We start from the raw sequence: 230,686 nt of genomic DNA, 5'->3' as shown, positions 1-230,686 counted from the left end.
GTGTAATGCAGAATGAACTACAGAATAATTAAAACGTATTGCTGATACTGTTGTTATTATTATTGAGGAACGATAAAATGGCAAATTTTAAAGAGTTAATAACATCAGACAAACCAGTTTTGGTAGATTTTTCGGCAGAGTGGTGCGGACCGTGTAAAATGATGCCGCCTATACTTAAACAGCTGAAAGATAATATGGGCGATAAAATAACGATCTTGAAAATAGACGTCGATAAAAACCCATCCGCGGCAAGCGAATACAAGGTTCAGGGAGTGCCTACACTTATCGTATTTAAAAACGGGCAAACCAAGTGGCGCCAAAGTGGTGTGATACAGGCAAAGCAATTACAGGAAATTATTGAGCAATTTGTTTAATAATCACTATCTATACCCCATTGCTTGCAGATCGAATAATTCAGCATACCGACCGCCTTTTATGAGCAGTTCTTCGTGGCTGCCGATTTCTATTAATTCGCCTTTATCTAATACTAAAATCCTATCGGCCATACGAACAGTACTAAAACGGTGTGAAATAAGCACCGCTGATTTTCCTTTTGTTAATTCGGCAAAGCGTTCAAAAACATTGTACTCGGCACGGGCATCCAAAGCTGATGTTGGCTCATCTAATATTAATAATTGCGCATCGCGCATGTAGGCACGTGCTAGTGCTACTTTCTGCCATTCGCCACCGGATAATTCAACGCCATCGGCAAATCGTTTTCCTAATTGCTGGTCGTAAGCGGCAGGTAATTTTGCAGCCAATACATCGGCCAGGCTTTGCCGGGCGGATGATTCTATCAACGGTCGGTTTTCTTTTTCATTGATATTCCCGACAGCTATATTTTGGGCGAAGGTCATCTGGTAACGCAGGTAATCCTGGAAAATGATGCCGACGTTTAAGCGCAAATCGGCTAGGTCATATTCTTTCAGGTCGATACCATCTAATAAAATTCGTCCTTCGGAAGGATCATACAGGCGAGCCAATAGTTTAACCAGCGTAGTTTTACCGGCGCCGTTCTCCCCTACTAATGCCAGCTTTTCGCCGGGATGGAGGGTAAAGGTTAAATGCCTGTTTGCCCAGCGTTCGGAATTTACATAGCGGAAACCGACATTCTCAAAAGTAAAGCCTTGTTTAATTGTTTTGGGGAAAGGGATGGGGTTATCGGGTAGTTTTATTTTGGGTTGAATATCGAAAAACTCAAAAAAGTCGCTCAAATATATAGCGCCTTGTGATACCGCGGTAAATCGGGTTAAAATGCCTTCTAATAAGCTTCGTAGCTGGCGGAAAGATCCCGCAAGGAAAACTAAATTACCTATGGTTACTGTACCGTCTATAGTTTTTATAATGATAATTACATAGGCAGCGTAGTAACCAATACTACCTAACATGGCGAAGAATGTGCCCCACAATGAACGTTTGATAGACAAACGTTTATTATCGAGATAAAACTTATCCGACAGCAGTTTAAAGCGCTGTATGATAAATCCTGAAAGGTCGAATATCTTAACTTCTTTGGCCGTCTCATCGCTGGCGCCGAGGTAGCGAATATAATCCAGTTCACGGCGTTCAGGGGTTTGGCCACGGGTTAAAGCATAACTTTTATCATTAAAATGAGATTCGCCCAAAAAAGCCGGTATTATCGCGATCAGCAACAAAACAATCAACCACGGATTAAATGCCATTAAGCCAACCGCCAAAAAGCCCATCGTGATCAAGTCCTGTACCTGGCTCATTACTTGTGAAAGTAATATAGTGCGGCCTACGGTTTGCTGTCTTGCGCGTTCCAACTTATCGTAAAAAACGGCATCCTCAAATTGATCCAGATCAAGTGTAGCAGCATGTGCCATTAGCTTTACCGAAGTATGGTTATTGAATAGATCGCCCAGCAAGCTATCCATCAAAGTAATAGCGCGGGATAGCGCATCGGATAATATTGCCAATGCAAACTCTGCCACTACTAATTGCCATAAATGATGAGTATCGGCCCCATGTTTATGGGCGATGGAAATTACCTGATCAATAATTAGTTTACCAACGTATAGCAAACCTAAAGGCATGGCAGATTTCAAAATACGCAGTACGGAGTTAACAACAGTCATCCACGGACTGGTTTGCCATACTAATTTGAAGAATGCGGGCAGGTTGCGCAAGGCTTCAAGGCGTTCCTTAAAACTTAAGGGAGTGGGTTTTATATTTTTTGGGGGACGAGCGGTATTCAATAGGGTTTCTTTTTGTTTTACCACGTCATTGCGAGGTACGAAGCAATCTCTACATAAGCAATTGATCATCTTGCAGGTTTCTCTGTACAGTATAGAGATTGCTTCGTACCTCGCAATGACGCTTGGGATTAATACAAGTAAAATTACTTAAATTCCCTGTACCTAGCCCGCTAACTATTGTATTGTGAGAACCCAATGACATCCAACAAAAAAAGAGGGACAACTTCAGCGTCCCTCTTCGATTCTGTTTAGGTTATTGTAATATTAAATTTTGTTTTTAACAGCCTGCTTCGCAGGCATAACCATTGACTGGATATGAATTTCCCTTTGTAAACGAGGACTGTGGTTTAAATCTTTATGTAAATGCGGCGCGATAACCAGCGATACGATCGACATTAGTTTGATTAGGATATTCATTGACGGGCCTGATGTATCTTTAAACGGATCACCAACGGTATCACCGGTTACTGATGCTTTATGCGGCTCTGATTTTTTGTAGTACATCTCACCGTTAATCTCTACGCCTTTTTCAAATGACTTTTTAGCGTTATCCCATGCACCGCCTGCGTTGCTTTGGAATATACCCATCAACACACCCGATACGGTAACACCTGCTAACATCCCACCTAAAACTTCAGGGCCGAAAATGAAACCTACTATAATTGGAGAGATCAAAGCGATCAATCCCGGAGCAACCATCTCGCGGATAGAAGCTTTGGTTGATATTGCTACACATTTTTCGTACTCAGGCTTGGCTTTGTATTCCATAATTCCCGGAATCTCGCGGAACTGGCGGCGAACCTCCTCAACCATCGCCATTGCAGCACGGCCTACTGCCGAGATACATAGCGCCGAAAATATAAAAGGAATCATACCGCCAACAAATAAGCCAGCTAATACATCTGCTTTATAAATATCAATATGCTCAATACCTGCAACGCCCACAAAGGCTGCAAATAAAGCCAGTGAGGTTAACGCTGCCGAAGCAATAGCAAAACCCTTGCCTGTAGCCGCGGTAGTGTTACCTACAGCATCTAAATTATCTGTACGGTGACGCACTTCTTCGGGTAGGCGGCTCATTTCGGCAATACCACCGGCATTGTCCGCAATCGGCCCAAAAGCATCTATCGCTAATTGCATCGCTGTTGTAGACATCATACCTGCTGCAGCAATAGCAACACCATACAAACCCGCGAAATGATATGAACCATAAATACCTGCTGCCAATACTAAAATAGGCAACACCGTTGATTCCATGCCCACTGCCAAACCCGCGATAATATTGGTAGCATGGCCTGTTGACGACTGGCGAATAATACCCAACACCGGGCGTTTACCCATTGCGGTATAATATTCGGTTATCATCGACATTAAAGTACCAACTACCAACCCAACCATTATTGAATAGATAACACCGGTTTTGGTAAATTCTAATGATCCTTCTTTTAGACCACCGCCCGGAATTTCATCCCTTAGCATGTGAAAAGTATCGTTTGGAAGCATCCAGTTAACCAGAAATATGGTTGCGATAGCTGTTAATATGATTGATGCCCAATTACCTATGTTAAGTGCTTTTTGTACACTTGATGTTTCAGTTCTTATTCTTACGAACGATGCTCCAACTATCGAAAATATCAAACCCAAACCGGCTATAACCATCGGCAATAAAACGGGGGCTATACCGCCAAACATATCGTTTGATTTTATTTCGCGACCCAAAACCATAGTTGCCAGCATGGTAGCTACGTATGATCCGAATAAATCGGCGCCCATACCTGCCACGTCGCCTACGTTATCACCAACGTTATCTGCAATAGTTGCAGGGTTACGTACATCATCCTCTGGGATACCTGCTTCAACCTTACCCACTAAATCGGCACCTACGTCGGCAGCCTTGGTATATATACCACCACCAACACGGGCAAAAAGCGCGATTGATTCCGCACCTAAAGAGAATCCTGCTAAAACATCTAATGCTTTAGCCATAGCCTCGCCATTTACATCGCCACCTGTATTTTTAACATAGATGGTAAAGAAAACAATGAACAATGACCCCAAACCTATGATTGCCAAACCAGCAACGCCTAAACCCATAACGGTACCACCTGTAAACGATACTTTTAAAGCTTGCGATAAACTTGTACGCGCCGCTTGTGTAGTACGCACGTTAGCCTTGGTAGCTATACGCATTCCCAAAAAGCCGGCAAACGCCGAAAGGAATGCCCCAACAACGAATGATATAGCGATAACCGGGCTTGATGTATGCACCGTTGTACCCGAATATGCAAGTAGTATACCTGCAACAATAACAAAATAGCTTAGTACTTTCCACTCGGCACGTAAAAAAGCCATGGCACCATCGGCAATATAACCTGCCAGTTGCGCCATATCCCCGTCTCCTGCATCCTGCTTAGTAACCCACGCGGCTTTAACAGCCATCACTGCAATCCCAATTAGCCCAAAAACGGGTATCAGGTAAATTAAATTAGTGTACAAAAAGTCCATGTTAGAAATTTAGTTTATTAAATGTATTTGGTTAGTACTGGTTATATATTGGACTGCAAATTAGCAAATTAATTTATTTACAAAAGGAAACCGCAATAGTTTTTGCACTGATTTTAAGCGTTATACAGACAGTTATTAGAATTGCTACGATAGATGAGACTAAATCTATTAATTGCAATTTGTATAAACGAGGAATATTTTAATTTGCCACTTTATTCTTATCTTAACCCACAAAACGAACCTCATTTTATGACTGAAAAATCAACCGAACCCAAATTAAAACACTCTTTAGGCCTGCTTGATGGCACCATGATCGTAGCAGGATCAATGATCGGTTCGGGTATATTCATTGTAAGTGCTGATATTATACGCAATGTTGGTTCGGCCGGATGGTTAATTGTGGTTTGGGCGCTTACCGGTTTCATGACCTTAACCGCAGCCTTAAGCTACGGCGAGCTAAGTGCCATGTACCCAAAAGCAGGCGGACAATATGTTTATTTAAAAGAGGCATACAATAAGCTAATAGCTTTTTTATACGGCTGGAGCTTTTTTGCGGTGATACAAACGGGCACTATTGCGGCGGTGGGTGTTGCGTTTTCGAAGTTCACGGCTGTAGCGCTAGGCTTTTCACATTACACGACTAAATTAATCCCATTTTGCAGCGAGGATAATATTGTTTTTCCGTTTCATTATGTCCCCAATCCCCTAGATACATCTTATCATTTTACCATTACTTCGGCCCAAATAGTTTCAATCTTATTAATTATCCTACTTACTTTCATCAATACCAAAGGTGTTAAAAGCGGAAAACTTATTCAAAACACCTTTACCATAACCAAGCTGCTGAGTTTGTTTGGGTTGATAATTTTCGGCTTTATTATGCTAAAGGGCGATGTATGGCATGCCAACTGGACAAATGCCTGGCATCTGCAAAAACTAAACACCAATGGAACTTTTTCTCAATATACTATAGATGCAGCCTTAGGTGCGATTGCAATAGCCATGGTAGGGTCTATATTTAGCAGTGATGCCTGGAATAACGTAACATTCATAGCAGGCGAAATGCGCAATCCGAAACGGAATATTGGGTTGAGTTTATTTTTAGGAACATTGGTAGTAACCATTATTTACATATCAGCTAATTTAGTATATACCGCAGTTTTACCGTTGCATGATATAGCAACAGCAGCTAAAGATCGTGTTGCGATAGCAGCATCTCATGCTATATTCGGTAATGCAGGTACTTATATTATTGCATTAATGATTATGATATCCACCTTTGGATGCAACAATGGTTTGATATTATCTGGGGCAAGGGTATATTATACTATGGCGAAGGATGGTCTTTTCTTCAAAAAAACTGGCGAATTGAATAAATTCGCTGTTCCCGGATTTGGTTTATGGATACAGTGCCTGGTAGCTTCTTTACTATGTTTAAGTGGCAAATACGGTGATTTATTGGATATGATCTCTTTTGTAGTAGTAGTATTTTATGTGTTAACTATCATCGGCATTTATATCTTGAGAGCGAAACACCCCAACGCTGACAGACCTTACAAAGCTTTCGGCTATCCGGTTTTGCCTGCCATTTATATATTAATGGGTATCACATTCTGCATTTTACTGCTGATTTATAAGCGAACTTATACTGAGTGTGGATTAGGAATCGTTCTGATAGGCATACCAATTTATTATATATCGAAATGGTTATCAAAGCATGAGGATACAACGGTTACTAACGCTTAGTTTTTTATTTATAGCGGGATATTGCCCTGCGCAATCCCTTCAGCAGAAATTACAGGCGGCCGTAAACAGTCTGCAGGCGGATAGCCAGTGCCAATATGCCTCCATATCGTTAACGGTATTGGACGTAAACAGTGGGAAGGAGGTATTCTCCGCCAACCCAAGCATGGGACTGGCACCTGCTTCCACCATGAAAACCATTACTACCATAACAGCTTTTAATGTTTTGGGGGCAGATTTCAAATATCAAACTAGTTTCGGCTACAGTGGATCGATTACTAATGGGACTTTAAACGGCGACATCATCATCAAAGGTTCCGGCGACCCCACGCTTGGCAGCTGGCGCTATGAAAGCAGTAAGGAAGAACACATTTTAACTTTAATGGTTGATGCCATCCGCAAAGCGGGAATAAAAAAAATAAACGGAAGGACTATTGGTGATGATTCGATATTCGGATCACAGTCTATTCCCGATGGCTGGATCTACGAGGATATTGGTAACTATTACGGCGCAGGCCCATCCGGACTTTGCTGGCGCGAGAACCAATATGATGTCAAGTTGCATACCGGCGAGATTGGTACACCGATAACCGTATCGCACACCGTACCCGCAATGCCTTACCTTAAGTTTAAAAGCGAGTTACTGAATGCTCCCACCCATACCGGCGATCAATCCTATGCTTACCTACCGTTGAATGGTAACGTAGTATATCTGCGTGGCACGTATGCGGAAGATCAAACCAAAAAAAGCATCGCCTTATCCCTACCTGATCCTGCTTATGATGCAGCTTTCCGTTTGGCTGATACATTGAAACGTTTAGGCATTCCCATTTCAGGCATCGTCGAATCAACTTCTACTCTAACTGCCAAAGGCGAAACCACGCCAACAGCGAATCAAAATATATTAACTATATCCTCGCCCGAACTCAGCAAGATCATCTACTGGACTAACCAGAAAAGCATCAACCTGTACGCCGAGCAATTGCTCAAGACCATTACCTGGAAAGCTGGTAAACAACCATCCACAGCGAATGGCGTTGTGGCATTGCAGGATTTCTGGAAGCAGCGCGGTATCGACCCAAATTCATTAAACGTATTTGATGGCTCGGGCCTATCCCCCGCCGACCGTGTGACTACCCGTACCATGGCTACCATATTGCTTTCAACTACTAAAGCGCCATGGTATCATGATTTTTATGAGAGCTTGCCTATTTATAACGATATGCACATGAAAAGTGGCAGTATCATCAACGTGCTTAATTATGCAGGCTACCAAACGCATGATGGTAAGCAATTATGCTTCTCTATCATGGTGAACAATTATAATGGATCAGGCAAAGAGATCAAAGCCAAGATATTCAGGGTTTTAGATGAATTGAAATAGCAACCCAAAACCTTTTCACGTTTCCTGGCTTAAACAATTAATAGCAAGCAACAATTTATAATCCCTATTTATGAATACAGATACCAACGGCGATAACTCAAAGAAAGTAGGATTAGCACTCTCAGGAGGTGGCGTGAGGGGTGTTGCGCATTTAGGGGTGATACAAGCGCTTACCGATCACGGTATACAATTTTCACATATCTCGGGTACCAGCGCAGGGGCGGTTGCCGGGGCTTTTTTTGCAGCGGGCATGCCACCCAGGGAAATACTGCAGGTTATTAAGGATGCTAAACTGCTTAAGCTGCTACGCCCCGCGTTGGGTAGCACAGGTTTGGTTTCTATCATGAATGTGAGTTCATTAATCAAAAAGTATATTCCGCATAATACTTTCAAGGAGCTTAATATAAAGGTTACCATCTCCTCTGTGGATCTTGGCGAAAGCAGGCTGGTTTACTTTACCGAAGGCGAACTGGATGTAGCCATTTTAGCATCCTGTTGCCTGCCCGGTATCTTTAAGCCGATAATGATCAGTGGCCATATGTACGTAGATGGCGGCATACTCAACAACTTCCCGGTTGACCCGCTGGTAGGTAATTGCGACTTCATCATCGGTTCATCCTGCAACCATTTGCCAATTGTTACCGAGATCAAATCCTTCGCCAATATGATCGACCGTGCGGCAATGATCAGCATCAACTCCAACCTTAACGCACATAAGCTTCTGTGCGATGTAGTCATTGAACCCCAGGACCTCGGCGGTTACGGTATATTCGATACTGATGCTGCCGACGATATTTTCATGATCGGCTATGAAGAAGGCCTGAAGGCTGTACATGGAAACGAGAAAGTTAAAGAGCTATTAGCAGCCAATAAAAACTAAACTGTACCACGAAACAAGTGGAACACCTGGTACAAATGGTACACTTTTGACCCAATTTATGCCCTAAAACAAGTCAAAAACAGGCTTTTTAGATTGATTTTAAGCCCAAATTCAGGTCATTTTAGCCCAAAAATAGTCCAATTTCACTCAAAAAATGCTCAAAATCAATCAAAAAAGCATCAAAAACAATCACTTTTTACCTGTTTTATCCTCTTTCCGCCGCAGGCGAAGAGAGGGTCGACAAGCGCAGCAATGTCGGGGTGAGTGGCCGTTTTTAGAGTCTTTATGAGGTGCTAAATTGTCATTACGAGGAACGAAGCAATCGCGAACTCTGCAGATGTGCGATTGCTTCGTTCCTCGTAATGACAAAAAACTAAAGACATCAACATTTTAACACTTCCACCCAAAACCATATCACCATCATTAATGTACTATTAATGAGCAATATTCGGTTATCAAATGGAACTAAACAGTAATCAACCAAGCTACTGGCTTACCCGCTTTGTCATTCTTAGGCTGCTGGGTATCATATATGCTGTAGCTTTTTTGGTTGCCATTAATCAAATTATTCCACTAATTGGCACCAACGGACTGCTACCGCTTGGGCTCTACCTTAAACAGATAACAACCACGCTGGGTTCAACCGGTGCCGGCTTTGTTCGCCTGCCTTCCGTTTTTTGGTTTTGGCATTCAAATACAGCACTTTTAACTGTGGCATGGCTAGGGTTCCTACTTTCCTGTGTCATAATCATCGGCTATGCAAATGTGCCACTGCTCGCCATCATCTGGATACTCTATATGTCTATCGTACATATGGGGCAAGACTGGTATGGCTATGGCTGGGAGATCCAACTCAATGAAACCGGTTTCCTGGCGATATTTCTCTGCCCTTTGCTTGAAATGCGGCCATTTCCAAAACAAGCGCCACCTTTGCCCGTCATTATTTTATTTCGCTGGCTCGCCTTTCGTATTATGCTGGGCGCAGGGTTGATCAAGTTCCGCGGCGATGCTACATGGCGTAACGCTACCGCGCTTTATTACTATTTTGAAACACAACCTATACCCGGCCCGCTAACCCGCTGGTTTCATTTTTTACCGCATACGGTATTAAAGATCGGGGTATGGTTTAACTGGCTGGCCGAACTGGTAGCGCCATGGTTTATTTGGTGGCATCGATTGTCGCGCCACATTGCCGGGTCGGTTATTATTGCTTTTCAATTTTTCATTATCCTTAGCGGCAATCTTTCGTTTTTAAACTGGCTAACTATTATCCCCGCTTTAGCCTGCTTTGATGACAGCTTTTGGTCGAAGCTACTTCCCGCCGTGCTTGTTCATAAAGCAGAAGCTGCCGCCAGCATAGCCGAAGAATCAAAACCAATGGTAATTACAGCATGGATAGCCACAGGCCTGGTGGTATTACTCAGTATTCAGCCGGTATTGAACATGTTATCACCCAACCAAGCGATGAACTCTTCCTATGATCCGCTCGACTTGGTAAACACTTATGGCGCCTTCGGCAGCGTTGGTCAGGAACGCATGAACGTGATTTTTGAAGGAACTTCGGATGATACCACCGGTAATAAAGCAACATGGAAACCCTATATCTACAAAGGCCTACCTGTTTTGTTAGATAAGCGCCCACCGCAAATCGCGCCATATCAACTTCGGCTCGATTGGCAAATGTGGTTTGCCTCCATGTCCACCGCCGACCAATACCCATGGACCTACAACCTGGTATGGAAGCTGCTACACAATAACCCAGATGCTGTTAGATTATTTGCCGAAAATCCATTCCCGCAAAAACCACCCCGTTACATCCGGGCGGTGTTATACGATTACAAATTTGCCCGGCCCGACAATCCTAAAGGCCTTTACTGGACGAGGACAGAGGTAAGCGAGTGGCTGCCTGTACTTTCTGATAGTGACCCGCGTTTAATAAATTACCTTGAAAGTCAGGGTTGGATGCGTTAGATAATGGGCAACATATTTTCATGCTGTTTTCTACCCTCTTTCCGCCGCAGGCGAAGAGAGGGTGGTCGAGCGAAGCAAAGACCGGGTGAGTAATTATACGAGCGACATTAGCGCAAATGCGTGACGCATAGTTTACTCACCCCGAATGCGCTACGCTGTTCGACCCTCTCTCCGGCAAGCCGGAAAGAGGGTAAAAAGATTGCTTTGTTTGCCAGTATAAATCAATTAAACGAAGCTCTAAACTCCAAAGGCGAAAGCTCCGTCTTCGTTTTAAACAACTTACTAAACGACTGCGAATGCTCAAACCCCAACTCATAAGCAATCTCACTTACGGATAAACTAGTGGTAGATAGCTTCTCTTTCGCTTTTTCAATCAGCTTATCATGTATATGCTGTTGTGTGCTTTGCCCTGTCAGCATTTTTAATGATCCGCTTAAATAACTGGGCGATATATTCAAGATTTCGGCAATATATTGCACAGTAGGCAACCCTCTTTTCAATAAAGTATCGCTGTTAAAATACTCCGTCAAAACTTCTTCCAGTCGGTTTAGAATTTGATGGTTAGCTATTTTCCGGGTGATAAATTGCCGCTGATAAAATCGTTCCGCATAAGACAGTAATAATTCTAGTTGAGCGATAATAATAGTCTGACTGAATTTATCAATGTTAGACCGATATTCCTGCTCCATGCTTTGCATCATACCTATAATAGTTGTTTCTTCTTTTTCAGATAGAAACAAGGCCTCATGTACTGAGTAATTAAAATATTCATACTGTTTCATGGTTTTAGCCAATGAGGTATTCCATAAAAAATCGGGATGAACAAGTAACAACCATCCCGAATGTGTTAGCTCAATGCCTTTATCAATCTCCATCCCGAATACCTGCCCGGGTGAAATAAAAAACATAATCCCCTCATCAAAATCATATTCCTGCTGCCCGTATTTCATCTTACCATTAAAATCCCTTTTAAGCGAGATGGAATAAAAATCAAATACTATACTTATGGATTCATCATACGGCAAACGCTTAATCGACTCAAAATTGATCACACTGATCAGCGGGTGCTCCGGCTTTGGGAGCCCCATAACCTGGTGATATTCACTGATGGTTTTGATCCGGTGAGGTTGTGCATTTGCCATGATACAATATAGTTATTTTTGATTGTAGATGGCAGCAAATTCTTTGGCGTAGTCGGCCATTTTTACTTTACCCATCACTTTGGGCCAGTTGCAGTAAAAATCCTCAGCCAATGCACCGTTATGCTGACTGGAGAACATTTCAACCAAACCATGAGCCATTGTAGGCTTTAAGCCTACCGCTTCTAACTGGCGCTGTCTTTCTTCGTCGGATATTAATATCCATTTCAAATCCGGCTTGCCAATCGCTATACCTAAAATACTTGCCGTTTCGTTACCCGTTAATTCATCGCTCGCTACATAACGTACCTTGTGGCCGGTAAGCGGAATTTCCAGTTCATCAGCAACCGCAGCAGCTATATCTACTGGTGAGACCCATATCAGCATATCATCCGCACCATAATTCGCAGTAATTACACCTGTATTTTTTATCATCGGTATAAAGCCCAATAAATTGTAATAGAAACCCGAAGGGCGCATAAATGTAATGGCAACATTCGATAACTTGTCCAAAATAGTTTCCACCTGCCGATGCGCTAAAATCAGGCCGGAATCCTTCTCCATATGTGCCCCGATACTGCTCAGGTGAACCACCCGCTTAACACCCGACTTTTCGACAGCTTCGGCAAAGTTTTCACCTGTTTCTTTGCAATAAGCCATCATATCCGCAGCCGCGTAATTAGGCGGAACCATGGTATATACCGCATCAGCACCTGTAAAAGTAACTGTCAAAAAATCAACATCTGCCAATGTACCTATGGCCGCGGTAGCACCTAAAGCTTCAATGTCTATTTGTTTATCAGGATTACTGCTAACAACTATAACCGTATGCCCTTTTGCCACTAATTCTTCTGTCAATGGCTTGCTAATGTGTCCTAATGAACCTGTTACTATAATTTTCATTGTTTCAATTTGTTTTGATGATACAAAGTTGCGCATCACCAAAAGAGCAAAAGTAGCCGAATCAACTATTGTTGTAGCCAAAAAAATTGTCATTCTGAGCATAGCGAAGAATCTGTATAATTGTTTACACTGTACAGATTCTTCGCTATGCTCAGAATGACAAGGTGTTTAGATTATCTCGACCTCTTTCCGCCGCAGGCGAAGAGAGGTCGACCAGCGCAGCGTAGTCGGGTGAGTCAACATCGCCCGGCAGTCTTAACGAATATCAATAATCGAAAACACCTTTTACTCTTAAATGTTAATATATCAGCTTTTTATTTTCTACTTTTAGGTCTCCTCCCCCTAAACTTTTCAAAACAACTGATACTCATTTATTAATCATCATAAACAAACACCTATGAGCACAATTACAGTAAAAGACGGAACCGAAATCTATTATAAGGACTGGGGAACAGGCCAACCACTTGTTTTTCATCATGGCTGGCCATTATCCGGTGATGACTGGGATGCCCAGATGATGTTTTTCCTTCAGCATGGATACAGGGTTATCGCACATGATCGCCGTGGACATGGAAGATCCAGCCAGTCATCAGATGGACATGACATGGATACTTACGCGGCAGATGTAGCCGAGCTTACCACATTTCTTGATTTGAAAGACGCCATACACATCGGCCACTCAACAGGTGGTGGCGAAGTTATTCATTATGCTGCTAAACATGGAAAAGGCCGTGTAGCCAAAGCCGTATTGATCAGTGCGGTTACACCGATAATGGTACAATCTGCAACTAACCCGGATGGCGTTCCGATGTCGGTTTTTGATGAGATCCGTGAGGGTACTGCTTTTAACAGGGCACAATATTTTGAAGATTTTACCATCCCTTTTTATGGTTATAACCGCGAGGGTGCGAAAATATCAGTAGGTATAAGAAAAAACTGGTGGCGACAAGGAATGATGGGCGGCGTAAAAGCGCATGTTGAGGGCATCAAAGCTTTTTCAGAAACTGATTTTACAGAAGACCTGAAAAGCGTGGATATTCCTGTACTTGTTTTACATGGAGAAGACGACCAGATCGTCCCCTTCCCTATTTCAGGAGCAAAGGCCGTAAAGCTATTGAAAAACGGTAAGCTGATCTCATACCCAGGCTTTCCACATGGCATGCCAGCTACAGAGGCAGCAACTATAAATAAGGATTTACTGGAGTTTATTAGATCGTAAATTCTTAATCAGGATTATCTGCATAAGAAAGGCTGTCACTATTAATTTAGTAGCAGCCTTTCTTAATCTGTACTAACTGTTAGTTAGCCGGAATTGCCTTAATGGCGCCAATGTGGCGCAAAACTATCCGGTGGGTTTCCGCACCAAAAGCACGGAAAGCAGCTGTACCGCCATTGGTAGCTTCCTTGGCAAATGCCGCGCCATCCATATCATGAATCGTTCCCATCTCAGAAAGGTATTCCTCATCAAACGCCAAACCTGAAAGCGAAGACAGGTGTTTCAATTTTGCAGAAAACTCAGCATTAGGTTCAGACGAAAAAGTAATACCAGCCTCTGCTGATAGCTTTTTCAATTTAGCACCCACAAGCACATGGTCATGCACCTCGGCAGTAGCAAAATCGCGGATATCTTGTTTAGTGCCTTTGGTAATCGCTACACGGCCGGCTGCAACCTCGTACATCCCGCCTTGTGATACTTTGGCTACAAAAGCCTTGTCGCCAGGCGTTGCAGTTTGGGCATAGGTAGCAGTGCTACCAGCAACGCACAAAGCGATTAAAAGTAATTTGACTGAAAGTTTCATATTTAGATTTTTATAATGTCGTTAATTATCTTTCAGATGAACAAGCGCTTGCCGAAATAGTTCTGTTATGAGGATGAGTATACTAAACACTGTAGTTTTAAACAGAAAAGCCCCAAATCTTCCGACTTGAGGCTTTAGCTAATATTAAAATACTGACTAATTATTGTGCCGATAATATCCCAGCTATAGCATCCTTTATAACAGGGTTAAAAAAATTTGGAGCCTGATGGCCCTTATCATCATTTAACACAATCAGTTTGGCAGGCAACAGCTTTGAAAACGCCATAGCTGGAGCAGGATTCACCATGTGATCTTGCAAGGATGAAATAATGAGCATTTTAGCTTTAATATGCTTTGCTGCCTCCTCGAGGGAATTATTAAAATCCTTAGAAATATCATGATTGATAATAGCGTTTAGTTGATAATCGGTATTGTTCCAGTCCTGATCATGCCGGGTTTTATTGGATGCAACCCATTTGGCTACATCTTCTCTTTTAACTGTTTTAACGCGGTCGGCAGGAGTTGTTAAAAACACATCCAGCATCATAGTTGCATTGGGAATGGTCGGATTGATCTTATACCGGCCATGATCATAGCCCGTGTTTTCCTCAATCGTTTCGCGAAACGTATTATAAACCATTAGGTCGAAGCTCGACGGTTGCGGAGTACCCACAATCGGTATCAACACATCCATAAAACCGGGATAGCTTACCGCCCATTGAAAAGTTTGTATACCGCCCATTGATATGCCCATTACTGCCTTTACATGGTTAATATGAAGTTTGTTTGTTAAAAGCTTGTGCTGGCTGTTCACCATATCGCGTATAGTAAATCTCGGAAAATCGGCACCATGTTGTTGTTTGCTGTTAGATGGCGAAGAAGACACGCCATCGCCCAGCGCATCAATGATAATCAAACAATATTTGGCAGTATCCACAGCCTCCCACGGGTGGGTCGATTCCACCCCGGCGGCATCACCTGTATACCAAGTGCAAAATATGACAGCGTTCGACCGGCTTTCATCCAACCGCCCATGCACGCGATAGCCTATTTCGCAATTATTGATCACAGCACCCGATTCCAATGCAAGGTTTCCAATAGATGCCAGATGAGCGCCACCCGATACACCCGGCAAAGTTTGACTAAACCCAATTGTGGTAAAAAACAGCAAGAGTACAGCGAGTGATCGTTTCATAAGGTGTGAATTTAAGTCTTAACAATATTAATATTAACAAGTTATATAGAACCTTGTCATTGCGAGGTACGAAGCAATCGCACATAAGCAAAGCAACCATGCAGCGTTCGTGATTGCTTCGTACCTCGCAATGACAGAAAGAAATCACTTACGAATTTAACACTGGCTGAACATTAGTAATACTAAAAATATCAGCCATCAAATCATCACTCGGGTTCACCTTCACGCTCTTGGAAATCGCTTCCAGTACAATCGTATCCTCCCTGTCCTTCACCAAAAACCGCAGCGAGCAATTCTTAACCGGGTACTTCTCAATATTCACATCAAGCGCCTGCTGAATATTGCTTAACAACGTATCATTTAACGATTGCAGATCAACACACACTGTAAGCGATTTCGTCAGTTTATCGCGCATTTCAGATAGCGGACTCATGCTTAATATCTTCATATCCCAGTTATCCTTCTGCCTGAATTTCTCTTCTATGATACCTTTTATATGCAGGAAATAACCATCAACCAACAAATACCTGAACTTCATATAATCCTCACCAAACAGCGCGAATTCATACGATTCCTTGTAATCCTCCAAAACAAAAGTCCCGAACGGCTTACCATTTTTAGTCATTTTATGTTGAACGTTGGATACCAGCCCACCTACACGAATATCACCACGCTTGCGCAATTCGTTAAACGCGTTCATGATCTCTTCGCCACCTTCACCGCTACGGGCTTTCTGCATATTTTTCAGATCGCTGATGTTGGTATTGCAATAGCGCTCCATCTCCAGCTTAAAGTTATCCAACGGATGCCCGGTAAGGTAAATACCGATAACATCCTTCTCATATTTCAGCTTTTCAATCAGCGGCCATTCGTCCGACTCCGGCATTGCAGGCTCCGGAACATAAGAAGCAATCGAACCACCAAATAAAGATGATTGGTTGCTACTTTGCGTATTCTGGTAATCGTTGGCGTATTTAATTAATCGTTCAACACCCGTTAAAATGCCATTCTCTGTTTTGGCGAAAAACTGCGCACGGTTTAACCCCATGCCGTCAAAAGCACCACCATAAATCAGGTTTTCGTACGATTTACGGTTTACACTCCTCGTGTTTGAGCGCTGCGCGAAATCATAAACAGATGTATAGGGGCCACGCTCTACACGTTCCTCAATAATAGCTTCAACCGCTTTATCACCTACACCTTTCACCCCTGTCAAACCAAAACGGATTTCACCCTTTTTGTTCACCGCGAACGCCAAATCAGATTCATTTACATCAGGCCCCAAAACATGCACACCCATGCGGCGGCACTCATCCATAAAAAAGGTAATCTTTTCCATGTTGTTCTGGTTGTTCAATACAGCGGCCATATATTCGCTTGGGTAATGCGCTTTTAAGTAAGCCGTTTGGTACGCCACGAAAGCATAACAGGTAGAGTGCGATTTATTGAACGCGTATTGGGCAAATGCCTTCCAGTCGTTCCAAACCTTGGTCAGTTTATCTTTGGGGTGACCTTTAGCGGTAGCTCCGGTCATAAACTGAGCCTCCATTTTATTCAGTACCTCAATTTGTTTTTTACCCATCGCCTTACGCAAAACGTCGGCATCGCCTTTACTAAAGCCAGCCAGTTTTTGCGATAAAAGCATCACCTGTTCCTGGTAAACGGTAATACCGTAGGTTTCGCCCAGGTATTCCTCCATATCAGGTAAATCGAACGCTATAGGTTCGTAACCATGCTTACGCTTAATAAACAGCGGTATGTACTCTATCGGACCCGGGCGGTAAAGCGCGTTCATGGCGATCAAATCCTCAAACTTATCGGGCTTCAAATCGCGCAGATACATTTGCATACCATCGCTTTCAAACTGGAACGTACCGTTGGTATCGCCTTTTTGATAAAGCTCAAAGGTCTTTTCGTCATCCAGCGGGATATAATCTATATCTATAACAACGCCATAATTTTGTTTGATCAGCCTTAGTGCATCCTTAATAATGGTCAGGGTTTTTAAACCCAAAAAGTCCATCTTGATAACGCCAGCATCCTCAATCACACGCCCATCGTATTGGGTAACCAACAGGTCAGAGTCTTTGGCTACTGCCACTGGCACAATATCCGTTAAATCATAAGGGGCTATGATGATACCCGCGGCATGCACACCCGTATTACGGATGGAGCCTTCCAGTTTACCGGCCTCGCGCAAAACGGTTGCACGAAGGTCATTGCCTGTAAGTATTGCCTGTAATTCGGGTACTTGCTCTATGGCACCTTGTAAGGTGATACCCAATGTATCGGGTACTAATTTCTTCAGTAAGGTTACTTCTGATAACGGCAGATCCAGTACACGGCCTACGTCCTGTATACTGGTACGCGCCGCCATCGAACCATAGGTGATGATCTGCGCTACCTGGTTCTTACCGTATTTTTCAACTACATAATCAATAACTTTTTGCCTGCCCGCATCGTCAAAATCCGTATCAATATCGGGCATCGACTTACGGTCAGGGTTCAGGAACCTTTCGAATAGTAAATTATATTTTAGCGGATCGATATTGGTGATACCGATACAATAGGCCACCACCGAACCCGCCGCTGAACCACGGCCCGGACCAATAAACACGCCCATATCACGGCCCGCCTTGATGAAATCGGCTACAATTAAAAAGTAGCCCGCGAAACCCATAGTACGAATGGTAAACAACTCAAAATTGATGCGTTCTTCTGCCTCCGGCGATATATCCACATAGCGTTCCTTAGCGCCTAAAAATGTAAGGTGCTTCAGGTATTCCCACTGGTTCAGCGTATCCGAATCAGGGGTCATATCGCTGTGGATCTTAAACTCAGGCGGGATAACGAAGTTGGGCAGTAAAATATCCCGCTTCAACTTCAATACATCTACCTTATCAACAATCTCGTTGGTGTTATCTAATGATTCAGGCAAGTCATTAAACAGCTTGCCCATTTCCGACTGTGTTTTAAAATAAAACTGGTCATTAGGGAAGCCGAAACGATAACCCTTGCCGCCTTCTTCATCGGTAGCAATTGGCGTGCTCTGCATATCGCCGGTATTCACACACAACAAAATATCATGCGCATTCGAGTCCTGCTGATCCACGTAGTGCGAATCATTAGAGCAAATCACTTTTACATTATATTTCTTAGCGTATTTGAGCAATACGGCATTTACCGTATGCTGCTCAGGTATATCATGGCGCTGTAGTTCGATGTAATAATCCTCGCCAAACAAATCCAGCCACCATTTAAATTCTGCTTCGGCTTCATCCTCGGTTTTGCGCAAAATGGCTTGCGGTACCGATGCACCTATACAACAAGTAGTAGCAATTAAGCCTTTGTGGTATTTTAATATCAGTTCCTTATCAACACGGGGCCATTTGCTGTAAAGGCCTTCCATGTATCCAAATGAACATAGTTTTACCAGGTTTTTATAGCCCTCAGCATTTTTAGCCAGTAAAAGCTGGTGATGCCTGATGTCTCTTTTCTCCTTGGTAAATTGTTTTTTGTGCCGATCCGCAACCACATATAGCTCGCAGCCTACTATGGGTTTTACGTTGTGTTTACCAGCTTCGGCCACAAACTTAAACGCGCCAAACATATTGCCGTGGTCGGTAATGGCCAGGGCTTTCATGCCATCGGCAGCGGCTTTTTTGTATAGTTTACCTATATCGGCGGCGCCGTCGAGTAACGAAAATTGGGTATGTACGTGTAAGTGCGAAAAATCGGGCATAATGGTAAACTAATAAATTTTATGGCGAAATACAAAGTTATTAAAAAACAAATGCTCATCCCGTGGTGTTGAAAACTGTAGAATAGTTTTACAAACAAGGGAAATTAACATAAACAAACAAAAAGCCCCTCCCAACCCTCCCCGGAAGGGAGGGCTTTAAAAATTAAAGTCTCCCCTACCGGGGGAGATTTAGAGGGGGCTATGGTTTAACAAATTATTTGTATTATTATAAGCAACAACAATCTTCACCTTTGAAAAACGTATAACATTTGAAACGATTTGGACTTATAGCTTTAAAAACTATTCTTTGGATAATTGCAAGCGTACTGTTCCTGGTGCTGCTTGTAGCTATTTTAATACAGGTACCCACTGTACAAAACTTCGCTAAAAATAAAGCTGTAAATTTTTTACAAGGTAAAATTCATACTAAAGTACGCATAGACCATATCAGTATCGGGCTACCCAAAAGTATAGTGCTGGAAGGTGTTTATTTTGAAGATCAGAAACGCGACACATTAATTGCAGGCGATAAACTCGAAGTAGACATCAGCATGCTGAAACTACTGCATCACACCGTAGAAATAAACGAGATCAACCTGGATGGCATCACCGCCAAAGTAACCCGCGGGCCGGACAGCCTTTTTAATTTTGATTACATCATGAGGGCATTTTCAAGTCCGACAAAGGTTGCTCCCAAACCAACGGATACAGCTTCGGCAATGACCATATCTGTTGAAACGGTTATTCTGAATAAGATCAACATCGCTTATAAAGATGCCATCACCGGTTATAACGTAAAGTTTTTATTGGGCCATTTTGATACCAAGATCACCACCTTCGATCTGGATAAAATGAAATTCACCATCCCGAAGGTCACGTTATCAGGCTTTAATGCAAAGATCATCCAAACTGATGTTCCGCCACCTGCTGCTGCGCCACCGGTAACACCAATCACGGCAACGCATCCGCAAGGCATGTTGCTTAACATAGGAACGGTTGATATATCAAAAATAAACGTGGATTACGGTGCCCCAACCATGACTGCCAAAGTAAATTTAGGCCGTTTATTGGTAGAGATGAAGAAGATAGACCTGAACAACCAGGTTATCGGCATTAAATCCATCGACCTGGATGATACCAAAGCGGCACTAACCTTCGCCCAGCCACAAAAGGTTAAAACAGCAGTGGGAAAAGCCATTAGGCAGTTGGATACCCTTGCAAAACCAGCCGCGAGCACTAAGGGCTGGGCAGCTACGCTGGATAGGATCACGTTCAGCAATGATGATATTAAATATGACGACAATGCCACCAAAGCCATCCCCAAGGGCCTCGACTTTGCGCACATGAACGTCCATAATTTGAATGCTGATATTGAAAACCTGTCGTATAGCCCGGATACTATGTCTGGCAAAATAAATTCATTTACCTTCTCTGAAAAAAGTGGGCTCGAACTTAAGAAATTCCATACAACATTCTTCTACGGGCCGAAGAATGCTTATTTGAATGATCTGTATTTGGAAACCCCGCAAACTGTAATTCAAAAACAATTGCAGGTGAGCTATCCGTCCATCGCATCATTAAGCACCAACCTGGGCGCGTTAAGTGTGAATGCTAATTTAGATGGAAGCCGGTTAGCGCTAAAAGATGTTTTAATATTGATGCCGACCATGAGTTCTTCAATCGGCAAAGTATCGCCTAATGAAGTGTTCAGGATAAATGGCCGTGTATATGGCAAAGTAAATGACCTCCACATCCCGAGTTTGGAGATCACTGGCTTACGCAATACCCATATCAAGGCATCAGCAAACATGCATGGCTTGCCGAATGTAAACAAAGCTACTTTTGATGTTAACATAGCCGACTTTACCACTAGTCGAACCGATATTAATACCCTCGCCTCAAAAGGCATGATCCCGGCTAGCGTTAGCATTCCGGAAAATATCAACCTGAAAGGAACTTTTAAAGGTGGTATAAGCAATTTCAACACCAAAATGAACCTGCGCACCAACTATGGCGCGGTTGACCTAACGGCAGCCATGAAAAACGGCAGCAATAAAAACAATGCGAGTTATACGGCCAACATTAGGGCGAATAATTTAAATGTGGGAGCGCTAACCAAGCAACCGCAAACAGTGGGCAGCATAACGCTGTCGGCTAATATTTCGGGTACGGGACTTAACCCTAAAACCGCGAATTTGAAGTTTGATGGCGATGTTGCCAAAGCTTACGTAAAGGGTTACACCTACCAAAACCTTAAACTAAGCGGCACAGCGCATGATGGCGCATATGCTGCCAAAGTATTCATGACCGATCCCAATATCCATTTCAGTCTGGATGCGAAGGCTAACATGAATAAAAAATACCCGTCGATTTTCGCTACGCTGGATGTGGATAGCATCGATATGCAAAAGCTCAATTTCTCCAAAACGCCAATGCGTTTCCACGGTAAAATTGTAGCCAAAGTACCAACTGCTGATCCTAACTATTTGAATGCCGATATTGAAGCGACTGATTTGCTGGTAGTAAATGGCACGCAACGGATTAAGTTAGATACAGTAAGTTTACTGTCCACCGCGAATGCAGATAGCAGCACCCTAAAATTAAAGCTGCCAATGCTCACCGCTCACATGGCTGGCAAATACAAACTGCCCGAGATTGGCACCGCTATGCAGGATCTCATCAACAAGTACTACAACACCAGCTTAGCAAGCGGCAAGCATGTAGTAAAATACTCACCGGAGAGCTTTGAATTTGATGTACATGTGGTTAAAACTCCATTGGTTGCCCAGTACGTGCCGGATTTAAAACAGCTGGATCCCATACTCATCAAAGGTAATTTTGATAGCCAGGCAGGTACTTTGGTGGTAAATGGCTCGGTGCCGAAAGTTGTTTATGGCACTAATACCATCAATAACTTAAAACTGAACATCAATACGGCCAACAACGCCCTTAACTATGCCATTACCGTGGATAATGTTACGGCGGGTTCATCACTCAATTTGCTATATACCAGTATATCGGGCAACGCCCAAAACAATAAACTAAACCTCAGTTTGCAGGTACGCGATGCTGCTAAAAAGGAGCGTTACCGCATCGCGGGTGTATTCAGTGCTTTACCAAATGAATACCAATTCAGCTTCCTGCAAAATGGTTTGCTGCTTGATTATACCGAGTGGGCGGTGGCCAGTGACAATGCATTGCAATTCGGCACTAAAGGGATCATGGCTAAGGATTTTGTGATCAGCAATTCCGGGCAATCATTAGGTGTTACCAGCAATCCACAGGAATTTAATGCGCCAATTACGGTCGACTTTAAAAATTTCCACATCGAAACACTAACCCGTTTAGCCCAGCAGGATTCGTTACAAGTCGGCGGTGTACTTAATGGCGACGCGCATATCAGCAATTTCCAAAAATCACCACTTTTTACCGCTGCTTTAAATGTAGGCGACTTTAATTTCAAAGGTGATACCGTAGGCAACATCGCCCTGAAGGTAAATAACCAAACCGCCGATGCTTACAGCGCCGATATGGATATTACCGGCAAAGGCAACCAGGTAACCCTCAAAGGAATTTACTACACCCAACCGGATAGCCGCTTTGATATGGATCTGAACATCGTTACGCTGAACATGAAGACTATTGAAGGTTTTAGCTTTGGCAACATTCGCCGGGCTACCGGCAATATCACGGGCGATATGAAAATAACGGGCACCCCTACCGCTCCTGCAATTCGGGGTGATATTAACTTTAATAAGGTCGGCTTTAATGTATCTATGCTCAATTCCTATTTCAGTTTGCCGAATGAGAGCATCACTTTTAATAATGATGGCATCCGCTTTAATGATTTTACGCTTGTCGATTCTACCGGGAATAAAGCGGTGGTAACAGGCTCTATCTACACCACAACTTATACCGACTTTAAATTCGGGATGAAGATCCACATGGATAATTTCAGGGTGATTAACTCAACCCAGGCCGATAATAAAATGTACTACGGTAAGCTGTATTTGAACAGTGATGTAAGCATAACCGGTAATACGGATAAGCCTATTGTTGATGCTACCTTAACCGTAAATGATAAAACAGATCTGACTATTGTTTTGCCGGAGGATGATCCGGGGGTTGAGGACCGTAAGGGCGTAGTTGAAGTAATTAATGAGAATGCACCTAAGCTGGATTCTATTTTAATGGCGAGGAAACTCGATTCGCTGAAACAATCAAACCTGAAAGGCCTTGATGTAAGCGCGACGGTAAACATCAGCAAAGCTGCCCGTTTCACCATTGTTATCGATCCATCTAACGGCGATGTGGTACATATACAAGGCGAAGCACACCTTAATGGTGGTATCGACCCAAGCGGAAAAACAAACCTGACAGGTATTTATACTGTCGAAAGCGGATCATACAACCTGTCTTACGCCACGGTAAAACGTACTTTCCTATTCAAAAAAGGAAGCAACATAACCTGGACCGGCGACCCAACCAGCGCCAATATCAACCTGACGGCTGTGTATGTGGCCAACGTACCACCGATTGATTTGGTGCAACAACAATTAGGTGGCGATAACACTTCGGTAAACGCCACTCAGTACAAGCAAAAACTACCGTTCAATGTTAACTTGAATCTAAAAAATCAATTATTAAAACCAGATATCAGTTTCGACATTATATTGCCGGATAGCAGTTATGAGGTATCCCCTACGGTTGTTCAAACCGTCAACGACCGCCTTGCACAAGTACGCCAGGACCCTAACGAAATGAATAAGCAGGTATTAGGCGTACTGGTACTGGGCCACTTTATTGGCGATAACCCGCTGCAAAGCAATGGAGGCAGTACGGGCATAAACGGCGCTATTCGTAACAGTGTGAGCAGTTTGTTATCCGACCAACTGAACAAACTTGCAGGCAACCTGATTGGTGGCGTACAGCTGAGCTTTAACCTTACTTCGGGTGCTGATTACTCCACAGGCGTTCAGCAAAACCGAACTGATTTAAATGTCGGCCTGTCCAAACAGTTTTTAAATGACCGTGTTACGGTAACCGTAGGCAACAACTTTAACCTGGAAGGTCAAAATCAGCCGGGCCAAAAAACTACCGATATAGCGGGCAACCTATCTGTAAATTACAAACTGACCGAGGATGGCCGCTACATGATTAGGGCTTACCGTAAAGATGAGTTTATTGTAATTGAGGGCCAGGTGGTTGAAACCGGCGTTGGTTTCTCCATAACTTACGAGTACAATAAATTTAAGGAGTTATTCGTCAAAAAATCAAAAGCGGATAAAGAGCGCGCAAAGAAATATAAACAAGATCAAAAAGAGAAAAAGAAAGCATTAAAACAAGCGGAAGAAAAGCATGACGAAGCGGTAACTAACACACAACCCGCCGATCAGCCTGCGCAAAACAAACAACTATCAAACTAACCTATGACAAAACTTAGCTACATATCTATCCTTTTTATTGCTGTTTTTGTCAGCGCGTGCAGTACTACCAGGTTTTTACCCCCAGGCCAAAAACTGTATACCGGCGGCGAGGTAAAGATAGCTGATGCTGATATGAAAAAGGGGGATAAAAACGCTATAACAACAGAGTTAGAAGGTTTGTTAAGGCCAAAAACCAATGCAACCATCCTGGGTTTACGGTACAAATTATACATCTACGAAAAAACAAAAACCAATAAGGAACGCGGGCTTAGGCACTACATAAATACTCATTTAGGCGAACCTCCTGTTTTAGCCAGTAGTGTGGATCTGGTTAAAAACAGTACCCTTTTACAAAGTCAACTGCAAAACGAAGGCTATTTTATTGCACAAGTTAGCGGCGATACCGTAGGTAAAAATCGCATAACTAAAGCGGTATATACTGTGCAAGCAGGCCCGGCGTATCATTACCGAAAAATTGTTTTCCCGCAGGAAAAGGATGATTTGGATACCGCCGTTACCGGAACATCTAAACAAACGTTCCTTAAAGTTGGCGACCAGTACAACCTTAGCAAAATTGTTAATGAACGCATACGCATTGATGCCAAATTAAAAGAAGAAGGCTACTACTACTTCGCCCCTGAAGACCTGATCATGAAGTACGACAGTACCATCGCGGGCCACCAGATTGATATGTTTGTAAAGGTAAAGGCAACTACTCCTGATGAAGCGAGATGGGTGTATAAGATCAGGAATATATACGTTTACCCGCATTACAGCTTACAGGATACATCGCTAAAATTAGATTCAGCTGTTAAATACCGCTGGTACAATGTGATAGGCGGCAGAAAAACCGTAAGACCTTTTATGTTTAAAAATACGGTATTACTGCACCCCGGCGATGTATACAACCGTACCGAACATAATAACTCTCTAAGTCGTTTTATTGAACTGGGCCCATTCACCTATGTAAAAAACAGGTTTGAGGATGTTACCCCCGATTCGGCATTCCTGGATGTTTATTATTTCCTCACTCAGGCAAAACGAAAATCGCTAACCGCCGAGATCCTGGCCCGGCAAACATCTGCCAATTATGATGGTACACAGCTTGATTTAACCTTCAAAAACAAGAATACCTTTAAAGGCGCCGAGCTGCTTAGCGTTACATTTTTCACCAGTACCGATAAGCAATTTGGCAGTTACCAGCATGGTTTTAATGTTTACCAATTTGGTGTAACCCCATCCCTATCATGGCCAAGGTTTATTAGTCCGTTTGATTTTACTACTGATAACGCCTTTATCCCCCGCACTATTTTAACCACTGGCTATACGCTGGTTGACCGCTCACAACTCTACAATTTAAACTCGTTTAATGCATCATGGGGTTACCAATGGAAACCCAGCCTATACAAACAGCATAATCTTGATCTGTTAGATTTTGCGTATGTAAATGCAACTAACGTTACACCACTTTACCTGGATAGTATCCGCAAAACAGGTAATCCTACTTTAAAACACGTTATCAATAACCAGCTAACCTTTGGCCCAAGCTATGCCTATACCTACGATAATACCAGCGACGACTTCAGGACCAATAGCTTTTACTACATGGGCAAAATAAGCACATCTGCTACGTTATTAGGACTGGTACTAGGGGCTGATACCCTGGACGGAAAAGCGAAAACGATATTCGGCACCCCATTCGATCAATATGTAAAACTCGAAAACGAAATCCGGTTCTTCCATAAATTAAGTCCGGGTACCAAGCTGGCTATGCGCTTACTGGTTGATGTTGGCTTGCCTTATGGCAACTCCACTATCCTGCCGTACACACAGCAATTCTTTATTGGCGGGCCAAATAGTTTAAGAGGCTTCCAGGCACGTACATTAGGCCCCGGTTCGTATGATTACCGTACAGCGACAGGTTATGGCGGCACCCAATTTTTAGCTGACGAATCGGGCGACATAAAATTAGAAGGCAACGTTGAATACCGTGCCAAACTGTTTAGTATTGTTGAAGGCGCGCTATTTGCTGATGCCGGCAATATATGGTTGCTCCATCCGGAAACAGGTTTACCGGGCGCCGCCTTCGGCAAAAACTTCTTAAATCAGGTGGCTGCCGATGCTGGTTTCGGTTTACGCTTTAACCTTTCGGTGTTAATACTACGCACCGATTTGGGCTTCCCATTAATCGATCCATCCCGACCAGTAGGACAGCGCAATCGTTTTAATAGCATAAGCATTAATAACTCGGTATTTAACCTGGCAATAGGCTATCCATTCTAAGAATTTAGCGAATAGAGTGCTTAGGTGAATGAGTGATTTTTTTGACACTATTCAACCCAATCAACCATCCTTGCTCTCTACTCTATGGCTGTTCGGAAGATTTAAAAAGGGTGTCATTCTGAGCGTAGCGAAGAATCTGTAAGTTAGTTTACGTGTGTACAGATGCTTGGTACCTCAGCATGACAAATCATTTGTTTATAAAAACTCATTAAAAAATAAGCAAATCTCATCTTCCGAACACCTATACTCTCCATTTCTCTCAACCGCACCCGCACCATCTTCTCCCGCCACAAAAATTCTTTTTTCGCATATTTTATAATAACTTTATTAGCATAATTAATATAAACCCAAGGGTTTATCGCCTAACCTAAACTTTTGTTGATTTTAACCGTATTATAGTCAAATGCCGGCATCACCAAAAAACAACATTATCATACCGATAAGCATGGTCACCATGGCTGTGGGAATTATGATTATGATTGGCTGGATTTTCCCCGGTAGCGGAATTTTAACCATACTTCCCGGCGTAGCTATGCGCTTCAACGCCTCGCTTTGTTTTGTGCTGTTCGGCGGTGCACTATTGGTTTCGCAATGGCATTTTAAAGGCTGCCACTCCTCATTGTTTTTCATTTTATCATCACTGAGTATATTAATCGCCCTCCTTACCATAAGCCAGGAATTTTTTCATATCGATACAGGCATTGATCAATTGTTTGCCAGGGATAATACACCTGTTTCAGCTGCATTCCCACATCCCGGCCGCATGGCGTTTAATGCTTCATTAAGTTTTTGTTTTTTAGGTTTAGGCTATCTTTTTTTCTGTACAAAAAATCGCGTCCTGCACGCTGTTTCGCAATACCTTTTTCACGCGGTTACTTTAATTGCCGGTACTGCATTAATAGGTTACATGTATAATGTTTCTTTGTACAATTCCTTGTTTTACGTTACCTCTATGGCTTTTACTACGGCTATATTGTTTTTACTGTTATCAATGGCGGCAGCACTTCTAAATCCCGACCTCGGACTTGCAGCTATTTTTACAGGTGACCGCGTTGGCAACCGGGTTGCCCGTCGGCTTTGTACGCTCATTTTTTTAATGATCCTGATTTTTGGAGTATTAAAACTCGAAACAAAAAATTCAAAATTATTTTCTTCTGCGGATATCGGCATGGCGGTGTTGGTTATTTGCCTTTTACTGGCAGCTATCGCGCTGATATGGAATACAACCAATTGGTTAAACAGTATTGATGATAAACGAAAACTTGCCGAGGATGAGGTGATCAATATGAATGCGGAGCTGGAAGAACGGGTAGAACAACGAACAATTGAATATCAAAAAAGCGAGGAACGTTATCACACCCTCATTCAACAAGCCACCGATGCTATTTATGTGGTAGATAGCGACAGGAATTTTACCGAGGTAAACGATAGTATGTGCGAGATGACCGGGTACACGCGGAAAGAATTACTGCACATGAACGTAAAAACGTTACTTGATCCCGAAGAGTTAAAAAGCAGGCCTTTACCTTTGTTAACCAGTTACATTGGGCAAGGACCGTTTGAGAGAAGATTTGTCAGGAAATCGGGCGAAAAGTTTACCGCGGAGGTGAATGTTAAAGTATTCCCGGATAACCGCGTTATGGTGGTTGCCCGTGATGTTACCGATCGTAATAAAATGGCGTCGGAAGTTAGCGATGCCGAGCTCAAATTCAGGACAATTGCCGATAAATCAATGGTGGGCATATACATGGTTCAGCACGGCAAGTTTAGTTATGTAAACCCGCGATTTGCTGAAATTTTTGGTTATCAACCGGAAGAGTTAACAAATACTGTCCCTGTGGATGCCATTATTTATGACACACACCGCGAATACACCAACCAACAGGTAAAACTGCGCATGGAGGGCAAAATTGACAGTGTACGTTATGAAACAATGGGCAAAAAGAAAGATGGCTCAAGCAATTGGGTCGAATTTTATGGCAGCCGGGTTACGATGAGTAGCATTCCAACTATCATCGGCTCCATGATGGATGTTACCGAACGTAGAAAAGCCGAGGACGAACTTAAATTGTCAGAGCAAAAATACAAGGTGATGTTTGAAAGCAACCCAATGCCAATGTGGATGATAGCTAAAGACAGCCTGAAGATACTCGCGGTAAACGATGCCGCCGCAAACCACTATGGCTATAGCAAAGAAGAGCTAACCAGTATGGATGTAACTACATTGCGATTGCCTGAAGACCGTGAAATACAGTTACGGGGATATGAAAATGATAATGATAAAACGAGGATTGCCCGCCATGTTAAAAAAGATGGAACTATAATGGTTGTTAGGCTAACTACGCACGATATTATTATTGAAGGCCGCCCGGTAAGGCTATCACAAACAAATGATATAACTGAACAGTTTAAGGCCGAAGAGTCTCTCAAAAAATCAGAAGCAAACTTAAAGGCTATATTAAATACTACTGATACCGCTTATGGGTTATTCGATAAGGATCTTAAAGCCCTGATGTTTAACCCGAAGGCTATCCAGTTTGTTAAAAAACAATATGGCCATAACCCCGAAAGCAGCAGCCATCTTTCCGACTATTTTCCGCCGGACAAGTTCCCGCAGTTACATAAATTTACCAACAAGGTTTTAAATGGCGAGAACATAAATATTGAAGTTAATTTTCCGCAAGCGGATGGCTCAACATTATGGTATTATGTACGCCTGTTCCCCATCACCAGCGATCATACCGATATATTGGGCATATTGATGGCATTATATGATATTACTGAACGTAAAAATGCCGAACAAAACCTTAAAACAGCCTATAAACATATCCAGAACCACATTAATAGTATAAAGGATATGGCATGGAAACAATCACACCTTATACGCAGCCCGCTTGCTAACCTAAAAGGATTGATAACAATGCTTAAAACTGACCCCGACCCTGAGATCCTCCATCATATAAAATCCGAACTCGACCGCATGGATTCCATCATCCTGGAAATGGCCGAAGATGCCAATACTAACAATTAAGCGTATACCTTTGCAGCGTTTATTTTAACTGTCCAATTCCAAATGCGTATATCAGCCCCGCTCCAAATTATTGACCTTAACGGCGATGGTTTTCACCCCTTATTAAACATAAAAGTATATGGTAAAACATTTACAGTGGTTTTAGATACAGGCGCATCAAAAACGGCCTTTGATAAAGGCTTGCTCCTTAAAGCCAACAAAAAAGCACTGATAAACGATAGCGATATACTATCAACAGGCCTCGGAACTAACAGCATGCAATCCTTCACCGCCACAATACATGACATGCGCATAGGCCGCTTAAAGATCCCCGAATTCCAGGTAGCCGTGCTGGATCTGTCCACCATTAACATCGCCTACACTCAAATGGGCCACCCACAAGTTTTAGGCGTATTAGGCGGCGATATTTTGATGAAGTATCAGGCCGTAATTGATTATGGAAAGCAGGTGATAAAGTTTACGGTTTAACTAATCTTTGGCAAATGATTTTTTTTTCCGTGTTGGTGTCCTCACGAACACGTTCATCGAAATAGGAAAGTTTGTTGGTGAAGACACCAACAAAGGTGGAGGTAATTCAACATGCAACGCCCTTACTTTCAAACCCCGTTAAATCACAACACAACTTATCATCCCATTTACCCGTTTTCGCCGCGGCTTTATAGGTTGATCTTAAAAACTTCAGCAAAGTACCTTCTGGGTCAGCCGACCGCTGTACTACTTCATACAGCAAAAAGTATTCGCCCATTTCGTTACTGTAAAAAGCTTCGTTAGGTTCAACCACCTGGCTGCCAAAATCTGCCGGGGCCGGGTAGCAATAACTATAAAATGCAGGATGAGGAAATGTTTCACCGCCCCCCCAAAAACCTGCGCTGCTCACCTCATGCGAATAAGCCTCCTGCATCACCTTAATTGGCATATTAGGCGTACCGCCTGTATACAAAGGCGCTTCCCTTCCAGAAAATCTTGTAACTACCAAATCAAAAGCCCCCCAAAACAAATGTACAGGGCTGCACTTGCCTGTATACTCCGACCTGAAACGCAGGAATACGGCATTTATCCTTACCAAAGCCTGCCAGTACAAATTCATCTGCACAGCATCATACGTTTTATGCTGCTCATCCTCGGCAAAGGGTATAGCCGGGTCAAGCTCATTTGGTTTGGGGTATATCTTGGCCTCAATCCCCATCACGCCAAGCTTTTCAAACAATTCCTTATAAAAATCAGCAACCGAACGTGGCTTTAACGCAATGCTTTGTACCCCGCCATCACTCGCGGTTATCAATAACTGATGATCAACAAAATCCATATCTATCTGAAAACTGCCGCCTTCATAAGGGATATTCCCCGTAGTTAGCCCTCGCGGATACACATACAAGGTAACATGCCAGCTATGATTAATCCACGGCGTTTTAACCAGTCGTATCTTGCCTACTATCTGCGTCCAAAGCTGTACGGCTTCTAAAGTATCTTTTAAATATTCAAAAGCCAGTTCTGGCCATGGGGATGGGGTTACGTTTGCAGTGGTCATGATACTATTGTTTAGTTTGAATATAAGAGTTTAAATAGCTAATTGTTTATGCTCGTGATATAATTTACATGGCACTTACCTCGAACTGGGAACCTGACTACCACATCTTCTATTTTCTTATCTTTACCGCGATTTATGAAGTACCTGCGCCCGCTGCTATATCCCTTTTCACTTATCTACGGTTTGGTGGTTACCATCCGTAACTGGTGCTTTGACGCAGGTATTTTTAAAAGCCGCAAGTTCTATATCCCCGTAATATCAGTAGGCAACCTTGATGTTGGCGGTGCAGGCAAAAGCCCCATGACGGAGTACTTGGTACGCCTGCTTAAAAATAATTATAAACTGGCAACGCTTAGTCGCGGCTACGGCCGTAAAACCAAAGGCTATTTGGTAGCCTCAAATAACACAACGCGCAGCCTTGCATCGCTTATTGGCGATGAGCCTGGCCAGTTTCACCAAAAATTCCCGGACATTACCGTAGCTGTTTGTGAAGACCGCGTAGTAGGTATTAAAAATCTTCAAGCCGATCATAATCTAATTATTTTAGATGATGCCTACCAGCACCGTGCTGTAAAGCCCGGCTTAAGTTTATTATTATTTGATTATAACCGCGTAAAAGAGCCGCACCTGCTTTTACCTGCAGGTAACTTACGCGAGTCATTTAGCGGGCGCAAACGTGCCGATGCCATCATCATTACCAAATGCCCGGGGCAACTTACTAATCATGAGCAAACCGCGGTTTTAGATCGTATAAAACCATTTACACATCAACAAGTGTTTTTCACATCGATCAATTATCAGCCGCTGCAAACACTAAAAGGCGAAGTGGCTGATACTAAGCTAACCGCAGATACTACTGTTTTCCTGCTCACCGGGATCGCGAATGCCCATCCGCTGGTACAATATTTAAAAACCTATACACAACAAATTATCCACCATAAATATCCCGATCATCATCGCTTTAGCTTAAAAAATATCAGTAAACTTGCTGATGATTTTGCCGCGTGCGTACAACCTCATAAAGTTATCATCACTACAGAGAAAGACGCGCAACGCCTGGCAACAAATGAATTGCTACCGTTAATAAAAGATTTGCCCATTTTGGTACTACCAATAGGCATCAGCTTTTTAAATAACGGGCAACAACAGTTCGATCAATTTGTATTAAATTATGTTACAGAATATACAGAACACCACCAGTTACATTAAAAACCGCATTGGCGATTTTGAACCCGAGGTGGGTATAATTTTAGGCACAGGCCTTGGCGCCCTGGTAAAGGAAATTGAAGTTGAAAAACAACTAATGTATGGCAACATACCTGATTTCCCGATTTCAACGTTAGAATTTCACTCCGGTAAATTAATATTCGGAACGCTTGCCGGGGTAAAGGTTGTAGCCATGCAGGGCCGTTTACATTATTACGAGGGTTATAACATGCAGCAAATCACCTTCCCGGTTAGGGTGATAAAAATGCTGGGCATTAAAAAACTGTTGGTATCAAATGCCAGCGGATCATTAAATCCTGATTTTAAAAAAGGCGATCTGATGATTATTGACGATCACATCAACCTGCAACCGCAAAACCCTTTGGTTGGCCGTAATGAAGATGAGCTTGGCCCACGTTTTCCGGATATGAGCATGCCTTATAACCCTGAGTTTATAAATAAAGCGCTTGATATTGCTAAGGCTAACAATATTACCTGCCATAAAGGAGTTTATGTTGCTGTAACCGGCCCAAATCTGGAAACAAAGGCTGAATATAAATACTTACGAATAATTGGAGGCGACGCCGTAGGAATGAGTACAGTACCCGAAGTAATAGTGGCAAACCACATGGGCCTGCCGGTATTTGCCATATCAGTACTTACCGACGAGGGCTTTCCAGAGGTGCTTAATCCTGTTTCCATAGAAGAAATACTGGCTATCGCACAGGAAGCTGAACCCAAAATGACCTTAATACTTAAAGAATTAATAGCTGGTTTTTAATGCCTCATAAATTAAAATACTTACTAATATTACTGATAGCATTAATTGCACAGGGAGCTTTTGCCCAAATACCGGGGCAAACAGGCTATGGACAAACTGGCCAGCAGGTATCACCTTTTGCCGATACCACCCACAGGCAGGTTAAACAACTAACCGCCGACCAGGAGATTGATACCCTACGTAAACAGGAAGAAGCTAAACGCGACAGCGTTATTTTTACGAATAAATTTGTTAAGGTAACTAATGAGCGCTTATTACGGGATAGTACCCAGGTTTTTCCGCTGGATACTACTATCAATAACTTTGAAAATTACAGCCCCCTATACCAACCCGGCGACCCTAAAATAAGCCTCGGCCACTTAGGTTTAGATGCACGCGACCTGCTATTTGAGCCATCAAAAACTATTGGATTTGATGTGGGCCAGCATTCGCTTGATTTGTATGTGCTGCATCCTGAAGATATTAATTATTATAATACCCGAGTGCCCTATACCGTGCTAAGCTTAGTTACCGGGGGCACGGCCGAACAGGTAGTTAAAATAATACATACCCAAAACATTAAGCCCAACTGGAATATGGGCTTCAACCTTAACTTTTTGGGTTCGCGTGGTTTTTACTCAACTAATGGTGTACTCGGGCAAAACGTAAGTAATATAAACGCGGCCTTATTTAGCTGGTATCAATCCAAAAGCAGGCGCTACAATATGTTGGCCAATATAATGCTAAACAACGTTAAAGCGCCCGAAACAGGCAGCCTGTCAAAAGGCTATAATAATCTATTTACAGAATCCGTATTAGATAAAACTACCATACCCGTAAACCTGCCCAACACCTACGAAAACTGGCGCGATAACGGTATTTACATCAAGCAATTTTACTACATAGGGCGTGTTGATACCGTTGCCAAAGGTGGCGATACCGCTAAAGTTGTACCTACACAACGCGTATCATATACCTTCCATTACAGCGTACAAACGTATGAGTTTTTGCAAAACGACCAGGATACAGCCCATGTATTTCCCGATTATTATTTCAGCTCAAACCGCTCGCGCGATTCGCTAAGCGTACACCATTTTCAAAATGATTTTGCTTACAGTTTTGCGTTAAGAAGTAAGGCAGCAAAAAATGTAATAAAATTAGACGTAGGGCTTACACAGGATTTTTACCAATACACCCAATACGTGAGCGATTCCACCGTAAACAAATATGGGATACAGATAGTCCAGGCCGATAAACAACAATCTAATTCGTTTGAGGATTTAACCCTTAAAGGGCGGCTCGGCTATAGTTTTAGTAACCGCGCAGCCTTTGAAGCCAATATTAGTCAGATAGTACAAGGCCGCGATTTTGGCGACTTTTTATATGATTTTAAGCTAATGCTGGCAGGTAACAACAAAGCCGGTAAAATTATATTGGATGCCTATACCCAAAGCGCCGCGCCACCATTGGTGTATACCGATTGGGTTTCCAACCACTACATATTCCATAACTCATTTGCCAATCAAAAAACCAACAGCGCATCGTTCAACTACATCAACAACGCCCTGCAACTTGATCTGAAAGCCGAATACTTCCTGTTAACCGATTACCTGTATTTCACTGCGGATGCTAACAGTAACGACGCCCACCCCGCGCAATTAAGCAGCCCTATAAACCTGCTTAAAATAACTTTATCAAAAAATTTGGAATGGAGAAGATGGCACTTTAACAATACCATTGTTTATCAAAAAACCGATAATGAGGGCACGCTTCGCACACCCAGTTTGTATACTTACACCAGCTTGTATTACTCAAAACTATTATTTAACGTACTCAACACCAGCATAGGCACCGATATACGCTACAATACCAGCTATCTTGCCCCATCATACGCGGTAGGCTTGGGTCAATTTTATAACGGACCGGATGTTACCTTTTCATCATACCCAAAAGCTACGGTATTTATAAAAGCCACCCTAATGCGCACCAATCTGTTTGTAATGTATGATTACGCCAACCAGGGTTTGTTTAGCAAAGGCTCCTACAGCGTAAACCGCTACCCTAACGAAGATGCCCAACTTAAATTCGGTGTATCGTGGACATTCTTTAACTAAAGGAATTGTTATGGTGGTAGATACTAACCACCTTGTCATTCTGAAGTACGAGGAATCTTCTTCGATTTGCAAAGCCGTCTTGCATATTCGCTTGCCTCTTTTAGAAGATTCTTCACTGCGTTCAGAATGACAATGAATATTAGAACTTTGTCATTGCAAGAAACGAAGCAATCGCACGTAGAAAAATTGCTTTGCATAGTTCGCGATTGCTTCGTACCTCGCAATGACAACAAAAAAGAAAGCAAAGACTACGTCTTCTGTTTCTTCTTATGCGCCGCCGGGAACAACACATTATTCAAAATCAATCGATACCCCGGCGAGTTAGGGTGCAGATGCAGATCAGTGGGCGGGTCGCCAACCATGTGCTGATAGTCTTCAGGATCATGGCCGCTGTAAAAAGTCCATTGTCCCTTGCCATAATCGCCGTGGATGTAACGCGCTTCGTTACCCGTTTTCATTTCACCCATAATAATAACGCCGGGCTTTATTTTACTTTCGTCAAAGGCTGTGGTAAGGCCCATAAACCCTTTAATCACTTTCTCATGATCCTGTGTAAGCATGCTCGGTACCACATCCCATTTAGCCGAAAAATCAAACAGCGTAAAAAAATCATGCGCCTGATCAACCTGGCGAGTTGGGGTAACATCAATATTGCTAAAGCTATGCGATAGCGGGTTCATATCAATAGTAAAATTCTGAAAAGCGAAAGTCTCGCTAAAATCCAGTTTCGACTGCGCGTTTGGGTCGGCGGCATCCCCATCGAACATGCTTTCACATATATCTGTATTGTGGGCGGCAAGGGCAATATCAAACGTATCCGTTCCTGAGCACATGGCGAATAGAAAACCACCCCCCGCGCAAAAATTCTTAATATTTTCGGCAACAGCCAGCTTCATTTGCGATACCTTTTTAAAGCCCAGCTTATGCGCCATAGCCTCCTGGTTGCGTACATCATCATTATACCACTGCGCATAGCGAAAACCGCCGTAAAACTTACTGTATTGCCCCGTAAAATCTTCATGGTGCAAATGCAACCAGTCGTATTTTGGCAGATCACCACGGATCACCTCCTCATCATAAACCACATCATAAGGTATTTCGGCATATTTTAAAACCAGCGTAACGGCATCATCCCAGGGCAGCTTATCCTTCGGCGAATACACCGCCATCCTAGGCGCTTTCTCCAGCTTCACAATATCCATGTTGACGGATGGGTCACTCACTTCGGTAATAATCTCGTTCACCTTGGCATCCGGCAAAACCTCGTAGCTTACACCACGGATGTTGCACTCATCCTCAATCTTTTTATCATACTTCATCATAAAGCTGCCGCCACGGTAATTGAGCAGCCAATCCACTTCCTGACTATTTTTCAATACCCAAAAAGCAATTCCGTATGATTTTAAACAATCCTTCTGCTCATCATCCATTGGTATAAGGATAGAAGACGCCCTAGCTAAAGCCGTTAAAAGTAAAAAGGTGAAAGTTAAAAGTGTTTTGGGGCGAAGCATGTTCAAATTTAACGAATATTTGTGGTTGGTATTATGGAATAACCTTGTCTGAACTCTAATTTTTAGAATTCTGGTAATTTTAAAATTCAATAAATTCAAGTTCAGACAATATATTCAGTTTGTGGTCGGTGTTTTCGTCATAGGTACTCGGAAGATCAGGTTTTCAAATGATTTTTTATAAAAAAGAAAGGGGGTGTCATGTTAAGGCACTCGAAGCATGACACCCTTTTTTAATCTTCCGGACACTATGGTGTTATCACCGACCACTATTTATCCTTTCGCCTTTCACCTCAATTTATTACATTTGCCAACTATATAAAAATCACAAATGAGTAAAGCGATTATTAAAACCGAAAAAGGCGACATGACTGTCGAGTTTTATGATAATGATGCCCCTATTGCAGTGGCTAATTTTAAAAAACTGGCTAAATCAGGATTTTATGACAACGTAACTTTCCACAGGGTTATCCCTAACTTTATGGTACAGGGTGGCGACCCAACCGGTACAGGTGCTGGTGGCCCGGGTTACAAAATTGATTGCGAATTAACAGGCGAAAACCAATACCATGATCGTGGTGTATTGTCAATGGCTCATGCAGGCCGTAACACTGGTGGTTCACAATTCTTCATTTGCCATAGCCGCGAAAATACCGCGCATTTAGATCGCAACCATACTTGCTTTGGTAAAGTGATTGAGAATGTTGACGTGGTTGACGCTATCCGCCAAAATGATAAGATTTTAAGCATAGAAGTAATAGAAGACTAGTGAACAGTTGAATAGGTTGATTAAGTTGATTGGTTTTTAACTACTCACTTAATCAACCTATTCAACCCAATCAACCAAACATGAACTTACAGGGAATAGTAGCAGTATCCGGCAAACCGGGATTGTGGAAAGCGCTTTCACAAAACAAAACAGGCTTTATATTGGAAAGCCTTGATGCGCAAAAAACTAAATTAGTGGCCAACCTTTCAACAGCTAAACTGGCTGCATTAGATGAGATTACCATTTTTGGTTTTAACGATGATATTAAGCTTACCGATGTTTTAGCTAAAATGAAAACCGCGGCAAACGTTCCTGATTCTAAAACAGACGGTAAAAAACTAAGAGAATTTTTTCTGGAAGTTGCGCCGGATCATGATGAGGAAAAGGTTTACGCATCTGATATGAAAAAGATCGTTAACTGGTTCCATATCCTTAAAGATATGCCTTTGTTTAACGAAACACCTGCTACCGAGGCGCCTGCTGCTGAAGAAGCTGATTCTGATACTGCAAAACCTGCTGTTGCTGTTAAAAAGGCGGTTACTACTGCTCCTAAAGCGGTTACAAAACAACCTGCACCAAAGGCTACTGCCAAGCCAAAAGTTACTGCAAAACCCAGAAGAGCTGAGTAATTTACGCACGCTCCCTTATACTATACCCATAGCTGTATAACTCAATACACAGCTATGGGTTATACAACATACCTAAAGCTTATCCCGTATACCTACCCTAAAAGCCATTATAAACTAGAATGTGGATAAATACTTATGCCCATTAATCTGTACAAATAAATTATTAGGAAATTTTTTTACAATGATCATATTTCCTGATAGTTAATAACAGATTTCTATTTGGTTATATAAAACTGTTCATTATACACCTATAAAGGCATCATATTTATTAAAAGAAAAATTAGTTAAAAATTTGCTTTAAAGTATGCCTCATTTAATTAACTATTGGTTACAACAATTATACAATGTGACCAAAATAAGACTTGTAAACAGCTTGTTTATAGCTATTTATATTATATCATTAGTATATTTGGTATCTGGATTTTAATCTATATTATAAAATTTACAACCTGAGGTTTTAAATAAGCGAAATTGATATTAGTGGCACATATTTTACATGTGCATATGCGTTATGAATGGACTAATTAATATATGAGTTTTACTGACGATCACAATCCAACAGATAGTGCATCCCAATTTACTCATGTGGTAAATAATACAAATGCGGGGATCTGGGAGTTTAACATCAATACTAATGAGGTTAAATGGTACGACGGGTTTTACCGGGTGTTAGGTTATGAACCCGGTGAGATTGAATCGTCGTACAATTATTTTTATGAGCACCTGCTCTACCATGGCGATAAGGCTGCCTATATTAAATCTATTACTGAACGCAATCAAAGCAATATATCAACCGTACAAATAAGGTTGCTAACCAAGCATGGCTATCAATGGTTTGAAAGTTCAAGTCAGCGAAGCACTGACCCCTCAATCCCTAAAGTTTATGGCTTTATCGTTAATATAAACGCCTATAAAATAGCCGAATACCACGCCGCCCAAAAAGATCTGTGGTTTAACGAGGCCGGCAAGCTGGCAAAAGTAGCTTTATGGGAGATCGAGATCCAATCCATGAATTTAACCCTCTCTAAAGAAGGGTATGATATATTTGAGATCAGCAATACGGTTACCCTTACTGTTGATGAAGCTATAAGTTTTTTTGAACCGAAATATCGCCCTCAGGTAAGTAATGCTATTGAAAACATTCTAAAGTCATGCCATGCATTTGATTTGGAATTACCTTTCCGTACAGCCAAAAACAGGGTGATATGGGTTAGGTTTAAGGCTATACCTATTATTGATAACCTGGGCAAGTGCGTCAGCATCCGGGGTATGCTGCAGGACATCAACGAAAGCAAAAAAAGAGAATTAACTACACAAAGCTCTTTAACGCTCTCCCACGATCAAAACAAGCGTTTGCAGAACTTCGCTTATATGGTTTCCCATAACTTGAGGTCGCATACCGGCAACCTTGATTTTATGGTGAATCTGTATACCGAAACTGATTCTGCTGAAGAAAAGTTGGAGGTATTTGAACACATAAAAGCAATAAGCTCAAGCCTTAACACAACGGTTAAACACCTGGAAGAGATCGTCCAGATACAGGCCGAGATAAATGATGACAAAACCATAATTCAGTTTGAAACAATATTTAAACAGGTAATTGGCGCCCTGCAAAGTAATATTACCGACGTTGATGCCCAGGTTGAGTTTGATTTTAGCGAAAGCCCCGAGATAAATTACATCCCTGCATACCTGGAAAGCATATTTCAAAACCTGTTAACTAACGCATTAAAATACAGGCAGCAAACTCATGCCCCTTTAATAAAATGCTACACCTTTCAAATGAATGGGCATACCTACATGATATTTGAAGATAATGGTGTTGGTATTGACCTGGAACGGCATGGCGACAAAGTTTTCGGGATGTATAAAACCTTCCACAAAAATGCCGATGCTAAAGGTATTGGCCTGTTTATTACCCGTAGCCAGGTAGAATCATTAGGCGGTACTATTAAGATTGAAAGCACCGTAAATGTAGGCACCAAATTCACGTTAAAACTTACTTAATTTTTAGCAGGAGCTGAATTTAGTTCGATGGTTTGTTTTTCACTATCACAAAAACAAAGCGTCAATGCGAGGTACGAAGCAATGACGCTTTGTTTTATAATTTTATCAGCTCCTTAATTCGAAGGCTTGTCTTTCACTATCACAAAAACATCCTCGTTATCCTTCTTCATCAGGTACTTCTCACGAGCGAATTTCTCCAATTGCGCGGGGTTTGATGTCAACTCACTCAGGTCTTTAGTAACCTGGGCAGTTTGCTTAGTATAAAAATCGCGTTCGACTTTCAGCTTACTAACTTCCTGATGATATTGGAATTGCGATAGCAGATCGTTCTTATCAAAAAACAACATCCACACCAAAAAAGCCGCGGTAACCCAAAAAAACTTATTCTTAAAAAGAAGAAAAAGGCGTTGCATACAACAGGCAATTAATTTATTTAAAATTAAAGCAAAACTTTGATTGCCGCAATAGGGATTATTAACTTATTAACAAACCTACCATCGCAGTTAAAGTTCCCCTCTCGAGGGGGGCGCGATGGATAAGTGTAATAGCAGGGGTGTGTTATACATTTCGCAGAACACACCCCTAACCCCTCTCAAGAGGGGAACTTATCATTAATCTCTTCTGCCGCCTCTGCTGCCCCAGCTGCTGCCTTTACTGGCACCGCTCATGCCGCTGCCACCGCTAGCAGCACGACCACGATCCTTGTTACCGTAGCCACGGCCACGTTTAGGTGCGCCACCACGACCGCCGCCACCTGCTGATTTTGCAGCTTCGGCTTTAGCAACCATGCTCTGCGGGCTCATCGGGTAAGGATGCTCCTCGTTAACAGGGATTTGTTTGGCAATTAGTTTATGTATGTCTTTCAGGAAAGGTAATTCCTCTGCATCGCAAAAAGAAAGCGCAATACCACTTGCTCCTGCCCTGCCTGTACGGCCAATACGGTGTACATAAGTTTCAGGCACATTAGGCAATTCGTAGTTTATTACGTGGGTAAGCTCATCAATATCAATACCACGGGCGGCAATATCGGTAGCAATTAACACACGTGTAGTACGGTTTTTAAAGTTAGTTAATGCCCGCTGACGTGCATTTTGCGATTTATTACCGTGTATAGCCTCAGCAGTGATGCCAACCTTTACAAGGTCTTTAACCACTTTATCCGCGCCATGCTTGGTGCGGGTAAATACTAATGCAGTTTTAATCTCTTTATCTTTTAAAATATGGTTAAGCAATGCACGTTTGTCGTTCTTCTCCACATAAAAAAGCTGCTGTTGTATAGTATCAGCCGTTGATGATACCGGGGTAACCTCAACCTTTTCAGGACGGGTTAGGATGGTATCAGCAAGTGTTTGTATCTCTTTAGGCATAGTAGCCGAAAAGAATAATGTTTGCCTTTTTTGAGGCACTTTAGCAATGATCTTTTTAACATCATTCACAAAACCCATATCCAGCATACGGTCGGCTTCATCTAAAACCAGCATTTTAATGTGATCCAGGTGAACTATGCGTTGCTGCATTAAGTCTAATAAACGACCAGGCGTCGCTACCAAAATATCAACACCACGGCGGATAGCATCAGCTTGTGGGTTTTGTGATACACCACCAAAAACTACTATTTGCTTTAAGCCGGTATGTTTACCGTAAGCGGTAAAGCTTTCGCCAATTTGTATAGCCAACTCGCGGGTTGGGGTAAGTATTAGAGCCTTTATTGTTTTTTGTTCTTTGTGCTGCAACCTGTCGTTATACAATAACTGTAAAATAGGTATAGCAAAAGCCGCGGTTTTACCGGTACCGGTTTGCGCGCAGCCTAATAAATCTTTTTGTTGTAATATAATAGGGATGGATTGCTCCTGTATTGGCGTAGGTGTAGTATATCCCTCAGTTTTTAAAGCCCTGAGTATAGGCTCAATTAAATTTAATTTTTCGAATGACATGTAATGTTTTTAATATATGTGCTAACGCGATTGCATAAGCGGATCTGAAGAGTTTCAATGATCAAAACCGTAAGCGAACGGGTATTATTCCGCAAAGATACGCTTTTTTATTGGCAACAGGCATAATCACATGTTTGTGAAACATATATGCTTCATTTTGATATTACTTTATTTATATTGAGCAACCTAAAGTTTGTAAATAATGGAGCCTGATTTTATCACCTATCAACGATTTAATGATATAGCTTTGGCTAACAACCTTGCCGATATTTTACAACGGCATAACATTACATATACCATTGAGGAGGAGTCGTTAACGTTTAATCCCACATTTGTATTGAATAATGAACTGGCAAACGAATACGCCGTTAAAATAAAAAGCGAGGATTTTGAACAGGTTAATCAGCTTTTAGTTGAAGAAGAAACCACGAATATTGATGAGGTTGAAGCAGATTATTATTTATTCAAATTTACCAACGACGAATTAATAGATTTAATAACCAAAGCCGATGAATGGAGTGCTTTTGATTATCTGCTAGCCCAAAAAATACTTACCGAGCGCGGCATTACGATAAATGATAAATACCTGGCAGAGCTTAAGGAAAAAAGAATTGAGGAGTTAAAAGAGCCCGAAACCCCGCAAACCATCTGGATTGTTGTAGGCTACATGGCGGCTTTTTTGGGTGGCATATTAGGCATTTTTATAGGCTGGCATTTGCTTTCATCCAAAAAAACATTACCTAATGGCGAAAAGGTTTATGATTACAATGATCATGATCGCAAACATGGCAGAAACATATTCTATCTGTCAATTATAATATTTGCCATTGCTGTGGGAATAAAAGTATTTGTGGATTATAATTATTAATGAGTTGGAGGTATGAGTCAGGTTTTTAAATTTTGAATTAAAACGGGCGTTTCCCTGTAGGCCGGGTCATCCGCTCATACGCCTGCTGGCCTTAGGCCAATGTCATTAAGTTAAGGGGGCGCCAAGCATATAGCCCCCTCTAAATCTCCCCCGGAAGGGGAGACTTTAGCTTCGCCCGCGTTTGTTTTTTTAAGTCCTCCCTACCGGGGAGGATTTAGGTGGGGCTTAACTTAATGACATTGGGCCTTAGGCGAGGGCTGGTATCCGTTGCTACCCCTAACGCGAAAAGATGAACCGTGATGATTAATACTTACGAAGTTTTTGAAACTTCGTAAGTATAACAGATTTCAGATCATCCTAGAAGAATGTGTGGAACTAAACAATCAAGTCTTTTATCTTATCATTCCAGACTATTAATGCTTCAAATAACTCCTTTTTAACTTCAATCATTAATTCCTCATTTGACTTATCTTTTACCCAATCAACTTTAGCAGCTAACAAATCTTCATAGGTGTGATAAATGCCATATACTTCGTCAAAGAAAATACTATCGTAAACGTGTTGTTTATTCTCACTATTAAAATCGTACTTACCAATCGCAGTATTTATAATTTCATAAACTCCATGGTAAACATCAGCTTTATCATTTATTATTTGTTCAGCTAACGCAGCTGCATATTGTAATGCGGCTTGTCTATTATCCGGAATAATAAGCCCTAATTCATTAAGAGTTAATTTAAAGCATTTGTCGGCCTCGTAAGAATCTTCTATGTCTTCTAAACCAGCAAGTATATGTAATGATGGAGAATCATAACCCTCCTTCATACCTATGTAAGCAAATTCAGCCATTTCACCTGTTGGTATGTTCCCGGTTATGTATTTGGATATTAATTGTTTAAAATACATATGCTTATATACTATTCCTCAACAACCAAATGCCTTTTTTCTTCTCTCCGCTTTAAATAAGAATCAACCAAGATAATTCCCATCCCCGCCATAATCGACATATCGGCAACATTAAACACACCCGTTTGGAAGATTATAAAATCAATATGCATAAAATCGGTTACAGAGCCATGTAATACACGGTCGTAAAGGTTACCCACGCCACCGCCAATAACCATAATAATACCCAGTAAGGTATTTTTGGTAATATCTGTTTTAATGATGATATAAACCAGGGCGCCTAATAACGCTAATAAAGGTAATCCCATCAACAGTACGTATTTAACCGGGCCACCAAGATTATCGCCCATACTTAAAAATGCGCCTGTATTCTCCGTTTTTTCCAACGTTACGTGGTTAGCTAAAAAACCGATAACCTTATTATCGGGCAAATCCTTACGCGCTATGGATTTAGAAACCTGGTCGCAACCGATATTAAAGGCCAGTATGATGATGATGATAGAAGCTCTTACAAACTTATTTGATTTCATGGGGGCAAAGATAACACGATTATGGGATTTTGAGGATTAGGTTGATTTTTGTCTGAACCTTGATTTGCCTGATTTTAGGATTAAAGGATTTACCTGTATTACTTAAAAATCAAGGCAATCCATAAATCCTAAAAATCAAGGTTCAGACAAAGAAATCAAGCAAATCATGGTTCAGACAAAAGCCCCGATAAACGGGGCTTTCAATTATATTATTAACTTAATCAACTGCTCACGCAGCTAAGTCAATTAGCGTTTTTTGTAGTATTTAAAATCCTTACCAATGAATCTGGCGTTTTCGCCTAATTCTTCTTCTATACGAAGCAATTGGTTGTATTTAGCGATCCTGTCTGAACGTGAAGCTGAACCGGTTTTAATCTGACCGCAATTTAATGCTACTGCCAAATCAGCAATGGTGCTGTCTTCAGTCTCGCCAGAGCGGTGACTCATTACAGTAGTATAACCATTAGTTTGTGCTAAAGTTACCGCGTTAATGGTTTCAGTTAATGAACCGATCTGGTTAACCTTTACCAATATAGAGTTAGCGATATCTTCATTGATACCTCTTTGTAAACGTTTGGTGTTGGTTACGAATAAATCGTCACCAACTAACTGAACTTTATCGCCCAATTTCTCGGTTAACAATTTCCAGCCAGCCCAATCATCCTCGTGCATACCATCTTCAATAGAGATAACAGGATATTTAGCTACTAATTCAGCCAAATAATCTGCCTGTTGAGCGCTGGTACGGATAGCACCTTTTTCGCCTTCAAATTTAGTGTAATCGTATTTACCGTCTTTGTAAAACTCAGAAGCAGCACAATCAAACGCGATGAAAATATCAACACCTGGTTTGTAACCTGCTTTTTCAATCGCTTTTAAAATGGTTTCAACGCCATCTTCGGTACCTTCAAATTTGGGTGCGAAACCACCTTCATCACCTACCGCGGTTGAAAGACCACGGTCATGTAATATTTTTTTCAGGGTGTGGAATACTTCAGTCCCCCAACGCAATGCTTCAGAGAATGATGGAGCGCCAACCGGCATGATCATAAATTCCTGGAACGCGATAGGCGCATCTGAGTGTGAACCACCGTTAACGATGTTCATCATTGGGATAGGTAAAGTGTTAGCGTTTACACCACCAATGTAGCGGTATAAAGGCTGGCGGCTTTCCTGCGCGGCAGCTTTAGCAGCAGCTAATGAAACACCTAAAATAGCGTTAGCACCAAGTTTACCTTTATTTTCAGTACCGTCTAATTCGATCATTATTTTGTCGATAGTACCCTGATCGAATACATCAACACCTTGTAATTCTTTAGCTATAATATCATTTACGTTGGCAACGGCTTTTAAAACGCCCTTACCCATGTAAACAGCTTTGTCGTTATCACGAAGTTCAACAGCCTCGTGGATACCCGTTGATGCACCTGATGGTACAGCAGCACGGCCAAAGGCGCCATTTTCAGTTAATACATCTACCTCGATGGTAGGATTGCCGCGCGAATCTAAAATTTGGCGGGCATGGACATCAATTATTAAGCTCATTTTCAGTAAATTAATTTGATAAATACATAGTGTAAGCAATACACCAGGTTTATATACTTTTCAAATATACACTTTCAAATAAAACTCAGGCAAAATAAATAAAGATTAACGTTAAATTAACATGGGAGGAATGTCTGAACCGGAATTTATAGAATTAAAGAATTTACGGAATGTGGTGTGGTAAATCATTTGCTCTCGCAGGGTCTCTCGGAAACTTTAATCTTGCCCCGCGAACTGAAATGCGCCTGTTTTTTTATCGATATAACCAAATTGGCTGTTGTTATAACCAATCCCGATCTCTTCGATTTCGCTATTTCGTGATTTTTGGAATTGAAAATAAACTATGACTGGTCGTTTAAACCTATATTCGGGTAGTTTTTTATCAACTGAAGGGTCAGTTTTCCATAATTGTTTTCCGCGTTTATCAATTGCCTTAACGTAAATCCTGTTACTATCCACAATAAACCTTATCCCTGTTTTAATATCAACCAACGTGTCGGATTTAATATTATTCGATTCTCTATACTGACCAATATAGGACTGTCCATGTGAAATGAACGAACAAGAAAATACAAATAGTAATGCTATAATTAGGATTGGTTTCATATCTGTTTCTTTACTCTAAGATAGTAATTCATCCTATAAATCAAAAAAATCACCCAAATTCAGGTTCAGATAATTTTTCGCTTCAAAAAGAAGCAATAATATTTTGTTGTTTATCAATATTATACTATCATTACTCCACCAATTAAAACTTATAAAAATGCATCGAACTGATCACAGGTTTAGTTTTGTATAACCATCAAAATATTTTCGTTCAACAATCATAAATATAAACCCATTACAAATACCCATATGTCAACATCAAAAAATGATCAAAAAATTTTAGGCAGGCGGAATTTTTTAAAATCAGCCGGCTTAACGGCAGCCGGTTTATCTGTAGCTCCTGCACTTATTTCATTTAAAAATCCTGTAGAGGCGGCGCTAGCAAATATCAGCGAACGCAGTTTTCCTGAAGGATTTTTGTGGGGAACAGCCACCGCAGCCTACCAGGTTGAGGGAGCGGTAAACGAAGATGGCCGCGGCACCACCATATGGGATACTTTTTCACACATCCCCGGCAAGGTTAAGAATAATGATACCGGCGATGTTGCCTGCGATATGTACCACCGCTACCCATCTGACATTAAGTTAATGAAGGATATGAATGTAAAAATATTCCGTTTCTCGGTTGCTTGGTCGCGTATTTTTCCGGATGGCACCGGCACACCAAATCAAAAAGGGATAGATTTTTATAAACGATTAACAGACGACCTGCTGGCAAACGACATCCAGCCTTTTGCAACTTTATACCATTGGGACCTGCCACAAGCCCTGCACGATAAATACAAAGGCTGGGAATCTCGCGAGACAGCAAAGGCATTTGGTGACTATGCGGGCTTTATTTCCAAACAACTGGGCGACAGGGTTAAGCATTATTTTACCCTTAACGAAATGAGCACCTTTGTTGAGCTGGGTTATGGCAATGGTATATTTGCACCCGGCTTACAATTACCGCAAGCCGGCCTTAACCAGGTGCGCCACCATGCGGTATTGGCTCACGGCCTTGCTGTACAGGCTATACGGGCAAATGCGCCTTCGGGGACTAAGATAGGGCTTGCGGAAAACCTAAGTGTACCGGTGCCAATAATTGATACACCGGAAAACATCAAAGCTGCAGAAATTGCTATGCGGGAGGAGAACGCAGGTTACCTCACCGTGGTAATGGAAGGAAAGTACACCGATAAGTTTCTGAAAAGAACTGGTGCCGATGCGCCAAAGTTTACCGAAGAAGACCTGAAGATCATCAGTTCGCCATTGGATTTTGTGGGGATAAATGTATACAACCCCGCAGGTTATGTACAGGCTGCCGATAATGAAGATGGCTATAAAACATTGCCATTTGCTAAGTCGCAACCGCGGAGCACTTCGGCATGGCAGGTATTGGGTCCGGAATCACTATACTGGGCACCAAAAAATGTACACAAGCTATGGGGCGTAAGGGAATTATATATTACCGAGAACGGCACTAGCGGAACAGATGAATTAACCCCTGACAAGCATATTTACGATACCGACAGGGTATCATTTATGCGCAACTACCTTACACAGTTGCAAAAAGCCACCGCCGAAGGTGTACCGGTAAAAGGTTATTTTTATTGGAGCCTAATGGATAATTTTGAATGGACCAGCGGCTATGGTACCCGTTTCGGTTTATATTATGTAGATTATAAAACGCTGGAACGCATCCCGAAAGAAAGCGCCGCATACTTTAAAGTATTGGCGAGGGATAACAAGGTGGTGTAAGGATGATATGTCTGAACCAGGATTTAAGGGATTTGTGGGACTATCCTAAAATCCCAAAAATCCGTTAAATCCTGGTTCACCCTACTCCCACTTAAACGCCTTAACCGCCACCGCGTAAATACCGATGCCCCAAAGCAACAGGTAAAACAATTGATGACTCACATCCCATAGGTTTGCACCTTCGAAAGCTACCTGGCGCATGGCATCATTCAGGAAAGTTAATGGCAACACCTTACATATAGGCTGTAACCAAGTTGGGAAAACAGTTATAGAGAAAAACGTGCCCGACAATAAAAACTGCGGTAAAGTAACCAAATTAGCAATCGGCGGTACGGTGCTTTCATTTTTGGCGATACCGGATACCGTAAAGCCGAAACCCATAAATACCACCACCCCAATAAAGGATAATATCAGCATATTAATAAAAGTGACAAAGCCATGTATCAGTGTAAAACCAAAAGCAAATCGCCCGATCAATAATATAAATGCCGCACCTATCAGCGCGAAGGTGATCCTCGCCAAGGCCTCGCCTACAACAATACTGTAACGCTTAACCGGGGTAGCAAAAAAGCGTTTAATAACCAGCGTTTGGCGCAGACTTAAAAACACGAATGCCGTACCAAACACACCGGTACTCAGCAGCGAAAAGCCTAATTGTCCCGGTAAAATAAAGTCGATTGTTTTATAGGCACGAACGGTTACGGTGGTTTCTTTTAACTCAGCTAGTGCAGGTGGCGCGTTTTTCGCCATTGCAGCATTCATCTTAAACAAAATACCACTTACTAACGAGTTCAATATCTTCCCTTTTTCCTGCGAAGCGCTAGTATACTGCACATTCACCGTAAAAGGTGGCGATTGTGGCTTACCCTGTAGCGGGGCATAAACGGGCCAGCTAGTAGCGTTTTTAGTGATATTCAGAATAGCGTCCAAGTGTCCTTTAGCCAGATCCTTGTTCATCTGTTCTGCAGTTTCATTAGTTACCAAATGAATAACACCTGAACCTTGTAAAGCTTTGTATATCGGGTTATTTACATCACTGCCTTTAGCCACGCCCAAATCAACAGTTATACCGCCGCCGCCAATAAAGCCGAACACCAAAATAAATATCAATGGAAACAAAAGCGTAAATATCACCGCCGAAGGGCTGCGCAATATCGATCGGAAACTGGCCTTGGCAATAGCCAGGGTCGCATTAAAATTACTATATGGTTTGTTCATTGGTCATTGTGTCATTAGAGCCTCACCCTAAATCCCTCTCCGGTAGAGAGGGACTTTTAAAAATTAAAGTCTAATAAAAGTCTCCCCTACCGGGGGAGATTTAGAGGGGGCTGGGGGCTACTTACCCTTCTCTCCACTCCTTACCTGTCAAATTAATAAATACGTCTTCCAGGTTGGCTAGCTTCACTTCTTTCTTACGCTCGAAACCGGTGGCAACCAGTTTATCAATAAAATTATCAGGTGTATCAATATCTATAATGCGGCCGCCATCAACAAAGGCAACACGGTCACATAGTATTTCGGCTTCATCCATGTAGTGCGTGGTGATTACCACGGTAGTTCCACTATCGCGAATTTCTTTGATCAAATCCCACAAATTACGGCGCGCTTGCGGATCAAGCCCTGTAGTTGGCTCATCCAAAAATATAATACGGGGATCGTTTATTAAAGTAGTAGCGATAGAAAACCGCTGTTTTTGTCCACCCGAAAGCTCTTTGTATTTAGCTTTGGCTTTATCGGTTAAGGCAACCTTTTCCAGCATCTCCATAGGTGTTTTATTAACGCCATATAAGCCCGAGAACAGCTCAATTAATTCAGAAAGATTTAAGTTAGGATAATATCCCGCTGCCTGCAACTGCACGCCAATGCGTTTCTTGATACTGGCGGCATCCTTCTCAATATCAAAACCATCAACGGTAATAGTGCCGGATGTTTTGTCGCGCAGGGTTTCAATAATTTCTAAAGTGGTAGTCTTCCCGGCCCCGTTCGGGCCAAGCAGCCCGAAGATCTCGCCCTCGTAAACTTCAAAACTAATATCCTTTACGGCATTAAAGTCGCCGTAGTTTTTTACCAGGTTATTTACGGTAATAATGGGTTGTTTAGCCATGGCGCAAAAATGCGATAGATTAATGATATAACCAACACTGCCCCCTCTAAATCTCCCCCGGTAGGGGAGACTTTGACTTTATGCTTATAAAAGCCCTCCCTTCCGGGGAGGGTTTGGGTGGGGCTTGCTTAATACCAATTAAACAAAACCGCAGCCACAATGCGAAACAGATTTATTTGCAGATAATTGTAAAAGGTAGTAATCCGTTCCATATGCCTTATTATTTTACCAGGTGCCCCATTGTAAGCAATATCGAATGCAACTGTTCCGCCGCATGTACAGCGAAATTTATTAAATGAATAGTGAGTAGCTTTTCCATTGTGTTTATTGTTTATGATTCAAAAATGCACATACAACGTCCTCACCGTTAGCGCTAATTGGGGAGGCTTGAAAAACTGTCGGTGAATGGCGGAAATTTGCCGATGAATGTTTCTATCTCCCACTTGTCATTCTGAGCGGAGCGAAGAATCTGTAAAGTAGTTTACACCCGTACAGATTCTTCGCTCCGCTCAGAATGACAATTCTTTTTTACATCTTTATATTATTAACACTAATACCAATACCATGAAAAAGCTCCTCCTATACAGCACCTGCATAATCGCCCTCACCGCCTGCCATACCAAAAACACCCAACCCGTTACCGATTCCGCAGCCGTTTATACCGTACCTGACGATGAAGCTATCACCCAAGCCGTACATGATGCCTATGCATCTGTAACCTTTAAAAAAGGCGATACACCGAATTACGAAGCCATCAAAACGCACTTTATCCCGCAGGCACAACTGATCAATTACGGCTCTGATACAACGCAGGTATTTACCATTAATCAGTTTGTTTACCTGTATCGCTCATTTGTAGAAGCTGATACCGTTTATGCTTATAGCGAAAAAGAAATCTTCGGAAAAAACGAGCAATTCGGCAAAATAGCCCAGCGCATCAGTAGCTATACGTCAGCAACCAACAGCAAAAAGAAAGATAGTACCGAAACAGGTGTAAACAGTTTTCAACTCATCAAAACACCAACCGGCTGGAAGGTATCAAGCATTATTTGGGATGTAGAAAAGAAAGGATTGAAAGTGCCGGGGTATTATTTAGGGAAATGAAAGCAACAACCCATCACCACGCGTCATTGCGAGGTACGAAGCAATCTCTATACTGTACAGACTATACGGCTTACCTTTCTCTGGTATTGCTGCGCTAAGCGTCACTTTCTTTTTGGCCGTCAAAAAGAAAGTAACCAAAGAAAAACTCCCGGCTGCGCCTGCCTCTGTTAGTTCTTGTAGTTGGGTCTATGCTATCCGAGCCAGACGATGCCGATTTTCGCGGTGACGTCTGGACAGTGCTTTTATTTTGTCTGAACCTTGATTTATAGGATTAAAAGATTTCCTTGATTTGACTTGCATTTTCAGGTCATCCTTAAATCAGGAAAATCATGGTTAAGACAAGAAATAGTTACTCTGTATAGCATAGAGATTGCTTCGTACCTCGCAATGACGTTAAACAAAAAAGGTCAGGATTTAATCCTGACCTTTCTATCATATAATATATGAATCTCTTAATTCATCAACTTAATAAAGTCATCAAACAAGTACCTGCTATCATGTGGGCCGGGAGATGATTCCGGGTGGTATTGTACCGAGAATGCTTTTTTATCTTTTACACGTATTCCCTCAATCGACTGGTCGTTCAAGTTAACGTGGGTAATCTCAACTTTGTCTGATGCCCTTACCGCTTCAGGCACTACGCCAAAACCGTGGTTTTGTGAAGTAACCTCGCAATGGTTAATAATGATATTTTTTACCGGGTGGTTTAATCCGCGGTGACCGTTAAACATTTTTTGGGTTGGGATATCGTTAGCCAAAGCCAATAACTGGTGACCTAAACATATCCCGAACATTGGTTTACCTGCCGCCAATATCTCTTTCACCGTATCAATAGCGTAAGGCATAGCCGACGGGTCGCCGGGACCATTTGAGATGAAGTAACCCGATGGCGAAAAATCCTTTTCCATTTCTTCGAATGTTGTTTTTGCAGGATAAACCTTAGCATATACATCACGATCATCAAAATTGCGCAGGATGTTTTTCTTAACACCTAAGTCAAGCACCGCTACACGGTATTTAGCGTTCTCATCACCAAAAGTATAGGTTTCTTTGGTAGATACTTGTGAAGATAGCTCCAAACCATCCATTGATGGCACCAGGTCTAACTTAGCTTTTAGCTCTTCAATATCAGTAATTTCTGATGAGATAATCGCGTTCATCGCACCTTTATCGCGTATATGGCGAACCAGCTGACGGGTATCAATATCGCTGATACCTACGATGTTCTGCTGTTGGAAATAATCCTGTATGCTTTCGTTAGCCTGTTTACGGCTGTAGTTAATATTGTAGTTTTTACAAACCAAACCGGCAATCTGTATCTGCCCCGATTCAACTTCAGCATCAGCAATACCGTAATTACCGATATGCGCGTTGGTGGCCACCATAATCTGACCGAAATACGATGGGTCAGTAAAAATTTCCTGGTAGCCGGTCATGCCGGTATTAAAGCATATTTCGCCGGTAGTAGTACCAATTTTTCCGGCAGCTTTGCCATAAAACACAGTTCCGTCAGCCAGTAATAATACAGCCGGTAGTTGGGTGAAGTAAGTCATTTGTTAAAAAAATAGAATGATTAATGGGTTGGTTAGCCCTTCGACTAAGCTCAGGATGACAAGCCCCTTTTAAGGATGCAGAAATGAAGTAAGAAACTTCTTTTTTCACGCTGCAAAAGTATGATTTTATTTTGGGGTTTAAAAGAGTGATTTTGAATTTTATTGTAATTGGATTATCAGAAATTGATGAGGATTTGGGCATTGCCTGCGGCCCGGGCTTTGCACTCATACTACACGAGGCATTAAGCGCGAGGGCCGGTATCCGTTGCAATCCCTAATGCGGGCCCTATGTCATTCTGAGCACAGCGAAGAATCTATCGACAGACTCACCATTTTGCAGATTAGCGGATAGATGCTTCGTTCCTCAGCATGACAAGTTTATTAAGAGTGCACTGTTTCAAAGTGAAACAAAATTCTGCGAACCTCTGTATTTTTCTTTGTGAACTCTGTGATAAAACAATTCATAAGTATTCCCAAACCACACAAAAACACTCAATTTTCCATCAAAAAACAGCGAAAAATCAACAAAAATAGGCGTTTTTCAATCGCTTTTCGGTCTAAAACAACCATTTTTCGCTCAAAATTCACTTTAAAAACAATCTAATAACCGCTTTTTTGCCACTGTTTCGGACGTTTTTGGGACGAAAAGTGTACCAAATGTACCAGGTGTTTCACTTGTACCGTGGTACAGTATGTGCCCGAAAATAAAATCCCAAATTGAAAATCCGAAACGGCGTAGCCCTCTTGAACACCGGTAAAAACAAACGAAAGTAAAAAATCCGAAATAATTCCCACCTTTGCTTCTCATAAACAAACACTATGTCTGTACACAAAGAAGTTAAGCGCATCACCACGCATATATTACAGGAGATGAGAAACAGTGGCGAGAAGATTGCCATGCTTACCGCTTATGATTATTCGATGGCCTCCATTGTTGATGATGCAGGCATGGATATTATATTGGTTGGCGATTCAGCCTCCAACGTAATGGCCGGGCACGAAACCACCCTGCCGATCACGCTGGATCAGATGATCTATCATGCTTCATCGGTTGTTCGTGCGGTAAAGCGCGCTTTGGTAATAGTCGATCTACCTTTTGGCACTTATCAGGGAAATTCAAAAGAAGCATTAAACTCCGCCATCCGCATCATGAAAGAATCCGGCGCGCATGGCGTAAAAATAGAAGGCGGCGTTGAAATAGCGGAATCCGTTAGTCGCATTTTAACCGCGGGAATACCTGTAATGGGGCACTTGGGCTTAACACCCCAATCTATCTATAAATTCGGCACCTATACTGTGCGTGCCAAGCACGAAGAAGAAGCCAAAAAACTTAAAGAAGACGCTTTAAAGCTACAAGAGCTAGGCTGTTTCGGAATAGTACTGGAAAAAATCCCTGCTAAACTTGCCGCCGAAGTAACCGATATGATCAGCATCCCAACCATCGGTATTGGCGCAGGCCAAGCCTGTAGCGGACAGGTTTTAGTAATCCATGACATGTTGGGCATTAACAAAGGATTCAAACCCCGTTTCCTTCGTCAATATGCTGATTTATACGACATCATGAACGGCGCTATCAAAAACTATGTAAGTGATGTGAAAGCCAAAAGCTTTCCAAACGAAAAGGAGCAATATTAGCCCCCGCCCCCCTGAAGGGGGGAGTATAACAACTTCCGGACTTTCGGTTTTACCGACTTACGGACTTTCAGACTATAAAATGGCCAGAACCGAATTTAAATACACCAACTACGATATTACCGACGACGATGTGCTGTATGAGGATAATCACCTCATAGCCATTAACAAGCGCGCGGGCGATATTGTACAGGTTGATGATACCGGCGATGAGTCGTTAGATGATAAGGTAAAAAAGTACATCGCCAAAAAGTACAATAAGCCAAACGGCGCGTTTTTAGGTGTAGTACATAGGTTAGACAGGCCGGTAAGCGGCGTAATACTTTTTGCCAAAACCAGCAAAGCATTGGAGCGCATCAATCAAATGTTTAAGAGCCGCGAAATGCATAAAACTTATTATGCGGTGGTACGCAACAGGCCAAACCCTATTACAGGTAACCTGGTGCATTACCTGATCAAAAATCCACAAAAAAACGTAACCAAAGCCCACGACCGTGAGGTAACCGGCAGCCAGCGCTCCGAATTAAACTACAAACTGGTTGGCGAGTTAAACGGCTACTATTTAATAGAGGTTGATCCAATCACAGGCCGACCACACCAGATACGGGTACAGTTATCAACCCTCGGCTGCCCTATAGTAGGCGATAATAAATATGGCTATCCCCGCGGCAGTCTGCGCAAAAGCATTTGCCTGCATGCCCGTCGCCTGCAATTCATCCATCCCATCAAAAAAGAGTCTATTTTAATTACCGCCCCCGTACCCCGGGATGGTTTTTGGGAAAAGTTTGAAGGGATGATGGGGTAAATATATTTCCTCCACGTTATTGACATAACTCAAAGCGTCATTGCGAGGAACGAAGCAATCTCTATACTGTACAGAAAAAACATGCAAGGCCGACCTGCTTATATAGAGATTGCTTCGTTCCTCGCAATGACGCTTATAAATTTTTAACCTTTTCCCAAATCCGCTCATCAACCAAAACACCCTCAGCTAAGCTTTTCTCACGTGTCTTCAATGTATTCTCACCCGGATAAGAAATAGTACCACCCTCCTTTTCCGGTCTGCTGCTTTTAGTATAACTGATTATTTCTTCAATAATATTAGCTGTGTAATTATTATCCTGCGGCTTTATACAGATAAACACTTGCGATACACCACTTTCCTTTTCGTTTTGAGTAATGTTAGCGGTAGAATTCCCCTGGCTCAGTATACTTGCCAGCAGATCAAGCACCAGCGATAAACCCGATCCCTTCCAAAACCCAACCGGCAACAATCTTTTTGATTCCAAAATAGCTGGAGCATCGGTACTTAAATTACCATCAGCGTCATAACCTCCCGGCAATGGTAAAGCCTCGCCATTCATTTTATACTGCTGCAACTTACCCACCGAATATTGGGAAATAGCCATATCCAACACCACATTTCCCTCAACACGTGGCACGGCAATAACCAGCGGATTATTCCCTAAACGCGGGTCTATCCCACCCCATGGCGGCAAATTAGCAATGGTATTAGTAAAGCATATCCCAATAAACCCTGCATCAGCGGCTTGCCAGCCATACGTTCCGGCACGCATCCAGTGGTTGGTGTTTTTTATCGCTACGCATCCAATTCCGTTTGTTTTCGCCAGCTCAATAGCACGGTTCATGCAAAAGCGGGCATTTAATATACCCGGACCTAAATTACCATCCCATTGCTCTATCGCGCCAAAACCGCCTGCTTTTGTTGCTTCGGCATCCAACTTAACTAAACCTTGCTTTACAAAATCAACAAACACCGGGAAACGGTTTAAACCATGCGTATACACACCGTCCCTGCTATTCTCGGCAAAAACTGTCGCGCATTGTTCGGCTTTATCTTCGGTAAAATTAAGGCTGAGTAATATCCTTTTAAATTCAGATTGGAGTTTTGCAAAAGGTATGCGCATATTGATAGATTTTTAATATAAACGCAAAGCTACCTATCCTGTTTAGCTCATAATCATCAATCGTGTAATATTTGCGGCATAAAACAGTTATAATTACCCATATGCAATTACAATAGCCGCATTTTTTTACTTTTGCTGACAGATTCAATGAAAAACAAAAAAATACTCTTCTTCTTAACAGCAGCAGTTCTGGTAATAGCAGGCCTTGTAATTAACTCTTGCAAAAAGGACAACCAGAATTCGGTTGAGGTGCTGCTAACCAGGGGGAAATGGCAGCTAGCCTCGGTAATGGTTTATAATTTTGTAGGCAGCAGCCAGGTTGGTACTACCGATACCTTGAATACCAATTGCGATAGCACACAAATATTTACATTTAACACCAATAATACCTGCGGTTATACCAATTTTGAATGTATCCCGCAAAAAACTTCGGGTGACTGGACTTTATCTTCCGATCAGTTGACTTTAGTATCGAACATGATTTGTGCAGATACGTTAATAGGCGGCCTACCTGATCCTAATAAAAAAGCCCAGCCTTTCATCAATACTAAAATCATCAACCTTGGTCAGTACTCTTTAGTATTGGAAACCGGCGATGTTAACACATTTTATACAGCAACAACAAAACGCAGGATAGTACAATATGGCTTTGTACATCAAATTACAAATACGCAATAGCTATATTAATGTTCCTGCTTAACATTCAATTAAAAAACAACCTATTTAACACAGGTTATTAATCCGAAAATTTTATATTTGGATGGATATAAAAAACTGATCTGCCATTTTGAAAAAAAGAATAGCCATTTTTGCTTCAGGTTCCGGATCGAATGCTCAAAAGATCATGGAACACTTTAAGCGTAGCTCCGAGGCGGAAGTTGTGCTTATCCTCACTAATAATCCACAGGCGTATGTGCTGCAACGTGCCGATAACTTCGAGGTACCATCGCATATCTTCACCCGTGATGAATTTTATAAGTCTGATGATGTAATCAAACTGCTTAAAAATCTACAGGTAGATTTGATTGTGCTGGCTGGTTTTCTTTGGCTTGTTCCGGTATCATTATTAAAAGCATTCCCTAATAAAATAATCAACCTGCACCCTGCTCTGTTACCCAAATATGGGGGCGCAGGCATGTATGGCGACCACGTGCACAAAGCGGTATTAGCCAATCACGAAGAAGAATCGGGCATTACCATTCATTTTGTCGACGAGAATTTTGACGAAGGCGAGATCATCCACCAATCCCGTTTCAAAATTGAGCCCGGTGATAATCTGGAGATGATTAAATTTAAAGGCCAGCAACTAGAGCACCAGCATTTTCCAAAAGTAGTTGAAAATTTGTTAAAAAAAATGAAGAGCTAACCTTGCGTCATTGCGAGGAACGAAGCAATCTCTACATAGGCAGATCGAACTTGCATATTTTCTCTGTATAGTATAGAGATTGCTTCGTTCCTCGCAATGACGCGCGTAGAAATCAACAGTTATTCTTTCATAAATTCTACGCAAACATTACTCTCTGAGCATCAACTAAAAAAATAAAAAAAAACTAACCTCTAACCTTAAATCTCTAATCTCTAATTCCTACCTTTGCGGCTCAAAAATTTATTGCAAATGAGCCAATCTGTTCAAATAAAAAACGCCTTAATTTCTGTTTATTACAAAGACAATCTTGAGCCGCTTATTTATGAGTTAAACCGCCTGGGCGTGAAAATTTATTCTACCGGCGGAACTGAAACTTTTATACGTAGCCTTGGGGTTGATGTAATTGCTGTTGAGGATCTTACCTCGTACCCTTCAATATTGGGTGGTCGCGTAAAAACGCTGCATCCAAAGGTATTCGGTGGCATTTTGGCCCGCAGAAATTTTGAAAGCGATGAACAGCAATTAGCGCAATACGAGATCCCTGAAATTGATTTGGTTATTGTTGATCTTTATCCCTTTGAAGAAACTGTAAATTCAGGCGCAGGCCAGGAAGATGTGATCGAGAAGATTGACATCGGTGGCATCTCGCTTATCCGTGCAGCAGCAAAGAATTTTAAAGATGTAGTGATACTGGCGTCTAAAGATGATTACACCGAACTGGAAGGCATGTTAAAAAGCCAGGAAGGTACCACCACTTTTGATCAGCGCCGTACATTTGCACAAAAAGCATTCAATATATCATCAAACTACGATACCGCCATCTTCCAGTACTTTAACCAGGAAGAGCCAATGCCGGTATTTAAACAAAGCATACAAACCAGCCAAACCTTACGTTACGGCGAAAACCCACATCAAAAAGGTGTTTTCTATGGTAACCTGGATGCGATGTTCACCAAACTGCATGGCAAAGAATTATCATACAATAATTTAGTTGATGTTGACGCGGCTGTAGCTTTAATTGATGAATTTACCGAGCCTACCATCGCCATTTTAAAACATACCAATGCTTGTGGTATCGCGTCACGCAACTTTATTAAAGAGGCTTGGATTGACGCTTTAGCATGCGACCCGGTTTCTGCTTTTGGTGGTGTGATCATCGCTAATGATGAGATCAACGCGGAGACTGCAACAGAGATCAGCAAAATATTTTATGAGGTGCTGATCGCTCCTGCTTATACTGATGAAGCGGTACAGATTCTACAATCAAAAAAGAACCGCATCATACTTGTCCGCCAAACGGTTGAATTACCTACCAAGCAATTTAAAACTTTATTGAATGGTGTTATTGAGCAGGATAAGGATTCAGTTGTTGAAGGCCCGGCTCAAATGACATCGGTTACCAATAAAAAAGCAACCGAGCACGAATTAAAAGATTTGTTCTTCGCTAACAAAGTGGTTAAGCATACCAAATCAAACACTATCATATTCGCTAAAAACAACCAGCTGATGTCGAGCGGTGTGGGTCAAACATCAAGGGTTGATTCATTAAAACAAGCCATTATCAAAGCTGATAGTTTTGGGTTTGATTTAAAAGGCGCTGTAATGGCATCTGATGCATTTTTCCCGTTCCCTGATTGTGCCGAAATTGCTGCCGATGCAGGAATAACCGCTATATTACAACCGGGCGGCTCTATCAAGGATCAGGACTCTATTGATATGTGTAATCAAAAAGGCATCGCTATGGTAACAACCGGCGTACGCCATTTTAAACATTAATAAAACAATACTTAATTACACGATTTAATACGAATTATTAAAAATCAGAGTTATATTTAACAATTCGCTTTTAACTGAATCGTGCTTTAATTCAAAAAATACAAATGGGTTTATTTAATTTTTTCACGCAAGAAATTGCCATTGACTTAGGTACCGCAAATACCCTCATCATACATAATGATAAAGTTGTTGTTGACGAGCCGTCTATCGTGGCTTTCGATCGCACAACCAACAAAGTGATCGCTATCGGTCGCCAGGCTATGCAAATGGAAGGCAAAACGCACGATAATATCCGTACCGTTCGCCCGCTGAAAGACGGTGTAATTGCCGACTTTAACGCTGCCGAGCACATGATACGGGGCATGATAAAAATGATTAACCCAGGCAAAGGATGGTTCTTCCCTTCTTTGCGTATGGTTATCTGTATCCCCTCAGGTATTACCGAGGTTGAAAAACGTGCCGTACGTGATAGCGCCGAAATTGCAGGCGCTAAAGAAGTTTACTTAATACACGAACCAATGGCTGCTGCCGTAGGTATTGGTATTGATGTGGAAGAGCCGATGGGTAACATGATCATTGATATTGGTGGTGGTACTACCGAGATCGCCGTTATCGCTTTATCAGGTATTGTTTGTGATCAATCTATTCGTGTTGCGGGTGATAACTTCGACTCTGATATCGTTCAGTACATCCGTCGCCAGCATAACATCATGATTGGTGACCGTACAGCTGAGAAAATCAAAATTGAAGTTGGTGCCGCTTTGCCTGAACTGGCAGATCCACCGGCTGATTTCGCTGTACAAGGTCGTGATTTAATGACCGGTGTGCCAAAACAGATCATGGTATCTTATACTGAGATTGCCCATTGTTTAGATAAATCGATTTCTAAAATTGAGGAAGCTATCCTGAAAGCATTAGAAATCACACCACCGGAATTATCTGCTGATATTTACCAAACAGGTATCTACCTAACAGGTGGTGGCGCGTTGTTACGTGGTTTAGATAAGCGTGTGGCATCAAAAACAAAACTACCTGTACACGTTGCCGAAGATCCGCTTCGTGCCGTTGTACGCGGTACTGGTACAGCGTTAAAAAATATTGGTAATTTTAAATTCTTAATGCAATAATTTAGATGTGAGATGTGAGACCTGAGATTTGAGATAAGTTATTTTCAAGTCTCCGTCTCCCATCTCATATCTCATATCTATATAAGCCCTATGCGTAACCTCTTGATATTTATCACTAAGTACAACGCATTCTTCTTATTCCTTATTTTCGAGCTCAGTTCGATAATTATCTACGTTAAATACAACTCTTTCCAAAAAGCATCGGTAATAAATAGTTCTAATGAGGTTACCGGCAGATTATACACGCAGATAAACGGCCTGTATGATTACCTCTCACTTAAAGAGGTAAACGATAGCCTTGCACGCGAAAACGCACGTTTGCGCAATCAGCAAAAGTCATCTTTCTATATAGATACCATTGCACGGCATAAAATAAACGATACCGTTTTTAAAACCCAATATGAGTACATTGATGCCAAGGTGATCAACAATTCAACCAATCACAGCTATAACTACATTACCATTAATCGTGGCAGTAAGGATGGTATCACAGTAGGTATGGGTGTTATATCCGGTGCGGGCATTGTGGGCAAAGTGATTAATGTTACGCAGCATTTGGCTAACGTACAATCCATGCTCAATAAGGATACCCGTTTCAGCGTAATGCTGGCAAACAACAGAGAGATCGGGTATATAAGATGGGGCGACGACCTTGACCCTACCAAGGGCATGCTAATGGATGTAACGAATAACGCGCAACCCAAACTTGGCGAAATGGTAGTAACATCCGGTTACTCATTATTCCCACAAGGCATACCGGTTGGCCGGATCACTAATTTACACCCTAAGGGTGGTGGAATATCATTAAATATGGAAGTAACCTTTTCTGTTGATTTTAGTAAACTGCAATATGTTGATGTGGTAGACTATAAATTCGCGAAAGAACAAGAGGGATTGGAGGCTCTGCAGAAAAAGGATGATTAGGACAATTATAATTAACGTATTACGCTTTATAGTATTGGTGTTTATACAAGTGTTTTTATTGAAAAACATTACACTGTATAACCTGTCAACGCCGTACCTATACATTTTATTTATTTTGCTGTTACCGTTTGAAACACCAAACATTTTACTGTTTCCACTGGCATTTATACTTGGGCTAACTATCGATGCTTTTTATGATACTCCGGGCCTGCATGCCGCGGCTTGTGTAATATTGGCGTTAGTGCGGGTAATGTTTATAAACATCACCGTACAAAAAGAAGGCTTTGATAACGAGCCTGAGCCTACACTTAGCATTATGGGGTTCAGGTGGTTTTTTACTTACATATTGGTACTAACCTTATTCCATCATTTCTTCCTCTTCAACCTGGAGGTTTTTAACTTATCTGATATTCAATTTACCCTTAGTCGCATAGTGTTGAGTACATTATTTACGGTATTTTTGATATTGATTTCGGGGTTGTTATTTTACAGGAGAAAAGAGCGTAAATGAATAGTTTCTTTGTACGTCGATACATCATCGCGGGTATTTTTACCACCATTATTTTACTGCTTGTCGCCAAATTATTTTACATCCAGATAATTGACGATCACTACCGCCTTTACGCTACCAAAAACGTACTGCGCCCGATAAAACAATACCCGGCACGCGGTCCAATCCTTGATCGTAACGGGAAAATATTAGTACAAAACGAAGCTTTTTATGATATCATGGTCACCCCAAAAGAGGTTAAACCTTTTGATACCTTAGAGTTTTGCAAATTATTAGGCATAACCAAAGATGAATTTGATGATCGTTTTCAAAAAGCCATAAAATATTCACCAAGCCTGCCGTCCATCTTTGAAAAACAGCTCTCGGCCGAAACTTTTGCTTCGCTACAGGAAAGATTATCTGAGTTTACCGGCTTCTTCCCAACTACTCGTTATTTGCGCACCTATCCTGATTCCACAGCGGCTCAGTTTTTAGGTTATATTGGCGAGGTTACCGACCGTGACATTAAACGCTCAAACGGCCGTTACCAGCCCGGCGATTATATTGGCGTTAGTGGTGTTGAAAAAGCCTATGAAGATGTTTTACGCGGACAGGTGGGTGTAAAATACACCGTAGTAAACTCGCATGGTAAAATGATGGGCAGTTATGAAAATGGTGCCTTTGATACCGTTGCCAGCCCAGGTGAACGTTTAAAATCATCACTTGATCTTCGCATACAAAAGCTGGGCGAGGAGTTAATGAAGGGCAAAGTAGGCAGCATCGTAGCCATCGAACCATCAACCGGCGAAATACTGGCATTTGTAAGCAGCCCAACATATGATCCTAATTTACTGGTAGGCCGCGAGCGTGGTAACAACGCCGCCAGAATGTATAAAGACCCTTATTCCCCCTTGCTGATCAGACCGATCCAAGCGTATTATCCTCCGGGTTCATCTTTTAAACCACTAAACGCTTTAATTGCTTTACAAGAAGGCCTCATAACTCCACAAACCTCTTATTACTGTACCGGGGCCTATAAGGGCGGCCTTCCACGCTGTGATGAGCCGCATGGTCAATCAGATTTGGCGCGGGCTATTGCTGTATCGTGCAATACTTATTTCGCAAGCGTTTTTGAAAAACTGATGAATGTTAACGGCGCACGTAATATTGATACTACTTTTGTTGATTGGCGAAAAAAAGTTAGCAGGTTTAGCGTTGGCCAAAGGTTGGGCATTGATTTACCTAACGAAGGTAAAGGCTTTATGCCAACAGCAGCACTCTACAATAAAACATTTGGTGTCGGCCATTGGCGTTCAAACTCTATTCTTTCGCTGGCAATTGGGCAGGGTGAATTAGAAATTACACCTTTACAAATGGCTAACATTGAGTGCACCATTGCTAACCATGGTTTTTATTACACCCCGCACCTGATTAAAGCCATAGGAGATACAAAGATTACCAAAGCGGAGTACACACAACGTAACTATGTAGGGATTGACGGGCAATATTTTGAGCCTGTAATTAACGGCATGCAACAAGTTGTTGAATCCGGAACAGCCCGTAGCTCACAGATACCAGGGATTATAATGTGCGGTAAAACAGGTACGGCGCAAAACCCTCATGGTAAAAATCACTCTATATTTGTAGCTTTTGCACCCAGGGACAATCCGAAGATCGCTATAGCGGTTGTTGTTGAAAACGGAGGACAGGGTGCATGGTATGCCGCTCCCATTGCCAGTTATATAGTTGAAAAGTATTTAACCGATACCATAAAAAGACCGATGGATGAATTTAATCGGATCAAGAATGCCAACTTAATGCCCGACCCTACCTTCTACTATTCTCAAATTAAAAAAGAGGCGGCCAGAGACAGCATAAGAAAGGCAAAAGCCGATAGCCTACGTAAACTTCCCGCTAAAAAAAGCGTATCAACCAAAAGCAAAAAAAATAATACACTCGCTTATTTAACCACTGAGCCCGGCAGAAGGAGGAATAATGAATAACCCGCAACGCAGCCTTTTTTTTAATGTCGACTGGATAGCGGTAATTATTTATCTATGCCTATGTACCATTGGTTGGTTCAACATACATTCAGCCGCTTTCGATCCAAGGTACCCCAGCGCGTTTGATATGCACACGGATTATGGCAAACAACTGGTATTCATCATCGTAGCTGTTTCCCTGGCCATTATCATTTTGTTGCTTGAGAGCCGTTTTATTGTTGCACTGGCACCCGCCATTTATGCCATAACAACACTGTTGCTTATGGCGGTATTGGTTGTAGGGCGAAATGTTGGCGGTAACCAGGCCTGGATATCGCTTGGCGGCGGTTTCAGGTTGCAGCCATCCGAGTTAGCTAAGTTCAGCACTTGTTTGTTGCTTGCGCGATATTTAAACGGCACAAATGTTAAAATAACTGAGCTTAAATCCTTTTTAATAGCCGCGGGAATCATCCTTTTCCCAATGGCATTGATCATGCTTCAACCCGATGCCGGTTCAACACTGGTATTTAGCGCATTGATATTGGTTTTATACCGCGAGGGCCTTTCCCCTTACTTTTTAATATTGGAAGGCTTGTTTATCACACTATTTGTTTTAACGCTAAAAGTTGATAATCACTTATATGTTATTGGGCCGCTGGTTGCCATTGCTCTCATTGTAATGCTATTGTTTAAACGGAATAAGAAAGTTGTTTCGACGGTTTTCCTGGGCTTATGCATGTGTATTGCCTTTATATTCTGCGTGAATTTTCTTTACAACCATATTTTAAAACCGCACCAAAAAGCACGTATCGATATTGTATTGGGCATAACAACTGACTTAAGAGGCAGGGGATATAATGTAAATCAATCCAAAATAGCCATTGGTTCAGGAAAACTTTGGGGGCAAGGTTATATGCATGGCACCCAAACCACATACAAATTTGTACCCGAGCAAAGTACCGACTTTATTTTTTGTACAGTAGGCGAAGAATGGGGATTTGCAGGCGCTGTTACCGTATTGGGTTTGTACCTGTTTTTAGTGCTTCGCATCATCCGTATTGCCGAACGGCAACGATCAACTTTTACACGCGTATATGCTTATGGGGTGGCATCGGTCATTTTCTTCCACGTAGTAATTAATGTGGGGATGACGATAGGTATCGTGCCATCAATTGGCATCCCGCTACCATTCATCAGTTATGGTGGTTCATCACTGGTAAGTTTTACGCTGCTACTTTTCGTTTTGATCAAACTCGATTCAAACCGGATGGGTATTATTTACGCGTAACGGCGTTTTAATAAAGCATAAAACTTCTCACTGGTTTCCGGCTTGGTATCCCAATGATTTTTGGTTACATAGTTATTTTTTAAAAACTGCTCTGCTTCAGTAAAACTGGTAAAGCGGTTTAATATCTCAATAGCTTCGCTATAAGCCAGGCTATAACCATTAAATAAATCCTTAACAAAAAGCAGCTTATCATTTAAGTTAATAGCCTGCTTTAAATCGCTGATGCTTTGCACATTTAATTGCTCTGCCACACCCTGCTTGGCAACCATTTGTGCCGAAATACGTTCATTAATAGTTAGCACCTCTGGTTTCGCCTGTTCTTTTTCTGGTTCAACAACAGGTTTAACCACAACCGGCTCGGGCTCTTCAACCTTGGGTTGTTCCGGTTCTAATGCTGCTTTTGGTTCGGCTACAGGCACAGGTTCTAATATAGGTTTGGGTTCTGATTTAATTATTGGGCTAGCTGGTACGAATGGTATCTCTTTTTCTTCAGCCTCATCGTTTATAGCGTTAGTGGTATATGGCTCATCTTCATCCTCCAAATCCAATTCATCCAAAACAAGCTCATGTCTTATTGTTTCAGGTTCACTTTGCCCTATGAATGAGTAAGGATCATCGTCAGTTCCTGTTGCCAAATCTATCGATGGTACTGCACTATCATCCTTATCTGCATCAACCGGATTTTCTTCCGGCTTACTTTTAATTTCAAGGCTTGCCACGCTTACCAAAGGCTCAAAATAATTTTGGTGAGGCTCGGGTGCATCGTTTTTGGGTTCAGTTACTACCGTAGCAGGTGCTATTATTACCGGATCAGGCACTACCGGGCTAGCTGCGGCAACATTTTGCGCATTCAATTTACTCAGTATCAGCACATGATCGGTCAGGAAATTAGAATTAGCTAAAAACAACTCGAGTTCCAACTCATTTAATGAGCCCTCTATTGTTTTCAAATATTCGTATTGTTCGTTAAGCTCCGTTATAATCCCGCCTATCTTTTTAAAAACTTCCTGTTGTTTCATGGCTTTTTATATTCAAAATGCTACCCAAAAATAAGATTAAATTCTGATATTAGGCTCTTCTAAAAGTTCAGGATGCAAGTACACGAAGAGATTTTTAAACGTAGAAGCGAAGGCGGTGGTAGTATTGAAGTTATATGCGGATCAATGTTCTCCGGCAAAACGGAAGAACTAATGCGCCGCTTAAAACGCGCCCGCATAGCCCGTTTAAGTGTAGAGATATTTAGCCCAAAGGCCGATACCCGTTATAGCGAAAACGCATTGGTATCTCATAATTCAAATTCAATACCATCAATGCCGGTATCAAAAGCATCGGCAATATTGGCACCGGGTAACCAGGTACAGGTTGTAGGTATTGATGAAGCCCAATTTTTTGATGATGAATTGCCTGATATATGCAATGCCCTCGCCAACAACGGTGTTCGCGTAATAGTTGCCGGGCTTGATATGGATTTTCAGGGCAAACCTTTTGGCCCTATGCCCGCATTAATGGCCATAGCCGAGTCTGTTACCAAACTGCATGCGGTATGTGTAATTTGTGGTAATCCGGCACTATATTCCTATCGTCTCGTTCATAACAACGGACAGATATTATTAGGCGAAAAAGAAAGCTATGAACCCCGTTGTCGTTTGTGCTACGGTATATAGTATCGTTTATTTGTCATTATTAGTACATAATAACTTTCCTGTTAAAACAAAAGCTATGGTTTAGGTTGTTAATAGTAATAAAAGGTAATTTTATGCTATATTTATAGCTATAGGATAATTTTTTTAACAATAATTAAACTTAAAAACGGTATCACAAGCTTTTTATGGAAGGTATAACTAAAAAAATATTGGTGATTGAGGATGACAAGGATATTAGGGATACCATTGTTTACATTTTGCAGGAAGAAAATTATGAAGTAATAGCTTCAGAAGATTCAAAGATCTTGAAATCAGTAAACGATCATAAGCCTGACCTTATATTGCTTGATAACTGGTTAACCGACTGGAAAAGCGACGCAAATGGGCAGCAATTAAGCAAAGGACTAAAATCAAACCCAGCCACAAGCCATATTCCTGTGATCATCATTTCCGCGGTAAGCAATATTAAAGAAATTGCCGAGGCCGGCCTTGCCGATGGTTACCTGCGCAAACCCTTCGATCTGAATGAGCTTATTGAGATAGTTAAGCATCACCTCAAATAAAAATCCCTTACAAAACACTACTCTTCTTTTTATAACGCTATAGTTTATAATTGTTTATATAAGTTTAAATTAATAGTTTTACTGCATAAACTTAAAAAACACGTATTTATCGTTAATTAATATGAATCACTTTATTGGGTTGATTTATATTGTTTCTTTAAGATAAACGTTTCATTTAAAACCAATTAACAAACTGTAAATAAATTTATTATGAATAAGAACGTGTACTTAGTACTGTTGGGGATATTGCTTATCAGTTTTACCTCCTGTAAAAAATCGCCCAATTCCGGGAACGATACCGGAAAGACTACCACTGTTACATCAACCTCCATTCCTTCGGGTGCAGGTGATGGCGTAACATTTATTAATTCAGGTAAATCGGTAATATTCAACTTGTATGCACCCGGTAAAACATCAGTTGCTGTTATAGGTGACTTTAACAACTGGACACCCACTGCCATGACAAAAACTACCGATGGCACACGCTGGTGGGTGCAAATTGATAATCTTGACCCAAGTATCGAGTATAGTTATCAATATTATATCGATGGTTCATTAAAAGTAGCCGATCCCTATAGTCATAAAGTACTTGATCCGGTTAACGACCCAAGTATACCAACCACTGTATACCCTAATTTAAAATCGTATCCTACCGGTAAAACAACAGGCGAGGTAACTGACTTTTATTATAACGACCCTGCTTATAGCTGGCAAGTAACGTCCTTTATCCCTCCGGCACAAAAAAACCTGGTTGTTTATGAATTGCTCGTACGCGATTTTGTTGCTACACATAGTTATCAAACTTTAACCGATACACTTAACTATATAGCAAGGCTTGGGGTAAACGCGATTGAATTAATGCCAATAAACGAATTTGAGGGCAATGATTCATGGGGATATAACTCAAACTTCATGTTCGCGCTTGATAAATATTATGGCACACCTAATGCTTATAAAGCCTTTGTTGATGCCTGCCATCAACGAGGAATAGCAGTAATACAAGATATTGTATTGGAAGATCAATTCGGCTCGTCACCAATGGTTCAGATGTATGCCACTTCAACGGCTGCAAGCGCTGGGCCGTCAGCCAGTAACCCCTGGTTTGATCAACAAAACATGCATCCCGATGCGGTTGGCTGGCAACTGAATCATTCATTAGCAACAACACAGTACTTTACAGAAAATGTAATGAAATACTGGATGCAGGAATATCATATTGATGGCTACAGGTTTGACGAGGCAAAAGGTTATACACAGATAAATTCAGGTTCAACATCAAACAGTTCTACCGAGGCTGCATGGGCTGCTTATGATGGAACACGTGTTGCTTTATGGACTAAATATAACACTTACATGAAAAGCTTAAATCCTAATTTTTATGTGATACTGGAAATGTTTTCTGCCAATCAGGAGGAGGCTCAATATGCCAGCCAAGGCATGATGTGCTGGACAAATTTAAGCTCTCCCGGCGAACAGGCTACAATGGGTTATCCAACTAATCCGAGTTGGGATATTTCAGGATTATTTTATGATCAGTATGGGTTTCCCGCCACTGGCACGTCGCCTTATGGCTTAGTTGCCTACTTTGAAAGCCACGATCAGGAACGTTTGCAGTTTAAAAACGAAGCCTATGGCAACAGTTCAGGAAGTTACAACATAAAAGATATACCTACTGGTTTAAAACGCGATGAAATGGGCGCGGCATTTATGTTTTCATCCCCAGGCCCAAAAATGGTTTGGCAAGGCGGTGAACTCGGCTATGATGTAAGTATAAGCTCAGATCCCAATGATAATACGATAGATAAACCATTTAACTGGACATACAACACCGACCCCAACCGCTTGCATTTATACAGCATTTATCAAAAAATGATAAATATGAAAATCAAGAACCCTGTTTTTGCCACTACTAACTTCACTTATAGTTTAGCAGGCGCGGTAAAGGTTATACAATTACTTGACCCAACCGCCGATGTTGAAGTAGTAGGTAACTTCGATGTAGTATCAAATACCACTGTAGTTACCTTCCCTGCTACCGGCACCTGGATTGATAATCTTACAGGTGCAACCTACAATGTTACATCAACAAGCATGAGCATGACACTTGCCTCCGGCGAATATCATGTTTACAGTAATGTAGCGCTAAAACAGTAATTAAACAATAATTAAAAAGGCTTCTTTATTAAGTGTAAAGAAGCCTTTTTAATTATTAAATTATTGTTTGCAAAATAATACATTACCTCACAAGTAAATTTAATATAATACTATATTTATTTTATCTTAGCGATGGCCCAGTAATTAAACAGTAATGAGGATCTATTTTTTTAGCAGAACCGATACAAGTGGCAGGTTTGCTTTCCGTTCCTATTACACACTTCAAAATTTACGAACCGTAAAAACCATAAGCTTAATATACTTCATATTTACGCTGGTCATCAGATTCTTATTTTCTTTTTACCACCTCTCCAACCAAACTTTACATCATATAAACGAATATGATATAGCCAATCGGATATCGTTAATTGTAACGCCTTGCATTTATTTAATAAGCTTACAACTAATTAAACGATTTTCGACCAAAGAACGCTACTTAAAGTGGGTGCAATTATTTGTATTTGCATTTGCTCTGTTTGTAATTATTAATTCAATGCGGGTAACATTCTTCAGCATGTACAATCCTCGCAATACCATGTTACCTTATATGGTTGGGTTGGTAATTGTAGGTACATTTTACACGTTTGAATACTTTGAAACCATAATAATTGTATTAGCAACCGGGCTTATTTTTAGCTTTATGGTGCCGTTCTATCAATCTGTTATTAATGAGTTGGTTTTAAATAATCTGGCCTCAGCCCTTCTTCTTACTGTTTTCTTTTGCATATCAAGGTATATATTTTCATACCGGGCCGATAACTTTTTCAAAATAAAAGCCATCGAGGAAAAAAATATTGAAATAGAAAATGCCAGCAATGCTAAAAATGAAATATTGGGTATAGTAGCTCACGACCTCAGAAATCCCTTAGCAATTATTAAGTCGGTTACCATGTTAATGGAAATGGACGACAGCACCGCTGATGATTATCATGAAAATATTGAGATGATAAAAAATGCCTGCGATAAGGCTACATCTATTATTCACGACCTGCTTGAAACCGCGCAAAACGAAATACACAATCGTTTCGATCTGGAAAAAACCGAACTCGGTGATTTTTTATCGATGATTATTGAAGAATGGTTAAAAAACAAAAAAGGGCAGGTAAATATAATCTACCAAAATGCAGGCAAACCGCTGTATGCTAAAATTCATAAAGAAAAAATGCAGCGTGTAATGGATAACCTGATTATAAATGCCATTAAATTCTCTAAACCCGAAGGCAATATTGATGTATCGCTATCGCAAACAAATAATGATATTTTTATCAAGGTGCGCGATTATGGCATAGGCATCCCCGATGAAATGTTACCTTATATTTTCGATCGTTTTTCAAAAGCCCGCCGCAACGGCATTCGTGGCGAAGCCTCTGTTGGCCTGGGCCTAAGCATTGTGCAGCAAATTGTTAAAAAACACGATGGCAATATTGAAGTAAGCAGCGCCCCCGATTCAGGCACTACGTTTACCATTAAACTACCACAATTACAAGCCATGTAGTTATTGTGTTATCATTTTATAATTAACACCTTTCGAGTTTTTCAGGCTATCAAGCATTACAGGTTGTACTTGTTTAATATTTTGCAATACAGCATAAGTTTTCTTCCACTCGCCGGGATTTTCTTTAACTACTAATGAGGTATCGGCACTATTATAAAATGAAACGATATTGTTTTTTAGCTTGGCGCTAAGATCGCTAAACTTTTTATCCTGTAATTTAACAAGCATTTCGTTGTAAGTTTCATCAGCTAATGGATAATCACCAATCTTAGTAGGGTTACCGGTATCAAAATTAATATTTGGTAATACCAGTGTACCATCATGTAACTGTTTCAATGCTATTGAGTAATTAAGCAAAACGGCATCAAAACTTTTTATAAATAATTTTTCGCCTTCGATACCCGGGTCTTTAAATTTCAATGTTTTAAAGGGGCCTATTTTGGGCAAAATGCTAATTAAAAAAGCCAGGTGATCATCCTTAAAATTAGGTTTTTGGCGCTTCTTTCCAAATTCAAGTTTATATTCCCGCCTACGCATGCTATAATGAAAATTACGGCTTCGAACACTGGGATTCATTTTTTTAATATCATCCCGCTTTAATACCCATGCCGCTCTTGCTACTGATGGCATTAAACTTTTAACAGCCCACCTAAAAGTACCCAAGGCTGTATTAAAATCACCAAACACATCATTAAGGTCTTGCCCGTAAACTTTTAAAAAGGCACGTTCTAATAAAGGAGTGGCAACATTAAATCCGATAAAATCATGGTAGCTTTGTGTTACATAATTGCCCCTGGCCACCTGTAATACATCAAAGGATAATTCGGTACGACTATGTGCTAAAGGGTTTTGATCATAAGTAACTATATTCCCATACTTCTTTTGTAATTTGGGATAAACCAATGGCACAACATAATTAGTAGCCATAGAGTGCCCATATTTGTCAGCCATATAATGGCTAATTGCGCCTATCGCGAAAGCATATTCATTAAGCGTATGGGCTTCATCAATTAAAGCAGTTACAAAATCGCCGGTACAAACATAATGGGCAAGGTTAGTAAAATATGCGCTTCCAAAAGGGCAATAGCCCATATCGGCAACAAGACACCCACCGTAGGCATATGAATGGGCTACACGTAACTCGCTATCGGTAGCCATAGGGAATCTTTGCTTTAATAATGGACGTATTGTTGGCTCCCAACTGGCATCAATTACCGCCTCGTGTGTTAAAACAGAATATGCTTTTGATTTTAATGGATAAAATAAAAAAACAAGAGCCATTACCAAAAGACACTTATTTAAACTTAGCTGCTGCATGTAATTGGGGTTATAACAAGGATATAATCATTTAAAACTCAAAATGTTTTCAGATTTGCCATATCAGTTTTGTTACAACCAATTAACCTCAATAGGCGGCGATTTGATGACTATTTTACAACCACTGCCCTACTCGCAAATTGTGGAAACTATGTAACTTGCACTGGTCTGTTTAAAAGCATTAAGGTCACTTAAAAATCATTATTATATACCAAGTGGTATTATTTTATAAAAACCATTACCTTTAGCTATTGTTACAGTACATATAAACAAAAGGCAGGCATTATTATTTAGCCAATCACATTAATTATAATATTTTTGCCGAAATATAAATTCAACTTATTGCCGACATCGCTACATGACAAAAAAGAAGATACTGATAACCGGGGCCAGCAGGGGTTTAGGACTGGCTATAGCAAAAAAGTTATCAGCTGATTACACCCTAATTCTGCACGCCTCCAATAAAGATAGTTTTACCGAAATTATACCCGGCAGTGAGCTTTTATGTGCAGATTTTAGCAATAGCGAAGCGGTAACCGAATTTTGTAAGCAACTTAAAAAACAGCACGGCGATTCATTATATGGGGTGATTAATAATGCTGGAGTTACATTTGATAAACCGTTGAATTATCAACCTGACAAAGAAATAGATGCCATGCTAAATGTAAATTTGCGCGCACCTATTATGATTTGTAAAACCGCCATGAAAATTTTTGGTTTAAACCAAAGCGGTGTGATCATAAACATAAGTTCGGTTGTTGGCGAAACGGGTAACGCGTTCCAGTCGGTTTACGCGGCAACAAAAGCTGGGCTGGCGGCTCTTTCGCGCTCATTAGCACAGGAGGCTGCGGCTTTAAACCAGGAACATACAATAAGGGTATTAAGTGTATCACCGGGTTTTATCCAAACGGATATGACGGATACCATACCTGATGCTATAAAAGATAAATACTTGGATATGATACCTGCCAAAAGGTTTGGTAAGGTTGATGATGTGGCTGAGGCCGTTGCTTTTTTAGTTTCGGACAAAGCATCATATATAAATGGTACAAATATTCACATTAACGGTGGATTAATTTAAATGGGGATAACTGATACTTCACAAATTAAAGATAACCTGGTAGGCGAATTGCCCGAAAACTGGTTGATACACGGCCCTAAAAAGCGTTTGGTAAGTGCCTTTCATTGGCACAAAGCTAAAGTTGGTGTTGTTGCCAGTTACACGCCTAACGCGCACGATGTGGAAGACCACTTTGACATATTTCGCGGGGTGGATATGATCGAATCATTCGCGCAGGCCACGGTAGTTGCGGCAGCTACATTTTTGGAGTCAAAGAAACAGGATATGGTACCGGAGGAGTTGTCAAAATTATTGATCCCTACGTTCATCAGCTTGGGCAATGTGTTTTTCCACTCGTATTTGGAAAAGGGTCAAACATTTGTTAACATTGGATTTATCAAGTTTTACAAATGGCGCCAAATGGTTTGTGAAGGAAGAATTTACCGCGCACCAAAAGGACTTGATCTGGATGAATACTTCAGGGATTATGACGAAGAGCGTTTAAAAAATTACGACATAGGAGAAGGATTTGTGCTGATTGCCGAACTATTTGACATCACCGGCAGGGGAATAAAAAAAGAGATGTTTGAAAAACTACAATAACACTATAATGGAAAGACAGGAAATAATTGATGGATTGATTGAAGTATTAAGAACAGTTAGAACGGTTGACCCGGCCAAATTGGAGCACGTGACCGAAGAGACTGATTTTTTAACGGATATGAACACTCCATCAACCGAGTTAATAAATATCGCGGCTAAGGTTGAGCAAAAATTTGACGTTGAGTTTGAAGATGAAGATATTGACGAATTAGGCTCAAAAGTTAAAGATATTGTTGACCTGATTATAAAGGCAAAAGCAAGACAAGATTCCTGATTATGCAGGTACAAGGCAGAAAAGTAGCAGTTGTAGGTATGGGTGGCGCTTTCCCGGATTGCGCTAGCATCAATGTTTTTGACCAGAAAATATTTTCCGGTCAAAGCTTAATAAGAGAGTGGCCAAAAGCTGCCGAGCGCGACAAGCAAATACGGTCAAAAGTATCAGGCTTTATCAATGATGACGATCTCGGCATCGAACCAATATACCTTGTTGACGGCTATGAGTGGCCCGAAACATTTGTAGATACAAGCGGGCGTATACCGGATGTTAACATGGCTACAGCCGACCTAGGCTGCGTTTGGGCAATGATGGGCAGCTTGGATTCTATTGAAATGGCCGGTTGGACCAGGGAAGAGACCCAATCAGAAAAAACCGGGGTTGTAATTGCTTCAGGTGGTGGTGGCAACGTTATTATGCGTAATGCCTGGCATGCCTTTTTTGAATTAGGCAAAAAATCCCGTCATGCCGGCTCACACATGGTTGATAGGGCTATGTCGTATCGCGAAGCTGCAAACGTATCCTGTCTTATTAAAAATCGTGGCGTATGCGAGTCTATTGTTTCGGCCTGTGCAACAGGTTTAGGAAATATTGGTTATGCTTACCGCTTAATAAAATTCGGATTGCAGGATCGTGCTATTGCCGGTGGCGTTGAAGGTACATCGCTGGAAACTTTTATTGGTTTTGATGCCATGCAAGTTTTGAGTAAAGGTTTTAGTCCTGCTGAAAGCTCTCGCCCTTTTGATGTGAAGCGAAATGGCTTTGTATGTTCATTCGGAGCGGGCATAGTAGCTTTGGAAGAGTATGAAATGGCAAAGGCTCGCGGCGCTAATATTTTAGCCGTGATAGATGAGTATTTCAACAATTCCGATGGGGATGGCGATATGTTCTACCCATCATATGGTGGACAGAGAAGATTATGGAAAGGCTTGTCAGCAGAAGCAAATATTAAACCGGACGTAGTTAAAGTACATGGCACCGCCACACCGGTAGGTGATATATTGGAACTGATTAGCGTTGTGGATACGCTTGGTGAAAGCGGATACCATATTTCCGCACCTAAATCTCAGTTTGGACATATGCTTGGTGCGGCAGGCTCTGTAGAATTTATTACAGCATTGCTCATGCTCAAAAATCAACAGGTTCCGGGCTCTATAAACTCTGAAAACTTAAATCCGGAGCTGGAAAATTTCCAGAAAAAAGAAGGATGGGAAGGTTCAATGAAACCTGCAGCAGCGTACAGAGATTTGATCCCCCAGGAAACTATAAGCAAAGAGATAAACCAGATAGTTTGTTTAAACTATGGCTTCGGCGGTACTAATAGCGCCATGGCTATATCAAGAGATAATTAATATAGAGAACAGACTTGCGAAGCTTTAAAAGCTTCGTAAGTCTTAATGTCATTACGAGGTACGAAGCAATGACATAGAGAATAATATCCATGATCGATAATAAAAACAAAGTTGCAGTAATATTCGGCGTCAGAAATGATAGCTCCATTGCTTATGATGTGGCTTTAAAGCTTAGTCAGTCGGGTTGTAAAGTAGCGCTAAGCTATGTTGCCGATACCAAGGATGACGTTTTATATCTGATGGATAAAATGGGCATGGAGGCCCAATACGCCGCCGAGGTTGATGTACGCAACGAGGAGCAGATCAAAACTTTCCTGCAAACCGTATATGATGGCTTAGGCCCCATTGATTACTTGTTGCATGGCGTAGCATTCGGCAACCAGGCGGTGATGTGTTACACCATCCCCGGCAGTAAAGAAGTTGCTTCTTCTTATATCGATATCCCTTTTGAGGATTTCATGGACTCCTTTAATATCAGTGCCTACTCGTTATTAAGAGTAGCCAGAGTTGCTGAAAAACTATTGGCACCTAACGCATCTATATTAACGCTTACTTACAATGCATCGCAAAGGGTATTCCCGCAATATGCAGGTATGGCCATTAATAAAGCTGCTTTAGAAAACATCATGATGTACCTAGCAAGTTACTTTAGAGATAAAAAAGTACGCGTTAATGCAATCTCAGCAGGCTTGGTGATGACCACTTCCTCGGGTGTGATATTTGGTGTTCGTAAGCTACGCAAGATGGGTAAATTTACCGCTCCGTTGGGTAATATTGAGGCTGGTGATGTGGGTGATACGGCGTTATATTACTTCTCCGATCTATCCAAAAAAGTTACAGGTAATATCCATTATGTTGATGGCGGATTTAATATTATGGGCCTTGCAGTAGATGGAGAATAAGCTATTACAATCGATCAAAGATTTAGCTCTCGACCAAAAATTCGCAGTCGGCAACGACCTTGTTTTCCTGCCTGATTTTACCGCATCGTTCAACGATCTCTTCAAAAAGAAGATCTACACCCAAGAAGAAATCGCTTATTGCGATCAGTTTGATGATGCAATGCTTAGGTACGCATCAACCTGGGCAGCAAAGGAAGCAGTTTACAAAGCAATTAAGCAAATAGACGCGTCTTCCATCCCATTCAAAAAAATAGAGATCCTGCGCGAAAAACCGCAAGGCCGTCCGCATGTTATCTTACACAAAAAGCCAAACAAGTTCAATATCAGCTTAACAATATCCCACGACGGGGAGTATATTTGGGCTTTGGCATTAATAGAAATCAACCCATAACACGCATTGACCGACCATTACTTTGAAAACGACCTGGTTAAACTCCATTACTACAAATTTGGTAAGGGGGCACAAATCATGCTATGTTTTCACGGTTATGGTATGCATGGTAAACAGTTTTTAAAGCTGGAGCATGCCTTAGGTGAAAAATATACTTTTATTGGGTTCGACCTTTTTTTTCATAAAGAGACTAAGCTACATCAGCAAAGTCTTGCTGACATCAAACAGCCCATCACTAAACAGGATTTCGGCAAACTTATAGTTGAATTTTGTACGCATGAGCAGATAGACCGTTTTTCCCTATTGGGCTATTCCATGGGTTCGCATTATGCCACTGCTGTAGTAGAAGAATTAGGAGACCGGGTTGATGAATACATCATCTCTGCACCCTCCAGTATTGAACCGGGAAAACTGGTTCGTTTTTTTGTGAAGAATAAAATGGGTAACAGGATATTGGAAAAACTCACCCAAAGCCAGAAAGCATTAATTAACATGCTAAACGTAAGCAAATGGTTGGGTTTGGTTGATGATGTAGGCCGTAACATTTTATACAAAGAGATCGATACGCCCGAACTGCGCTTTAATTTTTATGCCTGCTTCACCTATCTGCGTTTGCTGGAAACCGATGAGGATAAATTAATACAAACTTTAACTGGGCAAAACATCAGGAGCATATTTATATTTGGCAAACGCGATATTATGTATCCGCCTAAAATTGGCAAAGCATTCTTCGCGAAGCTAAAAAAAGCTGAAGTTGTAATTCTGGACCAGGATCATGAAATGATCGGCGAGGAATTCATTGCAGCATTATCCGGTTTATTATTATGATTATTAAAGCGAAACCATTACCACACTTTCTTTTCAGGATACTGGGACTGATTGCCGCTGCCGTATTCCGTACACGTACAAAACGGTTGGAAATTAATGCCGTAAAGTTAAAACCCGGTCACTCCTATATACTCATGTGCAACCATTTTAGTTTTTGGGATGGCTTTTGGGCTTTTTATGTATGTAACAGGGTTTTTCTGAATAAGGGTATGAAGAAGCTTTATATCATGTCGGTAAAAAAGCAGATGGAGAAGAACAAATGGATGCGTTACATGGGCAGTTTCTCTATTGAACCGGGTAAAAGATCAATCAAGGAAAGCTTTGATTACGCTGCCGAGGTTTTATCTGAACCCGGAAACCTGCTGTTATTTTATCCGCAAGGAAACCTGGAAACATGCTACATCCGTTACATTAAATTTGATGAGGGTTTGTATGAAATCGTCCCACAAATAAAGGGCGACTGTCAACTAATCTGGTCTACTACCATGGTTGAATACTTCGAGAGTTTAAATCCAACCATCACCACTACCATGCTGGATTGTGGCACCAACCACGATTTTGATTTCGAAGCCTTGAAGCTAAAAGTGAATCATTTTCACATCAAAACCATCGAAAACAATATCCGCTTTACCGATGAACCGATCAAGTACGATCTTTAACGGTGCATTCTTTCTAATCCTTCTTTAGCCTGCGTATCAATACTGTTTTGGTATTCATGATGCTTCATGGATAAGGCCTGGTTATAGTAATTAGCCGCAAGGTTATAATCCTTAATATACTCGTAAATATTACCAATGCACAATGCCGCATTCGCCGCGAAATAGTAATTTGATGATCGCCCAATATTGATCGCTTTGGTGTAACTCGCAATAGCCTCATTATATTTATTCAGCATCTGGTATACACGGCCCAGGCGGTAGTTTAATTCTATCTTATCACGCAGTAGTTTTAAGTCTGCTTCTTTTTTGTCTTGCAGTTCCGCAAGGGCTTTGGTATAATAGCCGCCATCGAAGTAAAACCTGGCTCTTAGTAAATCATTATCCGGTCTCGCATCGTTCGCTTCTTTAAGTGCCTGCTGATCTTTCTCATCAACAGTATATCCTCTGCTTCGTACCAGTTTTAGGTAATAGTTATACTTTGCCTCATCATTCCTTAATAAATAATAATAAGCTATTTTAAGGTAGGAGTCTTTTATATAATTTACGCCCTTATATTCACTGATGTATTTTAAAAAGTAGGTGTATGAATCCGTATCCATACGGCACAACTTTGCGCAGCCTAGCAAATAATCAGCAATAGGTAACTCAACGTATTGGCTCGATTTGGGTAAGGCTTGCAAATTGGCAATAGCATCATCATTATGCCCGGTTTTAGCGGCCACATAGCCCTGCAAATAAATGCGAAGCATGCTTTTACTATCCAAATCACTTAGGTAAGCCGTAAGCTTGGCATAATTATCCTTTTTATGTAATACATCGGTATTCATGTAGCATAAAAAGAAAACGATCTCCTCTTTGTAAAAACCATACCGGGTTCCTTGCACCTGGGTGCGGAGTTTCTCAAGCTCTCCAACACCAGCTTCAATATTACCGCCCATTCCTAAAAAGCGGGCTACACTTTTTAAGTTCGATGGCAAAGCGCCAAAAACTACGTTTATCAACGCCAAACATTTTTGATTCGGTAAAAAATCGGGGTATTTAGCAGCATTATCCTCCAGAAGACTCCGGGCTTTTTTCAGATCGCTTGCGGACGACATATAATCGCCAAACTTTCCTTTGATCAAGCCCCATTGTAAGTAAACCTCCGCTTGCGAATAAAGATAATAGGGTGAGTTTTCCTCATTAGCTTCCAGTGCATCCAGCCTACTCGATTTAAGATCAATCAACCGTTTATAATCTGCCTTGCTATCAGAAGCCAAAAGACTCATATAGTCAACATAATTATCCAATAAAATGGAAATTCCGTTTTGCGGGCTCTGTTGTTTTTCCTGTTGGATAAGTGCACAGGCATCATTCAATCTCAATTCAAAAACGGCCTTATAAGCCTGCATGCAACGTGCATCAAAAACATAATTGGCGCTTGCCGTTAACCGGCAGCTTAAAAGAGCTATAATTAATAGAATATGCTTGTAATTCATCAAGTTTCAGTCCAGACGGTGCCTTGCTTTTAGTGAAGATAATAATTTATTTTGCCATGTTATATTTTACCAAAGCGATAGGCGAGACTTATGGCCGCCCATTGGTCGCCAAGCGCGGTACTTTTAACCTCCCTGGTTTTAATAAACGCGACATAGCTAGCCGACCATCTTGCTGAGGCATACTCCAACCCTATTTGCTGGATATAAACAATATGGTATATGCCAAAAGTTGGCCCTGTTTCATGCGTAAATAATCCGCCTTCTATAGTTGCGTTATAAGCGACATAACTAAACTGTGGTTCGGTAAAAAGATAGAACTCATGTTTCTGCGGCCCCTTATCAACACTTGATACCCGGCTATTGGTTATTTCCGAATCAAAAAACTTGCCTAAGTTTCCTAATCGCAATTGCATACCTGCATCTACATAGGTAAAGGTATTACCCAGTTGCGCATCAGGATCCATTGATACATCAAACCAACCGCCATCGTTGCGGTATAAAAGCTTTTTGTAATCTAAGTTAAGATTAAGACCCAACTCACTTTTTTGTATGCCGTATTTATACCAGGGTCCAACCGGGTATAATTTAAAAAATTTGTGAAACCAGGTTTGTATAGGTTCCCCTAATGAGTTTGGCCCGATGGTTCCTAATTGAGCGGTAAATTTAAAAGCACTTTCATCTTTATACAACCAATTAAACGCAACACTTCCAAACAAGTAGCCGGTAAATGGCCTGTCGAATAAACTAGGTTTATAGATATGCGCTGTGCTGGGGTTATACAATTGTTGACCCAACTGGTACTCCACTATCTTTTTTACCAGGTTACCAGTATCTGCGTGGCGAGTAGCGTGAGTGAAAGTTAATATAGTGCCATCGGTATAATACCTGTCGTGGTTAGGGTTAATGTATTGGTCGTTATCGGCCTCAATAGTAAATTGATTTCTATACTCCTGTGCATGCAGGGTTTCAAAACTTAAAAAACTAAATAACAAAATTAAAAGAACACGTAGGGGTTTCATCATCTGTAAATATTGTGCAATTATAATCAAACTATAATATTCAATAGTGGTAATTTGTTTTAGCCAACCGGCATATTTACAAAATGATGAAATACCTCGTATTTATTTTACCCAATTACAGGGTTTTAACAGATAGTACTAAAGGCCTTCCGTTCCATTTAAAATCAATTTCCTTATCGCCATTGGCATTAACCGCTATAGCATAAGCGGTTTTATTTGAGAATGATACGGACTCAAATTGCTCGTCCGCGATAATTAATTTAAAGTTTTTTGTTCTGCTGATAAGATGCTTCGGCGCAATAGTTATAGTATGCGTTTTACCCTTTCCGCTGGTTGTAAAATTAACAAGATCGCATTTGCCATTTTTCAACGAGTTGGGATCTTTACCATCATCATAAAACCATTGCGATGTTGTGGTAGCCGATGATTTACCCATGTAATATTTCAATATAATTGATTTACCATCGTACTGCTCGGTATAGGTATAAGAGCCTGCCATTGGGATGATGCTTCCTGCTTTAACAAACAAAGGCAGGCTATCGATAGGCGCGTAAACATCGGCTGAGTCTTTATACGATTTATGGTCGTTAAACCCTATCCACTCCCCTTTCGGGAATAATACCTTTTTAGTGGTTTGCCCTTTTACAATAACCGGCGCAACGAGCATTTCATCCCCCCATAAATATTCATCATTAATATTGGATAGACGTTGATCTTCCGGCTCAAAATAATTTACTCCCAATACTAATGGCCTGCCTGTAGTAGTATTTTTATAAGCCAGTGTATAATTATAAGGTAACATCGCATACCTGAGCTTAATAAATTTTGTTACCCGCAAACGAGTGGTATCATCCCAATAAATAGGTTCAGGCGAATAATGTACCGCTCCTGCGTGGGTACGCATTACCGGGGTAAATGCGGCAAACTCCAGCCAGCGCGAATATAATTCCGGGTCTTTATTTGGCTTGTCATCTCCACTCGTAAATCCGCCTGCATCTGAGTGCATATAGCCCACACCATTTAAGCCCATGCTGATAATAATAGGGATTTGTGCTTTCAACCCCGCGAACGAACGGTCAATATCGCCCGACCATGGGAAGGTGGAATATCGCTGCATCCCCGCAAAGCCCGACCGTGGCAATAACAAAATCCTGCTCTCCGGGAAATCTTTCCGGTATCCATCAAAAGCAAATTTGGCCCAGGTTAAAGCATAGGCATTGTGTACCTGTTTATTAGTGCCCGCGGTATAAACCAAACTATCGCTATTTACCTCCGGTTCACCCAGGTCAAACCACCAGCCTGCTGTGCCTTCTTTTATGCGTGCCTTGTAAAAATTCCAGTAAAATTGTTGTGCCGATGGTTTAAAAACATCCAACAAACTTGAAGGCCCTGCCCAAAATTTCTCGAAAAAATAAGGAGAGCCCTTTTTAGTAATATCAGTCGCGAATAAATGTTGATCTACAGCCGATTTATAATTTTCTGATTTCTTGGTGATATAAGTTTCGCTGATGGTAACCACTTTAATATGGTTCTTCAACAAATTAGCCAGCATACGTTTAGGATCAGGGAAACTATCAGGTGCCCAGTTATAGTTACCCATAAACTCAGCCGCTTTGTACCAGTACAAATCGAAAACTACCGCGTCAATCGGTATGCCTGCTGCACGGGTTTTATTTACTACATTAGTAATCTCGCGCTCCGATTTATAGCCATATCTTGATGAAATATATCCCATCGACCAGCGAGGTGGCAATGGCTGGCGGCCCGTTAAAAATGTATAATTCTTCAATATCGCATCCATATTTTGTCCACCCACAAAATAAAAGCTAACCAAACCCGATGTTGTTTTGTAGCCTAACACTTTAGCATCCATTTTACAAACATCAAAACTACTTTCGGCTGCGTTATCCAGATACAAACCATAGCCACGGTTCGATACCATAAAAGGAATAGAAATATTGATATCCGTTTGCCCGAATGAATAGTCGTAATGTGCCTGGTTGTTATTTTGCAATACGGTACCTCGTCTGTTCAGATAAATAGCTTTTGACCCACCACCATAGAAGGCCTCTTTACCATCAGATTTAAAACTAACAGCAGAACTATCTCCTGTTTTGGCATAGTTGAATGCTTTGGACAATAAATGATTTTGATTATCAATAAAACTAACCGACAGATCTCCTTTATCAACCAGCACTTTTAAAGCTGAAGTTTTGATACCCGCAAAGCTCTTACCATTTATATAAACCGCCTTAACGCCGGTTGGCTCCCCAACGGTTGAATAGCTTTTTACAACATCGCTCAGTTGATGTTTATAGGTAACATTAATTACATCGGCAGTATAAGGCGTTATTTCGATATACCCATTTTTCGTATTGATTATCAGATTCTTGCCATTGTATGTACTACTTATGAAATCGTTCCCGGTCTGAGCGAAAGAAAAAGTCGGTGCAAGCACTGATAAAGTAAGCAACACCAACATGCTGCGAGTAATTATTTTAATAGGTAGATGAGCTGATATCATAACTATAGACGGTAATATTAAATGTTCAAACTGTTGGTTTATATTTTAACAACGAAGAAACAAATGTATTATAAGATTTTTGAAGATCAATATTTAATGGTCTGCAATTTTAATTTCATGTCATCAATCTGTGAAATCAAAAACTAAAATCGGCTAATCCATTCAATAATATTAATTTTGCGGCATGAGTAATGTAAAAGTAGGTTTAGTGCAAATGAGCTGTACTGCCAACAAAGAGCAGAATTTACAAAAAGCAGTAAGCAAAGTACGCGAAGCCGCCCAACAAGGTGCCCAAATAGTTTGCTTACAGGAGCTATTTACCTCGCTATATTTTTGCGACGAGGAAAATTACGACAACTTTGCTTTAGCCGAAGCTATCCCCGGCCCTTCAACTGATACACTTTCATCCTTAGCTGCCGAACTGAATGTGGTGATCATCGCATCATTATTTGAAAAACGCGCTAAAGGTGTATACCATAACACAACTGCTGTTTTAGATGCCGACGGTGCTTACCTAGGCAAGTACCGTAAAATGCATATACCGGATGATCCCGGTTTTTATGAGAAATTTTACTTCACCCCCGGCGATTTAGGCTATAAGGTCTTCAAAACCAAATATGCCACCATTGGTGTGCTAATCTGCTGGGACCAATGGTACCCCGAAGCTGCCCGTATCACTGCTTTAATGGGTGCCGAAATATTATTCTACCCAACCGCTATAGGCTGGGCAACCACGCAAGACGAAGCCACCAATAAAGAGCAATACGACGCATGGCAAACCATACAACGTTCACACGCTGTTGCCAATGGCGTACACGTGGTAAGTGTAAATCGTGTAGGTCACGAAGCCGGTGTTGATTTTTGGGGTGGATCATTTGTAGCCAATCCGTTCGGCAAATTGTTGTATCAGGCATCACATGACAATGAAGAAATCATCATACAAGATCTTGACCTTAACAAATCTGATTACTATCGTAGTCACTGGCCGTTTTTACGGGACAGAAGGATTGATTCATATCAGCCGATAACAAAACGTTTAATAGACGAAGATTAAATTTGTCTGAACCTTGATTCGCTTGATTTTTTGATTTCCTGATTTCTTTAAAATGAAGTATAAAGAGCTTACTGAAAAAATTATTGGCTGCGCTATGAAAGTTCATGGCACTTTAGGCAACGGTTTTCAGGAAGTTATTTATCAACGAGCATTAGAAATTGAATTCAGAAAAGCTGGTTTAAGTTATGCCAGAGAAATGGAAATGACCATATTCTATGATGGCGAAGACATCGGAACAAGACGGGTAGACTTTTTTGTTGAAGACGTGGTAATGGTTGAATTAAAAGCATTAATATCCTTAGAAGAAGTTCACTTAGCACAAGCCATGAACTACGTTGAAGCTTATAAAATGGAAATAGGGTTGCTAATTAATTTCGGTTCAAAAAGTCTCCAATTCAAACGAGTTCACAACAACAAACAGTTTAATCTATAATCAAGAAATCCCTGAATCAAACAAATCATGGTTCAGACAGTATACAAAATCAAGCAATCCTCAAATCAAGCAAATCATGGTTCAGACTCCACCTAAAGGCTTTTCCTTCCCTGCCGAATGGGCACCACACACCGCCACCTGGCTTAGCTGGCCGCACAAGGAAGAATCATGGCCGGGCAAAATCGACAAGATTTATAGCCGCTATGCGGAATTCATAAAGGTAGTAGCCGAAGGTGAGTTAGTGCGCATCAATGTTAAGGATGAGCAAATGGCAGCTTTTGCCAAGAAGCAATTGATTGCGGTTGGTGCAGACTTGAGCAAGATTGAGTTTTATGAGTTCCCAACCAATGATGCCTGGTGCCGCGACCACGGACCCGCGTTTTTGATCAATTCTGAAACAAAAGAAAAGGTAATTGTAGATTGGAATTACAACGCATGGGGTAACAAATATCCGCCCTATGATCTGGATGATGTGATCCCAACCAAAATAGGTGAACATTTTGGAATCCCCGTATTTAACCCGGGTATTGTGATGGAAGGTGGTTCAGTTGATTTTAACGGAAAAGGAACTATCCTGACTACAACTGCTTGTTTACTAAACGAGAATCGCAACCCGCATCTCACGAAAGAACAAATAGAGGATTACCTAAAAAACTATTATGGTGCCGAACAAATCCTTTGGTTAGGCGATGGTATAATAGGTGATGACACCGATGGCCACATTGATGATATTACTCGCTTTATAAACGAAGATACCGTGGTTACCGTAGTTGAAGAAGATCCAAACGACGAGAACTACCACATCCTACAAGAAAACCTGGAAACACTTAAAACCATGCGTCTGCTAAATGACAAGCCATTAAATATAGTGGAGCTGCCAATGCCAACGCCGCTTATTTATGAGGGTCAGCGCTTACCGGCATCTTATGCTAATTTTTACATTGCCAATGCAGTCGTTGTAGTACCAACTTTCCGTTGCGATAACGATGCAAGGGCACTTGAGATCCTGCAAAAATGTTTTCCGGACAGAAAAGTAGTAGGCATTGATTCTACCGATATTATTTGGGGATTAGGCAGTTTTCATTGTTTAAGTCAGCAGGAACCGGCGGTGTAATTATTCAGTAACGTAGTACCAGGGAATATTTAAAAGTCCCGGTTTTAAATTAACATTCACTGTTGAACCTACAGTTGCATTGTCGTAGAATGATTCTGAAACTGTAATATTCTCCGACGAATAACCATCTCTCCATTCGTTAATGATAATGTGATATGAGGTCGATTTACCATGTGTAACATAATGGTCAATCACTTTTACAGTATATACCTTAGGTTTTGCCTGATCAAAATCACAATTAATTGCCGAAGCTGCTCCAAAACCATAAGCTACAGCAAATATCAAGGCAAAACATGCCTGAGCTAAAAGATTCTCTTTCGACTTTTTTATCGTTACAAAAAACACAATACTAAAAGCACCAATTGCGGCCAACGCCGCAGGTAACCATAAATTATCGAAATTTAAAAATTTGGTGTTTATTAAAGATTGTACTACCAGTGCAAATGCGGGGAGTAAAAGGCCTATAAAAATTGATAGGTAAGCACTATTCTTTTTTGCAAATAACCTTATCAGTCCATTACTGTAAACCATCATCGCTATTCCCACTAATGGGTATACCAATAATACAACACACAAAATGCGGTTATCAGTATGAAGGTAAGTCACAAGGAAAAACAATAGTAAACCTGCCATAGAGTACCATACGGTATACTTTCTATTATTATTGTATTTTATTTCCCTGTCTTCCTGTGTAACACCCAAACTTGAATCTTTTAATATTTCCGATTTTGCCGCCTCAAATTCTTCTTTATTCAAGTCTTTAAAATTTTCATTTAGCCAGTTTATAAATCCTTTTTTATCACCTATGCTTATGGCATCTTTTATTGACAATTTAGAGGCATGCTCATCAAAAGGATAAATAAAGATTGCCTTCTCTCCAATTCTAAATCCTTTAATATCCTTAATAACAATTTCATTACTCCCCCATACATTTATGCGTTTAATACTATAGTCTGTTATTACTATCTTTCTTTTTATAAGGTTTATAATAATCAACACTGCTCCTATAATCCCTAATAGCGGGACTATAATCAATGACGGATTACTACCATAATCGCCATTTTTACTTGATAAGGGCACAAATACGGTAAAGGCAACTAAACCAACAGCCAGTATGCCGTAAAATATTTTATAACCGGTAGATGTTGTGTATTCGTATTCCATATGATAAGTTTAATCACCCCTAAAATATAATTTATCTCTCAATTACCAACATCCAATCCTTTCCCCACAAACTTTTTCACCGACTTCTCTACCCCTTTCACCGACTTCTTCAATCACACCACCTATATACCATAGGGCGGCGTATGTTATCGCTGTACATTTGATCTATCATTTAAAACATAAATATCATGGATAGTCAACTTAACAACACCCAACATAAATACAATAAAAATACAATAGCTGGTTTCGCCCTGCTATTTATCGGCTTAGCAATTTTAACTAAGCATATTGGTTTCTTTTTATTCCCACACTTTCTTTTTAGCTGGCCGATGATCATGATAATTGTCGGTTTAGCCATCGGTGCAAAGCATAATTTCAAAAAATCAAACTGGATTTTAATAACAGGCATTGGTGTTCTGTTTTTATTGCCTAATATTATACCTTCGTTAGGTGTAGCTGCGCTATGGCCATTAGTATTGGTTGCAGTTGGTGTAAACATGCTTGCCAGGCACGACCAAAAATGGAACGGCCAGAAATGGGAAAAACGCAGCGACACTGAATTTCACAGGTTTGACAACAATATTTAATAAGATATAGATCATGAGTATCGATATAGAAAATCAAAATCAAAAAAGCCCGGGCAACGGAAAAGTACTGGTAGGGTTGCTGTTGCTGATTTTGGGTATAGGGTTTCTGTTTCAACAATTAGATTTCTTTTTTATCCCTAACTGGTTATTCTCCTGGCCGTCATGGCTTATTATATGGGGTCTTTACGCAGGTGCAAGGCACAACTTCCGCAATTCAGGTTGGTTTATAATGGTGCTTATTGGCTTGGTATTTTTATCAGATGATATATTTCCGGGCCATAATATGCATCATTTAATATGGCCGTTAGCAATTATAGCATTTGGCATATGGCTAATCACCAAACGTAACCAAAGTTTTAATCAGGAAAAATGGGGACGAAAATGGGACGAAAAATGGGCCAGGAAACAAGGCTATAATCAACCTTTCGAACCTATAATTACCCCAGTAACGCCTGTTGAACCGGTTACTGCCGAAAATGCAGGCACCCAAAGTTCAAGTACAACAATACCACCGGTTGGCGGCAGTTCAAGTTCAACCAACCAGGGCGCTTATAGGGGCGATGATTACCTGGATGCTGTATCTATTTTTGGCGGGGTTAAAAAAACTATCCTCTCCAAAAACTTCAAGGGCGGCGAAATTGTAAACGTATTCGGTGGTGCCGAACTGGATTTTACGCAGGCTGATATACAGGGCCGTGTAGTGATTGACATTACCCAAATATTTGGCGGCACTAAAATTATCGTACCATCAAACTGGCAGGTAGTGTCAGATCTGGCTGCTGTTTTTGCCAGTGTGGACGACAAGCGTATTAACAGGGGCGTACTCGACAATGACAAGATATTAGTATTGAAAGGCGTATCTATTTTCGCTGGGGTTGATGTTCGCAGTTATTAATTACTGATAAAAGAAACAAAGTTTTGGTTACACCACAATTATCACCATCTAAACTCTACAGTTTGTTCGTAGCCTGCGGCCTTATATGGGCCGGGCTACTAACTTACATTGTACATAGTTTTGGTTTTATTTGGTACATAGCCTTAACCGATGGTATTGTAAATTCCATATTGCTTGCCGCTGCCTGCTGGCTTATCAATAATAACCTGCGCTATTACCAACCGGGCAAAGGCAGTTATATGAATTTGCTGATGTGGTGCATGGTTCTTGCAGGCATTTGTACCGCTGGCTTTCGCGGGATTATCCCCTACCTCAGCTCCAGTCAGGCGTACATGAATTTTATAGCCAACTCCTTAACCATACGTTTTTGTACTAACTTTCTAGCCATAGGTTGGATGGCGATGATCAGTATGCTTTGGTATTCGCAACTGGATCACAAGGAAACCGAAAAACGCCGCTCCGAAGCTGAAAAACTGGCCCGCGATGCGGAGTTATACAACTTACGTCAACAATTACAACCGCACTTTTTATTTAATAGCCTAAACTCCATTAACGCACTGATAGGTTTTAAGCCTGATGAAGCCCGAAGGATGATTCATCAACTATCCGACTTTTTACGCGGAACATTGAAAAAGGACGACCAGCTTTTAGTGCCTTTAAGCGATGAGTTACAGCATTTGAATTTGTATCTAGATATTGAAAAAGTAAGGTTCGGCCACCGATTAGATACGGAGATCAGTTGCGACAAGCATTGCGGCGAAGCCCTGCTCCCATCCATGCTATTACAGCCTTTGGTGGAGAATGCCATTAAATTCGGATTATACGATACCACAGAAAAAGTAACTGTAAGCATCCGCGGTGAAATTGACGGCAATAACCTGGTGGTAATGGTGCAAAACCCTTACGACCCACAAACATCCCGCCCAAAAGGAACAGGCTTTGGCTTACGTGGTGTGCAACGCCGATTATATTTATTGTTTGCGAGAAACGATTTGATGGAAACACATCAAAATGATAATATATTTACAACCATTATTAAAATTCCGCAGGTAATATGAAACGCGCCTTAGTTATTGACGACGAACCATTAGCACGCATGGTAGTGCTGGAATATTTGCAGCAATTCACCGATCAGATTGAGGTTCTGCAGGAATGCAACGATGGTTTCGAGGGACTAAAGGCCATCCAACAGCACCAACCCGACCTGATATTCTTGGACGTACAAATGCCCAAAATAAACGGCTTCGAAATGCTGGAACTGGTGGAGCAATCCCCTTCGGTAATATTCACTACCGCGTTTGACGAATATGCCATCAAAGCATTCGAAGCCCATGCGGTTGATTACCTTTTAAAACCATTCAGCAAGGACCGTTTCAACAAAGCCATCGAAAAATACCTGGCGCAATCACCAACCCCTGCCCAACAAACCAAAAAAACAGAAGAACTACTGGATGCCGTGGCCTCATCCCCTGCCCAGCATGAGCGTATCGTAGTAAAAACCGGCACCAAGGTAAAGATCATCCCGGTTCAGGATGTACAGTATTTGCAGGCCGATGACGACTACGTAAGCGTTTTCACCCAGGAAGGCTCCTACCTCAAAAACAAAACCATGAACTTCTTCGAGCAAATGCTCGACCCACGCTATTTTGTACGCGTACACCGCTCCTACATAATCGCCATCCAACAAATCACCCGCATCGACCCATACGAAAAAGACAGCCACCTCGCCATCCTAAAATCCGGCGCCAAAATACCCGTTAGCAAATCAGGCTATGTGAAGCTGAAAGGGGTTTTGGGGATATAATTATATTCCCCACCATGTCATTGCGAGCGATAGCGCGGCAAACTCGTAGCATGGTTAGCATTTATAAAGTAAATTATCTATACCTAAGCTATAATGCAAATTGAATATCAAAACAGTAAAAAGGATTTTGTCGATTACTTTAAAACGATCTTGAAAGAGCGATTTAAAAAATCAATTCTTTTCATGTTATTGATGTTAGCATTTTTGCTGTATTTTCTTTATGATAGCAAATACAATTGGTATGTATCTTTAATTATAATCGCTGTCATTTTGATTTTCATATCTACATTTTCATATTTCCTCCCGTTATGGAAATTCACTAATAAGATAGATCAATCCATAAAAACCAAACCAAACTATGCCGAACCGAGAATAGTAACTCTTACAGATGATGGAATAAAAACTGAAGGAAAGACATCAGGGACATCAATATTAAGAACATGGGATGACATAATATCTATAAAACTAACTGACCAATTTATATTTATTTCTACCAAAAGCAAAGAAGGCCTACTCCTTTCGGAAAGATGGTTTTCCTCTAAAAATGAAGTTTCTGAGTTTATAAATTCAGTTCAATCAAAAATCAATATTGGCACTCCCAATTTTTTCATCAATAAATCACATCGTTCAATTAAGTCAATTAAGCCTCGATATCTAATTGGGATTCTATGTTTAATTCCATTAGTTGGAGCATTAATAGGCTTTGGTATGATTATGTTTGGAATTTTTCAATACAGGGATAAATGGGTGATATTTATTGGAGCAATTGGAATTTTAGTTACTGTATATTTTATTAAAAGCAATGATCTTCATAGTAAGAGCTCCATAAAAAACTTTGCAGCTGGTGACAAGTATGAATTGAATGATCTTGTGAAACAAATAGAGTTTTACAAGCTACAAAATGGAGTATACCCTGATAGTTTAAAACAAATAGATGTAAAGGGAGAAATGGTAATTATAAATGATCCAATATTATCTTTAAGTGAATGCAAAAACACTCTTTTCAACTACCACAGAATAGGAAAGAAATACACATTATTTTCATCTGGAATTGATACAATCCCCAACTCCGCCGATGACATTTATCCCTCGTTAAAAATCGACACCAGTAAAATCGGCTTAATAATTAACAGAAAGTAACTCAATCACAATCCTTCACCACTTCCCAATAAACCGTCCCTATAAAAATATTGTTTTTGATGGCTACCTTGGCCTTAACATTTTCCAGTTCTTCTTTTACTTTATCTTCAGCCCGGTCGCAATTTAGGGTGTGGTAGTGTATCACGTACCCGGTTTCGCTGTTGATGAATTTGTATTGTTTTTCAGCAGGTTTCATTTCATGAAAGCTTATAAAAATGAAACAGTTATAGCTGTAAATGGTTTGCTATTCAAAAAATAACCATGCGTTAAAATTCCCCTCTTGAGAGTGGGCGCGAAAGGCAGTATGGCAGCAGGGGTGTGTTAACGAAGCGACTCACCCCATTGTCATTGCGAGGAACGAAGCAATCGCACGGAGAAAAGCGGTCTTGCAAACTCGCGATTGCTTCGTTCCTCGCAATGACATTCACATATTACCCTCTTTCCACCGCAAGTGAAGGGGCAACCAACATACTGACAAAACACTGTCACCACCTCCAACCCACTAATTCCGTAACTTAGTACTCAATCTTACTTAAAAAATATCATCACAAAAGTACCTGCCATAATTAGCGTTGCCGCAACAATAGTTTTAGTCGTCAGCGGCTCACCCAAAAATATAGCAGCCAAAACAATGGCTATGGCAACACTCAACTTATCAACCGGTGCCACTTGTGATACCTCGCCCAATTGCAGGGCTTTAAAGTAACATATCCACGAGAAACCAGTCGCACAACCCGACAATATCAAAAATATCCAGTTAACTTTAGTTAAACTACCAATACCATTTTGCGACCCTTTATAGAAAACCAACAGCCACGCCAGCACTAAAATAATCACGGTACGAATGCCCGTAGCAAGGTCAGTATCAACACCTTTAATGCCTATTTTAGCAAAAATCGCGGTCAGCGCCGCAAACAAGGCCGACAGTAATGCATATATCCACCACATAAAATTTATATTAAGTTTAAAGCTATACATTTCAACTTCAGAATAAATACATATTTAAATTATATTTTTAACCGATCAAATCGCATATATTTATTGTTAATGAAATGGTTTTTCAGCATTTTAATATGTCTATTCTCTTATTCAATAGCCCAGGCACAAACTTATTCGCTTGAGCATTACCTGCAATTGGCACATACCAACAGCCCGCTGTTAAAAGATCTGCAAAATCAAATCGCATCCAATCAAATCGATAGTTTACGCTTGCGTGCAGGCTTAAAGCCACAGGTAAATATAAATAGTGGTGGCCTATATGCCCCGGTAGTAAATGGCTACGGCTACTCCGAAGCGATCACCAACGAGCACACGCTTAACGGCCTGATGCAGGTGAGCAAAACCATTGTAGGCCGGGAAAACATCAACACCCAGGTACAAACCATCACCCTGCAAACGCTGTCGTTAAACAATCAATCCAAAATATCTGAGCAAGATCTTAAGAAAGCCATCACTACCCAATACATCACAGCCTACGGCGATTTACAGCAATACAAATTCACCCAGGATGTAGTAAAATTATTAAGCACCGAAGAGGATTTGTTAAAAAAGCTAACCCGCTCAAACGTATACCGCCAAAGCGATTACCTGACTTTTCTAGTAACGCTAAAACAACAGGAATTAGCCTTAACCCAGGCACGTTTGCTATATAAGAACGACTTTGCTACGCTTAACTATTTAGCAGGCGTTGCCGATACCAGCATCCGCGATCTGGACGAACCTGCATTACAACGCAATATCAAACCGGATGTAACCAGCAGCATCTATTTTCAGCAGTATAAACTAGATAGTTTAAAGCTCATCAACAGTAAACAACTGATAGATTATGCCTATAAGCCAAAACTAAACGTGCTTGCCGATGGCGGTTACAATAGCGATTTTATGGGGCAGGCATGGAAAAACTTTGGCTTGAGTGCGGGCTTTGGTTTGGTGATACCCATTTATGATGGCGGCCAACGAAAGCTGCAATACCGGAAGCTATCCTTACAGGAAGAAACCCGTCAAAACTATAAAGCATTTTTTGATGTCCAGTATCATCAGCAGATAGCGCAGCTTAACCAGCAGATAACCGAGAACGAAACGCTCATCGCCCAAATAAAAGATCAAACCAAATACACCGAGAGTTTAATTAAGGTAGATATGCAGCTGATGCAAACCGGCGATCTGCATATTTCCGACCTGGTGTTGGCCATAAACAATTATCTAACCATAAAAAACCTGATGACCCAAACCGTTATCAGCCGACTGCAATTGATAAACCAGTTGAATTATTGGAATAAATAAAATGAAGACATCCTACACAAAATATATTTTAAAGCAGCCTGCTTTTATGCTGATGGTGGCCGTGGCGCTACTATCCTCCTGCGGAAGCAAAAGCAGCGATGATAGTGGTGATGATAAAGCCGTAAATGCGCAGGTATCCGTTACTGTTACCAGCGTAAGCGATAGCGATTTGGTTGATTATACGATGCTGAACGCTTCATCTGCTTTTCAGCAAAAGAACTATGTAAAATCAAATACCAACGGCTACATCACCAAAGTAAATACGCAAATAGGTCATTTTGTTGATAAAGGAGAAACCGTTTTCACGGTAAAAACCAAGGAAGCCATGAGCATTGGCAACAGCGTAAATGTGCTGGATACCACCTTCAAATTCTCGGGCGTAAACAAAATTAAAGCACCTATGCATGGCTACGTTACTCAACTAAACCACCAGGTTGGCGATTATGTACAGGATGGCGAGCAATTAGCGGTAATCAGCGATCGCAGCAGCTTCGCGTTCATCATGCAATTGCCTTACGAGATGCGGGCCACTGTAAAACTAAACCAGGGCGTACAACTCACCCTGCCCGATGGCGAAAAGATAGATGGCAAGGTAACGTCCTTTATGCCTGCGGTAGATACAGCTTCGCAAACACAAGGCGTAGTGATCAAAATAAATACCGATAAGCAAATTCCGGAAAACCTGGTAGCCAAAGCAAGGGTGGTGCGTACGCAGATACAAAACGCAGCGTCGCTGCCAAAATCTGCCGTTCTGAGTAATGATACCCAAACCGAATTCTGGGTAATGAAATTGATCAACCCAACAACAGCTGTAAAAGTACCTGTAAAAACCGGACTAGAAGTTGGTGACCGCATCCAGATCATCTCCCCTAAATTTTCGAAGGATGATCGCATAGTAGTAACCGGGAATTATGGTTTAACAGATACTGCTAAAGTTAAAATTGCGCAATAATGGTACCGGTTAGAGATTACTTCATATCGCACAAAAAGCCAATAGCGCTGGTATTGTTTCTCATACTTTTTGGTGGGATGTATGCTTATTCAAAGCTGCAAACCTCGCTATTTCCTGATGTAACCTTCCCTAAAATAAAGATCATTGCTGATGAGGGCTTACAGCCGGTAAATAAAATGATGCTAACGGTAACCAAACCGCTAGAGAATGTAATTAAGCAAGTCCCCGATTTGCAAACGGTACGCAGTACTACCAGTCGCGGCAGTTGCGAAATATCTGCTTACATGAATTGGGGTGCCGACATTGATCTGAGTCAGCAGCGTATCCAATCCAGTATCGACCAAATAAAAAACAATTTACCTGCTGATGTAAATATTACGGTGGAGAAGATGAACCCGTCCATCCTACCAGTAAGCGGTTACACATTGGAAAGCCATAACCGTTCACCTATTGAATTGCAGGAGTTGGCAACATACACTGTTAAGCCATTCCTGTCGCAGGTTGATGGAGTATCTGAGATAAGGGTTATTGGTGGAAAGGTTAAAGAATATTGGCTGACCCTCAATGCGCAAAAAATGAGTTCGCTAGGCATAACGCCCGATATAATTAGTGCCGCGCTTGCCCAAACCAACTTTGTAAAATCAGGTGGTTATCTATCTGATTACAAACGGATGTACCTAACCATAACCGATGCTACCATCGGCACAAAAGAAGAACTGGAAAACATGGTGATCAGTAATGATCGCAAACGAATCATCCAGCTAAAAGATGTGGCCAATGTGCAGATTAGCGAAGGGGTAGACTATACCAAGATCAACGCGAACGGCCATGCCGGGGTATTAGTCGCGGTGATAAAGCAACCTAATGCCAACCTGATATCGGTTTCTGCGGATATGGACCAAAAGGTAGAGGACCTTAAAAAAATATTACCACCGGATGTTACCATAAAACCCTACTACGTACAAGCAGATTTTGTAAACGATGCCGTTAAAAGCGTAAGCGATAGTTTATGGATTGGTTTACTCTTAGCCATTATTGTCGCGGTCATTTTCCTTCGCTCGGCAAAAGCAAGCTTTACTATTTTAATAACCATACCGGTTACACTTGGGCTTACGCTGATAGTATTATGTGCTTTCGGTTATACCTTCAACATCATGACTTTGGGTGCGCTCGCTGCATCCATCGGTTTAATTATTGATGATGCTATTGTAGTGGTTGAGCAGATCCACCGCATGCACGAGGAATACCCGAATGAACTTACCCGCAACCTATTAAAAAAAGCCATCGATTATCTTTTTCCGGCGATGGTTGGCTCATCCATAAGTACTATCGTAATATTTATACCTTTCCTGTTCATGACGGGTGTTGCAGGCGCTTATTTCAGCGTGCTTACTAATACCATGATCATCACCCTGGTATGCTCGTTTTTTGTTACCTGGATAGGGCTGCCGGTTATTTATTTATTGCTCACCAGGCACAAACCCTCAGATGCATTTAAAAAGAAAAAGCACAAAGCCGAACATGTAAAAAGTCAGAAATGGGTATCGTACTTTATACTTCGTCCGTGGCTGGCATTGCTTATTGTGGCCGGTTTAGTTTTGATTTTGGTGGTTGTACCTTCGTTACTTAAAACGGGCTTTTTGCCTGATATGGACGAGGGCAGTATCGTTTTAGATTATACTTCTCCTCCGGGAACTTCCCTCGAAGAAACAGACCGCATTTTACGCGAGGTAGAAAAAATAATCATAAAAGAACCTGATGTAGAAGCCTACTCTCGCCGTACCGGCACGCAGATGGGATTCTTTATTACGGAACCCAATACCGGTGATTACCTCATCCAACTTAAAAAAAATCACAAGCAAACTACTGAGGAAGTAATCAGCGATCTCCGCGCCAAGATCGCCTCAACACAACCCGAGCTAACCATTGATTTCGGTCAGGTTATCACCGATATGTTGGGTGATCTGATGGAATCGGCACAGCCTATTGAGATAAAGGTTTATGGTGATGACAACCAGAAATTGCAACAGCTATCCAAACAGATAGCCGCCGCCGTAAGCACCGTAAAAGGAACCGCGGATGTATTCGACGGGATAGTTATAGCCGGGCCATCTATTTCTATAATTCCGAACTTCAACCAACTGGCACAATATAATATCAGTCCGCTGGAGCTACAATCACAAACACAGGTAGCGTTGGAAGGAAATGTGGTTGGCAGTATGATTGAAAAGCAGCAATTATCGCCTATCCGCATGGTTTACCCGGGTAGCCGGTCCTTGAGCATAAATGATGTTAAGAATATGAACATCTTTTTAGCAAAAGGCCAACTGATACCCATTAGCCAGATAGCCACCGTTTCTATTGATTCCGGCAGTGCCGAGATCAACCGCGAAAACCTGCAATCCATGGGAATAATAACTGCCCGCATGGAGAATACCGATTTGGGTACAGTAATAAAAGGTATAAAAAGCAGCATCGCCCAAAAAGTTGTGCTACCCGAAGGCTACCACATTGAATATGGCGGCGATTATGCCCAACAGCAACAAACTTTTAAAGAGCTTTTGTATATATTAATAGCTGCCTGCTTATTAGTTTTCGCGGTGATACTGTTCCTGTTTAAGCAATTCAGGATAGCATTTTTAATATTGATCATATCCATATTAGGCGCAGCGGGAGGATTATTGGCTTTGTTTATCACCAATACACCATTAAATGTAGGCAGTTATACAGGCCTGATCATGATTGTTGGTATCATAGGCGAAAATTCCATCTTCACATTCTTGCAATTCAAACAAAGCGCTTTGCAAAGTACTGTGGATGAAGCCATCATCTACTCCATATCAACCCGTTTAAGACCCAAACTAATGACTGCACTTGGCGCCATTATAGCTTTAATGCCCCTTGCTTTAGGCATAGGCGCAGGCGCGCAATTGCATCAACCTTTAGCTATCGCAGTTATTGGTGGCTTTTTGGCAGCATTGCCATTACTCCTAATTGTTTTACCAAGCATGATGCGCATTTTATACCGAAACGGATTTGTTAATCCTGATAGTACAATTGCGCAAAACCCATAAACTACAAACTCTCTTCAGAATTAAACCTGACATTTATAACTTATATAACTGCACCTAATGCTATGAAAAAAACATTTTTAATACCCCTTTTTGTAATCGGCTTAATGCCATTGGCATCCCGCGCCCAAACTTATACTTTTGAAAAATCCATTGCGCTGCCGGGCGATGGCGGCTGGGACTATGTATCGATTGATAAGGTGAACGGTCGTTTATATGTATCGCATGGCAATGCTGTAAATGTTGTCGATCTAAAAACGGAACAATCTGTTGGTATGATCAGCGATTTGAAAGGCATCCACGGCATAGCTATCGATAACAAAGCGAATCGCGGCTTCATTAGTGACGGAAAAGCGAATGCCATCGTTGCGTTCGACCTTAAAACATTAGCAACTATTGCTACCGTGCCAATTGATGGCAAAGACCCGGATTGTATTATTTATGAACCTTACAGCGACCTTGTTTTCAGCTTTAATGGCGATAGCAACAGCTCATCAGTTATAGACCCTAACACGTTAAAACAAGTGGGTACCGTTGACCTGGGTGGTGGCCCGGAATTCGCGGTATCAGATGGAAAAGGAAATATCTACAATAACCTCGAAGACAAAAATAGTTTAAATGTTATCGATGTAAAAAGCTTAAAAGTAACTGCCAATTATCCATTGGCACCCGGTGGTGGCCCTACCGGTCTGGCCATTGATATTAAAAACGGGCGCACTTTTAGCGGTTGCCGCACGAATAAAGGAATGAGTGTAATAGATATAAAAACCGGTAAAGTTATAGCAACCCTACCTATTGGCGCAGGTGTTGACGCGGTTGCTTTCGATCCTGAAACTAAACTGATATTTTGCTCATGCGGCGATGGTACAGTTACGGTGATTAAAGAAGAAAATGCGGATAGCTATACCGTTGTGCAAACCATTAAAACACAAAACCGCGCCCGTACCATGGCTTTAGATACAAAAACACATAAAATTTATTTGAGTGTTGCCGAAACTGTGCCGAACACTCGTAAAGCACTACCCGGCACTTTCAAAGTGTTGGTATATGAAATGAAATAATATTTCGGTTTCATTAATTTATTCCAATTTTTATATTTATTATTGAAATTAAACGTTAATAAAAAGTAGCAACCCAAAATCAACCCTCCCCTGTCACGGTTTTGTATATAAAAACCACTTAAAATTATATGATTAATAAGACCGATTTCGTTTACTCAGAGGCTTCAGAACCGCACCGTATTCGTACCAAAAAGATTTTAAAACAGTTTCCACAAATGAGAAACCTGATAGGCAAAAACCCTGCGACTATCTTTGCCATTACAGGCCTGGTAGCATTACAGGTTGTTTTAGCCTGGGTTTTGCGCGACCAATCATGGTGGTGGGTTTTCGGGGCAGCATACGTTATTGGTGCTTTTGCTGATCATGCCTTATTTGTAATGATACACGAATGCGCGCATCAACTCTTATTTAAAGGCCGTTCGGCTAACCGCTGGGCTGGTATATTCGCGAATTTGCCGCAAATTTTCCCAAGTTCTATATCATTCGAACGTTATCATATTAAACACCACTCTTTTCAGGGTGTTCATGAGCTTGATGCCGATTTACCAAATCGCTGGGAAGCAAAATTGATCAACAATTCATTCTTCGGCAAAGCCATATGGTTATTGTTTTACCCGCTTTTCCAGGTATTCCGCTTATCAAGATTACGCGAACTACAAACATTTGACTGGTGGGTTGTAACAAACCTTTTAGTACAAGTAGTATTTACCACAGCCATATATTATTTTATGGGATGGCACGCACTTGCATTTTTGCTGCTTAGCTTCTCTTTTTCAGTTGGCTTACACCCGTTGGGCGCACGCTGGGTACAGGAACATTACCTTACTCACAGCGTTGAACAGGAAACTTACAGCTACTATGGTGCATTTAACTCAGTTGCTTTTAACGTAGGTTTCCACAACGAGCATCATGATTTTCCTTCTATCCCATGGAACAAGCTTCCGCAGATAAAGAAAACAGCACCCGAGTATTACGAAACATTATATTTCCATACTTCATGGACTAAACTGTTTTTTCGTTTTCTGTTTGATCGTGAAATATCGTTGTTCAACAGGATACTACGTAAAGAACGTGGCAAAGTAGCCCTAACCGACGTTTCAAAACCAGACGTTGAAATGGAGGCTGCTGCGCTTTAAAATTTCCTCTTTTTGCGGGATATTATATATTCCCTTCATTAAGAAAAACATATTTATTATCCGGCAAGATGTAATAAACAGCATCTTGCCGGATAATTACTTTAAAGGCTATAGTATTATGCAATTTCATAACCCTATAGCTTTTGCTATTTTTGCAGATATTAACAGCAATGAGTAACCCCACAAAGCTTAAAATACTAATTCCAATACTTATTGTCGCGTTTTTTTGCGCGCATGCGTGGCACAAGCACGAGCAACGAGAGAACGATATAACAGGCACTTTACAAGGCAGGGAACTGGATGAAATATCGGGCATAGCGGCATCGGGTATTAATAACAATCTTTATTATATAGAAAATGATAGCGGCGACACCAGTCGCTTTTTTTCCATAGAACCAAATGGAAAGAATCACGCCACAATCTACTTTAAAGGCGATCCAAAGGAATCAACAGGTGTTCATGATTGCGAAGATATTGCCGTAGGCCCAGGCCCCATTCCAGGCAAAAGTTATTTCTATGATGGCGATATTGGCGACAACTACTCCGTACGGCCATACATTACTGTTTATAGGATGGAAGAACAAAAGGACTGGGCTGATACCGGTGTTAAACACGCAGAGGCCGTACCCATCCATTTTAAATATCCCGATGGACCAAAGGATGCGGAAAGTTTAATGATCGATCCTATTGAGAAATTGATTTATATTGTATCTAAACGCAGGGACTCTGTTGGCATTTATACCTCGCCCCTGATTTATACACCAAATGATACATTAACGTTAACCTTGCATGGCAAACTATTTTTTAAAGGCATAAAACCATTTAAATGGATAACAGCCGGCGATATATCAAAAGACGGTACGCAAATACTATTGCGCAGCTACGACAAAGTATACTATTGGCAACGCCCCCTAAACGAACCTATTTGGAAGGTAATGCTCACCCAAAAGCCACAAGAACTGCCATATACCATGGAAAAACAAGGCGAAGCCATAGGTTTTACCCCCGATGGCAAAGGCTATTACACCACTAGTGAAGGTGTTTACTCGCCCATATACTATTATAAAATCCCGGGGAAATAAACAAACTATATATCCACCTCGTCATTGCGAGGTACGAAGTAATCTCTACATAGGCAAGGCGATTAGAAAGGTATTGAACCTGTAAAGCAGCTCTGTTAAGTATATCGATTGCTTCGTACCTCGCAATGACGCGCTTGGTGGAAGAAATCACAAGGTATATCTACTTAATAGGTAGAGATTGCTTCGTACTTTACAACAACCTAAAACTTAACAACCAGTTAATTTTTAGATTTTATTAGACCACTAACTTTATCTCGATAAAAAAAACACCATGAAAAAACTGTTTTTATTATCGATTTTGTTGTGCTTTGTGGCGGCAGGTCTCGCAGCAACAACAGCCCTGAACGGCCAATGGATCGGCACCTTAAAAACCGACGATGGCAATGAGTATCCGCTTCAATACAATTTCAAAGTGGATGGCGATAAACTAACCGGCACAGTCCGCGGCCCACACGGCGATCTCCCTATAAATGATGGACAGATCCATGGCTCGGTTTTCAGCTTTGATGTTTCACTTGATAAAATGTTTTTGCTACACACCGGCAAAATCTACCCTGACTCTATCAGCCTGGATATTGAGTGCGATGAAACCAAAGCGCATACGGTGTTGAAACGAAATTAAAAGTTTTATAAAAAGTCGGATTTAAACAAACTATATCCCCCGTCTCAATGACATGCACATAAACAGATTTACGGGGTTTAAAAACTTCGTAATTCTTAAATCTTTTTGTCATTCTGAGGGACGAAGAACTACCTCTTGAGCGTAGCGAAAAATCTTCTTCGACATGCATAGCAAAGTATGTATGCCGCAGAAGATTTTTCGCTACGCTCAAGAGGTAGTTCTTCACTGCGTTCAGAATGACAAGGAGTGTTTTGTCATTGTTACCTAACAATTCAACTTAAAACCGCACATATCAAACTTTTGCGTAAAATATTCCGTTATTTTATAACAGAAAGGTACAATATGCGTGGTTTTGGATTTTCCAAGTTTCAACCCAATGAGATCCCTAAAGGGGGATTTGAAGAATTACTGAAGTTATTTCTTGAATTGCTTAATTATACGTCGGGCGATGCAGGCGAAGCTTTGGCGTGGCTAAATGAACTCGATAAGCAATATAACATCACCAATGACGATTATGGCATGGGCGATTTTATTGATGAGCTAAAACAAAAAGGCTATTTAGACGAAGATAAGCAGAAAGGCGAATTTCGCATTACAGGTAAAACGGAACAAAGCATCCGTCAGGCATCGTTGGAAGAAATTTTCGGTAAGCTAAAAAAATCAGGTAAAGGCAATCATCGTTCGCCGCAATCTGGCCAGGGCGATGAGAGAAATTCCGAGCGTCGAGAATTTGAGTTTGGCGACAGTCTGGATCAGATAGATATGACGCAATCTATCCACAACGCGCAGGTTAACCACGGCATCGGCGATTTTATGATGACCGAACGCGACCTGGAGGTAGAGGAAATGGATTACAAAACCTTAACCTCAACAGTGCTGATGATTGATATATCGCACTCCATGATACTTTATGGCGAGGACAGGATCACCCCGGCAAAAAAAGTCGCGATGGCTTTAGCTGAGTTAATTCGCACCAAATACCCTAAGGATACTTTGGATATTGTTGTTTTTGGCAATGATGCCTGGCCTATTACGTTAAAGGATTTGCCTTATTTACAAGTCGGCCCATACCATACCAATACCTATGCAGGTTTGGAGTTGGCTACCGATATACTTCGTCGCCGTAAAACGCAGAATAAGCAGATATTTATGATTACCGATGGTAAGCCTACCTGCTTAAAAGAGGGCACAAAATATTATAAAAACAGTGTAGGCCTCGACCGTAAAGTGGTAAACAAAACGTTGAATATGGCTGCGCAATGTAAAAGGTTAAAAATACCTATCACCACTTTTATGATAGCAAAAGACCCTTACCTGCAACAGTTTGTACGCAAATTCACCGAAACAAACGGTGGCAAAGCATTCTACAGCTCGTTAACCGGCTTAGGCGAATACATTTTTGAAGATTATATTAAGAACAGGAGAAGAACGGTTAGATAATTTGATGTGCGTATATGCAGATGTGCACATCAAAAAATGAGCTTACCCTCTTTCCGCCGCAGGCGAAGAGAGGGTCGACCAGCGCAGCGCAGTCGGGGTGAGTAATTATAAAAGCGACTAATAAGAATGAACATCGACCACATAGATCACCTTGTACTAACCGTTGCAGATATTGACATTACCTGCAAATTTTACGAGGACGTAATGGGAATGCAAAGAGTAACATCGCCGGAAGGCAGGGTTGCTTTAAAATTCGGCACGCAAAAACTAAACCTGCACCAAAAAGGCAAAGAGTTTGAGCCAAAGGCTGAATACCCTACCCCTGGCGCGATTGATATTTGCTTTATAACCAACGACCCGGTTGAGCAGGCAAAAACAGAGCTAGAAAACAAAAATATACAAACACAGGGATTATTTGAACGCACAGGGGCTACCGGCAAAATACGTTCGGTTTACTTTCGCGACCCTGACATGAACCTTATTGAGGTAAGTAATTACATATAAACAATTTGCGGATGTGCAAATATGCAGATGTGCAAATGACAAAAAGACTAAATTAAGAATGAGCAAATTACTAGAGATAACAACCCTTGGTCAACTAAAAAAGACTGAATACAAAAGCCGATCGGTTAAAGATGAATTAAGAGCAAATCTGATAACGCAATTGCAAAAAAGCGAGGGTGGTTTTGAGGGTATTATTGGTTTTGAGGATACGGTTATTCCCGATCTGCAAACTGCTATACTTTCGCGCCATAACATTTTGTTGCTTGGTTTACGCGGGCAGGCTAAAACACGTATTGCGCGCTTACTGGTAAATTTGCTGGATGAATATGTGCCTTATATCGAAGGATCGGAATTATTTGATGATCCTTTTGCACCTATCTCATGGTTTGGCCATAATGAAGTATTAGCCAAAGGTGATGCCACCCCTATAGCATGGCTGCACCGTTCAGATCGCTATACAGAAAAACTGGCTACGCCCGATGTTACCGTTGCCGATTTAATTGGTGATGTTGACCCAATAAAAGCTGCCACCATGAAGCTGACTTACAGCGATGAGCGTGTAATTCACTTCGGCTTAATACCGCGTGCACACAGGGGCATATTTGTAATTAACGAGTTGCCCGATCTGCAGGCACGTATACAAGTATCGCTGTTTAATATTTTGCAGGAAAGAGACATCCAAATCCGTGGTTTTAAACTGCGTTTACCTTTGGATATACAGTTTGTATTTACTGCAAACCCTGAGGACTATACCAACCGCGGTTCAATAGTTACGCCGTTAAAGGATAGGATCGAGAGTCAGATATTAACCCACTATCCACGTTCGGTTGAGATCTCCCGCAAAATCACCCAACAAGAAGCCCTGCTATCACCTGAACAAAAAGTTGCCGTTGAAGCCGATAGTTTGGTAAAAAACATGGTTGAGCAAATCGCTTTTGAAGCCCGAAACTCTGAATACATTGATAAAAAATCGGGCGTATCGGCCAGGTTAACCATATCAGCCTATGAAAACCTGATCAGTAATGCGGAAAGACGTATGATCATTAACCGTGAGGCAAGCACCTTTGTCCGCATCAGCGACTTTTTAGGCGTTATCCCAGCTATTACCGGTAAAATAGAGTTAGTATACGAAGGCGAACTGGAAGGCCCTGCAAAGGTTGCGAATATGCTTATCGGCAAAGCCATCAAAACCATGCTGGTGCAATTTTTCCCTGATCCGGAAAAAGCGAAAAAAGCAAAAGCTCCCAACCCTTATGCCGAAATTATAGCATGGTTTAGCAATGGTAATAACTTATCGTTAGTTGATGACCTGTCATTAGTTGATTATAAAAAAAGCTTGAATTCTGTAACTGGATTGAAGGAATTGGTTAAAAAGCTACACCCTCGCCTGAGCGAAAATCAGCAATTATTATTGATGGAGTTTGTGCTGCATGGTCTGGCTGAATTTTCACAACTGAACAAAGGATTTTTAGATAATGGCTTCGCGTTCTCCGATATGTTCACCAGCCTATTCAACCTTGAACCGGATGATGATGATTTGGATATAGATGATGATCGTTATTAATTAAAAGCAACCTTTTTGTCATTCTGAGCAGGGCGAAGAATCTGTAAAATAGTTTACACCGTACAGATTCTTCGCCCTGCTCAGAATGACAATTTGATTTTAAGACATTTTTTTTTCCGCCTTTAAAGATTAACAAAGATTGTTGCGATATTTGAGCCACCCCTTATTAACGCGGGCGCACCACTCAGGTAATCCATGAAAAAAATATTGCAATCTATTGTTGATTTTTTACTCTTCAGCAATGTTTTTATGGCGTTGTGTGCCGTGGCCCAGGGCCTGGTTACTTTTTATCTGATAGGCTCAAAACCAATACCCACTATACTTTTCCTGTTGTTTACATCTACATTAGGCATATATAACTTCAGCATATTTATAGGCAAGCCAAAGCAGCTCGATAAAACAGCTACCGCCCGCGAAATATGGTATTTTACGCATCCCCGCTTAATGATAACGCTGGCCATTGTGTCAATCCTGTCATTAGCGCCATTATTTTTTTTGGTAACCATGGAGTCGAAAATACTGCTCATCTTTTTGGCAGTTATCTCTTTTTGTTATAGCCTACCATTATTCACATTGGGCGACAAAAAGTTCGGACTACGCAACATCCCTGGATTAAAGCAATTTTTAATAACCTTGGTATGGACCATGAGCAGTGTATTGTTACCAGTAATGGAATCACTGAATGCACATTTATCTACTATTTCTCTACGCGATATCACCATACTTTTGGCTAAACGATTCCTGTTCATTGGCGCTTTAACCATGCCTTTTGATATACGCGATATTTTCCATGATTATAACTTGGGACTAAAAACCATACCGGTAATTTATGGCGAAAAAAAGGCTTACTTATTTTGTCAGATAATCCTTATCGGATACGTAGTATTACTATTCCTATTTAGAAACAACGGCTTTAATAACGACTTCTTCGCGCTAACCATAACCGCGGTTCTAGCCGGTTGGTTAATATTCCACTCAACTATCGAGAAGGACGATTACTATTATTTTTTTTATGTTGATGGTGTTTTAATACTACAATATTTACTCCTGCTGCTCTTCCATTCTTTCAGCTTTAAATTATAATGGCTGCCAATTACAATAATTCGGCCTGGTTTTATGATAGCCTTGCACGGTTGGTATATGGTAAAGCATTGATAAATGCACAAGTTTATTTATTAAAGCATATCCCCAAAAATGCAAAGGTGCTTATTGTGGGGGGTGGTACAGGTTGGATATTGGAGGAATTGACTCGCATACATCCATCTGGTTTACAAATCACTTATGTAGAGATCGCGCCAAATATGATGGCTCTGTCCAGAAAAAGAAACATCGGCAGTAATCAGGTAACGTTTGTTAATGACGATATTGAAAATATTGATCTGCCTGCGGATTTTGATATAGCGCTCACCCCTTTCTTGCTGGATAATTTTACAGATGAAAACCTAATTAAAGTATTTAATAGCATTACGGTTTTACTTAAACCACATGCCTTATGGCTCAATGCAAGTTTTCAATTAACGGGTAAATGGTGGCAGCGGGTGCTATTAAAGAGCATGTTCATTTTCTTTAAAGTAACCTGCGGGATTGAGGCTTCAAAACTGCCGGGAATTGATAAATGCTTTGAAGAGAAACATTTTAAGGTTGTAGAACAACAAAACTTTTTTGAGGAATTTATTGGAGCGAGGATTTATAGAAAATAACAACATCGTCATTGCGATCCGTTAGCTAACGGAGTGGCAATCCCAGATTTACAGAACCGCTCTGCTTATTAGGGATTGCCACGTCGCTCCGCTCCTCACAATGACGCGCGGAGGGGGAACGGAATTATTCTATATAGCTTTCCAATATTTTAAAGCCTTCGGTAGTTTCCAATTCTACATGGTCAACCACTTTTGGTAGCAGGATACACTCACCCATTTTAACAGAATAGCTTTGATTATTATACTTTAAAGTATAAGCGCCTTCCACACAAACATGTATCACAAACGAATCCAGTTTTGAGTAATCTTTTGATACACCCTTATCAAAATCCAACAAATTGGTAGTGAAGTAAGGGCAAGTTACTAAATGAACTGATTTATCCTTTTCAGGCGTGTATTTGGTTTTGTATTCAGGATAATGTTTATAATCGATAGCAGCAAGGGCTTCTTCTACATGTAGCTCACGTTTGTTGCCTTTATCATCCACACGATCAAAGTCATAAATACGGTAGGTAATATCTGATGTTTGCTGAATTTCGGCTATCAACAATCCCTTGCCTATTGTATGCACCCTTCCTGCAGGTAAAAAGAAAACATCTCCGGCTTTTACATCCTCCTTATTTAACACATCGGTTAAGTGGCCGCTGTTGAAAGTATTTAAGTACTCTTGTTGGGTCAATTCTTTATTAAAACCGGCAATTAGTGTTGAACCGGGATCGGCTTCAATCACATACCACATTTCAGTTTTACCGAAAGAATTATGACGTTCTTTACCCAATTTATCATCCGGGTGAACTTGGATAGAAAGGTCTTCATTGGCATCAATAAACTTTACCAGTAAAGGAAATATATTACCAAAGTGATCATATACCTTTTTACCAACCAGTTGATCTTTATATTGCTCCAACAAATCAGCTAATGATTGCCCTGCTAATTCACCTCCATCAACAACAGATACATCAGATTTTACACCTGATATTTCCCAGGTTTCGCCGCAGTTTGGCAAATCGCCAAAATCTTTATGTAGATAGGTATTGATCTTGTGACCGCCCCAAATCTTGTCTTTGTAAATGGTTTTGAATTTTAGAGGATATAATGTTGACATGGTAATGTGTATATATTAGTAATTATCTATCAAAGTTTTTATTTGGTTCATCACTTCAAGTAAGTAATCTTCTTTGGTCGACCATATAATTTTATAATCCAAACCAAAATAATTATGGACAATTCTGTTTCTCATCCCTCTTATTTTATACCAATCTATTTCAGTATGGATTTCTTTAATTTCGTCAGGTAAGCGATTTGCGGCTTCGCCAATAATTTCAAAGTTTCTTATTACAGCATCAATAGTTTTACTATCTGCTATAAAATCTTCATAAGTTAATCCTTGAGTGTAATTAATGATTTTTTCAGCGCTTTCAAGTATATCTGATAATAGAAGCTTTGGTTGGCGATCAGACATAAATTATTTGAGATTCTATTACATTAAAATATTTTTGCTTTATGCCACCTCTTGATACGAGGTCGACTTTACGGTTAAGTTTTTGTTCGAGTTCCTCAGCTAAGGTTACAAATTCTATTCCTATTTTTCCGTTAAACTCTACAATAATATCAATATCGCTTTCTTCAGTAAAATCATCACGTACTATCGATCCAAATAATCCCATAGAAGCTATGGGATATTTCAATAAAAGCTCCGGCTTCAAAATAGCCAGCATACTTTTTATTTTATCCAAATCAACCATAAAGCAAATATATAAAATATAGAACTTGTTATTAAGTTCTATATCTATAAAATGAATTAACAAAAAAGTCCGCATATATGGTGTATGCGGACTTTTAACAATTATTATAGTTGACGAATTACTTACCTAATTTCTTTTTCAGGTTTTCATCAATAGCTTCTAAAAACTCTTCGGTGTACAGGTAATCAGTACCGTGTACAACCTTTGGTTTTATAGTGATGGCTAAATCCTTAGTCATTTTACCGCTTTCAACTGTTTCAATACAAACTTCTTCTAAAGCCTTGCAGAAATCGATCAACTCATGGTTGTTATCTAACAAACCACGGAACTCTAAACCACGTGTCCATGCAAAAATTGACGCGATAGGGTTAGTTGATGTTGGCCTGCCTGCCTGGTGCTCGCGGTAGTGGCGTGTTACAGTACCGTGTGCAGCTTCAGCTTCCATTACAGTACCATCTGGTGTAACCAAAGTCGATGTCATCAAACCTAATGAACCAAAGCCTTGTGCAACGGTATCCGACTGAACGTCGCCATCATAGTTTTTACAAGCCCAAACAAAGTTACCGTTCCATTTTAATGCAGAAGCAACCATGTCATCAATTAAACGATGCTCATAAGTAATGCCTGCATCAGCAAATTTTTGTTTGTAATCGTTTTGGTAGATCTCTTCAAAAATATCTTTAAAACGACCATCATATTTTTTAAGAATGGTGTTTTTAGTAGACAAGTATAAAGGCCAGCCTTTCATTAATGCCTGGTTAAAACAAGCATGCGCGAATCCTCTGATAGATTCATCAGTGTTGTACATTGCCAAAGCAACACCATCACCTTTAAAGTTAAATACTTCAAATGATTGCTCAGGGCTGCCATCTTCAGGAGTGAATTTTATAGTAAGCTTACCTTTTCCTTTGGTTAAAAAGTCGGTAGCGCGGTATTGGTCACCAAAAGCGTGGCGGCCGATGCAAATAGGAGCTGTCCAGTTTGGAACCAAACGAGGAACATTGTTCATCACAATAGGCTCACGGAAAACAGTACCATCCAAAATATTACGGATAGTTCCGTTAGGTGATTTCCACATTTGTTTTAGGCCAAACTCTTCAACGCGTGCTTCATCAGGGGTAATGGTAGCGCATTTAATACCAACGCCGTATTGCTTTATCGCGTTAGCAGCGTCAATAGTTACCTGGTCATTGGTTTCATCGCGATACTCTAAACCCAGGTCGTAGTATTTAATATCTACATCAAGATAAGGAACAATCAGTTTATCTTTGATGAATTTCCATATAATGCGGGTCATTTCGTCCCCATCCAGCTCAACTACCGGATTTGCTACTTTAATTTTTGACATTGTTAAATCCTATTTATTTAATGGATTCAAATATATAAAATTGAGCTTACCTGTTTTATCAAATGCAAGTAATAACTGAAATATTTCTTTTAATCGGCCGTTTTTAAAGGATTGGTACTATTTATGCTGTCAATGTAACATTCATAATTTCAACATAAACAAAATGACTAACACTATGGTTAAATCATTTATCGTAACATTTGTTATTAGCCTCTTCGCCTTAACATCAAAAGCCCAATTAGGCTACATGTACTCTCAATTAGATTTAGGTGTAGCTGGTACTGTAAATACTGTTTATGGCGATGCCAAAGTACAGCAGAATAAATTTTCAGGAGATGTTTCTCTTAGCTACAATCAAACGCCGTTTGTAAATTACGTTTTTGATTTCCAGGTGGGTAACCTATCAGGTGGTAATCTAAAAAAGAACATTTACAGCAATCAGTTTTCTAACAACTATACCGCATATACAGGCCGGGCACAGCTGCAGTTAGGTGAAATTACAGATTATTCGCAAAGTGCAGTTGCAAACGCTTTTAAAAACCTGTATCTGTCCTCAGGAATAGGGTTTATTGCTAACAATGCATCTGCAGTCGCATCTCAGGGGAATTCCTATGTTTCTACCCAAAGCAACTCAATAGAAGCGTTTATACCCGTACGCATTGGATATGAATTCAAACTATTTAATGCTTACGACGAACCAACGATTAAGTTTGATTTGGCCTATCAAACCAACTATGTTTTGGGCGATGAAATAGATGCTTTAAAATTGGGTAAGAGTAATGATATTTTTACGCAGTTTTCATTAGGGGTTAAATTTGCCATAGGCACGCCAACCTCATACCGAAAACAAATAAGTTATTAAATTATTACCAAACATACTTTGGCAAGGTTTTAGTACATTTATATATATTAACTAAAAACCTATGATTAACGAAAATACAGATCCGGTTTTTGACGACGAAAGCGTGGATAGGGACAGAACCCTTAAAGATGAGTTAGGCGAAACAATTGACGAGGAACAATTGAAATACAATGCCGAAGACAATAGCTATGAATACGATGTAAAAAGCGACAACCCGGATTACGATCATCCTGATCCGTACAAAACATCTGCTAAAAATGGCGAGGATATGAACTCCACTTACGACGAGGCTAATCCTTATGATACAACTGACGAATACATTCCTAATGAATCACTTGAAACCGATGTTGATAAATTAGGCATGCATGTTGAAGGCAACGAAGCCGTAGAAGTTGACCCGATTGATGAGCTTTTATCACACACACCCGAAGATGACCGTGATGATTTGGATGAAGAAGGTTATCCAAAGAACGACAGAAGATAAACAACCTCAACTATAAAGAAAGCGCCCGTTTTGTTATAAAACGGGCGCTTTTACTTTTATAAAGAATATCTCCTGCTTAATCAAAGTCGAGATTAAAACGCTTTTTTAATTCAAGAAGCTGTGGGTTTTTTGCTGCCATATACTGGAACTTTTCCAAGTTGGTATAGGGCCGTTTTACAACTACTTTTTCATCAAGGCGGGCATTAAGCTCAATACTAAAATTTTTTAAAGTAGTACGTAAAAAGTTGAGGATATTCGGGCGTTCGTTCCTGAAATCCTTTTCCTGCACCTTAGTACCTACCGCTATTTCAAACTCATATTGGCGAAGCATTACAGGTGCATCTCCCGTAAAAATACTAAGCGCGTTATGCTTGCCTTCCGTTTTTAGTTTCGCGGCATACTCACTCCAGCACTTTAAAAAATCAGCGGTGGTAAAATCTTCCCTCGCGTCACCTTTTATATAAGGGTCTTCTTCCTCTTCGAGTGTTGCGGCCTCCTGTATTTTACCCCAATCTTTTAAAGACGGTATTTTTATTGAAGTTGCAGCGGAATGCAGATTAGGAATAAAAACCTTTGCCTTTTCGGCAACGGGTATTTCGTTAACAACCGTAGCAGCAGGCTTTGCCTCAACTTTATTTGCCGTATAATTTGTAGGGGCTTCGCTTAAAATAGGTGTTGAAGCAGGTGCGGGTTGCGGTGTCGCGGGTTCTGCTTTTACTGCGGAATCAGGTTTTTTTTTTAATTGCCCTTCGGGCGAAGGCATTGTATTTAGTGGCGTAGTGGCCAAATTAAAGGCCGATACCAAGTGGCACATTTTGAGCAATGCCAGCTCTACCTGCAAACGCTGGTTTTTACTTAGCTTATAACTCAAATCGCATTGGTTGGCAATATTCATTGCCGATAACAGGAACGACACCGTTGATGCCTGCGATTGTTGCAGATATTTGGTTTTTATGCCCTCGCTAACTTCTAACAATTTAAGCGTAGCGGCATCCTTACCCACCAATAAATTACGCAAATGCTCCGACAGGCCGGATATAAAGTGCGCGCCATCAAAACCATTATTTAATATCTCATCAAATAACAGCAGTGTATTGGCGGTATCTTCTTTTAATAAGCTATCGGTTACATTAAAATAGTAATCGTAATCCAATATATTCAGGTTATCAATTACCGAACGATAAGTAACATTCCCACCAGAAAAACTCACAATCTGGTCGAACATGGATAAAGCATCCCTTAAACCGCCATCAGCTTTTTGGGCAATGATGTGCAACCCATCAGGTTCATAGCTTATATCTTCTTTTTTAGCGATAGATGCCAAATGGTTAGCCATATCCTCTACCCTGATCCTATTGAAATCAAATATCTGGCAGCGGGATAATATGGTAGGCAGTATCTTATGCTTCTCAGTAGTAGCTAAAATAAATATGGCGTAATGCGGTGGCTCTTCCAGCGTTTTCAGGAAAGCGTTAAACGCCGCCTGCGATAGCATGTGCACCTCATCAATAATATATACTTTATATCTAACACCCTGTGGCGGTATACGCACCTGCTCAATCAAACTCCGTATATCATCAACTGAGTTGTTCGACGCGGCATCCAGCTCATGAACATTAAAGGAGTTGCCGTTAAGGAATGAGCGGCAGGAATCACAAGTTCCGCAGGCTTCGCCATTGGGTTGCAGATTGGTGCAGTTTATTGTTTTTGCAAGGATACGGGCACAGGTAGTTTTGCCCACACCACGCGGACCGCAAAATAAAAATGCCTGCGCCAGCTGATTATTTTTAATAGCGTTTTTAAGCGTATTTGTTATATGCTGCTGGCCTACAACACTTTCAAATGTAGACGGACGGTATTTACGTGCCGAAACAATAAAATTCTCCACAAGTGCTAAGATAATGAGAATTTACCGATGTTAAAATAGCTGAATTTGATTGTTGAAAAACAACGGAGATAAGATCAAGAGTTGAGAATCAAGAACCAGGATAAGTTAAGTATCGCTAACCACTTGGCTACATAATTGCATATACAATTAGTTAAAAAACCCTATTTTAGGACCAAATACTACCGTTTTGACTAAAAAAAGCGACTCAAATTACATTCCGGCGCTAACAGGGGTGCGTGCTATGGCCGCCTATCTTGTTTTTATATCCCATTATTGTTATGTATTTGATGCCAATTTTCCCCACATTGTGCAACGTTTTTTCGGCGAGTTCCATATTGGGGTGTCCATCTTCTTTGTGCTATCTGGTTTTTTGATCACTTTCCGATATTACGATAAATTTCATGGGCTTACAAAAGACTGGTTTTTGCAATACTTAAAAAACCGTGTCGCCCGTATTTATCCCATGTATTTCTTGCTTACGGTAGCGGCTTTTGCATATTATTTCATCACTAAAGATCCTATCGTTGTACAAAAAAGCACCATAAACCCTGTTTTGTTAATGGTGCTGAATATTACTTTTTTACGTGGTTTCTTCTATCAATTTTGGAATACGGGTATAGCGCAGGGCTGGTCGTTAACTGTAGAAGAATGTTTTTACTTTTCGGCGCCAATAATCTTTTTGATTGCCAAGCGCTACGGTAAGTTTTACACCCAGCCAGTGGTGATCACTTTGTTTGCCATAATTATGGTGCTCATATTTAGCCATGTAAACTGGTATGGCTTTTTTAGCAACTTCACATTTGTTATGCTGTTTACCTTTTTTGGCAGGTGTTTTGAGTTTTTTGTGGGTGTGCAGCTAGCCAAGATCATGCTTAAAAAAGGGTTCGAACGTAAAACCAAAATCCCCTTCACCTACGGTGGTTTTGTATTGATGTTTATATGTGTGCTGATTATGGCCTTTCAACCTATCCCGAAGGGTTGGGCGGCAGGTTTGGAAAGCCCGGTTGGCATCATCACTAATAACTATTTTCTGTGTATCGCGGTATCGCTGTTCTTTTATGGCATACTAACTGAAAGCACTGCATTCAAAAGCTTCCTCGCATTACCCTTTATCGAATTACTAGGCAAAAGCTCCTATATATTTTACCTGATACATTTAGGTTGGATGCAAACGCTGATCAGCAAAGGATGTGATAATTTAAATGATCATGTTTTTAACCTGTATGATAAATGGGGCGTAAACTGGCACTCGCCTTTTGAGTACGACTGGCTTAATTTACTTTACGCGTTCGTCATCCTAAACATAATTTCGGTAACCCTGTTCAAGCTAATCGAGGAACCTTTGAACCATTATATACGTAAATCAGATTTCCTGATCAAAAACAAACCCCGGAATCCGGATAATATCGCTCAAAAAATTAAATCTTAATAAAAGATATATAGTGAAAAATTTAGTTAACTACATAAGTATCATCGCTCTTTTCATAGCCTTTACAGGTGTTACCAGGGCTATGGCACAGGTTATACCGCCTGATATGATGAAGCGCGATACCAGCACAAAAGCCAATAATGATAATGATGACAGTGATGGCGACAATAACGCGAATGATATATCTACCAGCCTTTTAGCCGGCAATAAAACCGCGACGTTTGATAATGCCGCCAGATATACTTACATCGTAAAAAACCCGACCAATAACGTACAGGTTGGCAGGGTAAGCTACCAGGTTTTTACCGAAACAGGCGCTAAACTAAATCACCAAACCTTTGCGGTAACTATCGACAAAAAGAGTTCGGGCAGGTATGATTTTGATATACCTGAAAGCAAGGCCGGTTTTTACAAGGTGAGTTTTATGGTTAATGTAACTGATTATGATGATACCACACGCCGTGTCTTTGGAATAAGGCCGGAGGAATTAAGAGCCAGCCACGACAAGCCAGCCGATTTTGACCAGTTTTGGAAAGAGACAAAGATTGAGCTTGCCGAAGTAAAACCAGATTTTAAAGTTACCTACCTGCCTGATTCAACAAAAGATAACCGCAAGGTGTATCTGTTCGAGATGAAATCTTTAGGAGGCTTAACCATTCGTGGCTATTTAACTGAGCCAAAAACAAATAATAAACACAAGAAATTCGCTGTATTACTGGGCTTGCCGGGCTACCAGGTTGGCCTGCCGCCAATGTATGGCACTGATAATGATTTAGCAATAATTACGCTTAACGTTCGTGGCCAGGGCAACAGCCGGGATGTGATACACACCCCGCGTGATGAGTATATTTTTTATCACATAGAAGATAAATACAAATATGTAATGCGTGGCGTGATTATGGATTGTGTTCGTGCCGTGGATTTCATTTATTCGCGGCCGGAACTTAACCACGATCAGATTATGGTTTCGGGTGGTAGTATGGGTGGCTTTTTGTCAATCGCTACAGCCTCACTTGATAACCGAATAGCACTGTGCTCTGCACAAAACCCTATCCTGAGCGATGTTTATGACCTGAACGGCGAGGTAAGTTGGCCGATAGATGATATTACCCGATATGTAAAAACCAGACCCAGTTTGACGATGGATAAAGTATTGCAAAACCTGAGTTATTTTGATACTAAGAACTTCGCTTCAGGACTAAAATGCCCTACTTTGATAGGCATGGGTTTGCTCGATCCTATTATACCGCCAAACAATGTGTATATTGATTATAATAATGTAACTAGTAAAAAGCATCTTATTATTTTCAGGGACCTGGGGCACGAAGTAGGCAAGCCCTATAAAAATTACGAAGGACGCTGGATGCGTGATACTTTTGGATTATTTTAACGATTGATGATGACGAAACCTATAAAATCAGGCGTACGGTGTCTATATAAAAACTTAGCATTAACTGCTATGTGTATGCTTTTTTTATTATTGGGATCAACTATAGTCCAGGCAGCTAACACTGCTGATGAAGTAACTTTCACGGCGACATCGGTCAGCAAGGGTGCCATTTTTAAAAGCGGCGAGCCTGTTGAGTATAACATCAGCATCATCAACTCGCTGCCTACTAAGGAAGATGGAAAAGTGACGTACCGCATTACCGACCTGCATGGAAATTTTTTATCGGAAGACTCTGTTAAAATAAAATTGGATGCTAATGGCAATAAGCAATTGCTATTAAGCATGCCTGCCCGCAAAGTAGGATTCTACAAAATAAACCTGATGATCAACGTATCCGATTATGACGATACCATTCGGCGGGCTTTCGGTGTGGATCCTGATAAGATCAGATCTGCTTATGGTAAACCTGCTGATTTTGACCAGTTTTGGAAGGAAACTAAAGCGGAGCTTGCTGCGGTAAAACCAAATTTTAAAATGACCGAAATGCCCGACTCAGGCAAGGATAACCGGAAACTTTATTTGGTGGAAATGCAATCGTTAGGCAATATCACTGTGAGGGCATGGCTTACTATCCCTATTTCCCCAAATAAAAACAAGAAATTTACAGTGCTATTGGGTTTACCGGGTTATCAGGTGAATTTAAAACCTGGCTTCGGCGATGATGAAGACGTAGCTGTGATGTATCTGAACGTGCGTGGGCAAGGTAACAGCCGCGATGTAATACACACCGATCGCGCGGGTTACATTACCTATAATATTGACGATAAGAATAAATACGTGATGCGAGGCGTAATTATGGATTGCATCCGCGCCATTGATTTTATTTGTACCGTGCCGCAGTTAGATAAAGATAAGATTATAATTACCGGTGGCAGTATGGGTGGATTTTTGGCAGCAGCTACGGCAGGCTTGGACGATAGGGTGAAACTGTTTTCGGCACAGAACCCAATCTTTAGCGACATCCGCAACCTGCCAGCCAATGAGTGGCCCATGAACGATATTATCCGTTACAGCAAAACAAGGCCGGGTTTAACCATGGATAAAATTTACGGTAATCTGGATTATTTCGACACTAAAAACTTTGCTCCTACTATTAACAGCGACATATTAGTGGGTATCGGTTTGCTTGACCATTTAGCGCCGCCCGAGAACGAATATGCTTTTTACAACAACATCCGCAAGAACAAAAAAATAATGGTGTTTGAAAACCTGGGCCACGAAGTGTCCCCAGAATATGTTTTATACCAGGGGCGGTGGATGCGCGACAGCTTTGGTTTGTTCTGATAAGCTTTAACCGAAACAAAAACACAACATATAACGACCCTAAACACAACGAATGATATGATATTTACAAAATACTTAAGATATATAATAGTTATTGCCATAGTAACCGTACTTACACAAAAAAAGTCGTATGCAGGCGGCTTTCCCATCAGGCCGGGAAGGTTGATATTATCTCCATCAGTAAGCTATTTTTTCGCTAGTAAACAATGGGACTCTACCGGGGTAAAAAAGCCTTTTGCTAATGATGGAAAGTTTACCTCTATTAGCATATCGCTTTATGCGGAATATGGTATATCCAGAAGGTTTAGCGCAGTAGCATTAGTACCTTATGTGATCAACGAGTTTAAACAGACAGGCTACGATCAAAAGTATTCCGGCTTAACCGATGCGGAAACAGGTATAAAATATTACCTGGCAAATATCAATTACATTTATTATTTCTCGTTACAAGGTACAGCTATCACCCCAATGTATCGTAACCCGACAAACGGCGGCCCGCTTTTAGGTTATGGCGAAGAAGGTGCCGAGCTTAAACTATCATTCGCGGGCAGTGGTAATTTATTTAACCGAAGCTATTATTTTAATGTTGATAACGCCGTAAGGCAATACTTTGGCGATGATGGACCAATACAATATCGTTACAATGCAACATTCGGTATTACTTTAGATAGAAAATTTAAGGAACAGATCTCCGCATCATTCGGCGGATTTTATTCGGTGAGTAACTTTAAGCAGTTTAATGACCTGAACCCTACGTTAACCAGGGACTTTAGATTTAACCAAGTATCTATAAGTTATGGCCATGCATTCAGCCATGAGCTGTCATTATTCCTTACAGGCGGGCAGTTTATTACAGGAAGAAACACCGGTGATGGCACCAGTGCTTCGTTAGCTTTTGTATATAGGATTGGAAATTAAAAAATGGAGAAGAAATTATTTCTTCATCCATTTAAAAACCGAGGTAAAAATAATGATAGTGGCGATACCGAAAATCACGTCAGCAACTTCTGAGCTGTAGCGGAAATCAGCAAAACGCAGGTAAATACCCACCAGGCCTATAACAACAGCTACAATAATGGTTGCAACATATGGTAATGATTTATCTTCGCTTTCGTCGATTAAGTTCATGTTATTATTTATTAAGTGAACAAAAATATAAATGTTTAACGTAAATGTCTAATCTCTATCAAAAGAAATTAGACATTACGCTATCAGCCCTTAAGCCGCGATTATACTTTTTATATCAGCGATGATTTTTTCCGCCAGCTTACCAGCATTTTCCAACGTTTCCGCCTCAGCGTATATCCTGATCACCGGCTCTGTATTTGATTTGCGCAGGTGTACCCATTGCTTATCAAATTCAATTTTTAAACCGTCAATAGCGCTGTAAGGCTGATGCTGATATTTCAGTTCCATCTTTTTTAACAGGCCATCAATATCCATTCCCTCAGTAAGGGTAATTTTGTTTTTCGAGATGTAGTATGCTGGGTAGGTTGCCCTTAATGCCGATACCGTTTTACCGGTTTTAGCCAAATGCGTTAAAAATAAGGCTATACCAACCAAAGCATCCCGACCATAATGTAACTCGGGATAAATGATACCACCATTACCTTCGCCGCCTATAACCGCGTTGTTTTGCTTCATTTTGGTTACCACGTTCACCTCGCCAACTGCTGATGCATTATAAACACCGCCATTCAGTTCGGTAACATCACGCAAAGCACGGGTTGATGACAGGTTTGATACAGTATTACCCGGGTTATACTGCAAAATATAATCAGCAACAGTTACCAGCGTGTATTCTTCGCCAAACATGGCGCCGTTCTCATCAACAAAACATAGGCGGTCAACATCAGGGTCAACAGCAATACCTAAATTTGCTTTGGTTTCAATTACTTTACTTGATAACGCTACCAGGTTCTCAGGCAGCGGTTCAGGATCATGCGGAAACTGGCCGTTTGGTGTACAGAATAGTTCTTCTATCTGTGTAACCCCTAATTGCTTTAACAAAGCAGGTAAAAATATTCCGCCAGATGAGTTAACGCAATCAATAACTACTTTAAAATTAGCTTTTGTGATAGCCCCTACATCAACCAATGGCAAAGCCAAAATTTTGTCGATGTGCTTTTGCAGATAGGTATCATTAGTAGTTACTTTGCCTATATCATCTACCTCAGCAAAATCAAGATCGCTGTCTTCAGCTATGGCTAATACAGCTTGCCCTTCAGCATCATTTATAAATTCACCATGAGCGTTTAATAGTTTCAGCGCATTCCACTGTTTTGGGTTATGACTTGCCGTGATAATGATACCGCCCCCTGCTTTTTCATCAGGCACAGCAATTTCAACCGTTGGCGTTGTTGATAGGCCTATATCAACCACATCAATACCAATGCTCATCAGCGTACCAACCACCAGGTTCTTAACCATTTCGCCTGAGATGCGTGCATCCCGGCCTATTACTACTTTATTGATACCGGTAGTTTGCAGCACCCAGCGGCCATAAGCTGCCGTGTATTTAACAATATCATTCGGGGTAAGGCCATCGCCGGGATTACCACCTATAGTTCCCCTAATGCCGGAGATTGATTTAATTAAGGTCATTGCTATTTTATATTAGAACTTCCACTTCACAAATGCTTCCATAGCCTCGTACTCTGCTAAGCCAAGCTGGTTATATGTTCTTGCGGTTTCGCTGGTGCGGTCTTCGGCACGTACCCAAAACTCTCGGGCATCATCACCCGGGAAAACCGGCCTGTCTTTTTGCGACTGATGTTTAAAAATAGCCAAACGTTTACGCTCCACTTCTTCAGGAGATAATGGTACGCACATTTCAATTTCATGGGTTTCAAATTCAAACCATGCGCCACGATATAGCCATAACCAGCAATCCTTAACCCATTCCTCGGTTTTGCCGAGGCGTTTTAAAGCTTCCAAAATAATATTGAAACAAGTTTCATGCGTACCATGCGGATCGGCAAAATCGCCTGCGGCATAAACCTGTTGTGGTTTTACCTGTTGCAATAAAGTCATGGTTTGCTGGATGTCGTCTTCGTAGGAAACATTTTTGCTCACCTTCCTCCTATCGTAAAAAGGTAGGTTTTGAAAATGGATATGATCATCATCCAAACCAACAAAGCGCGCACCTGCAATAGCTTCTCCCTTACGAATCAAACCTTTAATGGTTTGCAGTTCTTCAGGGTCAGTTTGGTTGGGTTGTTTTGTGCTGATGAATGAACGGGTAGCTTCGTATAATTTCTCAATATCACCACAGCTCACATTTTGCGATTTGGCGAAATCAAGCGAAAATTCAATATATCTTAATGCATCATCATCCCAAACGGCAGTATTGCCTGATGTTTGGTAGGCCACATGCACATCATGCCCCTGATCTGCCAGACGGATGAATGTACCGCCCATCGAAATCACATCATCATCCGGGTGTGGTGAAAATACGATCACACGCTTTTTAGCAGGATTTGCTCTTTCCGGGCGCTGGCTGTCATCCGCATTTGGTTTACCACCCGGCCAGCCGGTTATGGTATGCTGCAGCTTATTAAATATGTGTATGTTGATGTTATAAACCGGGCCTTTTTCGGTAGCCAACTGGGCCATGCCGTGGTTATTATAATCATCCTCGGTCAACTTTAATATCGGTTTGTTTAATGTTTTGGATAACCAGATAACCGCTTTTTTAATCATCTGTTCGTTCCAAACACAATCCTTTACCAACCATGGTGTATTAAAACGGGTTAGTTCTGATGCGGCATCGGTATCAACAATAAACTCAACATGATCAGATAGCTGTAAATAGGTAGCAGGTACATCGGCAGAAATTTCGCCTTCAACTGCCTTTTTCAATATTGGCGCTTTTTTTGCACTCCAGGCCATCAGGATAATCTCGCGGGCCTTGAAGATAGTACCAATACCCATGGTAATGGCTTTGGTTGGCACATTGGTTTTTCCACCAAAATCATGCGCGGCATCACTGCGGGTTAATTCATCCAGTGATACTAAACGTGTACCTGAATTTGGCGCGGAACCCGGCTCATTAAAACCGATGTGACCCGTACGGCCAATACCCAATATTTGTATATCCAAACCACCTAATGCCGATATTTTTTGCTCGTAAGCCAGGCAGAAACCTGCAATATCTTCCTGTTTTAATGTACCATCAGGGATGTTTACATTATTTAGATTGATATCCACATGGCCAAATAAATGCTCTTTCATAAAAGCATTATAGCTTTGGGCCGCAGTTGGCAGCATTGGATAGTATTCGTCGAGATTAAAAGTAATTACATTTTTAAAGCTCAAACCCTCTTCTTTATGCAGGCGAACCAGTTCGCTGTATACTGCAATGGGGGTTACACCCGTGGCTAAGCCTAAAACGGCGTTTTCACCTTTGGCGGCTTTTTTTTTAATTACTTCGGCTATGCGTTTTGCAACTATTTTTGATGCGGTGAGCTTGTCGGGGTATACCGTTACCGGTAGTTTTTCAAATCTTGTTTCTTCTAAAAGATTTAAACGTGGCATATGTATTTAGTATTTGGGTATGATGTATCTTCACTCAGGCATTCTACTTTATCGCCGGGATTTCTACTCCGGTTTCTACATTCTTCCATTCGGTTTGAACAATGTTTTCCAGTTCTTTCCTGTTTAATTCAAGCATTTTAAACAACTGCATTTGCGCATGTGTACGTTGCAAATTATGTTCGGCGAAATGTATTTTGTAATACACATCGCCTTCCAAATAATCAGTTAAAAACCTGATAGATTGCATATATGGTAACAGTAACACACCCATTATCAGCGATTTTAATTCTGCTTCTGTAAGGAATGACTTGGTTTGACTCAGATATCCTTTGGTAAACTCAGCGAACAAAGGAATATTTAATTGTATAGTATTTAAATCGGCTTCATCTTCCACCGCAGTATTGATAATGGTGCGGATGGCATCGCCAAAATCAAAAGCTACATAGCCTGGCATTACGGTATCCAAATCAATAACGCATTGGATATTATTATCCTTATCCAACAGGATATTATTGAACTTGGTATCATTATGCGTGATGCGCACCGGTAGTATTCCTGCTCTTCCCATTTTAGGGATCTCATTCATGGCAACAGCCCAGCTATTCAAAAAGTCAACTTCTGATTGTACTTTTTTTAGCCTACCGGCAGAGTTCTTTTTGATTGCATTCTTGAAATCATGTAAACGCTTTTCAATATTCAGGAAATCAGGAATCGTATCGATCAAAACCTTTGGATCAAGATCAGACAACAAATACTGGAACCTGCCAAAGGCTACCCCACCCTGATGGGCTTGTTGTTCAGTCGTAACCAGGTCGTAGCTTTTAGTATCTTCTAAAAAACAGGTCATGCGCCAGTAGTTGTCCTGCTCGTCTTTGTAGTAGTACCTATCTGTTTTTGTTGGAATAAGCGTTAGCACTTCTTTATCCGGATTGCCACCTGCTTTGCTTATTTTTTGTTTCAGATGATTTACAACAAACAGCATATTGTTCATTAAACCATCGATATTTTTAAACACAAAGCTGTTTATTTTTTGCAACAGGTAGCCCGGATGAACCCCTGTTTTGCTTTTAACCAGGTATGTATCATTAATATGTCCCGATCCGAAATTTGAAATTTCGAAATTCTCACCTTCCGTATTAAAATGTGCAATGATGTCGGTAAAATTATAAGGCATTGCGTTGTTATTCATATATGTTATGTAACCTGGTTTATTCTTGTTTTTGTGTTAATTAAAATATACAGTACAAATATAATACATTTTGCGTGCCCGTGCACACATTTTATAAATTAACACACATTTTTTATTTATTTATTTTTATTTCGCTCATAACTACCTAGCTTCCATAACCTTTACTTCAAATGGAGCTAATTTAACCACAAAAGTTTCACCAGTATACAATGGTGTTTTTGCATTTGTTTTAGCATCATAGAAACTATAATTAGCGCTATAACCGGTAGGTATGTCTAATACTTGCCTTGTATGTATTATAAATGTTTTTGTGTGCGATGTTGGGTTACGTAAACTCAGCACGCCCTTTTTATCGGCCCAGCCAGCATAACCATAAACTTCACCTTTTAACGGGTTACCGCCAACCCAGTGGGTATCAGCTAATTGTTTAGCGTGTGCTTTTGACCAGTTTGATGCATCACGAATACAATCCCAATCCACTGAATTTAATTTGTGCGGATCAACATACAATTCCTGCAAGCTTGTTCCGCTGCCGAAAAATGCCCAGATCTCATCGCTGATGTTTTTGTTATCCATCTCCAGTGTGCCAGGCAGGCCACGATCTGCAATACAAATACCATGATACATTACCGAGTTTAAAGGATATAGCGGTGCACGTTTTACAATATTTTCATAAGCCTGACCGTCTTTGTAGGTGATCCATTGCTGGCGTTTGGGTCCTTCGCCGCCTAAACCGGTGTCATCACCTGCGCGCCAAATGGCATCACCATATTTTAACCAGTAAACTGATGGCCATGTGCCAACAGTTAAGCTCAGGTATAAATCAGGTTTATCGGTACGCAACTCGGTTATCAGCTTTAAAAATGCTTCTATATCCTTTTGATAAGTGATACTGGCACCACTTGCGCCGTTACCTGCACCTACCCCATCAAACTTGAATATGCTGATGTTATAATCCTTGATAAATGATGTAGTTACGCCCCTGAAACGTTTGTAATAGTTTGGCCCTGTTAATGAAAAACCATTTTCATTAGTTTCAAAAGGCGGGGTTTGTTTTGCACCGTAAGCAAGGCGTTGTTTTTTGTGCTCATCATAACCTCCCCAAGGCGAAATCCATACACCAAGCGTTGAATTGGCCTCTTTAGCTGCTTTAGCTATATTGGTAAACCCATTAGGGAAACCTGAGTTAAATTGCCACAATGTTTTAGTATCATCCCAGCCATCATCAAACAAAAACGCTTTCAGTTTTACATTGCGTTTGTCTATCAGGCTGTCCTTAAATGCTTTTATACGATCAAGGCAAACAGAATCGTTTAGTTTACTGTCATCCCACGAAATATCAAACCAGGAATTATAATGCAAAAACTGGCGATAAGGCACCGCTCTTTCGCGCTCGGTATAGTACAGAAAACCACGGCGCAATTGACTGGTAGGCGTAGTACCCCAAACCGATGATATAGTCAGCGGCGCTGAGTTATAAACCGGGTTTAAACGTGGTAAATAAATGGACACACTGCTCTTGTTAGTCAATGTCTGACTCATCGGGTGCTCCAATGAGAAAAACATGTTGTTGTGCACCAATGGCGAGCCATCAACCGTACCTTCTTTTTTTATGCCGATGGATGATGGTAATTGTACCAGCGTAATTTTGGAGATCTTAACCGAATCCGCAGCATTAAAGGTGAATATCTGCCGAATATAGTTACCCTCGTTTAACAAGCTCGCTTCCCAATGAACTTTTAGGCCTAGTTTAGCATCTTCCAGATCAGCGCTTAGTTTTTTGCCGGACAGTCTATCTGCGTATTTAAGCGCGCTTTCATCTCCGGTTATATCTGATATAGTTGCTGAACCTACCAAAGTAAATTCATTTGATGTGACGGTTTTATTGCCAATCAACAATAAAAATAAAGCGCTTTTACCAATGGCTAAATGCTCCTTAGTTTGCTTATCACTAAAACCGGCAATAGTTAATTTATTGCCATTAGTGGTAAAACTCATTGCTAGCGCATTATTTTCAAAAGTTATGGTTTTGTCTGCTTTTTTGATTGACGCAAGGCCGGGTTTATTGCCCGGGTAACCAACCTGGGCAATAGAACCATTTAACCCGGCAATCAACCAAATCAAAAACAAAAAAAGTTTCTTGTACATATTATTTACTTTAAAAAGGATTGTTATTAATATATTTTTCCCACGTCCATGCTGATGACAACATACTGGTTAAATCGTTTTCGGCTTTCCAGTTTAGCTCTTTTTCGGCAAGGCTCACATCGCCCCAAATTTTCACAATGTCCCCGTCACGTGGCGGACCAATACGATAATTCAATTGCTTACCGGTAACTTTTTCAAACGTGTGGATCAGTTCCAGTACTGAATAACCGTTACCTGTACCCACATTAAACACCTCATAAGCAGCGGCCATTTGTTTCGCTTCCATGCGTTTTATGGCGGCAACATGTGCCTTAGCCAAATCAACCACATGAATAAAATCACGGATACAGCTACCATCAGGCGTATCAAATTTATCGCCAAAAACAGTTAATTGTTCACGCTTACCGATGGCTGTTTGTGTGATGAATGGCACCAGATTTTGTGGTACACCATTTGGCAATTCGCCAATTAAAGCTGATTGATGCGCGCCGACCGGGTTAAAGTATCTTAGGGCGATCACTTTTAAATCGTCAGTCGCGTTTGCCGTTTCCTTTAATATCTCCTCGCCTATTTGCTTGGTATTGCCGTAAGGCGATTCTGCTTTTTTTATTTCCGCTTGTTCTGTAACGGGTAATATATCCGGTTCGCCGTAAACGGTGCATGACGAGGAGAATACAAAATTCACTGGTTTGCCCGCCAATGAGTTTAACAAGTTAACCAGCGTTGATATATTGTTATCGTAATACAACAGCGGATTTTTAACCGATTCGCTTACCGATTTTGAGGCCGCAAAATGTATTACGCCGCTTATATCGGTATGCTGTTTTAAAAATTCTATGATCGACGATTTATCACGCAGATCGAGTTTTACAAAGGCAGGGTTTTTGCATGTGATAGTCTCAATTTGTGTGAGTATCTTAATATCCGAATTGGACAAATTATCTATAATAACAACCTCGTAGCCGTTATTTTGTAATTCAACAACTGTATGTGCACCTATGTAGCCCGTGCCCCCTGTAACCAATATCTTTCCCATTATTATTATTTAACCACTAAAGTCCCTTGTAATTTGTTATAACCTGTTGTTGTTTCCCAGGTGTTATTATTTGCTAATTGTATACTAAAATTTGGATTTGTATTTAACGTAGTTGCATTATCAGGCATGTTTAACAACACATCATAATTGCCCGCTGTAATACCCGATGGCATAGTTAATGTTTGTTGCAAGTTGATAGTACCTGTATACCATTTGCGTATATCGGTATTAAATGCCGCCACAAATACTTTGCCTGATGTTTGATTACGCAGAACCAATTGTACCGGCCTTGGGTTATACGGAGAAGCGTAACCAATATTATCAATAGTTAGGTTAACGCTGATGTTTCCGGTAGCGCTTACTGACGTTGGCAGCTCTGCTTTGCGTAATACAAAACGATAGCCTAGTTTTTGTTTGATGCTATCCATACAACCACCGGATACCCAGTTGTTGTTCAGGTCGAGGTTATAAACCGCATTTAAAAAGCTGTAATGAAACGTTGCGAATTCTGACTTTGCTATACCGGTTGGCTCGCATTCATTTTGCGGGGTGTAAGCATCGCTACAAGTTTCACCGCCAACAGCGGTGTACTTGGTATCATATGATTCGTAATTCCTTAAAGCAGTTGTTGCATCCGCTTCAGGGGTTGATGAGTTACCGTAGTCGAAATAAGTGCCTTCATCATTGGTACTTGATAAAAAGCAATCGTTGTGGAAGCCTATACGTGCTTTATCCGTTTCGGTAAAGGCTTCGGCATCGGTCATGGCTGGTGAATTTACATTTGCCTGAATACCATAAACATATCTTTCCTTAAATTGAGGTGTACGCACTTGTACCATACGATCGGCAGGTACAGCAGCCAACATCGCTTTTAACACATCAATACGATCCTGCCAGTTTTGGTCGAGCAACTTTCCCTGGCCGTTAGAAGATGCATCACCAAAATAATCGGTATAATAATTCTCGCCATAAATACCTATAAAGCCTAATTGCATAACCGCGATTACATCTTCGTTTGCCTGTAAATGCGGCGCCAACTGACTAATATGCTCTAATACTACTGCCTTAGTTGCATCACCATAAAGAGGACAAACCGATTGCTCAGCGCAAGTACCGGAATGTGTAGTATTGGTGTAGATAAAACGCGGTATAAGCTTTACGCCTGCTAATCTTGCAGTAGCGCAATCCTGATCGAATTTTGTCAGAAAATCAGCAGATATAGGGCTGGTTACAAAACTATCCAACACGTACTCTACAAAAACCAGGCTACATGATACCGTGTAGGTTGCGCCTGTGATACTCGTACTACTCCGGTAACTAGCCAGCAAACTTTGGCTAAGCGGAATGTAATTATTTGAATGTATCTCCGCATATTGAAAAAAACCACGCTCAGGGTTTACAATATCCTGGGTACTCTCGGTATACGTAGCAGTTGTTGCTGTATCTGTTGGCGTATTTTTAATGGCCATTTCTTTTTTGCTGCACGACATCAGGAATAATGCTGATGCGAGTAACAGTGCTAATGCTTTCATGATTGTTTAATTAGTATTAATTAACATTTATAGTTTCTTAAAAACAGGCACATCGCCCAGTCCTACCTCAACAATCTTTACTGATGGCCCTTTGAATATTTTTCCATCTTCACTTTGCCATTTACCTTTCGGGAAGATGATTTTCCGATGATCAGCCTTTTCTAAAACAGGCGCCACCATAATCATTTTACCCAGCATAAACTGATCTTTAACCGTATCTAATCCCTGTCCCGGGAATTCGTATTCCATATTCCTAACTATAGGTTCGCCGGTTATGGTTGATTGCTTAACCGTTTGCATGATATAAGCAGTATATTTTTGCCTAAGTGCTACAGCTTTTTTTACCGCTGCCAAATGAATTGCATCAAGAATACGCCAAGGTGCGACTGAGAACTGCATCATCGGCATTAGCGCGCTACATTGGGCTGATCTTACTACCAAATCCTGATCAAAATGGTTTAGGCCAATAAATGAACCGTATTCTCCGCCGCCAATCATATCCGGGCAGGTAAACTGGTAACCTAATAAGCCAGAGGCTGTAATGTTTGGTATCAGTTTTTGCAGATCGTTCCAGTTATGTTTTTTATCGCGTAACCTTTCAGCCAGTGGTTGGCCACCTCTTTTCCACATTGCGCGGTATTCATTTAATGGGTATGATAAGCCAATGCTTCCCCATAATTCAGATTGTTGGTTAGGTGTTGCAGGTTTAAAAGAGATCACGTTTGAAGGATAAAACTCCATATCCCCGGCATCAAACTTAAATCCATCAAGGCCGTAAGTATCCACCATGTATTGCAACTGTGTTTTATACCATTTTATAGCATCGGGATTAGTAAAATCAAGCTCGGCGCTATAGCCATTCCACCAGCTGATTATTGCCGGTCGGGTTGCTTTATCCCATGTTAAGGTTTTATCGCCCTGGTCATCAAGTAATAGCAGTTTTTTTGCTTCAAGATCTCTTGATATTTCACTATCTGATGAGATGAACGGACAAACCCAAACCATTACTTTAAAGCCTAGTTGATGCAGTTCGGCAATCATTTGTTTGGCATCGGTAAAACGGTCTTTTCTAAAACTGAACTTGCCGTAAAAATCCATCCAGTTATCATCAATCATCAACACTCCCGGAGGAAACCCGTTATCTATAATTTGATGAGCATATTTTAAAATATCGGTTTGGTTTTGATTATAAACCAACTCAATCCAGGTATTGTATTGCGGGCGGGCGAACAACAGACTATCAGGCATCTGGCCGCTTGCCGCGAATTTGCTTTTACTTGCAGCTTTAAACGCATCGGCTAAAGTGCTGCCTGCTTTTACAACTGAAACGCTATCTAATGCTTTATCAATAATTAATTGGTTGCCTTGTATTGTAAATTCAAAAGGCTGATCGCTCCATATATAGCGACCTTTGGTTGATAATAATAATGGTGCGGATTGATTGTCTTTATTATCACCATACAAATTAAAACTATAACCATTTTGAAAAGGCATTATGTGGCCATCATCAACAGTACCGCCAAACCATTTCTCACCGGCTTCAATAGTTATATTTTTTTTAGCAGATTGATTTGTTTGGGCAGAGGATACCCCGCATACCCATATTAAAAGGCAGGTTACAATAGTTAGCTTATTCATTTGTTGGTTTATATTTTGATAAACACTTTATGCTTACTCAGGAAATAACACAGGTACCACTCAGCAAATAAGGTAACCAGTGCAGAAATTACAGCTATAATATTTAAAGGCATACCAGTAACGCCTATAAATCCTTTCACAAAAATACCTATGGCGCCATTGAACCATTGCGCACCAACGGTTTCAAAAAACAGGTAAATAAATATGGAATTCATGCCCACTACTACACAAACCCAGGCATATTTATTTACTTGTTTAATATCAACCAACCAGTATAAGAAGGCCATAATGATCAATACCCATCCACCTGATGCTAAAGTGAAAGAACTGGTGCTTATGCGTTTGATGATAGGGACAATATTTGTAACATCAAGCCCGAAACCCAGTACCAACCCAACCAAACCTGCTATTAGCAGGTAAAGTATTTTTTTATTAGCTGATTCTTTTGAGATCAACAACCTACCCGCCAAAACGCCCCAAATTGTATGCGCGGCTGTAGGTATTATATTTATGGCTACCCATCCATCGGTATTTATCTTACCCATTAAAACGGTATCCATATAAGCCCCGAAATTGTGAAACTCTACATAAGGTTGATTAAAGCCAGGCATTAATATGTTGCGATATAATACATCAGTGATAATCAATAACGCGACAGAGAAAGCGATCTGGAACCAGAATGACCTGTTAATAATCAGATAAGCAATAAGCGTTGTAAAGGCCAACTGTGTTAACACATTCCAAAGCTCGAACACTAATTTACCGGCGTAAACACAATGAAGGCATGTGCCCAGTATAAACAGCTTTAATGATCGTATGGCAATGTGCTTAAGGTTTTGCTGCCAAGTTATCCCCTTTTGCAATTTTGAGTGGTAAGAGATATACATTGCCGCCCCGGCCATCAGCATGAAGGCAGGTTGCACACAATCCCAAAAGTGCAGGCCATGCCATGGATCATGAAAAAATTGGTTAATAAAACCGTCGGCTACACCTCCTAAATGCAGGGCCTGCAAATTTACATACACCAGGCAGCTTTCGCCGGCCAACAGTATCATGATTAGGCCTCGCATTACATCTAAGGAAATGAGCCTGTTTGACGATTTTGGAATGATGTTTTCCATTTAAACTAATTATTAACTATAGCTGATATTAATATTATTGGCTGATATCAAGTGTAATAGGTGCCGAGCCATTACCTGGCATCCAACCGATATTGTTATAAGCATCATCACTTACTATAATAGCTATTTTCATTCCGCCACCAGTTAAACCACTTATTTTACTGCGTGATAAGGCCATCTCGAAAGTAGTAACCCCATTTACTTCCTGTACTGTGCCCAATGTGTAAAACCCGGCGATACTTAAAGCATTGAATGAAAAAGAATTCTGAGCGCCGGTGTGCTGATATTGAACAAGCGGAGTTCCCGTATTATAAAGCACTTGACCTTCAAGCAAATAATCATAACCACCACCAGGAATTGCTCCGGTTGTTAAGCCTGTTAACGCACTATTATCAGTATCCAGGTAAAAGTCGAATATATTTGCATCAGTAACATGTACTGCCAATTTCATATAGATGTATATGTTCTGGCTATCATAATCAAATTTAGCTTCCTGTACTACACCACCTAACGCGGCTGTAGGCGGTATTACAATATTTGAAATTGTATCCCAGTCGGCCAATGTATTGTCATTCAACAATATTGGCGAACTTTTAGATACGTGAATAATTGTTGAACCATTTATTACATTTCCGTTGTTTAACGTTGCATACAAGGTAACTACATGTTTGCCTTTTGCTTTATAGGTATGCACGGGGTTGGTTTCGGTTGAACTGGTAGTGTCACCAAAATCCCACCTGAATGATTTGGCATCGGTTGTGGTATTGGTAAATGTAACCGTATAACTTTTTACCGAATCAGTAAAAACCACATCTTTCACCGGTAGTTCAGGGTTCTTTTTACAGGCCTGAAATCCTATCGCAAGGCTTCCTAATAAAAGGCAGCCTAATATATATTTGAATTTTTTCATATCATTTTTATTAAAAAACAATTAAATATTTTACTAATAACTATGGATTTTGAGTTGCTGCGGTATTAGACAGTATCTCGGCCTCCGGTATGTAATAAATGATCTTGGTACTGGTATAAGGGATGATCATATTAGGATAATTAGCAGGAGCAACACTTAGGTTAATATCACTCGCTTGTAAACCTTGCAAATGATAGCCCCAATAAGTTTTATTCATACTTTGTTTGTTGCGGTATACTGTAAAAGTACGATCGGCCTCAAACGCTAATTCTAATCTTCGTTCCTGTAATACCGCGCCTAGTACAGTTTGGCCTGTCGGTACGGTGCCATTGTAAAGCGCTCCTGATAAACCTCTGTTCGACCGGATGAAATCCACATCGGTAAGTGCGGCTGATGTTTGGCCCAGATTTGCCTCAGCCTCGGCCCTGTTCAGATACATTTCTGAAAGGCGGAACATAATTGGCGAGCTTAGCGTTGGGCTACCTCCCTGAAAAGAGAATTTAGTTACATAATAAATCGGGATGCCATTTTTGTATTGCTGCGCACCTGATGAATCAAGATCGTCATCAATATATGAGGTACGTACATCTGATGGGTTTTGAGCATACAAGTCGCGTAGTGGCTGCGAAGCATATTCCTCGCCCCAGCCAGAGTTACCATTAGAATAGTATTGAGAAGCTAGAGAACCTAATTTACCATAATCATCTAAGGCATCAAATGCTATACAGAATATAGTTTCTTTATCAGTTTGTGCATTTGCAAAAAGTGTTTTATAATCTGAAGCAGTTGCTTCGGTAAACTTACCTGAACTGATTACAGCATTACTATAAGTGATAGTGCTTTGATAATCGCCTTCGTAAAGAGAAACACGTGATAATAAAGCTTCAGCTGCTTCTTTTGTTGCAAAGGTAACACCCCTTGATGCACCATCAGTCATTAAAGTAGATGATTTGATAGCATCGGCAATTACTTGTGCATATACATCTTTAACTGACGAACGTGCTTTTATGGCCGGATCGGTAGTAGAGGTCCTCAAAACAATGCCAGGAGCAGTTGGATTGATGGTATATGGTTCTGCAAAAAAACGAACTAAATTAAAGTGACAGAAAGCCCGTAAAAAGTAGCACTCGCCAATTAGTTGTTGTTGAGCAGCACTTGGGTTGCTTATTTTTGATCCTGCTTCAATAACTGTATTCGCGTCACTGATGATTTTGTAGGATATGTACCAGAAATAACTGGCATTTTGCTGAGTTGGCGTAAAGCCCAACGAGAACGTCAGAAAAAATGGATCGGTTGTTACTTGCCCGCATACCACATCATCCGAAGCAAAATCAGACATCTGGAAATACTGGCGCAGGTACATATTGTTCAAATCGGTAGTACCTTCAAATACCTCATGGTCTTTGAATAAAGCATAAGCACCGTTTACCGCGTTTAACAAACCATCGGATGTTGTTGCTAATGATGCTGTGGTTACCGCATTGGTAGGATTATCTTCAAGCTTACAGCCTGAGTATATAAGCATTGAAAATGCTGCTATAAGTAATAATTTATTTTTCATCACCTGATCTTTTAAAATTTAATATCAATGTTTAGTAAAAACTGGCGGTTATCCGGATACTTGAAATCGGCAACACCTGGCGTAACAAAATTACCCGGGGTTATAGTTGTTGCAGGGTCCTGGCCCAGATAGCGGGTGAACGTATAAACATTATCGGCACTTAGTGATAGGTTGATATCGCTTAAGTTAAGCCTCTGAGCAAAAGTTTTAGGTAACGAATAACCGAAAGCTATATTCCTTAAACTTAAGTAGCTGCCATTTTTAAGATACCTTGTTGATACCGAAGTTGAATTGGTGTTATTTTCAGGACTTGGCTCGGTTGCAATATCACCGGGATGTGTCCAAACGCTGCTACCTTTAGGCAAAACTATCTGGTTTAATAACGGCTCGCTGCCATCATTTTCAACCTCAGCAAGGTTAGCGTTATAAACCTTATTACCGTACAGGAAGTAAGTGTTAATTCTCAGGAAGAATTTCTTGTACCTGAACTCGTTATTAAAACCTCCCTGGAATTTAGGCAATGCCGAACCTTGTTCCTGCAAAGTTGCAGAAGCATAATTAGAGGTTACAGAAGTTGATGTTACTTTACCATTGGCATCTTTGTTTTGAACAAGCCACTGCGGTGCGCCTGTTTGCGGGTTTACACCCTCCCATGTAGGCATGTAAAACTCATACAAATTGCCACCGGTGCGGTATATTTGTGATACAGCATCTTCGCCGGTTGAAATAACTGTTGAAGGAAAATCCTGCAATTTGTTATTGTTAAAGCTGATGTTAAAGTCTGTAGTCCACTGGAAGTCTTTATTCTTGATGTTTTGGCTACTGATAGCAAATTCTAAACCATTGTTAAGTACCTGTCCGGTATTTTCCCACTTAGTTTCAAAACCAACTGATAATGGTTGAGCAACCTGTAACAGTAAGTTTTTAGTAACGTTATGGTAAGCATCAACAGTAATGTTAATACGGTGAAATAAACCAATATCAAAACCTGCATCTAATTGGTGTTTGCTTTCCCATGTTAAATTAGGGCTTTCTAATTGTAGTGGTGTTGCACCTACAGCTGAATTATATTGGCTGGTAAGCGAATACAAACCTAAATACCTTGATGCGCCAATATCCTGCGTACCGGTTATACCGTAGCTTAAACGTAATTTTAAATTATCAACCGCATGGTTGTCCCTTAAAAAATCTTCGTTGCTTACTAACCAGCCAGCTGATATGGAAGGAAACGTACCATATTTATTACCGGGAGCAAATGCTGATGAACCATCGACCCTGTATGAACCGCTTAAGAAATAACGGTCTTCATAGCTATAGTTCACTTGTGATAAATAGGATAAAATTGACGGGCTATCAGGTGAACCATTTACGGCCTGGCTGTTTGCAACAACATCTAAAGATGAAAGACCGATCGGCAAACCTTTACCTGAGGCACCAACAGTATTAGTTTGGCTACCTTCAAACTCCACACCTGCTAAACCATTAATAGCGCTTTTACCTAGTTTGAAATCAAATTTCAATAAGTTGGTTGATATACCACCATAATCGTAAGTGCTTTGATCGTTTAGATAACCGGTACCATGATAGACGCCTTCAACTTCCGGGCTATAAAATGTAGAACTATAATAGTAAGAAGCTGAGCCACGATTAGTTGTACTAAATGACAACCAAGGTGTTATAGGTAAGTTTAAAGCAAGATCATAATTGATATCGAAACTTTTGAACGGATGATCTGAATTATCTATGGTATTAATCGGGTTTGTTTTATCCCTCGACCACCATGTGAACTTAGAATTACCATCAACATAAATGGCGTTATGATTAGCATCATAAGGGTTATCCCATGGCAAGTTTAAATAAGCGTAATAAATATCATTATAATCATAGCTCTTACCTTCGCTACCGCTAATATTAATGTTATTGGTAAGAGTTATCTTGTCAGTAAAATGATAAGTATTGTTAGACCTTAAATTAACACGTTTATAATCCGTATTCATAAAAGTTCCACCTTCGTCGTAAAAAGTAGCGCCGAAATAGTAATCGTTTTTAGCGGTTTTACCCATTGCCGAAAAATAGTAATTCTCAACAGGGGCCGGTTTAAACATGGTAGTTAACCAATTGGTATTGGTATTTAATATTGAAGCTGGGCGTTCAGATTGAAACTGCACCAAATCAATCACATAACTATTACCAGTTGCTCCCGGGATGTAATCGCGGAACAGTTGTTTCTGGTTTTGATACAGCTCGCTGCTGTTCATCATAGTCATGGTGCCAAAATCTGGTGTTCTAAAACCGGTTACGGCTTTAAACTCGTATTGAGTTTTATCGCCTTTAGCTTTCTTAGTAGTGATGATGATTACACCACCGTTAGCTTGTGAACCATAAATAGCGGTTGCGCCTGCATCCTTTAATACAGTAACACTTTCCACATCATTAGGGTCATAATCACCACCGATGATACCATCTACTACAATTAGTGGGGCTTGTGCAGCATTTACAGATGATACCCCCCTTAGTCTGATTTCAGATACTGAACCTGGAGCACCCGAAGAGTTTACTACCTGTAAACCAGATACCTTACCTTGCAGCATCTCTCCGATATCATCTGAAGTAACATCCTTCAGTTTTTCTGCTGATACCACGGTGATTGCGCTGGTTAAGTTACCTTTCTTTTGAGATGAATAACCGGTAACAACAACTTCTCCCAGTTGCTTGTTATCTTCTTCCATTACAAATGAAATTTTGTTTTGATCTGCGGCAACCGGGATAACTTTGGTAGTGTATCCAATTGAGTGGGCTTCAAGGATAACAGCACCCGGGGTCACATTAATTGAGAAAAAGCCATCAGGGCCCGACGCTACCGCGCCTTTAGTAGTGCCTTGTACTTGAATAACAACTCCTGGCAAAGAGGAGCCATCTTTGGCTGTAACCTTTCCTTTTACTACCCTTTCCTGGGCATAAAGGTTACAATAACTAACTACTAATAAAAGAAAGAGTAAGAGTTTTTTCAAATTAAACATAGTTGATTTGTTAATAGAGCGTTAACGGATAGGGTCATTTTAGTTTGGGTTTGTATTAGGTGGAAATAGATTAAATAGAAAAGTAGTGTGTTCGCATACGCAGAATTTAATTGTGTATAACATACAATATGTATTCATTATTATACCTATTGTATTGCTAAACCAAATATATGTAAATTAATTGCGTGTTCGCACACATCTAATAAAAGTTTTTTATAAAAAAATAAACTTTTATGATTTTAACAATAAATTCATATTTATAAATCAAAAATCAACAAGTTAAATAACAATTATTTAACAAATTGATAATGAATCAACAATCAACTAAGCGAAAAAGAATCAAATGGAAGGTTTGGCTAATTCTACGCTGCTTACGCGAACGCGATTGCACCAAAAAACTGAGGTAGGTGAAAGTTTGGCTGAGGATAATCTATGGCGTTCCAGCTGAGGAAATGCGGGGCAGGAAGATCATCGCCGCATTTAAAAAAATTCGCCCGGCAATGCAGCCCGGCTAATGAGCTTATAGAATTATGTATAAATAAGGTAAAAGGAATGCTTAAAGTAAGCTCCCATGCTGTATTGCCTTTATCATCCGGCGAAGCAGTAATTGTATGGTGGCTTTTTATTTTGGAAATTATTGCTTCACTCAGTATTTCACGATCATTTTTACCTGTCCCATAGCCAATTAGTGCAGTTGCGATACGATTAAACTCTAAATTATAATAGTTTTCATCATCGCCGAAGGCAATAAAAAACTCCACGCAACTGTCTTTATATACCGGATCGTTTATTTGATGGTAGTCGGCCTTAACGTATTTTTCAGTAACAAAATATTTCAGGAGGATACTGTCTTCGGTGTATACCATAGTGAATGACACTACTGGCCTATAACCATCATTACTCCATAATAAGTGGTCAATACTTTGCCTTTCGCTACTGTTTAAAAATGAAGAAACATCTGCCATACCATTATTAAGTTCGTGGTTTGAAATAAAGGCAATATGGAAGTTTTTCATGGACAAGCTGCGTGTACGGGCACAAATATAATTTATAATTAATAAATCAACCTCAATAATTAAATATTAGGGAACGAAGGATCTTTTTCGTCCAGAAAATAATTGAGGTTTTCTTTGGTCACAATATCCAGCGGAAGGTATTTAAGTATAGGTACTTCTTTTTTAAACACCAAATGCTCTGCCAATTGATAAATACCCCAATACCCCTGTCCTTTCGGGTTCTGGTTAATGAGGAAACTGATATTACCTTTCTCCAGGTAATGCAGGTTTGGCGGTATTAAATCGTAACCTATTAGCTTAATATGGGTGATGTGGCGCTGCTCTAAATATTTAGCTACATCATAAGCCTGCGAGGTAGTTACAAATATTTGTTTAAGATCAAGGGTTTGTTCAAAAATCTCATCAAGTTTTTTAATAAAACCCGATTGACTTGATCTTTTCAACTCTACCCTTAATATATTGTATTGATGATCGAGGTTATTTTGGGCGAAGTAATTTTTGAAGCCCTGCTCTTTTTTTACCAAGTGCTGCGCATTGCTTATTTCCTCGTCAATATGCGCTATTAATATAGAGCATGGCGAAGGCTGCCCATAATGCACCAATTTAGCGGCTACCTGCCCGCTTTGGTAAGAATCCTGACCGATATAGCTCAAAGGATCATAATCAGCTATCTGGGTATTGAAAAGCACAAACGGAATTCCCGCTGCGCTCCATTTTTCAAAAAAAGTTAACGTTTCCTTATAATATATAGGGGACAGCAATATGCCATCAGGATTTCTTTGAGTGATTTCGTTTGCTTTGGCAACGTAGGCATCCACATCCTGCGGGTCAAATACAAATTGCTCAACGGTAACACCATATTGTTTCAGGTCCTGCTCTGCTCTTTCAATACCTGATTTAGGAGCCAGCCAAAAGTTATCATAATTATGATCGGGAAGCAGGGCGGCAAAACGGTACTGCTTTTTTGAACCCAGCATACGAGCCATCATGTTTGGCTCGTAGTTTAGTTCTTTGATAATTTTTAAAACACGCTCTTTTACGTCGTCGGCCACGCGGCCGCGATTATGTATAACCCTATCAACGGTACCGGTTGACACATTAGCTTTGAGCGCGATATCCTTTATACGTATTACCGAACTTTGCGAAACAGGTTTATTCTTCATCACTGGATACAATATTACAAATATCGATATTAAAATTGCGTGCTTTTTTTTAAACACATTAATATTATTACCTAAATCATAGAAACACTATAGAAGATGAAACAGAAACGTCATTTCGAGGAACGACTAAACTAGCTATCCAAACCCTTCACCAATAATATTAAAACCTGAAAACCTTTGGTCAACTTGTTAGTTTATTATCATTATGGAAACTAACCGACTATCATCAACACTTGCAGCTGCGCTTAATGCGCAAATGACAAACGAGGCACATAACTCACAGATATATCTTGCTTATGCCGCTTGGGCAAGCGAAAAAGGTTACGGTGGCGTCGCCAATTTTTTATTCAGGCACGCTAATGAAGAACGTAACCATATGATGAAGTTTTTGGAGTATATCCTTAAACGCGGTGCCAAGGTTACTATCACCGAAATACCCGGCCCTGGGGCTAACCCAACAAGCGTTAATGATTGTTTTGAGAAAGTATTTAAATACGAGGTGGCAAATACAACCTCTATTTACAATATTGTAAATATGAGCATGGCCGAAAAAGACTGGGCCACCTGGAACTTTTTACAATGGTTTGTAAAAGAACAAACCGAAGAAGAAACCATGGCGATGGATCTACTGGATAAAATAAAAGTAGCTGGTGGACCAAATGCTAAAGATGATGCCTTATTTGCCCTGGACAGCGAGTTAGCTAAAACACCCGATGATGCTATACTGGCACAGGATGTTACCGTAGAAAAACCGTAATTTAAAACGCCTATAATTATTTAACTCCTGGCATTAAAACCGCCAGGAGTTATTTTTTTGAAAAATTTTACACGCCGCTAACCGGCCAGTCGCACAAGATCTCGATTTTTGTAGTTTATTAGCGACCGGACCATCATGCATAAAAAGCTGCTATTATTTTTCTTATTGTTTAAGCTATTACCAGCCTCGGCACAAACCGACTGGAAGTTTAATAGTGAAAATGACGGGATAAAAATTTATACCAGCATCGTTCCTAATTCAAAAATAAAAGCAATTAGGGTGGAGTGTGATTACAAGGCTACGCCTTCACAATTTGTTGCTGTGTTACTGGATATAAAGGCTTCGCCAGAATGGCTTTACCACACTAAGTTTTGCAAAGTATTTAAACAAGTTTCGCCACAGGAACTTTATTATTACTCAGAAGTTACCTTACCCTGGCCTGCCGAAAACCGGGACTTTGTTTCGCACCTTACTGTAAGCCAAAATCCAACCACAAAAGTTGTATTGGTTGATGGCCCGGCTGTTCCCGGATTTATTCCAGTAAAATCAGATATTGTGCGTGTTGACCACTCAGGTAGTCAATGGGAAATTACTCCCTTAAATAATGATGAAATCAGGGTGATCTACACTTTACATGTTGATCCCGGAGGCGCATTACCTGCCTGGCTCATTAATATGTTCGCAACGGAAGCTCCGACGCAGATCTTCAAAAATCTAAAAACAGAGTTGCAGAAATCGGCCTACAAAAACGTCACACTTCCTTTCATCCAAAACTGATCAGGAAGCCAACCAATCTTCAACCGCTTTAACGGTATCGGTATAAAACAGTTTGTACGTATTTTCGGTAACATAACCAACATGCGATGTTGCCAGTAGATTGTCCATTTTCCGGAAAGGGTGATCCGTAGGCAATGGTTCTGTATTAAAAACATCAATTGCCGCCCCAGCAATTTTATGCTGCTGTAGTGTTTCTATCAACGCGGCTTCATCCACTAACGGGCCACGGGAGGTATTAATAAAATAAGCCGCAGGTTTCATCAAGGATAAGTCCTCTTTACCAACAATTCCTCTTGATCGATCACTTAGTACCATGTGGATGGTCACAAAGTCAGCCTGTTTAAATAATTCTTCCTTGCTAACTAATTGCGCGCCCGATTCGGCTGCTTTCTCCGCGGTAAGATTTGGGCTCCAGGCAATTACATTCATATCAAAAGCTTTGGCATAAGCGGTAATTTTGCTACCTACCCTACCCATGCCTAAAATGCCCATGGTTTTCCCCTTAAAATCGCCGCCAATTGTTGTTTGCCATCCACCTGATTTAAAGTTATTACTCTCCTGCGGGATGTGCCTGGCAATGGCCATAATGAGTGCCCAGGTCATTTCGGGCGCGCCGCTTTCTAAATAGCCTGTGTATTTCAGGGTGATGCCGAACTCTTCAACCGCTTTTGTATCGATGGAGGCATTGCGCATACCGGTAGATACGATCAGCTTTACATTAGGAAGCTGTGAGAGTATATTACGACTGAGCGGCGTTCTTTCGCGCATTACGCATATTACGTTAAAGGGTAGCAACCGCTCAATTACTGTTTTTTCATCAGCAGTATGATCGGTAAATACTTTTACCTCTGCTTTAGCAGTAATAGCCGACCAATCGGCAAATTTGAAGGCTACCTGCTGGTAATCGTCAAGCACGGCAACTTTAACGGGCGAATTATTCATCATATTATAGGCTTATAAGGCGCTACAATATTACATGTTTTTTAACGCTATATGTTTTGATTAATTCATAAGCAGGAATAATTTATTCCTGCTTATTCCGCATGTACCTCGTTCTTTACGTCTTCACGTTCCACCATTATTTTGCATTCGCCTATTAGTGCCGCGATAGCGCCTATAGCAGCCAGTATGGGCATAATTAAAACACCTATAAGGCCAAAGGTTAGCGGGAAGCTGGCCAATTCCTTATCGTATTTATCGTAGATGGTGATTTTACGTACATTACCTTCTGCTATTAGTTCCTTAACCTTTTTTACCAGGTTCTCGCCGTTGATGTGAAATGATTCTTTTGTCATGATGTTTGTTATTTAATATAACAAAGGTATATCAGCCTAAAAAAACGGTACTATATAAATCGGTGTGATGTGGTTTTTTGTCGGTAAAATTGCAGATAATTCGGTGATTATCATTAGATACAAAACATATCCACCTAAATAAACTTATACCAACATGACTTCCGCTATTATCATTATCCTCCTCGTTATTGCAGCCGTGTATTTTGTATTCCGCAAAAAAGGAAAAACCACACCCACTGTAATTGATTTAGAACCTACCGAATACCAAAAACTGTTAACTGAGCATGTGGCTTTTTACCAGAAACTTGATACTACCGGCAAAGACCGCTTTGAGCAAAAAGTCACCGACTTTTTAGCAGAAACTAATATTGAAGGCATCGGCACAGAAATTACGCCGCTCGACCGTATACTAATCGCGTCCAGCGCGGTGATACCAATTTTTGGTTTCCCGGAGTGGAAATATAAAAACCTGACCAACGTGATATTATACCCGGATACCTTTGATAAGGATTTTCAGTTTGAGGGCGAAAACCGCAATATTATGGGCATGGTAGGCACCGGTTATATGAACGGGCAAATGTTGCTATCAAGGGCTGCTCTTACCAAAGGATTTTCGAAAGATAGTGGCAAAGAAAACGCCGCCATACACGAGTTTGTACATTTATTGGATAAAGCCGATGGCGATACCGATGGCATACCCGAAACTTTTATACCGCACGAATACGCGGAACCATGGCTTAAGATGATGCACCAGGAAATGCACCACATCAGCGATGGGCACTCCGACATCAACCCTTATGCGCTAACCAACGAAGCAGAATTTTTAGCTGTTGCATCTGAATACTTTTTTGAAAAACCAACGGAACTACAACATAAACACCCGGAGCTTTATACGGAGTTGAGCAGGATATTCGGGCAGGATTTGGCGGGTTAAAAAAATGTCATTCTGAGCATAGCGAAGAATCTGTACTGGAGTAAACTACCTTACAGATTCTTCGCTATGCTCAGAATGACAAGGAAATTGAAATCTCAGGCTTAATAAACAATACTTTATTTCGGCATAAGTTTATAGCTTTAAGAATTCCTTTAAAGCGTAGCTATGAATTTTGAGGCAGACAGGCAAACACTTAATGATTTGGGCATATTGCCAAATGCTAATAATCATAAATCAGTATTTGATTTATTTAATAATACCAAAACTCTTGGAGGCAAGGACAAGCTTACAGAAATAGTCCGCAAACCATTAACTGATGCGAGCGCGATCAAATACAGGATAGAAACTATCAGTTATTTTTTAAATAACGACACGAAATTATTGGTTGATAAACAATCTTGCGATTTTGCAGAATTCTACTTAAAAAAACATTACCATACCCGACCATTCTCACAGCTCATTGGCTTTTTTGAGAAAGTTATATATACCTTCAATAGTAATAACGATTACTATGTTATTCAGCAAGGCATTAGCAATACCTTAAGTATTTTAAACACCTTACTTAATTTTTTCGAGGCAGGTGTCGATGGATTTCCAAAACTCTTACAGAATTTTCGAACAATAATTTTAGAAACTTTTGCTAGTGAAGATTTTATTTTTATTAGGGGACTCATTAATAAACCTAAAATCAATTCCATCGAATTAGCCCGGGCAGATCGCATTTTAAGATACTCGGCAATTGATCAAATTAAAGTTTTACTGGATATTGTTTATCAGTTAGATCTGTATATTTCGGTTAGTACAACTGCTAAACACCTGAGGTTTACCCTGCCGGTAATCAAAGATAACGGGCAACCAACATTGGTGTTTGAAGGACTTTTCCATCCATTTATCAATAACCCGGTGGTTAATGATGTGGCGTTTAATGCTGACCATAACCTGTGTTTTGTAACTGGTACTAACATGGCCGGCAAATCAACCTTCTTAAAGGCTGTTGGTATATCTATTTACCTGTCGCAGCTTGGCTTCCCGGTTCCGGCTAGTTATATGGAAACCAGTGTTTTTGATGGATTGATAACCACTATCAATATTGATGATAACATTGACAAAGGGCATAGTCATTTTTACAGCGAAGTACTTAGAGTAAAACACGTTGCCAAAAAGATAAGCGAATCGCAAAACGTATTTGTGATTTTTGATGAGCTATTCAGGGGCACTAATGTAAAGGATGCTTATGATGCCTCGTTGGCTATTATCTCGGCCTTTGCTAAGGTGAGAAAATGCTTCTTTATGGTATCAACCCATATTGTTGAAGTGGCTAATGACCTGCAATGCATCGATAATATTGATTTCAGATATATGGAGACTGTATTTGACGAAGGCAACCCAACCTATAGCTACAAACTAAGAGAAGGCATCACCGAAGAACGTTTGGGTATGTGGATAGTTAAGAATGAGGGAATAGTGGAGATTATTGAGGGAGCGGTTAAATAGTATGATATATTTCACACAATAATTGTCATTCTGAGCGTAGCGAAGAATCTTCTAACTGTGCAAAGTTCGCTATGCAAATCGAAGAAGATTCTTCGTTCCTCAGAATGACAAAGGGAGGATAGTAGGACTAAGTTTTATCTGTTTTAAGTTTAGTCCGCACAAACAACACCGCCATCAACGCTCCCAAAAATCCCAATCCCGCCGCTATGCGCATAATATTGGCGTAGGCTTTTATAAAGCTCTGGTGATAAGCTAGTTCAATTACTTTACTATCGGCGATTCCTTGCGGTACTTTGGCGTTGCCTAAATCAGCTGCTTGCGCCATTACTTCCTGCTTTTGTTTGGGGTTTAGTTTGATAGTTTTTACCTGTTGTTGTAATGCACCCGTAAAAAACAACACCGATAACGCTCCAAATATCGCGGTAGCAAAAACATTGGCAATACGCGACATGGCATTGTTTACCCCCGATGCTGTTCCCGAAAAATGATCACTTACTGAACCCATTACCGCAGCTGTTAACGGCGCTACAGTGAATGAAATACCCAAACCAAAAACTATTATCCCCGGGAAAAATGTCGTCCAATAATCACCCGGACCGGCAGTTTGTTTGACGAAGGATAGGATCAGTAAACCAACACCTGCCGCCGCCGGGCCGAATATTAATAGCAACCTTGGGCCATATTTATCTGCTAAAGCACCGGCGAATCGTGCAACGGAGATCATCATTATGGTAAAAGGTAAAAACGTTAGCCCGGATTGCAGCTGGCTATAGCCCTGTACTTGCACCAAATTAAGCGACATAAATAGCATACCTGCACCCAATCCGGCATATAAAAAGAAGGTGAGCAGGTTTGTTCCGCTAAATGTGGCGTTAACAAATAGTTGCAGTGGCATCATGGGATATTTGCTTTTGGCTTCGATGATGATAAAAGCTATTAGGAACAGCACTCCCGCGACTAAAGCTAAACATATCTGCCAATTACCAAAACCTAAGGCAGGCATCCGCAGAAAACCAAATGTTACCAGTGCTAAACCAAGCGCGATGGTAATAGCTCCGGGAAAATCCAATGATTGCTGGTTGCCCTCATCTCTGCTTTCCTTTACTTTTAGCCAAAGCATTAGCAAGGCTGCTATTCCGATAGGCACGTTAATGAAAAATATATAACGCCATAAACCGGCATCCCCCAGGGCACCGCCTAATATTGGGCCGCCCATAGTAACCACTGTAGTAAAAGCCGACCATGTGCCAATGGCCTTACCCCGCTCCTGTTGATTGATAGATGATGATATCATGGAAAGGCTTCCTGGAATCATTAAAGCGCCGCCAACGCCTTGTATCAGCCTAAAAACAACAAGGGACAATACGCCAGGCGCAAACCCACAGGCTGCTGATCCGCATATAAAAATAAAGATACCCGTCATGAATATTTTCTTGCGGCCCAACCTATCGCCCATAGAGCCACCAATAAGAATGAGCGATGCCAGCATGAGCAAGTAAGCGTTGAGTATCCAGAAGAGATCGGCGCCGCTGGCTTGCAAACTTTTTTGCAGCGATGGTAATACCACGTTTAGCGCGGTACCATCAATAAAAGCCATTGCCGAAGCCAGGATGGCCGAAACCATTACCCACTTACCGGCAGTGCTACGCAAAGCTACTGTAGCCATAATTTGATTTACAGGTTATTAGTAAAGCTACAAAAAGCAAACGATATACCATGGTGAAGATGCTGGGGCAAACCGGTGTACAGATTCTTCGCTATGCTCAGAATGACAATAAGGAATATAAACAAAATTGTTATGCTGAGGAGCCAAGCATCTGTACAAACAACCGGACGTTAATCCTTACAAAAACTGGGCTTTAAATTGTTTAGGTACTTATTGAATATTAAGTAAATATTTTATTTTTAATTAAAATGGCAACACTTTCACTGCATATTACCTTTGAAAACCAATGACTTATGACAAGATTTTCATCGATTCACTAATCAGTCGATTAAAAACTACGTTTGAACGCTGATTACGGCATATTATTTGCTTTTTAAGATACAAATAGGGCATATAATGAAAAATTTTAAAGAAAACGACGTAGTAATCTACACAGATAAAGAAGGTAAACACTTTGATACTTTCGTAATTTTTGGTAATGATATTGATACTGGCTTAGTACATATTAATCATGAAAACTTAAAGGTTAGCCCCACCTTTTTAGAATTGCACCCGAGCGCGTTTTCTGGTAATGCAATGCCATTTGCCGACCCATACAGCTTTATACTTTTTAATAAATTGAAAGAGAAGTACGAGCAGAAGGTAGAGGAAGCTGTTACTTTATACAATGAGATTAAAAAAACCACGTTAGCTAATGCTTCGTAAAAAATACTATGCTGTTCGCGTAGACTTTACCTACGAATTTACAAAGCCTGCAGTATGAGACTATGGGCTTTGTTGTTTTAGTTTTAATAAATAGTCTTTATTTCAAACGAATTATTACTCTCTTTGTCATCCGGTTTGCAGAGCCATAAAATAGGTATCAATAATATTACCGCTATCGGTAAAATCCGCAGGTATAATAAAACTTCAAAAAAGTAACTAGTTATTACGTCGCGCCCAATGATCGGTGTAAAGTTAAAACCGACGATAGCAAGAAGAAACCAATGTGAAAAACTCAGCTTGAGTTTAATAACCGTCCAATTTTTGATGAAATACCAGGTAAGATATATAAAGGCAGGTGATATATATACAAACGCGTATTGCTGCTGATGGGGATATATTAGTGGGATTACGATAAACAAATAGCTCACTTCCCAAAACTGTTTTACGCTGCTTGTAATATTTTTGAATGGTTTTGAGCTTAGAAACATAAGCGTTAATAGCACAAAAAACAGCCTTACAATATTTAATATCATCGAAACCTGACTAAAGCTTAAATCCAAAAAGTTTCTTTTAAATGTTAGCACTCCTGTGGTTTTGATGATATACACCGGTATTAACGCTACCAGGCTATTCGGGCCATCTTCTGCTTCAATTGTCCATTCTTTATTTACGGGGTTTATAAGGGTAAACCAATCGTGCATTAAGCTCATATTTCTGTCCCAACCTAAATATATAGCCGGGATAAATAAATATAATGCGTAAAACAGGCAAGTAAAAATTGCTGCTTTAAACTGGCTCCGATATATTAAATAAAATACAAAAGCCAATGGCAGTAGCTTTATATTGGTGGCTAAAGCAAGTAAGGCCGCACCTGTAATATTTTGTTGTTGCTTAAAGCATTTAAGGCTTTGCAAAGTAGCCCATAACAAAAATATGGTCATTTGTACAAAGCCAACATCTATCAATATAAAGCGGATAGCTAAAAGCAACGATAAAAATAGCCACAACAGTTTTTGCTTATCTGTAAATACCGAAACATCAAAATATTCGGTTGATAATATCCAGATACGATATAAAAAATAGTAGGAGCAAAATATCCACAACATTTGTGGTATTACTATAGGCAGGCTTGCAAACGGAGACAACAACAACGCGCACAAAGGACTATAATAATATTGCAGATTTTGAATAAACGGCGGCGTATAAATGTTCTGCCCATTAATTAGCTTACCACCGGCATATACAAACACTTCAAAATCGTGCCCGGTATGGGCACATCTATAGGCGTAAAAAACCGCTAAGATAAGAGCGACTACTTTTATATATTTTAGATATGATTTATCCATCAAAATAATTACTTCCCGAAAGGAGGCCTGCCTGTTAATTGATGGTAAAGCGGTAAATTCTCCATCGGTTTAGCCGGAACATGAAAATGGGTGCAATAGTATACATGCAAGTGTAACTCATCCCTGCCACTACGCATTATAGCAATATCATCTAATTGCTTTACCGAATCAAAAAATGGTTTAACATCATTTGTTACATTACCCGGGCTAGCCTGATCAATTACAATAGCATCTTCGCCTAATAGGGTGTTTGGATCTATCAGGAATGCAATGTTGCGTGGGTCATCATTAAAACAAACAATATCCTTTTTACCTTTTAAGGCCCAATCAACCTTACCATTAAGCCACCAACGAGTAGTGCCTGCAAATATTTTTGGATTATTTAACCAACCTTCTTTTTGAAAGCGGTAAAGAATATCATCATAATCAATACCCTGTATGGTTGGGTCAACTTCTTTGGCTTTGGCTTCGGGGGTTTTGTCTACTAAGCCTACAAAATATTTAGGGCCATACCATTGCCAGAAACCGGTAACCTCGTGCAGACAAAGCACACCAATAGTAATAACGGTAAAGCATGTAGAGAAAATCAACCAGCGCCTGGTTCCGCGCATACGGCTAGGATCAGATAGGTGTTTGTCAATAGCATACCCAAGTGGTATAAACAGCATCATGTAACCCGGTGCCTGCCAATGAAAATGGTATTGCAGATCGGACCATAGGGTTACCACTGTAAAAAACACCAATGGTAATATAGCCGTCCAGAATAAGAAGCTATAGGATTGTGATTGGTTACGCAACTTAAAAGACCGGATCAGTTCGCGAATCAGCGGGAACCAAAACCACGGCAGCAACCATAAACACTGCCCGCCGATGCTGCGCAATAACCATATTGGGTGCAAACCACCGCTTGAACCTGCACGTGAGCCCTGGAATACAAAAGATACCCAGTTGTTATGAGCATTCCACCAGAGTATAGGCCAGGCAAATATGAGTGCTATAATCATGGCGATATATGGCCCCGGATGCCTTAACCAATGACGTTGATTTTTATTAACGCTCACAAATATCAGCACACCTAAGAATAGAAATATTGTATGATATTTACTTAGTATAGCTAAGCCCATACATATCCCGATGATGATCCACAATGAGTATGCTTTACCAGATTGTAATTTTGTACGACCTTGATTACTGATAGATAAAACCTCAACAAAAAAGTAAGTACTTAACAACCAAAAGAACATCAGTGGCGCATCAGGCTGAAACCAAACCGCAATAGGAATGGTGAATACCGCGCTTAAATTCATCACCAAAACGGCCCAAAAACCCGCGGCTGCATTGAAAAGTTTTTTGGTTATTAAAAACAGCAACCAGCTTGTACCCGCAAATAAAAGCACCGCAGGGAACCTGATACCTAAATTGGTTAACCCTAAGACTTTAAGGCTTAAACCGCTCAGCCAGAAAAACAGGGGCGGTTGATCAAAGTAACTCAGGTCCAGATGTAAAGCGCCACGAAAGTAGTATGCTTCGCCAATGCCAAGCCCGGTATAGGCGGCAATAAACAAGCGTATAACAAACGTAGTTATAATTAAAAAAACGGTATAGGATGCGGCGTTGCCTTGAGTTATTTTCTTCATTGATCAAAAAATAATGCCCGTAATTTTTGGGGTGAAAAATTTTTTAAAATTATTACATATTATTCAGCTTTTGTGCAAAGCGGGAAAATTTATCGAAATGAGGTTCAAATTCGATCCACTTTCTTTTGTCATTCTGAGCGTAGCGAAGAATCTGTAAGTTGGATTACGCTGTACAGATTTTTCGCTACGCTCAGAATGACAATTATATTAGAACGAACTTACATCGCAATCCACTTACCGAAAGGCAGTTTACTTAATAGCCAAACCAACAATAAGGATAGGCTATAGCAAATCAATGCTGTTAATGGGATGCTGATGAAAGGTGTATAAAAGGTGTAATCAATATTTAAATGATAATCCGGATCGCCAAGGATGGTTAGGATGAGGGCGTGGCTTAGGTAGATGCCATAGGTATAGCCCCCTGCAAAATTGACTATCTGTCTTATTTTGGGTGATAATTTAAACGAGCTCAATCTAAAAACCATAAATATACTGGCGGATAAAACTACAATTGATGGACTTATCGGTTCGTAAAACAGGGTGCTTAAACCTTTATAGGCCATGCAGGCAAAATAAGTTCCGGCGACTATCACCACCAAGCTCACCAAAAACAACATACCAAACCATTTTGCATTAAGCCATCCAGGGAATTGCTTAGATGCCAGGTAGTAGCCCAGCACCAAATAGCCCATATAACCAGTCATGTTATGAAGATCAATTTGGGGGTTATAGCGCGCCAGGTAGGGTTGGTTGATGAACATTACGCCTAACCATAACAGCAGGAAGTAGACAATCTGCGTTTCGGTAGCATTGCGAACAAATTTACTGAGTATCGGGATGATAAAATAAAGCCCGATAAGCATATACACATACCATAGGTGGTAGGATGCGCCAAACTTTAATTGGTGCAAAACTATTTTAATGTTCATCCAGGTATCGGCAGTAAAGGTTATATCCTCATCATACCAGGCATAAGCCACATAAATCAAACTCCAGAACAGGAATGGCGGGATGATTCGCCAGAGTCGCCTTTTCAAGAAATCGCCCAGCTCATAATCCCGGCTTAATAGTAATGCACCTGTTATCATCACAAAAACAGGCACACCGAAACGCGCTTGAGCATTGTAAAAATCCGCTATCAGCCAATAGTTGTTAGGCACCTTGCCATAGGCCATCAGCATGGGCGATGTGGTATGCAGTATCACCACCAAAAACATAGCCAGTACACGCAGATTGTTAATCCAATCGAGTTGTTGGGGTTTTGTTGTTGATGGGATTGGATCGGTGGTTGACATGGATACCTGCAAAAAGTTTTTTTAAAAGTAATAATATTCGGGTTAGTCGGCTTAATTTAGTAGCATGCAAGTTAAACTTTTCATGCTGATGCTGGGTGCTAAGCCCCAAGGTCGCCATACCGAACAACACGACGTCTTCTTCGTAATAGCTGAAACGATCAATGATGTTAAGCCCAACATCCAGGCTTTCTGGCCAGAGGCTAAAGATAAAATACATGTTGATGCCTGGCGCGAGGTAACCTCGGTTGAAGGTTATCAAATAAGCATAGTTGAAAAACAAACAGGCGTTGCACCATCGTCCAAACACAAACTATTCTTTGTAAATCTGGGCGGATACCAGGAGAATAAGTTTGAGGAACAGCACTATGTTTTATTAACCGTGAAGGAGGATAAATCACTTGCATTTAAGGAAGCTAAGCAGACTTTGTTTTATAAGCATAATCATTTTGAAGGCGCGACCTCACATATTGATGACAAATATGGTGTTGATGTGGATGACCTTTATAAGATAGAGGATATTTTATCTGCGGAGCAAAAAGAAAAATATCAAATTGAGATTGTGCCTGCGGAGGGTTTAGTGGAGGATGAGTTTCATTTGGGGTATTTGAAATTGAGTATGTTGAAGTAATCCCCGCCCTCTTTCCGCTGCAGGCGAAGAGAGGGTAGACCAGCGAAGCGTAGTCGGGTGAGTAAATGACGCATATCGACTCACCCGGTCATCGCTAAGCCGCTTTACCTACCCTCTCTTTCACTGCGCGGGAAAGAGGGTGAACTTCAGTTTGGCGGCATGTTTTTGTACTTTAGCCTCAGGAATAAATTCATCCCATGCAAAAACCATCTATCCTAATAACCTTCCTTCTATTCACTTTAACATTAAATGCTCAGCAAATCGTTAGGCCGCAAGGCAATAGCTTTAATAATATGCTTGGTATTAATGCTTTTGAGTGGGATTTTTTACAGGACCCTAAGAACCCGAATGATGTGAGTAAGATTTATGAACCTAAAATGGAGATCATTAAATCTTTCGGTGGTTTCAGGCATTATTTGGATTGGCAAAAGGTTGAACCGAAACGTGGTAGTTTCACCTTTAACCCTACCAATAATGGCGGTTGGAATTTGGACGTGATCTATCAGCGTTGTAAGCAAGAAGGTATTGATGTGTTGGTTTGCTTGAAGGGTTGTCCCGATTGGTTGCTGGAAACATATCCGTTAAACCTGCGCGATGGCGAGAATATTCCTATGGCCTTTGGCGCTAGGCGCGATGATCCGGCATCGTATACTGAGCAGGCTAAGATGGCTTTTCAGTTCGCGGCGAGGTATGGCAGCAATAAAAATGTAAACCCTGCTTTAGTAACGGTAGACAGCAAACCACGCTGGACGGCAGACCCGGTTAATGTACCTAAGATTGGCCTCGGCTATATTAAATATATTGAATGTGATAACGAGCGCGACAAATGGTGGAAAGGCAGCAAGGCACACCAAACACCGGAAGAATACGCAGCTAATCTATCGGCTTTTTATGATGGTAACGAAGGCAGGCTGGGTAAAAATGTGGGGGTAAAGAATGCCGACCCCAATATTAAAGTGGTGATGGCAGGCTTAGCCAAGCCCGACCCGAATTATGTTCGGGCGATGATTAGCTGGTGTCGCATACATCGTGGTTACCGTACTGATGGTTCTGTAAATCTTTGTTTTGATGTGATCAATTATCATTATTACTCCAGCAATGCCAAACCCGGTTCAACTGACCGGGGTACTGAAGGTATAGCACCTGAGCTATCACAAACAGCGGAATTGGCGGATGCCTTTGTAAATTTGGGCAAGCAATATCATCTACCTGTTTGGGTAACTGAATCGGGGTATGATATTAACCAGGGTAGCCCGCAAAAGGCTATTCCTATTGCCAATAAATCAGCTTTGGTAACACAGGCGGATTGGATTATCCGCACGTCGTTATTGTATGCGCGCCATGGTGTTAATAAGGTATTTTATTATGAACTCTTTGATGATAATAGTACCAATAGCACACAATATGAAACTAGTGGTTTCGCGGTCAAAGAGCCTTTGCAACGCAGGCCTGTTGCCAATTATGTTTGTCAGATTAAGCACCTGTTAGGTGGATATACTTATAAAGGCACTATTAATAACTTCCCGCTGGTTGATGTTTACCGCAATGGGAATAAGACTATTTATGTGCTGACTGTACCTGATGAACAAGGCAAAACCGGGGTTTGTACTTTGAATTTGGGTAATGCTAACAAGGGCATTATTTATCATTTAAACCCTGATGGGGTTAATATGGGGCAAAGTACAATAAGTTCCGCAAATCATAATGTGAAAATCAAGGTGGGGGAAACGCCGGTATTTGTGGAGAAGGTGGATTGATTCTTCTTTTTTGTCATTGCGAGGAACGAAGCAATCGCGAACCATGCAAGGCGACTTTTCTACGTGCGATTGCTTCGTACCTCGCAATGACATGGAGTCAATGTTACCACCATCCTTTCATAATAAAAACTTAACATACCGGTAATATGGTAGTTGCACCTTTGCAGCATATTATTTAGGCGAAACACTCACAAGCTCGTTCTTTATTCCCAAATAAGATCAGTTAAAAGTTAATAAGATAAGGAGAGCGGAGACTCTCTTTATTTTTATCTCTATCCAATAATATTCCTATATATTATTCCATAAACCATGAAAATACTATACGCTATACAAGGTACAGGTAACGGCCATTTAAGTCGCTCAATGGATATCGTTCCATTACTTAAAAAAATGGGCGATGTTGATGTATTGGTGAGTGGCACGCAAGGCGATCTGGCCCTGCCTTTCCAGGTTAAATATGTGCTGCATGGCTTTGGCTTTGTGTTCGGCAAAAAAGGTGGGGTTGATATATGGGCATCATTTTTAAAATCACGTTTCCGTAAGTTTATTCACGAGATCAATACTTTACCGGTTGAAGATTATGATTTAGTGATCAATGATTTTGAACCGGTATCTGCCTGGGCTTGTTATATGAAGAATAAACCTTGCATTGGGCTTAGTCACCAGGCGGCGGTACTATCCGGCAATGCGCCAAAACCTGATGATACGGATATGATGGGCAGGCTTATCCTCAAAAATTATGCACCTGTATCGGCGCAGTATGGTTTCCATTTTTCAAAGTTTGATGCCAATATCTTCACCCCGGTAATACGCCAGCAGGTAAGAGATCAAAAAATAGCGAACAAGGGGCATTACACCGTTTATCTGCCTGCTTATGATGATAAAAGACTGGTAAAGCGCCTAACGGAGTTTAAGGATGTGCAATGGGATGTTTTCAGCAAGCACAATAAAAAAACCTTCAAACATAAAAATGTATCTATACAACCTATAGATAACGAGAAGTTTATCAAGAGCATGGCCGAAAGTGCCGCGGTACTTTGTGGTGGCGGTTTTGAAACCCCTGCCGAAGCGCTTTACATGAAAAAGAAATTGCTGGTTATCCCCATGAAAACGCAGTATGAGCAGCAATTGAATGCTGCCGCATTAAAGCAAATGGGTGTACCTGTTGTAAAAAGCCTGAAGCCAAAGCATAACGATATTATTTTAGAATGGATAAACAACGGCAAACCTATCCCTGTAAATTATCCTGATACAACACAAAACATACTCGACCTGGTGTTTGAGAACCATGCCAAAGCCGAGTATGCTATTGTATAATATTACTTAGTATCTAACTTAATATCCTTCGGGTCAGATAGAACGATTTCGGGTTTGCCTTTATAATCGATAATAGTTCCGGTTACACAAACGGATTTACCTTTAAAATCAACTTCGGGTTGGCCTGTAAATTTACTTCTGTCCTCACCTTTTATTACTACGGTAAGCAATTGATCGGGATGAAAACCGCCAAGATCTAAAAAGGTCATGTTTGATGGCGTGATCAATTTGGTGCTGAAAACTTTACCACAAACGGTTAAGGTTTCACCAACGTGTTTGGCCGCGTCTTTTACATCAATCATTTTTTGTGCCGATGCATTAAAAGCTAAGAATAGTGCTAAAGAAGCCAGAATAAGTATACGTTTCATGGGTGATTTATTTAGATGCAAAATAGCAATTTATTAGGCTAATTATCAGCATTGATATGTAACAAAATCAAAACGCTTTTACACTTTCATTTTATAAAACCCCTGATTTTTGTTACTTTTCGTCATATTTTAACTCGAAACATCTATCCTGCTTATGTCCCTTAAAAAGTGCGTGGTTCTTGCCTCATTAATTATTTCTTTTGTGCTGCTTACACAGCTTCAAACATCAGCCCAAAATCAATACGAATTAAATACCGGTTGGAAATGCCAGAAGGCAACTGCTGTATTTGTAAATGGCGCGCAATTATCAAAAAGTGACTTCCCGCTTGGTTCATGGCAGGAGGCAACAGTACCCGGAACGGTATTAACTACGCAGCTCAACAACAAGCAAGTTCCCGATCCTTTTATCGGGATGAACAATGCGCATATCCCCGACATTTACAAGGTTGGGCGCGATTATTATACATACTGGTTTGTAAAAGATTTTAAGGAAGCATCGCCCCAAAACAATAACCAGGTTTACCTTAACCTGCGCGGCGTAAATTATAGCTGTAATGTTTTTTTGAACGGACACCAGTTAAATGACAAACTACATAGCGGCATGTTTTTACGCCAAACTTATAACATTACCCAATGGCTAAGTAAAAGCGGCAATAACCGTTTGGCTGTAATTGTTTACCCGGCTGATGTGGTAGGCAACCCGAACGGTGGCCAGGGCGGCGATGGTACCATTGCCCGTAATGTGAGCATACAATATACCGCAGGTTGGGACTGGATACAGCCCATCCCCGACCGTAATACGGGTATTTGGGATAAAGTAACCATTGAAAAAACAGGAGCTGTTAAAATAACCGATCCGCATGTAATTACATTGGTGCCGGGTATCCGTCAACCTGATGGGCCGCAGCAACCAGCAAACATAATTGTATCAGCGGTTGTAGAAAACGCTACAAATTTGCCGGTTAGCGGAGTATTGCAGTATATTCTGGACGGGAACATAGTATCAAGCAAAGTTACCTTGAAGCCTAACTCAAAAGAGCAGGTTCAATTGCCGTATTACGTTTTAAAGAACCCGAGACTTTGGTGGCCTAATGGTTACGGACCGCAAAACCTTTATAATTTAAAATTGCAATTTGTTACCGCAGGCAATAAAATATCTGACCAGCAAAATATTGAGGTTGGGGTTAGGCAGATAACTACTGAACGGAATGAGCGCACCGAAAGCCGCCAGATAAACGTAAACGGACAAAAGATATTTATTAAAGGCGGCGACTGGATCATATCCGACGAGATGCTGCGCTTTAGTGATAAACGTTATGATACCGAGGTTCGTTTTCATCATGATATGAACTTAAACCTGATCAGGGTTTGGGGTGGCGCTTTAATTGAGCGGCCTGAGTTTTATGCCGCTTGTGATAAATACGGCATGCTGGTTTTTCAGGATATGTGGGGATCTGGCGATTGTAATGGCCGTTGGGAAGACCCAATGAAATTGGATGACCAATGGACACGCCGTAAGTACCCAGATGACCATCAACTTTATATTAAATCTATTGAGGACCAAGTAAAAATGGTGCGCAACTATCCATCGCTGGCTATTTGGTGTGGTGGTAACGAGATAACGCCTCCAGCAGATATTTTAACCGCTTTGCGGGATACTGTTATGCCTAAATTGGATAATACCCGTTGGTTTGTGGAGTACTCCAACTCAGAAAACATGTCGCGCAATGTATTGGGTGGCAATGGCGACGGGCCTTATGGTATTCAGCCCCTGTCGGTATTTTGGGATCAGCGGACTTTCCCGTTTAATTCGGAAGTTGGCTCAGTTGGAGTGAGTGATTATGAATCCTTAAAAAGGTTTATGCCTGCGGCTAATATGGTTGTACCGGAATATGATGAAGCTACGGGCAAAACCAAAACGGATTCTGTTTGGGAATATCATAAATATATTGGTTACGATGCTTCCATCAATAAATATGGCAAGCCTAAGAACGTGGAAGACTTTGCCAATAAAGCGCAGTTGGTTAATTACGACCAATACCGCGCTTTGATGGAAGGCTTCAGCTCGCATATGTGGGATTGGTATACTGGCGTAATCATCTGGAAAACACAAAATCCATGGACTGCATTGCGCGGACAGATGTATGATTATTATCTTGACCCAAATGCCTGCCTCTACGGCCTGCACAACGGCAGTGAACCACTACACATTATGTACAACCCCGGCGATGGTATGGTGATGGTTGCCAACAATACATTTAAGCCACATGCTAATATGATGATCGCGGTAAAATCCTACAGTATTAGTGGTAAGGAAGAGATCATTAGTCAGGTTATTTCGGATGTGACAGCAACTACCACTAAAAGATATTTCAGCATAAAAGAATATACTGATAAGCTGGCGCAGGCAGGCGGTGGTTTTATTGACCTGGAGCTTTTAGATATGGATAAAAATATCATCAGTCAAAACATTTACTGGCTTGCAGATGATAAGGGCGAATACAGCGGCTTGCAGAAATTGACTGCATCGCAATTACAAACATCCGCAAAACTACTTTCACCGGGGAAAGTGGCTGTTACTTTAACAAACCCAGCTGGTGCACCGGTTGCATTTTTTAATCGTTTATCGTTGATTGATGCCCAAAGCAACAAACGTTTGCTGCCCGTTTTTTATAGTGATAATTATGTATCGGTTTTACCGGGTACGAATAGAACTATTGTGATTGATTATGATACCAGGCAATATCCAAACTTGCCGTTATTAAGCATAAGTGGTTGGAATTTAAAGGAGCATAACCAGGCCATTGCATTGAATTAGCATTTAAAATACCTACATTTAATTATTAATATTTTGTTTTTCAAACACGTTCACCCCTAAAATAAAACTTAACAATTAAAATTAAACATATGGAATGGTACAACTACTTAGCAGCATTTTTTTCAGGCGCATTTTTAGCTAACAGTATTCCTCATTTTATTAAAGGCATCCAGGGTGATAAATTCCCCACCCCGTTTGCAAAGCCACCGGGTAAAGGTTTGTCACCGGCTTATATTAATGTATTATGGGGTGGTTTGAATATCATTATTGGCTACCTGTTGTTAGTACATAGTAAAATCCGTACAGAGAATGACCACCTCGGCAAGATCATATTTTTTATAGGGGCGATGGCTTTATCACTTATGCTAAGTGTTCATTTCACCCAAAAACATAAAGAATAAACTTATTGAAGATTTCGTCCTTGCTCAGAATAAACAAAGGGGAAAAGATTGTCATTTGAGTGAAGCGAAGAATCTGTACAAGTGTAAACCAATGTACAGATTCTTCGCTCCGCTCGGAATGACAGTTAGAATTTAATACTAATAGAACTTAGGCAATGGGTTCAATTTAGTATCCTGCCTTTGGTGCCAGTATGGGTATATCAGATCGACATCGCTGGCGGCATCTAACTTTTTAACCTGATCTGTGGTAAGGTTCCATCCTACCGCGGCTAAGTTTTGTTTAAGCTGTTCCTCATTACGGGCACCAATAACCAGGTTGGCAATGGTTGGGCGTTGTAACAGCCAGTTTAAAGCCACTTGCGGCACCGATTTGCCAACTTCCTCTGCTACTTCGTCCAAAGCATCAACAATAGTGTATAGGCGCTCAAAGTTAGTTGCGGGGCCATGTGCACCACCTTTACTCATGCGGGAATCCTGTGGGATCGGTTGATCTCTGCGGTATTTTCCGCTCAACCTGCTTGATGAAAGCGGGCTCCATACGATTGTGCTCACGCCTTGATTGATACCTAAAGGCATTAGTTCCCATTCAAACTCCCTATCCAATAAAGAATAATAAGCCTGGTGTGCTATATATTTTGCCCAACCATATTTTTCAGATACTGATAATGATTTCATTAAATGCCAGCCTGAGAAGTTAGAACAAGCTATATAACGAACTTTTCCGCTGGTTATCAGATCTTCTAAGGCATGTAACGTTTCTTCAACCGGAGTATTACCATCAAAGCCGTGCATGTGGTAAACATCAATATAATCAGTTTGCAGGCGTTTAAGGCTGTCTTCGCATGATTTGATGAGGTGCAGGCGTGATGAACCATAATCGTTCGGGCCATCACCCATTTTAAAGGTTGCTTTGGTTGATATTAAAACCTTGTCGCGAGCAATACCTTCGAGTGCTTTGCCTAAAATTTCTTCAGAAGTACCGCGTGAGTAAACATTAGCTGTATCAAAAAAGTTAACGCCCGCGTCAAGACACAAGTTTATCAATTTCTTTGCTTCGTCTAATTGGGTATCGCCCCAGGCTTTAAAAAATTCGTTTCCACCGCCGAAGGTAGCAGTTCCGAAACTAAGTACAGGTACGTTTAGTCCTGATGCTCCTAATTGTCTGTATTCCATAAATAGATATTGTTATGTATTTTATCAAAGTAACAACAGATGGGGCAGAGAATTGTCAGGAGATTTTCAGGATAAATATTACTCACCCCGACTACGCTACGCTGGTCGACCCTCTCTTTCGCTACGCGACAAAGAGGGTAAATAATGACAGCCTAGGAATTTACTTACGCATGCATAGCGCTTTCTTCCATCCAATGCTTTACGCTGGCGTATAAATGATCTAGGTCGAATGGTTTGGCGATAAATTCATCGGCACCATAATTACCTAATGATTCCAGCACACGCGGGTAGCCCGAAAGCATAATTACCGGGATATGTGATGAAATGGGATGCATTTTTAGCTGATGGCAAAGCTCGCCACCGTTGATGCCTGCCAGCAAAAAATCAAGCATTACCAAGTCGGGTTGGTATTGCGATATGCTGGTGATAATATTTTCGGTATAAGGCAGCGCAGTAACATCATAGCCCTCCTGCTCCAATGCTTCTTTCAGTAAGTCGAGTGTATCGCTGCTATCGTCGACTATTAAGATGTTTTTTGACATGAAAATATAATAATTGGTAGGTATTAAACGAATGGATTAATTCTATTGTTTTTAAACCATTGTAAAAATAAGTGGTATTTTTTATAAATATGTAATTGCTGTGATATTTTTACATTAAGTTTTTATAAAAATGACATAAACAAACAGTACAATTGTGTTATTTGAATGTTATGCGCAATATTCTATTCTTTGGCGATAGCCTTACCGCCGGTTATGGCCTTGCAGATGCCCGCAAAGAAGCATGCCCTGCGTTAATACAACAAAAGATAAACGCCGAAGGTTATGATTACCATGTGATAAACGGAGGCTTGAGCGGTGATACTACAAGCGGTGGATTAGCCCGGTTAGATTACTGGCTTAACCGCCCAATGGATATTTTTGTATTGGAATTAGGCATAAATGATATGCGCCGGCATGTATCACCTGAAAAAATCTACCAAAATCTAGATGCGATTGTGAAACAGGTTAAAGCTAAATACCCGGATATTAAACTGGCCTTAATGGGGATGCAGATACCGGCAATTATTCCTGGTTTACCTGCTGATAATTTTAATTCGATGTTTAAGAAACTAGCCGATATGCATAATATGGCTTTTGTGCCTTTTTATTTGGATGGCGTTGCCGGGCAGATGCATTTAAATATTCGTGATGGTTTGCATCCTTCGGCTGAGGGGTATAAGATTATTGCGGAGAGAATTTGGCCGGTGATAAAGGAGCTATTAGTGAAGGATTAGACCCTTTGTCATTCTAAAACCAATTGTCATTCTGAGGTACGAAGAATCTTCTGCATCATGCATAGTTCGAATGCAAATCGAAGAAGATTCTTCGTACCTCAGAATGACAAATTTTATCTTTAATAATATATTCTCGCCGCTCATTGCCGCTGGGATGCTTCTTTTGTCTTGAGTGGCTGTTGCACGACTATTATATAAAAAAGGCATTATTCAATTGAATAAAAACAAACGATCAATTTCAAATGCTAAGATTTAAGTATTGTGCCGATAGCATTGTGCTTAGAAAGTTTATTAATGGCTGTTTTAAGTTTTGTATGCTTTCCCCGATGAGTTTAGGTTGATATTTCAACATTTTCTTAAGATTGTAAGCAACGGCTGCTATAGTTAAGCACTTATTGGCTTGTTCAAGTCCTTTTGAGTTTACTCTTTTGATGCCCAGGTAATTTACAAGGGTGCCAATCACAGGCTCGACCGTACTTTGTCGAAGTTTCATGAGTATTTTAGCCTTACGCGTTTGCATGCGTATATGCATACGGTCATAATATGGCTTGTCTATCGTTTCTTTGATAAGTACCTTCTTTCCTTTATATGCGTCACAAGTGTCTTTCAGAGGGCATTTTAGACAGTTTTTCGCACCAGCGCTGTATAGCTTCATCCAATAACCAGCGGTAAGGTAGGTTCCCCTGTAATTAACTTTTACCCCTTGTTCACATCGATAGTAATCGCCTGATTTATTATAGCTAAAACCTGTTCTTTCATATTTAAACTGGCCTCTGTTTGGAATATATCCCGTTATACCACTGGCCTGTAATGCCTTTAAAGCATCCGCGCTGCTATAGCCGGTATCGGCTACTATTTCCTGCAAAGCAATCCCGTTTTCATGGAGTGTGCTTTTTACATGTCTTAATACTGCTGCTAAGCATTCGCTATCGCGTTTATCAGCCGTAAAAACCTGCACATGGGTGATCGTATGCGTGGCTGTATCTACGCTTACTTGTCCCAGGTAGTTTAAGGCCGTTGGCTTGCCCGGCTTTACCGACATCTTCGCATCCGGGTCTGATGGGCTGTAATGGGTATCGTTGCCGGGATTCTTTTTAGGCTTTAGCCCTTTATCGTCACGAACATTCTGTTCTTTAAGCTTTATAAACGGTTGTTCCTTGTCTTCATCTTCATTTGCTTTTAGCTCTTGTCGATAAGCTACCACATCGTCCAGTATCTCTTTTTCAACCATGCTATCCAGCGATGCATTGGCTTTAATAAAAAAACCATCAATGGCTTGCTTGCTTGCTTGCTTGCTTGCTTGCTTGCTTGCTTGCTTGCTTGCTTGCTTGCTTGCTTGCTGCTGGATACCATACCCTTATCGATACATTGTTTCAGCACTTGTTTAAATACTTCGGTAAATACATGTTCCCCGTATAACTGCCTGGTTCTGCTTAAGGTACTGTGCCACGGCAGTTCTTCGCCTAAATCATAACCGATGAAATAAAGAATATCCATCCGCAGGCGCGAGGTGCTGATGATACGGCGGTCACTGTTTAGGTTCTCTAAATAACCTGCCAGCATCAGTTTCATAAATACAACCGGGTCGATGCTTTTCTGACCTTCTGTACCGTAGTATTCTGCTGTCAACGGATAGATAAATCTAAGATCAAGCTGTTCTTTCAACCGCCTGTAGAAATTATCGGCGGGAACATAGTCTGATAACTGAAAGTTTACAAAGAGCTTTTCCTGGTATGTTTTCTTGCCTTGCATACCCTAAAATAATCATTAGCAAAGGCCTATACAAACTATCTTATTAACACCTGTTAGTCGTGCAACAGCCACTTGACACAAAAGAACCAAAAAGTCAAGACGGAAAAAACCTTCTGCCCGCAAGGCCAGCTCCCGGCCCGGTTTTTCGTCGGGCGTTTGCGCGCTTTTTTTTTATTGTCATTCTTACGACAACTCCGCGCTGTTTTTTACTGCCCAGGCAGCCATACTTTGGAGTACGGGTTGAAGCTCCTGACCAGATGGACTTAGGCTGTAGGTTACGTAGGGCGGTACAACGGGTTTAGCTTCGCGGTTGATAATAAAGTCGGCCTCCATTTGCTTTAGATGTTGGATGAGCATCTTTTCGGTAATGGTGGGGATCGCTTTTTTTAATTCGCTATAACGTTTGGGGCCGCTCATTAACTGGTACAGGATAATGGGTTTCCAATATCCCCCTATCCTGTTCATAATATAGGTTACCGGGCACATATCGGCGGTAATTTTTTTGTTGGCGCTTCGGGTCGAGCTTTCTTTAATTGCTGTCATGTCTTACATACTTTGGGGTAAGTACTTGTATAAAAGTAAGTACAAATATACCTTTGTTTCATTAAATAAAAACAAAAAAATTATGAAAATTACCATAACAGGTTCGCTTGGAAATATCAGCAAACCATTAGCACAAAAATTAATCGCCGCAGGCCACCAGGTTACTATTGTTAGCAGCAATGCCGATAAAGCAACAGCTATTGAAGCATTAGGCGCAACGCCAGCTATAGGATCAGTTGAAGACGTTGATTTTTTAACCAGGGCCTTTACCGGTGCCGATGCAGTTTACACCATGGTACCACCAAATATGGTAACCAATGCATGGAAAAAATATATTGCAGGCATTGGCCATAATTATGCTATCGCTATTAAGAACGCAGGTATTAAACGCGTAGTTAACTTAAGCAGCATTGGCGGCCATTTGGCCGAAGGCGCAGGACCAATATCAGGTATGCACTTTGTTGAGGAAGAATTTAATGAGCTGGAAGGTGTTGCGGTTAGGCATCTGCGCCCGGGATTCTTCTACACCAATTTTTTACACAATGTGGATATGGCGAAAAACCTGGGCATCATCGGTGCAAACTATAAACCGGATAGCGTTATATCAATGGTATATCCTAATGATATAGCTGATGCCGCGGCTGATGCTTTGCAATCTGATTTTACTGGTAAATCCCTTTACTACGTAATCAGTTCTGTACATACCAGTACTGAGGTTGCTGCCATTTTAGGTGCTGCAATTGGCAAGCCAAACTTACCGTGGGTTGAGTTTAAGGATGCGGATGTGGTTGCTGCCATGGAGCAAAACGGCGCATCGCATGATGTGGCTGTAAATTATGCCGAAATGGGATCTGTTATCAAATCAGAAAAAATAAATGAGGATTATAACAAAAGCGCTAATGTTATAAAAGGCAAAACCAGCTTTGAAGCCTTTGCCAAAGATTTTGCAAAAGCATTTTAAATATATAACACATTACAGGGTAGTAAATCGATGCTGCCTTGTTTTTTTAATTGATAAAACTATCGTCATTGCGAGGTACGAAGCAATCTCTCTATACTTTACAGAGCAGCAAGGTAGATTCAATGCCCTGTGTATGTAGAGATTGCTTCGTACCTCGCAATGACGTTTCTTTTTGTATCGATATAAAAAGGACATTGAATCATTCTTAAAAGCCTCCTTAAAATCACTATAAAAAAAGAACGAATACGTTTTCGTAATAAACTTGCTATCATCACTATAAATAAGTGGTAATTATCTGCGCGTATTTTAACTTTGGGCGTCTTCATACACAACCAATTATTATATGAAAAAGTTATTGTTGCTTATAGCGTTTCAGGGAGTGCTTATACAAGTATCATCGGCACAAAAAACTTCCATTTACCATAAGGGCTGGATAGATTTTAACAAGAACGGCAAAATGGATGTTTTTGAAGATCCATCACAACCGATTGATAAACGTGTCGCTGATCTGCTGAGCCAAATGACGGTTGAGGAAAAAACATGTCAGCTAGCAACATTGTATGGTTACAAAAGAGTTTTAAAAGAAGAAATGCCAGCAGAGTCATGGAAAAACGAGGTTTGGAAGGATGGCATTGCCAATATTGATGAGGAGTTGAACAACCTGGCCTCCAAAACTGATATGGCGCCTACGCAATATAGTTTCCCGTTCAGCAAACATGCGATGGCTATTAATACCATACAAAAATGGTTTGTTGAGCAAACCCGCATGGGTATCCCGGTTGATTTTACGAATGAAGGTATCCACGGCCTGAATCATGACCGTGCTACACCGCTACCCGCCCCTATTGGCATTGGCGCAACATGGGATAAGGAACTGGTAAGGCTAGCAGGTGATGTAGTTGGCCGCGAAGCACGGGCCTTAGGATATACCAATGTTTATACGCCGATATTAGACCCAGCCCGCGATCAGCGTTGGGGACGTACAGTTGAAACTTATGGCGAAGACCCTTATCTGATTGCTGAATTAGGCAAACAAATGTGCTTAGGTGTACAGGAAGAGGGAGCTGCATCTACCTTAAAACACTTCGCGGTTTATAGCGTGCCGAAAGGTGGCCGTGATGGTGCCGATAGAACCGACCCGCATGTTGCACCACGTGAAATGTATGAATTATACTTGTACCCTTTCCGCAGGGTGATACAGGAAGCGCATGCCATGGGTGTGATGAGCAGCTATAACGACTGGAACGGCGAGCCGATAACTGGCAGCTATTTCTTTTTGACTGAATTGTTAAGACAGAAATTTGGCTTTACAGGTTATGTGGTATCCGATAGTGAAGCTGTTGAGTTTTTGTATAGCAAACACCATGTAGCCAGCAGTCCAGAGGATGCAGTTAGGATGGCTATTGAGGCCGGGCTGAATGTGCGCACCAATTTCACCATGCCGCAAACTTATATTATGCCATTGAGGAACTTGGTTAAGGATGGTAAGGTATCTATGAAAACATTAGACTCCCGCGTGGCGGATGTGCTACGGGTGAAATTTGAATTAGGTTTGTTTGATGAGCCTTATGTGAAAGACCCAAAAGCGGCAGACAAATTGGTTCATAATGCTGAAGCGGATAGCATGAGCATGAAAATGAACCGTGAGAGCATGGTATTGTTGAAAAACGAGAGCAACCTGTTGCCAATAGATAAAAACAAATACAAACATATTTTGGTAGCCGGTCCGCTGGCTATGGAAACCAGCTATGCCATCAGTAGATATGGACCATCGCATAACCCGGTGACTACCGTTTATGATGGGATAAAAAATTATGTTGGCAACAATGCAACCGTAAGCTATGCTAAAGGTTGCGATATTGTAGATGCCACCTGGCCGGAAAGTGAAATTATTGAAACACCGCTAACCGATAAGGAACAAGCAGATATTAATGCAGCGGTTGAAGAAGCCAAAAAATCGGACATTGTGATTGTTGCCGTTGGCGAAGGCGCTGAACAGGTTGGTGAGAGCTTATCACGCACAGGATTGAACTTACCGGGCAGGCAATTGAAGCTGGTACAGGCTTTACAGGCTACAGGCAAACCGGTGGTGATGGTAATGATAAACGGACAGCCATTAACTATCAACTGGGAAAATAAATATGTGCCGGCTATTTTAGAGGCATGGTTTCCTAGTCCGCAAAGTGGTAAGGTTATAGCTGAAACTTTGTTTGGCGATAATAACCCAGGTGGTAAGTTATCCATCACCTTCCCGAAAACAGTTGGGCAGATTGAGATGAATTTTCCGTTTAAACCAAGTTCTCAGGCTCCGCAAAGCGGTAAAAATGGCTGGGGGCATACCAGTGTTGATGGATCGTTATATCCGTTTGGCTATGGTTTGAGCTATACGACCTTTGATTACAGCAACCTGCAAGTATCGCCGGAAAGTGAAAAAGGCCAGGCTGATGTGGAGGTAACCGTTGATGTGACGAATACAGGCACGCGCAAGGGTGATGATGTGGTTGAACTATATCTGAAACAGGAATTAAGCGATGTAACTGTTTACGATTATGACCTGCGTGGGTTTACGCGTGTAAACCTTGCCCCGGGCGAAAAGAAAACGGTACATTTTACTTTGCATCCTGATGATTTAGCTATTTTAGATAAAAATATGAACTGGACTGTTGAGCCTGGCAAATTCAAGGTGATGATTGGAAGATCGTCGGAGGATTTGGTTTTGAATAAGGAATTTGTGGTAGAGTAATTTAAGCGTGGGCGCTTAAATTAGAGTTCGGTCAAGTGTGGACACTTGACCGGACGGAATAAATTACTGTAAAATAGTAAGACTACCGCTTATTGGTGGGCTTGATGCATCCAATTTTATGATATAATAGTATACGCCATTTGATAATAGCTTGCCCCCATAAGTACCATCCCATGGTTTGGAGTAGCCTTTAGTATTGTATAACCTTTGCCCGTAACGGTTATAAACCATAACTGTACAATTGGGGTAGTTTGCTAATACAGGAATCTCCCAGGTATCATTTATATTGTCTCCGTTAGGCGTAAAAGTGTTGGGGATAGATAGTGCATTTATTTTACATACACCACTTGGATCAGTAACGGTAACCGGAATGGTAACAGTTACGGGGCAATCTTCGCTTGTCCAATCGCCAATATTGCCGTTTACGTCATTGGACGTCCCGTCGCCCCCTATTACGGATACTACGCTATCAGCACACATTCTGGTTATCAGCTTATTGCCAAAATCAGCAATAAAAATTACGCCCGTATTATCTACAAATAACCCGGAAATACTGCCAAAAGTTACCGCACCTGCTTTCCCACCTGTTGGGCCGTTGAATAACCCGGACCCGACAATACGGGTAACTGCGCCTGTGGGGGTGATTTTACAAATAACATCAGCGCCGCTATATAAATTACCGGTGGCATCCATTGTTAATGCTCCAATTTCTCTAAAGCCCGCATTGGTGCCGGTTCCGGTTACAACAGGATAATTAGAATGGCCATTACCTGCAAAGGTGCTTACGTTCACATCGGGTGTAATTTTCCTGATCACAATATTACCTGCATCCGCTACATAGATATTCCCTATTGCATCTACACATATACCCATAGGAGAATTAAACATAGCATCTGCGCCGGGTCCATCTACATAACCGGCTGCAGTGCTGCCTGCAATTGTGGTAACATTGCCGTCGGCGCCAATTTTTCTTATATAGTTAGCATCGGTTACATAAAGATTATTTGAGGCATCAATGGCTATATCAACCAATGCTTCAAACTTGGCGTTGGCCTTAGGCCCGTCCTGGTGCGCAGGATAAGTATTGCTACCGGCATAAGTAGTAACATTACCGTCAGGATCAATTTTTCTTACCATTATACCTTCATCGCTAACATATAAATTATCTTGGGCATCAATAGCTAAACTAAAGATTGAGTTAAATAAAGCGACATTTCCAGGGCCATCCCGGTAACCATATACGTAACCCAAAGAACCTGCGAAGACAGTTACATTTCCGGCTGGGTCAATTTTACGGATGCAATGGCCATCTTCGCCAACGAACAAATTGCCCTTATGGTCTTTTACAATTGAGCTTGGATAAGAAAAGCTGGCATTTTGGGGTGTCAAGGGTTTTGCATTGGCATCGCTGGCAAATACAGAAACATTTTGCGGGCCCAGAGTTTGGCAGTTAAAGCCCGAAGGCACAAAAAGCACCTGTGCTATTGTGCCGTTTGAGGTAGTTATGGTGGCAATATCATTTAACAGTACCGTGTAATTACCTATAGCATCTAAAGGAAGTTTTATTGTACCCGGTTTAGGTGTAATTACAATTGATTGCGCATGAACGATGGTTCGCGGGAAAATAACTATCGAAAGAAGAAAGACGAGGATAAGTTTCATTGCGAAAATCAGGTTTCGCAAATTAAACTAATTAGCGGAGAATAAATTATTAAGGCGAGATAATATTTAAGCGCCGATGAACCAAAATCCTTTAGCCTTGATCTGGCAATAATACTTCAATCCTTAGATTCGGTTACAATTATCATAGATTCGGTTACATTTTTTTCATGCCACCACTCGACCTTTGCTTTATAAAAAAATAAAGCCATGAAAATAATAGTTACAGGTTCCCTGGGATATGTTGGTAAACCATTAACGGAGGAATTAATAAAAAAAGGACATTCGGTTACCGTAATCAGCAGTAGTGCCGAAAAACAAAAGGATATTGAAGCCTTGGGCGCAAAAGCCGCTATCGGGACAATGGGAGACGCTAATTTTCTTATCGATACTTTCACAGGTGCAGATGCAGTGTATTGTATGCTGGCTCTACATGGCAGTTTCGCCGACCCTGGTAATACTGCAGATAAGATAATAGCACAAGCAGATACAGTTGCCAATAATTATGTACAGGCCATCGAGCGATCAGGTGTGAAACGTGTGGTTTACCTGAGCAGTATCGGCGCGGATATGGAGAAAGATAGTGGCCTTATTATTATCCATCACCATGCGGAAAAAACATTGAATAAGCTGCCATCAGATGTAAATATTTCATTTATGCGCCCGTCAGGATTTTATAAAAACCTGTTTGCTTTTGTACCTTCTATAAAAGCCCAGGGTATTATTGCAGCAAGTTATGGTGGAGATGATATCAATATATTTGTTTCTAGTCTGGATATTGCTGATGCCATAGTTGAAGAAATTGAATCGAAGATTCCAGGCAAAAAAGTTCGTTATATAGCAAGCGAAGAACTGACCTGTAACGAAGCGGCGGGTATTTTAGGTGCTGCTATTGGGAAGCCTGATTTGAAATGGTTGACAATTAGTGATGAACAACAGCTTAACGGCTATAAAGCACATGGAATGAATGATAGCCTTGCCCAACAATTTGTAGAAATGAATGCCAGTATACACAAGGGGAAATTTTACAAAGATTATAACCAACACAAATCAACGTTGGGAAAAGTAAAATTGAAAGATTTCGCCAAAGAATTTGCAGCGGCAATGGCTCAATAAAAACAGAATAAGCTTTGGTTTGCTTATATTATTAAAACAAAAATTAATCTACCTAAAATTCGATATATGCGAGTATTTGTTACCGGAGCCACAGGCTTCATAGGAACGGCTATTGTTCAGGAATTAATTGGCGCAGGTCATCAGGTTATCGGCCTCGCCCGGTCGGATGCCAATGCGCAGGCACTTATTTCGGTAGGTGCTGAGGTACATCGGGGTGATATAGAAGACCTGGATAGTTTACGGAGCGGGGCCAAGGAATCAGATGGCGTAATTCATGCGGGATTTATTCATGATTTCTCCCGGTACAAAGAGGTATGTGAAGCAGACAGGCTCGCAATTAAGGCCATCGGCGAAGCACTCGCCGGTTCTGAGCGCCCATTTATTGTTACTTCGGGCACTGCGCTGGTTAGTCCGGGTAAACTTGCTACCGAAGATATTATACCCCATGCCGACTCCTCCACACATCCACGTATAGCTTCAGAAGAAGCGGCAGATACTGTCGCGGCGCTTGGTGTGCGTGTATCTGTGTTACGTTTATCACCATCTGTTCATGGTGACGGCGATCATGGCTTTGTTCCTATGCTGATTGACATCGCGCGTAAAAAAGGTATTTCGGCTTATATTGGCGAAGGGAAAAACCGCTGGACAGCGGTACACAGGCTTGATGCTGCCCGCCTGTACAGGCTAGCATTAGAAGAAGCTGTACACGGAGGCAGATTTCATGGTGTTGCCGAAGAGGGAATTGCCTTTAAAGATATTGCTGAAACTATTGGCAAGCATCTCAATCTCCCGGTGGTATCTATATCGCCTGAGGAAGCAGCTGATCATTTTGGTTGGTTTGGAGGCTTTACGTCGCTGGATGTCCCAGCATCAAGCAAAATAACCCAGGAAAAACTAAAGTGGCACCCTAAGCACCCAAAACTGATTGCAGACATGGCACAAGGAAGCTATTTTAAAGGTTAAACAAAATCGACCCAGCAAAAAATAAATATATTGTAAAATGGCAGGCGCAGAAACATATCGGGTTCAAACTATCGGCGAGCTTCATCATATAATAGGTTTGCCCAGGCCGGAGCATCCACTGATCAGTGTGATTAACCTGGAAATTATGAAACGTTCGGGAAAAATGCCTGCCAACCGGATGTTTGATTTTTATTCTATTGCATTAAAACGGCATTGCGACGGTATACGGGCAGCAGCAGTATGATGTTCAGGATGGCGTCATGTATTTTATGGCGCCCGGGCAGGTGTTCGGGTCGTTGAGTGCTGAGGATGAAACGACAGTATCCAAAATGTCAGGATGGGCGCTTTATATCCATCCGGACTTTTTGTGGAATACCCCTCTGGCCAAATCCATGAAGCGGTATGAATATTTTGATTATTCGGTGAATGAGGCTTTATATCTTTCGGAGAAAGAAGAAGCTATTATTATTAGCGTGATGCAAAATATTCAAACGGAGTATTTTGCCAATACAGATAAATTCAGCCAGGATATTATCATATCAATGATTGAGGTATTGCTGAACTATGCCGACAGGTTTTACCACCGCCAATTCCTGACACGAAAAATTGAAAACCATCAAATTCTCGATAGACTGGAAGATATTTTGACAGTCTATTTTAATAGCGAGGATTTATTAACGATGGGGTTACCGAGCGTTCAGTATGTAGCGGAGAAACTGAATATATCGCCCAACTACTTAAGCGGCTTACTGAAAGTATTAACAGGGCGCAATACGAAACAGCACATCCAGGATAAAATGATTGAGAAGGCCAAGGAAAGAATCTCCACTACCGAACTATCTGTAAGTGAAATTTCTTATGAGTTAGGCTTTGACCACCCGCAATCGTTCAGTCGTTTGTTCAAAGCTAAGACCGGGCTTTCACCTTTGGCGTTCCGGCATACTTTTAATTGATCCTTAGACCTGAAACTTTAGCGGCTTTTCATTGAGAATTTTTTTAAGCGTGGACGCTTAAAAACCATTTCGGTTAAGTGTGGACACTTGACCGGGCGTAATATATTGCTAATCCAAGCGTCAACACTTGGACTTAATTCCTTTAAGCGTCAACGCTTAAAGGAATTAATATCACGACCAGAAACCTTTAGCATTTATTTGGCAGGAATTATAACCCTGTAGCTTTAACAGTTTTTTCATCTGGCTTACCATGATGTTATTGCCGGTTAGGTAAAATACGGTATTCTCCAAAGTGTATTGCTGGCCGATTACCCACTGAATTAAACTATGGTGGCCATAAGCATCATCACGCTTAACGGTTTGCAGCGGTGAGCGGAAGAACTCGCTAAACTGGCTGCGGTGATCGTCGTTACCCATAACTACAGCTCCTGAAAAGCGCGCGGCAGGCATTACCATTTGCTGCAAAGCCAGCATGTGGCCCAGGCTGCTTTCATCGCCTAAAGCAATAACTGCCGAGGTACTTTCGGCTACCTGGTGGGTGGTGCCTATTTTAAAATAGCTTACTGTATCGTCCTTTTTTAATTGTTTTGCCCAGTTACTGCCGGGGCCGTTGTGCGCGGCATCAATAAATATGGTGCAGGTACAGGTTTCGGCATCCCAGCCGGATGGAGTATAATCGCGGTAAGTAAAAGATGCTACTTTGAATTTAATATAAGGAATTTCGGTCCATTGCTGCATATCGGCAAAAGGCAAGTGCAGGTCGATCTCGATCAGGGTAGATAGCTGCCAGTAGCGTACTTCCAGCACACGGCCGGTTTGCATTTGTGAAGGTTCGAATAATTTTTCGGCCTTTCTTTTTAATCTATCTAAGGTAAATGTTTCCATTATGGTAGTGTTTTAACAGTACAAAGTAACGGCACAAATGGCTGAATAAAAATGGCAACTTCGGGGTAAGTATTGGACTATTTACGGTAACACCCACGAAATGTAAGTGGCGTGGTATCTGTGAATTTTTTGAATAAACGTGAAAAATAAGCGTGATCTTCATAACCCAACTGGTGGGCGATCTGCTTTACCGATAGCGATGTATAGTACAACATGCGCTTAGCCTCGAGCACCACTTCGTGTTGTATCCAGTAACTTACGGAGAAGCCTGTAACTTTTTTAAGCGACTCATTCAAATAAGATTCGGAAACATTTAGTCGCGATGCGTAAATGGAGGGACTTTTTAGAGCCCGTACGTTGGTTACGAGCAATTTTTTAAACTCCTGTGAGAGCTGTGCAGGACGAGATATATGGTTATGCGGATTGGTTAAGGTAGTAAATCCGCTGGCAGCTATCCCTAAAAATGATTGCAGTAAAGAGTGAACAACCGACAGGTTAAAAGGTATTTGTTCGTCTTCGTGATGTTTTTGATCGAGCACACAAAGCAGGCTGCGGCATTGGGTCATCAGCCTATCGGATAAAGCAAATGGCTGTTGCAGCAACAATTGATTTTCAAAAATATCGCGGTAATCAGGCGGCACCAACAGGGTATCTACCGCCAAAAACCAGCCTTCTGTTTGCTGGGCGTGTATGCGGTGGTGTACCTGCCCCGGTAAAATATAATAAATGGATGATGGCTGCAAGCTCAGTTCATGAAAGTCGATCATTAACGACGCAGCACCGTTTTCGATCAGGAAGAAGATATAATGATCATCGCGATGAGCGCCTAATATTTCAGCTTCATCCTTAGTGACATCACCCGGGAAGAAATGCCTGATCTCTAGGCCTGAGTCTATCCTATCTTTTAGTTGATGTACGGGGATGTCTTTCATTTACCCGGCTAAATTAATAATTAAGTGGCTTATAAATAAGCATATTAAACAAATGACATTAATGCACGTTATTAGATACAAATCATCACAACCACATGAAAAAGCTTTTACTTTTTGGGGTCATCATAGCTGCATCCTCGTTTAAAACTCAGGCGCAGCAAAAGCCCGAACAATACAATGTTAACCAGTTTGTAAAACATGTGGGTAAGAAAATAACGATGTGCGAAACGGTTTATTCCTTTAAGATACTAAGCGACACCGTTACTATGCTGAATATGGGTGCTGATTATCCTAACCAACGGTTTACGGTGGTGGTTAGCGGCAAGGAAATACAGCTAAATTATGATGATTTAAAAGGTAAACACATTTGCGTAACCGGCGATACATCGATGTACAAAAATCACCCGGAAGTACTGATCTATCATGAAGACCAGATCCAGTTTAAATAGGCGGCTGGATTGATGACTTAACTACTGTACTTTTTATTTTAGATGCCATCCAAACAATTAAAGCGCCAAGCGTGGTGATAACCGCGAACGACCAGCGCAGGTTTAATGCCTGGGCCACAAAACCAACCATGGGTGGCACTACCAAAAAACCAAAATACCCTACTGTTGATACCGCTGCTATAGCAGGGCCTTTGGCCATTGTTGTTGATTTACCTGCTTCACTAAAACATAGTGGCACTATACAGGATGTCCCTATCCCCACCAACCCAAAACCAATAATTGTTGTAGGTACATAAGGGAAAAGAACCGCCAGCAAAAAACCAGTCACAATAAACACCCCGCTGCACTGCATTAACAATTTTACGCCATAACGACCCACTATTTTATCGCCAGCAAAGCGGGAAGCAGTCAGGGTAGTCATGAAAACGACGAATGCCGCAGTTGCGGTGGCGTGGGTGGAGTGTACGGCTTTGTCCATATAGATACCGCTCCAATCGTACATAATGTTTTCGCAGGCCATGGAGGAGAAGCAGATAAGTGACAGGTTGATCAGTGTTTTATCCGGTAACGAGAATAAGGGCTTTTTTTCTAATTGCTGAGGTTGTTGTTGCAGGGTAAAGGGCGCGAAGCAGATAGATAATACCACCAAGGTTGTACTAACCGATAGCAAATGCCAAACCGGCAATACATGGTTAGCCACCATTAAATACCCCAAAGCTGCCCCTGCAAAACCCGCGCAGCTCCAGATTGCGTGAAAGGTGGTTATGATTGATTTTTTATATAGCCCTTGTACGCTCACGCCTTCGGTGTTCATAGATAAATTAAGCAGGTTGCGTGATGAACCGAAACAAAGCAGCACTAATATGAACTCCCAATAATGCACAGCATAGCCCAGTAGACCCAGCATAAGGTTAAACAGCAAAGCGCCAAACAACATAATTCGGCTACTGCTATATGCACGAAGCAAGCGAGCGGTTAAAGGCATGGTAGCTAATAAACCAACAGGCAAAGCAAATAAGGCTGTACCTAATTGCGCCTCGTTTAAATGCAGATCGCGTTGGATGGATGGGATGCGGGATGCCCAGGTAGTATAACCAAACCCCGATATAAAGAAAAACCCGGCTGTAGCAATACGGATAGTTTTTGGGGATCGGGGCGGGTTAATCACGGGGTGAAATTAACAAAAAAGGTGTTTAGCTTAATAATTGATTAATTATTAAACTTTGACTTAGGCACATAGTTACGAAAATATTTTATCGACCAATAGAAGAAACTGATAGCCACAATCAAAAAGCCAACAATAAACCACTCTTCGTTTTGTTGATCTTTCCAACTATATAAAACTTCATTGCCTCTTTCTACCTGTGAAACATCGCGTGCTAAACCTGCACTCAATATTTTCAACATGGTTGTTGGGTAATAGATGCTCACGTAATCGCCGTTCTTTAGGATTGAGCCTAGCCTGAATCGGGTCTTTTCCTCCTGTATCTTATAACTCTGCATATTGTCGAGGGTAATGACTAATGCATAATTAGGGCTGTCATGCGCATCAAATCTATGATGGGTGTACCCAATAATGTTCGTTTCAACATTAACTATATTACCCGACACTTTATCGAGTTGGTCTACGGTTACAAACATACTAAGCAGTTGACCAATCAATACAATACCCAAAAAGCAAACAATAAACGGGACAGTATACTTAGCGCTAAACTTAGCCCTGGGTAAGTAAGTTAAATCATCATAAAATTGCTTAAACATGTGAGATAGTTTGGTGAAGTAAATATATACAAAGCGAATATTAACGGCGATAGTATCAACAAAAAAGGTGTTTAGCTTTCGCTAAACACCTTTTAAATTTTATGGTAAGAAGTAAGAAGCTTATTCAGCTACTACTTCAAACGGTACGCGTACTTTTACTTCTTTGTGCAGATTTACATTTGCAACGTATTCGCCAACAAATTTAGGTTCTGTATCAAAAGTAATACGGCGACGGTCAACTTCAAAACCTTCTTTTTTCAAAGCATCAGCAAGCTGAATAGTGTTGATAGCACCGAATATTTTACCGCTTTCGCCGGCTTTAGCACCAATGGTAAGTTTAACACCTTCCAAACGGGCAGCTATCGCGTCAGCATCTTTACGTATTTTTTCTTGTTTAAACTGAGCCTGTTTAAGGTTTTCAGCTAAAACTTTGCGGGCACTTACAGTGGCCAATATGGCGTAGCCTTTAGGTAAAAGGTAGTTACGGCCATAACCTGGTTTAACGCTTACTACGTCGTCTTTATCACCCAGGTTTTTTACATCTTGTTTTAAAATAACATCCATTTCTTGATCTCCTATTATTTTAATGAATCTGTAACGTAAGGCAATAAACCAATGTGACGGGCACGTTTAACTGCCTGAGCCACTTTACGCTGGAATTTTAATGAAGTACCTGTTAAACGGCGAGGTAAAACTTTACCCTGATCGTTAATAAACTTTAATAAAAAGTTAGCGTCTTTGTAATCGATATACTTAATACCATTCTTTTTGAAACGGCAGTATTTTTTACGGTTATCCTCCACTTTTGGAGCGGTAACGTATTTAATTTGATCGTTTGCCATTATCTTGCTGCCTCCTCTGTTTTAGCTGCAGGTTTTTTGTTAAAAGCACCGCTGCGTTTTTTGTCATTGTAAGCGATGGCATGTTTATCCAAAGCAATAGTCAGGAAACGTAAAACACGCTCATCGCGCCTTAACTCAATCTCCAACTTGTTAATTAATTCACCCGGAGCCTTAAATTCAGTTAAGTGATAGTACCCAGTTGTTTTCTTTTGAATTGGGTACGCTAATTTTCTCAAACCCCAATTATCCTCCTGGACAATTTCGGCTCCGCCATCAGTTAGAGTTTTGCTGTATTTAGCGTAAGCCTCTTTAGCAATCTCTTCTGAAAGCAACGGGGTTAGAACGATCACGATTTCGTACTGTTGCATTATTAAATTGATTTTTAAATATTTACCCACTATATCGGGGCTGCAAATGTAGGAAGAATATTTTAATTATCAAATGCTTATCGCCCAAATTTAAGCAAATCATCGCCTACAAAAACAATTGCTGTTTTATTGCATTACCATAATAACCTACAAGCTATTTATGGCCGACGATAAAAAAACAACTGAAATCATCAAAAAAGAGCTGACCTACCTTCAAAAGGTATGGCATACGGTTGCTATTATAGCTTTGCTGGTGGGTGTTATTTTAATTGCCCGGGTTGCTTTTAACGTATTGCTGATGGCGCTGGCGGCCTCGCTTATCGCTGTATATTTTCATGGTTTGGGCGATATTATACAACGGCGTACACGTTTACAGCGCAAATGGGCCATGCTCATATCTATTGTGGCCTCGTTTATTATTTTAGGGGTGCTGCTGTGGTTTATGGGCACCAAAATACAGGTACAAATAGCCGAGTTAAGCAATACCCTCCCCCATACTGTAAACACCGCCAAAGCTAAAATAGCCGAGAACCCTATAGGGCAAAAGGTATTGGATTATTTTTCTAGCACGAACTCCGATAAAACGATGGCCACGGTGCAAGCGTTTTTTAGTACCGGCTTCGGGGTTTTGGGCGATATGTATATCATTTTGCTGTTGGGCGTATTTTTTACCGCCAGTCCGTCAATCTATAAAAATGGCATACTATTGCTTATCCCTAAAAAAAGAAAAGAGCAAGGCAAACACATTATGAACCGTATAAGCCTGTCGCTTAAAGGTTGGTTGAAGGGTATGATGCTATCGATAGTACTGATAACCGTAATGATTACCGTGGCTTTAAGTATTATGGGTATACCCGTGGCCATGGTGCTAGGGTTGATTACGGGCATACTGGAGTTAGTGCCGAATATAGGATCATTAGTTGCGATGATACCCGGCGTTTTACTGGCGCTTACCATTGGCACTAATACGGCAATTATTGTAGCGCTCATTTACATTGTATCGCAAACTATTGTGGCCAATATTGTTACGCCGCTGATACAGAAGAAGATCATCAACCTGCCACCCGCGCTTACGCTGATCAGTCAGTTGGTTATGGGTACTTTGTCGGGGGCATTGGGTATTATATTGGCCGTTCCGCTGCTGGCAATTATTATAATTTTGGTTGATGAATTATATGTGAGGGAAATAAATAAATGATAAATTGCGCCTGATTTTAATCAGCGAAAACGAATCAAATTTTACCCTTTATGTTATTTACTGAATACGAAACCACTACTGTTGAACTTGAGCCAATAACTGCCCTTAACCCAGGTGATGATGATGATTTTGAGGATGATGATGCCGACACCGACGCCGGTTGGGATGATATTGAGGACGAAGATTTTGAAGACCTACAGGACGACAAAGAAGCTGAGCACGCGGCAGAGCTTGATGACGACATCCCGGATGATGACGACGAAGATGAGGATGATTTTCCGGATGATGATTTTTAGGTAGTTCTCTTTTGTCATGCTGAGCATTGCGAAAAATTTGCAAAGTGGTTTACGCTGTACAGATGCTTCGTTCCTCAGCATGACAACTCTATTTATACCCCTTGTCATTCTGAACGTAGTGAAGAATCTATCCGCTTGTTTACGCTGATGCTCCGCTCAGCATGACAAATTAATTTACCCCTTACCCCTCTCAATAGAGGAACTTTTTACTTACTTAATCATCTAATCCTTTTCCATTAAGGATTTGCGGTATGTATTTTTCAACTCTTGATTCCCGGGTTTTGGATTGTTTGGGTGCGGAAAAATGAAGAAGATATGCTCTTTGTCGCCCCGGTGTTAATGCCTCAAAAGCAGTTTTTAAGGCAGGGATGTGATTTAGTTTATTCTGAAACTCTGCAGAAACTGTGAATTCTGTAACCTTTTTTAGCTCTACATTCAACCCGACTTTTTCCACTTCGATAGCTTCATATATATAGGCCTTGAGAATCGACTCCAGCTCTACTATTTCCCGAAGATCAGTGAACCTGATCTGACGCGCCGCCTGCACATTCTCTGTTTGTTGAATCAGGATACCATTGGCATCATTTAACAAAACCCCTTTGAAAAACAGAAGCGCGCAGTATTCTTTAAAGCCATGTATTAAAACGATGTTTTTTTCCTGGAAGGTGTAACAGGGGCATCCCCATTTCAATTCTTCTGTGAGTTGGCAATCAAGAATGATCATTCTTAACCTTTCATATTCTTCCTGCCACTTTGTGGCTTTATTAAAATAAAAATCAACCTTGGGGTTCATGATGCGCTTTGTTATGGTGCAAATTGGTTGATCAAATATAATGAAAGTGGTGGTAGTTTGGGAAACCCTTTCGAGACCTGCTTGCGTTTTCACTCACCCGGTTTTCGCTCAGCCGCTTAACCTGCCCTCTCTTCTGCTGCGCAGGAAAGAGGGCGTTTGAAATTTATTTGAGCCTCGCTTTTCTTTTGTCATTCTGAGCATAGCGAAGGATCTGTAAAGTGGTTTACACTGTACAGATGCTTCGTTCTTCAGCATGACAAAGCTACTTTGTAATTCTTCCTTTGTCATTCTGAGCGCAGGGAAGAATCTTCTGCAACATGCATAGCTCGCTTGGCTGACCGAAGAAGATTCTTCGCTGCGCTCAGAATGACAATAATATTAACCACAAACTTGGGAAGATATATAATTTAACTACTCTTATAGAAACGTACTCCTCTCGAGAGGGGGAACTTTATAAAGACTTATATTGCGAACCTTGTATCACTCCTCTTTCGAGGATTTTTTGGTCGATGTAGTATTGGATTTCGGATTTTTTGAGCTGCCAGTTGGGGGCTATTAGCAGGTCGAGGTCGCTTAGTCCGAAAAGGCGCTGGATGATGACATCGGGGCGCAGCAATGGCAGAAAATCGCACAGGAAATTGGCGTATTCATCCAGCGTGAAAAGTTTGAATGGCTCGCGTTTATATTTAACACCCATAACCGAGCCTTCTACAATGTGTAAATGGTGCAGTTTGGTGAACTTTATTTGCGGGTGACGGTTAATTTCGTGCGCGTAAGCCAGCATCTGATCATGGGTTTCCCAGGGGAAGCCGAAGATGGTGTGCACACAAACATCAAGCTTGCTGTTTTCCAGCATTTTCAGGGCGCTGATCAGGTCGTCATGGTTACAGCCACGATTGATCTGGGCCAGGGTATCGTTATAGATGGATTCCATACCCATTTCAATATCCACATCAAAACGGTCGGTATAGGATTCTAACAAGGCAATCTTTTCAGGGTCTATACAATCGGGACGCGTACCTACGGACAGGCCTACTATGTCTTCAGTATAATAGCTCAGGGCTTCGTCATACATAGCTTTCAGATAATGGGTTGGCGCGTAAGTATTGGTATTAGGCTGAAAGTAAATGATAAACTTATCGGCTTTATTACCTTTTCGGGCACGCTCCACTCCTGCTATTACCTGTTCTTTTATGCCGGGATTATCACGGGTTGGTGATGGCGTAAAGGAATCGACATTACAATAGGTGCATCCGCCATAGCCTTTTGAGCCATCGCGATTGGGGCAGGTGAAGCCCCCATCAACTATCACTTTAAATACCCTTTGTCCGGGATATTTTTGTTTGAGATATGGGCCATAGTTGTTATAGCCTTTTTCCCAGGGTGATGTTTGTACCGCTTGCGTTATTGATTCCGTTGATTGCATTGGGGCAAAGATAGGGAATTTTTTATTTGGAGGTTTAGAGGTGCTTGTGTATTGACATTGATTCGACTATTGAGGATAATTGCGTTTCAAACAGGATTCTCCCCCCGCTCATTGCCGCGGGGGCTACTACTTTTTTCTTGATAAAAAAGCAGCAAAAAATCAATACGGAAAAAACTTTCTACCCACAAGGCTAGCTCCCGACCCGGTTTTCCGTCAGGTATTTTCGCACTTTGGGTTAGCTGATGATAAATCAAGCCAATCTTTAAATCCACTAAATCATGGTTCAGACTTAATCTACATCTTTTTGCTTGTATCAGTTTTTCTAGTAGTGTCAGCATTGGTGCTATCCTGTGTTTTTTTGGATGAATCCAGCAAGGCATTGTTGCCGTCGGCCGCGTTGGTTGCTTTGTGGCTGCCGCATGATGAAGCCACAGCTATACCGGCACAAAGGCATATGCCTAAAAATATCTTTTTCATGGTGATATTATTATGTTACTGTTTGTCCAATTTACCTGACCCGGTACTTGTGGTATCGGTTGGGGCACCGTCGGATTTGCCTACCTTTTGCGAGTCGGCATCTGCGGCTGTGTGCGATGAATCATTCACGGTACCGGCCTGATCGGCTTTACCGGTCATCATAGGTGAATCGGCGTAAGCATCTTTCGGTTTGCTGTTGCTGTGACACGCTGCCAGCCCGACACAAAGGCATATTCCTAAAATTAGCTTTTTCATGGTAGTATTGGTTATTTATTAACAACCAAGTTTGGAGGGGGATGTTTGCAGTAATATTAATTAGATACGTATTTACTGCATAAGTAAGTTATAGTTTACTTTTCCCTTTGATTACCTGTAATTTATGTCACGAATGTTATTTACCGGTGTCTATTGAGTATGAAAAAACTTGTACTTGCTGTTTTATTGTCTGGAATTGGCTTACAGCTATATGCTCAGAACAAACCTTTGGCTGTTTTACCTTTCGAGCTGAAAAGTGATAACCGTATTTATATTAAATGCCGGGTTAACAAGTCGGATACACTGACTTTTTTGTTTGATACCGGCGCGGGAGGTATGGTTATCAATCAGGATATATTGGGCAAAAAACTGGATCTGGTGTTAGATTCGGAAACAACCAATATTGGCGAGAACGGCGAAGGCAAGATTAAGGAAAGCACTAACAATAAACTATTTTTTGGTGGCCTGGAAGCGGATGGTGTTACTTACGTCGCCATCCCCTACGGAAATGTGGCCTTCGACGGGGTGTTTGGGAATAATTTAATGCGGAATTATGTAATCGAGATAAATTATCATAAAAAGCTGCTTTCTTTTTTCAGCAAAAAGGATTATGTGGTTGATGCTAAATCTTATAATCAATTCGACCTGAAATTTGTGATGGAGGTGCCTACAATCAGCGCCTGCTTATTTATTGACAACAAAGAGGTGAAAGGTACTTTTGAGATGGATACGGGGGGAGACAGTGGTTTAATCATTGCGGACCACTTTGCCCAAGCAAATCATTTAGCGCAACAACTGAAGCAGGTAGCTATGGCGACTTCCTTAGGGTCGGATGGGGTGGCAACTAAAGTAGCTATTGTGATGGTGCCTGAAATCAGATTGTCGGACAAACATTTTTACCGGGTGCCTGCTTTGTTATCGGGTGTGCAATCAGGGGTATTGGGGAGCGGGGCATTGTCGGGTATATTGGGTAACGGTTTTTTGAAACGTTTTGATGTAGTGTTAGACCTGCAACATAACCAGCTATTCCTGAAACCTAACGATTATTTGTATACGCCTTATTATGATTTTTTGGTAAAGTAAGGGTATACGCAGTTGCGCGGTTGGGTGTTCCTGCTATCCAGCGGGCGGTCTGTAGTTGCAAACTACAAGCTTATTGATCCGAAGTCAAAAATCGGACAGCGGGAATAGCAGATGCTAGACGCTGCGGTGTATTTGGTTTAATTACGATGATTAACAGGCAAATAACCTATATTTGAATATAACCTTTCCTCATGAAAAATCCTGCACACTCGGTTGTTGTCACCATTGTTTTTTTGGTGATCATATTTTTGGTTTTCGCCTTAATAGGGGGTGGTTGTAGGCCTCGTTTGTGGGGACAGGACCTGCGGGTTTATTGTACCGTAATCTCGGGCTTGTGCGTTGTCGCTGCTTTTGGGGTTTATCAATTGATGATTCGCGAGGATTGATTGGGGTTGTGAATGTGTAGTTGCAAACTACATGCTTATTAGTCCAAAGTCATAGAATTCGGCCAGCGGGGCGACATTGGCGCAAAGACCAGTGACTCACCCCGAATACGCTGCGCTGTTCTCTCTCCGGCAAGCCGCATAGAGGGTGAAAGTTATCCCTTTTGACTTAATGACATTGACTGCGGACGTCTAATTTATTAGCTAAGATGCTTTTCAGGGGTAAAATCATTGTATCGTGGTACAGTAATTGGTAATAGTAAAGTAATTTGCCTGGTTATGTGGCAAATTAGTGTTATTCACCTGTTTATGAAATATTTAAAGCCAAGCGAAAAAATGGATGTGATACTGGGATATCTAAAAAATCGCCCTGATACCGAACTTACCACAGGCAACATAGCGGGATATGCGGAGCTTACCAATCCCGGAGCTTTTACGCCTAAAGACCTGGGTGCAATACTAAAAGTACTGGCGAACGACCATCACATTGAGGTACTCACCCCAGGGCTGTACCGCGTTACCCTTGAAGGTATCGTTTTTATGGAGGATGGTGGCTACACCGTGGAACGCCAGGAAAGGTTTGTTAAGCGCCAATATATCAAATATACAAAAAGGGTTGGCAATGAAACATCGAGCCTGATGCTATGGCTTATAGGCTTTTTGATTGTTTTCGGAGCGTATTTTCTGTTCAGATATGGCTACTATCATTGGAACTGGAACATCCCATTTTAGTGCAGGGCACGACTATTGCAATATGCCTGCGAAAGCGGCAAACCAGCTTAACCAGCATCTTAATAAGACCTACCCGATTTTGTATAGCATAACATACATTTTAACCAATTATTTGTATTTTTTATTTATTTAATAAATATTTAACTTAAAATCAATTAAATGACTTATATAACCAATTAAGGCGTAGTAATTGCATACCAGTATATGAATTAATTTTAATAATTATGCATCATATACTCATTGAAACATTACACGTATTTGTAGTTATAATGATGGCGTTTTTTATTATCATGTGTACCATGGCAGCCTCAGGTAGTTTTGATAACTGGGGAAAACGCTACAAAACAAAAAAGCCAAGAAGGCTTTGGCGAAATCATGAAGATGCTTAATCAGCATTTATAGGAAAAGCAAAAGGGGTATCCATATGGACACCCCTTTTGCTTTTATTTAACAATTTCAGTATTATTGATCGGCATTAAGCCTTTGAATTTTGCGCTTATCAGGCGGCAGGGCCTTAAACTTTTTGTAGCTATCGGCTATGTAAACTGCCATTGTTTGGGTAGTGTTACTATGTACAAAAGTGTATGAAGGGCGATAAAGGGTCATGAAGTCTTCCAGGTCCTGGCCACGTAATGGCACCAGGCTACTTACATAAGCGGCATTGAATACATTATCAATTTCCTGTTCCTCCTTCTCCATTGCAAAATAGCGTCTCAGGCGGCGGGCATCGCGGGAATCTTTACTGAACCAGCTGCTTGGCGATAATACGTATACTTTACTTTTTTGGTAAACTTCAGGATATTCTTCTTTGGGATCAAATGTGCTTCTTGTACCGTTGATTTTCACTTCGCGCAGGGCGATACTTAATATTTGCAGTTTAACCTTTTTTGGTGTCATATCAACCACATACAAAGTATCACTAATATAACCCGGTGAATTAAATATTAACAAATGGCTTGGCGCAGATTTAATAGCAAAATTGCCGTTTTTATCGGTAAGGGTTAGCTGGTTGTTGGTAGCATCCTTAATAAAAACATTACTAAGCCTTAAGGTGCTGCCGGTTTCTTCCACAGTACCTTTCAGGAGGTTTTGGGCGTTAGCCATGCCGGTTATAAAAACCAACAAGGTGAGAGTGATAAATTTCAGTTTCATAGCTATGTATAGGTTAGGATAAATCTAATAATTTAAATATATCCGTTAGCTATTTAACGAATATTTAACATATAAGTTCTGTAAATAATCGCTGTATTTTGTTTGTGAGATTAATATTACAGAGGAATATTGCCATGCTTTTTCCTCGGGTTATTTACCACCTTGTTTTCCAGCATTTTAAACGCGTGAATCAATTTAATACGGGTATCTTCGGGTACTATCACCTCATCAACAAAACCACGCTCGGCAGCACGGTAAGGGTTGGCAAAGGTATCGGAATATAGTTGTTCCATCTCTTTCCACTTGGCTTCCTTGTCTTCGGCGGCGTTTATCTCGCGCTTAAAGATGATTTCGGCAGCGCCCTTGGCTCCCATCACGGCAATCTCGGCGGTTGGCCACGCAAAGTTCATATCAGCACCAATGTGTTTGCTGTTCATCACATCATAAGCGCCACCATAAGCTTTACGGGTGATTACCGTAATACGTGGCACGGTAGCTTCGCAAAAAGCATACAATAGTTTTGCCCCGTTCGTGATGATGGCATTCCACTCCTGGTCTGTGCCGGGTAAAAAGCCGGGGACATCCTCAAATACTAACAAAGGAATATTAAAGCTATCGCAAAAACGTACAAAGCGTGCGCCTTTGGTTGATGAGTGTATATCAAGCACACCAGCCAAAAATGCGGGTTGATTAGCCACAATGCCAATGCTGCGACCAGCTAAACGGGCGAAGCCAACTACAATGTTCTCGGCAAAATCTTTATGAACTTCTAAAAAGCTATCGGCATCAATCACCTCGTTAATTACTTCGCGCACATCGTAAGGCTGCGAAGCATTTTCGGGCATAATGGTATTTAAAACCGGGCGTGTTTCATTTTGTATATCATAAGGATATGCGGGTGCTTTATCCTCACAATTCTGCGGCATATAGCTTAACAGTTGTTTTATATTATTGATAGCCGCGATTTCATTCGGGCAAGCAAAATGAGTAACGCCTGATTTGGTAGCATGCGTGGTTGCTCCGCCTAATTCCTCGGATGTAACAACCTCGTGGGTAACGGTTTTAACTACATTTGGCCCTGTAACAAACATGTAAGAGGTATTCTCTACCATTAAAATAAAATCGGTAATAGCAGGAGAGTATACCGCGCCGCCCGCGCAGGGGCCCATAATTGCTGATATTTGCGGAACAACGCCTGATGCCATTGTGTTGCGGTAGAATATATCCGCATAACCACCTAAGGAATTTACACCTTCCTGTATCCTCGCTCCTCCTGAATCGTTCAAACCAACTACCGGCGCACCGTTTTTAATCGCCAGATCCATGATCTTGCAAATCTTCTCGGCATGGGTTTCGGATAATGATCCCCCAAAAACAGTAAAATCCTGCGAGTAAGCATAAACAAATCTGCCGTTAATGGTTCCGTAACCCGTGATCACACCATCACCGGGATAGTTTTCCTTCTCCATCCCAAAATCAATAGAGCGATGCGTTACCAGCATCCCTATCTCCTGAAATGAGCCTTCATCCATTAAAAAATGTAAACGCTCACGTGCGGTGAGTTTTCCTTTTTTATGCTGACTTTCTATCCGGATTTTACCTCCGCCCAAAAGGGCTTCGGCTTGTTTTTGTTTGAGTAGTTTGATCTTATTATCCACGGTACGGTTATAATTATGCAAGATGCTAAAAATACTGATTAAGCATCAAAAATGTTTGATGGTTTAATTACATTTGATTTTCACTACTATAACTCCTTTGATACTATTTTGTTAAGAAACACCAAAGAAGAACGTACATTGAAGGAGAATCTGTTACTGGCTTCTTCCACGGCTTTTGTATCGGGGGTTACCAATGTGGCTGGTGTTGTAGCTTTTTTGGCATTCACCACCAACATGACTGGGCATTTTGCCAACCTTGCCCGCAATGTCATCGAACGTAATTTATCACAGGTAATTATATTTTTGGTGTGGCTGTTCCTGTTTTTCGCGGGCGCGTTTACGTCTAATTTTTTAGTCAGATGGCAATCGCATAAAAGTGCTTACCGGGCTAATGCAGCGCCTATTATTTTAGAGATCATCATTTTATTATTCGTAGCATATTATGGCACTAATCATTACGATGGCACTTTAGCCGAAAAGCAAATCATTACCGGTGCTTTAATACTATCTATGGGTTTGCAAAACGGATTGGTATCCAATATATCAGGCGGTATCATCAAAACATCGCACCTCACCGGGGTTTTTACTGATTTGGGGGCCGATTTTGCCGAGCTGCTTTATCCCAATGCTCAAAAATCTCCTTTGCTTAAAAACCGCATGTATGTACGCCTTACTATCCTGGGGTTCTATTTCGCGGGAGCATTGGCAGGTGGCTACTTTTTTGACAAGTACGACTTCATGATGTTTTATTTCATTCCGGTGATATTATTTACCATTTTGTATTACGATCTTTCGCCCTTAGCTTTGCATAAGATTGCCCGTTTATTTTTCAAAGTAAATAATTAACCCCAATCAGTATTATACCCTATGTGCGCAAAAAAAGACATTCTGATTCACGATACAAGCCATATTTCCTACGAAACCTTACTCGAAGGCAATAAAAAATTTATTGCTAATGCCATTGAGGAAGATCCTGACTATTTTACCAAGCTTGCCAACGGCCAGAAACCACCCATTTTGTGGATTGGTTGCGCCGATAGCCGCGTGCCTGCCAACCAGATAACCAACACCAAACCGGGCGAAATATTTGTACACCGTAATATCGCAAACATGGTGGTACACTCGGACATGAATATGCTATCGGTACTGGATTACGCGGTGAACGTGTTGCAGGTAAAACATGTGATAGTTACCGGGCATTATGGCTGCGGTGGTGTTATAGCCGCCATGAGCAACCAACAATTCGGCCTGATTGATAACTGGTTATGCCACATTAAAGACGTTTACCGCCTGCATGCCAGCAAACTCGACCTGATAAAAGACGAAAAAGAACGCGCCGATAAACTGGTGGAATACAACGTAATAGAAAACGTTTACAACCTATGCAAAACATCTATTGTACAAAACGCATGGCATAAAGGACAGGATCTGGCTGTACATGGCTGGGTGTACAGCATTGAAACCGGCGTGATAAAAGATATGAACGTAAGCACTTATGACAATGCCAATATGGGCAATGTGTTCAAGTTTAAATAACCCCCCAGCCCCCTGAAGGGGGAGCAATATAAAAAGGCGAAAGAATTTAATACTCTTTCGCCTTTTCTTTTTATGATTATTTGCTCCCCCTTCAGGGGGCTGGAGGGTTATACTTCTTTATTCAAGAACGGATACTTATAATCTTTTGGCGGATCGAAGGTTTCTTTGATGGTTCTTGGTGATACCCAGCGTTGCAGGTTCAATGCTGATCCGGCTTTATCATTCGTACCAGATCCCCTGGCACCGCCAAATGGCTGCTGACCAACTACCGCACCGGTAGGTTTATCATTAATATAGAAGTTACCTGCTGCGTTACGTAAAGCATAAGTAGCCTTAGCGATAGCGTACCTGTCCTGAGATATGATAGAGCCTGTAAGCGCATAGATAGAAGTTTTATCTACAATGTCCAGTATCTCATCAAACTTCGCGTCCTCGTATACATAAATAGTTAACACAGGGCCGAAAAGCTCTTCGCACATGGTAACGTAATATGGGTCGTTTACTTTAAGCACGGTTGGTTCAACAAACCAGCCCTGGCTTTTATCGTATCCGCCACCGGCAACCAATTCAACACTTTCATCAGCTTTGGCTGCATCAATGTATTTAGCCAGTTTATCAAATGAAGCTTCGGTGATAACAGCATTAACAAAATTGCCAAAATCTTCAACCGGGCCTATTTTTATGGAAGCAAGGTCACGCTGCATATTAGCTTTAACCGCAGGCCATAACGAAGCCGGGATATATGCCCTGCTCGCTGCTGAACATTTTTGTCCCTGGTATTCAAAAGCACCACGAACCAATGCGGTACTTACTACATCAGCATCAGCACTTGGGTGGGCAAGTACAAAATCTTTGCCACCGGTTTCGCCAACTATGCGTGGGTAAGTACGGTATTTATGTATGTTGTTTCCAATAGTTTGCCAAATATTTTGGAACACTTTGGTTGATCCTGTAAAGTGGATACCTGCGAAATCATGGTGATTGAAGATCACGTCACCAGCTACCGGGCCATCAACATAAATCAGGTTGATAACCCCATCAGGCAAACCAGCTTCTTTAAACACCTGCATAATTACGTGGGCAGCATAGATTTGCGGATAGGCAGGTTTCCAAACCACTACGTTACCCATCATGGCGGCACTTGCAGGCAAGTTACCGGCAATAGCGGTAAAGTTGAATGGGGTTAATGCGAATACAAAACCTTCTAATGGGCGTTGCTCCACCCTGTTCCAAACACCTTTTGAATTTGCAGGAGGCTGTTGCGCATAAATCTCAACCATATAGCTTACGTTGAAACGCAGGAAGTCGATAAACTCACAAGCGGCATCAATCTCGGCTTGGTAAGCATTTTTGCTTTGACCAAGCATGGTGGCTGCATTAATCCTGGCACGATATGGACCGGCGATTAAATCAGCAGCTTTTAAAAATATAGATGCCCTTTGTTCCCATGCCAATGCTTCCCATTCGGGTTTTGCGGCAAGGGCGGCATCAATAGCTGCATTAACCGTTGAGGCATCCCCTTCGTGGAAAGTAGCTAATAAATGTTTATGATCATGTGGCGGGCGAATCTCCAGCTTTTTACCGGTGTGAACCAGCTTTTTACCAATGTACATCGGTATTTCAATAACCTGGGCGCGCGCTTCTTCTAAAGCGGCCTTAAGTGCCTCGCGCTCAACACTGCGCGGACCGTAATTCAATACCGTCTCGTTCTGCGGTTGCGGAACGCTGAAAAATCCTTTAAGCATAATATATGAAGTCAGTTAAAACACACAAATATAAGCATATTAGGTGTATATAAAGCCACAAAAATGCGTAATTAACGCTGGTATGACTATTACTAAACTGTTATATAATCCTACACTGCTTTAACATTGATAAGCTCGCAAGCATCGGTATTTAACACATCGGCAATTACCAGAAGTTTTTCAACTGTAACTTTGGTACGGCCGAGTTCAATTTTACTATAGGCATTCTGTGATATTTTCAACTTAGCGGCCAAATAATCCTGGGTATAATTCCTGTCGAGTCTAGTGTTTCTGATATTTTTGGCAACGTCTATTAATTTGTTCATATTATATTAATGTAATGATAACCTCTTTAACTACTGAACATTATTTTTGTTTAAAAGCAACAAATATTTCTTAATTGTGAGGTAAGCCTCTGTAGATTTCCTTGTCATTCTGAGCATAGCGAAGAATCTGTATTGATGTAAACTACTTTACAGATTCTTCGTCCCTCAGAATGACAATTCTGGTATGGTATTAAAACAAAAAAAGCCCCGCTTTTCAGCAGGGCTCTGTATATTTCCCAATTAACGCTTAAACGTCAATCTTAGCATATTTAGCGTTGCGCTCAATAAAATCGCGGCGTGGGGCAACTTCATCACCCATCAGCATGCTGAAGGTGTGGTCGCATTCGGCGGCGTTTTCAATGGTGGCACGTTTAAGGGTGCGGGTTTCCGGGTTCATGGTTGTGTCCCATAATTGCTCCGCATTCATTTCACCCAAACCTTTATAACGCTGTATGTGTACACTATCCTCTTTACCACCGCCTTTTAAACGTTGTACGGCAGCATCGCGCTGTACATCATTCCAGCAATATTCAAATTCTTTACCTTTTTTAACCTGATATAATGGCGGCGACGCGATGTATACATAACCATACTCAACCAATTCCTTCATATAACGGAAGAAGAAGGTTAAGATCAATGTGGTAATGTGCGAACCGTCGACGTCAGCATCCGTCATGATCACAATTTTGTGGTAACGCAGTTTACTGAAGTTAAGCCCCTTATCATCCTCCGGTGTGCCTATGCTTACACCAAGCCCGGTGAACATATTTTTTATTTCCTCGTTCTCGTAGATCTTGTGCTCCATGGCTTTTTCCACGTTCAGTATCTTACCACGTAATGGTAAAATTGCCTGAAATTCACGGTTACGGCCTTGCTTGGCAGTACCACCCGCCGAGTCACCTTCGACAAGGTATAGCTCGCATAAAGCAGGATCGCTGTTGGCGCAATCGGCTAGCTTACCGGGTAAACCTGATCCACTCATTACACTTTTGCGCTGCACCATTTCGCGTGCTTTGCGGGCAGCGGCGCGGGCAGTAGCAGCCAATATAACCTTGTTTACGATCATTTTGGCTTCTTTCGGATGTTCTTCCAGATAGTTGCCTAAAATCTCGCCTACGGCCATATCTACCGCTCCCATTACCTCGTTATTACCTAACTTGGTTTTGGTTTGACCCTCAAATTGTGGTTCCTGCACTTTTACAGAAATTACAGCAGTTAATCCCTCGCGGAAGTCATCACCGGTAATTTCGATCTTCATGTTTTTCAACAATCCGGATTTATCGGCGTAAGCTTTCAACGTTCGTGTCAACCCTCTACGGAAACCGGCAACGTGTGTACCGCCTTCAATAGTATTGATGTTGTTTACGTACGAGTGTACATTCTCGCTATAAGTATCATTGTATTGCAATGCCAGTTCAACCGGGATGCCTTGTTTAATTCCATCTACATAAATAGGTTCTGGAATGATAGAAGGGCGTGTACCATCAAGGTATTTAACAAACTCGCTTAATCCACCGATCGAGAAAAACTCTTCGGTATTAAAAGTGCCGTCTTCGTTAGGTTCGCGCTCGTCGGTTAAAGTAAGGCGGATACCTTTATTTAAGTAGGCAAGCTCGCGCAAGCGGCCTGCTAACGTATCGTATTTATATTCGGTAGTTAAGGTAAATATTTCCGGATCGGGATGGAAAATAACGGTAGTACCTCTTTTGTCGGTATCGCCAATTGTTTTCACATCGTACATTGGTTTACCTTTTTCGTACTCCTGTGTCCAAATTTTACCTTCGCGGTAAACCAGCGCGGTTAAATGGGTTGATAAAGCGTTAACACAACTTACACCCACACCGTGCAAACCGCCCGATACTTTATAAGTATCTTTATCAAACTTACCACCGGCGTGCAATACCGTCATTACAATTTGCAGTGCCGAAACTTGTTCTTTTGTGGTAATACCGGTTGGGATACCACGGCCATTATCGGAAACTTTAATAGAATTATCTTTTTGGATAACCACGTCTATGGTATCGCAATGACCGGCAAGCGCCTCATCTATCGAGTTATCTACAACCTCATAAACTAAGTGGTGGAGGCCTTTAACGCCTGTATCGCCAATATACATAGACGGGCGTTTGCGCACCGCCTCTAAACCTTCTAAAACCTGTATATTATCTGCTGAGTAATTTGATTTATCCTGATTTTCTTCGCTCATAATTGATTAAAACAATAACCACTCTCCAAGGTGGAGTTCTTTAAACAAAAATACTCATTTTGGTTCGATTTTCTGCTATTGTTGATAAATATGACCCGTTATAAACACCATTTTAAAATCGTTAGGAAACTTGCCCCTAAAGTTTATCTTTGTAAACTTTTTAATGAAACACAAACAGGAAAAGCATGAATTAACTGCCTGCTGATCCATTACTTAACGATAAAATATACAATGAAAAATTCTTCTGTTTTTACAAAGGTTGCTTTAGGTTTATTAGTTGCCGGAAGTGTTGCCGCATGTAAACAAGCTCCAACCAGTACAACTGCGGCACCTGCTGCTTCAACAGCATCAGCAAGTGGCGATAAACCAACCACTGTTTATGTTAATTCTGACACATTATACAGCAAGTATAACTATGCGAAAGATGTAAACAACGCTTTACAAGCAAAACTAAAAGGCGCACAAAGCGACATGCAATCAAAAACTGACGCTTTTCAGCGTGAGGTTGTTGATTACCAGAAAGGCCAGGCTACTATGCCAGCTGATCAGCGCCAGGTAACTGAGCAACGCTTACAACGCGAGCAACAACAATTACAAGGCTACCAACAAAATGAGTCGGCTCAATTACAGGATGATAAAGCAACTCAATACCAAAAAGTATATGACAAGGTTGATGATTTTGTAAAGCAATTTGCTAAACAAAACGGTTACAAACTGGTACTTACCTACTCAAAACAAGTACAAACCGTCATTTACGGCGATCCAAGCCTTGATGTTACTGCTGATGTAGTAAAAGGCTTGAATGATGCTTATGCTAAAGAAGGCTCAAAATAGTTTTTGAGTTTAAAGTATAAAGTTAAAAGCTGAAAGTTGGATGCGAATTGCATTGGCTTTCAGCTTTTTTGTTTTTTGGTGGGATTTTTGAGAATATGAGGCTGTCATGCTGAGCGTAGTCGAAGCATGTGGGCAGGCCTTTACGCATATGCTTCGACTACGCTCAGCATGACAGCCACCACTATCTAAGTTTTGTTTGTAAGTTAAAAACTTACAAGATCATAGGATCTAAGTTACGCGTCGCTAAACTTAGACCAGTGAAAGTATTCCATCTAAAAGCGTAGCGAAGAATCTGTAAGTTGGTTTCGACCGTACAGATTCTTCGCTGCGCTCAGAATGACAAAAAAACTTATAAACTTAGACGTACCGCACTTCGTACCCGTCTCCTCGCACCTCATTACAATCTCCCGTCCACACTATCCTTCGCAAGGATCCCTTTAACATCGTAGATCACTTTGTTGGGTTTTGTGATAGCTTGTAAATCAAGTGTTTTAAATTCATCGTGACAAACGGCTACTATTACCGCGTCATATTTATCAGAGGCATTTAATGCCTTAACCGAATCCCAGCCGTATTCGTGTTTTACATCGGCAGGCTCGGCATGCGGATCGAATATGGTGAGGTTGGCATCGTAGCCTTTCAGTGTATTTAGAATATCAACCACCTTACTATTTCGCACATCGGGGCAGTTTTCTTTAAAGGTGATACCCAACACTAATATATTGGCATCTTTTACGATGATGTCCTTGCGCACCATCAGCCTTACAACTTCATGGGCTACGTATTCGCCCATGCCGTCGTTCAGTCTGCGGCCCGCTAATATTATTTCGGGATGATAACCTACTTGTTGCGCTTTGCGGGCGAGATAGTACGGGTCCACACCAATGCAATGGCCGCCAACTAATCCAGGTTTAAATTTCAGGAAATTCCATTTGGTGCCTGCTGCCTGTAGTACTTCATCGGTATCAATATTCAAGCGATGGAAGATCTTGGCCAACTCGTTCACAAAGGCAATGTTAATATCACGTTGCGCATTTTCGATAACTTTCGCGGCTTCGGCAACTTTAATGGATGTTGCTTTATGTGTACCTGCGGGAATGATGGATCGATAAAGCTGATCTACCCGTTCAGCCGTTTCAGGTGTTGAGCCAGAAGTAACCTTCATCACCTTAACCAGCGTATGCTCCTTATCCCCGGGATTGATACGCTCGGGTGAGTATCCTGCGAAAAAATCAACGTTAAATTTCAGGCCAGATACTTTTTCCAGCATCGGCACACATTCCTCTTCGGTTGCGCCGGGGTATACTGTTGATTCATAAATAACAATATCTCCCTTTTTTAAAACTTTGCCCACAGTTTCACTAGCTTTGTACAGATGGGTAAGGTCGGGGCGGTTTATTTTATCAACCGGTGTAGGAACGGTTACAATGTAAATATTAGCTTCGCTGGTATCTTCTATCTTATCGGTACAAATTAATCCAATACTGCTGCTCTTAGCGCTATCTGTGGCTGTCTTTAAACCATCTTCATCAACAGTAAGGGTATGATCGCGGCCGCTATTCAATTCCGATACCCTGCGTTTGCCGGTATCAAAACCTACCACACGATATTTTTTGGCGAATTCAACACCTAAAGGCAGGCCCACATAACCCAAACCAATTATAGCTATCTTAATATTTTGCAGATCAGTTTGTGTAGTTATTGAAGGCATATTATAGGTTGATTTTTTGTAAATATCGGTCTTATTATTCTTGTTCTTTATCGTCGGGCGTGCTGAAGAAATCATCCTTCAAGTCGTCAATTTCGCGGCGGTCTCTTTTGGTTGGACGACCTGTACCCCTGTCGCGGGTTAAAACCGGCGCGTTGAACATGGATTTATAGGCCGTGGTTTGCTCAAGCGGGGTAACATCTTCATAAAAGAAAATAGCGGTTTTTGCATCTACCCTGCTCTCTAATAAACCGGTCACCTTTATCACTTTGCGTTCCAATCCTTTTGAAACCTGGTAAATCTCGCCCACTTTTACCTCATGCGATGGCTTGATATTGTTTCCATCCAATTTCACCCGGCCCGCCTTGCAGGCATCAGATGCCAGCGTGCGTGTTTTAAACGCCCGTATTGACCACAGGTACTTGTCTATTCTTAATTTTTCTTTTTCAGCCATTGAGCACAGCCCCCTCTAAATCTCCCCCGGTAGGGGAGACTTTATTTTGTTTTTTTTAAGTCCTCCCTACCGGGGAGGGTTTGGGTGGGGCTTATATAATCCCGTGCAACACACCACCCTTTTCGCCCATTTTATCAACCAATTTTTCCACTGCCAGGTCTTTTTCAAGTATTGGGGCATGGTGAGGTTTTATGCGGGCGTTAATAATCAGCGGACCTTTACAGCCCCAATGTTTATGTTCGGTAAAGCTATGCACGCCGTAAATATCGTGCGATGGATTGCTGCGTGTAAACGTTACCCAAACAAAATTATCTAAATTTTGCGCCGTAAATGCCGCATCATCACATAGTATTATTAGTGGCAAACCACTTAATTCAGCATCAATAAAATGCTCGTCCAAAATACTTAGCATATCGCCAATATCTTTATCGTTGATATATTTTGGTACTTCTACCGCCAACACACCTGGCATTACCATTTTATAATTACTAAACGGACGGGGAATGGTAAAGTTTGCGGGTAACTCCGTCCACAGTTCTCTTTTTATATCACCCGCCACCGTGATGGCAATTTTACTTCCGGTATTTAAGCCATCACCGCTGTAATCAAGCGTATCAATGGTGGTTTTGGTGTAGAAGTGCAGATCTCTTGTAAGATCGACACGCTGCAATATGTGTTTTAAAAACCCGCCAATATCATTCACGTTTAAAGCCGGATCATCTTCCTTTGCGGCGATGAACAGGTACTTGGCCAAACTCAACTGACCAGTGCCCAAAATATGATTAGCGATGGTGAGTATCTCCTGTGGTTGGCGTTCTTTGATATAGGGCGTATAGCGTTCGCTGCCGATGGCAAATAACAGAGGGTGAACACCAGCCGCATCAACCGCGTTTACGGCATGCAAACCCGGTATTTCTTTTGGCATGGCTGATCCAGTTATTTCATGGATCAACGCGCCGAAACTGGTATCTTCCTGCGGTGGCCTACCCACAACGGTGAATGACCATATCGCATCCTTTTTATGGTACACGTTATGCACCTTCATTAAAGGGAAAGGATGCTTTAAGCTATAATAACCCAGGTGATCACCAAAAGGGCCTTCGGGTTTATTCTCATGTGGCATTACCGTTCCGGTGATCACAAAATCAGCATCTGCTGAAATGCAAAAACCTTCCGCATCGTAAAAATATCTAAATCGGCGATTGCCTAAAGCACCAGCGAAAGTCATTTCTGATAGACCTTCGGGCAATGGCATTACTGCCGCTACCGGGTGCGATGGCGGGCCACCTATAAATATGCTCACCTTTAATGGTTGACCTTTCGCGTTTGCTTTTGTTTGATGTACGCCTATACCCCTGTGTAATTGGTAATGCAATCCTATTTCCTTGTCCAACACATAATCGTTTCCCGCTAACTGAATACGGTACATACCTAAATTGGCATTCATAATGCCCGGCTTGTCGGCATCCTCGGTGTAAACCTGCGGCATGGTGACAAACGGGCCGCCATCATTAGGCCAGTTAACTATTTGGGGAATCTCGCTGATATGGGTACGGCCAAAATTGATCGGTGCACTTTTACCAACTTTCATGGGCAAAGCCGATAAAACGGTAAGGCCTACATTAGCATATTTAAATGGATTTTTTATGGCTTTGATGGGATCAGATTTCAGATCGACCAAAGTTTTGATCTTATCCAGCGTATCCCTGAAAATAAATTTGGATCTATCGAGTGTACCGAACAGGTTTGATACCGCCGGAAACTTGCTGCCTTTTACGTTTTCGAACAATATAGCCGGGCCCTGGTTTTCAAAAACGCGCAGGTGTATGGCGGCCATTTGCAGGTAAGGATCAACTTCTTCCTTAATGCGTATCAGGCGACCATTTTTTTCGAGATCAGCAACACAGGCTTGTAAACTTGGATAACCCATAAGCAAATAGACACAAATTTCACGAATGAATTAATATGAATCAGTGAATTATTGACGTTGTGAGCATCAATCAATTCACTAACCGGTCAATCAAGATTTATCTTACCGGTAAATTCTTCAGGTATTTTCCGTAACCGCTTTTAATGTATTTTTCGGCCAGGGCCATTAACTCCTCACGGTTGATAAAACCCATTCGATAAGCGATTTCTTCGATGCAGCCGATTTTGGTATCCTGGCGCTTTTCTATCACCCTAACAAACTCTGATGCATCACTTAATGAATCGAAAGTGCCGGTATCTAACCAGGCCATTCCCCTATCCATTACGCCTACTTGCAGATTGCCCCTTTTCAAGTATTCCTTATTAACATCGGTTATCTCGTATTCGCCACGAGGTGATGGTGCTATATTTTTGGCGATCTCTACAACAGAATTATCATAGAAATACAATCCAGGTACGGCATAATTTGATTTTGGTGCCGAAGGCTTTTCTTCAATGGATATGGCTTTAAAATCAGCATCAAACTCTACTACTCCGTAACGTTCCGGGTCAGAAACCGGGTACGCGAAAATAGCCGCGCCATCAAGATCATTAAAGCTCTGGATCAGCTTGCTGAAACCTGAACCGTAAAATATATTATCGCCCAAAACAAGGGCAGCTTTATCATCACCAATAAACTTCTCGCCTATTACGAATGCTTGGGCAAGTCCGTTTGGTACTTCCTGTACAGCAAATTCAAAATGACAACCCAATTCTGAGCCATCACCCAATAAACGGATAAAACCATCCTGATCTTCGGGCGTGGTAATGATCAATACTTCCTTTATCCCGGCCAGCATCAATACCGAAAGCGGATAATAAATCATCGGCTTATCGTATATCGGCATTAATTGTTTGCTGATAGCCTTGGTTATAGGATATAGGCGGGTTCCTGATCCGCCTGCAAGTATTATTCCTTTCATAGTTGAATGTGCTATTAATTTTGGAGCCTTTGTATGCATACCGCCAGGCTATCCCGCCAATACGGTATCTCTATATTAAATGTGTGTTTAATCTTTGTTTTGTCCATCACCGAATAAGCGGGGCGGGTAGCCTTTGTAGGATACTCTGATGTACGAATAGGCAGTACCTTTACTTCCGTTGCCGAAAGATCAAATATCCCCTTAGCAAAATCGTACCATGAGGTTACGCCTTCGTTACTGTAATGATAAATACCGTATTCGGCTTTTCCTGATGAGATAATATCAAGAACACAGGCAGCAAGATCGATACCATAAGTTGGTGTACCTACCTGGTCGGCTATAATTTTAAGCAGGTCGCGCTCGGCGCCATACTTAAGCATGGTTTTAACAAAATTATTTCCGAACTCTGAGTATAACCAACTGGTACGGATGATAAAATGTTCAGGCAATATCCTAACAATATCTTGCTCACCTTCTAGTTTGGTTAAACCATAAACACTAATTGGTTCAGCCGCATCTTCCTCAACAAGCGGATCGGGCGTATTACCCTTAAAAACGAAATCTGTTGATATATGTACCAATGCTGCATTATGTGCTTTACATGCGATTGCCAGATTCTCAGCGCCGGTTTTGTTTATTTTACGGGCTAAGTCAAGCTCATCTTCAGCTTTATCTACGGCGGTATAAGCAGCGCAGTTTATGGCGTAAGCTGGTTTATACTGAGCAAAGGTTTTATCAATGGCTGCGGTATCAAGTATGTTAGCCTCGTTCTCAGGTAAAAAATGAATATTACTTATTCCTTTTTCTTCGGCTACTTTTTTTAAGCATTGGCCTAGTTGACCGGCTGCACCAAATACTATAATGTTTTTAATTGAGGTCATGCTTATTTTTTAAAATCCAAAATCACTTGCGTCTTTTAAAAACGGCAATTCCTTATCTTTTTCTGATACAACAAGCTCGCTTTCGCCAAGCTCCCACTTTATATTTATTGATGGATCGGCATAATGCAGGCCACCTTCTGATTCTTTATTGTAGTAGTTATCGCATTTGTATTGAAATACGGCGGTTGGGCTTAATACCAAAAAACCATGTGCAAATCCCTTTGGTATAAAAAGCTGCTGATAGTTTTGTTCCGATAGGATTACTGAAACATACTGACCATAGGTTGGTGAATTTTTACGCAAATCAACCGCTATATCCTGTACCTCGCCCTGAGTTACCCTTACCAATTTTGATTGCGCATGCTCGCCTTTTTGTAGGTGCAAGCCACGTAGTACGCCTTTGGTTGAGAATGACTGGTTATCCTGTACGAAATTCACATCGTATCCCGCTGCTTCGTTAAAAGTACGCTCGTTATATGATTCAAAAAAATGCCCGCGCTCATCATTAAAAACACGTGGAGTAAGTATAAAGCATCCCGCTAACGGGGTAGGTGTTATGGTCATTATTAGATTATGATTACGCTAAAATTAGCGGTTTTCGTATTGATTATCGTAGTATTTGGCGTATGTACCGCTGGTAACATTATCAAGCCATTTTTTGTTTGACAAGAACCAGTCGATTGTAGCAGAAAGCCCTTGCTCAAAAGTTACTGATGGGCTCCAGCCTAACTCTTTGTTGATCTTGCCCGCATCAATAGCATAACGCAAATCATGGCCCGGGCGATCTTTTACAAAGGTGATCAGTTTTTCGCTTGTCCCTTCAGGCCTGCCTAACTTTTCGTCCATTTGCTTGCATAACAAATGTACCAGATCAATGTTTTGCCATTCGTTAAAACCACCAATGTTGTAGGTATCGCCTTTCTTTCCTTTATGGAAGATCAGGTCGATAGCGATGGCGTGGTCAATAACATACAACCAATCGCGGGTATACTTACCATCACCATAAACAGGCAACGGTTTGTTGTTAATGATGTTGTTGATGGATAACGGGATCAGTTTCTCAGGAAAATGATTCGGGCCATAGTTGTTTGAGCAGTTTGATACCACTACCTGCAAGCCGTAGGTATCATAGTAAGCACGTACAAAATGATCAGATGCTGCCTTGCTAGCGCTGTACGGCGAGTGTGGATCATATTTGGTTTCCTCGGTAAATAAACCAGTTTCGCCTAATGCGCCGTAAACTTCGTCGGTTGAGATGTGGTAGAAGAGATGATTTTCGTAATCGCCTTTCCATTTATTTTTGGCAATATCAAGCAGTGTAACAGTACCGATAACATTGGTGTACACAAAATCCATCGGGCTTAGTATCGACCTATCCACATGCGATTCTGCTGCCAGATGCACTACATCGGTTATGCCGTATTTGTCAAATATTTCGGTAATACGGGCGCTATCTTTTATATCGGCTTTTTCAAAAACATAGTTTTTGGCATGCTCAATATCTTCCAGGTTCTCCAGGTTACCTGCATAGGTAAGCGCATCAACATTTACTATTAAGTAATCAGGATGTTGGGTAACAAACCTGCGAATAACATGCGAACCTATAAATCCAGCACCGCCGGTGATCATGATTTTTTTCATAGTGATATTGTAGGTCAAAGGTAATAATTTTAGCGTATTACCCTATCCTCCTCCTTTCCATATTCTGGGGAAAGGTATCGCACAAGGCCCTCACTTTATATTTTTGGAGATTATCTCTAAAAGCGACTTCCTGATATAAAACGCTATATGCTTACCGCATATACTTCCCTATCCTCCTCCTTTCCCTATTCCAGGGAAAGGTATCGCACAAGGCCTGCACTTTACATTTTGGAGATTATGCTTATATACGCTTACCGCTCTGCTACTAATAAACCTTTGCTTAAAAAATCATGGTAAGCTAAAGCTATTCCTTGCTCAAGCGTGGTATGGTATTTCCAGCCCGCATTGGTTAATTTGGTTACATCCATCAGTTTACGTGGTGTACCATCGGGTTTTGTAGCATCAAATTTTATCTCGCCGGTATAACCTATTATTTGCTTTATCAGTAGTGCCAGGTCTTTTATTGATAGATCTTCGCCGGTGCCAATGTTAACTAAACCTGGTTCATTATAGTTTTGCATGAGGTAATAGCATGCCTCTGCCAAATCATCTGCAAACAAAAATTCGCGTTTTGGTGATCCTGTTCCCCATATAACCACTTCGGCTGCATTTTGCTCTTTAGCCTCATGAAAGCGGCGAATTAATGCCGGCAATACATGCGAGTTTTGCGGGTGATAGTTATCGTTTAAGCCATACAAATTGGTCGGCATTACCGATATATAGTTACAACCGTATTGATCACGGTAGGCATCGCACATTTTAATGCCTGCGATTTTGGCTATGGCATAAGGCTCGTTGGTTGGTTCCAAAAGGCCTGTTAACAAATATTCTTCTTTTAAAGGCTGAGGCGCCATTTTTGGGTAGATACAACTCGACCCTAAAAACATCAGCTTTTTAACCTCATTTACATATGAACTATGAATAACATTGTTTTGTATCTGCAAGTTATCATACAAAAAATCTGCACGATAGGTGTTGTTAGCTATAATACCACCTACCTTAGCAGCTGCCAGAAACACATAATCGGGTTTTTCCTGTGCAAAAAAATCGCTTACCTGCTGTTGGTTGCGCAAATCAAGCTCCGATGAGCTACGGGTAACAAAATTGGTGAATCCTTCTTTAACTAGTTTACGGTATATAGCCGAACCGACCATCCCTTTATGGCCTGCTATATATATTTTCGCTTGTTTATCCATTATACTGCAAATCTCCTGATTTTTTTAATGTGTTTTACAAAATCAAGTTAACTAAATGATCTATACATCTATTATTCATTTGCCAGCCACTTTAGCGGGTAGATGATATAAATTTAACATTCACTTTCGCTTAAAACCTCTTTATTATGATTATGTTGTATGCCAACATCATTCAGGAATGTTTGCATTACGTTATCAATATTCAAATACTTTAATGCATAATCACGGGCATTTTGCCGCATCTCATCCATGTTTTTAGTAAGTGTACTTTGTATGGCAGTTGCCAGTTCCTGCGTATCATCGGGCGTGGTAATCCTTCCTACATTGTTTTCATTAATTACCTGCTCCAAACTTGTGCCACGTGGCGCAGTAACAATACTAACACCACCAACTGCTAATATGGTTGTAAGTTTTGATGGCATTACCAAATCACTCGCATTACCTTTTTGAATGATAAGGTGCAGATCGGCCATATTTAAAAAAGCATTAAAATGTTCTTTATCCTGCAAGGGAAAAAAGAACACATTGCTTAAGCCCTTGGATTCGGCAAGGTCGGTCAAGTTAGCTTTATAGGGGCCTGAACCGGCGATAACAAATTTAATTTGTGGTTGATCTTTTAATATTTCAGCCGCATGAATTATACTTTCTAAACCTTGTTTTTCGCCAATACTACCCGAATACAGGCATACCCGATCATTCGATTTAAAACCCCATTGTTTTTTAGCCGTATCTCTGTCATCCAAAGGATAAAAAAATGAAGTATCAGCCCAGTTAGGAAAAAGGAGGACTTTTCTACCTGCTTTTTCTTCAACTTTTTTCATCATTCCTTCGGATATGGTACTCACGTAATCCGAGCGGCGAAGAATATTCCTTTCAATTTTATACATTAAATTGAAGAGGCCGGAACTACCTAAAATATTTAACTGCTGCGCGGCCTCTATCTGCATATCCTGGATATGATAATTAATTTTTCCACCCCGGAAAAATCTATAAAAAAGAACCATAAGGGCCAGGTGAAAGGGTGGCGCGATAGTGATGAGCAAATCATGCTTCTTTTTGAAAAGTATTTTTTGAAACAACATCACCAGTATAGCGGGCCATAATAATACATCCTGTATTATGCGTTTTCCACCGCTCGGGAAAGCCGGGATATATATAGGGCACCTGTAAATTTTCATCACAGTGCCTTGCTCCGGATAGTGCACCACTTCTTTTTTATACCATTTATTGGTATAGGGCGGTTGCACTTTCCAGAAAGGATAATATGGAAAAGTGGTTATAATGGTAGCATTATAACCACTTTTACAAAGCCAGTCCATCATTTCGCCATTATATTTACCTATACCGGTTGGTTCGGGCGAAAAGTTATGACTTAAAAGTAAGATATTTTTTTTAGCGGATGGTTTACTCAAACTGATTTTTGATATAATAACCGGATTCTTTTAAAAGCTTCTCTTTTCTGAATAATTCAAGATCTGCTGCTACCATCTCTTTTACTAAGCCAGCCAGATCATATTTCGGTTTCCAACCTAATTTGGTTTGTGATTTAGTAGGATCACCAATTAAAAGGTCCACCTCTGTTGGCCTAAAGTAAGCAGCATCAACAGCAACCACTTCTTTACCAATCTCCAATTGATACTCAGGCATTGAACATGATGCTACGTAGCCTTTCTCATCAGCCCCTGTACCTTTAAACTCAATAGCGATACCAACCTCAGCAAATGACATCCTTACAAACTCTCTTACTTTAGTGGTAACACCCGTCGCGATTACAAAATCTTCGGCAACGTCTTGTTGTAAAATCAGGTACATCGCTTCTACATAGTCTTTAGCATGGCCCCAGTCGCGTTCAGCATCAAGGTTTCCCAAAAACAATCTATCTTGTAAGCCGGTAGCTATTTTTGCTGTAGCACGGGTTATTTTACGGGTAACAAAAGTTTCGCCCCTAAGCGGGCTCTCGTGGTTAAACAAGATACCATTAGAAGCAAATATGCCGTAAGCCTCGCGATAATTTACTGTAATCCAGTAAGCGTACATTTTGGCAACCGCATATGGTGAGCGTGGATAGAAAGGCGTAGTTTCAGATTGCGGAACAGCCTGAACCAAACCATATAACTCTGATGTTGACGCCTGGTATATTTTTGTTTTTTCAACTAATCCTAATATGCGTATTGCCTCCAATAAACGCAGGGTACCTATGCCATCGGCATTAGCAGTATATTCAGGTGTATCAAAACTTACTTTCACATGCGACATCGCGCCTAAATTGTATATCTCATCAGGTTGAACCTGTTGAATGATACGGATTAGGTTAGTTGAATCAGAAAGATCACCGTAATGAAGTATGAATTTTAAGTTACTTTCATGCGGGTCCTGGTATAAATGGTCAATCCTATCAGTATTAAATAATGAGCTTCTGCGTTTTATGCCATGAACCTCATATCCTTTAGATAACAATAGTTCAGCAAGATAGGCACCATCCTGCCCGGTTATACCTGTAATTAGAGCAACTTTTTTCATATATTATTAAAATGGATCAGCACTTATAAAGGATTTGACTACCTTTTGTTTTAGATATTTGTAATTATTAATTTCTTAAAGCGAATTTACGAATGAATTGTTCCCGCTGCAACAGTTTCGTTAGTGGTATCATCAATTAATATTAATGACCCGGTTATCCTGTTTTTACGGTATTCATCATAAACCAATGGCCTTGTAGTACGCATTTTAACCATTGCCATATCATTCATCTTAATACTGGTATCCTCATCGAGTTTTTCCATTGTATTAATATTTATTTTGTAGGTCACTTCCTTAATAATTGCCATTACCTCATTGGTGGTACTTTTTAAATAATATTTTGCGCCCGGTCTTGGTGGTTTCGTGGCCATCCAGCATAATAGTACGTTCAGGTCCTGCCCTACTTCGGGTTCGTTATTTGTTTTAACGATCATATCGCCACGGCTAACATCAATATCATCCTCTAAATTAATAGATACTGACATTGGCGAGAAAGCCTCATCAATATCACCGTCAAAAGTAGTGATGGATTTTATTTTGGACGTTAATCCAGAAGGTAAAACAGTAACTTCATCGCCTGTACGGAAAATACCACCTGCCACACGGCCTGCATAGGCACGATAATCATGGTATTCGTCCTGGTGCGGACGTATTACGGTTTGTACCGGGAAACGCGCGTCTATATGGTTTTGATCACTGCTGATATGGATAGTTTCCAAAGTATCTAACAAACTTGCCCCTTTGTACCAATCCATGTTTTCGGAACGATTAACCACATTATCGCCGTTTAGGGCGCTGATGGGGATGTAGCGTATATCGGTTATATCCAGCTTGCTGGCAAATGCCTCATATTCCTCTACAACTTTATTGTAAGCTTGTTCGGAGAAATCAACCAGATCCATCTTATTAATACAAACAATAACATGTGGAATTTTGAGCAGCGACGCGATAAATGAATGGCGACAGGTTTGCTCAATTACGCCGTGACGGGCATCAACTAAAACCAAAGCTAAATTGGCGGTTGAAGCACCGGTAACCATGTTACGGGTATACTGGATATGGCCCGGGGTATCGGCAATAATAAACTTGCGTTTTGGCGTAGCGAAGTAACGGTAAGCCACATCAATAGTGATGCCTTGCTCACGTTCAGAACGTAAACCATCGGTAAGTAATGATAAATCAACATGGGTAAGCCCTTTGCGCTCACTTGATTTTTTTACGGCTTCTATCTGATCTTCAAATATTGATTTTGAGTCATATAACAAACGACCGATTAGCGTACTTTTTCCATCATCAACACTACCGGCAGTTGTAAAACGCAATAATTCCATTTTTTTTGTGCTTGTATCTAAATATCTCTCGCGGATATTTATCAAATATTAACTAAAGGCCGAAGCCAAATTTTGTATTAATAATCAGGGTTATTTAATTAAAAATAACCTTGTTTTTTCCTGTCTTCCATTGAGGTATCGGAGCGCTTATCATCGCTGCGGTTACCGCGCTCGGTGCTCCTAGTTGCTGATATTTCTTCAACAATTTTCTCCAGTGTGTCGGCATCCGATTCAATACCACCTGTTATGGTAATATCGCCAAGGGTACGAAAACGCATTCTTTTCTTTTCGATTTTTTCGCCCTCGCGCAGCACCAAAAATTCAGAGTTTGGCAACCAGGTACCATCACGGTAAACGGCTTCGCGCTCGTGAGCAAAGTATAATGAAGGAATAGGAATATTTTCGTGAAGGATGTAATTCCAAACGTCCATCTCGGTCCAGTTACTTATCGGAAACACCCTGAAGTGTTCGCCCATACGTTTGTGGCCGTTAAACATGTTCCAAAGCTCGGGGCGTTGGTTTTTAGGGTCCCACTGGCCAAAATCATCACGGTGTGAAAAGAAACGTTCTTTTGCACGGGCCTTTTCTTCATCACGGCGGGCACCACCAATGGCGGCGTCGATTTTATTTTCTTCGATAGCATCTAATAACGATACGATCTGCAATTCGTTACGGCTGGCGTTAATGCCTTCCTCTTCTACTGCACGGCCTTTATCGATGGCGGTTTGTACAGAGCCTACGATTAATTGTATACCCAATTCATCAACCAAATTATCCCGAAACTCCATCGTTTCGATAAAATTGTGGCCAGTATCAATATGTATTAGCGGCATGGGTATGCGTGCCGGATAAAAAGCCTTGCGGGCCAGGTGCGTTACCACAATAGAATCTTTACCACCAGAAAACAATATGGCGGGCCTGTCAAACTGAGCGACAACCTCCCTTATAACATATATAGCTTCTGATTCAAGCTCCTGAAGATGGGTAAGGTAATATTTAGACATTATTATTAATTATAGCTGTATTTTGGGTAAAATATTTTCCAAAACTAAACTTACCGATTGACTTATCGACAAGTTTTTTGTTTCGACACGAATTTCGGCAGTTAAGGGTGGTTCGTAAGGCGACCCAATTCCGGTAAAGTTAGCAATTTCTCCTCGTCTTGCCTTCTTATATAGTCCTTTTATATCACGTTCTTCGCAGATTTCCAAGGGAGTATCTACAAAAACCTCGTTATATAGGTCGCCTATTATGTTGCGCAGCATCGCCCTTTCATGTATAAAAGGGCTAACAAACGCGGCTATCACTATGATTCCGGCATCGCACATCAGCTTGGCTACTTCGCCAATGCGGCGCAGGTTTTCATCACGATCTTTTTCGGTAAAAGTGAGGTCCTTACTTAAGCCATTACGTACATTATCGCCATCAAGTACGTAGGTTTTGTATCCTTTCTTGAAAAGCTCTTCTTCCAGGTGACTGGCCAGTGTGCTTTTGCCCGAACCTGATAAACCGGTGAACCAAACACAAATGGCTTTATGGCCATTAATATTTTCGCGTTCGGCGCGGCTTATTTTAAATTGATGTTCAACTATGTGAAGTTTTTCTTCCATTATTAAGCCTGCCCTACTGTTCCGCCAAAATTCATCGGAAAGCCCGATGGGTCCTGTTGTGTTTTGATACGGCCATTTGCCGCTTCAAATTTCTCTACATTATCCGACAATGCAGAAAGTAAACGCTTGGCATGTTCAGGGGTTAATATGATCCTCGATTTTACTTTAGCTTTGGGCACACCCGGCATCACACGGATAAAATCAAGCACAAACTCAGAGCTTGAATGGGTAATGATAGCCAGGTTGGAATAGATCCCTTCCGAAACTTCTTCAGAGAGTTCAATACTCAATTGATTTTCATTTTGTTCTTCCATCCTGCGAAAATAACAAAGCCTTTCCGTTTATGGAAAGGCTTTTAATATTTATTGTATATAGATGTAGTATATTATAGCATAAAGCGTTAAATATGTTACAAAAAAGCCTGCCAATTTTCAGCCGACACACGAGTGCCCCAACGCCTTTAGCCTGCGCCACACACTCGCGAGAGAAGAGGCAGAGGCCCACCCACATACTTCGACTACGCTCAGCATGACACCCATTTTAATTTTCCGAATACTTGTGGTAACAAAAAAGCCTGCCAATTTTCATTGGCAGGCTTAAAATTTATAACGTTTATAGTTATGCTTCTACTTCTTCAGTTTTTGAAGCCATTAAACGATCAAATTCCTCTTGAGAACCTACACGGATATTTTCGTATGCGCGTAAGCCTGTTCCTGATGGAATTAAGTGACCAACAATTACGTTTTCTTTCAGACCTAGCATAAAGTCTTTTTTACCTGCTATAGCTGCTTCGTTCAGTACTTTGGTAGTTTCCTGGAACGATGCTGCCGAGATAAACGACTTGGTGCCTAATGACGCCCTGGTGATACCTTGTAATATCGGGCTTGATGTAGCTGCGATAGCTTCTCTAACTTCAACTAATCTTAAATCTTTACGTTTTAAAATTGAGTTTTCGTCGCGAAGTTTTCTAACAGATATGATCTGGCCTGCTTTTACTGTGGTAGAATCACCCGGTTCAACAACAACCTTTTTATCAAAGATGTCATCATTCTCGATCATGAAATCCCAGCTATCAACCGCTTCTTTTTCAAGGAACGTAGTATCGCCGGCATCCTCAATTGATACCTTCTGCATCATTTGGTGAACGATTACTTCGAAGTGTTTATCATTGATCTTCACACCTTGTAAACGGTAAACTTCTTGTATACCATTTACTAAGTATTCCTGTACCGCAGCAGGGCCTTTAATAGCCAGGATGTCGGCAGGAGAGATAGAACCATCAGACAATGGCATACCAGCTTTCACAAAGTCATTATCCTGTACAAGGATGTGTTTAGACAATGGAACAAGGTATTTTTTGATCTGACCGTCTTTTGATTCGATGGTCATTTCGCGGTTACCACGTTTAACGCCACCTAAGGTTACCACACCATCAATCTCAGTAACAACTGCAGGGTTTGATGGGTTACGTGCTTCGAATAACTCGGTTACACGTGGTAAACCACCTGTGATATCTCGTGTTTTTCCGGTTGAACGTGGAATCTTAGCAATAACTTGTCCAGTTTGTAATTTCTCGCCTTCATCAACCGCGATGTGGGCGCCTACCGGGATGTTATAACCTTTAATTACGTTTCCTTTATCAACAACCTGGATAACCGGGTTTTTAGTTTTATCTCTTGTATCGATAATTACTTTTTCACGGTGACCTGTTTGCTCATCTGATTCTTCACGGAAAGTAATACCTTCCAATACAGCCTCAAATTGGGTTGCACCCGCAAATTCAGAGATGATTACCGCATTGTACGGATCCCATGAACAGATACGGTCGCCTTTAGCAATTTTGCTTCCGTCTTTAACATATAAGTAAGCACCGTAAGGGATATTGTTAGTTACAATAACCTTATTGGTTCCTTCTTCTACGATACGGAACTCACCTGAACGGCCTAATACTACCTCAACCGGGCCATCTTCAGCAGTTTTGTATTGTACTGTACGAACATTTTCAAATTCGATAATACCTTCAAACCTTGCATTGATCTGTGACTCAGCCGCGATGTTTGACGCTGTACCACCCACGTGGAAGGTACGTAACGTTAACTGTGTACCCGGCTCACCGATTGACTGTGCAGCAATTACACCAACAGCCTCGCCACGTTGCACGCGTTTACCGCTTGCTAAGTTACGGCCATAGCATAATGCACATACACCACGCCTGCTTTCGCAAGTTAATACCGAACGGATCTCGATACCCTCTAACGGAGAGTTTTCGATAGTTTTTGATATTTCTTCAGTAATGTCATGACCTGCAGCTACTAACAATTCGTTAGAGATAGGATCATAAACATCATTAAGGGCAGTACGGCCTAATATACGCTCGTGTAATGGCTCAACAATATCCTCGTTATCTTTAAGGGCAGTTGTGTATATACCTCTTAAAGTACCGCAATCATCTTCACCAACAATCATATCCTGGGCAACGTCATGCAACCTACGGGTTAAGTAACCAGCATCAGCAGTTTTTAACGCTGTATCCGCCAAACCTTTACGTGCACCGTGAGTAGAGATGAAGTATTCCAATACCGACAAACCTTCTTTAAAGTTTGAAAGGATCGGGTTTTCAATAATCTCGCCACCTGAACCTGATTTTTGAGGTTTCGCCATCAAACCACGCATACCTGCAAGCTGACGGATCTGCTCTTTAGAACCACGCGCACCAGAATCAAGCATCATGTATACTGAGTTGAAGCCCTGGTTGTCTGTTGACAAGATTTCCATCACATTCGCTGTTAAGCGGTTGTTGATACGTGTCCAGATATCAATGATCTGGTTGTAACGCTCATTGTTAGTGATGAAACCCATGTTGTAGTTACCCATAACCTCTTCCACTTCTTTCGAAGCCTGCTCAATAAGCGTAACTTTTTGTGCAGGGATATTAATATCCTTCAGGTTAAATGATAAACCACCCTGGAATGCCATTTTAAAACCTAATTCCTTAATATCATCAAGGAACTGGGCCGCACGTGCCATACCAGTATTTTTAACTACCTCACCAATAATATCACGAAGTGATTTCTTGGTTAATAATTCATTTATGTAACCAACTTCGGCTGGTACGTGTTGGTTGAACAATACGCGGCCTACTGTGGTCTCAATAATTTTATTTACTATGCTGCCATCACGTTCTTTAACATTTGCTTTCACCTTGATAAACGCGTGCAGGGCTAATTTCCTCTCGTTGTAAGCGATAATCACTTCTTCTGCAGAGTAGAAAGTTAAGCCTGAACCGATAACAGTATGTCCTTCTTCAGATTTACGGCCTTTGGTTATGTAGTACAAACCAAGCACCATATCCTGTGAAGGTACTGTAATTGGGGTACCGTTAGCAGGGTTAAGGATGTTGTGCGATGCAAGCATTAAAATTTGGGCTTCCAAAATTGCCGCGTTACCTAGTGGTACGTGAACGGCCATCTGGTCACCGTCAAAATCCGCGTTGAAAGCGGTACAAGTTAAAGGGTGTAACTGGATAGCTTTACCTTCAACCAATTTTGGCTGGAACGACTGGATACCTAATCTGTGCAATGTAGGCGCACGGTTTAGTAATACAGGGTGTCCTTTTAATACATTCTCTAATATATCCCAAACTAATGGGTCTTTACGGTCAACGATTTTTTTGGCAGATTTTACTGTTTTAACCACACCACGCTCAATCATCTTACGGATGATAAATGGTTTGAATAACTCAGCAGCCATATCTTTTGGTAAACCGCACTCGTGTAATTTAAGGTTTGGACCTACAACAATTACCGAACGTGCTGAATAATCCACACGTTTACCTAATAAGTTTTGACGGAAACGGCCTTGTTTACCTTTCAGGATGTCTGAAAGTGATTTCAAAGCACGGTTACCTTCAGTTTTAACGGCGTTTACTTTACGTGAGTTATCGAATAACGAGTCAACAGCTTCCTGTAACATACGTTTTTCGTTACGTAAAATAACTTCCGGCGCTTTAATCTCGATCAACCGTTTTAAACGGTTGTTACGGATAATTACACGACGGTATAAATCGTTCAAATCTGAAGTAGCGAAACGACCACCTTCTAGTGGAACTAACGGGCGTAATTCAGGCGGGATAACCGGAACGATCTTAACGATCATCCACTCAGGGTTATTTTCGATCCTGTCTTTTGAATCGCGGAAAGCTTCAACAACCTGTAAACGTTTTAAAGCTTCGTTTTTACGTTGTTGTGAAGTTTCGTTAGCTGCCTGGTGACGTAAGCTGAAAGAAAGCTCGTCAAGGTCAAGGCGTTTTAAAAGCTCTTCTAAAGCTTCAGCACCCATTTTAGCTACGAATTTCTGCGGATCCTTATCATCCAAATACTGGTTTTCTTTTGGAAGTGTATCCAAAACATCCAGGTATTCTTCTTCAGTAAGGAAATCCATTTTATTGATACCGTCAGCTTCCTTTATACCGGCTTGTATTACTACATAACGCTCGTAGTAAATAATCAAGTCTAATCTTTTGGTAGGTAAGCCTAACAGGTAACCAATTTTGTTTGGCAATGAACGGAAGTACCAGATGTGTGCAACAGGAACCACCAAGTTGATGTGGCCCATACGCTCACGACGTACTTTCTTTTCAGTTACTTCAACACCGCAACGGTCACACACGATACCTTTGTAACGGATACGTTTGTATTTACCGCAATGGCACTCATAATCTTTAACCGGGCCGAATATACGTTCGCAAAACAAACCATCACGTTCAGGTTTGTAAGTTCTGTAATTGATGGTCTCCGGTTTTAAAACTTCGCCACTTGAACGCTCCAGGATAGACTCAGGTGAGGCTAAGCTGATGGTAATAGTGGTGAAATTACTTTTGATTTTATTATCCTTTTTGTAAGACATAGTCTCCTTTGTTTTAAAGTTAAAAGTTAAAGGTTTAAAGTTGAAAGTAGCTCTCGCTTTAAACTTTCAACTTTAAACTTTATCCTTATTCTAATGTGATATCCAAACCTAAACCTCTTAATTCGTGGATCAATACGTTGAATGATTCCGGAACTGAAGGAGTTGGCAGGTTTTCACCTTTAACAATAGCCTCGTAAGTTTTAGCGCGGCCGATAACATCATCAGATTTAACGGTCAAGATCTCTTGCAAGATGTTTGCTGCACCGAATGCTTCCAGTGCCCAAACTTCCATCTCACCAAAACGCTGACCACCGAACTGGGCTTTACCACCCAATGGTTGTTGTGTAATTAATGAGTATGGCCCAATTGAACGCGCGTGCATCTTATCGTCAACCATGTGACCTAATTTCAGCATGTATATAATACCTACTGTAGTCTGTTGATCAAAGCGATCGCCTGTTAAACCGTTGTATAAATAGGTACGGCCTGATTCAGGTAAGTTGGCCTTTTTAACCCACTCTTCCACTTCTTCATGGCTTGCACCATCAAAAATCGGGGTAGCAAATTTAATGCCCAGCTCTTTACCAGCCCATCCTAATACAGTTTCATATATCTGGCCCAAGTTCATACGTGAAGGTACACCCAGTGGGTTCAACACAATATCAACCGGTGTTCCATCCTCAAGGAAAGGCATGTCTTCGTCACGTACAATACGTGCAACAATACCTTTGTTACCGTGGCGGCCTGCCATTTTATCACCCACTTTAAGCTTACGCTTTTTAGCGATGTAAACTTTAGCCATTTGCACAATACCTGAAGGAAGCTCATCACCCACACTGATAGCGAATTTATCACGACGATAAGCACCTAATTCCTCGTTAACCTTGATGTTGTAGTTATGAAGAAGAAGTTTTATCTGGTCGTTTTTATCATCATCAGTTGTCCATTTAGTTGGGTTAATATTTTCATAATTAAGCTCAACCAGGATTTTTTGAGTGAATTTAACACCTTTAGCAACCTGTAACTCTTTGTAAACATTAAATACACCTTGTGATGTTTTACCATTCACAATCTCGAATAATTTCTCGATCAATGTATTTTTAAGGTCTTTAACAGCCTTATCATGTTTGTTATCCAATTTTTCTATCTGTGCTTTTTCTTCTGCTTTCGTAGTTTTCTTAGCACGTGAGAATAATTTGGTATCGATAACCACACCAGCGATAGATGGAGGAGTTTTTAAAGACGCATCTTTAACATCACCTGCTTTATCACCAAATATGGCACGTAATAGTTTTTCTTCCGGTGAAGGATCTGATTCACCTTTTGGAGTGATCTTACCGATCAAAATATCGCCTTCTTTAACCTCAGCACCAACACGGATGATACCGTCTTCGTCAAGGTCTTTAGTAGCTTCTTCTGATACGTTAGGGATATCCGGTGTTAATTCTTCTTCACCACGTTTGGTATCACGTACTTCCAGTTCAAATTCTTCCACGTGAAGTGAAGTGAATATATCCTGTGAAACTACGCGTTCCGAGATAACGATCGCATCCTCAAAGTTATATCCCTGCCAAGGCATGAATGCTACTTTTAAGTTACGGCCTAAGGCAAGCTCACCATTTTGGGTAGCATAACCTTCGCAAAGTACTTCACCTTTTTCAACCCTCTGGCCTTTTTTAACAATCGGCTTAAGGTTCATGGTAGTGCTCTGGTTCGTTTTCTTGAACTTGGTTAAACGGTAGCTGCGTGAATCGCCATCGAAAGATACAAGGCGGTCCAGTTCGTTACGGTCATATTTAATACGGATTTCGTTGGCATCTACATACTCAACAACTCCATCACCTTCTGCATTTATCAGTGTACGTGAATCTTTAGCCACACGGCCTTCCAAACCAGTACCAACAATTGGCGCTTCAGGGCGTAACAATGGTACAGCCTGGCGTTGCATGTTTGATCCCATCAATGCACGGTTAGCATCATCATGTTCCAGGAACGGAATTAATGAAGCCGCAATCGAAGTGATCTGGTTAGGGGCGATATCCATATAATCAAGTCTTTCCGGCTCAATAATCGGGAAGTCACCTTCAAAACGTGCTTTTACACGTGGGGTGCTAAACACACCGTTATCATCATAAACCGCGTTAGCCTGTCCAATGGTTTTACCATCTTCATCCTCTGCAGATAAATACACAACCGGCTCAGCCATTGATACTACACCGTCAACCACACGTTTGTATGGTGTTTCGATGAATCCCAGGTTATTGATTTTGGCGTGTACGCAAAGTGAAGATATCAAACCAATGTTCGGTCCTTCCGGAGTTTCGATGGTACATAACCTACCGTAGTGGGTATAGTGTACGTCACGAACCTCGAAACCTGCACGCTCACGAGACAGACCACCGGGCCCCAGGGCTGACAGACGACGCTTGTGCGTGATCTCTGCCAGTGGGTTGGTTTGGTCCATAAACTGTGATAGCTGGTTTGTTCCGAAGAACGAGTTTATCACTGATGATAATGTACGCGCGTTGATCAGGTCGGTTGGTGTGAACACCTCGTTATCACGAATGTTCATACGCTCACGGATGGTACGGGCCATACGTGCTAAACCTACGCCGAACTGAGCATATAACTGCTCACCTACGGTACGTACACGACGGTTTGACAAGTGATCAATATCATCCACCTCAGCTTTTGAGTTGATTAATTTGATCAGGTATTTTACTATCGCGATGATATCCTGTTTGGTTAAAACTTTAGTTTCTTCAGAAGTACTAAGTTTTAATTTACGGTTGATGCGGTAACGACCTACATCACCCAGGTCATATCTTTTATCAGAGAAGAATAAACGATCGATGATACCACGGGCAGTTTCCTCATCAGGTGGTTCAGCGTTACGTAATTGACGGTAGATATGCTCAACCGCTTCTTTCTCAGAGTTTGAAGTATCTTTTTGTAAAGTATTATATATGATAGTGTAGTCACCGCTGGTAGCAGCATCTTCCTTGTTCAGGATGATAGTTTTTACACCTGCATCAATGATCATGTCAATATGGTCATCTTCAAGCACGGTTTCACGCTCCAGAATGATCTCGTTACGGTCGATTGAAACAACTTCACCGGTATCTTCGTCCACAAAATCCTCAACCCATTTTTTAAGCACCCTTGCGGCAAGCTTACGGCCAATGAATTTTTTAAGACCTGATTTGCTAACTTTTACTTCATCAGCCAGTTCAAATAATTCTAATATATCTTTATCAGAATCATAACCAATGGCACGTAGTAATGTAGTAACCGGGAATTTCTTTTTACGGTCGATATAAGCATACATCACGTTGTTAACGTCTGTAGCAAACTCAATCCATGATCCTTTGAAAGGGATAACACGGGCAGAGTATAATTTAGTACCGTTAGTGTGGCGGCTTTGGCCAAAGAACACACCTGGTGAACGGTGCAATTGCGATACAATTACACGCTCGGCGCCATTGATAACGAATGTACCTTTAGGAGTCATGTAAGGGATAGTTCCCAAGTACACGTCCTGTACTATCGTTTCAAAATCTTCGTGCTCCTCGTCATTACATGACAGGCGCAACTTGGCTTTTAAAGGGACGCTATAAGTTAATCCGCGTTCAATACACTCTTGTATATCATAACGTGGCGGATCAATAAAATAGTCAAGAAATTCTAAAACAAAGATGTTTCTTGAATCTGAAATTGGAAAGTTTTCGGCAAACACTTTAAACAAACCTTCTTTATAGCGGTTGTCTGAAGTAGTTTCCAATTGAAAAAATTCCTGAAAAGATTGCAACTGTACATCCAGGAAATCAGGGTAATCAAGTACCTTTCTGCTGGTTGCAAAGTTTACTCTTTGATTATTGTTGTTTGCCAAGGGATTATAATTTTAGTTTATTAATAAACTTAAGTAGATGTTTTTAGATGCGAGATTTAGAGATATGAGATTTGAGATAATATATCAAACCTAAACATCTAAAATGTCTAAACCATTATAAACAGCAATAGACCCCGACCAAAAATGGTCGGAGTCTGATGCTATTGTGTATCGGGTTAAATTATTTAACCTCAACTACCGCTCCGGCTTCTTCTAATTGTTTTTTCAAAGATTCAGCTTCTTCTTTAGTTACACCAGTTTTAACTTCTTTAGGTGCACCATCAACTAAGTCTTTAGCTTCTTTCAAACCAAGGCCGGTAAGGTCTTTTACTAATTTAACAACTGCTAATTTTGAGCCACCTGCTTCTTTCAGGATAACATCAAATGCAGTTTGTTCAGCAGCAGCTGCAGGAGCGTCATCGCCACCAGCTGGAGCAGCAGCAACAGCAACAGCTGCAGCAGCAGGCTCAATGCCATACTCATCTTTCAAGATCTGAGCTAATTCGTTAACTTCTTTTACTGTTAAGTTTACTAACTGTTCAGCAAACGCTTTTAAATCCGCCATTTTATTTAATTTTTACTTTTTAATGCTTTTTGTTTAATTCGAAACTTAGGGTGTTCCGTTAACCTCTTTCTTGTAATGTTTTTACAACTCCTGCCAGTATATTTCCGCCTGATTGTAGTGCAGAAATAACGTTCTTCGCTGGTGATTGCAATAGTCCGATAATCTCGCCAACCAATTGTTCTTTTGATTTTAAGTTAATCAAGGTATCAAGTTGGTTATCGCCTATGAATATCGATGAATCAATATATGCTGCTTTTAAAACTGGTTTGTCACCTTTTTTCCTTAACTGTTTGATCAGTTTTGCCGGAGCAGTTGCTGATTTAGAGAAAAGGATTGATGATGAACCTTTTAATACATCATATAATGGAGAGAAATCACCTTCGATATTGTCCATAGCTTTTTTAATTAAGCTATTTTTTGTTACCTGCATGGTGATGTCACTTTCGAAACATTTGCGACGGATGTCATTTACTTTTGCAACCGTTAAATTAGAAGTATCGGTAATATAGAAATTACCATACTCTTTCATTTGTTCAGTAAGGGCAAGAACTAAGTCGTATTTTTCTTCTTTATTCATGATTAAATCCCCGCTACTGTTTTGGTTTCAACTTCAATTCCCGGTGACATTGTTGACGAAACGTGTATACTTTTAAAATATGTTCCTTTTGCTGATGAAGGTTTTAATTTAGAGATAACCTGCAATACTTCTAATGCATTCTCATAAATCTTATCAGCAGGGAAAGATACTTTTCCTATTGAGGCATGGATGATGCCGGTTTTATCAACCTTGAAATCGATTTTACCACCTTTTACATCAGTTACAGCTTTACCAACTTCTGGTGTTACTGTTCCTGATTTAGGGTTAGGCATAAGGTTACGCGGGCCTAATATACGACCCAAACGACCTACTTTAGCCATAACACTTGGCATAGTGATGATAATATCAACGTCAGTCCATCCGCCTTCAATCTTGGCAATGTAATCATCCAAACCTACGAAATCCGCACCTGCGTCTTTAGCTTCTTGTTCCTTATCAGGAGTACAAAGCACAAGCACACGTACAGTTTTTCCGGTTCCATGAGGCAATGTTGCTATACCGCGTACCATTTGATTGGCTTTACGAGGGTCAACACCTAAACGTACATCTATATCAACAGATGAATCAAACTTGGTATTGGAAATATCCTTTACCAATGCTGTTGCATCCTGTAATGTGTATGATTTATTAGCCTCAATTTTGGAGAGTGCCGCTTTTTGATTTTTTGTTAATCTTGCCACTGTCTTAAACTGATTTGTATAAATTTAATTAATTCCAGGGAGCCGTACCTGATACGGTTATTCCCATACTGCGGGCAGTACCTGCCACCATTTTCATGGCTGATTCAACTGTGAATGCATTCAGGTCAGTCATTTTATCTTTTGCTATAGTCTCAACCTGATCCCAGTTTACACTGGCAACTTTTTTACGGTTGGGCTCAGCAGAACCACTTTTTAAACCTGTTACTTCCATTAACTGGATTGCTACAGGAGGGGTTTTGATGATAAATTCGAATGACTTGTCAACATATACAGTAATAACTACAGGCAACACTTTACCAGGTTTATCCTGGGTACGTGCGTTGAACTGCTTGCAAAACTCCATAATATTCACACCTTTTGCACCCAATGCAGGGCCAATTGGTGGAGATGGGTTTGCAGCGCCGCCCTTCACTTGTAGTTTCACCATCGCACCGACTTCTTTTGCCATTTTTTTGTTTACTTTAATTGTTACTCAATGTTAGTAAGTGGAAGCTATGTAACATTCTTTTGTTCTGGTATCAAGTAGTTAGTATCAAGTATCTAGACTTTTTACCTCGTGCTTTTTACCATTATCTTTGTTTAGTATCAAGTAGTTAGTATCAAGTAGTTAGTATCAAGTATCTAGACTTTTTACTGCTACCTTCTCCAATCTTATTCTTTATCAATATTAGTGCTGATCAAATAATCTTGCTACTTGATACTAGCTACTAAGCACTACTCTTTCTCTACCTGCATGTAATTTAATTCAAGCGGCGTACGGCGCCCGAATATTTTTACCATTACCTTCAGTTTCTTTTTCTCTTCGTTAACTTCCTCAATCACACCGCTAAAGCCGTTGAAAGGTCCGTCCATTACTTTCACATTCTCGCCAACATAATAAGGCACATTCATGGTTTCACCCTGTGCTGTCATCTCATCAACCTTACCTAAAATACGGTTAACTTCTGCCTGGCGAAGCGGTATGGCGTTTCCGGCTTTATCACCCAGGAAACCAATAACGCTGTTTATGTTTTTTATTACGTGTTCAATTTCGCCATCAAGTTGGGCTTCCATCAACACATAACCCGGGAAGTAATTACGCTCTTTAGCGATTTTCTTTCCGTCGCGCATCTGGTAATATTTTTCGGTAGGGATTAATATCTGAGGGATTAGGTGTGTTATACCTAAACGGTTTATTTCAGCCTCAATATATGTCTTTACCTTTTTTTCTTTACCACTTATGGCACGTACCACGTACCATTTTAATTGATCGCTCATGTATCTATATATTAACCTAGTGAACTATAAAAACTTCTCAGCAACCAACCAATTAATTGGTCCATACCAAAAACTACCAAAGCGATAATAACCGTTGCCACCAACACCAAAACAGCGCTGCTTTGCAGCTCGCGCCAGGTTGGCCAGGTAACCTTTTCGGTCATCTCGATATATGATTCTTTTATATACTCACCTACGTTAGCCATATCTTATTAATTATGCACGGGAACAAGGATTCGAACCCTGATCAAAGGTTTTGGAGACCTCTATTCTACCGTTGAACTATTCCCGTGTATCCTTTTTTAAAAGCGATGTCTTCATCACTTTTTTATAGTAACAAAGTACTTAGCTGATTTAGCTAAGTACTTTGCTGTATATTAACCTAACTTATTCCCCGCTTTTGGCAGGTCGTAAGGTTTTATTTTACTATCTCAGTTACCTGACCAGCACCTACTGTTCTGCCACCTTCACGGATAGCGAAACGTAAGCCTTTTTCCATCGCGATAGCGTTGATCAATTTTACATTGATTGTAACGTTATCACCTGGCATAACCATTTCAACACCTTCAGCAAGGGTGATTTCACCTGTTACGTCTGTTGTACGGAAATAGAATTGCGGGCGGTATTTGTTGAAGAATGGAGTGTGACGGCCACCTTCTGCTTTTGATAATACGTAAACTTCTGCTTTGAAATCAGTGTGTGGAGTTACTGAACCTGGTTTGCAAATAACCATACCACGACGGATATCAGTTTTTTCAATACCACGTAACAATAAACCTACGTTATCACCAGCTTCGCCACGGTCAAGGATCTTGCGGAACATCTCAACACCAGTACAGGTTGATTTTAAGTTCTCAGCACCCATACCTAAGATATCTACAGGGTCACCAGTATTGATAACACCACGTTCGATACGACCAGTTGCAACAGTACCACGACCAGTGATCGAGAATACGTCCTCAACAGGCATTAAGAAAGGAAGTTCAGTTAAACGTGGAGGAATTGGGATGTAAGCATCAACTGCATTCATCAATTCCATAATTTTTTCAACCCATTGAGGATCGCCGTTAAGGCCACCTAAAGCTGAACCTTGAATAACTGGAATATCATCACCTGGGAAATCATAGAATGATAATAACTCACGGATTTCCATTTCAACTAATTCTAACAATTCAGGATCATCAACCATATCCACTTTGTTCATGAATACAACCAATGAAGGCACACCAACCTGGCGAGCTAAAAGGATGTGTTCACGAGTTTGAGGCATCGGGCCGTCTGTAGCAGCAACAACGATGATAGCACCGTCCATTTGAGCAGCACCAGTAACCATGTTTTTCACATAATCCGCGTGACCTGGACAGTCAACGTGAGCATAGTGACGGTTAGCTGTTGAGTACTCAACGTGAGCAGTGTTGATAGTGATACCACGCTCTTTTTCTTCAGGAGCTGAATCGATTGAATCGAATGAACGAGCTTCTGAAAACCCTTTATCAGATAATACTTTAGTAATAGCTGCGGTAAGGGTTGTTTTACCGTGGTCAACGTGACCGATTGTACCGATGTTTAAGTGCGGTTTACTGCGGTCAAACTTTTCTTTTGCCATGATTTATATTTAATTTTGTAGGTTAATTATACTTTAAAAACTCTCTATTATATACTTTAAATAAAGCGAGCCAACAATGGGATTTGAACCCATGACCTCTTCCTTACCAAGGAAGTGCTCTACCCCTGAGCTACGTCGGCTAATTTTTTGACTTCTGGATTTGGGATTTTTAATTTCGGATCTGCTGTCCTTAATCAACCCTGCCTCTTTTCATCATTTAAGTCCGAAATCGAAATTTCGAAATCCGACATTCCCTTTTTTGAGCGGAAGACGAGGTTCGAACTCGCGACCTATAGCTTGGAAGGCTATCGCTCTACCAACTGAGCTACTTCCGCATTAATGCAGTTTGCAGTTATCAGTTTGCTGTATGCTAATGCTTACTGCTAACCGGTAACTGCCAACTACAAATTGTGGGGGAAGAAGGATTCGAACCTTCGTAGCCGAAGCAACGGATTTACAGTCCGTCCCATTTGACCGCTCTGGTATTCCCCCAGTTGTTATTCCGGACCGACAATGCTCAAAGTTGAAGCTAAACACCGCAATCCGAAAAAACAGAGCCTCCTATCGGGATCGAACCAATGACCTACTGATTACAAGTCAGTCGCTCTACCAGCTGAGCTAAGGAGGCTTAAAAATTCACCTTTATTTCTCCTCTGCTCCATTGCTGGCCATCGGATTTTTACCGGTTAAATTATTAATATCTTTTTTATTTTAAAGAACCAACCCTTTTGTTGAAAATCCGCGTTACGTACCTCTCTAAAAGGGATTGCAAATTTACAAATAAATTATGCCCATCAAAATTTTTTATCAAAAAAAAATCGATGGGTTTAAAGCCATCGATTTTCCTGGAATTGTATCCTATGATTTCGATTAGAAATCGTCCTCATTATCAGCTAAAACCGCATTTTTAACAGCTTCGGCAGCAATAGTTTTCTTCTGTTTATATTTTTCAATTTGTTTGCGCAGGCTCTCAACCGCCAGGTCGGTAGCCTCTTCAAAGCTCTTACATTGTTCTTTCGCGAATAATGCGATGCCCGGAAGCAACAGTTTAATCTCCGTTATCTTATTTGCCTCATCTTCTACGTTTTCCAGTTTCAAATAAACCTCGCCACTAATTATGTGGTCGTGAAAGGTATCCAACTTATCAGTTTTTTTCTGAATAAAATCTAACAATTTCTTGTCTGCGTTAAAACGAATAGATTGCACTGTAATTTTCATAATTCCTCCTTGTTATGCCTTTGGATGGGCTTGTTTATAAATAGACTTCAATCGCTCAACGGAGTTGTGCGTGTAAATTTGGGTTGCGCTAAGGTTAGCATGGCCCAAAAGTTCTTTGATGGCGTTAAGGTCGGCGCCGCGGTTAAGTAAACTTGTTGCAAATGTGTGCCTCAGCACGTGGGGGCTTTTTTTGTTTTGGGTTGATATGTAAGATAAATACTTTTGCACTATTAAATAAATGAGCTTTGGATATGCATCGGCTCCTTTATCTGTAACGAGCAATGTTAGGGAATTGTTATTAAAATTTTGATTTTTCTTTAACTCCAGATACTCGCTTATTAGCAGTTTTAGCTCGTTATTTATAGGTATAATCCTCTGTTTGTTGCGTTTACCTAAAACTTTTACCGTGCCTTCGTAAATATTTATATCGGTTTCTTTTACGCCTAATAATTCGGCCAGGCGCATGCCGGTGCCAAACAGGGTTTCAATCACCAGTTTATCGCGTACGCCTTTAAAATCGTGGCCGAACACCTCGTTATCATCCAGCATTTGTGTAAGCTTTGCATCCTCGACAACTACAGGCAGGTTTTTGGGGCTTTTTGGTGTATTTATTTTTGAGGCCGGATTATGGGTGATGATACCCTCCTGCAATAAAAATTTAAAGTACTTGCGCAGCGTAGCTATTTTGCGGGTGATGGAACGCGCGGTAATATCTTCACTCATCATGGCTACCATCCAGTTGCGGATGAGGTGATGGGTGATCTCTGAAGGGTGTGTAATGGTTTCCTCAGTGGTATTAAGGAAGCGTATGAATTGATCCAGATCTGACTGATAGGCAGATACTGTATGCGGGGAGTACCGTTTTTCGAACTGAATATATTGTATAAAACGGGCTAAAAACATAAAAACTATTTATACATCCAAGAATATGAATGTACAAATAGTTTTAATATATAATTAGCAAAAACTGTAAAATAAATTTACACAGTTTCCGCGTTCATATTTTGCTTGTAGATAGCATGTTTGATTTCATGCCTACGGGTAATCGATTTCTTTTCGAATGCCTGACGGCTACGAAGTTCTCTTAATACACCGGTTTTCTCAAATTTCTTTTTAAAGCGTTTTAATGCTTTATCCAATGATTCGCCGTCTTTTACGTTAATAATGATCATAGTTCCTGAAATACCTCCTTTCGTGGGAGGGCAAAGGTAAATGATTTATTTTGAATATGAAAGAGTTGATTGAGTTTATTTAGTTGATGTGAGTGGTAATGGAATTTTTATTTCGTTGGACCAAATTACATTGTCCATTTTGTTAACCGGAAGCGGAAATAAGTTTCTATTTTCTGCATTATCGATAAATAAATTCATTCCGATTTTTAAAGTCTCATCCCCGACTGATTTTCTTTCTTTAATAATTGGAAGATAAAAAGTTGAGGTGTTTTGTGGTAAAAGAGTTATTGTGTATGGATAATTGCTTTCGCATGGCCTGATTGGTATTTTAAAATACTTGTTAGTCAAATGAAATAATTCATCCCATCCACAAGTCATTGTTATATAGTTTAAAGGTGCATTGGTGTTATTTGAAAACTTTACGGGGATGTAATATACAATGTAGGCTTTTTTAAAAATTACTGTATCGTGTGATTTGCTGATCCTTTGGGGATCAATTGTTAAAGTGTATTCTTTATAGTCAGAATTTGTTAACGATTGCTTCTTTGAAGATTTTGCTTCAAAGAAGAAAACAACCAGTAATATAAATATTAATAAGAGATAAGGCTTTTTCATTGACTAAATATAATGATTTATTTTAGCCAAGTGAATGTTAGCGTGGACGCTAACAAAAAATAAGGGTCAAATGTGGACGCTTGACCCTGCGGCATGTAATTCAATAATATTGAATATTGAACATCGAATACTGAATGCCGAACATCGAAGTAAACCTTCATTATTAAATATTCAGCATTCGATGTTCGTTATTATCAAAATCTACCTTAACACTTCCCTGCTAATTACAATCTTCTGTATCTCGCTTGTCCCCTCGCCTATAGTGCAAAGTTTAGCATCACGGTAATATTTTTCTACCGGGAAATCCTTGGTGTAGCCGTAGCCGCCGAAGATCTGGACTGCTTCGGTAGCCGTTCTAACTGCTACTTCAGATGCGAAGTATTTGGCCATGGCTGATTGTTTGGTTACCGGCAGGTGTTTGTTTTTTAAGTCGGCTGCCTGCATAACTAATAGCTCTGCTGCTTCTATTTCGGTGGCCATATCTGCCAGTTTAAAGGCAATGCCCTGAAAGTTCGCTATCGGCTGACCGAATTGCTTGCGTTCCTTGGCATAAGCAACGGCAGCTTCAAAAGCTCCTTTGGCGATACCTAATGATAAGGCTGCTATGGAGATTCTACCACCATCCAACACCTTCATGGCTTGGGCGAAGCCTTCGCCTTGTTTGCCTAACAAGTTTTCTTTAGGTACGCGGCAGTTGTCGAATATCAGTTCGGTAGTTTCTGAGGCGCGCATGCCTAGTTTGTTCTCCTTTTTACCATGGGTGAAGCCGGGTGTGCCTTTTTCTATCACGATAGCTGAGATGCCTTTTGAATCGCCCTTCTCTCCTGTTCTAACCATCACGACAGCCACATTGCTTGATTTTCCGTGGGTGATCCAGTTTTTTGAGCCGTTTACCACATATTCATCACCATCTAGAACGGCGGTGGTCATCATGCCCATGGCATCGCTGCCGGTATTGGCTTCGGTTAGTCCCCATGCTCCTATCCACTCGGCAGTAGCCAGTTTGGGTAGCCAGCGTTGCTTTTGTTCTTCGTTGGCAAAAGCCATAATGTGGCCGGTACACAGTGAATTATGCGCCGCTACGGATAAGCCTATTGAGCCGCAAACTTTTGCAATCTCTACAATTACACTTACATATTCGTGGTAGCCGAAGCCGGAGCCTCCATATTGCTCGGGCACCATTACGCCCATCATGCCCAGTTCGCCTAAGTGTTTAAAAAGTTCTATCGGGAAGTGTTGCGATTCATCCCACTCCATTACATACGGTTTGATGTATCGTTCGGCAAAATCCTTTGCCATTTGCCCTACCATTTGTTGATTTTCGCTAACAGAAAAATCAATTCCGGAAGGCATGTCAGTTAATAAAGTACTCATGATTTATAATTGGTTACTACAAAGTAACGCATTAAATCACAGCTTAGTTTTATGATTTTATACTTAGAAAGTAGTACAAAATGGTATATGGTATGAAATTAATGTTTAGTTGATTTAAAGTGGGTAATGGTGATTTAAAGTTTGTAAAAATATTTTTGGTGCTTCGTTCCTCAGTAGAGGTATTCTCGTTTTAATGATAGATTCTCGCCCGCTCATTGCCGCGGGGCTACTACTTTTGGTTTGATCCAAAAGGTAGCAAAAGATCAAGACAGAAAAAACCTTCTGCCCGCAAGGCCAGCTCCCGGCCCGGTTTTCTGTCGGGCGTTTGCGCTCTTTAATTTTCGTCTTGATACTTGATACTATCTACTCGATACTACTCCAATATCATCTCCAAAAAGATCAGATCCAACCAGCGGTTGAATTTGAAGCCTACTTCTTTAAACCGGGCAACTTGTGTAAAGCCAAATGTGAGGTGTAATTGCAGACTGATGTCATTCTCACTATCTACACCTGCAATCAGGGCATGCATACCTGCGCTTTTGGCGAGTGATATGATCTCCTGTAATAATATTTTGCTGATGCCTTGTCCACGGTTATCCCTGTGCACATAAAGAGAATGTTCTATCGTGAAACGGTAACATGGCCATACCCTGAACTTGCCATAAGTGGCGAATCCAACCAAAACACCATTCTGCTCGGCGACAATTACAGGGAAGCCTGCTTGTTTACGCTCATTAAACCAGTCGAGGCGCATTTGCAGGGTGTGGGGTTCTTCGCTGTATATGGCTGTTGTGGTTAGGATGATGTCGTTATAGATCTCCAATATGGCGGGGAGGTCCGTTTCCAGAGCATCACGAAGGCTAATGAGTGATTGTTGCATAGCTATGTTAGTGTGATACAAAAATAAAAATACTCAGTGAGCAACCTGTATATCTTTATTGAATTAGTATAATGAAAGCCCTGCCCGGTTGGGCGTTTGGACTTGTCATTCATTACTCTTTTGTCATTCTGAGCAGAGCGAAGAATCTATCGATAGGCATCAGCGCTATGTATAACGGATAGATTCTTCGCTTCGCTCAGAATGACAAACTGGATTAAACTATTTTTTTCACTAAAAAGCTCCCTATCGCCAACACATCAATCTCCGTATTTAGAAAACAAAGGATGGCATCTTCCGGTTTGCAAACGATGGGTTCGTCCATGCGGTTAAAGGAGGTGTTGATCACCATTGGGCAGCCGGTTAGCTGATAGAACGCGTCTATCAGTTTGTAAAAGTCAGGGTGCTGGTTTGAGTTTACGGTTTGCAGCCGGGCTGAATAGTCAAGATGTGTGATGGCGGGGACTATGGAGCGTTCCTGGTTTATTTTTTTGAAGGGGTCTTGTTGATCACCAACTGGCACTTTACGTTTTTCTTCTCTCACTTTTCCGACTAACAGCATGTATGGACTCGGCACGCTGAGATCGAAATATTCATCGGCGTGTTGTTCCAATACTGCCGGAGCGAATGGGCGGAATGACTCGCGGAATTTTATCTTTTTATTAAGGACAGATTGCATGGTGTTGTTACGAGGATCAGCAATGATGCTGCGTGCGCCTAAAGCTCGTGGACCGAATTCCATCCGGCCTTTAAATCTACCAATGACTTTGCCTGATGCTATTTCGTGGGCGATGGCTTTGTATAGCTCATCATCTGTCAACTCTTCAAACTTCAGGTTATGGTTCGTGAGGATTTGCCGGATTTCAGCATCATTATATTCAGGGCCAAGCAGGGCATTATGCATGCTATCTTCAGGCTCAACAATTCTTGGTTGTTTCAGATGCTCATGATAAACCGCTAAGGCCGCTCCCAATGCACCGCCTGCATCGCCTGCGGCGGGTTGTATCCATATATTTTTAAAGCCGGATTGCTTTAGTATTTTGCCGTTGGCTACACAGTTTAACGCTACACCTCCCGCAAGGCAAAGGTTATCTTCCTGATATTGCTGATAAAGGCTGGTAGTTAATTTCAGCATTACATATTCGGTGGCTTGCTGTATGGATGCAGCTATATCCATATGGAATGCGGAGAGTTCGGCTTTGGGTTGGCGGGGTGGACTTTTAAATAGCTGGTCGAATTTATTACCTGTCATGGTTAAGCCCGTGGCGTAGGTAAAATACTTCATGTTCAGCCTGAATGAACCATCCTCTTTTATATCAATCAGTTCTTTTAATATCAAGTCGGTATAAACAGGCTTGCCATAAGGCGCAAGGCCCATTACTTTATATTCATCGCAATTCACCTTAAAACCTAAATAATAGGTAAAAGCAGAATACAGCAAACCTATGGAATGCGGAAAATTGATATGACTAATATTTTCAATAACACTACCATTGCCTTTGCTCACTGATGTTGTGGCCCACTCGCCTACCCCATCAACCGTTAAAATAATGGCTTTATCAAAAGGCGAAGGATAAAATGCCGATGCCGCATGGGATTGATGATGCTCGGTAAACAGTAAATCATGGTTGTTATTTTTCCAATCGGCATCAATTTGCTGCAAGGCCTTGGTGAGCATCTTTTTAAAATAGAGCTTTTCCTTTAGCCATAAAGGCATCGCTTTTAAAAACGACTTTACGCCAAAGGGCGCGAATGCCAGATGGGTTTCCAGCAAACGTTCAAATTTCAAAAATGGCTTTTCGTAATAAACGATGTGATCGACTTGGTTCAGGGTTATCCCGGCTTGTTCAAGACAATACCTGACGCTTTTCTCCGGGAAAGCGGCATCATTTTTTATCCGGGTGAAACGTTCTTCCTGCGCTGCCGATAGTATTTTGCCATCCTGAATTAAGCAGGCGGCACTATCATGATAATAGGCAGAGATCCCGAGGATGTACATCTTCGCTTAAAAAAGAGAGTAGATAAAAGGCGCCAATGCCGAGCCCTGGGCTATCACCAAAAAGGTAGCCAGTAGTACCAACACAATACATAATGGCCAAAGCCAGTAACGCTTGCGTTGTTTTAAAAATCTGAAAAACTCTAATAAAACTTCCATATCATTTATTTAAATCACAAAACAGCCCCCTCTAAATCTCCTCCGGTAGGGGAGACTTTAACTTAATTCTTTTTAAAGTCCTCCCTTCCGGGGAGGGTTGGGTGGGGCTTATTAAAATTGATTCTCCATATTGTTAACTTCCTTTAACGAGGCATCTTCCCAATAGGTATCCTTATTTTTCAACCACTTTATCTTCAAAATATCCTTCCCAAACAAACGCATGATCATCCCCAGCGGGCTTAATATGAAAAAATAAAAAACGGTAAGCAAAACGTAGGTATTAATGATGCTCAGCACATGCCCTATTTTATCCCACACCAACCGCAAAGGGTTTAACAAAACAGGTTTTAGTAACGAAAACAGTAGTAACACTATCGCGATAGCAAAAGCCACCCACCAACCTTGTTTGTGCCTTATAAATATACGAAAAGCAGCTAAAACCAGCAAAGCAATAGCCACGGTGTAGCCAAACTTGCGGTTTTGTTTTATAAGCTCGCGTTCCATCATTTGGCTGAATATTTTGATGCCATATCGGTAAGACCCAACAGTTTATAGTTAGCTGCTAAACGCGCGGTTACCTGCGCATTATGCGGTTGCTTAGCTAAAATAGCCTTATCATCAATAATCTGGGTGAGTATGTTAACCGCTTGCGCCTGTTGTGCCTGCGGTAGATTTTTAATATAGGCAAGCGCCTCGTTCGGCTCGTCGGCACGCAAATACAATTGAAATATATTCACCGCCAACTGATCGTTCGGGTCTAACTGGTATAGTTTTTTGTAGTAGAAGGCCGCTTCATCATAGTTACCCAAAATCGCAGCAATATTTGCGGCATTGCCACAGTATTGCTTTTCGTTTGGAAATTCCAGGTTCATCGCCTTCATTATTCTTAACGCGCCTTCCTTATCGTTGCTGTTTCTATAATAAGCAAACAACTGATCCATCCCATCAGCCCACGTGGCCTGAGCAGATTCTATGCGCGAAGCTAACACCCCACTGAGGCTGGTATCCGGTTTATAATTAGCAGGGATTAGCTGGTTAAACGGCCAGCCTGTTTTAAGGTTGGTGATTTGAATTAACCCGATGAGTGAATCCATTTTGGTGACCGGCATATCTTTCACCAATTGCGCATAGCTGATTTCTTTCTCGGTAGGATCCGCTATTAAATGCTGACTTTGCATAGCCTGAAAAAACGCATCGGACATAATGGAATACCCATGTAAATTAGGATGCAAATGCTCCAATATGGTTTCGTTACCGACGATACCATGGGGCGAGTATTGCTCAAACTCCTTCTTAGTATCTACCAAATGAACTTCCGGAAATTCGGTAGCAAGCTTCCTGATGATGGTATTTATTGCTTCGGGCGCACGGAAGCGGAGTTCATCCAGTTCTTTTGCTTTATCGAAATCCTGCTTGGCGGTAGCATAGTCGGCTTTGGCAAAGGCTTGCTGCCCGGCTTTATAAAAGCCCATTGCCGAATTTGGACCAGTACCATTGCTGATGAAAGGCGGCTGATCTTTCTCGTTGCTTACTACTGTACTTAAAAACGTTGGTATTTTCTCATCGTTTAACAAACGGCAAAGCTCGGTCATGTTTTCATCGTACTGATTAATGCCTGCTTGATAATCGGTAGAATTCAGTTCGATATGCTGGCGTGAGGCCATGCGCTGCATAAGGGTTTGGCGGTCGGCTGCGGTTTTGTGGGACGCAAATACCCCTGATACCTTTTTAATGCAATTATTGAACAACTGCACCACCTTTAAGGTACGCAGCTTAAGCAGGGTTTGCACCAGGAAGCGGTTACTGCCTATATAGCTGGTTGAGCCAACACCCAAAGCACCGTAATACTCGTTATGCCCGGTATAAATCAGTACCGCATCGGGTTGGTATTGTGCAAGTTGTTTACCAAAATCAAGTACGGTATAGGAGTTGACCGCTGTTAATGACAGGTTGATGATCTCGAAGTTTTTATACGGGTACATCCGGTTCAAACGATATTGCAGCCAGCGGTGAAAGGAACCGTTATGAAAATATGGATAACCTATAGTGGTTGATTCGCCAAGTACAAATATGCGGAAGGTATTGGGCGCTTTATCAACCTGAAACAGTTCGGAATTACCTTTAGTGGCGTTAGCGGTATCGGAGAAGAATTTTTCCGACGCATAGCTATTCATCACCATATAGCGATCATCGTACGGATCTTTAATGAACAGATCGGTATTGTGCCCGTAATGAAAAAAACGGAGGACAAACTCCAGCAAAATCAATAGAACAAACGGAAACAGCGTAGCCAGCACTTTAAAAAGCAGCAGTTTTTTACCCTTCGGGGATTTGGTGGTAACCGTAGTCATATTTAGTTTAAATTACCTGTAAAACACAGGGTATTAGTTTAATTGGCTTAAAAATGATGAAGATATTAATTTTAATATTTTATGCACGAAGATTTGGATATTTTTTTTGAAGCGGGAGAGAGTTCCCC

205 protein-coding genes and 5 tRNA genes (1 of these 210 only partly in view) are annotated in these 230,686 nt (G+C 41.0%); 96 read left to right on the top strand and 114 right to left on the bottom strand.

Going from position 1 to position 230,686, the window contains the following annotated elements:
- Together GSQ74_RS17955 and trxA are read left to right on the top strand one after the other, a co-directional pair.
- A protein-coding gene (locus GSQ74_RS17955) for an ATP-binding protein (protein ID WP_158995601.1) crosses the window boundary here: on the top strand, nt 1-32 show its 3' portion. Its footprint begins 1,747 nt before the window's first position; the window shows 32 of its 1,779 coding nt (coding positions 1,748-1,779); the start codon falls outside the window, past its left edge; the stop codon is at nt 30-32.
- 45 nt (nt 33-77) lie between these two features.
- A complete protein-coding gene (trxA, locus tag GSQ74_RS17950; RefSeq protein WP_158995600.1) occupies nt 78-374 on the top strand; it encodes a thioredoxin in 297 nt (98 codons plus the stop codon).
- Between the two features lie 6 nt (nt 375-380).
- Here trxA and GSQ74_RS17945 read toward each other — a convergent pair whose 3' ends face one another.
- Together GSQ74_RS17945 and GSQ74_RS17940 are read right to left on the bottom strand one after the other, a co-directional pair.
- On the bottom strand, nt 381-2,243 hold the full coding sequence (locus GSQ74_RS17945) for an ABC transporter ATP-binding protein (protein WP_254060916.1): 1,863 nt from the start codon (nt 2,241-2,243) through the stop codon (nt 381-383).
- Between the two features lie 240 nt (nt 2,244-2,483).
- Nucleotides 2,484-4,724 (bottom strand): sodium-translocating pyrophosphatase, encoded by a 2,241-nt coding sequence (locus tag GSQ74_RS17940; protein WP_158995599.1) that lies wholly within the window; start codon nt 4,722-4,724, stop codon nt 2,484-2,486.
- Nucleotides 4,725-4,973: 249 nt separating this feature from the next.
- Between GSQ74_RS17940 and GSQ74_RS17935 the strand changes: the two genes are divergently transcribed.
- The 4 genes from GSQ74_RS17935 to GSQ74_RS17920 all read left to right on the top strand — a co-directional run bounded on the left by GSQ74_RS17935 (nt 4,974) and on the right by GSQ74_RS17920 (nt 10,702).
- Nucleotides 4,974-6,470: an APC family permease gene (locus GSQ74_RS17935; protein ID WP_158995598.1), complete on the top strand. Its 1,497-nt coding sequence runs from the start codon at nt 4,974-4,976 to the stop codon at nt 6,468-6,470.
- Complete coding sequence (gene dacB, locus GSQ74_RS17930) at nt 6,442-7,851, top strand: D-alanyl-D-alanine carboxypeptidase/D-alanyl-D-alanine-endopeptidase (RefSeq protein WP_174236941.1); 1,410 nt, start codon at nt 6,442-6,444, stop codon at nt 7,849-7,851. The genes GSQ74_RS17935 and dacB overlap by 29 nt, the downstream gene beginning before the upstream one ends.
- A 70-nt stretch (nt 7,852-7,921) precedes the next feature.
- Complete coding sequence (locus GSQ74_RS17925) at nt 7,922-8,731, top strand: patatin-like phospholipase family protein (RefSeq protein WP_158995597.1); 810 nt, start codon at nt 7,922-7,924, stop codon at nt 8,729-8,731.
- 459 nt (nt 8,732-9,190) lie between these two features.
- A complete protein-coding gene (locus GSQ74_RS17920; RefSeq protein ID WP_158995596.1) occupies nt 9,191-10,702 on the top strand; it encodes a lipase maturation factor family protein in 1,512 nt (503 codons plus the stop codon).
- Nucleotides 10,703-10,923: 221 nt separating this feature from the next.
- On the opposite strand, the gene GSQ74_RS17915 is transcribed toward GSQ74_RS17920, so the two are convergent.
- Together GSQ74_RS17915 and GSQ74_RS17910 are read right to left on the bottom strand one after the other, a co-directional pair.
- Complete coding sequence (locus GSQ74_RS17915; RefSeq protein WP_158995595.1) at nt 10,924-11,844, bottom strand: AraC family transcriptional regulator; 921 nt, start codon at nt 11,842-11,844, stop codon at nt 10,924-10,926.
- A 12-nt stretch (nt 11,845-11,856) separates the two neighbouring features.
- Nucleotides 11,857-12,744 (bottom strand): SDR family oxidoreductase, encoded by an 888-nt coding sequence (locus GSQ74_RS17910; protein ID WP_158995594.1) that lies wholly within the window; start codon nt 12,742-12,744, stop codon nt 11,857-11,859.
- Between the two features lie 397 nt (nt 12,745-13,141).
- On the opposite strand from GSQ74_RS17910, the gene GSQ74_RS17905 reads away from it, so the two are divergent.
- Nucleotides 13,142-13,963, top strand: coding sequence for an alpha/beta fold hydrolase (locus GSQ74_RS17905; protein WP_158995593.1), 822 nt, complete (start codon nt 13,142-13,144; stop codon nt 13,961-13,963).
- 79 nt (nt 13,964-14,042) lie between these two features.
- On the opposite strand, the gene GSQ74_RS17900 is transcribed toward GSQ74_RS17905, so the two are convergent.
- The 3 genes from GSQ74_RS17900 to dnaE all read right to left on the bottom strand — a co-directional run bounded on the left by GSQ74_RS17900 (nt 14,043) and on the right by dnaE (nt 19,480).
- Complete coding sequence (locus GSQ74_RS17900; protein WP_158995592.1) at nt 14,043-14,543, bottom strand: DUF4142 domain-containing protein; 501 nt, start codon at nt 14,541-14,543, stop codon at nt 14,043-14,045.
- A 160-nt stretch (nt 14,544-14,703) separates the two neighbouring features.
- On the bottom strand, nt 14,704-15,738 hold the full coding sequence (locus GSQ74_RS17895; RefSeq protein ID WP_158995591.1) for an alpha/beta fold hydrolase: 1,035 nt from the start codon (nt 15,736-15,738) through the stop codon (nt 14,704-14,706).
- A 148-nt stretch (nt 15,739-15,886) separates the two neighbouring features.
- Nucleotides 15,887-19,480, bottom strand: coding sequence for a DNA polymerase III subunit alpha (gene dnaE / locus GSQ74_RS17890; RefSeq protein ID WP_158995590.1), 3,594 nt, complete (start codon nt 19,478-19,480; stop codon nt 15,887-15,889).
- Nucleotides 19,481-19,749: 269 nt separating this feature from the next.
- Here dnaE and GSQ74_RS17885 point away from each other — a divergent pair, with 269 nt between their 5' ends.
- The 4 genes from GSQ74_RS17885 to GSQ74_RS17870 all read left to right on the top strand — a co-directional run bounded on the left by GSQ74_RS17885 (nt 19,750) and on the right by GSQ74_RS17870 (nt 30,688).
- Nucleotides 19,750-24,906 (top strand): translocation/assembly module TamB domain-containing protein, encoded by a 5,157-nt coding sequence (locus GSQ74_RS17885; protein WP_158995589.1) that lies wholly within the window; start codon nt 19,750-19,752, stop codon nt 24,904-24,906.
- Between the two features lie 3 nt (nt 24,907-24,909).
- Nucleotides 24,910-27,189: a BamA/TamA family outer membrane protein gene (locus tag GSQ74_RS17880; protein ID WP_158995588.1), complete on the top strand. Its 2,280-nt coding sequence runs from the start codon at nt 24,910-24,912 to the stop codon at nt 27,187-27,189.
- Between the two features lie 403 nt (nt 27,190-27,592).
- A complete protein-coding gene (locus GSQ74_RS17875; protein ID WP_158995587.1) occupies nt 27,593-30,220 on the top strand; it encodes a PAS domain S-box protein in 2,628 nt (875 codons plus the stop codon).
- 42 nt (nt 30,221-30,262) lie between these two features.
- The gene (locus GSQ74_RS17870) at nt 30,263-30,688 is read left to right on the top strand and encodes an aspartyl protease family protein (protein ID WP_158995586.1); all 426 of its coding nucleotides are present in this window, start codon (nt 30,263-30,265) and stop codon (nt 30,686-30,688) included.
- A 106-nt stretch (nt 30,689-30,794) separates the two neighbouring features.
- On the opposite strand, the gene GSQ74_RS17865 is transcribed toward GSQ74_RS17870, so the two are convergent.
- The gene (locus tag GSQ74_RS17865; protein ID WP_158995585.1) at nt 30,795-31,748 is read right to left on the bottom strand and encodes a DUF5996 family protein; all 954 of its coding nucleotides are present in this window, start codon (nt 31,746-31,748) and stop codon (nt 30,795-30,797) included.
- A 135-nt stretch (nt 31,749-31,883) separates the two neighbouring features.
- On the opposite strand from GSQ74_RS17865, the gene lpxK reads away from it, so the two are divergent.
- Genes lpxK through GSQ74_RS17850 form a run of 3 tightly spaced genes read left to right on the top strand, consistent with a single transcriptional unit; the run spans nt 31,884 to nt 35,828 of the window.
- Nucleotides 31,884-32,957: a tetraacyldisaccharide 4'-kinase gene (gene lpxK / locus GSQ74_RS17860; RefSeq protein WP_158995584.1), complete on the top strand. Its 1,074-nt coding sequence runs from the start codon at nt 31,884-31,886 to the stop codon at nt 32,955-32,957.
- Nucleotides 32,920-33,735: a purine-nucleoside phosphorylase gene (locus tag GSQ74_RS17855; RefSeq protein WP_158995583.1), complete on the top strand. Its 816-nt coding sequence runs from the start codon at nt 32,920-32,922 to the stop codon at nt 33,733-33,735. Before lpxK ends, GSQ74_RS17855 begins: the two co-directional genes overlap by 38 nt.
- A complete protein-coding gene (locus GSQ74_RS17850) occupies nt 33,735-35,828 on the top strand; it encodes a putative porin (protein ID WP_158995582.1) in 2,094 nt (697 codons plus the stop codon). The genes GSQ74_RS17855 and GSQ74_RS17850 overlap by 1 nt, the downstream gene beginning before the upstream one ends.
- 248 nt (nt 35,829-36,076) lie before the next feature.
- On the opposite strand, the gene GSQ74_RS17845 is transcribed toward GSQ74_RS17850, so the two are convergent.
- A complete protein-coding gene (locus tag GSQ74_RS17845) occupies nt 36,077-37,258 on the bottom strand; it encodes an asparagine synthetase B (RefSeq protein ID WP_158996465.1) in 1,182 nt (393 codons plus the stop codon).
- 409 nt (nt 37,259-37,667) lie between these two features.
- Between GSQ74_RS17845 and GSQ74_RS17840 the strand changes: the two genes are divergently transcribed.
- From GSQ74_RS17840 to GSQ74_RS17830, 3 genes are all read left to right on the top strand, one after another.
- Nucleotides 37,668-38,105, top strand: a complete 438-nt coding sequence (locus tag GSQ74_RS17840) for a peptidylprolyl isomerase (RefSeq protein WP_158995581.1) — start codon at nt 37,668-37,670, stop codon at nt 38,103-38,105.
- An 80-nt stretch (nt 38,106-38,185) separates the two neighbouring features.
- Nucleotides 38,186-38,734, top strand: coding sequence for a DUF5606 domain-containing protein (locus GSQ74_RS17835; protein WP_158995580.1), 549 nt, complete (start codon nt 38,186-38,188; stop codon nt 38,732-38,734).
- A gap of 531 nt (nt 38,735-39,265) precedes the next feature.
- Nucleotides 39,266-40,741 carry a PAS domain-containing sensor histidine kinase gene (locus tag GSQ74_RS17830; protein ID WP_158995579.1) on the top strand — a complete coding sequence of 492 codons (1,476 nt, stop codon included), beginning with the start codon at nt 39,266-39,268 and terminating at the stop codon, nt 40,739-40,741.
- A gap of 113 nt (nt 40,742-40,854) precedes the next feature.
- Here the strand turns inward: GSQ74_RS17830 and GSQ74_RS17825 are convergent, their stop codons facing one another.
- Together GSQ74_RS17825 and GSQ74_RS17820 are read right to left on the bottom strand one after the other, a co-directional pair.
- Nucleotides 40,855-41,154 (bottom strand): septum formation initiator family protein, encoded by a 300-nt coding sequence (locus tag GSQ74_RS17825; protein ID WP_158995578.1) that lies wholly within the window; start codon nt 41,152-41,154, stop codon nt 40,855-40,857.
- A 198-nt stretch (nt 41,155-41,352) separates the two neighbouring features.
- Complete coding sequence (locus GSQ74_RS17820; RefSeq protein WP_158995577.1) at nt 41,353-42,675, bottom strand: DEAD/DEAH box helicase; 1,323 nt, start codon at nt 42,673-42,675, stop codon at nt 41,353-41,355.
- A gap of 202 nt (nt 42,676-42,877) precedes the next feature.
- Between GSQ74_RS17820 and GSQ74_RS17815 the strand changes: the two genes are divergently transcribed.
- The gene (locus GSQ74_RS17815) at nt 42,878-43,543 is read left to right on the top strand and encodes a hypothetical protein (protein ID WP_158995576.1); all 666 of its coding nucleotides are present in this window, start codon (nt 42,878-42,880) and stop codon (nt 43,541-43,543) included.
- Between the two features lie 375 nt (nt 43,544-43,918).
- Here the strand turns inward: GSQ74_RS17815 and GSQ74_RS17810 are convergent, their stop codons facing one another.
- The 4 genes from GSQ74_RS17810 to GSQ74_RS17795 form a co-directional block, all read right to left on the bottom strand.
- Nucleotides 43,919-44,449 (bottom strand): hypothetical protein, encoded by a 531-nt coding sequence (locus GSQ74_RS17810; RefSeq protein ID WP_158995575.1) that lies wholly within the window; start codon nt 44,447-44,449, stop codon nt 43,919-43,921.
- A gap of 11 nt (nt 44,450-44,460) precedes the next feature.
- Entirely contained in the window at nt 44,461-44,979 is a 519-nt protein-coding gene (lspA, locus tag GSQ74_RS17805; protein WP_158995574.1) for a signal peptidase II, read from the bottom strand.
- Between the two features lie 246 nt (nt 44,980-45,225).
- Nucleotides 45,226-46,524 carry a phosphopyruvate hydratase gene (eno, locus tag GSQ74_RS17800; protein WP_158995573.1) on the bottom strand — a complete coding sequence of 433 codons (1,299 nt, stop codon included), beginning with the start codon at nt 46,522-46,524 and terminating at the stop codon, nt 45,226-45,228.
- Between the two features lie 216 nt (nt 46,525-46,740).
- On the bottom strand, nt 46,741-47,130 hold the full coding sequence (locus GSQ74_RS17795; RefSeq protein ID WP_158995572.1) for a hypothetical protein: 390 nt from the start codon (nt 47,128-47,130) through the stop codon (nt 46,741-46,743).
- Nucleotides 47,131-47,379: 249 nt separating this feature from the next.
- Here GSQ74_RS17795 and GSQ74_RS17790 point away from each other — a divergent pair, with 249 nt between their 5' ends.
- Nucleotides 47,380-48,870 carry a GH1 family beta-glucosidase gene (locus GSQ74_RS17790; RefSeq protein WP_158995571.1) on the top strand — a complete coding sequence of 497 codons (1,491 nt, stop codon included), beginning with the start codon at nt 47,380-47,382 and terminating at the stop codon, nt 48,868-48,870.
- Between the two features lie 81 nt (nt 48,871-48,951).
- Here GSQ74_RS17790 and GSQ74_RS17785 read toward each other — a convergent pair whose 3' ends face one another.
- Nucleotides 48,952-50,088: an ABC transporter permease gene (locus GSQ74_RS17785; RefSeq protein WP_158995570.1), complete on the bottom strand. Its 1,137-nt coding sequence runs from the start codon at nt 50,086-50,088 to the stop codon at nt 48,952-48,954.
- 121 nt (nt 50,089-50,209) lie between these two features.
- Nucleotides 50,210-50,974 carry an ABC transporter ATP-binding protein gene (locus GSQ74_RS17780; protein ID WP_158995569.1) on the bottom strand — a complete coding sequence of 255 codons (765 nt, stop codon included), beginning with the start codon at nt 50,972-50,974 and terminating at the stop codon, nt 50,210-50,212.
- Nucleotides 50,975-51,538: 564 nt separating this feature from the next.
- Here GSQ74_RS17780 and GSQ74_RS17775 point away from each other — a divergent pair.
- A complete protein-coding gene (locus tag GSQ74_RS17775; RefSeq protein WP_158995568.1) occupies nt 51,539-52,078 on the top strand; it encodes a hypothetical protein in 540 nt (179 codons plus the stop codon).
- A 452-nt stretch (nt 52,079-52,530) separates the two neighbouring features.
- Here the strand turns inward: GSQ74_RS17775 and carA are convergent, their stop codons facing one another.
- The gene (carA, locus tag GSQ74_RS17770; protein WP_158995567.1) at nt 52,531-53,631 is read right to left on the bottom strand and encodes a glutamine-hydrolyzing carbamoyl-phosphate synthase small subunit; all 1,101 of its coding nucleotides are present in this window, start codon (nt 53,629-53,631) and stop codon (nt 52,531-52,533) included.
- Nucleotides 53,632-53,783: 152 nt separating this feature from the next.
- Here carA and GSQ74_RS22915 point away from each other — a divergent pair, with 152 nt between their 5' ends.
- The 3 genes from GSQ74_RS22915 (at nt 53,784) to GSQ74_RS17760 (ending at nt 56,068) form a co-directional block, all read left to right on the top strand.
- On the top strand, nt 53,784-53,909 hold the full coding sequence (locus tag GSQ74_RS22915; protein ID WP_256366310.1) for a hypothetical protein: 126 nt from the start codon (nt 53,784-53,786) through the stop codon (nt 53,907-53,909).
- 541 nt (nt 53,910-54,450) lie between these two features.
- The gene (panB, locus tag GSQ74_RS17765; RefSeq protein ID WP_158995566.1) at nt 54,451-55,266 is read left to right on the top strand and encodes a 3-methyl-2-oxobutanoate hydroxymethyltransferase; all 816 of its coding nucleotides are present in this window, start codon (nt 54,451-54,453) and stop codon (nt 55,264-55,266) included.
- Between the two features lie 79 nt (nt 55,267-55,345).
- The gene (locus GSQ74_RS17760; RefSeq protein WP_158995565.1) at nt 55,346-56,068 is read left to right on the top strand and encodes an RluA family pseudouridine synthase; all 723 of its coding nucleotides are present in this window, start codon (nt 55,346-55,348) and stop codon (nt 56,066-56,068) included.
- Between the two features lie 133 nt (nt 56,069-56,201).
- Here GSQ74_RS17760 and yiaK read toward each other — a convergent pair whose 3' ends face one another.
- Nucleotides 56,202-57,191: a 3-dehydro-L-gulonate 2-dehydrogenase gene (gene yiaK / locus GSQ74_RS17755; RefSeq protein WP_158995564.1), complete on the bottom strand. Its 990-nt coding sequence runs from the start codon at nt 57,189-57,191 to the stop codon at nt 56,202-56,204.
- 147 nt (nt 57,192-57,338) lie between these two features.
- Between yiaK and GSQ74_RS17750 the strand changes: the two genes are divergently transcribed.
- The 8 genes from GSQ74_RS17750 to rodA all read left to right on the top strand — a co-directional run bounded on the left by GSQ74_RS17750 (nt 57,339) and on the right by rodA (nt 66,144).
- Nucleotides 57,339-57,869, top strand: a complete 531-nt coding sequence (locus tag GSQ74_RS17750; RefSeq protein WP_158995563.1) for a hypothetical protein — start codon at nt 57,339-57,341, stop codon at nt 57,867-57,869.
- 109 nt (nt 57,870-57,978) lie between these two features.
- Nucleotides 57,979-58,557, top strand: coding sequence for a phosphoribosylglycinamide formyltransferase (purN, locus tag GSQ74_RS17745; protein WP_158995562.1), 579 nt, complete (start codon nt 57,979-57,981; stop codon nt 58,555-58,557).
- Nucleotides 58,558-58,806: 249 nt separating this feature from the next.
- Complete coding sequence (purH, locus tag GSQ74_RS17740; protein ID WP_158995561.1) at nt 58,807-60,333, top strand: bifunctional phosphoribosylaminoimidazolecarboxamide formyltransferase/IMP cyclohydrolase; 1,527 nt, start codon at nt 58,807-58,809, stop codon at nt 60,331-60,333.
- Between the two features lie 104 nt (nt 60,334-60,437).
- Nucleotides 60,438-61,460, top strand: coding sequence for a rod shape-determining protein (locus tag GSQ74_RS17735; protein WP_091369587.1), 1,023 nt, complete (start codon nt 60,438-60,440; stop codon nt 61,458-61,460).
- A gap of 90 nt (nt 61,461-61,550) precedes the next feature.
- A complete protein-coding gene (gene mreC, locus GSQ74_RS17730) occupies nt 61,551-62,384 on the top strand; it encodes a rod shape-determining protein MreC (protein WP_158995560.1) in 834 nt (277 codons plus the stop codon).
- Nucleotides 62,377-62,895, top strand: coding sequence for a rod shape-determining protein MreD (locus tag GSQ74_RS17725; protein ID WP_158995559.1), 519 nt, complete (start codon nt 62,377-62,379; stop codon nt 62,893-62,895). The genes mreC and GSQ74_RS17725 overlap by 8 nt, the downstream gene beginning before the upstream one ends.
- Nucleotides 62,892-64,877, top strand: coding sequence for a penicillin-binding protein 2 (gene mrdA, locus GSQ74_RS17720; RefSeq protein ID WP_158995558.1), 1,986 nt, complete (start codon nt 62,892-62,894; stop codon nt 64,875-64,877). Before GSQ74_RS17725 ends, mrdA begins: the two co-directional genes overlap by 4 nt.
- Nucleotides 64,870-66,144 (top strand): rod shape-determining protein RodA, encoded by a 1,275-nt coding sequence (rodA, locus tag GSQ74_RS17715; protein WP_158995557.1) that lies wholly within the window; start codon nt 64,870-64,872, stop codon nt 66,142-66,144. The genes mrdA and rodA overlap by 8 nt, the downstream gene beginning before the upstream one ends.
- On the opposite strand, the gene GSQ74_RS17710 is transcribed toward rodA, so the two are convergent.
- Nucleotides 66,135-67,163, bottom strand: coding sequence for a hypothetical protein (locus GSQ74_RS17710; RefSeq protein ID WP_158995556.1), 1,029 nt, complete (start codon nt 67,161-67,163; stop codon nt 66,135-66,137). The genes rodA and GSQ74_RS17710 overlap by 10 nt on opposite strands.
- Nucleotides 67,164-67,235: 72 nt before the next feature.
- Between GSQ74_RS17710 and GSQ74_RS17705 the strand changes: the two genes are divergently transcribed.
- From GSQ74_RS17705 to GSQ74_RS17690, 4 genes are all read left to right on the top strand, one after another.
- The gene (locus GSQ74_RS17705; protein WP_158995555.1) at nt 67,236-67,808 is read left to right on the top strand and encodes a thymidine kinase; all 573 of its coding nucleotides are present in this window, start codon (nt 67,236-67,238) and stop codon (nt 67,806-67,808) included.
- Nucleotides 67,809-67,972: 164 nt separating this feature from the next.
- Complete coding sequence (locus GSQ74_RS17700; protein ID WP_158995554.1) at nt 67,973-68,350, top strand: PleD family two-component system response regulator; 378 nt, start codon at nt 67,973-67,975, stop codon at nt 68,348-68,350.
- 210 nt (nt 68,351-68,560) lie between these two features.
- On the top strand, nt 68,561-70,504 hold the full coding sequence (locus tag GSQ74_RS17695; protein WP_158995553.1) for an alpha-amylase family glycosyl hydrolase: 1,944 nt from the start codon (nt 68,561-68,563) through the stop codon (nt 70,502-70,504).
- A 154-nt stretch (nt 70,505-70,658) separates the two neighbouring features.
- On the top strand, nt 70,659-71,999 hold the full coding sequence (locus GSQ74_RS17690) for a sensor histidine kinase KdpD (RefSeq protein ID WP_216846774.1): 1,341 nt from the start codon (nt 70,659-70,661) through the stop codon (nt 71,997-71,999).
- On the opposite strand, the gene GSQ74_RS17685 is transcribed toward GSQ74_RS17690, so the two are convergent.
- Nucleotides 72,000-73,280: a zinc dependent phospholipase C family protein gene (locus tag GSQ74_RS17685; protein ID WP_158995551.1), complete on the bottom strand. Its 1,281-nt coding sequence runs from the start codon at nt 73,278-73,280 to the stop codon at nt 72,000-72,002.
- A 394-nt stretch (nt 73,281-73,674) separates the two neighbouring features.
- On the opposite strand from GSQ74_RS17685, the gene GSQ74_RS17680 reads away from it, so the two are divergent.
- The 8 genes from GSQ74_RS17680 to GSQ74_RS17645 all read left to right on the top strand — a co-directional run bounded on the left by GSQ74_RS17680 (nt 73,675) and on the right by GSQ74_RS17645 (nt 79,385).
- A complete protein-coding gene (locus GSQ74_RS17680) occupies nt 73,675-74,397 on the top strand; it encodes an SDR family oxidoreductase (RefSeq protein ID WP_158995550.1) in 723 nt (240 codons plus the stop codon).
- Nucleotides 74,398-74,979, top strand: a complete 582-nt coding sequence (locus tag GSQ74_RS17675; RefSeq protein ID WP_158995549.1) for a hypothetical protein — start codon at nt 74,398-74,400, stop codon at nt 74,977-74,979.
- Between the two features lie 7 nt (nt 74,980-74,986).
- The gene (locus GSQ74_RS17670; RefSeq protein ID WP_158995548.1) at nt 74,987-75,253 is read left to right on the top strand and encodes an acyl carrier protein; all 267 of its coding nucleotides are present in this window, start codon (nt 74,987-74,989) and stop codon (nt 75,251-75,253) included.
- A 2-nt stretch (nt 75,254-75,255) separates the two neighbouring features.
- Complete coding sequence (locus tag GSQ74_RS17665) at nt 75,256-76,605, top strand: beta-ketoacyl synthase (RefSeq protein ID WP_158995547.1); 1,350 nt, start codon at nt 75,256-75,258, stop codon at nt 76,603-76,605.
- Between the two features lie 89 nt (nt 76,606-76,694).
- On the top strand, nt 76,695-77,507 hold the full coding sequence (locus tag GSQ74_RS17660) for an enoyl-ACP reductase (RefSeq protein WP_158995546.1): 813 nt from the start codon (nt 76,695-76,697) through the stop codon (nt 77,505-77,507).
- The gene (locus GSQ74_RS17655; protein ID WP_158995545.1) at nt 77,497-77,898 is read left to right on the top strand and encodes a holo-ACP synthase; all 402 of its coding nucleotides are present in this window, start codon (nt 77,497-77,499) and stop codon (nt 77,896-77,898) included. The genes GSQ74_RS17660 and GSQ74_RS17655 overlap by 11 nt, the downstream gene beginning before the upstream one ends.
- A 6-nt stretch (nt 77,899-77,904) precedes the next feature.
- The gene (locus GSQ74_RS17650; protein WP_158995544.1) at nt 77,905-78,726 is read left to right on the top strand and encodes an alpha/beta fold hydrolase; all 822 of its coding nucleotides are present in this window, start codon (nt 77,905-77,907) and stop codon (nt 78,724-78,726) included.
- On the top strand, nt 78,723-79,385 hold the full coding sequence (locus GSQ74_RS17645; RefSeq protein ID WP_158995543.1) for a 1-acyl-sn-glycerol-3-phosphate acyltransferase: 663 nt from the start codon (nt 78,723-78,725) through the stop codon (nt 79,383-79,385). The genes GSQ74_RS17650 and GSQ74_RS17645 overlap by 4 nt, the downstream gene beginning before the upstream one ends.
- On the opposite strand, the gene GSQ74_RS17640 is transcribed toward GSQ74_RS17645, so the two are convergent.
- From GSQ74_RS17640 to GSQ74_RS17630, 3 genes are all read right to left on the bottom strand, one after another.
- A complete protein-coding gene (locus GSQ74_RS17640) occupies nt 79,382-80,863 on the bottom strand; it encodes a lipopolysaccharide assembly protein LapB (protein ID WP_158995542.1) in 1,482 nt (493 codons plus the stop codon). The genes GSQ74_RS17645 and GSQ74_RS17640 overlap by 4 nt on opposite strands.
- Before the next feature lie 59 nt (nt 80,864-80,922).
- Nucleotides 80,923-81,885, bottom strand: coding sequence for a lipid A deacylase LpxR family protein (locus tag GSQ74_RS17635; RefSeq protein ID WP_158995541.1), 963 nt, complete (start codon nt 81,883-81,885; stop codon nt 80,923-80,925).
- A gap of 112 nt (nt 81,886-81,997) precedes the next feature.
- Nucleotides 81,998-84,406 carry a TIM-barrel domain-containing protein gene (locus GSQ74_RS17630; protein WP_158995540.1) on the bottom strand — a complete coding sequence of 803 codons (2,409 nt, stop codon included), beginning with the start codon at nt 84,404-84,406 and terminating at the stop codon, nt 81,998-82,000.
- A gap of 184 nt (nt 84,407-84,590) precedes the next feature.
- Here GSQ74_RS17630 and GSQ74_RS17625 point away from each other — a divergent pair, with 184 nt between their 5' ends.
- From GSQ74_RS17625 to GSQ74_RS17615, 3 genes are all read left to right on the top strand, one after another.
- Nucleotides 84,591-85,460 (top strand): carbon-nitrogen hydrolase, encoded by an 870-nt coding sequence (locus GSQ74_RS17625; RefSeq protein WP_158995539.1) that lies wholly within the window; start codon nt 84,591-84,593, stop codon nt 85,458-85,460.
- A 52-nt stretch (nt 85,461-85,512) separates the two neighbouring features.
- A complete protein-coding gene (locus GSQ74_RS17620; protein ID WP_158995538.1) occupies nt 85,513-85,893 on the top strand; it encodes a GxxExxY protein in 381 nt (126 codons plus the stop codon).
- A 76-nt stretch (nt 85,894-85,969) separates the two neighbouring features.
- Complete coding sequence (locus tag GSQ74_RS17615) at nt 85,970-87,007, top strand: agmatine/peptidylarginine deiminase (protein ID WP_158995537.1); 1,038 nt, start codon at nt 85,970-85,972, stop codon at nt 87,005-87,007.
- Here the strand turns inward: GSQ74_RS17615 and GSQ74_RS17610 are convergent, their stop codons facing one another.
- Nucleotides 87,008-88,171 (bottom strand): hypothetical protein, encoded by a 1,164-nt coding sequence (locus GSQ74_RS17610; RefSeq protein WP_158995536.1) that lies wholly within the window; start codon nt 88,169-88,171, stop codon nt 87,008-87,010. It abuts the gene before it with no gap.
- A gap of 188 nt (nt 88,172-88,359) precedes the next feature.
- Here GSQ74_RS17610 and GSQ74_RS17605 point away from each other — a divergent pair, with 188 nt between their 5' ends.
- From GSQ74_RS17605 to GSQ74_RS17585, 5 genes are all read left to right on the top strand, one after another.
- Nucleotides 88,360-88,758, top strand: a complete 399-nt coding sequence (locus GSQ74_RS17605) for a hypothetical protein (RefSeq protein ID WP_158995535.1) — start codon at nt 88,360-88,362, stop codon at nt 88,756-88,758.
- A 13-nt stretch (nt 88,759-88,771) separates the two neighbouring features.
- A complete protein-coding gene (locus tag GSQ74_RS17600) occupies nt 88,772-89,653 on the top strand; it encodes a LiaF domain-containing protein (protein WP_158995534.1) in 882 nt (293 codons plus the stop codon).
- Nucleotides 89,654-89,676: 23 nt separating this feature from the next.
- Nucleotides 89,677-90,711, top strand: coding sequence for a sensor histidine kinase (locus GSQ74_RS17595; RefSeq protein WP_254060914.1), 1,035 nt, complete (start codon nt 89,677-89,679; stop codon nt 90,709-90,711).
- Nucleotides 90,708-91,457 carry a LytTR family DNA-binding domain-containing protein gene (locus GSQ74_RS17590; RefSeq protein ID WP_158995533.1) on the top strand — a complete coding sequence of 250 codons (750 nt, stop codon included), beginning with the start codon at nt 90,708-90,710 and terminating at the stop codon, nt 91,455-91,457. The genes GSQ74_RS17595 and GSQ74_RS17590 overlap by 4 nt, the downstream gene beginning before the upstream one ends.
- 93 nt (nt 91,458-91,550) lie before the next feature.
- Entirely contained in the window at nt 91,551-92,597 is a 1,047-nt protein-coding gene (locus tag GSQ74_RS17585) for a YcxB family protein (protein WP_158995532.1), read from the top strand.
- Between the two features lies 1 nt (nt 92,598).
- Here the strand turns inward: GSQ74_RS17585 and GSQ74_RS17580 are convergent, their stop codons facing one another.
- Together GSQ74_RS17580 and GSQ74_RS17575 are read right to left on the bottom strand one after the other, a co-directional pair.
- On the bottom strand, nt 92,599-92,793 hold the full coding sequence (locus GSQ74_RS17580) for a hypothetical protein (RefSeq protein ID WP_158995531.1): 195 nt from the start codon (nt 92,791-92,793) through the stop codon (nt 92,599-92,601).
- Nucleotides 92,794-93,125: 332 nt separating this feature from the next.
- Nucleotides 93,126-93,545: an EamA family transporter gene (locus GSQ74_RS17575; protein ID WP_158995530.1), complete on the bottom strand. Its 420-nt coding sequence runs from the start codon at nt 93,543-93,545 to the stop codon at nt 93,126-93,128.
- A 99-nt stretch (nt 93,546-93,644) separates the two neighbouring features.
- Between GSQ74_RS17575 and GSQ74_RS17570 the strand changes: the two genes are divergently transcribed.
- The 12 genes from GSQ74_RS17570 (at nt 93,645) to GSQ74_RS17515 (ending at nt 108,012) form a co-directional block, all read left to right on the top strand.
- Entirely contained in the window at nt 93,645-94,880 is a 1,236-nt protein-coding gene (locus GSQ74_RS17570; protein ID WP_158995529.1) for a TolC family protein, read from the top strand.
- A 1-nt stretch (nt 94,881) separates the two neighbouring features.
- Entirely contained in the window at nt 94,882-95,832 is a 951-nt protein-coding gene (locus tag GSQ74_RS17565; RefSeq protein WP_158995528.1) for an HlyD family efflux transporter periplasmic adaptor subunit, read from the top strand.
- Nucleotides 95,832-98,906 (top strand): efflux RND transporter permease subunit, encoded by a 3,075-nt coding sequence (locus tag GSQ74_RS17560; protein WP_158995527.1) that lies wholly within the window; start codon nt 95,832-95,834, stop codon nt 98,904-98,906. The genes GSQ74_RS17565 and GSQ74_RS17560 overlap by 1 nt, the downstream gene beginning before the upstream one ends.
- Before the next feature lie 62 nt (nt 98,907-98,968).
- Nucleotides 98,969-99,964 carry a YncE family protein gene (locus GSQ74_RS17555; RefSeq protein WP_158995526.1) on the top strand — a complete coding sequence of 332 codons (996 nt, stop codon included), beginning with the start codon at nt 98,969-98,971 and terminating at the stop codon, nt 99,962-99,964.
- A gap of 128 nt (nt 99,965-100,092) precedes the next feature.
- Complete coding sequence (locus GSQ74_RS17550; RefSeq protein WP_158995525.1) at nt 100,093-101,100, top strand: fatty acid desaturase; 1,008 nt, start codon at nt 100,093-100,095, stop codon at nt 101,098-101,100.
- A gap of 170 nt (nt 101,101-101,270) precedes the next feature.
- A complete protein-coding gene (locus GSQ74_RS17545) occupies nt 101,271-102,182 on the top strand; it encodes a hypothetical protein (protein WP_158995524.1) in 912 nt (303 codons plus the stop codon).
- Nucleotides 102,183-102,453: 271 nt separating this feature from the next.
- The gene (locus GSQ74_RS17540; RefSeq protein ID WP_158995523.1) at nt 102,454-102,804 is read left to right on the top strand and encodes a glycoside hydrolase; all 351 of its coding nucleotides are present in this window, start codon (nt 102,454-102,456) and stop codon (nt 102,802-102,804) included.
- A gap of 342 nt (nt 102,805-103,146) precedes the next feature.
- The gene (locus tag GSQ74_RS17535) at nt 103,147-104,244 is read left to right on the top strand and encodes a VWA domain-containing protein (protein WP_158996461.1); all 1,098 of its coding nucleotides are present in this window, start codon (nt 103,147-103,149) and stop codon (nt 104,242-104,244) included.
- 126 nt (nt 104,245-104,370) lie between these two features.
- Entirely contained in the window at nt 104,371-104,748 is a 378-nt protein-coding gene (locus tag GSQ74_RS17530) for a VOC family protein (RefSeq protein ID WP_158995522.1), read from the top strand.
- A 58-nt stretch (nt 104,749-104,806) separates the two neighbouring features.
- Entirely contained in the window at nt 104,807-106,312 is a 1,506-nt protein-coding gene (locus tag GSQ74_RS17525) for a sigma 54-interacting transcriptional regulator (RefSeq protein WP_158995521.1), read from the top strand.
- Nucleotides 106,313-106,507: 195 nt separating this feature from the next.
- Nucleotides 106,508-107,395 carry a UbiA family prenyltransferase gene (locus tag GSQ74_RS17520; RefSeq protein WP_254060913.1) on the top strand — a complete coding sequence of 296 codons (888 nt, stop codon included), beginning with the start codon at nt 106,508-106,510 and terminating at the stop codon, nt 107,393-107,395.
- The gene (locus GSQ74_RS17515) at nt 107,395-108,012 is read left to right on the top strand and encodes a class I SAM-dependent methyltransferase (RefSeq protein ID WP_158995520.1); all 618 of its coding nucleotides are present in this window, start codon (nt 107,395-107,397) and stop codon (nt 108,010-108,012) included. The genes GSQ74_RS17520 and GSQ74_RS17515 overlap by 1 nt, the downstream gene beginning before the upstream one ends.
- A 124-nt stretch (nt 108,013-108,136) precedes the next feature.
- Here GSQ74_RS17515 and GSQ74_RS17510 read toward each other — a convergent pair whose 3' ends face one another.
- From GSQ74_RS17510 to GSQ74_RS17495, 4 genes are all read right to left on the bottom strand, one after another.
- Entirely contained in the window at nt 108,137-109,117 is a 981-nt protein-coding gene (locus GSQ74_RS17510) for a type I phosphomannose isomerase catalytic subunit (RefSeq protein ID WP_158995519.1), read from the bottom strand.
- Between the two features lie 15 nt (nt 109,118-109,132).
- Nucleotides 109,133-109,474 carry a DUF86 domain-containing protein gene (locus tag GSQ74_RS17505; protein ID WP_158995518.1) on the bottom strand — a complete coding sequence of 114 codons (342 nt, stop codon included), beginning with the start codon at nt 109,472-109,474 and terminating at the stop codon, nt 109,133-109,135.
- Nucleotides 109,467-109,757, bottom strand: a complete 291-nt coding sequence (locus GSQ74_RS17500; RefSeq protein WP_158995517.1) for a nucleotidyltransferase family protein — start codon at nt 109,755-109,757, stop codon at nt 109,467-109,469. Before GSQ74_RS17500 ends, GSQ74_RS17505 begins: the two co-directional genes overlap by 8 nt.
- A gap of 118 nt (nt 109,758-109,875) precedes the next feature.
- The gene (locus GSQ74_RS17495) at nt 109,876-111,105 is read right to left on the bottom strand and encodes an NADP-dependent isocitrate dehydrogenase (protein ID WP_158995516.1); all 1,230 of its coding nucleotides are present in this window, start codon (nt 111,103-111,105) and stop codon (nt 109,876-109,878) included.
- A gap of 163 nt (nt 111,106-111,268) precedes the next feature.
- Between GSQ74_RS17495 and GSQ74_RS17490 the strand changes: the two genes are divergently transcribed.
- Complete coding sequence (locus tag GSQ74_RS17490; protein WP_158995515.1) at nt 111,269-111,967, top strand: hypothetical protein; 699 nt, start codon at nt 111,269-111,271, stop codon at nt 111,965-111,967.
- A 61-nt stretch (nt 111,968-112,028) separates the two neighbouring features.
- Nucleotides 112,029-112,451 carry a hypothetical protein gene (locus GSQ74_RS17485; protein WP_158995514.1) on the top strand — a complete coding sequence of 141 codons (423 nt, stop codon included), beginning with the start codon at nt 112,029-112,031 and terminating at the stop codon, nt 112,449-112,451.
- Nucleotides 112,452-112,527: 76 nt separating this feature from the next.
- On the opposite strand, the gene GSQ74_RS17480 is transcribed toward GSQ74_RS17485, so the two are convergent.
- The gene (locus GSQ74_RS17480) at nt 112,528-114,339 is read right to left on the bottom strand and encodes a DNA polymerase III subunit gamma/tau (protein WP_158995513.1); all 1,812 of its coding nucleotides are present in this window, start codon (nt 114,337-114,339) and stop codon (nt 112,528-112,530) included.
- A 187-nt stretch (nt 114,340-114,526) separates the two neighbouring features.
- Here GSQ74_RS17480 and GSQ74_RS17475 point away from each other — a divergent pair, with 187 nt between their 5' ends.
- The 4 genes from GSQ74_RS17475 to GSQ74_RS17460 all read left to right on the top strand — a co-directional run bounded on the left by GSQ74_RS17475 (nt 114,527) and on the right by GSQ74_RS17460 (nt 119,420).
- Nucleotides 114,527-115,768: an acyltransferase gene (locus GSQ74_RS17475; protein WP_158995512.1), complete on the top strand. Its 1,242-nt coding sequence runs from the start codon at nt 114,527-114,529 to the stop codon at nt 115,766-115,768.
- A gap of 13 nt (nt 115,769-115,781) precedes the next feature.
- Nucleotides 115,782-117,158 (top strand): acetylxylan esterase, encoded by a 1,377-nt coding sequence (locus tag GSQ74_RS17470; protein WP_158995511.1) that lies wholly within the window; start codon nt 115,782-115,784, stop codon nt 117,156-117,158.
- A gap of 75 nt (nt 117,159-117,233) precedes the next feature.
- Entirely contained in the window at nt 117,234-118,502 is a 1,269-nt protein-coding gene (locus GSQ74_RS17465) for an acetylxylan esterase (protein WP_158995510.1), read from the top strand.
- A gap of 57 nt (nt 118,503-118,559) precedes the next feature.
- Nucleotides 118,560-119,420, top strand: a complete 861-nt coding sequence (locus GSQ74_RS17460) for a hypothetical protein (protein ID WP_158995509.1) — start codon at nt 118,560-118,562, stop codon at nt 119,418-119,420.
- A 15-nt stretch (nt 119,421-119,435) separates the two neighbouring features.
- Here GSQ74_RS17460 and GSQ74_RS17455 read toward each other — a convergent pair whose 3' ends face one another.
- The 14 genes from GSQ74_RS17455 to GSQ74_RS17390 all read right to left on the bottom strand — a co-directional run bounded on the left by GSQ74_RS17455 (nt 119,436) and on the right by GSQ74_RS17390 (nt 139,372).
- Nucleotides 119,436-119,630 (bottom strand): hypothetical protein, encoded by a 195-nt coding sequence (locus GSQ74_RS17455; protein WP_158995508.1) that lies wholly within the window; start codon nt 119,628-119,630, stop codon nt 119,436-119,438.
- A 90-nt stretch (nt 119,631-119,720) separates the two neighbouring features.
- Nucleotides 119,721-121,106, bottom strand: a complete 1,386-nt coding sequence (gene glmM / locus GSQ74_RS17450) for a phosphoglucosamine mutase (RefSeq protein WP_158995507.1) — start codon at nt 121,104-121,106, stop codon at nt 119,721-119,723.
- A 12-nt stretch (nt 121,107-121,118) separates the two neighbouring features.
- Nucleotides 121,119-123,038: a glucosamine-6-phosphate deaminase gene (gene nagB / locus GSQ74_RS17445; protein ID WP_158995506.1), complete on the bottom strand. Its 1,920-nt coding sequence runs from the start codon at nt 123,036-123,038 to the stop codon at nt 121,119-121,121.
- Nucleotides 123,039-123,081: 43 nt separating this feature from the next.
- Entirely contained in the window at nt 123,082-124,227 is a 1,146-nt protein-coding gene (locus GSQ74_RS17440; RefSeq protein ID WP_254060912.1) for a phosphotransferase enzyme family protein, read from the bottom strand.
- A gap of 141 nt (nt 124,228-124,368) precedes the next feature.
- Entirely contained in the window at nt 124,369-126,375 is a 2,007-nt protein-coding gene (locus tag GSQ74_RS17435; RefSeq protein ID WP_158995505.1) for an enterotoxin, read from the bottom strand.
- A 10-nt stretch (nt 126,376-126,385) separates the two neighbouring features.
- Nucleotides 126,386-127,411, bottom strand: a complete 1,026-nt coding sequence (gene galE / locus GSQ74_RS17430; RefSeq protein WP_158995504.1) for a UDP-glucose 4-epimerase GalE — start codon at nt 127,409-127,411, stop codon at nt 126,386-126,388.
- A 5-nt stretch (nt 127,412-127,416) separates the two neighbouring features.
- On the bottom strand, nt 127,417-128,943 hold the full coding sequence (locus tag GSQ74_RS17425) for a DUF4832 domain-containing protein (RefSeq protein ID WP_254060911.1): 1,527 nt from the start codon (nt 128,941-128,943) through the stop codon (nt 127,417-127,419).
- Nucleotides 128,944-128,970: 27 nt separating this feature from the next.
- Nucleotides 128,971-130,581: a glycoside hydrolase family 31 protein gene (locus GSQ74_RS17420; protein ID WP_158995503.1), complete on the bottom strand. Its 1,611-nt coding sequence runs from the start codon at nt 130,579-130,581 to the stop codon at nt 128,971-128,973.
- 8 nt (nt 130,582-130,589) lie between these two features.
- On the bottom strand, nt 130,590-131,702 hold the full coding sequence (locus GSQ74_RS17415; protein WP_158995502.1) for an acyltransferase family protein: 1,113 nt from the start codon (nt 131,700-131,702) through the stop codon (nt 130,590-130,592).
- Between the two features lie 34 nt (nt 131,703-131,736).
- A complete protein-coding gene (locus GSQ74_RS17410; RefSeq protein WP_158995501.1) occupies nt 131,737-132,612 on the bottom strand; it encodes a PKD domain-containing protein in 876 nt (291 codons plus the stop codon).
- A 40-nt stretch (nt 132,613-132,652) separates the two neighbouring features.
- Nucleotides 132,653-134,173, bottom strand: coding sequence for a RagB/SusD family nutrient uptake outer membrane protein (locus GSQ74_RS17405; protein ID WP_158995500.1), 1,521 nt, complete (start codon nt 134,171-134,173; stop codon nt 132,653-132,655).
- Nucleotides 134,174-134,184: 11 nt separating this feature from the next.
- Nucleotides 134,185-137,193: a SusC/RagA family TonB-linked outer membrane protein gene (locus tag GSQ74_RS17400; RefSeq protein WP_158995499.1), complete on the bottom strand. Its 3,009-nt coding sequence runs from the start codon at nt 137,191-137,193 to the stop codon at nt 134,185-134,187.
- A 371-nt stretch (nt 137,194-137,564) separates the two neighbouring features.
- Nucleotides 137,565-138,209, bottom strand: coding sequence for a carbohydrate-binding family 9-like protein (locus GSQ74_RS17395; RefSeq protein ID WP_158995498.1), 645 nt, complete (start codon nt 138,207-138,209; stop codon nt 137,565-137,567).
- Nucleotides 138,210-138,268: 59 nt separating this feature from the next.
- Nucleotides 138,269-139,372 carry a substrate-binding domain-containing protein gene (locus tag GSQ74_RS17390; RefSeq protein WP_158995497.1) on the bottom strand — a complete coding sequence of 368 codons (1,104 nt, stop codon included), beginning with the start codon at nt 139,370-139,372 and terminating at the stop codon, nt 138,269-138,271.
- 205 nt (nt 139,373-139,577) lie between these two features.
- Here GSQ74_RS17390 and GSQ74_RS17385 point away from each other — a divergent pair, with 205 nt between their 5' ends.
- Together GSQ74_RS17385 and GSQ74_RS17380 are read left to right on the top strand one after the other, a co-directional pair.
- On the top strand, nt 139,578-140,129 hold the full coding sequence (locus GSQ74_RS17385) for a ferritin (RefSeq protein WP_158995496.1): 552 nt from the start codon (nt 139,578-139,580) through the stop codon (nt 140,127-140,129).
- Between the two features lie 135 nt (nt 140,130-140,264).
- On the top strand, nt 140,265-140,906 hold the full coding sequence (locus GSQ74_RS17380) for an START domain-containing protein (RefSeq protein ID WP_158995495.1): 642 nt from the start codon (nt 140,265-140,267) through the stop codon (nt 140,904-140,906).
- On the opposite strand, the gene GSQ74_RS17375 is transcribed toward GSQ74_RS17380, so the two are convergent.
- Both GSQ74_RS17375 and GSQ74_RS17370 read right to left on the bottom strand, forming a co-directional pair.
- Entirely contained in the window at nt 140,907-141,851 is a 945-nt protein-coding gene (locus GSQ74_RS17375) for a D-2-hydroxyacid dehydrogenase family protein (RefSeq protein WP_158995494.1), read from the bottom strand.
- 89 nt (nt 141,852-141,940) lie between these two features.
- Entirely contained in the window at nt 141,941-142,201 is a 261-nt protein-coding gene (locus GSQ74_RS17370) for a DUF4342 domain-containing protein (protein WP_254060910.1), read from the bottom strand.
- A 154-nt stretch (nt 142,202-142,355) separates the two neighbouring features.
- Here GSQ74_RS17370 and GSQ74_RS17365 point away from each other — a divergent pair, with 154 nt between their 5' ends.
- Nucleotides 142,356-143,135 (top strand): zinc-dependent peptidase, encoded by a 780-nt coding sequence (locus GSQ74_RS17365; RefSeq protein WP_158995493.1) that lies wholly within the window; start codon nt 142,356-142,358, stop codon nt 143,133-143,135.
- 165 nt (nt 143,136-143,300) lie between these two features.
- Nucleotides 143,301-144,629, top strand: a complete 1,329-nt coding sequence (locus tag GSQ74_RS17360) for a hypothetical protein (protein WP_158995492.1) — start codon at nt 143,301-143,303, stop codon at nt 144,627-144,629.
- Nucleotides 144,630-144,756: 127 nt separating this feature from the next.
- On the opposite strand, the gene GSQ74_RS17355 is transcribed toward GSQ74_RS17360, so the two are convergent.
- Entirely contained in the window at nt 144,757-146,295 is a 1,539-nt protein-coding gene (locus GSQ74_RS17355; RefSeq protein ID WP_158995491.1) for an MFS transporter, read from the bottom strand.
- A gap of 396 nt (nt 146,296-146,691) precedes the next feature.
- Between GSQ74_RS17355 and GSQ74_RS17350 the strand changes: the two genes are divergently transcribed.
- Nucleotides 146,692-147,000 (top strand): hypothetical protein, encoded by a 309-nt coding sequence (locus tag GSQ74_RS17350; RefSeq protein ID WP_158995490.1) that lies wholly within the window; start codon nt 146,692-146,694, stop codon nt 146,998-147,000.
- Between the two features lie 83 nt (nt 147,001-147,083).
- Here the strand turns inward: GSQ74_RS17350 and GSQ74_RS17345 are convergent, their stop codons facing one another.
- From GSQ74_RS17345 to GSQ74_RS17335, 3 genes are all read right to left on the bottom strand, one after another.
- Nucleotides 147,084-148,346 carry a glycosyltransferase family 87 protein gene (locus tag GSQ74_RS17345; RefSeq protein ID WP_158995489.1) on the bottom strand — a complete coding sequence of 421 codons (1,263 nt, stop codon included), beginning with the start codon at nt 148,344-148,346 and terminating at the stop codon, nt 147,084-147,086.
- 8 nt (nt 148,347-148,354) lie between these two features.
- Nucleotides 148,355-149,983, bottom strand: coding sequence for a glycosyltransferase family 39 protein (locus GSQ74_RS17340; RefSeq protein WP_158995488.1), 1,629 nt, complete (start codon nt 149,981-149,983; stop codon nt 148,355-148,357).
- A 218-nt stretch (nt 149,984-150,201) separates the two neighbouring features.
- Entirely contained in the window at nt 150,202-151,278 is a 1,077-nt protein-coding gene (locus GSQ74_RS17335) for an acyltransferase (RefSeq protein ID WP_158995487.1), read from the bottom strand.
- A gap of 64 nt (nt 151,279-151,342) precedes the next feature.
- On the opposite strand from GSQ74_RS17335, the gene GSQ74_RS17330 reads away from it, so the two are divergent.
- From GSQ74_RS17330 to GSQ74_RS17320, 3 genes are all read left to right on the top strand, one after another.
- Nucleotides 151,343-151,906: a DUF1543 domain-containing protein gene (locus GSQ74_RS17330; RefSeq protein WP_158995486.1), complete on the top strand. Its 564-nt coding sequence runs from the start codon at nt 151,343-151,345 to the stop codon at nt 151,904-151,906.
- A 197-nt stretch (nt 151,907-152,103) separates the two neighbouring features.
- Nucleotides 152,104-153,663, top strand: a complete 1,560-nt coding sequence (locus GSQ74_RS17325; RefSeq protein WP_158995485.1) for a beta-galactosidase — start codon at nt 152,104-152,106, stop codon at nt 153,661-153,663.
- A gap of 309 nt (nt 153,664-153,972) precedes the next feature.
- Nucleotides 153,973-154,980, top strand: a complete 1,008-nt coding sequence (locus tag GSQ74_RS17320) for a glycosyltransferase family protein (protein ID WP_158995484.1) — start codon at nt 153,973-153,975, stop codon at nt 154,978-154,980.
- A 2-nt stretch (nt 154,981-154,982) separates the two neighbouring features.
- Here GSQ74_RS17320 and GSQ74_RS17315 read toward each other — a convergent pair whose 3' ends face one another.
- Entirely contained in the window at nt 154,983-155,348 is a 366-nt protein-coding gene (locus GSQ74_RS17315) for a DNA-binding protein (protein WP_158995483.1), read from the bottom strand.
- 154 nt (nt 155,349-155,502) lie between these two features.
- Here GSQ74_RS17315 and GSQ74_RS17310 point away from each other — a divergent pair, with 154 nt between their 5' ends.
- Together GSQ74_RS17310 and GSQ74_RS17305 are read left to right on the top strand one after the other, a co-directional pair.
- A complete protein-coding gene (locus GSQ74_RS17310; protein ID WP_158995482.1) occupies nt 155,503-158,166 on the top strand; it encodes a glycoside hydrolase family 2 TIM barrel-domain containing protein in 2,664 nt (887 codons plus the stop codon).
- Nucleotides 158,167-158,255: 89 nt separating this feature from the next.
- Nucleotides 158,256-158,567, top strand: a complete 312-nt coding sequence (locus GSQ74_RS17305) for a hypothetical protein (RefSeq protein ID WP_158995481.1) — start codon at nt 158,256-158,258, stop codon at nt 158,565-158,567.
- Nucleotides 158,568-158,705: 138 nt separating this feature from the next.
- On the opposite strand, the gene GSQ74_RS17300 is transcribed toward GSQ74_RS17305, so the two are convergent.
- Both GSQ74_RS17300 and GSQ74_RS17295 read right to left on the bottom strand, forming a co-directional pair.
- Nucleotides 158,706-159,740 carry an aldo/keto reductase gene (locus GSQ74_RS17300; RefSeq protein WP_158995480.1) on the bottom strand — a complete coding sequence of 345 codons (1,035 nt, stop codon included), beginning with the start codon at nt 159,738-159,740 and terminating at the stop codon, nt 158,706-158,708.
- 164 nt (nt 159,741-159,904) lie between these two features.
- Nucleotides 159,905-160,282 (bottom strand): two-component system response regulator, encoded by a 378-nt coding sequence (locus GSQ74_RS17295; protein ID WP_158995479.1) that lies wholly within the window; start codon nt 160,280-160,282, stop codon nt 159,905-159,907.
- 170 nt (nt 160,283-160,452) lie between these two features.
- Here GSQ74_RS17295 and GSQ74_RS17290 point away from each other — a divergent pair, with 170 nt between their 5' ends.
- Nucleotides 160,453-161,016, top strand: a complete 564-nt coding sequence (locus GSQ74_RS17290) for an arylesterase (protein ID WP_158995478.1) — start codon at nt 160,453-160,455, stop codon at nt 161,014-161,016.
- A 238-nt stretch (nt 161,017-161,254) separates the two neighbouring features.
- On the opposite strand, the gene GSQ74_RS17285 is transcribed toward GSQ74_RS17290, so the two are convergent.
- The 3 genes from GSQ74_RS17285 to GSQ74_RS17275 all read right to left on the bottom strand — a co-directional run bounded on the left by GSQ74_RS17285 (nt 161,255) and on the right by GSQ74_RS17275 (nt 163,311).
- Entirely contained in the window at nt 161,255-162,247 is a 993-nt protein-coding gene (locus GSQ74_RS17285; protein ID WP_158995477.1) for a transposase, read from the bottom strand.
- Nucleotides 162,214-162,768, bottom strand: a complete 555-nt coding sequence (locus GSQ74_RS22910) for a transposase (RefSeq protein WP_158995476.1) — start codon at nt 162,766-162,768, stop codon at nt 162,214-162,216. The genes GSQ74_RS17285 and GSQ74_RS22910 overlap by 34 nt, the downstream gene beginning before the upstream one ends.
- A 183-nt stretch (nt 162,769-162,951) precedes the next feature.
- Nucleotides 162,952-163,311, bottom strand: coding sequence for a helix-turn-helix domain-containing protein (locus tag GSQ74_RS17275; RefSeq protein WP_158995475.1), 360 nt, complete (start codon nt 163,309-163,311; stop codon nt 162,952-162,954).
- 82 nt (nt 163,312-163,393) lie between these two features.
- On the opposite strand from GSQ74_RS17275, the gene GSQ74_RS17270 reads away from it, so the two are divergent.
- Both GSQ74_RS17270 and GSQ74_RS17265 read left to right on the top strand, forming a co-directional pair.
- Nucleotides 163,394-164,272, top strand: a complete 879-nt coding sequence (locus GSQ74_RS17270; RefSeq protein WP_158995474.1) for an NAD(P)H-binding protein — start codon at nt 163,394-163,396, stop codon at nt 164,270-164,272.
- Nucleotides 164,273-164,615: 343 nt separating this feature from the next.
- The gene (locus GSQ74_RS17265) at nt 164,616-167,015 is read left to right on the top strand and encodes a glycoside hydrolase family 3 N-terminal domain-containing protein (protein WP_158995473.1); all 2,400 of its coding nucleotides are present in this window, start codon (nt 164,616-164,618) and stop codon (nt 167,013-167,015) included.
- A gap of 63 nt (nt 167,016-167,078) precedes the next feature.
- Here the strand turns inward: GSQ74_RS17265 and GSQ74_RS17260 are convergent, their stop codons facing one another.
- Nucleotides 167,079-168,677 carry a gliding motility-associated C-terminal domain-containing protein gene (locus GSQ74_RS17260; RefSeq protein WP_158995472.1) on the bottom strand — a complete coding sequence of 533 codons (1,599 nt, stop codon included), beginning with the start codon at nt 168,675-168,677 and terminating at the stop codon, nt 167,079-167,081.
- A gap of 207 nt (nt 168,678-168,884) precedes the next feature.
- Here GSQ74_RS17260 and GSQ74_RS17255 point away from each other — a divergent pair, with 207 nt between their 5' ends.
- The 4 genes from GSQ74_RS17255 to GSQ74_RS17245 all read left to right on the top strand — a co-directional run bounded on the left by GSQ74_RS17255 (nt 168,885) and on the right by GSQ74_RS17245 (nt 171,706).
- On the top strand, nt 168,885-169,790 hold the full coding sequence (locus GSQ74_RS17255; protein ID WP_158995471.1) for an NAD(P)H-binding protein: 906 nt from the start codon (nt 168,885-168,887) through the stop codon (nt 169,788-169,790).
- 66 nt (nt 169,791-169,856) lie between these two features.
- The gene (locus tag GSQ74_RS17250; protein WP_158995470.1) at nt 169,857-170,753 is read left to right on the top strand and encodes an SDR family oxidoreductase; all 897 of its coding nucleotides are present in this window, start codon (nt 169,857-169,859) and stop codon (nt 170,751-170,753) included.
- A gap of 37 nt (nt 170,754-170,790) precedes the next feature.
- Entirely contained in the window at nt 170,791-170,997 is a 207-nt protein-coding gene (locus GSQ74_RS23025; protein ID WP_371724571.1) for a hypothetical protein, read from the top strand.
- Nucleotides 170,998-171,013: 16 nt separating this feature from the next.
- Nucleotides 171,014-171,706: a helix-turn-helix domain-containing protein gene (locus GSQ74_RS17245; protein ID WP_371724569.1), complete on the top strand. Its 693-nt coding sequence runs from the start codon at nt 171,014-171,016 to the stop codon at nt 171,704-171,706.
- Between the two features lie 171 nt (nt 171,707-171,877).
- Here GSQ74_RS17245 and GSQ74_RS17240 read toward each other — a convergent pair whose 3' ends face one another.
- Both GSQ74_RS17240 and GSQ74_RS17235 read right to left on the bottom strand, forming a co-directional pair.
- Nucleotides 171,878-172,591: a siderophore-interacting protein gene (locus GSQ74_RS17240; protein WP_158995469.1), complete on the bottom strand. Its 714-nt coding sequence runs from the start codon at nt 172,589-172,591 to the stop codon at nt 171,878-171,880.
- A gap of 77 nt (nt 172,592-172,668) precedes the next feature.
- On the bottom strand, nt 172,669-173,523 hold the full coding sequence (locus GSQ74_RS17235) for an AraC family transcriptional regulator (RefSeq protein WP_158995468.1): 855 nt from the start codon (nt 173,521-173,523) through the stop codon (nt 172,669-172,671).
- Nucleotides 173,524-173,618: 95 nt separating this feature from the next.
- Here GSQ74_RS17235 and GSQ74_RS17230 point away from each other — a divergent pair, with 95 nt between their 5' ends.
- The gene (locus tag GSQ74_RS17230; RefSeq protein WP_158995467.1) at nt 173,619-173,972 is read left to right on the top strand and encodes a hypothetical protein; all 354 of its coding nucleotides are present in this window, start codon (nt 173,619-173,621) and stop codon (nt 173,970-173,972) included.
- On the opposite strand, the gene GSQ74_RS17225 is transcribed toward GSQ74_RS17230, so the two are convergent.
- The 5 genes from GSQ74_RS17225 to rpsF all read right to left on the bottom strand — a co-directional run bounded on the left by GSQ74_RS17225 (nt 173,965) and on the right by rpsF (nt 176,943).
- The gene (locus tag GSQ74_RS17225) at nt 173,965-175,140 is read right to left on the bottom strand and encodes an MFS transporter (RefSeq protein ID WP_158995466.1); all 1,176 of its coding nucleotides are present in this window, start codon (nt 175,138-175,140) and stop codon (nt 173,965-173,967) included. The genes GSQ74_RS17230 and GSQ74_RS17225 overlap by 8 nt on opposite strands.
- Nucleotides 175,141-175,181: 41 nt before the next feature.
- A complete protein-coding gene (locus GSQ74_RS17220) occupies nt 175,182-175,733 on the bottom strand; it encodes a hypothetical protein (RefSeq protein ID WP_158995465.1) in 552 nt (183 codons plus the stop codon).
- 120 nt (nt 175,734-175,853) lie between these two features.
- Nucleotides 175,854-176,297: a 50S ribosomal protein L9 gene (gene rplI, locus GSQ74_RS17215; RefSeq protein WP_158995464.1), complete on the bottom strand. Its 444-nt coding sequence runs from the start codon at nt 176,295-176,297 to the stop codon at nt 175,854-175,856.
- A gap of 14 nt (nt 176,298-176,311) precedes the next feature.
- Complete coding sequence (gene rpsR, locus GSQ74_RS17210; RefSeq protein ID WP_067054791.1) at nt 176,312-176,575, bottom strand: 30S ribosomal protein S18; 264 nt, start codon at nt 176,573-176,575, stop codon at nt 176,312-176,314.
- Nucleotides 176,575-176,943 (bottom strand): 30S ribosomal protein S6, encoded by a 369-nt coding sequence (gene rpsF, locus GSQ74_RS17205; protein ID WP_158995463.1) that lies wholly within the window; start codon nt 176,941-176,943, stop codon nt 176,575-176,577. The genes rpsR and rpsF overlap by 1 nt, the downstream gene beginning before the upstream one ends.
- Before the next feature lie 160 nt (nt 176,944-177,103).
- Between rpsF and GSQ74_RS17200 the strand changes: the two genes are divergently transcribed.
- Together GSQ74_RS17200 and GSQ74_RS17195 are read left to right on the top strand one after the other, a co-directional pair.
- Nucleotides 177,104-178,141, top strand: coding sequence for an AI-2E family transporter (locus GSQ74_RS17200; RefSeq protein WP_158995462.1), 1,038 nt, complete (start codon nt 177,104-177,106; stop codon nt 178,139-178,141).
- 50 nt (nt 178,142-178,191) lie between these two features.
- A complete protein-coding gene (locus GSQ74_RS17195) occupies nt 178,192-178,437 on the top strand; it encodes a hypothetical protein (protein WP_158995461.1) in 246 nt (81 codons plus the stop codon).
- Between the two features lie 214 nt (nt 178,438-178,651).
- On the opposite strand, the gene GSQ74_RS17190 is transcribed toward GSQ74_RS17195, so the two are convergent.
- From GSQ74_RS17190 to GSQ74_RS17170, 5 genes are all read right to left on the bottom strand, one after another.
- Entirely contained in the window at nt 178,652-179,230 is a 579-nt protein-coding gene (locus GSQ74_RS17190) for a YdeI family protein (protein WP_174236939.1), read from the bottom strand.
- A 451-nt stretch (nt 179,231-179,681) separates the two neighbouring features.
- Complete coding sequence (locus GSQ74_RS17185; RefSeq protein WP_158995460.1) at nt 179,682-180,656, bottom strand: TIGR01212 family radical SAM protein; 975 nt, start codon at nt 180,654-180,656, stop codon at nt 179,682-179,684.
- Nucleotides 180,657-180,742: 86 nt separating this feature from the next.
- A complete protein-coding gene (locus tag GSQ74_RS17180; protein WP_158995459.1) occupies nt 180,743-180,994 on the bottom strand; it encodes a hypothetical protein in 252 nt (83 codons plus the stop codon).
- Nucleotides 180,951-181,133 (bottom strand): hypothetical protein, encoded by a 183-nt coding sequence (locus GSQ74_RS17175; RefSeq protein ID WP_158995458.1) that lies wholly within the window; start codon nt 181,131-181,133, stop codon nt 180,951-180,953. Before GSQ74_RS17175 ends, GSQ74_RS17180 begins: the two co-directional genes overlap by 44 nt.
- A gap of 15 nt (nt 181,134-181,148) precedes the next feature.
- A complete protein-coding gene (locus tag GSQ74_RS17170; protein WP_158995457.1) occupies nt 181,149-181,388 on the bottom strand; it encodes a hypothetical protein in 240 nt (79 codons plus the stop codon).
- Between the two features lie 159 nt (nt 181,389-181,547).
- Here GSQ74_RS17170 and GSQ74_RS17165 point away from each other — a divergent pair, with 159 nt between their 5' ends.
- The 4 genes from GSQ74_RS17165 to GSQ74_RS17150 all read left to right on the top strand — a co-directional run bounded on the left by GSQ74_RS17165 (nt 181,548) and on the right by GSQ74_RS17150 (nt 183,975).
- A complete protein-coding gene (locus GSQ74_RS17165) occupies nt 181,548-182,471 on the top strand; it encodes an aspartyl protease family protein (protein WP_158995456.1) in 924 nt (307 codons plus the stop codon).
- A 191-nt stretch (nt 182,472-182,662) separates the two neighbouring features.
- Nucleotides 182,663-182,857, top strand: coding sequence for a hypothetical protein (locus GSQ74_RS17160; RefSeq protein ID WP_158995455.1), 195 nt, complete (start codon nt 182,663-182,665; stop codon nt 182,855-182,857).
- A gap of 306 nt (nt 182,858-183,163) precedes the next feature.
- Nucleotides 183,164-183,586 (top strand): hypothetical protein, encoded by a 423-nt coding sequence (locus tag GSQ74_RS17155; RefSeq protein ID WP_158995454.1) that lies wholly within the window; start codon nt 183,164-183,166, stop codon nt 183,584-183,586.
- Nucleotides 183,587-183,810: 224 nt separating this feature from the next.
- Nucleotides 183,811-183,975: a hypothetical protein gene (locus tag GSQ74_RS17150; protein WP_158995453.1), complete on the top strand. Its 165-nt coding sequence runs from the start codon at nt 183,811-183,813 to the stop codon at nt 183,973-183,975.
- A 73-nt stretch (nt 183,976-184,048) separates the two neighbouring features.
- Here the strand turns inward: GSQ74_RS17150 and GSQ74_RS17145 are convergent, their stop codons facing one another.
- Both GSQ74_RS17145 and GSQ74_RS17140 read right to left on the bottom strand, forming a co-directional pair.
- Complete coding sequence (locus tag GSQ74_RS17145) at nt 184,049-184,738, bottom strand: hypothetical protein (protein ID WP_158995452.1); 690 nt, start codon at nt 184,736-184,738, stop codon at nt 184,049-184,051.
- A gap of 116 nt (nt 184,739-184,854) precedes the next feature.
- The gene (locus GSQ74_RS17140; RefSeq protein ID WP_158995451.1) at nt 184,855-186,396 is read right to left on the bottom strand and encodes an acyl-CoA carboxylase subunit beta; all 1,542 of its coding nucleotides are present in this window, start codon (nt 186,394-186,396) and stop codon (nt 184,855-184,857) included.
- 51 nt (nt 186,397-186,447) lie between these two features.
- Here GSQ74_RS17140 and GSQ74_RS17135 point away from each other — a divergent pair, with 51 nt between their 5' ends.
- On the top strand, nt 186,448-187,242 hold the full coding sequence (locus GSQ74_RS17135) for a YoaK family protein (RefSeq protein ID WP_254060909.1): 795 nt from the start codon (nt 186,448-186,450) through the stop codon (nt 187,240-187,242).
- A gap of 21 nt (nt 187,243-187,263) precedes the next feature.
- Nucleotides 187,264-187,932 carry a carbonate dehydratase gene (gene can, locus GSQ74_RS17130; protein ID WP_158995450.1) on the top strand — a complete coding sequence of 223 codons (669 nt, stop codon included), beginning with the start codon at nt 187,264-187,266 and terminating at the stop codon, nt 187,930-187,932.
- A gap of 107 nt (nt 187,933-188,039) precedes the next feature.
- Here can and pruA read toward each other — a convergent pair whose 3' ends face one another.
- From pruA to gyrB, 3 genes are all read right to left on the bottom strand, one after another.
- Nucleotides 188,040-189,677 (bottom strand): L-glutamate gamma-semialdehyde dehydrogenase, encoded by a 1,638-nt coding sequence (gene pruA, locus GSQ74_RS17125; protein WP_158995449.1) that lies wholly within the window; start codon nt 189,675-189,677, stop codon nt 188,040-188,042.
- 110 nt (nt 189,678-189,787) lie between these two features.
- A complete protein-coding gene (locus tag GSQ74_RS17120; protein ID WP_158995448.1) occupies nt 189,788-190,003 on the bottom strand; it encodes a helix-turn-helix domain-containing protein in 216 nt (71 codons plus the stop codon).
- 247 nt (nt 190,004-190,250) lie between these two features.
- Entirely contained in the window at nt 190,251-192,209 is a 1,959-nt protein-coding gene (gene gyrB / locus GSQ74_RS17115) for a DNA topoisomerase (ATP-hydrolyzing) subunit B (RefSeq protein WP_158995447.1), read from the bottom strand.
- 231 nt (nt 192,210-192,440) lie between these two features.
- On the opposite strand from gyrB, the gene GSQ74_RS17110 reads away from it, so the two are divergent.
- Nucleotides 192,441-193,043: an OmpH family outer membrane protein gene (locus tag GSQ74_RS17110; RefSeq protein ID WP_158995446.1), complete on the top strand. Its 603-nt coding sequence runs from the start codon at nt 192,441-192,443 to the stop codon at nt 193,041-193,043.
- 397 nt (nt 193,044-193,440) lie between these two features.
- Here the strand turns inward: GSQ74_RS17110 and GSQ74_RS17105 are convergent, their stop codons facing one another.
- From GSQ74_RS17105 to GSQ74_RS16925, 38 genes are all read right to left on the bottom strand, one after another.
- On the bottom strand, nt 193,441-194,754 hold the full coding sequence (locus GSQ74_RS17105; RefSeq protein ID WP_158995445.1) for a nucleotide sugar dehydrogenase: 1,314 nt from the start codon (nt 194,752-194,754) through the stop codon (nt 193,441-193,443).
- A 34-nt stretch (nt 194,755-194,788) separates the two neighbouring features.
- Complete coding sequence (locus GSQ74_RS17100; protein ID WP_158995444.1) at nt 194,789-195,205, bottom strand: RNA-binding S4 domain-containing protein; 417 nt, start codon at nt 195,203-195,205, stop codon at nt 194,789-194,791.
- A 91-nt stretch (nt 195,206-195,296) separates the two neighbouring features.
- The gene (locus GSQ74_RS17095; protein WP_158995443.1) at nt 195,297-197,135 is read right to left on the bottom strand and encodes a UbiD family decarboxylase; all 1,839 of its coding nucleotides are present in this window, start codon (nt 197,133-197,135) and stop codon (nt 195,297-195,299) included.
- 97 nt (nt 197,136-197,232) lie between these two features.
- Nucleotides 197,233-198,096: a glucose-1-phosphate thymidylyltransferase RfbA gene (gene rfbA / locus GSQ74_RS17090; protein ID WP_158995442.1), complete on the bottom strand. Its 864-nt coding sequence runs from the start codon at nt 198,094-198,096 to the stop codon at nt 197,233-197,235.
- Between the two features lie 14 nt (nt 198,097-198,110).
- A complete protein-coding gene (gene rfbD / locus GSQ74_RS17085; protein ID WP_158995441.1) occupies nt 198,111-198,977 on the bottom strand; it encodes a dTDP-4-dehydrorhamnose reductase in 867 nt (288 codons plus the stop codon).
- Between the two features lie 9 nt (nt 198,978-198,986).
- Nucleotides 198,987-199,541: a dTDP-4-dehydrorhamnose 3,5-epimerase gene (rfbC, locus tag GSQ74_RS17080; protein WP_158995440.1), complete on the bottom strand. Its 555-nt coding sequence runs from the start codon at nt 199,539-199,541 to the stop codon at nt 198,987-198,989.
- A gap of 24 nt (nt 199,542-199,565) precedes the next feature.
- Entirely contained in the window at nt 199,566-200,618 is a 1,053-nt protein-coding gene (gene rfbB / locus GSQ74_RS17075; protein WP_158995439.1) for a dTDP-glucose 4,6-dehydratase, read from the bottom strand.
- A 251-nt stretch (nt 200,619-200,869) separates the two neighbouring features.
- Nucleotides 200,870-201,814, bottom strand: a complete 945-nt coding sequence (locus tag GSQ74_RS17070) for a GDP-L-fucose synthase (protein WP_158995438.1) — start codon at nt 201,812-201,814, stop codon at nt 200,870-200,872.
- A 113-nt stretch (nt 201,815-201,927) separates the two neighbouring features.
- Entirely contained in the window at nt 201,928-203,226 is a 1,299-nt protein-coding gene (locus GSQ74_RS17065) for a WcaI family glycosyltransferase (protein ID WP_158995437.1), read from the bottom strand.
- Nucleotides 203,219-204,334: a GDP-mannose 4,6-dehydratase gene (gmd, locus tag GSQ74_RS17060; protein ID WP_158995436.1), complete on the bottom strand. Its 1,116-nt coding sequence runs from the start codon at nt 204,332-204,334 to the stop codon at nt 203,219-203,221. Before gmd ends, GSQ74_RS17065 begins: the two co-directional genes overlap by 8 nt.
- Nucleotides 204,335-204,420: 86 nt before the next feature.
- Nucleotides 204,421-205,710: a sulfate adenylyltransferase subunit CysN gene (gene cysN, locus GSQ74_RS17055; protein ID WP_371724557.1), complete on the bottom strand. Its 1,290-nt coding sequence runs from the start codon at nt 205,708-205,710 to the stop codon at nt 204,421-204,423.
- Nucleotides 205,711-205,763: 53 nt separating this feature from the next.
- Complete coding sequence (cysD, locus tag GSQ74_RS17050) at nt 205,764-206,669, bottom strand: sulfate adenylyltransferase subunit CysD (protein WP_158995434.1); 906 nt, start codon at nt 206,667-206,669, stop codon at nt 205,764-205,766.
- A 9-nt stretch (nt 206,670-206,678) separates the two neighbouring features.
- Nucleotides 206,679-207,275, bottom strand: coding sequence for an adenylyl-sulfate kinase (cysC, locus tag GSQ74_RS17045; protein WP_158995433.1), 597 nt, complete (start codon nt 207,273-207,275; stop codon nt 206,679-206,681).
- A 2-nt stretch (nt 207,276-207,277) separates the two neighbouring features.
- Nucleotides 207,278-207,589 carry a DUF3467 domain-containing protein gene (locus tag GSQ74_RS17040; protein ID WP_158995432.1) on the bottom strand — a complete coding sequence of 104 codons (312 nt, stop codon included), beginning with the start codon at nt 207,587-207,589 and terminating at the stop codon, nt 207,278-207,280.
- Nucleotides 207,590-207,893: 304 nt separating this feature from the next.
- Nucleotides 207,894-212,180 carry a DNA-directed RNA polymerase subunit beta' gene (gene rpoC, locus GSQ74_RS17035; protein WP_158995431.1) on the bottom strand — a complete coding sequence of 1,429 codons (4,287 nt, stop codon included), beginning with the start codon at nt 212,178-212,180 and terminating at the stop codon, nt 207,894-207,896.
- Nucleotides 212,181-212,265: 85 nt separating this feature from the next.
- Entirely contained in the window at nt 212,266-216,069 is a 3,804-nt protein-coding gene (rpoB, locus tag GSQ74_RS17030) for a DNA-directed RNA polymerase subunit beta (protein WP_158995430.1), read from the bottom strand.
- 181 nt (nt 216,070-216,250) lie between these two features.
- Nucleotides 216,251-216,634, bottom strand: coding sequence for a 50S ribosomal protein L7/L12 (gene rplL, locus GSQ74_RS17025; RefSeq protein ID WP_158995429.1), 384 nt, complete (start codon nt 216,632-216,634; stop codon nt 216,251-216,253).
- Between the two features lie 58 nt (nt 216,635-216,692).
- Nucleotides 216,693-217,211 (bottom strand): 50S ribosomal protein L10, encoded by a 519-nt coding sequence (rplJ, locus tag GSQ74_RS17020; protein ID WP_158995428.1) that lies wholly within the window; start codon nt 217,209-217,211, stop codon nt 216,693-216,695.
- Between the two features lie 2 nt (nt 217,212-217,213).
- Nucleotides 217,214-217,912 (bottom strand): 50S ribosomal protein L1, encoded by a 699-nt coding sequence (gene rplA, locus GSQ74_RS17015; protein WP_158995427.1) that lies wholly within the window; start codon nt 217,910-217,912, stop codon nt 217,214-217,216.
- A gap of 28 nt (nt 217,913-217,940) precedes the next feature.
- Nucleotides 217,941-218,381 carry a 50S ribosomal protein L11 gene (rplK, locus tag GSQ74_RS17010; RefSeq protein ID WP_158995426.1) on the bottom strand — a complete coding sequence of 147 codons (441 nt, stop codon included), beginning with the start codon at nt 218,379-218,381 and terminating at the stop codon, nt 217,941-217,943.
- Between the two features lie 266 nt (nt 218,382-218,647).
- Nucleotides 218,648-219,190, bottom strand: coding sequence for a transcription termination/antitermination protein NusG (gene nusG, locus GSQ74_RS17005; RefSeq protein WP_158995425.1), 543 nt, complete (start codon nt 219,188-219,190; stop codon nt 218,648-218,650).
- 11 nt (nt 219,191-219,201) lie between these two features.
- A complete protein-coding gene (secE, locus tag GSQ74_RS17000) occupies nt 219,202-219,396 on the bottom strand; it encodes a preprotein translocase subunit SecE (RefSeq protein ID WP_158995424.1) in 195 nt (64 codons plus the stop codon).
- Between the two features lie 15 nt (nt 219,397-219,411).
- Nucleotides 219,412-219,482: transfer RNA gene (locus tag GSQ74_RS16995), tRNA-Trp, on the bottom strand.
- Nucleotides 219,483-219,608: 126 nt separating this feature from the next.
- The gene (gene tuf, locus GSQ74_RS16990; RefSeq protein WP_158995423.1) at nt 219,609-220,796 is read right to left on the bottom strand and encodes an elongation factor Tu; all 1,188 of its coding nucleotides are present in this window, start codon (nt 220,794-220,796) and stop codon (nt 219,609-219,611) included.
- A 68-nt stretch (nt 220,797-220,864) separates the two neighbouring features.
- Nucleotides 220,865-220,936, bottom strand: a tRNA-Thr gene (locus GSQ74_RS16985).
- Nucleotides 220,937-221,058: 122 nt separating this feature from the next.
- Nucleotides 221,059-221,131, bottom strand: a tRNA-Gly gene (locus GSQ74_RS16980).
- A 76-nt stretch (nt 221,132-221,207) separates the two neighbouring features.
- Nucleotides 221,208-221,288: transfer RNA gene (locus GSQ74_RS16975), tRNA-Tyr, on the bottom strand.
- A gap of 63 nt (nt 221,289-221,351) precedes the next feature.
- Nucleotides 221,352-221,424 (bottom strand) — tRNA-Thr (locus GSQ74_RS16970).
- A gap of 242 nt (nt 221,425-221,666) precedes the next feature.
- A complete protein-coding gene (gene hpf, locus GSQ74_RS16965) occupies nt 221,667-222,014 on the bottom strand; it encodes a ribosome hibernation-promoting factor, HPF/YfiA family (RefSeq protein ID WP_158995422.1) in 348 nt (115 codons plus the stop codon).
- Between the two features lie 12 nt (nt 222,015-222,026).
- Complete coding sequence (locus GSQ74_RS16960) at nt 222,027-222,917, bottom strand: tyrosine-type recombinase/integrase (protein WP_158995421.1); 891 nt, start codon at nt 222,915-222,917, stop codon at nt 222,027-222,029.
- 77 nt (nt 222,918-222,994) lie between these two features.
- Nucleotides 222,995-223,186, bottom strand: a complete 192-nt coding sequence (gene rpsU, locus GSQ74_RS16955) for a 30S ribosomal protein S21 (RefSeq protein WP_158995420.1) — start codon at nt 223,184-223,186, stop codon at nt 222,995-222,997.
- Nucleotides 223,187-223,261: 75 nt separating this feature from the next.
- Nucleotides 223,262-223,801, bottom strand: coding sequence for a hypothetical protein (locus GSQ74_RS16950; RefSeq protein ID WP_158995419.1), 540 nt, complete (start codon nt 223,799-223,801; stop codon nt 223,262-223,264).
- Between the two features lie 201 nt (nt 223,802-224,002).
- Nucleotides 224,003-225,142: an acyl-CoA dehydrogenase family protein gene (locus GSQ74_RS16945; RefSeq protein ID WP_174236947.1), complete on the bottom strand. Its 1,140-nt coding sequence runs from the start codon at nt 225,140-225,142 to the stop codon at nt 224,003-224,005.
- Between the two features lie 406 nt (nt 225,143-225,548).
- The gene (locus tag GSQ74_RS16940) at nt 225,549-226,055 is read right to left on the bottom strand and encodes a GNAT family N-acetyltransferase (protein ID WP_158995417.1); all 507 of its coding nucleotides are present in this window, start codon (nt 226,053-226,055) and stop codon (nt 225,549-225,551) included.
- Between the two features lie 214 nt (nt 226,056-226,269).
- Nucleotides 226,270-228,051 carry a carbamoyltransferase gene (locus GSQ74_RS16935; protein ID WP_158995416.1) on the bottom strand — a complete coding sequence of 594 codons (1,782 nt, stop codon included), beginning with the start codon at nt 228,049-228,051 and terminating at the stop codon, nt 226,270-226,272.
- A gap of 6 nt (nt 228,052-228,057) precedes the next feature.
- Entirely contained in the window at nt 228,058-228,207 is a 150-nt protein-coding gene (locus GSQ74_RS22630) for a DUF5989 family protein (RefSeq protein WP_174236938.1), read from the bottom strand.
- Between the two features lie 111 nt (nt 228,208-228,318).
- Complete coding sequence (locus GSQ74_RS16930; protein WP_158995415.1) at nt 228,319-228,714, bottom strand: SxtJ family membrane protein; 396 nt, start codon at nt 228,712-228,714, stop codon at nt 228,319-228,321.
- Nucleotides 228,711-230,558: an SGNH/GDSL hydrolase family protein gene (locus tag GSQ74_RS16925; protein WP_158995414.1), complete on the bottom strand. Its 1,848-nt coding sequence runs from the start codon at nt 230,556-230,558 to the stop codon at nt 228,711-228,713. The genes GSQ74_RS16930 and GSQ74_RS16925 overlap by 4 nt, the downstream gene beginning before the upstream one ends.
- Nucleotides 230,559-230,686 lie beyond the last annotated feature (128 nt).

Origin of the sequence: Mucilaginibacter sp. L196, from assembly GCF_009765905.1 — a bacterium.
Classification (GTDB): Bacteria; Bacteroidota; Bacteroidia; order Sphingobacteriales; family Sphingobacteriaceae; genus Mucilaginibacter.
The sequence above is the reverse complement of the archived record's forward strand: the minus strand, read 5'-3'. Positions and strand labels throughout refer to the sequence as shown.

Coding starts and splice junctions, on each gene's coding strand:
- trxA (WP_158995600.1), top strand. CDS start 78: ATGGCAAATTTTAAAGAGTTAATAACATCAGACAAACCAGTTTTGGTA.
- GSQ74_RS17940 (WP_158995599.1), bottom strand. CDS start 4,724: ATGGACTTTTTGTACACTAATTTAATTTACCTGATACCCGTTTTTGGG.
- GSQ74_RS17935 (WP_158995598.1), top strand. CDS start 4,974: ATGACTGAAAAATCAACCGAACCCAAATTAAAACACTCTTTAGGCCTG.
- dacB (WP_174236941.1), top strand. CDS start 6,442: ATGAGGATACAACGGTTACTAACGCTTAGTTTTTTATTTATAGCGGGA.
- GSQ74_RS17925 (WP_158995597.1), top strand. CDS start 7,922: ATGAATACAGATACCAACGGCGATAACTCAAAGAAAGTAGGATTAGCA.
- GSQ74_RS17920 (WP_158995596.1), top strand. CDS start 9,191: ATGGAACTAAACAGTAATCAACCAAGCTACTGGCTTACCCGCTTTGTC.
- GSQ74_RS17915 (WP_158995595.1), bottom strand. CDS start 11,844: ATGGCAAATGCACAACCTCACCGGATCAAAACCATCAGTGAATATCAC.
- GSQ74_RS17910 (WP_158995594.1), bottom strand. CDS start 12,744: ATGAAAATTATAGTAACAGGTTCATTAGGACACATTAGCAAGCCATTG.
- GSQ74_RS17905 (WP_158995593.1), top strand. CDS start 13,142: ATGAGCACAATTACAGTAAAAGACGGAACCGAAATCTATTATAAGGAC.
- GSQ74_RS17900 (WP_158995592.1), bottom strand. CDS start 14,543: ATGAAACTTTCAGTCAAATTACTTTTAATCGCTTTGTGCGTTGCTGGT.
- GSQ74_RS17895 (WP_158995591.1), bottom strand. CDS start 15,738: ATGAAACGATCACTCGCTGTACTCTTGCTGTTTTTTACCACAATTGGG.
- dnaE (WP_158995590.1), bottom strand. CDS start 19,480: ATGCCCGATTTTTCGCACTTACACGTACATACCCAATTTTCGTTACTC.
- GSQ74_RS17880 (WP_158995588.1), top strand. CDS start 24,910: ATGACAAAACTTAGCTACATATCTATCCTTTTTATTGCTGTTTTTGTC.
- GSQ74_RS17875 (WP_158995587.1), top strand. CDS start 27,593: ATGCCGGCATCACCAAAAAACAACATTATCATACCGATAAGCATGGTC.
- GSQ74_RS17870 (WP_158995586.1), top strand. CDS start 30,263: ATGCGTATATCAGCCCCGCTCCAAATTATTGACCTTAACGGCGATGGT.
- GSQ74_RS17865 (WP_158995585.1), bottom strand. CDS start 31,748: ATGACCACTGCAAACGTAACCCCATCCCCATGGCCAGAACTGGCTTTT.
- lpxK (WP_158995584.1), top strand. CDS start 31,884: ATGAAGTACCTGCGCCCGCTGCTATATCCCTTTTCACTTATCTACGGT.
- GSQ74_RS17855 (WP_158995583.1), top strand. CDS start 32,920: ATGTTACAGAATATACAGAACACCACCAGTTACATTAAAAACCGCATT.
- GSQ74_RS17850 (WP_158995582.1), top strand. CDS start 33,735: ATGCCTCATAAATTAAAATACTTACTAATATTACTGATAGCATTAATT.
- GSQ74_RS17845 (WP_158996465.1), bottom strand. CDS start 37,258: ATGGATGATGAGCAGAAGGATTGTTTAAAATCATACGGAATTGCTTTT.
- GSQ74_RS17840 (WP_158995581.1), top strand. CDS start 37,668: ATGAGTAAAGCGATTATTAAAACCGAAAAAGGCGACATGACTGTCGAG.
- GSQ74_RS17835 (WP_158995580.1), top strand. CDS start 38,186: ATGAACTTACAGGGAATAGTAGCAGTATCCGGCAAACCGGGATTGTGG.
- GSQ74_RS17830 (WP_158995579.1), top strand. CDS start 39,266: ATGAGTTTTACTGACGATCACAATCCAACAGATAGTGCATCCCAATTT.
- GSQ74_RS17825 (WP_158995578.1), bottom strand. CDS start 41,154: ATGCAACGCCTTTTTCTTCTTTTTAAGAATAAGTTTTTTTGGGTTACC.
- GSQ74_RS17820 (WP_158995577.1), bottom strand. CDS start 42,675: ATGTCATTCGAAAAATTAAATTTAATTGAGCCTATACTCAGGGCTTTA.
- GSQ74_RS17815 (WP_158995576.1), top strand. CDS start 42,878: ATGGAGCCTGATTTTATCACCTATCAACGATTTAATGATATAGCTTTG.
- GSQ74_RS17810 (WP_158995575.1), bottom strand. CDS start 44,449: ATGTATTTTAAACAATTAATATCCAAATACATAACCGGGAACATACCA.
- lspA (WP_158995574.1), bottom strand. CDS start 44,979: ATGAAATCAAATAAGTTTGTAAGAGCTTCTATCATCATCATCATACTG.
- eno (WP_158995573.1), bottom strand. CDS start 46,524: ATGAGCTTAATAATTGATGTCCATGCCCGCCAAATTTTAGATTCGCGC.
- GSQ74_RS17795 (WP_158995572.1), bottom strand. CDS start 47,130: ATGAAACCAATCCTAATTATAGCATTACTATTTGTATTTTCTTGTTCG.
- GSQ74_RS17790 (WP_158995571.1), top strand. CDS start 47,380: ATGTCAACATCAAAAAATGATCAAAAAATTTTAGGCAGGCGGAATTTT.
- GSQ74_RS17785 (WP_158995570.1), bottom strand. CDS start 50,088: ATGAACAAACCATATAGTAATTTTAATGCGACCCTGGCTATTGCCAAG.
- GSQ74_RS17780 (WP_158995569.1), bottom strand. CDS start 50,974: ATGGCTAAACAACCCATTATTACCGTAAATAACCTGGTAAAAAACTAC.
- GSQ74_RS17775 (WP_158995568.1), top strand. CDS start 51,539: ATGAAAAAGCTCCTCCTATACAGCACCTGCATAATCGCCCTCACCGCC.
- carA (WP_158995567.1), bottom strand. CDS start 53,631: ATGACTTACTTCACCCAACTACCGGCTGTATTATTACTGGCTGACGGA.
- panB (WP_158995566.1), top strand. CDS start 54,451: ATGTCTGTACACAAAGAAGTTAAGCGCATCACCACGCATATATTACAG.
- GSQ74_RS17760 (WP_158995565.1), top strand. CDS start 55,346: ATGGCCAGAACCGAATTTAAATACACCAACTACGATATTACCGACGAC.
- yiaK (WP_158995564.1), bottom strand. CDS start 57,191: ATGCGCATACCTTTTGCAAAACTCCAATCTGAATTTAAAAGGATATTA.
- GSQ74_RS17750 (WP_158995563.1), top strand. CDS start 57,339: ATGAAAAACAAAAAAATACTCTTCTTCTTAACAGCAGCAGTTCTGGTA.
- purH (WP_158995561.1), top strand. CDS start 58,807: ATGAGCCAATCTGTTCAAATAAAAAACGCCTTAATTTCTGTTTATTAC.
- GSQ74_RS17735 (WP_091369587.1), top strand. CDS start 60,438: ATGGGTTTATTTAATTTTTTCACGCAAGAAATTGCCATTGACTTAGGT.
- mreC (WP_158995560.1), top strand. CDS start 61,551: ATGCGTAACCTCTTGATATTTATCACTAAGTACAACGCATTCTTCTTA.
- GSQ74_RS17725 (WP_158995559.1), top strand. CDS start 62,377: ATGATTAGGACAATTATAATTAACGTATTACGCTTTATAGTATTGGTG.
- mrdA (WP_158995558.1), top strand. CDS start 62,892: ATGAATAGTTTCTTTGTACGTCGATACATCATCGCGGGTATTTTTACC.
- rodA (WP_158995557.1), top strand. CDS start 64,870: ATGAATAACCCGCAACGCAGCCTTTTTTTTAATGTCGACTGGATAGCG.
- GSQ74_RS17710 (WP_158995556.1), bottom strand. CDS start 67,163: ATGAAACAACAGGAAGTTTTTAAAAAGATAGGCGGGATTATAACGGAG.
- GSQ74_RS17705 (WP_158995555.1), top strand. CDS start 67,236: ATGCAAGTACACGAAGAGATTTTTAAACGTAGAAGCGAAGGCGGTGGT.
- GSQ74_RS17700 (WP_158995554.1), top strand. CDS start 67,973: ATGGAAGGTATAACTAAAAAAATATTGGTGATTGAGGATGACAAGGAT.
- GSQ74_RS17695 (WP_158995553.1), top strand. CDS start 68,561: ATGAATAAGAACGTGTACTTAGTACTGTTGGGGATATTGCTTATCAGT.
- GSQ74_RS17690 (WP_216846774.1), top strand. CDS start 70,659: ATGAGGATCTATTTTTTTAGCAGAACCGATACAAGTGGCAGGTTTGCT.
- GSQ74_RS17685 (WP_158995551.1), bottom strand. CDS start 73,280: ATGGCTCTTGTTTTTTTATTTTATCCATTAAAATCAAAAGCATATTCT.
- GSQ74_RS17680 (WP_158995550.1), top strand. CDS start 73,675: ATGACAAAAAAGAAGATACTGATAACCGGGGCCAGCAGGGGTTTAGGA.
- GSQ74_RS17675 (WP_158995549.1), top strand. CDS start 74,398: ATGGGGATAACTGATACTTCACAAATTAAAGATAACCTGGTAGGCGAA.
- GSQ74_RS17670 (WP_158995548.1), top strand. CDS start 74,987: ATGGAAAGACAGGAAATAATTGATGGATTGATTGAAGTATTAAGAACA.
- GSQ74_RS17665 (WP_158995547.1), top strand. CDS start 75,256: ATGCAGGTACAAGGCAGAAAAGTAGCAGTTGTAGGTATGGGTGGCGCT.
- GSQ74_RS17660 (WP_158995546.1), top strand. CDS start 76,695: ATGATCGATAATAAAAACAAAGTTGCAGTAATATTCGGCGTCAGAAAT.
- GSQ74_RS17655 (WP_158995545.1), top strand. CDS start 77,497: ATGGAGAATAAGCTATTACAATCGATCAAAGATTTAGCTCTCGACCAA.
- GSQ74_RS17645 (WP_158995543.1), top strand. CDS start 78,723: ATGATTATTAAAGCGAAACCATTACCACACTTTCTTTTCAGGATACTG.
- GSQ74_RS17640 (WP_158995542.1), bottom strand. CDS start 80,863: ATGAATTACAAGCATATTCTATTAATTATAGCTCTTTTAAGCTGCCGG.
- GSQ74_RS17635 (WP_158995541.1), bottom strand. CDS start 81,885: ATGATGAAACCCCTACGTGTTCTTTTAATTTTGTTATTTAGTTTTTTA.
- GSQ74_RS17630 (WP_158995540.1), bottom strand. CDS start 84,406: ATGATATCAGCTCATCTACCTATTAAAATAATTACTCGCAGCATGTTG.
- GSQ74_RS17625 (WP_158995539.1), top strand. CDS start 84,591: ATGAGTAATGTAAAAGTAGGTTTAGTGCAAATGAGCTGTACTGCCAAC.
- GSQ74_RS17620 (WP_158995538.1), top strand. CDS start 85,513: ATGAAGTATAAAGAGCTTACTGAAAAAATTATTGGCTGCGCTATGAAA.
- GSQ74_RS17615 (WP_158995537.1), top strand. CDS start 85,970: ATGGTTCAGACTCCACCTAAAGGCTTTTCCTTCCCTGCCGAATGGGCA.
- GSQ74_RS17610 (WP_158995536.1), bottom strand. CDS start 88,171: ATGGAATACGAATACACAACATCTACCGGTTATAAAATATTTTACGGC.
- GSQ74_RS17605 (WP_158995535.1), top strand. CDS start 88,360: ATGGATAGTCAACTTAACAACACCCAACATAAATACAATAAAAATACA.
- GSQ74_RS17600 (WP_158995534.1), top strand. CDS start 88,772: ATGAGTATCGATATAGAAAATCAAAATCAAAAAAGCCCGGGCAACGGA.
- GSQ74_RS17590 (WP_158995533.1), top strand. CDS start 90,708: ATGAAACGCGCCTTAGTTATTGACGACGAACCATTAGCACGCATGGTA.
- GSQ74_RS17585 (WP_158995532.1), top strand. CDS start 91,551: ATGCAAATTGAATATCAAAACAGTAAAAAGGATTTTGTCGATTACTTT.
- GSQ74_RS17580 (WP_158995531.1), bottom strand. CDS start 92,793: ATGAAACCTGCTGAAAAACAATACAAATTCATCAACAGCGAAACCGGG.
- GSQ74_RS17575 (WP_158995530.1), bottom strand. CDS start 93,545: ATGTGGTGGATATATGCATTACTGTCGGCCTTGTTTGCGGCGCTGACC.
- GSQ74_RS17570 (WP_158995529.1), top strand. CDS start 93,645: ATGAAATGGTTTTTCAGCATTTTAATATGTCTATTCTCTTATTCAATA.
- GSQ74_RS17565 (WP_158995528.1), top strand. CDS start 94,882: ATGAAGACATCCTACACAAAATATATTTTAAAGCAGCCTGCTTTTATG.
- GSQ74_RS17560 (WP_158995527.1), top strand. CDS start 95,832: ATGGTACCGGTTAGAGATTACTTCATATCGCACAAAAAGCCAATAGCG.
- GSQ74_RS17555 (WP_158995526.1), top strand. CDS start 98,969: ATGAAAAAAACATTTTTAATACCCCTTTTTGTAATCGGCTTAATGCCA.
- GSQ74_RS17550 (WP_158995525.1), top strand. CDS start 100,093: ATGATTAATAAGACCGATTTCGTTTACTCAGAGGCTTCAGAACCGCAC.
- GSQ74_RS17545 (WP_158995524.1), top strand. CDS start 101,271: ATGAGTAACCCCACAAAGCTTAAAATACTAATTCCAATACTTATTGTC.
- GSQ74_RS17540 (WP_158995523.1), top strand. CDS start 102,454: ATGAAAAAACTGTTTTTATTATCGATTTTGTTGTGCTTTGTGGCGGCA.
- GSQ74_RS17535 (WP_158996461.1), top strand. CDS start 103,147: ATGCGTGGTTTTGGATTTTCCAAGTTTCAACCCAATGAGATCCCTAAA.
- GSQ74_RS17530 (WP_158995522.1), top strand. CDS start 104,371: ATGAACATCGACCACATAGATCACCTTGTACTAACCGTTGCAGATATT.
- GSQ74_RS17525 (WP_158995521.1), top strand. CDS start 104,807: ATGAGCAAATTACTAGAGATAACAACCCTTGGTCAACTAAAAAAGACT.
- GSQ74_RS17520 (WP_254060913.1), top strand. CDS start 106,508: ATGAAAAAAATATTGCAATCTATTGTTGATTTTTTACTCTTCAGCAAT.
- GSQ74_RS17515 (WP_158995520.1), top strand. CDS start 107,395: ATGGCTGCCAATTACAATAATTCGGCCTGGTTTTATGATAGCCTTGCA.
- GSQ74_RS17510 (WP_158995519.1), bottom strand. CDS start 109,117: ATGTCAACATTATATCCTCTAAAATTCAAAACCATTTACAAAGACAAG.
- GSQ74_RS17505 (WP_158995518.1), bottom strand. CDS start 109,474: ATGTCTGATCGCCAACCAAAGCTTCTATTATCAGATATACTTGAAAGC.
- GSQ74_RS17500 (WP_158995517.1), bottom strand. CDS start 109,757: ATGGTTGATTTGGATAAAATAAAAAGTATGCTGGCTATTTTGAAGCCG.
- GSQ74_RS17495 (WP_158995516.1), bottom strand. CDS start 111,105: ATGTCAAAAATTAAAGTAGCAAATCCGGTAGTTGAGCTGGATGGGGAC.
- GSQ74_RS17490 (WP_158995515.1), top strand. CDS start 111,269: ATGACTAACACTATGGTTAAATCATTTATCGTAACATTTGTTATTAGC.
- GSQ74_RS17485 (WP_158995514.1), top strand. CDS start 112,029: ATGATTAACGAAAATACAGATCCGGTTTTTGACGACGAAAGCGTGGAT.
- GSQ74_RS17465 (WP_158995510.1), top strand. CDS start 117,234: ATGCTTTTTTTATTATTGGGATCAACTATAGTCCAGGCAGCTAACACT.
- GSQ74_RS17460 (WP_158995509.1), top strand. CDS start 118,560: ATGATATTTACAAAATACTTAAGATATATAATAGTTATTGCCATAGTA.
- GSQ74_RS17455 (WP_158995508.1), bottom strand. CDS start 119,630: ATGAACTTAATCGACGAAAGCGAAGATAAATCATTACCATATGTTGCA.
- glmM (WP_158995507.1), bottom strand. CDS start 121,106: ATGACCTTAATTAAATCAATCTCCGGCATTAGGGGAACTATAGGTGGT.
- nagB (WP_158995506.1), bottom strand. CDS start 123,038: ATGCCACGTTTAAATCTTTTAGAAGAAACAAGATTTGAAAAACTACCG.
- GSQ74_RS17440 (WP_254060912.1), bottom strand. CDS start 124,227: ATGAATAACAACGCAATGCCTTATAATTTTACCGACATCATTGCACAT.
- GSQ74_RS17435 (WP_158995505.1), bottom strand. CDS start 126,375: ATGTACAAGAAACTTTTTTTGTTTTTGATTTGGTTGATTGCCGGGTTA.
- galE (WP_158995504.1), bottom strand. CDS start 127,411: ATGGGAAAGATATTGGTTACAGGGGGCACGGGCTACATAGGTGCACAT.
- GSQ74_RS17425 (WP_254060911.1), bottom strand. CDS start 128,943: ATGAAAGCATTAGCACTGTTACTCGCATCAGCATTATTCCTGATGTCG.
- GSQ74_RS17420 (WP_158995503.1), bottom strand. CDS start 130,581: ATGAATAAGCTAACTATTGTAACCTGCCTTTTAATATGGGTATGCGGG.
- GSQ74_RS17415 (WP_158995502.1), bottom strand. CDS start 131,702: ATGGAAAACATCATTCCAAAATCGTCAAACAGGCTCATTTCCTTAGAT.
- GSQ74_RS17410 (WP_158995501.1), bottom strand. CDS start 132,612: ATGAAAAAATTCAAATATATATTAGGCTGCCTTTTATTAGGAAGCCTT.
- GSQ74_RS17405 (WP_158995500.1), bottom strand. CDS start 134,173: ATGAAAAATAAATTATTACTTATAGCAGCATTTTCAATGCTTATATAC.
- GSQ74_RS17400 (WP_158995499.1), bottom strand. CDS start 137,193: ATGTTTAATTTGAAAAAACTCTTACTCTTTCTTTTATTAGTAGTTAGT.
- GSQ74_RS17395 (WP_158995498.1), bottom strand. CDS start 138,209: ATGAAAAACTTCCATATTGCCTTTATTTCAAACCACGAACTTAATAAT.
- GSQ74_RS17390 (WP_158995497.1), bottom strand. CDS start 139,372: ATGAAGAATAAACCTGTTTCGCAAAGTTCGGTAATACGTATAAAGGAT.
- GSQ74_RS17385 (WP_158995496.1), top strand. CDS start 139,578: ATGGAAACTAACCGACTATCATCAACACTTGCAGCTGCGCTTAATGCG.
- GSQ74_RS17380 (WP_158995495.1), top strand. CDS start 140,265: ATGCATAAAAAGCTGCTATTATTTTTCTTATTGTTTAAGCTATTACCA.
- GSQ74_RS17375 (WP_158995494.1), bottom strand. CDS start 141,851: ATGATGAATAATTCGCCCGTTAAAGTTGCCGTGCTTGACGATTACCAG.
- GSQ74_RS17370 (WP_254060910.1), bottom strand. CDS start 142,201: ATGACAAAAGAATCATTTCACATCAACGGCGAGAACCTGGTAAAAAAG.
- GSQ74_RS17365 (WP_158995493.1), top strand. CDS start 142,356: ATGACTTCCGCTATTATCATTATCCTCCTCGTTATTGCAGCCGTGTAT.
- GSQ74_RS17360 (WP_158995492.1), top strand. CDS start 143,301: ATGAATTTTGAGGCAGACAGGCAAACACTTAATGATTTGGGCATATTG.
- GSQ74_RS17355 (WP_158995491.1), bottom strand. CDS start 146,295: ATGGCTACAGTAGCTTTGCGTAGCACTGCCGGTAAGTGGGTAATGGTT.
- GSQ74_RS17350 (WP_158995490.1), top strand. CDS start 146,692: ATGAAAAATTTTAAAGAAAACGACGTAGTAATCTACACAGATAAAGAA.
- GSQ74_RS17345 (WP_158995489.1), bottom strand. CDS start 148,346: ATGGATAAATCATATCTAAAATATATAAAAGTAGTCGCTCTTATCTTA.
- GSQ74_RS17340 (WP_158995488.1), bottom strand. CDS start 149,983: ATGAAGAAAATAACTCAAGGCAACGCCGCATCCTATACCGTTTTTTTA.
- GSQ74_RS17335 (WP_158995487.1), bottom strand. CDS start 151,278: ATGTCAACCACCGATCCAATCCCATCAACAACAAAACCCCAACAACTC.
- GSQ74_RS17330 (WP_158995486.1), top strand. CDS start 151,343: ATGCAAGTTAAACTTTTCATGCTGATGCTGGGTGCTAAGCCCCAAGGT.
- GSQ74_RS17325 (WP_158995485.1), top strand. CDS start 152,104: ATGCAAAAACCATCTATCCTAATAACCTTCCTTCTATTCACTTTAACA.
- GSQ74_RS17320 (WP_158995484.1), top strand. CDS start 153,973: ATGAAAATACTATACGCTATACAAGGTACAGGTAACGGCCATTTAAGT.
- GSQ74_RS17315 (WP_158995483.1), bottom strand. CDS start 155,348: ATGAAACGTATACTTATTCTGGCTTCTTTAGCACTATTCTTAGCTTTT.
- GSQ74_RS17310 (WP_158995482.1), top strand. CDS start 155,503: ATGTCCCTTAAAAAGTGCGTGGTTCTTGCCTCATTAATTATTTCTTTT.
- GSQ74_RS17305 (WP_158995481.1), top strand. CDS start 158,256: ATGGAATGGTACAACTACTTAGCAGCATTTTTTTCAGGCGCATTTTTA.
- GSQ74_RS17300 (WP_158995480.1), bottom strand. CDS start 159,740: ATGGAATACAGACAATTAGGAGCATCAGGACTAAACGTACCTGTACTT.
- GSQ74_RS17295 (WP_158995479.1), bottom strand. CDS start 160,282: ATGTCAAAAAACATCTTAATAGTCGACGATAGCAGCGATACACTCGAC.
- GSQ74_RS17290 (WP_158995478.1), top strand. CDS start 160,453: ATGCGCAATATTCTATTCTTTGGCGATAGCCTTACCGCCGGTTATGGC.
- GSQ74_RS17285 (WP_158995477.1), bottom strand. CDS start 162,247: ATGGTTGAAAAAGAGATACTGGACGATGTGGTAGCTTATCGACAAGAG.
- GSQ74_RS22910 (WP_158995476.1), bottom strand. CDS start 162,768: ATGCAAGGCAAGAAAACATACCAGGAAAAGCTCTTTGTAAACTTTCAG.
- GSQ74_RS17275 (WP_158995475.1), bottom strand. CDS start 163,311: ATGACAGCAATTAAAGAAAGCTCGACCCGAAGCGCCAACAAAAAAATT.
- GSQ74_RS17270 (WP_158995474.1), top strand. CDS start 163,394: ATGAAAATTACCATAACAGGTTCGCTTGGAAATATCAGCAAACCATTA.
- GSQ74_RS17265 (WP_158995473.1), top strand. CDS start 164,616: ATGAAAAAGTTATTGTTGCTTATAGCGTTTCAGGGAGTGCTTATACAA.
- GSQ74_RS17260 (WP_158995472.1), bottom strand. CDS start 168,677: ATGAAACTTATCCTCGTCTTTCTTCTTTCGATAGTTATTTTCCCGCGA.
- GSQ74_RS17255 (WP_158995471.1), top strand. CDS start 168,885: ATGAAAATAATAGTTACAGGTTCCCTGGGATATGTTGGTAAACCATTA.
- GSQ74_RS17250 (WP_158995470.1), top strand. CDS start 169,857: ATGCGAGTATTTGTTACCGGAGCCACAGGCTTCATAGGAACGGCTATT.
- GSQ74_RS23025 (WP_371724571.1), top strand. CDS start 170,791: ATGGCAGGCGCAGAAACATATCGGGTTCAAACTATCGGCGAGCTTCAT.
- GSQ74_RS17245 (WP_371724569.1), top strand. CDS start 171,014: ATGTATTTTATGGCGCCCGGGCAGGTGTTCGGGTCGTTGAGTGCTGAG.
- GSQ74_RS17240 (WP_158995469.1), bottom strand. CDS start 172,591: ATGGAAACATTTACCTTAGATAGATTAAAAAGAAAGGCCGAAAAATTA.
- GSQ74_RS17235 (WP_158995468.1), bottom strand. CDS start 173,523: ATGAAAGACATCCCCGTACATCAACTAAAAGATAGGATAGACTCAGGC.
- GSQ74_RS17230 (WP_158995467.1), top strand. CDS start 173,619: ATGAAAAAGCTTTTACTTTTTGGGGTCATCATAGCTGCATCCTCGTTT.
- GSQ74_RS17220 (WP_158995465.1), bottom strand. CDS start 175,733: ATGTTTAAGCAATTTTATGATGATTTAACTTACTTACCCAGGGCTAAG.
- rplI (WP_158995464.1), bottom strand. CDS start 176,297: ATGGATGTTATTTTAAAACAAGATGTAAAAAACCTGGGTGATAAAGAC.
- rpsR (WP_067054791.1), bottom strand. CDS start 176,575: ATGGCAAACGATCAAATTAAATACGTTACCGCTCCAAAAGTGGAGGAT.
- rpsF (WP_158995463.1), bottom strand. CDS start 176,943: ATGCAACAGTACGAAATCGTGATCGTTCTAACCCCGTTGCTTTCAGAA.
- GSQ74_RS17200 (WP_158995462.1), top strand. CDS start 177,104: ATGGCCGACGATAAAAAAACAACTGAAATCATCAAAAAAGAGCTGACC.
- GSQ74_RS17195 (WP_158995461.1), top strand. CDS start 178,192: ATGTTATTTACTGAATACGAAACCACTACTGTTGAACTTGAGCCAATA.
- GSQ74_RS17190 (WP_174236939.1), bottom strand. CDS start 179,230: ATGAACCCCAAGGTTGATTTTTATTTTAATAAAGCCACAAAGTGGCAG.
- GSQ74_RS17185 (WP_158995460.1), bottom strand. CDS start 180,656: ATGCAATCAACGGAATCAATAACGCAAGCGGTACAAACATCACCCTGG.
- GSQ74_RS17180 (WP_158995459.1), bottom strand. CDS start 180,994: ATGCTGACACTACTAGAAAAACTGATACAAGCAAAAAGATGTAGATTA.
- GSQ74_RS17175 (WP_158995458.1), bottom strand. CDS start 181,133: ATGAAAAAGATATTTTTAGGCATATGCCTTTGTGCCGGTATAGCTGTG.
- GSQ74_RS17170 (WP_158995457.1), bottom strand. CDS start 181,388: ATGAAAAAGCTAATTTTAGGAATATGCCTTTGTGTCGGGCTGGCAGCG.
- GSQ74_RS17165 (WP_158995456.1), top strand. CDS start 181,548: ATGAAAAAACTTGTACTTGCTGTTTTATTGTCTGGAATTGGCTTACAG.
- GSQ74_RS17160 (WP_158995455.1), top strand. CDS start 182,663: ATGAAAAATCCTGCACACTCGGTTGTTGTCACCATTGTTTTTTTGGTG.
- GSQ74_RS17155 (WP_158995454.1), top strand. CDS start 183,164: ATGAAATATTTAAAGCCAAGCGAAAAAATGGATGTGATACTGGGATAT.
- GSQ74_RS17150 (WP_158995453.1), top strand. CDS start 183,811: ATGCATCATATACTCATTGAAACATTACACGTATTTGTAGTTATAATG.
- GSQ74_RS17145 (WP_158995452.1), bottom strand. CDS start 184,738: ATGAAACTGAAATTTATCACTCTCACCTTGTTGGTTTTTATAACCGGC.
- GSQ74_RS17135 (WP_254060909.1), top strand. CDS start 186,448: ATGTTTGATGGTTTAATTACATTTGATTTTCACTACTATAACTCCTTT.
- can (WP_158995450.1), top strand. CDS start 187,264: ATGTGCGCAAAAAAAGACATTCTGATTCACGATACAAGCCATATTTCC.
- pruA (WP_158995449.1), bottom strand. CDS start 189,677: ATGCTTAAAGGATTTTTCAGCGTTCCGCAACCGCAGAACGAGACGGTA.
- GSQ74_RS17120 (WP_158995448.1), bottom strand. CDS start 190,003: ATGAACAAATTAATAGACGTTGCCAAAAATATCAGAAACACTAGACTC.
- gyrB (WP_158995447.1), bottom strand. CDS start 192,209: ATGAGCGAAGAAAATCAGGATAAATCAAATTACTCAGCAGATAATATA.
- GSQ74_RS17110 (WP_158995446.1), top strand. CDS start 192,441: ATGAAAAATTCTTCTGTTTTTACAAAGGTTGCTTTAGGTTTATTAGTT.
- GSQ74_RS17105 (WP_158995445.1), bottom strand. CDS start 194,754: ATGCCTTCAATAACTACACAAACTGATCTGCAAAATATTAAGATAGCT.
- GSQ74_RS17100 (WP_158995444.1), bottom strand. CDS start 195,205: ATGGCTGAAAAAGAAAAATTAAGAATAGACAAGTACCTGTGGTCAATA.
- GSQ74_RS17095 (WP_158995443.1), bottom strand. CDS start 197,135: ATGGGTTATCCAAGTTTACAAGCCTGTGTTGCTGATCTCGAAAAAAAT.
- rfbA (WP_158995442.1), bottom strand. CDS start 198,096: ATGAAAGGAATAATACTTGCAGGCGGATCAGGAACCCGCCTATATCCT.
- rfbD (WP_158995441.1), bottom strand. CDS start 198,977: ATGACCTCAATTAAAAACATTATAGTATTTGGTGCAGCCGGTCAACTA.
- rfbC (WP_158995440.1), bottom strand. CDS start 199,541: ATGACCATAACACCTACCCCGTTAGCGGGATGCTTTATACTTACTCCA.
- rfbB (WP_158995439.1), bottom strand. CDS start 200,618: ATGAAAAAAATCATGATCACCGGCGGTGCTGGATTTATAGGTTCGCAT.
- GSQ74_RS17070 (WP_158995438.1), bottom strand. CDS start 201,814: ATGGATAAACAAGCGAAAATATATATAGCAGGCCATAAAGGGATGGTC.
- gmd (WP_158995436.1), bottom strand. CDS start 204,334: ATGAAAAAAGTTGCTCTAATTACAGGTATAACCGGGCAGGATGGTGCC.
- cysD (WP_158995434.1), bottom strand. CDS start 206,669: ATGTCTAAATATTACCTTACCCATCTTCAGGAGCTTGAATCAGAAGCT.
- cysC (WP_158995433.1), bottom strand. CDS start 207,275: ATGGAAGAAAAACTTCACATAGTTGAACATCAATTTAAAATAAGCCGC.
- GSQ74_RS17040 (WP_158995432.1), bottom strand. CDS start 207,589: ATGGAAGAACAAAATGAAAATCAATTGAGTATTGAACTCTCTGAAGAA.
- rpoC (WP_158995431.1), bottom strand. CDS start 212,180: ATGTCTTACAAAAAGGATAATAAAATCAAAAGTAATTTCACCACTATT.
- rplL (WP_158995429.1), bottom strand. CDS start 216,634: ATGGCGGATTTAAAAGCGTTTGCTGAACAGTTAGTAAACTTAACAGTA.
- rplJ (WP_158995428.1), bottom strand. CDS start 217,211: ATGAATAAAGAAGAAAAATACGACTTAGTTCTTGCCCTTACTGAACAA.
- rplK (WP_158995426.1), bottom strand. CDS start 218,381: ATGGCAAAAGAAGTCGGTGCGATGGTGAAACTACAAGTGAAGGGCGGC.
- nusG (WP_158995425.1), bottom strand. CDS start 219,190: ATGAGCGATCAATTAAAATGGTACGTGGTACGTGCCATAAGTGGTAAA.
- secE (WP_158995424.1), bottom strand. CDS start 219,396: ATGGCTAACGTAGGTGAGTATATAAAAGAATCATATATCGAGATGACC.
- tuf (WP_158995423.1), bottom strand. CDS start 220,796: ATGGCAAAAGAAAAGTTTGACCGCAGTAAACCGCACTTAAACATCGGT.
- hpf (WP_158995422.1), bottom strand. CDS start 222,014: ATGAAAATTACAGTGCAATCTATTCGTTTTAACGCAGACAAGAAATTG.
- GSQ74_RS16960 (WP_158995421.1), bottom strand. CDS start 222,917: ATGTTTTTAGCCCGTTTTATACAATATATTCAGTTCGAAAAACGGTAC.
- rpsU (WP_158995420.1), bottom strand. CDS start 223,186: ATGATCATTATTAACGTAAAAGACGGCGAATCATTGGATAAAGCATTA.
- GSQ74_RS16950 (WP_158995419.1), bottom strand. CDS start 223,801: ATGAAAAAGCCTTATCTCTTATTAATATTTATATTACTGGTTGTTTTC.
- GSQ74_RS16940 (WP_158995417.1), bottom strand. CDS start 226,055: ATGCAACAATCACTCATTAGCCTTCGTGATGCTCTGGAAACGGACCTC.
- GSQ74_RS16935 (WP_158995416.1), bottom strand. CDS start 228,051: ATGTACATCCTCGGGATCTCTGCCTATTATCATGATAGTGCCGCCTGC.
- GSQ74_RS22630 (WP_174236938.1), bottom strand. CDS start 228,207: ATGGAAGTTTTATTAGAGTTTTTCAGATTTTTAAAACAACGCAAGCGT.
- GSQ74_RS16930 (WP_158995415.1), bottom strand. CDS start 228,714: ATGATGGAACGCGAGCTTATAAAACAAAACCGCAAGTTTGGCTACACC.
- GSQ74_RS16925 (WP_158995414.1), bottom strand. CDS start 230,558: ATGACTACGGTTACCACCAAATCCCCGAAGGGTAAAAAACTGCTGCTT.